This is a genomic window from Rhodococcus sp. GB-02 (assembly GCF_053470465.1).
In genome coordinates this window covers 2,126,798-2,357,483 of record NZ_JBPUKE010000001.1, presented here as the reverse complement: position 1 = coordinate 2,357,483, position 230,686 = coordinate 2,126,798, and the positions used below count along the sequence as shown (strand labels likewise).

Below are 230,686 nucleotides of genomic sequence, written 5' to 3'. Positions count from 1 at the left end.
GCACCGGCGCCGCGTCCCCGACCGAAGCGCGGACGGAATCGAGACCATCGCTGATCTCCTCGGCGACCTCGCGGGCGGAATCTTCGACGCCCAGGACTCGACCGAGTTGCGTGTAGTCGTTCTCGAGCAATCCGATGTCGGGGAAACCGGTGCCACAGTATTCGGAGAAGAGGAAGGTGTTGATTCCGCGCTCGCCGAAAGCGTCTCGGGAACGGCCTTGCTTCTCGTTGAAGGCACTGGTCATTCCTCCGACCACGAAGTCCGGATCGACGTCGAGAACCTGCTCCATGCTCGGGAACGTATCGGAGAGGCTGGGAATCTTGTTGAATACATCGGCGGTCTCGGCAGTTGGCGGGTTGTCACTGTAAGCCCGCCCGACAATCCGATCACCCGCGCCGATCTCGATGAGGGCTTCGGTGACGTGTCCGTTCAAAGACACGATGCGCTGCGGCGGCGAATCGAAGGTCATCTCGCGATCGCAGTTGGTCACGGACACCGGCTGTGCGAAGGATTCCGCAGCAGACGCCGACTCTGATTCCTGACCTTTGGAACAACCTGCCGAAACCAAGGCGACCGCGATGAGAACAGTGGCGGCGCGGGAAGGGGAGAACTGAAGTGACACGGGGACCTCGTAAGGGCTCTGAGCCACGAATGAGAATCCGACAGACAACTCCGCCCGCACACTGATCCTCGGCCAGAGCTCCTGCTGGACTTCCTTTTCGTAGACCACGACGAATGGATGTCGCACACCGCGCGGTGGGTAATCGGGCTTGCCGACGCTCGGCGACTACCGAGAATCGACCTACCGTTGCGGGTCAGCGCCGGATTCGGACCGGCTTCCCCCACACGCGTGGCTTGCAAGTGCTTCGAGCAGTATGCATCACGTTTCCGATTCAAGACCAAACGCCCACTACAGTCGATCTGGCCAGACGCCCCCACACACCGGAGTTGATACATGACACGCTGGGCCCAAACCGTCGTCGCCCGGAAATGGTGGGTACTGAGCCTCGCGGTTCTGATAGTTCTCATCAGTGGGGTGTGGGGACTCGGAGTATTCGGCAAGCTCAGCCAGGGCGGATTCATCGATCCGGGCAGTGACTCCGCGAAAGTCGCCGACATCATCGAAGACAACCTCGGCCCACAGACCCCGGACATCATCGCGATCTATTCGCCCACAGGCGGTAAGACCCTGGACGACATCGGGCCGGCAGTGACGGCCGCGGTCGACCAGTTCAAAACGGAAGTGCCGACGGCGTCGGTGAAGTCGTATTGGGGAACGGACGCGGCGGCCAAGGCCAGTCTGCTCTCGAACGACGGATCCATGGGCGCCGTTGCGATCACGTTGGCACCGGACTCGGGAGTCACGCCGGCCACTTTCGCCGATCTCTTGCCGAAGCTCGAAGTCGAAGGCGCCGAGGCACAATTCGCGGGCAACACCGTCGTCGGCGTCGCATTCAACACGAAACTCGAGAAAGACCTGGTTGTCGCCGAGGCCATCGCCATTCCGATCACTCTGGTGCTGCTGGTCTTCATCTTCGGCGGCGTCGTCGCTGCCGCGGTTCCGGTGTTCGTAGGTGTACTCAGTGTCCTGAGCGCATTGGCGGTTCTCCGGATCCTCACCTTGGTCACCGATGTGTCCTCATTCTCGATCAACGTCGCTTCTCTTCTCGGGTTGGGACTGGCGATCGACTACGGACTGTTCGTGGTCGGCCGGTTCCGTGAAGAACTGAATTCAGGCTCGGATCCGGGAGCTGCTGCCCAGCGAACAGTTCTGACGGCGGGTCGCACCGTCATGTTCTCGGGTCTACTGCTGATCTGTGCGTTCAGCGGCATGCTCGTTTTCCCGCAGGCCGTCATCCGGTCTCTGGGCTTCGGTGCGATCGCTGCAGTACTGAGCGCGGCAGTCCTGTCGCTGACCGCTGTGCCTGCGCTGCTTGCCATTCTGGGGCATCGCATCAACGCCCTGACGTGGCGCAAGGATGCGGCGCAACGCGGCGAGGAACGCTCGCGCAAGTTCTGGGGCCGCGTCGTCACGTGGGTGATGAAGCGTCCGGTCGCGGTCTCGGTGACGATCGTGGCCGTGCTGCTCGTGATGGCCTCGCCTCTGCTCGGCGCCCGTTTGGGAGAACTCTCGTACACCGCACTGCCGGACAACGACCCCGCTCGCGTCGCGATGGACACGTTGGTCAACGACTTCCCTCAGACCGGTAACGGCGCGACGTTGATCCTTCAGGCCGAGGACGGGAACACTCTCACCCCGGCCGAAGGTGCAGCGATCGCCGAGTCCGCCGGTCAGGTCGAGGGCATCGGTCAGGCGACCGTCGTCGCGAGCACCAATCAACTCATCGCGGTTCAGGCGCTGTACAGCGAGGGCTCCACGCCCCAATCGCAGAGCGCCGCAGTCACGGATCTGCGTGCGATCTCCGCTCCCGACGGGACGGAACTGCTTGTCGGCGGCGGCCAAGCCATGGTCGACGACGGCAACAACGCCGTCCTGCACTGGCTGCCGGTGATGATCCTCATCATGGTCGGATCGACCTTGATCTTATTGTTCCTCGCGTTCGGGTCGGTGATCCTGCCCATCAAGGCGGTGCTGATGGCAGCCCTGAGCCTCGCGACCACCTTCGGCGTCCTGACCTTCGTCTTTCAGGACGGTCACGGCGTCGAACTCCTCGGGGTCAGTCAAACTCCGCTGGAGGCGACGTTTGTCGTGCTCATCCTCGCGGTCGTCTTCGGATTATCCACGGACTACGAGGTCTTCCTGATGTCACGGATGGTCGAGGCAAAGAACGCGGGTGCGACGACAGAGGAAGCGGTCAAGTTCGGAACCGAGCGCACCGGCCGCATCGTGACGGCTGCCGCCTTACTCCTGATCGTGGTGACCGGGGCCTTCGCGATGTCCGGGCTGTCGGTGATGAAGTTCCTGGGCGTCGGCATGATCGTCGCGCTGATCGTCGACGCGACCATCATCCGTATGTTGCTCGTGCCCTCACTCGTGAAGTTGATGGGCGAAGCGAACTGGTGGGCTCCCGCGTGGATGAAAAAGGTTCACGCGAAGGTCGGCATCGGCCACTGATCGCGACTGGGCCATGTCGCTGAAGAGTGCCTGGGATCCTGCGGAGAGCCATGTTTGACTAGGGTCGTGGATGACCTACATGAGAGTGTTGTGGTCGGCTCAGCAGCGTTTTCGCGTGTCGACTCGGACGATTCGTTGGCGTGCTGGACATCGATCATCGATGTCCAGGGGGTCGGTGCCTCCAGGCCGGTGAGTCTGGTTATCGAGCCGGCCACCGTGCCGGAGTCGGCGGTGCGTGAGCTCGCTGCGACCGTGATGGCCCGGTTCGCTGAGTCAAGGCTCGAGATGGCCGATCCTTTCGGGATCGGTGTTCTGTTCGAAGGAACGACCCCGTATGCGGTCGAGGACTTGTCGGGCGCTGAACCGGCCTAGGGTTTGCCGGCCTGGCCACGCCATCGCCTCGACGATGGTGCGCCGGTCTACTGGCGGACGGCGCGTGGCCTTCACACCCTCGGAACAACGGCCGCCCACATCTCATCCCAAATCACGTCACGCGACGCAAGGACGAGCGCGCACCCCCACTGCGCCCGAAACTCTTCAGCAACAGGACCTAGTGGATTTCCCCGATCGGGCAGTCGTCCTCGAGGATGACTGCCCGATCGTCTAAATCGCTCCGCAGGGCGATGTTCTCCGAAGCTGATTTCGTCAGACTTGGAGCATGACAATTTTCGAATGGATCCTTGCAATCCCCGCTCTTGCGCTTGCCGTCGCGTTCTTGTTCTCCGGAATCATCACCGCGGGCATCGACTTCGACGCCGAGGACGGTGTCATGACGCATTGATGTTCGTTTCCCTCTAGCCGCTAATCTTACTTTGGAGTAAGTTACCGACTATGGCCACATACATCGTCACTGGCGGTACCGGATTTCTCGGACGAGCTGCACTGCCACTCCTGCTCGAGCGTGATCAAACTGCTCAGATCCATGTGCTGGTCAGAGCCGGTTCTGTCGCCAGACTCGAAGAACAGGTGTCGGCAATTCCCGGCGGCGATCGCGTGCATCCGCTCATTGGAGATCTGACCGAGCCTGGGCTGGGCATCGATTCTCCCCCACCTGCCGACCACGTCCTTCACCTCGGCGCGATCTACGACATCACCGCCGGAGACGAGCAGGCTTCGACGAATGTCGAGGGCACACGCTCCGTGGTCGACCTTGCCGCACAGCTGGGAGCCACTCTTCATCACGTGTCATCAGTCGCAGTTGCGGGCGACTACCCGGGAACCTTCAGCGAAACCGATTTCGATTGCGGTCAAGGCTTTCCCACGCCGTACCACCGAACCAAGTTCGAGGCCGAGAAAATCGTTCGGGAACGAGAAGGCCTCACCTGGCGTGTCTATCGACCCTCTGCCGTGGTCGGTAACTCCGTCACCGGAGAGATGGACAAGATCGACGGTCCGTATTACTTGTTCCCAGGACTGGCGCTACTCGCGAAACTACCTGCAGCACTCCCCGTCCCGATCCCCAACCTCGGCGCGACCAACGTGGTGCCCGTCGATTACGTGGCCGCCGCCCTCGTCGAATTGATGCATGTACCCGGCCATGACGGCGAAGCATTCCATCTCGTGAATCCGAAACCTCAACCGGTACGCGAAATCTATGCCGGACTCGCCAAGGCCGCTGGAGCGCCGCGGCCCGCACTCAGCCTGCCGGGTGTGATCGCCAAACCCTTCGTCTCGCCGTTGCCGATGGATTCGGCAGAATCGGCACGGAAGGTCTTCCTCGATCGCATCGGTATGCCTGCAGCTTTACTCGACAACATGACGATGGCGCCGACATTCACCTCCGCGAGAACCGTTGCCGCCCTGTCCGGATCGGGACTGGTGGTCCCCGAGTTCGGGTCGTACTCGACTGTGTTGTGGAAGTACTGGCGCGCAAACCTCGATCCCAATCGCGCACGTCGCAAGCATCCCGAAGGACCACTCGTCGGTCGGATAGTTCTGATCACCGGAGGCTCGTCCGGAATCGGCAAGGCATCTGCCATTGCCGCCGCTCAGAAAGGCGCCACCGTTCTCCTGATCGCACGCCGCACCGACGAACTCGATGCCGCGGTACAGGAGATTCGATCAGCCGGGGGCAAGGCATTCGGTTATCCCTGCGACATCACCGACGACGAATCGGTCCAGCACACGATCAAAAGCATTCTGGCAGAACATGATCACGTGGACATGTTGGTCAACAACGCCGGCCGATCAATCCGACGCGGTATCTACCACTCCACAGATCGTTTCCACGACTACGAACGAACGATGGCCGTGAATTACTTCGGCGCTGTGCGATTGGTTCTGGCATTGTTGCCGACCATGCGTTCTCGCCGCTTCGGCCACATCGTGAACATCAGCAGCGCGGGAGTTCAGGCGGCGACGCCCCGATTCTCGGCCTACGTGGCGAGCAAAGCTGCCCTCGACGGTTTCTCGGACGTAGCCGCCTCCGAAACCCTGGCAGACGGAATCACTTTCACGACTATCCACATGCCGCTGGTCGAAACACCGATGATCGCTCCGACCGGCGAATACAACAACGGCCCGATCACCAGCCCGGAAAAAGCTGCGGCAATGGTGATCCGCGCGCTGATCGACCGCCCCAAACGCATCGACGTGCCACTGGGAACTTTGGGCGATCTGGGAACCCTGTTCGCACCGCACACCAAGGACCGGATCCTCAACCAGATGTACCAGGCCTTCCCCGATTCTCCAGCGGCAAAGGGTCAGGTAGACAAGGAAACTCCGGCAGACCTTCCGGCAACATCGACGCGACAGCACCACTCGCGCTCACGCATTCGTAAACTCGGTCGACGCGCCGCCCGACTCGTGCCCGGTACGCACTGGTGACAGGTGATGTGGCTTCGCCCCCGGAGGGTCGACACAAGTCCTGGTGCCACCCGAGGGCCTTGGGTTCAGACGGCGAATCTCACCGGCGCCACGCTGGCAAAAGCAATCAACCGCCAGCTGCACAGGGTTCCGTATCGGTGCCTGATCCCGGGACCACCAGACCAGACTCGTAGGCGATGACGACAGCGTGCGTTCGATTCTGAGCACCGAGCTTTGCCAGCACATTTCCAACGTGCGTCTTCACCGTCTCCAGGCTCACCACCAGAACCTGAGCAACATCCGAGTTGGACAGCCCGGTGGCCATCAACCGCAATACCTCTTCCTCCTTTGCTGTCAGCGCTGCATTCGGGAACGCCTCAGCGGAAACCAATGGGCGGGGCGTGACCATCCGACGCAGCGCGGCAGGGAACAGGATCACTTCGCCCGCCGCCACTACACGTACTGCCTCTGCGATCTGCGGGACTGGGAGCCGCTTCAGTACGAAGCCACTCGCGCCCGCACTGAGTGCGGCCGTGACGTAGCCATCGTTTTCGAAAGTGGTGATTACCAAGACTTTCGGCGGTTCGGTGCATTCGGCCTGGAGGTGCCGAGTTGCCTCTATGCCGTTACGCAGCGGCATCCGCACATCCATCAGCACCACATCCGGACGAAGTTGCCGCGAAAGCTCCACTGCTTCGATACCGTCGGAAGCCTCGCCGACGACCACAATCCCGGGCTGAGCTGCGAGCAGCATACGCAGGCCACTGCGAGTAACGTCGTCGTCATCCGCAATCAGCAGGGTGACTGGCATGCTTGCAGGGTTGGGAGCGCCCTCACTCCAATTGGCTTCAGTCATCGTGCCGCCCGTACCGGCAACTGAACACTCAATCGCCAGCCCTGGGCTCCGTCCGGTCCAGCCTCGAGCTCGCCGTTCAAGAGTCGCACGCGCTCGGCCAGACCGGCCAGGCCGCGCCCTGATCTTCGAACTACGTCTGCTTTTCCCTCGGTCACTGCCCCGATGCTGTTGACCACTCTGAGCTCGACACTCTCCGACGCGACTGCCACCGTGATTTCGATCGGCCCGCTGTCCCCGTGCCGCAGAGCATTGGTCGTCCCCTCTTGCAGGATCCGGTACCCCGCGCGAGAGAGTGTGCCCTGGATCTGCGAAAGGTCACCAGACAGGTTCACCTCCACAACCGCCCCTGCATGCCGCAACCGGTCAATCAAGTCGGGCAAGTCCGACAGCGTCCGCGAAGGTACAGCCCCAGGCCTCTCCTCGCGAAGTACACCCAGTACGTAGTCCAGGTCCTCGAGCGCAGCCCGTGTCGACTCCTCGATGCTACGCATGGCGGCCCTCGCGGCGGCAGGATCGGAGGCGAGCACCTCGCCCGCCACCGCCGCCTGGATCGTGGCGGCGGTGAGCGTGTGCCCGATCGAGTCGTGCAACTCGTGAGCGACCCGATTGCGTTCGGCCAGTTGCAGTTCACGTTCTTCCGCCAGCGCGAGCCGTTCGGCCGTGGACGGCCCCAGCAGTGGTGGCGCCAGCCATCTCAGGAGTGTTGCCACCAGGACACAAATTCCTACCGCAAGCAGGAGGCAGCCGGCCGCCACGACCCAGGTCCATCCACCCGTCACGTCAACCGACGTATCGAACAGACTGATTCGCGCCGTGCCGCCGAGCCAGTTCCCCGGGAGCGAAATCCCCATGGTGAAAAGGACGATGGTCGCGAGCGCCGCCATCCAGCCCACCATGACATGCAGGACAATCCAGAGCGGGGCACGCCAACGATCAATGTCCGAGAGGTTGGGAGTACGGTGTCCGAGCGCTGGGCTCGGCAGCGACACCTGCAGAAGTCGGCGGGCAGACACGATGAGCGCGCGTCGCACAGGATGCGCCAGGCCGAGTGCTCCTACCAGAGTCACCCATATGAGCAGGACCGAAAGCACCCGGACGAACTCGGGTGCGGATTGCCACGCGAGAGCAGGCAATATCGCAACCACCAGAAGTGGCAGGCTCGCCAACACACCACAAAAGGCGAAAAGCACAGCTGAGTATGTAGAGCCCCGCATCAGCGGTCGTAATCCTGTGATCATGATTCGACCAGTATGACTGGGCCGCTCGGCGATGGCCTCCCCCAATCGAGGGAGATGGTTTTCCCGCGTCGGAGCGATGCGCGACCGATCCTCAAGCAGACAGGATCGTGTCCAGACCGATCATTCTCTCCAAGGAGTTCTACTGATGCGTCGCCACAGTCGACAGGGCCAACCTAACTCACCCCAAAGACAAGGCCGGAAACGGCACCGCGCCCTCTGTTCCGTCGCAATGACTCTCGGCGTCGTCGCCCTCGGTGCGTGCTCGTCGACCGCCGATACCGCCGCTGCGCGGCACGATACGGTTCAACACTCACTCGACGCGCTGGTGAGCGAGGACGGACTACCCGCCGCCCTCGCAAGCATCCAAGAACGAAACGGCAACTCCCACAACTACACCGCAGGAGTCGGTGACCTGACCACCGGATCAGAGGTACCCCACAACGGCCAAATACGAATCGGCAGCAACACCAAAACCTTCACCGCAGTAGTGGTCCTGCAACTGGTCGCCGAAGGAAAGATCGAACTCGACACCCCCATCGAGACCTATCTACCCGGACTCGTCCGCGGAGAAGGGATCGACGGCCACAACATCACCATCCGCCAACTCCTCCAACACACCAGCGGACTCCCCAACTACAGCAACTACCTGGAAGACGAAGTCCGATACTACGACCCACGCGAACTTCTCGACATCGCGCTCGAACATCCCGCCGACTTCGCCCCCGGAACGAGTTGGAAGTACAGCAACACCAATTACGTCCTCACCGGCCTACTCGTACAGAAGATCACCGAAAAACCCCTCGCCGAGGAGATGAACCGGCGAATCTTCGCGCCGATCGACCTGCAGCACACATACTTTCCTGAACCATACGACGAGAAGATCTCGGAACTCCACCCCCGCGGCTACTACCGGGAGTCATCGGACGCGCCTCTCGTCGACATCACAGAGATAGACCCCTCGTGGGGATGGGCCGCAGGGCAATTGATCTCCACCACCTCGGACCTCAACCAGTTCCTCCACGCACTCCTCGACGGACGACTTCTCCCGGCAGCCCAACTCGACCAGATGCGCACCACCGTCCCCGCGGAGGAAACCTTCGGACCCGAGACCCGCTACGGCCTTGGGCTGGTCAGCCGCCCACTCCCGTGCGGAGGCCTGTCGTGGAGCCACGGCGGCAGTTTCCCTGGCTACGAAACACGAGGGGGCGCTACCGACGACGGACGCGAAGCGAACATCGCGGTCACCATGCAAGTAGTCGACGATGCGACCCGGAGAAAACTCGAACACGCGGTGGATATCGCCCTTTGTCGCTGAGGCATCCTGTCAATCACCAAAGGCCACCTACTCCGAAATAACTCGTCAAACCGACAGTATCGGCCGCGAGACGCCGGACTCCGAGGTGCAGCCAGCTACACCCCGTACGCTCCGGCACGCACCACCGAGAGACTGCACTTCGCACCATGGAGGACGCGTACGCACGTCAATACTGTTCTCTGCATGTGGAACTCACCACGAGATCCGACGAACAGGAGACCACAACCAATGACCACCCTTCGACGTCGCCCCCTGCTCACCGTGCTTCCGGCAGCCACCGCTGCAGCCCTCATATTGGGAGTGAGCGGATGTGGTGACACCACTGACGCCACTGATTCCACTCGGCAAAGCGACGCTGCCGTGCAACAGGCGCTCGACGGCGTCATCGAACAGGGGATCCCCGGCGCACAACTCGTGATCTCCGACCCGTCGCGGGGCACTCGCATCATTCGTGCAGGAATGGGAAACACCGCCACCGGCGAGCCTATCCCCGAAGATGCGCGGGTCCGAATCGGCAGCAACACAAAGGCCTTCGTCTCGACCGTCGTCATGCAACTCGTCGACGACGGACTGCTCGACCTCGATATGAGCATCGAGCACTACCTGCCCGGAACGGTCGTAGGCAACGGGAACGACGGCAACCGAGTCACCATTCGAGATCTCTTGCAGCACACCAGTGGACTGACGGACTACCTCGCCGCCGGCGGAGCACGGCCGGAAGACATCAAGCCCGGCCAGCTGCTGGTGGGGACAAGCGCACAACCATCGGAGCACTTCTCCCCCACTGAACTGGTCGATATCGCGATGTCTCTTCCACCCGGCCCGGCAGCCAAAGACAAGGCTGTCTATTCGAACACGAACTACATTCTGCTCGGGATGCTCATCGAGAAGGTCACCGGACGCCCTGCCGCGCAGGAGATCACGACCCGCATAATCGATCCGCTCGGACTGAAGGACACCTATTTTCCCGCCTCCCGCGAGACACAGATCCGCGGTTCTCATGCACAGGGCTATCACCCGATCGGCGGCATTCAGGTCGATGTCACCGATGGTGACGTGTCGTGGGCCGACACCGCAGGTGCGATGGTCGCAACCGGCGCCGACCTCAACACTTTCTTCACGGCTTTGCTACGCGGCGACCTCGTCTCGAATGACAGGCTCGCCGAGATGAAACACACCGTGCCGTTCGACAGGAGCCCGCAGGACAGTTACGGACTCGGACTAGTCCGCGTGAACAGTTCCTGTGGGAAGGAGATCTGGGGTCACGGCGGCGGGATCCCCGGCTTCGGCACCTCGGGCGGAGTCGATACCACGGGACGCGCTGTGACTCTCACCCTCAATCACATCCCGATGAGCGAGGACGCCTTCGTAGCAGCACAGCGAGTTGTCGACGCAGCGATGTGCGAGGAGTGAAGGAAACATGTTCGTGCACGACTTCGCGCGCAATATCGAACAACGATTCTTCCCGATCGAACGATGTCCCGATCCCTACCAATCCTCAGGAGTTCTACTGATGCGTAACAATATTCGAAAGGGCTTCCCTTCCTCAGATCGCCGGCAGGACCGCAAACGGCACCGGACCTTTTCGGTCGTTACCGCGATGGCCCTCGGTGCCATGACGCTGGCGTCCTGCTCGCCCTCATCCGCCCTCAGTCCCGATACCGTCGGTTCTTCCTCCACTGAGTCCGACGCGGTTCAACGCTCACTCGACGCGCTGGTGAGCGAGGACGGACTACCCGCCGCCCTCGCAAGCGTCCAAGAACGAAACGGCAACTCCCGCAATTACACCGCAGGAGTCGGTGACCTGACCACCGGATCAGAGGTACCCCACAACGGCCAAATACGAATCGGCAGCAACACCAAAACCTTCACCGCAGTAGTGGTCCTGCAACTGGTCGCCGAAGGAAAGATCGAACTCGACACCCCCATCGAGACCTATCTACCCGGACTCGTCCGCGGAGAAGGGATCGACGGCCACAACATCACCATCCGCCAACTCCTCCAACACACCAGCGGACTCCCCGAGTACGGAATACACGTCAATGACGAAGAGATCAGATACCGCTACGCCGACCCCCACGATTTGCTCGACATCGCCTTCCAACACCCCGCCGACGCACCGCCCGGAACGAGTTGGGGGTACAGCAACACCAACTACATTCTGGCCGGCCTACTCGTACAGAAGGTTACCGGCCGCCCCCTCGCCGAGGAGATGAATCGACGTATCTTCGCGCCGATCGGCCTGCGCAACACCTACTTCCCATCCCCGGGCGACATGACCATCCGGGGTCCCCATCCCAAGGGATACCACCGCACCGGACCAGACAGCCCACTGAGTGACGTCACAGAGATGGACCCGTCGTGGGGATGGGCCGCAGGGCAGCTGATCTCCACCACCTCGGACCTCAACCAGTTCCTCTACGCGCTACTCGACGGACGACTGCTCCCCGCAGCCGAACTCGATCAGATGCGTACCACCGTCCACGTCGGCGGGCCCACCGGACTCGAGTACGGCCTCGGCCTCACCAGCAGGACTCTCTCGTGCGGCGGGGTCTACTGGGGCCACGGCGGCGACATAGTCGGTTACGAGACCCGCGGCGGCATCACCGACAACGGGCGCGCCGTAAACCTTGCGGTGACTGCTCTTCCCTCGACTGCGTCCGCCACGCAACACGTCGTAGACACCGTGGACAGAGCTTTGTGCAGTTAAAGCTCTGGTGACAACGTCACCCGGAATCTCACCCGAGTGACGCTGTACCGACCGACAAAACATTCGGTCGGTTATTGGCCGAACGGACCAATGCGGCCAACGTGTCCGCTGCCACACTTCATCAGTCCATGCGGCACAACGCAATTCAGGAGGCATGATGAAGTCGGAACGCGCCACAGTTGAGGAACCCTCGCATAGCGGCGGCAAGTCGATACAAAACACATTGGACAACAAGTCAATTCGTCGAACAACGACTATGACTGTTGGGCTGCTCAGTACGATCTGGATGATCGACATGATAGATCGCGTGATGATCGGGCTTGCACTGCCGATGATCGGAGACGAATTCTCTCTCAGTAATACGCAATTGGGCGGAGTCGTGTCGATCTTCGCCATCTTTTACATGCTCGGGCAGGTCCCCGGCGGCATGCTGGCCGACCGATTCGGACCCCGGCCACTGTTGATCGTTGCGTTGATCCTGTGGTCGGTGTTCACCGCGCTGACAGGATTCGCCTGGGGACTCGTCTCGCTGATGGTCATGCGTGCGATGTTCGGGCTCAGCCAGGGTCTCTTCCCAGCAGCGTCGTTCAAAGCTCTGGCTGAGCGAACCCGTCCGAAAACTCGCGCCACGGCCATGGGCTTCATGATCGGTGCAAACAACCTGGGCCCCGGCATCGCACCATTGATCATCGCCCCAGTTCTCATGGCCGTCGGTTGGCGGGACGCATTTTGGCTGGTGGCCATAGTCGGCGCCGTGATCGGCACAGTCGTCTGGTTGGTGCTCCCGGCGCCGTTGGACACAGAGATCACGGAAGATCCGGAGGCCGCACTGCAACCGCTCGCCAGTGAACACTCACGCGCCGCGGTATTCAAGTCCGTTTCGGTCTGGAAGTTCGCACTTCTGTTCTGCCTGGCCAACATGGCCGGATATGGGCTGTTGACCTGGGTGCCGAGCTACCTCCTCAACGAAAAGGGGCTCTCGCTGATCGATACGGGAATCTTCGCGGCGATCCCGTTCATCGTCACGGCATTGGCCATCGTTGTCGGTGGACGTCTGGTGGACAAGTACTTCCACGACAGCGCGCGCATTCTGCTCGTTCCGTGCATGGCCACCTCCGCCATTCTGCTGTTCTTGATGACTACCACCGATACCGTCGCGATGTTCACGTTCTATCAAACCCTCGCGATGGGCGTCAGCGGACTGTGCTCGATGTCGATCTTCGCCCTCCCGTTGCGGGCATTGCCCGCCGAATTCCTCGGTTCCGGAATGGGTTTGATCAACGGTTGTGGACAGCTTGCCGGTTTCATCACCCCCCTCGTGATGGGATGGATGGTGGACCAGTTCTCGTACATGGCCGCGTTCGGAGTCCTGGTCGGCGCGACGGCTGCGGCGGCATTGGTGGCCATGATCGTTCCACAGACCCCGGCGAAATTCTGAGGGCTCTCACGTGGTCCGGCGAAGTGGCCGCTGAAGGGTCGTTCCCATCAGTGGCCACTTCGCCGATCTGGACCTGACCCCGGTGCCAGCTCGTCACCTCACTGCATCGAACCCGTTGCGCGAGCGCCGAAGTGCGCGCCCTGCAAGCTTCCCCGTCGGCACCCCGTCCGACAGTGCCGGTTGCCCATTGACCAGAACGTGCCGCATTCCGGTCGCATACACTCTTGGGTTGTCGTATGTCGCGAGATCCTCTACCTGCGAGGGGTCGAAGATCGCCAGATCGGCGTATCCCCCTGGCGCAATGTAGCCCCGCTTCGCCAAACCGAAGTTTTCAGCAGGAAGGCTGGTCATTCGGCGAACGCATTCCTCGACTGATTGCCCGCCAATGCCGCGGGTGTAGCGGCTCAGAATACGGGCGAAAGCTCCGAATGAACGGGGGTGGACGGGTTGCCCCGCGAAAAGGGTTTCCGTGCTTTGAGCATCGGCATCGGAACCAACCGAAACCCAGGGACGCTCGAAGGCAATTCGCGTGTTGTCCTCCGACGCAATGAAATAGGCAGCTTCGGCTGTGGGGAGAGCGTCGAGAACAGCCAGTATGGTGTCCACCGGGTCGTGATGCCCCATCCTCCGAGCAATAGATCCCAGAGCTTCCCCCGCTCGGATCCCGAGTGCCGGTACCTCGGACAAGATCGTCACCCCATCGGCACCTCCGGACGCAGCGTAGAGATTCTCCCAGTCCTCGTCCTCACGATGGATCCTCTCGCGGATCTGGTCTCGGATACCGGTCGAGTTCAGTTGCGCGCGCCCGGCCGTGGTGTCACGACACCGAAACTCCGGTGGCAACGCGGCACTGAGCAGCGTGTTCCCCGCCTCGTACGGATACACGTCCGCGGTGATTCGCACACCGTCCTCGCGAGCCGACTCAACCAATTGCAGGGCCTCGGACATTTTGCGCCAGTGCGACTTACCAGCAACCTTGAGGTGGTAGATCTCCCCGCGCGCTCCTGTCGTTCGAGCGATATCGATCAGTTCCTCGATGCTTTCGAGAAACCTCTGCCCTTCGCTTCGGAGATGGCAGATATGGACGGCATCGTGTCTGGCGAGCACCTGCGAAAATGCTCGCAACTCGCCGGTATCCGCATAGCTTCCGGGTGGATAGATCAGAGCCGACCCCACTCCGAGAGCTCCATTTTCAAGCTCCTCGTCGAGCAGGGCACACGCTTCGGCCAGCTCTTGTTCACTCAACAGACGATTGTCCACACCCGCAACCACCATGCGCAGATTCGCTGCGCCGACGAAGCTCGCCACGTTGAAACCGACGCCGTTCGTCTCCAAGGATTCGAGAAAATCGTGCAACCTCGGCCAATGCGATTGCACCCCAGGTGGAATCGCACCCAATCCGAGCATCGCCGGAGTCATCGAACCCGTGACCGGTCCGAGAGACACGCCTTCACCGAAGACCTGGGTTGTGACCCCCTGATACAAGTCCGACAATCCTCGCGGGTCTTGCTGCAGCGTGATGTAACTATGACTGAGCACATTCACAAAACCGGGAGCCACCATGCAACCGCGAGCATCGATGTCGATCGCCCCCGGCACAGCACCGATCGTTCCGACTTCCACGATCGTGTCACCCGCGATCGCAACATCCGCTTTCCTGGGCGGGCTCCCTCTACCATCGAGCACAGTCCCGTCCCGAACGACGATTGTCGGCAGCATCACGTCTCCTCCACGGTGGCCTTGCTGTCGCGAGATGCGACCCTGTTCACTCTGCTCAATCGTGAAAGCGAAATCTTGTTCCAGACACACATACGCGATGCAAAATTGGTGCCGCCCTACCAAACTGGCACATGGTTCCGATCATGCCATCGGTTAGCCAACGGCCCTGCGGATCTCGCTCTCGGAGGCATTGGCGCCCGTGCAGACAACAGCAACGCGCTTGCCAGCGAAGGTGTTCGGATGCGCAAAGACCGCAGCAAGTGCAGCCGCACCGGCGCCTTCACTCAAAGTGTGAGCGTCGTAGAGCAACGCCCGCTGCGCGAGGGTGATGTCGTCGTCCGTGACGAGCAGGAAGCCTCCGAGCCGTTCACGCAAAACACGTTGAGTCAGTGCGAACCCGGCACCGGTCGCAAGCCCTTCGACACGGGTGGTGTTCGGGCGCTCGACGCACGCGCCGGAACTCCATGAGTCATGTGCGGCTCGCGCGGCCTCCGACTGCACTGCGAACACCTCTAGGTGCGGTGCGAGCGCACTGGCGACGAGACACGCCGCCGCGGCGCCGCTGCCGCCACCGACTGGGACTACCACCGCGTCCAGATCGGTTTGTTGTTCGACGAGTTCGACGTAGGCAGTAGCGACACCGGCAAGGATGGCCGGCTCATTGGCGGCGCTGACGAGACGCAGGCCGTCACGTTCGCTGATGAACTCGGCGTGAGCACGTGCCTCGTCGAAATTCACACCGTGCTCGATGAGCTCGGCTCCGAGCATGCGGACAGCGTGAGCCTTGACTGGATTCGCCCCAACCGGCATGACGATCACACACCGCACGCCTGCACCCGCTGCTGCATACGCCAAGGATTGAGCGTGGTTTCCGGTCGAGTAGCCGACAATCCCGCGCGCCCGCGTCGCCTCATCCAGTCCTGCCACCAGATTCAGTCCACCGCGAACCTTGAACGCACCCGTGGGGTGCACGTTCTCGTGTTTGACGAACAATTGGCTGCACGAACCCGCACCCAAGGTCGGGTGCGATATCAGGGGCGTGACCGGTAGATGCCGTCGCACGACCTGACTGGCACGCTCGATGTCAGCCCATACGGGTGGATGTAGCTGGTTTGATGCCGTGAGATCAGGTGCCGGAGCCATGTGATTCACCCTGCCAAACACCGATTCATAGATCCAATACGTGTTCTCGTCAAAAGCATCGAAATCTTCTATGATTTCGGCATGCTCGATCTAATTCGGCTGAGGGTCTTGGCCGCTGTTGCGCAGGAAGGGTCGGTGACAGCCGCCGCCGACTCTCTCGGTTACGCGCAGCCCTCCATCAGTCACCACCTTCGACAGCTCGAGTCGGAAGTCGGGGTTCCACTGTTCCAGCGAGCGGGTCGTGGACTGCGCCTGACGGAAGCCGGCACGGTGCTGGTTCGGCGAGCCACAGAGATCCTCGGCCACGTCGACGCAGCGGTAGCCGAAGTCCAGACGTACGCAGGACTGAGGGCCGGGCGGGTACGACTGGCCGCATTCCCGTCAGCCCTGGCGAGTTTGATTCCGCAGGCGATGGCAGCGTTCACGTCCAAGTACCCCGATGTGTCCATCAGCCTCGTTGATGCAGAACCACCCAGAGCACTTGCACTGCTTCGTAACAACGATGTCGACGTAGCTGTTGTCTTCGCGCACGAGGACACCCCTGACGTCGGGCTCAAGCATGTCGCGCAGACGACTTTGCTGGAAGATCCGTTGTACCTGATCACCTCTGCGCGGAATGCGGATGCCACCAACGAGATCACGGACTACGCCGGTGAGACCTGGATTGCCGGTTGCCCGAGCTGCCGAGCCCACCTCCTCACCGCTTGCAATCGAGCTGGATTCATTCCGCGGATCGAGTTCGAGACCGACGACTACGTAGCCGTCCAAGCGCTGGTCGCCTCCGGAAGCGGGGTCAGCACCCTTCCGGCTCTCGCTCTCCAGGCACATCAGAATCCGAATATCCGCGCACACCGCATTAGCGGCGAGCGACGCACTATCTCTGTCGCGACCTACGGGAAACCTCCACATGCTCCGGCGATCGACGCGTTCGTCCAAACTCTGACAGCGATATCCGAATCCATGCGTGAGCGCGTCGAACTGGATGGGCACGTCAGTCGATGACGAACCTGGGCGGCTCGATCAAGACCGCCCGCATACCCGGGGACCTCAGGTCCGGCCGACCACCGCGACAATCAGTGCGGCAAGTTCGCTTCGAGCCTCGTCGGGCGAGAGCGCTCCCGCTACCGCCGCGTGCGAGAGTGCCTCTGCAGCACCGAATATTGCAGTCATCGAAGGTTGCGCAAGTCCGCCGGCTGCACCAAAGGGAGTCAGCACCTCCCGACATCGTTCGGAATAGACATGTTCCGATTCACGCTTGACCCGCTCCAGTTCGGGCGAACCCTCCAGCGCTGCAAGCACACCCGTCAGCTCACGCCCCTGCGCCAGCGAACATCCGACGTAGGAGTCGGCGATGGCATTCGCGCGTCCGCTCAAGGACTCATCCGCGGCATCGAGATACTCCTCGAGCATCACCGTCTGACGATCGTCGAATTCCTTGAAGAGGGCCGCCAACAACGCGGCGCGGGAGGCGAAATGGCTGTAGACAACCGGCTTTGCAACGCCGGCACGTTCAGCCAACCGGCCGAGGGTCAGCGCGTCCGCGCCCTCCTCTCGCACCAATGCCCACGACACCTCCACGAGTTGTTCGTACCTGCCGGACCGCGACAGTCTCGTACGTGCCATCGGACACCTCCTTGCGCTATATACCAATAGTAACCTACTCTTAGTACATAAGCGCACCATCTACTGAAGGAACGCTCATGTCCACAGTTCCCATTCCGATCCACACTCGCTGACCCAGCATGTCGCTCGTTCTACCGCCGACGCGATCCGCAACCTGGGCGGCGACGTCGACGTCGCGGACCTACATGCCGAAAATTTCGATCCCCGATTCTCCGAAGCCGATGTGAACCTTTTCCGCGGCAACGGGACTTCCCCGGCTGATGTTGTAGCCGAGCAGGACCGAATCGATCGTGCAGACGATCTGATTCTCGTGTTTCCTACGTACTGGTGGTCGATGCCGGCTCTACTCAAAGGTTGGATCGATCGAGTCTTCGTCAGCGGATGGGCGTACGAATTCACCCCGGGAAGCGAATTCGTGAAGAAACTGGACCGACTCACCGTCCACCTGATTCCAGTCGCAGGTGACGACGCCGAGAGTTTCGACCGACACGGCGTGTACGAGGCCTTCCGGACACAGATCGAACGCGGAATCATCGAATATTGCGGTGCCACATTGGGATCGACAACCTTCGTTCACGAGTCGGACACGAAGAGCCGAGACGTCCTCGCCGCAGAAATCCACGACCTCAGCGAAAGCATCGCGTCCCGTGTCGCCTACCCTGCGACCGCGACTTCCCGTTGACGGTCAAAAACGGTCAACTGACGCTTGATTGGCCCGTGGCTGCCCAGTAGCGAAGCGTATCTCCCGTATGACCGAGGTTGCGCGACAACTGATCAGCTGGGCGCACGCTGTCGAGTAAACCACCACACCCTTCGATTGCCTTACGCGAACCCGCGTTCGATTCGTCGCAGGTAATCAGGACGCGACTGAGCCCCACCGGGTCGCCGGCATACGTGAGCACCTCCCGCAGAGCAGTCGACGCTATCCCTTTCCGGCGTTCCGACGGCCGGACCCCGTAGCCGATATGGCCACCGACATCGGCCAAGAACTCATTCAAGCTGTGTCGCAACTGGATAGCACCGAGGTACCTGCCGTCTCGAACGATCCACCAGTTGGTTGCCGGGACAATGTCGGGCCCTGGTAACGCCTCAGGCTGCGCCAACAACTCCTGCACCCATTGCCCGAATCCATCGCGGGATGCAAGGTCGAGATCTAGACGTTGCGCAACTCCCAAGGCCGAACCGGGCTGATCCGCCTGCGGTCCGCCCCACTCGTCACGCGACTCCAACCAGGACGCCCACAAGGCCTCGTCAGGAGCAACCAAATCGACAGTCATAGCTGCGATGCTACTTCGCACCGGCACTGGTCGGGACTTCGCCTCATTCCATCGCAAAGGCACATAGTGTTCCTGTATGAGTGGACGTTTCATAGCTGGGGTCTTCATCGTCGTCGTCAGTGTCGTCGCCGTTGCGTTGGTTTGGACCGGCGTTCGAGACTATGAATCTTTTACTCCACCGGTCGCGACGGCGGTCGATCGGGCAGACTGCCTCGCCCCTGATATCACCGCCGCGCTCGTAGCCCCCGAGGCACGCGACAGCAGCATCGCACTTCGCCCCGAGGGAAGTGGTTACCCGCCTCCTGATTTCAGCCCCGTTGCCGTTGTTCGATGCGAACGCGGAGAAACGTCCGACGGTGGGTTGACCATCGACTCCATACGCCTCGAGGGGGACATCCACGCGGTGGACGATGCATTCCGCGAACAGTCTCGTCGATTTCCTGCCAACGTCCAGGCCAGTTGCGCATACCGCCACCTCTTGCCAGCCGGTTTGTGGCTGCTGGACGAAGCCGGAGCGGCCATACGACCTACCTGGCCGACCAAGCCGTGTGGCCTGCAAGAGCAACCATACGTAGCCCTGAGCCAATTACATGAGGCCAGCCGCGAGCAGCATCTGGTCGCCGGCATATCCTCCGATGACGCCGGAACCTGCGCGGAGTCGATCGGACAGCTCTTCGAAACGACCACTGAAACTGACGTGGATCGCATGGCAGCGTACGACGACACGTACATACGCCCATTAACCGAAACAGCCTTGACTACGCCGATTTTCGATGTCGGCCGGCTCCAGGTGTGCCGCTATTCCACCGAACCACCGCTGCCCGAGTCCCGAATCCGCTTGTCACGCCAGCAGAGTACGGATCTGATGGAGGTTGCATCCACCGCGCCACCGGCAGGCCCATGCGATCTCGTCGCTCAACGCATCGCTTCGATCGACGTACTTCGTCCCGACGGATCGGGGGGCACGCGGATCGCAGTCGAACTCGACGGATGCCAACGAGTAAACCTCCTCGGACAACGTCAATTACCGCCCGCAGTCATTGCGCTCCTGTTGCAGTAGCGCTGACCCACGCCCGAGTTCATCAAGACTGATCGTATAAAACCGTCGAGGGAATCACAGGTCTCGAATCGATGTGACGACAACCGGCCTGACCGGCTTGGGCGCCGCGCCGCAACTCGGTGGACGCGGCGCGAGTTCGGAGATTGCAGTCTCCACCGCCCATCGCCGGCCGTCCACATGTGCGACGACGCATGTCCCGTCACTCGCCTGCTCGATGACAGCCAAGTCGTCGATTCCACAGCTGATTTGTTGTCGCACAGCAATTTCCGAAGCCTGCCCCGCAGGAGACCAACAACTCCGTCCACGGAGGCCTGGCAAATGGACCTGATCTCGGGAAGCCATCTCCACGGCCGTGACACTCTCACTTGCGGACAGACGGCCGTATGTATTGCCGCTCGGCAGCAGGATCATCGACGGCGCAAATCGGTGCCCGCCGGTATGCGAACACTCCCACACCTGGGGTCCGAAGGACGACATCAGCGCTGCGGCAATCGGCCTGCCGAACACAGCGCAGCACTGGTCACGCTTGCCGTGAGCGCAGACGAATACCACCGGCTCGGTCACCTGCTCGCCCAATCCTGGTGGCGGCCCATCCATCAGGGAGAAATCGACGTCGAGTAGGTCTATCGGTGAATCGATGCGCAACCTTTCGCACCACGAGTCGCTCGGATCGGAGCGCGCGAGCAAGACCGTGTGTCCATCAGTCAGCGGATCGGTGCGGCCTGGTCGCCGAATGAACATGATTCGTACCTCGGCAGCGTCGGCTCGTCGGCTCAGCTCGGTGGCGAGCTCGTCCCCCAACGCCGTTCCGTCCAGCACGTCACGACCCCAGGCTGCGTTGAATTCGAGGCACACCCAACCCCGCACGACGGCAGCGCTGCCTGCCAGCGGTTCGTCGACGGCAGACAGCGCGGAACAGGTTTCGGCTTCGATCACGAGCCCTATTGTGTCAGCCACGTTGAAAGTCGATCAGCCGTCCCAGTCAGCTCAGTAGAACTTCTTGCCCTCCGCGAGTTGGTTCACGAACTTCTCGATCCGCCTGGCTCGCGTCTCCGGACGCTTTGCCTCCTGCAGTCGGTACGCGATGGTGAATCGGTTGGTGGAATTGAGCGTCGCGTAGAACTCGCGAGCCTTCGAATTTTCCGCAACCGCATCGAGAAAGTCCTTCGGCACCTCGGCCTTGGCTGCTCCCTCGTACGCGCGATCCCAGCGACCGTCGGCCTTGGCCTTCTCGATCTCGGCGATGCCGGATGGCTCGAGAAGTCCCGCGGCGTCGAGGCGGGCGACGATCTCGACGTTGCGTTTGGACCACGGACTCCGCGCGGTGCGTCGCGAAAACTTCTGTACGAAGAAATCGTCGTCGATTCGCCGTGCGAGGCTGTCGATCCAGCCGAAGCACAGGGCAACGTCCAACGCTTGGTCGTAGTCGATCGAGCTGTGCGACGAGGTCTTCTTGGCCATTTTCAGCCAAAGGCCGGGGACCACCTCGTGATTCTCGGACAGCCATCGACGGAACTCTTCTCCGTCTGCGAAGTATTCGGTATCGAGTTCGACTGCCATCAGTGCTCCTCACATTCGCGATACCCATACTCTGACAAAACCCTGCGACAAATATCCGAGCGTTCCGAGTGCGAGCACCCATTTGGCGATACTGACGGTCGAAGCGGCGCGAACCCCCGAGTCGGTGATGCTGTCGCGATGATCGAGGAAATGGAGTCCGACCACGTTCTCGACGTAGTCGCCGGCCGCCGACAGTACCGGCGCGACGGCAAGGACGCGCCGAGTTGCGGAGGAAAGGGGAACCCGCTCCCCGAGCCTCGTGCCCGCTGACCGCAAAGCCATCGCGTAGATCGCGGGATGTACGAAGTCGGGGTAGTAGTGACTACGAAATCGCTCCGTGGCCTCCGCGTCCATGGAGTCCAAGATCTCGACGTACCGGCGAGCGGAGAACGCCGTCTGCACTTCCAATACTTTGGGAGCCACCGGCCCGAGTAGGCGAGCAATATTCGCTTGTGAGACAACAAAAGCGGTCGTCCACAGTGCCATCGCCTTCGCAGATCCAGTTGGTGCCATTCCACGATCGTGCCATCTTCGCACAACAGAACGGAACGACCCGACGGAAAAGCTCGCCGAAAATGTGCGTGAGGTTGCAAAAAGCGGGCATCCCGTATCGATCATCGGTCCGATAGCGGGGAGCGCGCATGTCGCCCAAGTCCAACCCGACTGTTCTGTTCATCCACGGACTCTGGATGCACCCGACTACCTGGGATCCCTGGGCGCAGGTTTTCAACACGCAGGGGTACCCCACGATGGCGCCGGGGTGGCCAGGGGACGCGTCGACGGTGGGTGAGACGCGTGAACACCCGGAGGACATCGCGGGACACGGCATCGACGACGTGACGGATCACTACGCCAAGGTGATCGCCGATCTCGACGAACCACCGATCGTGGTGGGGCATTCGTTCGGAGGTTTGATCGCGCAGAAACTGCTGGGCCAGAAGTTGGCGACCGCGGCAATTGCCATCGACCCGGCTCAGCCCAAAGGGGTGTTGAAACTTCCCTCGTTCAACTGGGCAGCGTCTTCCCGGTCCTGTCCAACCCCGGGAATTACCGGAAGGCATACTCACACAACAGAGAGTCGTTTCACAAGTCCTTTGCCAGCGCCGTGTCCAAGGACGAGTCCGACGCCTTGTTCGAGCAGTATGCGATTCCCGCCCCTGGTCGGCCGTTGTTCGAGGCAGCACTCGCCAACTTCGCGCCTCACAGCCCCGCTGTAGTGGATTTCAACACGCAACGTGGACCCCTTCTGATGATCGGCGGCGGCAAGGATCGCACAGTCCCGAAAGCCAGTTCGGACAGCTCGTTCAAGAAGTACGCCAAGGCCCCGACGATCAACGAATACAAGGTCTTCGGCGATCGGGGGCATTCTCTGACCATCGACCACGGCTGGCGTGAAATCGCGGACTACAGCCTTGTCTGGCTCGACAAGCAGGGCATGAGCACGCCACAAGGCAAGCACGAGAGTCAGTCTCAGCCGAAAGCTTGAAAACGACGACGGTACACCTGCGGCGAGATTCCGAGATGCATCGAAAATGCTCGGCGTAGGGATTCCGAACTGCCGAATCCCGCCAACCGCGCGGCTTCGGTCACCGAGTGACCGGCATCGAGGAGCGCTTTCGCGGAATCGAAACGAATCAACTCGACGTATTTGGCCGGCGTCGTACCGAGTTCCTCGCGAAAGAGCCTCGTCAAATGCCGTGGGCTCAGATGCGCCAGGACAGCCAGTTCATCGACCGAGTACTCCCCCGCCGGATCGGCCGCCACCGCATCGACTACTGCGCGAAGCGCGGGCACCCGGGGCCGCGGCCCGCTCAACGACGGCGAGAACTGCGACTGCCCACCCGGACGCTGGAGAAATACCACAATAGAACTCGATTTCAGCCGGCCGCCTCACTCATCGCAGCAGCATCTTCTGCCCCGAACTTTTCCTCGAGAGTCTCCGGCGAATAGTCGAGGTCGATCTCGCCGACGTCGCGCCCGCGCGCAGACTCGATCGCCGAAAGTCGGCGCTGCGCACGGTCTGCGGCATACTCGAGGAACTCCTGATTGTCCAAACCGAACGGCTGCACCTCGAATTGATCGTTGACCCAGTTGATCATTCCGAGCGCCATGGGCATGAGTTCACCCATCCGCTGCTGGACGACGTCCCAGTTGTGATCGTCGGCGGCGACGTGCCTTCGGCAGGTGAACGTCCCCCACGCCATGTGCCGTCGTTCGTCGTCACCGATTTTTCGCACCAATTGCTGCATGCCAGGCAGGATTCCGCGCGTCGCACAGACTTTCTGCCAGGCGTAGTAGCCCGTCAACGCCAGACTGCCCTCGATGACGTGGTTGTACGTGACACTGGCACGCACCTGGTTGACCGGGCTGGGATCCGTCTCGAGAATGCGTAGCGACGACGGCAGCTCCTCGTAGAACAGTTGCCGGTAGTACGGATTGTCAGCGACGTAGGAATGCAGGTCACTGGTCAATCCCACTTCGTCCATCCACAGCCGAAATACCTGGGTGTGCTTGGCTTCCTCGAAACAGAACTGCGTCAAGTACATCTCGTCGCCGAACCTGCCCTCGGTCGACATCGCTTTCATGAACGGTTGAATGTCTTCGGTGACGGCTTCTTCACCGGCAATGAACTGCGCGCACAGGAAGGTGGCGCTGCGCTGTTGCTCGCTGGTCAGCTCCTGCCAGTCGCGGGCATCCTGGGAAAAATCGAGGTCGGTTGGGTTCCAGAATTTGGCATTTCCCTTGGTGAACAATCGGAGTGGGAACGAATCCCAGTTCAACCCTCCCGACCGAAGAGTATTGAAACCTTCTCGCCCCGGCGAGGTGACAGTCATGACATTCCTTCTTCCCGAACCGAAGACAGATGCCCCATCAGCATGCCCGCAGAACTGAAACGTGAATCAGTTTTGGCGAAATTCGATCTATTCCTTCAGAGAAACGCCCTTGGTCTCCATCACTGCGAAGAGCTTGGCGTTCATCTGAGCCGCCAGATCCGGCCGATACGAGCCGATATTGAGCGGATTGGCTAGATTGTTCAGTTCCAAGGGGTCGGCCTGTAAGTCGTAGAGTTCGTATTGCGGCGCAGCAACTCCCGCCGGATCGAAGTACATCGTGTACTTCCATCGACTCTCACGTATGCACCGAATGTGATTAGGCTGCGTGACGATGTTCTGACCGTCGGGCGTTGCGCAGTTCTGATCGTCGTAGGTGAACAGGATCGTGTCCTGAACCTGTGCGCTGGGACTTTGCGGGTAGGCCGCAGCGTCGACGATGACCGACGTCAGATCAGTGCCCAAGAAGTTCCACGATTCACGCGCGGGCGCTTGGGCGAGCGTGGCGAGCGTGGGCATCACGTCGATCAGCGACGCCAGGGCGTCGGTGCGAACGGGCTCGGGAAACAGCAAGGGGTTGCTGATGACCAGTGGAACGCGCAGCGTTTCCTCGTAGGCGTTGAACACCTTCTGCCGCAAACCTCCGTGGCTCATCCCCATCTCCCCGTGGTCGGACATCCGAACGATTACCGTGTCGTCGAGCATCTGCGGGGTGGCTTCGATCGCGTCGAGCACGCTGCCGATGTGTTCGTCGACCACCTTGTGCATGTAGGCGTAGAAGTTGATGTAGTTGCGCGCCTGATCGGGTCCGAGCAGCGGCCCGAGCCCGGCTGCGAGCAGCAATTCCGACTGAACCTGTGCCGTCGGTTTGTGATTGAGCGCCAGGATCTCGTCGAAGGTGGGCGGCAGGTCGATACCTTGCTCGAAGGCGCCTGGTGCGTCCGATCCGTAGTTGTCGCACGTTCCGTTCATCGCATTCCAGGTCTGGGGGTACGCGAGGACATCGTGTGGGTTCACGAACGAGACGATCAGCGCCCAGGGCTGTCCGGACGTGACTGCTGGTCCGGAGAGAAAATCGACTGCCTCCTCGGCAACACGGCGGTCGTGGTCTGCGCACCCGCCGCCGAAATGATCCGGATTGGTGTCCTGGCCAGCGTCCGGCGGAATCCACCCTTCGAAGCCGAATCCCGCCACGTCCTCGCTTGTCGGATCACCGCCGTCGACGCCTTTGCTCAGATGCCATTTCCCCCGGTACTGGACGTTGTAGCCGGCCGACGCCAGCAGCTTTGCCATGTTCTGTTCGGAGACCTGCAACTGTGGCTCGGTGGGTGAAACGGTGCCGCCTTCGGTGAGCGTTCTCGTGACCCCGTGCTGCGCGGGGTAGAGGCCGGTGAAGAACGTACTGCGACTCGGCGAGCACATCGCGGTGTTGCACACCGCCTGGTCGAATGTCAGCCCGTGATCGGCAATCCTCTTGCGGTGGGGCAGGTTCTGATCAGCCCAGCCCTGCGGCCAGTACATCGGCCGGCGTTCCTGATCGGTGATGATGACAACGATGTTGGGTTTCTGTGGAAACCGATCGGCGGGCGCTGCGTGTGCCGACGCCGCGCTCACCGCGCCGGTTGCGACGTCTGCCACTCCGGCGAGGACAAGAGCACCGACGCCACCGAGGAACGTCCGGCGCGGCAGTGAATGACAATGCGAGGCTGGAACGTTCTCTGGATTCACGGGCGTCGTCCTCTCGGAGCCGTTGTCGCCCCAGAGTTGACCGAATCAGTGTTCGCTACACATGCTCGAGCAAACTGCCTGAGCGCTGATCAGCTCGATTACCCGATCCGCACAGCGCAGCGGATCGGGTGTCCGTCCGATGCCGAGAGTGTCGACTATCGAAATCGTCCTTCGCACATCAGCCTCCTCGACGCCCCACGACCAACCGAAGTCGTGATTCCAGAGCAGAACTGCGTTCTTCCCCGGATGGTTTCGGGCATGAACGGGGAGAACGATCACCGCATCCGTGCTCGGACCCTGCGGCCATCGAACTGTCTCACCGTGAACGGATCGTGCTACCGCGTCGACGTATTCGTGTGCGGACCAGTCGTTGCCGTTGGTGTGCATGGAAGTACATTCGGTGCCGCACGCGTTGTGGATGGGTTGTTCCCGGAACTGATCGGATATTCCACTTTCAGGAAATGAACGGCAACACAACGGATTCGAATTGGCGATGCCCGTCGCGGTGGACACTGTGGCCGGTGCGGAAGGAGACCAATTCGCAGCGCGCGACAGTGGCCGCAACAGCGTCGAGGCGAACGGGGTCCACCATCCCGCCCAGACCTCCACGCAGGAACAACATGTCGGCCTCGATGAGTGGCAAGCGATCCCACCACTGCGGATCCGGTCGGCGGAACTGCTCGAGCGCGGACCGCGTCATCGAGCGATCGAACGTCAGCGCGGCTCGCGGATGTCGCACCAAACTTGTTGTGGCGTGCCACAGTTCTGGCACACTCGGCAATTTCCTCGCGAACACCTGTTCCGGGTCACCTGCGCGTAGTGGCAACGGCGCTTCCTCGATGACCAACTTCCGTACCACAGTGGGACGTTTCTGAGCGATCAACGACGCCGCGTGCCCGCCGAGCGAATGGCCGACCAGATCCACCTGATCGAGTTCGAGATGATCACACACGTCCATGACGTCGTCCGCGAACTCGTCGAACAGGTACGACGACGCCCGAGCGCTCCGGCCGTGGCCGCGAAGATCGACCGAGACGACTCGTCGGTTGCGCGAACGCAAGGTCCGCGCGAACTTGTCCCAGGTACCGCTGTCGCCGCCCATCCCGTGCACGAGAACTACCGGAGGCAGATCGGCCACACTGGGATGCGCGCCGGAATCGCGATAGCTGATCTGGACCCCGCCGGCACTTCGTACGTTAGCGACACTCACGAGTTCCCAGGATAGACCTGTCCTCGCGGATTGCTGACGCGGTCAGCCGAGGCGGCAGCTCCCCTGGTCTCGTGATCTCGCCGTAGCGAGCGAGCCCGATCCTCGCGATGTTGCGCAGCGACTCGCTTGTATCGGCGAAGTATCCGCAATGCCCTCGAATGCCGCCGGTGTCGAAAACTATGGCTCCGTGCTCCGCCCGAACTGGCGACGAGCCGTGCCCGAGGCGGCCGATCTTCACGCGTGGGAAATACCGGATCCAGTCCGACGGACCAAGCGCAGCCCAGAGATTTCCGGCAAAGCACAGGTCCTCGCGCGAACTGGTACCCATCCCCGGACTGCCCAGCACCACGCAATCGTCCGCCCGCGCCGACGGGAGAGCGAGTCCGCACACCACCGCCCCGTAGCTGTGTCCGACGAGCGTGACATGCGCCGAACGCGGCAGGATACGAGTCAACCGCGCCAGATCTATCGCACCGCGTTCTGCAAGTGTCCGAGAGAACGACTCGAGGAATCCCCACGGCGTCCGATAACCGACCCATACGATCACCGCGACGCGGTCGTTCGGCCCGAGCGTTCGGAGCATCCTTCCCAGTGTCCATCCGCTCGCGCGTGGGCCGGTCGGACGGTTCTCGTCGAAGTAGTTTCCCAGTCCGTTGTCGTTGCCTGGCACGAAGATCATGATGTGCTCGGCTGTGGCGACGTCCCCGAACACCTCCACGATCCGGCCTTCGCCGGTCTCGTCGTACGCCAGAAGTTGTGCGTCGTGTAGTTCCGTCGGCTGGTAGTGAAGTCGATCGGTTCCGGAAACGTCAGATCTGCCCGCCGTTTTCATGACACTCCTCGCGAAGAGTTGCAACGACGAGAATCATTGCAACAGTGAGTTTTTGAATGTCATCAACGCTAGGTGCCCGACGGCGTCAGTACGATGGCGCCAGCGCCCCTACTGTTCGTACAGTCGACTCGACCATTCAGGTACAGCTGGCTATACCCGTGAGTTCATTCGTACACACCCTCCACCGACCATCCACCGCCTTCACAGATCATCAGCAACGCACGCGATTCCTCCAACAGCACCTGAGCCCGCGCGGCCGTGCGCGCCGAGGCTGCGTCCCACCATCGCTCGTCCACCGGCCAGGGCCCGGCCCATCCCTGCACTGCCCATTCCTTGCTCCCCCACTTCAGCCTTCCCGGCTGCGAGCTGAAGACACCGCGCTCAGTGACGTACACGGCGTTGCCGGTCACATCCCCCAGCCATACCTTGGGATTGTCGACGAAAATCGACCCCGGAGACGGCTGCGGCAGACGACCAGGCCACGGGGCTGTCGGATCATGGGCAGCTACCCGCTCGTCTCCCAAGGGCAACAAGGTAATTCGCTCCGAGGGCCCTCGACCACCGCTCAGGACACCGACCTGAACCGATTCGCCGCCCAGAAGACCTTGCACGCGCACCAATGCTCGCCTGGCCCGCTCCTCCTCGTCGCCGACACCGCCCCACAGCCCCAACTGCAAGGCACCGGCACTGACCACCTCCACCGGCTCCAGACGCAACACCGCTATGCCTGCGGTCGGCCGGGTCTCACTGCGCCCGGTGAGCCAGCCGTCCAGTTGCCAACGCACTCGATCGGCCGTTCCCTCCGGCGTCAGAGGTTCGGCGCAACGCCAAGTCCGAGAGAGATTTTCACCGTTACCCGTGCTGGCCGAAATCGACAGACGCGTGCACGCCACCGCGGCGGCGGACAGCTTGTCGTGCAGCAGACTCGCCAAGGCGCGCCCGGCAAACGCTGCGGCATCCACCCGCTCGATCGACGGATCGTAGTGCTGCTCCACTTCCAGATCCGGCGGAAGCGTCCGCGCCGACGGTGGCCGCTCGGGCTCACCGCGCGCCGCACGATGCGCGAGCACCGCATCGGCACCGAAACGCGAAGCGACGTCCACTGCCGGTAGATCTGCGAAAGCACCGATGGTCCTGATACCGAGCCTGCGCAGCAGATCCACCAACTCCCCGCGATGCGGCGCAGAGAGGCTGGGCTCGGCCGCCAACTCCGGCATGGGTAGCGGCGCCAGAAACCGTGCTCCCTCCCCCGGCGGCACCAGCGCTGCCCGGCGCGCGGCAATGACCGCCGTGGACAGCTGATCCGCCACACCCACCTGACTCTCGACGCCCGCAGCAGATGCCTGATCCACCAATCGTTCCGCCGCGGCTTCCTCCGAACCGAAGTACCGACTGACACCTCGCGCACTGAGCACCAACAAACCAGGACGGAGTACCTCGACGCCCGGCGCCACCGCATCGATGGCCGCGGCGACCGGCTCGAACAATCTGGCGTCGCGTTCCGGATCTGCCGTCGCCACATACAGTTCCGGGCAGCGGGCCTGCGACTCGCGTCGACGCAGTCCTCGGCGAACTCCCTCCGCGCGGGCCGTCGCCGAACATGCGATCACCCGATTACCCGAGGTAACCGCGACGGGATGTGTTGCCGGAAGATCGGCAAGTGCTGCCGCTGCCACCGCCGGCCAGTCCGGGCACCACAACGCCAGAACTCTGCTCACAGTGACACCACCTGCGACGACACCACCTGCTCCGACACCACCTGCTCCGACACAGCCTCCACCGGCCGGGAAGGCACCCATTCGACCCGCCCGGCTGCACTGCAGATGTCCAGGCGCGTGGTCCGGGGCTGGAACGAGCGCCCCCGTGCACGAACCGCGAGGCTCAGGGAACTGAGCCGACCACGCCCCAACTCCCGGCCCTGACCGAACCCACCGTAACCATGAACCCGAGCGTCCAACCGAACCTCGGCTCCGTCCCAGTGACCTTCGGTGACAACAAGAGTCGAGCCCTTGCTCCGAGCGCGTGCCACTACCGCCCGAGCACGCGACGGGGATACCGATGCGCCCGCCAATCCCAGAATCACCAGGTCCATACCGTCGAGCAGCACAGCGGCGATCTCGACCGGATCCGGCCCAGGCGCCGGAATGAGTGCCAGACGTTCCAGTTGCGCACCCATCTCGTACGCCGCCAGCAATCCCAGTCGAGGCTGCCCGATGACTGCAACATGCCCTCCGGACGCCGTCACCGACGCGACCAATCCCAAAAGCAAGGATGCCGCGCCGTCGACAGACACCACGGTTCCGCGTACCAAACCGCCCTGCGGCAACAATGCCCCGATACCTTCCGGCACCGGGAGAACACCAGCCTTGTGCGCGCGGTCCACGACCGGCCTGTCCCTGTCCGCAACACTCTCGGACGCTGCTGCACTTGTCCCGGAAACACCGGTAGCGGACACACCGGTAACAGACGCACTCGGTCCGGAGAACGACGTATCGCCCCGAGACGGAATGGACGCGATCTGTCGGCGGAGCTGTGCCAGCCGATCCTGACGGGACAACCCCGCCGCATCTGCCGACAGCTCTACCAACTCGGTCACCTCGGTCATCCCCATCCTCCGGAACACCGGAAAAAACTCACTGGTCGCAATCCATAACCAGCCGGCAAACCGCGGGGAAGTCGGGTTTGACATGCATCCAACGAACAGCAATTTCGAACATATTTTCGAACTGTTTTCAGTAAACCGTGTCACCCCCGACACGTCAAGCAGAGCCAAAAACCCAGTTCACAGGAGCCTCGAGCGTCACAGTGGCATCAATCCATTAACCTTGAGATGTGACAGCTCAGGAGCAGACCGGGAGGGGCATCGGGCCCGAATACCTGCTGGCGGGGCGGTACCGACTCCGCTCCAAGATCGGCGACGGAGGGATGGGCGCCGTCTGGCTGGCCCGCGACACCCTCCTCAGCCGTGACGTCGCGGTGAAACAGGTCACAAGCACGGAAGGCCTCGACACCGAAACGGCCGAAGAGGTCCGCGAACGCACATTGCGCGAGGGCAGGAACGCCGCAAAGCTCACCCATCCCCACTCCATCGCCATGTACGACGTCGCGATCGAGTCCGGCGAACCCTGGTTGGTCATGGAGTACTTCCCGGCCCGCAGCCTCGCTCAGGCCATGAACCTGGCCGATACGTTGCCACCACTCGAAGTCGCGCAGATCGGCGCCCAGATCGCTGCGGCACTCACCGAAGCGCACGCCGCCGGCATCGTCCACCGCGACATCAAACCCGGCAACATCCTGATCGCAGACCGAGGCAAGTCCCTCGGCACCGTCAAGATCAGCGACTTCGGCATCGCCCGCGCGAAGAGCGACGTGTCCGACACCCAGGACGAGGTCATCACCGGCACTCCCGCGTACTTCGCGCCCGAAGTTGCCCGCGGCGACGACCCCACCGAGGCCAGCGACGTCTTCTCACTCGGGTCGACGCTCTACACGGTGATCGAGGGCCAGCCGCCCTTCGGCATCGACTCGGACGCCATCGCCCTCCTGCATCGTGTCGCCAAGGCCGAGATCTACCGACCCACCAAGTCCGGACCGCTCACCGACGTTCTCCTTCAGCTCCTCGAGCCGGACCCCACCCGACGGCCGACTATGGCTCAGGCACGCGACGCGCTCGCTGCAGCCGCGACGGGCGGCGGCACGATCGAGCAGTTGATCGACGCTCCCGTCTACTCGTCCGAGGGCGCCGTGCCGGCCTGGGCTCACCGGACCACACAACTTGCCGACCCACACCGCCGCAATCGCCTGACCGGATCCACGATCACGGGACTTCCTGCAGTGCAACAGAACACGCCACTGCGGAACGTTCCCAGTCCGATGGACATGTTCTCCTGGCCGCCGCGGATACCGACCGGACCCGCCGATGCCAGCACCCGCGACAAGGTAGTGGCCTGGGCTCCCCTCGCCATGACCGGCATGGTTGCCGTCATCATCTTGGCCGCGCTGATCGTCGTCATCCTGGTATTCACGGTCTGACAGGTGTTCACACTCTGACTGCACGCTTTACGCAGGCAGAATATTTGCGTTGAGGTGAAACACGTTGTCCGGGTCGCACTTCGCCTTGACTGCGGACAATCGCGCATACTTCGCCGCGCCGTAGGAGGCTCGCACTCGGTCCTCGTCGACATCGGTCATGAAGTTGACGTACCCACCTTGATTGGAAGAAAACGGACGCAACGCTTCCCAGGTCTCACGCACCCACGATCGGTCCAATTCCAGCGTTCCGGTATCAGTGGCCGTTGCCGTCATGTTGCACACGTAATGTGGTGTGCGAGAACCACCGAACGCAGTCTCGTCCTCGCCGACGGAAGTGAAAGCTCCCTGCAGCGGAAAGATCGGCATGAACGACATCGGCGACGATTTCCTGCCCGCTTGTTCGGTCAGAACATCGATCACGTCGTCGGAGAAATCCACCAGGTCCAAAGCCTTCTCGTAGGCGTACACACCCCACGGTTCCGAGTCGTCGAGCATCGATTGCAAACCGGTGTACGGGATCGGGGTGACGAATTCGAAAAGCGTCGGCACCCCTTCTCGAATCGGCGCAATCGCATTCGAGTGTTCCTCTTCCGATCCGAAACCGGCTACCAGCAAGGCGTATCCGGGAAGCAGGTGAAACTGATCCGGGACAAACGGTGCCGGCGGTGCGGACAAACCGACCGCAACCATTGCACCGGCGTTTCCCGGCAGGGCAGGCACCACCTCGCGGCACAGACGAAGCGCTGCCGGCCCGTCCTCCATCCCCCAGAAGAACAGTCCCAGATGCACTTCCGGACCGATCTCACTCAGACGGTACTCGAATTCGGTGACCACTCCGAAGTTCCCGCCGCCGCCGCGCAGAGCCCAGAACAAGTCGCTGTGATCGTCCTCGGAGGCTCGCACGATCGAACCGTCGGCGAGCACCACCTCTGCCGATACCAGATTGTCGATCGCCAGGCCGAGTGTGCGGGTCAACCACCCCATGCCACCACCGAGCGTCAGGCCACCGACGCCGGTATCACTGATCACTCCGCCGGTCACCGCCAACCCGTGTTCCTGCGTCGCCGTGTCGAGGTCGGCCATGGTCGCACCTCCGCCGACCCTGGCTCGCTTCGCTGACGGGGCGACGGTTACTACGTTGATCGCACTGAGATCGATCATCACACCGCCTTCACACACCGACGTGCCGCGGTAGGAATGCCCGCCACCTCTGACCGAAACCTCCAACGAATGCGCTCTGGCAAATGCAAGTGCCACAGACACATCCGACGCCGACCGGCACCGGGCGATCACCGCAGGCCGATGATCGATCTGGCCGTTCCAGATCGACCTGGCGTCGTCGTACTCCGGATCTCGGGGGCTGAACACAGAACCTGTGATCGCAGATTTCAGCGGCGCGAACTCGACCGTCGTCATCATGCACCTCCCTCATCGGGTGTCGCGGTGAGAAGCAGGTACTCCCACTCCATCACGAACGGCTCGCTTCCGCCGCCGTACTTTTTCGCCAACTCGAGCAGATCTCGGTCCAGCGCCTGCGTTCGGGCAGGATCGTCGCCGATGTTCCGGTACACCGCGATGGTCGGCCCGTAATTCTTCTTGAAGAAATCACGGAAATCTTCCGGTCCGCTGAATGCCTCCACACGCAGTACGTCTGTCCTGGCGTCGACATCACCGAGCAGATCACGAACATGGTTCTCGTCGCCCCACAACGGCGCCGGCTGGGTGCCGGGCGGTGGCGGCGGCGCATACGGCTTCATCGTTTTGAACATCTCGCCAATGAGTCCCGTCGGAGTCCAACTCAGCACTCCGATCTTTCCGCCGGATCGGCATACTCGCAGAAGTTCGTCCGCGGCACGCTGATGGTGCGGGGCAAACATCACACCGACACACGAGAGCACCACGTCGAACTCATTGTCGCCGAAGGGAAGAGCCTCGGCATCGGCCTCCTGCCAATCGAGTTCGACACCCGCGAGCGCCGCGGCCTCCTTTCCTGCCACGAATAGTTCGGGAGCCAGGTCGGTGGCGATCACCTGCGCACCCAGCGCAGCCGCCGGGATCGCCGCATTGCCGGACCCTGCCGCGACGTCGAGCACCCGATCTCCTTTCTGCACGCCGCATTCACGTACCAATACAGGTCCGAGTTCCGCGATGACCTGCGTCGCCACCGCCGGATAGTTACCGAGACCCCACATTGCCCGATGCTTGGCCTTCAGCTCCCGGTCCAGCCCGAGCGTTCCCGTTGATTCACTCATTACCGTTCTCCTTCAATATTTTTCGTACTCGGAGCACAACAACGTTGATGCCGTTACTTCGACGCTACGACGTCGGTTCGCTCCTCTCCAGTACGAAATCTGTACCGGAGCACCCCGGAGGCCTACGATCGAGAGATGGGGTCCTCGTACCACCAGTTCTGCCCCGTTGCCAAGGCAATGGAGCTACTCGACGAGCGGTGGACACTGCTTCTCCTCCGCGAACTGATCATGGGAAGCGAGCATTTCAACGATCTCCGCCGCGGGCTCCCTCGAATGTCACCGACACTGCTCTCGACCCGGCTTCACCAGCTCGCGGTCGCCGGCATCGTGGAGCGAGAAGAAACCGACTACGTCGTCAGCTATCGTCTGACGGACGCCGGCCGCGAACTGCGTCCTGTGGTCGAAGCTCTCGGCATCTGGGGCACCAGATGGATCGGCGAGCTGGGCGACGAAGATCTGGATCCGAAACTGCTGCTGTGGGACATGCATCGCCGGGTGGATCATTCCGTGGTGCCCGACGGCAAGACCGTGGTGCACTTCGCGTTCTCCGGAGTGCCTGGACATTCGCGGAACTGGTGGCTCGTCATCAATTCCGGCGAGGTGGACATGTGCGATATCGATCCAGGTTTCGACGTTGCAGTGTCGGTCTCTGCGGGGTTGCGACCGATGACCGAGATCTGGCGGGGTAACCTGACCTGGTCGGACGCAATACGGTCCGGTGACGTCATCATTTCGGGGCCGACAGCGTTGCGTCGTAGCTTGCCTTCGTGGTTCGAACTCTCGACTTTCGCATCGATCCCGCGCCCCGCATAACGCACGCTCACCAGCCCCGTTCCGTCCTGTTACAGAGCTGTTGCAGACCGTGACACCGCCGACGAACGGTGACCATCTGCCGGTGACACTGACCGAGCACTCTCTGATATATGCCCAGCCACCGCGGAATCATCCGCTTCGTCACCCTCGGTGCAGTCGTGCTCGGTGCGGTCACGCTCAGCGCGTGCTCGTACACAGAAGAAGCACAGCCGAAGAGCGGTAACTACCTTGCCACTCAGCCTGATTCAGGACCTTCAGGCGGCGAGATCGAGGACGGCATCAGTTTGCAGGACACTCATGTGCCCGCGCTGGCCCGTCTCGATTCCGCACTGCTCGCGGCGCTCCAGTCGGCAGCGGCCGACGCACAGGCATCCGGGGTGGACATGCACGTCACGTCGGGTTGGCGGTCCGCGGCATACCAACAGCGACTGTTCGACGAAGCCGTCGTCAAGTACGGCAGCGTGGACGATGCGTCCAAGTGGGTGCACTCCCCGAGTCTGTCGAAGCATGTCAGCGGACAAGCCGTCGACATCGGACCGACAGACGCCGATGACTGGCTCATACAGCACGGCAGCGATTACGGCCTCTGCCAGACCTATGCAAACGAGATGTGGCATTTCGAATTGGCAACCACTCCCGGCGGGGAATGTCCGCCACAACTGAGCAGCCCTTCGGACGAGAGAGCGGAAGGCTGATCATGACACGAGTCAAACCAGCGAGATTGATTGCCGCACTGGCACTCTTGATCCTCGGAGTCGTCGAATTCGAATTAGCGGTCAACACCACCGGTGGTCAGATCGTCGACCAACAACTCATGGTGGGCGCGGCCACCTCCGCACGCCTCAGCGTGTTCTCCGCCGAATTCATCGGCCTCGTCACCCCGATACTGATAGTGGGAGGAGTGCTCGTGGCGCTCATGATCACATTGCGCAACAACCCGATTGCGCTAGCTTTACGCGTCGTCGTCGTGACCCTCGGTCCCATCACGACGGCCTGGGTTCTCAAACAATCGCTGGACCGACCGGACCTGAACGGTCTGGTGATGCACAATTCCTTCCCCAGCGGCACTTTGACGGCCATCGCTGCTCTGGTCTGCGCGATCGTGATCGTCGCACCCTCGAGGTGGCGGGCGGTCGTTGCGGTCAACGGTGCGTTGGTCACCATCGGAACCGCGATCTCGGTAGTCGTGCTGCAATGGCACCGGCCGAGTGACGTGATCGGTGCGCTACTGCTCGTCGGCTGCTACACCCTCGCTGTGTCGGCATTCCCGTTGAACACCAGCGTCGCACGGCATGCGGTGCTGGCAGACTCAGGCAACGAGCGACTCTCGCGAGTGTGACCCCTGTACCCTTGGCTGACCGAGATTCCTCCGACCGCAGAAGGCCCCTGATCATGGCGAGTCCAAGGTGAGCTCATGGTGAGCATTCTTTTCATAGAAGACGATCCAGCCGTGGCCGAGGCAATCACGTTGGGACTGAACCGACTCGGGCACAACGTCAGCCATCGCCCCGACGGTAACGGCGATTTCGACGACGCCCTGGGCGCCACGGACCTCGTCCTTCTCGACCTCGGACTGCCGGGAGCCGACGGTTACGAGATCTGTCGACGCATCCGTACGCGCAGTTCGATCCCGATCATCATCTTGACCGCCAGATCCGACGACATCGACACCGTTGCCGGCCTCGAGGCCGGTGCCGACGACTACGTCGTCAAACCAGCCAGTCCGCGTGTCCTCGACGCTCGGATCAAAGCCGTCGTGCGGCGCTCCGCACCCGCAACGACGCGTCCAGATGTGGCTTCGGGTGCAGTGACGTTCGGCGACCTGGAATTGGATCGGTCGTCATTGCAGGTACGCAAAGCCGGGACACTGCTGACCCTGACCCCGACCGAACTCCGACTGATACTGGCGCTGACCGAAAACCCCGGACAGGTTCTCAGCCGCAGGCAGTTGTTGTCCGCAGCCTGGGACCAGGAATACCTGGGCGACTCCCGAATCGTCGATGCAGCAGTGCAGCGACTGCGCGGAAAGATCGAGGACGACCCAGCCGCACCGACCGTGATCGAAACGGTGCGCGGGTTCGGGTATCGCTTCAACACCAGCCCAGCCCGATGAGACCGACCTGGCTTCAGGTCGACGGTCTGCGGACCAGGCTCGTGCTCGTGTTCATCGCAATCGTCGTGATCATCGCCGGGGCAACCGCAGGCGTCGTCTCGTTCATGGCGCGGTCGTGGATCTATTCCAACGCTCAGGACGTGGCAACGGCACAATTTCGCGACGAACTGCAGTACAGCAACGGAACGCCGGTAGACGGGTTGACACCTGACAACCTCCAACAGATCTTCCAGTCCGACATGACGCTGATCGTCGACGGCGAAGTCATCCGTCAAGGATCCGTGGATGCGGCAACGATCCCACCCAGCTTCGACGACGGTTTGGACAGTCCCAAACTGATCCGCTTCGAGAGACTCGACTCCCAGCGCATCATGTTGGGAATGTCGGTCAATGTCATGGACATGACTGCAGACGACGGCTACGACAACGAGACACTGGTCAAAGCCGTCACCATCCGGCCGCTGGTAGGAGTGCAGGACAAGTTCGACGACCTGCTTCGAGCTGTCGGCCTCACTCTCGCCGCTGGCGTGTTGGTGAGCGGTCTGCTCGGGCTATGGATCGCGTCGACCCTTGTCCGTCCGCTCAAACGCCTGGACGAAGCCGCCGCCCGCGCCGCCGACGGCGACCTGAGCGTCCGGCTCCCCGAAGACGGAGTAGCCGAACTCGCCCAGGTCACAACAACGTTCAACAACATGGTCGCTCGCAACGAAGCGGTCATCCGTGGCCTGGAAGAGTCGGAAGAGCAGTCGAGAAGGTTTGTCGCCGACGTCTCCCACGAGCTTCGAACGCCGCTGGCCGCATTGGTTCCGGTCAGCGAAATCCTCCGTGAAGAGATCCCCAATCTTCCGCCCGACACCGCTGCTGCCGCTCGCATCGTGAGCAGCGAGATCGGCAAACTCACTCGACTGGTCGAAGACCTCATCGAAATGTCTCGCCACGATTCTCAGCAAGCGCACCTCGTCCTCGACGACGTCGACCTCGTCGAATTGACCGAGCGTACACTCGAGAGCCGCGGTTGGATCGAAACCGTCGAACTCCGCGCACTTGAAAATGTCAGTGCCAGAGTGGATTCGCGTCGAATCGACATAGTCGTCGCCAACCTCGTCGGTAACGCACTGCGCCACGGAGCGCCCCCGGTTCGCGTCGAGTTGAGCGTCGAACCCGGTTTCTCCGTCATCACCGTCGTCGACCACGGCCCCGGCATCTCACCGGAAGATCGGCAGGCGATCTTCCGGCGGTTTTACAAGGTCGACACCGCGCGCGGGCGCAGCGAGGGCAGCGGACTCGGACTCTCCCTTGCCGTCGAGAACGTGCACTTGCACGGCGGCACCATCGGCGTCGACCAGGTTGATGGTCGCACGGTCTTCACGGTTCGCCTGCCCCGTCGCTGAGCCCCTTCCCGAGCGAACGTACCTTTCAGCGCACCCAAGGCGATCGTCGTACCGTTCGCTCGAAAAGGGGTGGGCACGTCGCAACCCAGCACGCCCACATTCGACCAAATAGTGGGATTTTGGTATCAACATGTGAAACTGCGCGCGTAGCCTGGGCACCGTCGAACAGCGTAGAAATCGGAGGGCACCATGACGCAGGCGTCGCGGTTGGAAAAGACGGCAGTCTCCCCGAAGGCGTGGACGATGCTCGGAATCGGCGTCGCGGCCCAGGCAGCAGGCACCGTCTTCGTCAGCACCCCCGCCTTCCTCATCCCGCTGCTGCATTCCGAGCACGGTCTCTCGTTGACGCAGGCCGGAACCCTGGCCGCTGCACCCACCTTCGGTATGGTTCTCACGCTCGTGGCGTGGGGAGCGATGGCTGACAGATTCGGCGAGAAATGGGTCATCTCCATCGGGCTCGCCCTGACGGCGATCGCTGCGCTGGCTGCAACCACCACCGACAACTACGCCCTCCTCGGAATCGCGTTCCTGCTGGGCGGAATGGCAGCGGCGAGCACCAACGCTGCCAGCGGACGTGTTGTGGTCGGCTGGTTCCCCAAGGATCGGCGCGGCCTCGCCATGGGTATCCGGCAGATGTCCCAGCCCTTGGGCGTGACCATTGCGTCGCTGACCATCCCGACTCTCGCTGCAAACGTCGGGATCGGTTCGGCCGTCGGACTGTCGGTGGCTCTCAACGGCGTTCTCGCCCTGATCTGTGCCGTCGCATTGATCAATCCCCCGAGGCCGGCGGCGCGGCCCACAGATATCCCGGTCGAAACGGTCAACCCCTATCGCTCGAACTGGTTCCTCTGGCGCATCCACGTCGTCTCGGCACTGCTGGTGTTTCCCCAGTTCACCCTTTCGACATTCGGTCTGGTCTGGCTGATCAGCGAGCAAGGATGGGACGCTGCGCCCGCGGGTCTCCTGATCGGGATCTCCCAGTTCGTGGGTGCGCTCGGACGCATCGTTGTCGGTATCTGGAGTGATCGCGCCGGAAGCAGAGTTGGCCCACTGCGGTTGGTAGCGGTTTCTGCATCTGCGGTCATGTTGGCAATGGCAGCAGCCGACGCAGCGCCATGGGGCGTTCCGGCATTGATCCTGCTGTTGGCAACCACCGTCAGCGTCGCCGACAACGGGTTGGCGTTCACATCCGTCGCCGAGGCTGCCGGGCCGAAATGGCAAGGAAAAGCGTTGGGCGCACAGAACACCGGGCAGTTCATCGCCGCGTCAGCAGTAGGCCCGGTGGTCGGTGCGCTGATCGGCGTAGTCGGCTACCCGCTCGCCTTCGCGATAGTCGCAGCGTTTCCCGCCGCGGCAATCCCCTTGGTGCCCAGCCGAGATCGCGACATCAGCGTCTAGTCCCTCATCGGATTCGGTTGCACTGCAGGTCCCGTCAGATCGCAATGCGGCTTGCAGGCAACCGAATCCGCTTCCTCAACAGGCTCTACCGTCGGAGTGCGGATCAGCGTTGCGGCGATCACCGCACCGACCAACAGCAGCGCCACACAGATGTACATCGCGTAACGGAAACCGTCGGAGAAACTCGTCGGATCGACCAGGCTCTCGGCGTCGATACCCACGAGCGCAGGCAAAGCTGCAACGGCAAGAAGTTGGCTCGTGCGGGCAACGGCATTGTTCACACCGGATGCAATTCCCGACTGCTCCACCGGCACCGAGCCGAGCACCGCGGCGGTCAACGGCGCCACCATCACCGCCAGGCCGAGCCCGAACACCAGAACTCCCGGCAACACGACGGTCAGGTACGACGCTTCCGGGCCGATTCGCGTCATCAGCACCAACCCCACCGCGGCAACGGCCGGCCCGACCGTCATCGGCAATCGCGGTCCGTGGGTCTGGGCGTAGCTTCCCGCTCTCGACGACAACAGCAAGAGCGCCAAGGTGATCGGCACGGTTGCGACCCCGGCTGCCACCGGCGAGTACCCGGCAACCAATTGCAATTGCAGCACGAGCAGGAAGAACACACCACCAAGCGCCGCATAGACCGCGAGAGTCACCAGATTGGCCGCGACGAACATCCGCGAACGAAACAGGGAAGGTGGCACCAACGCACTCGGCGATCGACGTTCCACCACAACGAACAGGCACAGCGCGAGCACCCCGACCAGCCCGACTATCGGGTTGACTTCGATCAGCCCGTACGTCAGCGCCCCGAGACCGACTACTGCGCAGGCAGATCCGACCACGTCCAGGTGCTCGGGCGGATGCGGATCCCGGCTCTCCGGCACGTGGCGCACCGCTGCCCACACCACGACGATCGCCAACGGAATGTTGAGCAGGAACACCGATCGCCATCCCGCCACTTCCACCAGCCAACCACCGAAAAGCGGACCGATAGCGCCGGCGACACCACCCAAACCCGACCACAAACCGATGGCCGCGCCGCGGTCCTCCTCGCGAAGAGACGCGGAGATGATGGCAAGGCTGCCAGGCGTCAAGAGCGCCGCTCCCACTCCCTGCAGGATCCGCGCAATCACCAGAAACGTGATGTCAGGTGCAATTCCGCACAGCAACGACGCGACCGCGAACCAGACCGTCCCCCACACGAATATCCGTCGCCGACCCCACCGATCGCCAAGGGCACCACCGAGGAGTATCAGCGACGCCAACGCCAAGGTGTATCCGCTGAGCGTCCACTGCAGTCCGGCGACACCGGAACCCAAGTCTTCACCGATATGCGGCAGAGCAATGTTGACGACGGTGCCGTCGAGGAGAGCCATGCTCGAGCCGAGAACGGTAGCGGCGACAACCCAACGCCCACGCTTCGACGCGAGCGCCAGTGGTTCCGTCATCGGTCCATGGTGCGCCTTCACACGCAATCGTGAAAGGGTGCGCGGAAATTCAGTCGATCTGGCGGCGATGTGCCCAACGCGTCAGCGCATTGCGGTTGGACTGCTGAGTCTTTCGCAGGACATTCGAAGCGTGAGTCTCGACGGTCTTCACGGAAATCACCAGGTCCTCGGCGATTTCACGGTAGGTGTATCCACGTGCCAGCAAGCGCAGCACCTCGAGTTCACGCGGGGTCAGCGAGTCGAGTTCCGGATCGAGTTGCGGCTCCGGCGCATTGGAGCGTCCGGTGAAGGAGTCCAACACGAAACCTGCAAGGCGCGGCCCGAACACTGCGTCGCCACCGGCAACGCGCCGTACGCCCTCGGCAAGTTCGGATCCCGAGATCGTCTTGGTCACATACCCGCGCGCACCGCCGCGGATCACCGCGATCACGTCTTCGGCGGCATCGGAAACGCTGAGCGCCAGGCACACCGGGCCGGAATCGATTCCGCGCAGAACTGCCACTCCACCACCGTCGGGCATGTGGACATCGAGCAGAACGACGTGCGGCTTCGTCGAGTTGATACCGGCGATTGCCTCCGCGACGCCGCCGGCCTCACCGACGACATCCATATCCGTCTCGCGTGAGAGCTCGGCCCTCACCCCGGAGCGGAACACTGCATGATCGTCGACAAGAAATACGCGGTACGGGGGCGGCGCAAGCGAAGTCACTGGGGCTGTTCCTCGGGGTTGTCGACACGGTCAGCAGTCTGGTCCCACTTTAGAGCAGAGTCACCGAGCGGCATGTGCACGCGGATTTCGGTGCCCTTTCCGATGTCGGATCGAACCACGACGCGGCCACCGCGCCGCTCGATTCGACCACGAATCGACTTGGCCAGCCCCTGGCGATCCTCCGGCACAGCGTTGACGTCGAATCCGACCCCGCGATCACGAACGAACACACTGACCTGATCACCCTCGACCTCGGCGAACAGATTGATTTCCTTCTCCCCCGAGTGCTTTGCCGAGTTCACGAGAGCTTCACGCGTCGCACCGAGGAGCGCGGTGAACGCTTCCTTGGGCAGGCCGTTCTCGACCCCTTCGCCTTCGAGTTGTACGTCGCCGACCGTGACGGGACGGACCGTGACACCGTGCTGGTCTTCCACTTCACCGGCGATGATCTTCAGGCCTTCCGTCAGGCTCGTGTGGTCGATGTCGCCGCCGCTGAACAACCACTTGCGCAGCTCGCGTTCCTGACCGCGGGCCAGGCGCGCCACCTCTTGTGGGTTGTCGGACTGCTTCTGAATCAGCGCCAAGGTCTGAAGTACGGAGTCGTGCAGATGCGATGCGATCTCTTCACGCTCGTCGTTGCGAATTCGGGCCGCACGCTCGGCGCCGAGAGCACGCCACATCCGCAGCCACAGCGGCACCGTCAACAAACCGACACCGATCAGCGTCACAACCACAGCCAACAGGGACGAGCGCAGTGCTTCGAGGTCGACCTGAGCAAGGACGACAACGCCAAGACCCAAGATGATCAAGGTTGCTCCCCCGACCACCCGCGCCCACGTGAGAACGGTAGGCCGCTGCGGCAAGCCGATGACGGTACGGGGACCGTCGGAGTCGAACTCGCGCCACACCAAGGCCGCACCGATCGCGACGACGAAGAACGGCGCGAGCACCGAACCCGCCGTGCCGCTGAACAACCAGGACAACGCGGCTGCGCCGCCCAATCCGAGTGCGATCAAGCCGTACGCCCGCTGCCGCTCGGCCGCGGACGGCTTCTGCGTGTCCGTGCCGGCGGAGGTGAAGATCCACAGGGCGCCGTAAATGACGATGCCGGATCCGGCCATCGCCGCAAGAATCGTGAAGGCGACGCGCACTTTCAGGACATCGATACCGAGGTGATCGGCGATACCGCCCGCAACGCCCGCGACGATGCGACCGCCGGAACGCCGCTCCAGCTTTCGCAGTGGAACGGCACCCGGAATGGGCACGCCCTTCTTCATGGGTACGGCATGCACCGGTACCCCGTTGACAGGCGGGCCTCCCGCAAACCCGGGAGCTGGACCGCTCACGTACGGCGGATCTGACAGATATTGCACATAGTCGATACTGGCACGAACCACGCAGACACACATCAGGGTCCAACCCTGAATCAGGGCACCACCCTCACCTACGATCGCAACAAAGATCAGGGTTGGCCCTGATGCGCGGACGCTGCCTCGGAAGCCAGGATTGATTCATGAACAATCCGACTTTCCAAGAACAGATCCAGGATCTGTGGCGGACCCGCCCCGTGCGTCTGCCGGCACAAGGTCACGTGGCCGGGGTATGCGCCGGAATCGGATACCGGTACGGCATCGACCCCGTTCTCGTACGCGTGGCGTTTGTCGCGTCCACCATTTTCGGTGGCTCTGGCATCCTCCTCTACCTCGCCGGCTGGTTGGTACTTGCCCGCGCCGGTGACGGATCGTCGCCCGCGCAGTCGTTGATGGGCCGCGGACACAGTTCCGATTCCAGTACCAAGACCATCGTCTTGTTGGTGGCCCTCGCTATCGCTGCTACGACTGTCGGCCCCGTCGGCGTCGGTCTGGGCGGTTCCGGACTCATCGGGCTGATCCTGATGGTCGGTGGCCTGTGGCTGCTCTACCAGCGAGCGCCCGTCCCGCCCGCGCTGCCGCAGAACACGTCGCCGTATGTCGGCGCAGGTACCGCGTATCCAGGCACCGGATTCACGCCTGGGCCGTTCACTCCCGGATACTTCGCGCCCAATCAGCCTCCCGTGTACACGCCCTACACCAAACTCCCCGACAGCTACGTACCCGAGGAACGACCGGACGACCAGCCGCAGCAGTCACCACAATCTCAGGCAGGTCATCCGACGATCAACCTCGCGAAGGACCCGAGCGCTTCGGTCAGCACCAATCCGACCGAGGTGATCGGTGAGGCCGCCATCACGCCGCCGTCCTGGGATCCGCTCGGTGTCGCTCCGTTCGCCTGGGATCTTCCGGATCCGGCAGCCAAGGCCACACCGCTGCTCCCGTTGCCGCCACGTAAGCGTCGCTCGCGTTGGACGCTGACGGTCCTCGGACTCGCAATCATCGTCGCCGCCGTCACCGGGGCAGCGGGCGCCGCAACCGGCAACGAGTGGTTCACTCCCGGCCGAGTCGGTGCTGTCGGACTCGCCGTCATCGCACTCGGCCTGATCCTCGGGGCATTCTTCCGCAAGGGGTACGGCCTGCTGGTCGTCACCGGACCACTCGTGGGTTTCGTGCTTCTCGCCTCGCTGGTCTACCCCATAGAGTTCGACGCCTCGGGTGAGCAAAGATGGACTCCGGCAACAGCTTCCGAGTTGGAGCCGTCGTACTCGGGAGCCTTCGGAAGCTTCACTCTCGACCTCAACGGGGTCGAGTTCACCGAGGACAAGACCATCGACGTCGCGGCGTCGTTCGGCGAGTTCACCGTCATGGTGCCACCAACCGTCAACGTCAAGAACAGTTGCACCGTCGTCATGGGTGACGGATCCGGTTGCCTCGACGGCGGGGTACATCAGGGCCGCGAGGTGACACCGGACTCTCCCACCCTGACCATCAACGCCAAAGCCACGTTCGGCAGTCTGAAAGTGATGCAATCATGAGCGACTACGACGAGACCACAGACCATGACGACACCCGAGAATCCAAGCGCCCCTCGGCACTTCTGCTGATCGCCGGGCTGGCCGCACTACTGGTCAGTGTGTGGGCGTTGGTCGGGCCGTTCTCCCTGGCGCCGGCAGCAAACATTCAATTCCGTTGGCTGTTCGTCGGTGCCGCCGTCGTGGCAGGACTCTTGCTGGTGATTCTGCCGAATCGACGCAACCGCAAGTAAAACTACTGTGCGCCTTTTGTTAACCGCGGGGGGTTAATAAAAGGCGCACAGTAGTTTTTACTCCCACTCGATAGTTCCCGGCGGCTTGCTCGTCACGTCGAGGACTACCCGGTTAACGTCCGCAACCTCGTTGGTGATTCGAGTCGAGATGCGCTCGAGTGTCTCGTAAGGCAGACGCGTCCAGTCCGCGGTCATCGCGTCTTCACTCGAGACCGGACGCAGCACGATCGGATGACCGTACGTACGGCCGTCGCCCTGCACACCCACGCTTCGGACGTCGGCGAGGAGAACCACCGGGCACTGCCAGATCGTTCCGTCCAGGCCTGCAGACGTAAGCTCTTCGCGCGCAATGGAATCTGCCTGACGCAAGATCTCGAGGCGATCACGGGTGACCTCACCGATGATGCGGATACCGAGCCCGGGGCCGGGGAACGGCTGGCGCCCGACGATCTCTTCCGGCAAGCCGAGTTCGCGTCCGACTGCACGGACCTCGTCCTTGAACAGCAGACGCAGCGGTTCGACCAACTTGAACTGCAGGTCTTCCGGAAGTCCGCCGACGTTGTGGTGGCTCTTGATGTTTGCGGTTCCCGTGCCGCCGCCGGACTCCACGACGTCCGGGTACAGGGTGCCCTGGACGAGGAAGTCGACGGTCGCACCGTGAGATGCGTTCTCGCCCAGAACATCACTGACTGCGCCTTCGAAGCTGCGAATGAACTCGCGGCCGATGATCTTGCGCTTGGTCTCGGGATCGGTGACGCCTGCCAGCTCACCGATGAAGGTGTCGGCAGCATCCACCGTGATCAGGCGAGCGCCGGTTGCCGCGACAAAATCCTGCTCGACCTGTGTGCGCTCACCGGCGCGCATCAAACCGTGATCGACGAAGACGCATGTCAACCGGTCGCCGATTGCGCGCTGAACAAGCGCGGCGGCAACAGCGGAGTCGACGCCACCGGACAGACCACAGATGGCGTGTCCGTCTCCGACCTGCTCGCGAACCTGCTCGATCAGCGCGTCGGCGATGTTGGATGCCGTCCACGCCGCCGGGATGCCTGCGATCTCGTGCAGGAAGCGGCTCAAGACCTGCTGACCGTGCGGTGAATGCAGAACCTCCGGGTGGTACTGGACACCGGCGAGCTTCCGGGCGCGGTCCTCGAACGCTGCGACGGGAGCACCATCACTGGTCGCGGTCACCTCGAAGCCGGAAGGCGCTTCGGTAACGGCGTCGCCGTGGCTCATCCATACGGGCTGCGTCGCGGGAAGGCCGTCGTGGAGCAATCCGCCGGATACCGCAATGTCGGTACGGCCGTATTCGCGGGTGCCGGTCTCGGCAACGGTGCCGCCGAGGGCGCCTGCCATCGCCTGGAATCCGTAGCAGATTCCGAAAACCGGGATGTCGTGATCAAAAAGTGCGGGATCAAGCTTGGGAGCACCGTCTGCGTAGACACTCGAGGGCCCACCCGAGAGCACAACAGCCAAGGGGTTCTTGGCCACGATCTCCTCGACGGTCGTGGTGTGCGGAATCACCTCCGAGTAGACCTTGGCTTCGCGAACTCGCCGTGCGATCAACTGCGCGTACTGCGCTCCGAAGTCGACGACAAGAACTGGTCTCTGCTGCTCGATATCTGCCACAGGTGCAGTCTAATCGCCGCAGCCAGCGCTTCTGCGCACGCATGGACTCAGTCCGCTCCTCGGCCGAGCAGGCGCGATGTACGTCACGACAAAGCCTGACCTTCAGAACTACGAGGCGACCTCAGGTCGATCTAGACCATCGTCCGGGTCGACGACACCTCAATCGTCTGCACCTTAGCTTCGGCAATCAATTCGGCGGCATCATCGCAGGCCAGGGCCCGAAATGGACGAAGGGTGAATTTTCTGGACGTTTGACCGATTCGCCTGAACCAAACGTCCAGTAAAGGTAATCTCGCCCGTCAAGTGATCAGGATCACGATCGCAAACGGCCGGCGCCGCCGAACGGCGCTCATCCCCGCAGGAGGATTTGTGCGTCCGTTTCTCAGGCGACTCGCCAGACCCGTCGCGGCCGTGACGGCTGCCGCCGGACTTCTAGTCCTCGGCACGCCGGCCACTGCTGACGAAGCCCCGCCGACCAGCTTCACCGGCACGACCGACAACCTGATCTTCACGAAGAGTGTCATCGGGAACGCGGCAGTTCACCCAGGCGACACGGTCACGTACAAGACCGAGATCAAGCACAACGAAAGCGGCATCGAACGTTCGATCGCGAAGGTCCGTGACATCCCGCCTGCTGGATTCGTCCTCGTGCCGGGCAGCGCGAAGGCCACCTACCTGGGTGTCGCCACGCGGGCCACGATCAGCAATGAGTCAGATGGCGGAGTCTCGGCGAAGTGCTCGAGCGGCTGCACCTTCCTGGTCGGTGGATTCGTCGTCAAGAAGAACCAACCCGTCACGCTGGAAGCGACCTACACGGTCCCTGTCGGCACAGCATTCGGGACGTACGACAGCGGCATGCTCTTCGACGTCAACGCCTTCAGCACGCAGCAGGGCCTCAACCCGATCAACGTCAACGTCCAGGTCGTAGACCCGTCTGTCGCCACCGGAACCACTCTGGTTGCACCGGCAACGGCGAAGGTCGGCACTCCGATCGACCTGACCGCGACGGTTACGCCGTCCGACGCGACGGGCACCGTCCAATTCAAGGACGGCGGCAACGACATCGGGTCACCGGTCCCGGTCTCGGGCGGTAGCGCCACCCTCTCCCACACCTTCGACAGCGTCGGTGCCCACGACATCACCGCCGCGTACAACGCCGGTCCGGGATTCCACAGCTCGACCTCCGGAGTCCAGACCGTCGACGTCTCCGCGGACACCACCACCACGATCTCGGCCCCGAACGCCGCGCTGGTAGGTGACAACATCACCGTGAGCGCTGTCGTCACACCGGCAAACGCCGTGGGCACGGTGCAGTTCAAAGACGGCGACACCAACCTCGGCGCACCGGTCGCTGTTGTCAACGGAACGGCTTCCCTGACCCGCAGCTACGACGCTTCGGGCACCCACAGCTTCACCGCAGTGTTCACCGGCGAGGCCGGCTACGGCGATTCCGTCTCCACCGCAACCCAACTCGACGTCAGCGATCCCGACTGGGGAACCACGACCACAGTTGTCGAACCACTCACCGCTGTTGTCGGTGAACCGACCAACCTCTCGGCCACCGTCTCCCCCATCCCGAGCAGCGGAACCGTGACGTTCAAGGTCGACGGCGCCGAGGTCGGTACCGCACCGGTCGGCACGGGTGACGGCGTCGCGATCCTCCCGCACACCTTCGCATCAGCGGGCGCTGCAGCCGTGACGGCAGAGTTCTCCGGCGGAACCGGATTCATCGGCTCCACGTCCACATCGTTCACGGTGAACGTGACCGATCCCGAACCCGCTCGCGCCGACACCACGACGTCCCTGACCGTCAGCGGCGCGGCTCAGGTCGGAAAGGCATTGCAGCTCGAGGCCACCGTTGCACCCGGGACAGCAAACGGAATGATCCAGTTCAAGTCCGGCACGACGCCCATCGGCGCACCCGTTGCCGTCGTCAACGGAGTCGCGACGCTCACGCACACCTTCGACGACGAGGGAACGTTCGGCCTCACTGCCAACTTCGTCGGCGACGCCGGTTGGAAGAACTCCGTCTCCGGCCCGACGGTCGTGCAGGTCGGCACCGCACCGACCGACGGCGGCAGCGGAAGCGTGGACACCGGTTCACTCAGCGGCCTCATCCCGCTCTTCGGAAGCTAGTCCCCCACATCAGCTTTGGACACCACTCCCGTACCCAGCTCAGGAGAATCCATGTTCGTGTACTCCAGACGTCGCATCGCGGCGCCGATCGCCGCCACGGCACTCGCCAGTGGCGTCATCCTCGCGGGAATCCCCGCATCAGCGACCCCGGTGACAACAACCTTCGGAACGAGTTGCCTGGCAACCCCGTCCGCTGTCGCCGGTCCGACCACGCAGTCACAGTCCGGCTCGGTCATCGTCGACGCACCGGAATCCATCGGAGCCGGTGAAACCTTCGAGGTCACCATCCAACCTGGTCCCATCGCCTTTCCCGGCTCCGCTTCGGGGGCGACCGTCCAGAACGTCTCCCGTATCAAGGTCGACGTCGACGTTCCTGCGAACGCCACCTTGGTGGAAGCCACCATCGTTCCCGGAACTTCGGCAGGGCTCAGCGGTGTCGCGCCGAACATCCTGCGCGTCAACGAGAACGGCAACGTCGATCCCAACGGGACGATTCTGCGTCTCTCCGGAAACAACCAGGTCATCGGAAACAGCCCGAGTTCCAGCACCAGCTCCGAGGGCGGAATCGTCGTCAAGGCAACCGGAAAGAACGTCGACGGCTCCAACAATGCCGACGGATACACCCAGTTCCAGCTCCCCCAGGTCAAGGCAGTTCTCAAGGCCGGCGACTCGGGCGAGGTAGCCATGAAGGTACGCACCGGCGGTAGCGCAGGAGCGTGGAACAACGATCGCAACTTCCTCACGTTCCTCCCCAAGGCCACCCTGGTCATCACCGCCTGGGCGCCCACGCGGTGCACCCCGCGTGACGCCGAAAACGGCCCGCTCAACAGCGGCGCAGGCCCCCTTGCCACCACGCGAATCATCGAGGCGGACAAGGCAACCACCACGACGGTCGTCGGACCGGCCAACGCCAAGAACGGAACGCCGGTCACGCTGTCAGCCAACATCAGTGGCGGCGCAACCGGCGGAACCGTCCAGTTCTTCGACGGCGACAATCCACTCGAGGACGCGGTGCCGGTAACCGGAGGGTCGGCCAGCATCTCCCCGACCTTCACCGAGGACGGACCGCACTCCATCACCGCGAGCTACAGCGGAGCCCCCGGGTTCCTGGCGTCGACGTCGGCGTCGGCCAAGATCGTGACCGTCACGACCGATGCACCGCCTGACGCCGTGACCACTACCACAACGGTTTCGCCGTCGACCGCGAAGGTCGGTCAGGACGTCAACCTCACGGCCAAGGTCGATCCGCAGGGTACCGGCGGGACCGTCGACTTCATCGTCGACGGCACCGAAACGGTCAGTGGCACGGTCGGAACCGACGGAGTTGCCATCGCTCCGTACACCTTCACCTCGACCGGAACGCACAAGGTTGTCGCGAAGTTCATGGGCTCACCCGGATTCGCGCCGTCCGCTGCCCCGGCATTCCCGGTCAGTGTGACGACTCCGGCTCCGGCCGACGTCGAGACGACCACGGTTCTCGACGCCGTCGGAACTGTTCAGAAGAACACCCCCGTGACGCTCAAGGCAACGGTCGATCCGTCCGGTGCCACGGGCAAGGTCCAGTTCAAGGTCGGTGACACCCTCATCGGCGGACCGGTCGACGTGGTCAACGGTGTCGCAACGGTACCGGCGACGTTCTACAACTCCGGGACCTACAGTGTCACCGCCGAATTCGTGGGCGCATCGGGCTACACGTCCTCCGCATCCGCGCCGCAGACCCTGACCGTCCCCGGTGATACGGACGGCGGACCCGGCGGCGGAAACGGCAGCCTCGACCTCGGCACCCTGTTCGGGTCGCTAGGAGGCTGACGATCTGAGACTGCAAAAGGGGCGTGTCGTCGAATCTTCGACGACACGCTCCTTTTCCGTTCTCGGTGAACTATCCGGCTGCAGGCTCCACCGGAACTGTGGTAGCCGTCTTGCCGCCGGTGATCTTCACGATCGGCAGAACCAGCGCGGCCGGAGCCGACGCCGGCACCACGGGCGACTTGGGTGCGATCGGAGCCAAACGCTCGTAGCCGCTGCCCTGGGCGGGACGCAAGTCCGTCTCCCCCTTGTTCGGCCACAGCGAGGCCGAGCGCTCGGCCTGAGCGGCAATGGTCAGCGACGGATTCACGCCGAGATTGGCCGAGACCGCTGCGCCGTCGACGACGCTGAGCGTCGGGTAGCCGTAGACGCGGTGGTAGGGATCGATGACCCCGTGATCGGAATCCGACGCGATAGCGCAACCGCCGAGGAAGTGCGCCGTCAGCGGAACGTTGAAGATCTCGCCCCACGTACCGCCTGCGACGCCGTCGATCTTCGCAGCAACTCGACGCGTCGCCTCGTTGCCCTCCGGAATCCACGTCGGGTTCGGCTGACCGTGGCCCTGCTTGCTGGTGACCTTGCGTCGACCGAACAAGCCCTTCTTCGTGTACGTGGTGATGGAGTTGTCGAGGTTCTGCATGACCAACGCAATGATCGTGCGCTCGCTCCAGTCCTTGACCGTCAACATGCGCAACATCTGGTACGGATTCCTCGCGACCACACCGAGGAACTTGATCCATCGCGGCGTCTTGCCGCCGCCGTCCGTCATCAAGGTCTGCAACAGGCCCATCGCGTTGGATCCCTTGCCGTAGCGGACCGGTTCGATGTGGGTGTCACTGCTCGGGTGGAACGACGACGTGATCGCCACTCCGCGGGTCAGGTCGAGTGCGGGATCGACCTTGTACTTGCCTGCGCCGACAATGGATTCGGAGTTCGTTCGAGTCAGCTCGCCGAGCTTGTCGGAGAGCTTGGGCAGCGCTCCGGTGTCCTTCATGTCGAAGAGCAGATGCTGAGTGCCCCACGTTCCGGCCGCGAGAATGACGTTCGCAGCCGTGTAGGTGCGGCGGTTCTTTCGTCCGAATGCACCGGTTCGCTCGGTGAACACGTCCCACGAACCGTCGCGAGCCTCACGAAGCCCGGACACGGTGGTCATCGGAATGATCTCGGCGCCTGCTGTCTCGGCAAGGCCCAGATAGTTCTTGAGCAGAGTGTTCTTCGCTCCGTGACGGCAGCCTGTCATGCACTCGCCGCACTCGATGCAACCGGTGCGCTCGGGTCCGACGCCGCCGAAGTACGGGTCCTTCGCCTTCTTACCCGGCTCACCGAAGTAGACGCCGACGGGCGTCTGGATGAACGTGTCGCCGACACCCATGTCATCGGCGACGGACTTCATGATCTCGTCAGCGGGCGTCATGTGCGGATTCTGGACGACGCCGAGCATCTTCTGAGCCTGCTCGTAGTACGGCGTGAGTTCACTGCGCCAGTCGGTGATGTGCGCCCACTGCTTGTCCTGGAAGAACGGCTCCGGAGGCTGGTAAAGCGTGTTCGCGTAGTTCAGAGACCCGCCGCCGACGCCTGCTCCCGCGAGAATGAGGCAGTCGCGCAACAGGTGCACGCGCTGAATGCCGAAGCAACCCAGCTTCGGAGCCCAGAGGAACTTCTTGAGATCCCAACTGGTCTTCGCGAAATCTTCGTCGGCATACCGTCGGCCGGCTTCGATGACGCCGACCTTGTAGCCCTTCTCCACGAGACGAAGCGCGCTCACGCTTCCGCCGAACCCGGATCCGACGATCAGTACGTCGTAGTCCGTTGCCCGTTGCTTGCCCATCAGGACACCTCCACCGTGAACCGTAGTTACCCGCCAGTATGCACCTATCCCTTGTGACTACCACCACAAGGGGCCCCATAAGCGTAACCGTAAGTATCAGGAACGGAAGAAAGTGCTGCACAACGAACTGTGGCCCCGGTTCACGAAGAACCGGGGCCACAGAAAGGTACAAACTACGCGCGGACCGTCAGCCCGACCTTCTGGAACTCCTTGAGGTCGGAGTACCCCGCCTTGGCCATCGACCGACGGAGACCGCCGACGAAGTTCAGCGAACCGTACGGATCATCCGACGGACCGCTCAGGACCTGGTCCAGACTCGGGCGCTCACCGTAGGAAACCGGAAGAAGCGCTCCACGCGGAACCGAAGGATGAGCCGCAGCGGACGGCCAGTACCAGCCGCCACCCGGCGCCTCGGCGGACACGGCCAGCGGCGTGCCCAGAACGGCAGCATCGGCACCGCAGGCGATGGCCTTCGCCAGATCACCCGAAGTTGCGATGTCACCGTCGGCGATGACGTGGACGTAGCGTCCACCCGTCTCGTCGAGGTAGTCGCGCCTGGCTGCTGCAGCGTCGGCAATGGCCGTGGCCATCGGAACACCGATACCCAATACCTCACCGGTGGTGGTTGCACCCTCGGTGGAGCCGTACCCGACGATGACACCGGCAGCGCCGGTACGCATCAGGTGCAGCGCGGTGCGGTGGTCACTGACGCCACCCGCGACAACCGGAACGTCGAGTTCCGAGATGAACGTCTTGAGGTTGAGCGGTTCCTGCTCGGTGTGCACGACGTGCTCGGCCGAGATGATCGTGCCGTGGACGACCAGGAGGTCGATTCCCGCCTTGATCAGCTCGGGCGTCAGTGCGCGCGCATTCTGCGGGCTGACCCGAACGGCAGTGGTGACCCCCGAATCACGGACCTGCGCCACCGCAGCAGCCAGAAGGCCCGCCTGCAGCGGTGCCGCGTGCAGCTCCTGCAAGTAGCGGATGGCCGCGTCGACCCCACCGTCCTTCTCAGCGATCTCGACGAGACGCCGGAGCTTCTCCTCGACATCGGGGTGACGGCCCCACAGGCCTTCACCGTTGATGACACCGAGGCCGCCGCGCTTACCCAGCTCGATCGCGAAGGTCGGCGAGACCAACGCGTCGGTGGGATGTGCGAGGACTGGAATGTCGAACCTGTAAGCGTCGAGCTGCCAAGCAGTCGACACCTCCTTCGACGAACGGGTTCGCCGGGAGGGAACGATGTTCACATCGTCCAACTCGTAGGTACGTCGGGCCGTTCGACCCATGCCGATCTCAACGAGGTCGCGCACGCGCGCCCCTTTCTCGTGTACTGGTTGCTAACGAGCGGTGTAGTTGGGTGCTTCGACAGTCATCGTGATGTCGTGCGGATGGCTTTCCTTCAAACCGGCCGCCGTGATCTGGACGAACTGAGCGTTCTGCAGGTGCTCGATCGTCGCCGACCCCGTGTAGCCCATGGCAGCACGCAGACCACCGGTGAGCTGATGCGTCACCTGGGAGAGCGGGCCACGGAACGGAACACGTCCTTCGATGCCTTCCGGAACCAACTTGTCCTCGGAAAGTACGTCGTCCTGGAAGTACCGGTCCTTGGAGTACGACTTGGCCTCGCCACGCGACTGCATCGCGCCGAGCGAACCCATGCCGCGGTAGCTCTTGAACTGCTTGCCGCCGACCAGAATCAGTTCGCCGGGCGATTCAGCGGTACCGGCCAGGAGTGAACCCAGCATGGCCGTCGACGCACCCGCGGCGAGTGCCTTCGCGATGTCACCGGAGAACTGGAGTCCACCGTCAGCGATGACGGGCACACCGAGAGGCTTGCACGCGGCGACCGCTTCCAGGATGGCCGTGACCTGAGGGGCACCGACACCGGCGATGACGCGGGTGGTGCAGATGGAACCAGGACCGACTCCGACCTTGACGGCATCGACGCCGGCTTCGACCAGTGCCAGAGCACCCGCGCGCGTAGCGACGTTGCCACCGATGATCTGAACCCGCTCACCCAGTTCACGCTTGAGTTTGGCGATCATGTCGAGAACGTTGGAGGAATGCCCGTGCGCACTGTCAACCACGAGTACGTCCACACCGGCATCGGTGAGCGCCATCGCGCGCTGGAAGGCGTCGTCGCCTGCACCGACTGCAGCGCCGACGAGCAGTCGACCGTCACGGTCCTTGGTGGCGTCGGGATGCTGCTCAGTCTTGACGAAGTCCTTGACCGTGATCAGACCGGTGAGCTTGCCGTTGCCGTCGACGATCGGCAGCTTCTCGATCTTGTGCCGACGAAGAAGGCCCAGTGCTACGTCAGCGGTGACGCCTTCCTGAGCAGTGATCAGCGGCATCTTGGTCATGATCTCCGCGACCGGGCGGTTCTGGTCGACCTCGAAGCGCATGTCCCGGTTCGTGACGATGCCAACCAGCTGGCCGGCGTCGTCGGTGACCGGCAGACCCGAGATGCGGAAACGAGCGCACTTCGCGTCGACCTCACCCATCGTGTCGGTCGGCTTGCACGTGACGGGATCGGTCACCATTCCGGCCTCGGAACGCTTGACCGTCTCGACCTGTCCTGCCTGGACCTCAACCGACGAGTTGCGGTGCAGAACACCCATGCCGCCGGCGCGTGCCATGGCGATTGCCATACGCGACTCGGTGACGGTGTCCATCGCAGAACTGACCAACGGAATCCGCAGACGGATGTCGCGGGTCAGTTGACTGGACGTGTCGACCTGGCTCGGGATGACGTCGGACGCAGCAGGCAACAGCAGCACGTCGTCGTATGTCAGTCCCAGCATCGCGACCTTGTTGGGGTCGTCTCCTCCGGTGTGTACATGTCCTGCAGAACTACTCATGCGGTCAGGACCCTCCATGGACCTAGATTCGCCCAGGGCGACCGCTGTAGCAGTCGCCTCGAAACGGATTACGAAAGCTGGATATCGGATAGAAGGCGCCTGCACAGAAAGAAATTCCTGGCACCTTTTCCCGGCGTTGCACACCATGGTATCGGCTCACTCAAAGGTCCGAACCATCCCACCCACGCTGCGGGTACGCGTAACAAGTGGCGCTGACCCCCCTGACCTGCGTACCGTGGTGCTGTGCGTGATCAACTGCCCCCCGGTCTGCCGCCAGATCCCTTCGCCGGCGACCCAGCTGACCCCTCCGCGGCTCTCGATGCCATCGAGCCGGGCCAACCACTCGACCCCCACGAACGCCAAGCGGTCGAGGAGGATCTCGCTGACCTCGCTGTATACGAGGCACTCCTCGCTCACCGCGGTATCCGCGGTCTCGTAGTCTGCTGCGAGGACTGCCAACAAGATCACTACCACGACTGGGACATGCTGCGCGCAAACCTGCTGCAGCTGCTCGTGGACGGAACCGTCCGCCCCCACGAGCCTGCCTACGACCCGATGCCTGAGGCATATGTCACGTGGGACTACTGCCGTGGATACGCCGACGCGTCGATGAACGAGGCGATGCACGGCGACGGTTTCGACAGCTGAGCGAAACCTCACCAAGTCATACGAAAGTGGCCGACAAGCAATTGCTTGTCGGCCACTTTCGTATGAAGTCAGATAGGAACGATGCCGATCAGGGCTGGGATCTCACGCCTGGGGTCTCAGGGCGGGGGTGACGAGAAATCACCGGACGGCGACGAGGCAGGTGCCAGAGACGTCGTTGTCGTGGTGGTGGTCGTTGTAGTCGTGGTTGTTGTCGGCAACGAGGTCGGCGGTGCCGAGGACACCGAGGTGGGCGGCGACTGCAGCTGTACTCCCGGATCCGGTTTGGTCGAACTCGTCGGTCCGCCCGGGCCCTGTGGGCTGACCGGCTTGACCGAGGAGCCAGGAATCGCCGTGTTCAAAGTCGACGGTGCAGCCGGCTGACCACTCGTCGGGGGCGGCGCCAAGGGTGACGTGGTCTCCTGGACCTGCGTCATCAACTTGCCCCAACGCTCGACGAGGTCGGTCTTGTCCTGCGAGTCCTTGACCGCATCGGCACGGTGAGCTGCGTTGTCCAGCACCATCTTTGCCGCGGGAATGTCTCCGGCAGCCAACAAGCGTTCGGCCTTTTCCAGCTCGGACGTCGTGTCGATCTTCGCCACCGTCGAGTTTGCCTCGTCGGTGAAGACGACCTGCTTGACGCCCCAGAGAGCATCGCCGGGCTGGGCGTCGTACGCCATCGCCGTGGCGCCACCGAAGACCACTGCTGCCACAGCTGCGGCGGCGGCGATCGGGCGGACCACACGCAATCGGGAACGGGAACGTGAACGCTGACGATCGGAGAAGCCGGACGGCGTCGCTGTGATCGCAGCGATGACATCGTCCAACAACGGACCCTCGGGCATCGGAGTCGCAACGACATCGTCACGCCATTGCGAGAGAATCAACGCAAGTTCGTACTGTTCGGTGCTATCGGTTGCTACCGGTCCACCACTCGAAATGGATTCGATCAGCGCATCGTCACGCCGAACCGCAGCCAAGTCCACTGGCGTACCGTCGTCGGCGAGATCACCGAGATTCGAAGCGTCACGCCCCTCGTCTCTAGCCAAAGCTCTCACCTGCTTTCGTTACTTCTTTTTTCAGTTTCGCGATCGCCCTGTGCTGAGCGACTCGTACAGCTCCGGCGGTACTACCGACGGCGACGGCCGTTTCCTCGGCCGACATCCCGACCACCAGGCGAAGTATCAAGATTTCTCGATGCTTCTCCGGAAGTGTGCCGAGCAGTTCGTGCATCTGTCTGCTGGACTCCGAATCGAGTGCTCGCTGTTCGGGACCATCATCCAGTGCTATTACATCCGGTACTTCGGAAACGGGCTCCGACTTGTTACGGGCGGAACTTCGATGTGCGTCCGCAACCTTGTGTGCCGCAATTCCGTACACAAAGGCCATGAACGGGCGTCCCTGGTCTTGATAACGCGGCAGTGCGGTCATCACGGCCAGACACACTTCCTGTGCGACGTCGTCAGCGGACAGGTGTCCCCGCTCGGCCGCACCCACTCGACCGCGGCAGTAGCGCACCACCATCGGTCGGATGTTCTCCAGAACCAAAGCTAGAGCTGTACGGTCGCCCTGCGCAGCAGCGGCGACCGCGGTGTCCAACTCATCGCTCGTATTTGTCATCGTCAGCGAAAATCCTGGCGTTACAGTGGCACCTCCCGAGCGGGTGTGCTCCCGCTCTCAGCGGAACCCTCTAAGAGTAACCATCCGGACCGGCTGGTCTCCGCATGCCCGCCCAGCAGTCGCGATATCGAATCACCCCTGTCTGGAATGTTCACCTGAGGCTTCGGTGGGGCGGCTACGACAAAGGTAGGAGTGATCCACCACGGCTCGCAATCAGATCGCCGATCTCACGGGCGCTCGGCGAGGTCCTCCCGCCGCTCACACCCTCGATCAACATCGACGACGCCCAGGCCAGGGGCAGCAGGCCGTACTGCTGACACCGTGCGAGCACATCCACTGCCGACTCCACGGCCGCGCTTGGGTCTGTTCCGGTCAGAGCGGCGCTGCGCAAGAGATCCGACTTCACGCGGTGCCGGACAGACTCCGATTCCCCTGACAAATCGACGGCGCGTTCTGCGTGTCTGCGGGCGCGCGTGAAGTCACCTCCCGCCAGAGCCAGTTCCGCCGAGACCCATTGGATCCGAATTTCCTGCCGCCACAGCCCACCGTCGACAACCAGAGCACCGTCGTCGAGACGACGCCGACACTCCCCCAACAGCCGCCAGCCCAGCGGAAGCCGGCCGCAGCCGAGGGCGTCCGCAGCCAGACCGGTCAGCGCATCACAGGCAGCCTCCGGGTTGACAGGCGGCCCGTCGACTATCGCGAGTGCGCGCCCGTCGCACGTGGCTGCGAGCGCATGGCGTCCGCTTTGACGAAGAAACGACGCTCTCGTGCTGGCAGACAGAGAGGCAAGGACTCGATCCGAATGCGTCGAGAACCCCGCGGTGCGCCGGTCCAGGACATCCAAGGCCGCCCGCGCTCTGGCGTAGTACCCCTGACCACCCAGAACCACTGCCGTTGTCCACCAATCCCGGGTGGAGCCAGGCGCCGGGAGCCGGTCGAGGTCCGGATCCGCGCCGAATGCGGCGGACTCGAGGGTCTTGGATCGTACAGCTGCTTCAGGGCGCTCAGGACTCGACACAGGTAGATCATCGCAGCAGCCCAGCAGACAAGCGCCCGACCGATGCCATAAGTGGCACAGAAACGCGAAAAGGCAAGTTTGTCGGAGTTAATCAGATATTCAACTGAGATTTGCCAAATGTACTCGTAATGATATTTAACGGGCATATATCCGTGACGTTAACTGCGCATTACTTATTGGACAGACGTCCTAGTTGAAACTTGGGCACTAAGTCCCGAAATGGAGCACAACCCCACCCGCTCAATATCGGACAAATGACGCAAACCGAGCCGAATGTCTGAGTGATTCCGCCGGGCGGTCAGCAGCAAACATATCCCTGATCTGTGGGTTTCGCATCTCGAGCAGCCAGACTTTCCGGCCAGCACCTCGATCGACCCGATTCCAACATCGGCGCAAGGCAACGCACGAAGGACCGGAAATGTAAATATACACTTCGTTAACTCTCGCATTTCGATATATGCCGATCACCACTGAACGAGCCTATTGACGCGATTTACTCAGCACCCTTACGGTTAGCAAGCGTGAACGATTCAGAAGGCCCGGATAACCTCCGGGCAACTTGGTCCGCTCGTTGATCAACGCGAGCTTGCAGTAAGGAGTCAACATGCCTGCACCGAATCACCTTCCAGGCCCCAACGCAGACATCTGGGACTGGCAGATGCACGGTCTGTGCCGCGGAGTCGACTCCTCGATGTTCTTCCATCCCGATGGCGAACGCGGTAGAGCACGTGCCCAGCGCGAAACCCGCGCAAAAGAAATGTGCCGTCAGTGCCCGGTGCTGATGCAGTGCCGTAGCCACGCGCTGACCGTCGCCGAGCCGTACGGGATCTGGGGCGGAATGTCGGAAACCGAACGTGAACTACACGCACGCCACCGTCGCACCACTCGCATAGCGTCCTGATACACGCAGGTCGAGAGCACAAGGCCCCCGAGAGTTTTCGGGGGCTTTTGCATGCCCACATCAGTTCGTGAAAAGAATTTCCGACACCGACCCATCCTGTCGACAACCGACTCCGAATGCCTTCTGACAGTGCACCTCAGCACATCCCTTCAGGAAGGCAGACCCATGAACACCTCTACTCGAGTTCTGGCAGTCACCGCAGCAGCCTCTTTCGCCGTCTTCGGTGTAGTCGGTTGCTCCTCCGACGACAACGATTCGTCGACGGACACCTCGAGCGCCGCCATGACGTCTTCGCCCATGGGATCGAGCATGTCTCCCAGCAGCGCGATGGCAGAGCCCGCTTCTGATCTGGTCGGTGCCGGTTGTGCCGACTACGCCGCTGCAGTGCCGAGCGGCGCCGGATCGGTCAGCGGAATGGCCCAGGATCCGGTTGCCACAGCGGCATCCAACAATCCGTTGCTCACCACCTTGACCGCTGCGGTCTCCGGCCAGCTCAACCCGGACGTCAACTTGGTCGACACTCTCAACGGTGGCGAGTTCACCGTCTTTGCACCGATCGACTCGGCATTCGCCAAGATCGACCCCGCCACGATCGACAGCCTCAAGACGGACAGCGCCACGCTGACCAAGATCCTCACCTACCACGTGGTTCCCGGCCAGATCGCCCCTGACGCAATCGACGGAACGCACCCCACCGCCGAGGGCGGAACAGTCACCGTCACCGGATCCGGTGACAACATCAAGGTCAACGACGCAACCGTCGTCTGCGGTGGAGTCAAGACCGCAAACGCCACCGTCTACCTCATCGATTCGGTGCTGATGCCGCAGTAGTCCCCACCTGCTGTGCGCCTTTGTCAACCCCTGCGGTTAACAAAGGCGCACAGCGGCCAACGGCGGGCCTAGAGAAAAGAACCGGACATGCACGCTACGGTTGTACGCGATGAAGCGAGACAACTCTTCGTGAGCGAGCCAGACCATGCGTCGGATGCGGCCGGCGCATGCCCGACGGACAATTCTGCGGCCCGCACCGCGCGAATCGTGGAATCACGCGAGCTGGCCGTGATCCTCGCGAACGTTGCCGGCGGCGACCAGGGCGCCTTCGCCGAGTTCTACGACCGAACCAGCTCCCGCGTCTACGGCATGGTTCTGCGTGTACTCCGTGATCCAGGCTTCTCCGAGGAAGCAGTCCAAGAGGTCTACCTCCAAGCCTGGAAATCAGCCGACAGTTTCGATCCGGCCAAGGGGTCCGCACTCGCCTGGCTCCTGACGCTCGCTCACCGCCGCGCGGTGGACCGCGTCCGCTCCGAACAGTCGAGTTCGGATCGACAGGCTCTCTACGACACCACCAATGCGACTCCCGAGTTCGACGTCGTCAGCGACGAAGTGACACGAAGAGACGAGCATCGTGCTGTCACCGACTGTCTCGAGACACTGACGGACACTCAGCGCCAATCGGTGACTCTCGCCTACTACGGCGGCCGAACGTACCGCGAGGTGGCCGAAGATCTCGGCGTGGCGATTCCCACGATCAAGTCGCGAATTCGCGACGGACTACTGCGCCTACGTGGATGTTTGGGGGTGATGTGAGATGGACGAAGAGCTGATCGACTACGCGTACGCCTACGCGATCGATGCGTTGGACCTCGACGAGCGCCGTGAGGTCGACAGACGACTTGCCGCTTCAGACTCCGCGACCCGAGCCGAATTCGGCGCCCAGGTCCGACTCACCGCCGAAACCATGGCTGCGATGACCGTCGTCGACGCCGTCGAGCCCCCGCCGTCACTGCGCAGCAGCGTCCTCGCCTCGATCTCGGAACAGACCGCTGCTGCCGACGCCCCGATCTCGCTGGCCGAGCGCCGTAACCGTCGACGCCCGTGGACCATGGCGCTTGCCGCGGCCGCCGCAGTCGCAATCCTGGTCGGCGGCATCGGAATCGGACGCACGCTGTCCGACAACACACCGCCGCAGAACTCCGCGTCCGAAATCATGGCAGCACCTGACGTTCATGCCACCACGCGTGAGATCCCGGGCGGCGGTAGTGCGACGACGCTGTTCTCCCCCTCCGAAGACGCGGCAGTTCTCGTGATGAACGATGTGACTCCCCCGAGCCCGGATACCGTCTACCAGATGTGGCTGGTGCCGGGCGACACCGACAGCACCACGATGATCCCGATGGGGACGATGGCTCCGGGCGACGTCAAACCCACTACCCAGGTGGTGCTCGACGGCATCGGCCCGAACACGAAGTTAGCGTTCACGATCGAACCTCCCGGCGGATCGCAGCAGCCGACCAGCGAGCCGTTCGCGACGATCCCGCTCATCTGATCACCAGACGAAAGAAGAGATCCCCCACCGGAATCCGGTGGGGGATCTCTTCTTTGTCGAAACTACGAGCAGCGAGTCAGTGGCTGTGACCGTGTCCGGTGTCGGCAACTTCCTCGGTCGGCTTCTCTACGACGGCACTCTCGGTGGTGAGGATCATGCGCGCGACGGAAGCGGCGTTGACCACTGCCGAGCGAGTGACCTTGACCGGGTCGACGACGCCGTCGGCAAGCAGGTTGCCGTAGGTGAGGGTGGCGGCGTTGAAGCCTTCGCCCTTGGTCATCTCGGCGACCTTGCTGACAACGACGGAACCGTCGATGCCTGCGTTGCTGGAGATCCAGAACAACGGAGCGTTGAGGGCTTCACGGACCACGGCTACGCCGGTGGCCTCGTCGCCCGACAGACCGAGGTTCCCGATCAGAGCTGTACCGGCCTGAACGAGAGCCGATCCGCCACCGGGGACGATGCCTTCGGCAACCGCTGCCTTGGCCGCGTTGACCGCATCCTCGACGCGGAACTTGCGTTCCTTCAGATCGGTTTCGGTGGCTGCGCCGACCTTGATGACGGCCACGCCACCGGACAGCTTCGCCAGACGCTCTTCGAGTTTCTCGCGGTCCCAATCCGAATCGGTGTTCTCGATCTCGCGACGCAACTGCGCAACGCGGGTCGCGATGTCGTCAGCGGTGCCTGCACCGTCGACGATGACCGTCTCGTCCTTGGTGACGACAACGCGGCGAGCGCTACCGAGCAATTCGAGGCCGGCTTCCTTGAGGGAGAGACCGACGTCGGTGTTGATGACGGTGCCTGCCGTGACGACTGCGAGGTCGTCGAGGAATGCCTTGCGACGATCACCGAAGAACGGCGCCTTGACGGCGACGGCCTTGATGGTCTTGCGGATGGAGTTGACCACCAGGGTGGAGAGAACTTCACCCTCGATGTCCTCGGCGATGATCAAGAGCGGCTTGCCGGATTCGGCAACCTTCTCGAGCAGCGGCAGGAAATCGGGAAGTGAGCTGATCTTCTCGCGGAAGAGCAGGATCAGCGCGTCTTCGTAGACGGCCTTCTGCGCATCGATGTCGGTGACGAAGTAGGGCGAGAGGTAGCCCTTGTCGAACTGAACGCCTTCGGTGACAACGAGTTCGGTTGCAACGGTGGAGGATTCCTCGACCGTCACGACGCCGTCGGTTCCGACACGGGTGAGTGCCTCGCCGACGAGCTTGCCGATCTCTTCGTCACGCGAGGAGACAGTGGCGACCTGAGCGATCGACTTCTCACCCTCGACGGGGGTGGCTGCGGCGAGCAGTTCCTCGACGACCTTGTCGGCTGCGGCGTTGATGCCGACGCCGAGCGCCATCGGGTTTGCGCCCGCTGCGATGTTCTTGAGTCCGCCGCGAACGATGGCCTGGGCCAGGACGGTCGCGGTGGTGGTGCCGTCGCCGGCAACATCGTTGGTCTTGGTGGCGACGCTCTTGACGAGCTGTGCGCCGAGGTTCTCGAAGGGATCTTCGAGCTCGATCTCACGGGCGATGCTCACACCGTCGTTGGTGACGGTGGGGCCGCCGAATGCCTTGGCGAGCACGACGTGGCGTCCACGCGGGCCCAAGGTCACCTTGACGGCGTCGGCAAGCTTGTCGACTCCGGCTTCGAGAGCGCGGCGTGCGGTCTCGTTGAACGCAATTTGCTTGGACATCTGTTCTGTCAGCTCCTGAATCTTCGGGGCGTGAACGCATTCCGCCCCGGGATCCTGTGTGGACTCCGGGGCGGATCACGTGTGTCTTACTTGGAGACGACAGCCAGCACGTCGCGTGCCGACAGGATCAGGTATTCCTGGCCGGCGTACTTGATCTCGGTTCCGCCGTACTTGGAGTAGATGACCGTGTCACCCTCCTTGACGTCGACCGGGATGCGGTTGCCCTGCTCGTTGACGCGGCCTTCGCCGACTGCAACGACGGTGCCCTCCTGGGGCTTTTCCTTGGCTGTGTCAGGAATGACCAGGCCGGAAGCCGTCGTCGTTTCAGCCTCGTTGGCCTGGACGAGGATCTTGTCCTCGAGCGGCTTGATGTTGACGCTCGCCACGATGAGCCCTCCACTTTGGGGTATGTGCGTCCGAGGCGATCCTCGGACAGCTGTTTGGGTATGCCGTTTACGGCGCGTCACTGCAGTCCCGTCGTCGCGGGTGCCGGAACTCGATCAGCGCCAATTGGCACTCTATACGTGAGAGTGCCAACCCTCAAGGACTGGGCGCATTTTTCTCTTCGTCCTGAGCGAAACAGGACAACCGTCCACCACGTTCACCTATTGTTCACTTCGTGACGAACATCAATCGCCGTAGTTTTCTGACCTTCGCCGGACTCGGCGCCGTCGGCGCGGTCAGCCTTGGCAAGCCGTGGGGCCTGCAATATGCAGGCGCGTCGACCATTCCGACGTCAGGTCCTGGCACCACTCTCGAGTCCGTGTCCACCCCCGTCAGCAGCAGCGGCTACACCAAGCTCACCGCCGGGCCGGGTTGGGCGAACATCGTGCGCAGCGAGTTGGCCGAGCCGAAGTCAGGACGCGAGGATCGCCGCACCGCACTCGCCTCGCTCGTGCAGCTGACCGACGTCCACATCGTCGACGCCCAGTCCCCCATGCGATTCGAGTACGTACACCAGATCACCGGCTCGGCGTTCCGCCCACAGGAGACTCTGACGGCGCACGGGCTGATTTCACTTGTCCGACGAGTCAATTCGATCGGCAGTGGCCCACACATGTCGCGACCCTTCGATGCCGTTGTCACCACCGGCGACAACACGGACAACAAGGAATTCGCCGAACTCGACTGGTTCCTCACCTCCCTCAACGGTGGAACCGTCGTTGCCAACACCGGCGCCAAGGATCGCTACGAGGGTGTCCAGAACTCGGGCGCGGATCTGTACTGGAACCCCGAGTCACCGATGCTCGACATGTACAAGAAGGCCGGTTTTCCCGAGATCCCCGATTTCTTCGGTGCCGCTTTCACTCCCGTGTCGAGCCCCGGCCTGAACACCCCTTGGTATTGCGTGTTCGGCAATCACGACGATTCGGTGTCCGGCACGGTGCCCAGCGGCATCCCGCCGCTCGAAGCGATGTACACAGGCTCTCTCAAATTCGAGGTGCCCGGTTCACCGGAGCAGGCCAAGCAGATCGACATCGCCACCAAGTTCGATCCCAGTGCGATTCCCGGAATCCTTTCCGCCTTCACGACGCCGCCGCGCCAGGTCACCCCCGACCCGTCGCGCGCACCGTTCACACCCCGGCAGTTCATCGCCGCACATCTTGATCCCGCGCACACCGGTCCCGGCCCCGTCGGACACGGTTTCGCCCCCGACGCCGGCGAAACCGGGATCGGTTACTACTCGTTCCAAATCGCACCGGGCGTCGTCGGCATCAGCATGGACTCCACCAACCGCGCGGGCCTTGTCGACGGTTCGTTGGGCGCCGCTCAGTTCCAGTGGATCGAGAACACCCTGCGCGCCGGCAGCAGCACCTACTACGACGCTGCGGGCTCTCGCGTCACCGAGTCGCGAAGTGACACGTATTTCGTGCTGTTCAGCCATCACACGAGCGACACGATGGACAATCTCATTCCCGACCCCGAGAACGTCCTCGAGCCACGCCTGCGCGGTTCACAGCTTCTCGACTTGCTGCATCGTTTCCCGAACGTACTTGCCTGGGTTAACGGACACACCCACGAGAACAAGATCACCCCGTGGCCCGGCGCGACCCCCGAGCAGGGCTTCTGGGAGATCAACACCGCCTCTCACATCGATTACCCGCAGCTCGGGCGCATCATCGAGATCGCGGACAACCACGACGGAACGGTGTCGTTGCTTGCGACGCTCTTCGAAGCGGAGAGCCCCAATTCCGTCGACTACAGCGACAAGTCGGCAGCCGGACTCGCCTCGCTGTACCGCGAACTGTCGTTCAACGACATCCACCGCGACCCGAAGCTGACGGGTACCGGCGTCGACCAGAACGTCGAATTGTTGGTTCACACCGGACGATGACTCCGATTGCCGCAGTGTCCTAGGTGATTTCAGGTCCGCTCGAAGGCGAGCGGTGCGCTTTCGCCCACGACACTGCGGCAACGACGAATCGAACACCGAATCCGATCAACACCAGGTTGCAGACGATCTGAAGGCTCACGAGCCCCCTGGCAAGGTCCGTCTGCGCGGCGATGTCGCCGAATCCGACTGTCGAGAAGACGGACAACGAAAAGTACAGCGCCGCCATACGCGACAGCGGTTCGGTAAAACTGCCGGGGCTTGCATGCTCGACCGAAAAATAGGTGATGGATACCAACAACAAGTACGTCGGCATCACCACCGCCACAGCTTCCACGGCCTGCAGAGAAGGCACATCGGAACGCAGAATTCGCCGCACCTGCCAGGTGGTCACGGCAAGTACCGCGGCGCCTCCACCGATCAAGAGGACGATTGCACTCGCGGTATGTACATCGATCCACGGCAGAAAGAAATATGCGCATCCGAAGGCGATCACCGTCAGCGTGGGTCGAAGCACTGCACCACGGATCAGCGCGCGTCGTCGTTTCCGGTCGATGTGGGGAGAATCGCCTTTTTTCCGCATGAATCAATGATCGACAATTTCGCAGGTAAAACCACCCTTTCGGTCCGAAAAGGGCGTCACGGAGACGAAAAGCACTGAGCAATCCTCACGAACCTTCTGTAACGTTCATATAACGGCGGTCGATTGAACATTGACCGGTATTGACTGCGAGGAGGTGCGCGATGAGTTGTTCACTGGGAATTTCCACTGGATCTTCCGGTGTCTATTCAGCCCTCGTCGACACCGATACCAGCACAAACGCGCCAGGAGCCGTGCCTGCCGAGACCCGATTCGTCTCGGCCGATCAGGCCAATTCCAATGTCGGCGACCTCGTCCGCGCTTCCATCAAGCTGATGACGACGCAGGTAACGGACGGATCTGCGGCGCCGCGCTCGATCGGTGTCAGCTACCGCACGGACGATCAACTCGCGAGCATCAGGTCATCGCTCTCCCGCTCGCCGAAGCAGGTCCGTGCCATCCCCGAACCTGCCGCCGTACACGCTTACCTTGCCGAGACCGGGAAGACTGAGCGGTACGACGCGACAGCTCAGGTGGACGTCGGCGATCAGGGCCTGACCGTGTCCGTGGTCGACCACACCGGTGAAGTTCTGCACTCTGACCGTATCGACGCCCTCGCGGGGGCCGGAATCGACCGGGCATTGGTCGACTTCGTGACGGAGAAGGCGCCAGGGCACTTGCGCCGGTATACCGACGCAGAACTTCTTGCCGCCCGGTGCCATGTCGCCAAAGAGCAACTGTCCACTGCCACCAAGGTGACCATCGACCTTCCGGTCGACGCGATGGCGATCACGCGCGACGAGTTCGAGGCCATCATCGCCCAGGATATCGAGCGCGCCGTCACCTTCATCCGTGAAGTCGTGAACGGCTCACCGCGGCCCGTCGGTGCCGTCGTACTCATCGGCGGTGGCGCACACATTCCAGCCGTGCGGTCCGCCGTCGCCGCTGCCGTCGATGTCCCCCTGGTCGAGATCGTCGAGCCCGAGACTGCGGCAACCAAAGGTGCTGCACTCCTGGCAGATTCGATCACCGCAATTCGTTTCCCGCTGCTGGGCTCCGGAAGTGACCAGCGCTCCGGATCCACCGCCAAGGTCTCGGGAGCTTTGATCGGTGCGCTCGTGGTCGGCGGACTGGTACTTGGCTACGGCGCAAAGGAATTGGTGCCGACCGACGACACCGCGGTCTCGCCCGTCGGAACCGGGTCGACCACGACGACGGTGAGCCCCGAAGCGACACCGAGCACCGGATCAACGATCATTCCGTCTCACGATCCTCTGCCTTCGGTAGCAGGCAGCACGTACCCTCAGTACGGTTATCCCACAACCCCGTTCGACTCACAGCCTTACGACACGCACTCGTACACAACGCATCAGTACACACTTCCGCCTGCGCCGATCCCGGACACCTCGACGACAACTACGCCGCCGACCACGACAACGACCACTCCGAATTGGCCGACCATCCCCGGAATCACGCTGCCCGATCCACCGGCGTGGTGGCCGACGCTTCCGGACACCGAGGCGACGCCCCCGGTCGATCCGACCGAGGCAAACCCCGGCGGCGGTCTCGGCCCGGGTGAGAGCGGCGGCGAGAACCCGACGACGCCGGAAAATCCTGGATCCGGTTCCACCGAGACCGAAATCACTACCCCCGGCGGTGGTGATCCGACGACGAAGCCCAGTGAACCGAATACGTCGATGCCCCAAAACGGTCCCGCGATCACACCGGACCGGGAACCGGCCCCCGTCGGCTGATTCTCAGTCGGCTGATTCTCAGCGCATCAACTGGCTGACTGAGACCGACAGCCCCGGGTCCGTCGCAACACTCAATTCCGAAGGGCCTGCGCCGTTTCCGATCAGGTGGGCGGCCAACGAAGCGATCATCACACCGTTGTCCGTGCACAGTCGAGGTTTCGGAATGCGCAACGTGATGCCCGCTTCGGCGCAGCGCTGCTCAGCGAGTGAGCGGATACGCGAATTGGCCGTGGCGCCGCCGCCGAGAACCAACGTGTCGACCCCGACGTCCTCGGCTGCACGCACTGCCTTCATCGTCAGGACGTCTGCAACCGCTTCCTGGAACGAGGCAGCGATGTCCGGGATCGAAAAGGTCTCGCCTGCGCGCTCTTTCGATTCGACATAGCGCGCGACGGACGTCTTGAGTCCCGAGAACGAGAAGTCGTGCCGCGAATCGCGCGGCCCCGTCATGCCGCGAGGGAAGGCGATTGCGTTCCGATCTCCCTCTTGCGCAGCAGCATCGAGTGCCGGCCCACCGGGAAAGCCGAGTCCGAGCAGCCTGGCCACCTTGTCGAAGGCCTCGCCGGCGGCATCGTCGACGGTCGTGCCCAGTTCGACAATGGGCTTGCCCAGATCTTCGACGTGAAGCAGGTGCGTGTGACCACCGGAGACCAGCAATGCGACGCACGAGGGCAACGGACCGTGCTCGAGAGTGTCCACCGAGACGTGACCGCCGAGATGATTGACCGCATAGAACGGGATGTTCCATGCTGCCGCATAGGCTTTCGCGGCGGCGACACCGACCAGCAGCGCGCCGGCCAGGCCGGGTCCGATGGTGACGGCTAGTGCGTCGGGCTTCTCGATACCGGCGGCAGCAAGGGCACGGCGCATCGTCGGCACTATCGCCTCGAGGTGAGCCCGCGAGGCCACTTCGGGAACCACTCCCCCGTACCTGGCGTGCTGATCCACGCTCGATGCCACCTCGTCGGCCAACAGTTCGCAGGTTCCGTCACCGTTCCAGCGGACGATACCCACACCTGTTTCGTCGCAAGAGCTTTCGACACCCATGACGATCATGCTTGCTGCTCCTCAATTTCGCGGACACCGAGCACGGCGGGCCGTCTCATCGTGTACGCATCTGCCCCACTGGGCTGGTAGTACTTCTTTCGTGTTCCGACGATCTCGAATCCTTCGCGCCGGTACAGCGCGATGGCAGGTTCGTTGTCGGTGCGCACTTCCAGGAACACCGGGCACTGCCGTGAATCCGCCAGCGTCAGAAGCGCATCGAGCAATGCGCCGCCGATTCCCACCCGCTGAGCCGAAGGATCCGTGCCGATGGTGTGAACCTCGGCCTCCATGTTCGGCGACGCCCCCAACAGAGCAACTCCGGCGTAGCCGAGGACATGACCGTCGGGTTCTCTGGCAACGAAGTAATGATTATGTGCACCCGCAAGCTCCGAGACGAAGGCTTGCGCGCTCCATGGTCCGTCGCCCGCGAACAAGGCGCGTTCCAATTCGGCGCATCGTTCGGCGTCATCGACGTTCATCGGCTCGATGCTGTACTTCATCTGCTCTGTCACTTGCCACGTTCTGCGAGGGTCTTCGCGTCCGGGCGTCGGAGGTACAGCGGCTCTAGCGGGGCCGGAACCGATCCGGCCAGAATCTCGCGAGCAGCGACTGTCACCAACCCGGCCGGTGACGGCGTCTCAGCCGGTTCGACGGGAAGATCGAAGAAGTCCACATGCGAAGCGGATCCGGCGATCAGCGTCGAAGGCGAAGGATCAACGTCGCCGGCGGAATTCACAGCCGGTCCTTCGACGCGCACTCCGCCGTCGTAGCGCGCCCAATATATCTCGCGACGCCTCGCGTCGGTCACGACGAGCAAGCTCTCCGTGGTCGGTACCGCAGCCGCGATGGCATCGAGGCTGCAGACGCCGTACACGGGTACACCGAGAGCATCGCCGAAGGCAGCGCCAGTCGCCATGCCGACACGCAAGCCTGTGTACGGCCCCGGCCCGACACCCACTACGACGGCGTTCAACTCTGCCGCCGTGAGCCCTGCCTCGGCGAGGCATTCGAGGACGTGAGGAGTCAAGACCTCGGCGTGCGCACGAGGATTGACCGTGACACGCACGGCAAGCGTCTTCACGGTGCTCTGTGACTCTGTGTCCTGTGACTCTGTGTCCGGTGACGAAGCCGACAGGGAGACGACTCCGGCAGTGACTGCCGGAGTGGAGGTGTCAATTGCGAGAACAAGCACGATTTCTCAGGGTACTCGCACGTGAAGAACCACTTCCGGCCCGGGAGGGTCACGACGGCTGTGACACGAAACGCCGTTTCACGACGTCGGTGACACGAAACTCAGTTTCACGACGTCGGTGACACGAAACTCAGTTTCACGACGTCCAAGACCAACTCGCAGTCCGCACATCCGATTCGGGTTCCCGATGAAGCTGCACTCGCAGGTGCCGTTCGACGAGCCTTTCCACGACGTCACCACCCCATTCGACCACCACCACCGCGTCGGTGAGGTCGGTGTCGAGGTCGAGGGCATCGAGTTCGTCGAGCGCATGCGGCCCGCTGTCTCCCAGCCGGTATGCGTCGACGTGAATCATGCCGACGGGATCGCCGCCGCCGGGACGGGTGCCCGGTCGATGCTCACGCGCGATGACAAACGTGGGGGACGTCACCCGCCCCTGCACCCCGAGGCCCGCTCCGATTCCGCGAGTAAGTGCCGTCTTGCCTGCCCCGAGCGGTCCGTCGAGCACCACCAGGTCGCCGGCAACAAGTCCCGCCGCCAATCGTCGGCCGAAAGCCTCGGTATCCTCGGCCGTTTCCAATGTGATCTGTCCGGATTCGGGAAGTCCGGTGGAGTTCTCAGCCGACATCGGACCGCTCTTCGACCTGTGCACGCTGCACCAGCTTGTCGATTGCGTCCGTGACGATCGCCGGGAACTCGAGCTGCACCAGATGGCCGGCCCCGTGAACTCTCACGAGTTCCGATTCGGGGAGATCGGCAGCGAGACGCTTGGAGCTGATGAACGGAATCATCATGTCTTGATCGCCGCAGATCACGACTGCCGGTGTGTGCGCGAGGACCTCTAAGGACGCGGACTCGTCGTGCAGTTCCAACGTCCGCAGGAAATTCACGATGGTCACAACCGAGGTCCGGTCGAGCATGCCGTCCGACAGCTCATGCAGCCGCGGGCTGACATCGGTGCCGTACGACGCCGCGCGCAAGATCGGCGTGATCAGTACTCGCGCAGCGCCCCGAGCGTGCTGAACCACTCCTGGTGAGGTGCGCACTGCCAACCGGAATCCGTCGATGATCGGGTTCTGCAGATTGCGGGTCAGGCCGGTCTCGGCCAGTCCTGCCGCAGTCGTCGCGACCAGCCCGACACCGATGACTCGGCCCTCGAACCATTCGGGTCGCTGACCGGCGAGCGCGAGTACCGTCATGCCGCCCATCGAGTGACCGACGAGAACTATCGGCCCCTTCGGTACCTTGGCCTCGACGACGGTCGCGAGGTCGCGGCCGAGCTGCGACACCGTACAACTCTTCGAGCGCGGCATACCCGAATCTCCGTGTCCGCGCTGGTCGTAGAACACCATGCGAACCTTGTTGCCCCATCGCTCTTCGAGCTGGCGGCGCTGGAAATGCCAGGACAGCGCACTCAGGCAATATCCGTGCACGAAAACGACTGTCAGCGGAGCGTCGTCCGGTCCCACTTCGCGAACTGCCAGCTCGACGCCGTCCTCGGTGCGCACAGTGCTCTTGCGGTCGCGCGTCATGAGGTCGAAGTCCTCGTCGGCGTAGATTTCGCGGCCCGGACGCGTCGCGGTCTTGAATGCGTTCACGCCGGCCATCGACCCGAGCGCCACAGCGCTGAGCAGGCCACCGAGAATGCTCATCTTTCCTGCAGTCTTCATGACGTCTCTCCCCCGATGTACGTACGCACAGTGCGTCCACGTATTCCGGTCACGACCTCGTAGTGAATGGTGTCGAGTACGTCGGCCCAGGCCTGCGCGTTGGGTTCGCCGTGATCGCCGTTCCCGAAGAAGATCGCGGTGTCACCTTCGCGAACTCCGTCACCGTCCGGCCCCAGGTCCACCAGCACCTGGTCCATACAGATCCGCCCGACCGCCTGGCGACGCTTACCGCCCAACTGCACTTCGAACTTGCCGCTCAGTGAACGAGACAAGCCATCGGCGTAGCCGACGGGCAGCAGCGCAAGAGTGGTGTCGTGCGGTGCGACCCACTGATGCCCGTAGGAGACGCCCTCTCCGGCGGCCACCTTCTTCACCAGAATCACCTTCGCTCGCAGCGTCATCGCCGGTCGTAAACCGAAATCTCCGAGTTCAGGCACCGGAGACAATCCATATATCGCGATTCCGGGTCGAACCATGTCAAATCGCAGGTCAGGGCGGGTCACCGTCGCTGCCGAGTTTGAAAGGTGAACAACTTCGGGGTCGAATCCGTGGGCACGGACGTCGGCAACCGCGTCGATCAGGCGCTGCTTCTGCATGTCGATGACGTCATGATGTGGCTCGTCGGAGTGTGCAAGGTGCGAGAACACTCCGCGTAACCGGATCGTGCCCTCGTCTCGGGCAGCGGCGAGGTCGTCGAGCATCTGCGGCCACTCGGTTCTCGATACGCCGTTGCGATTGAGACCGGTGTCCACCTTGAGCGTCACCGTCGCCGGTAGTCCGAGAACGCGTGCCGCGTCGACCACAGCAGCCAGGTGTCGCGGCGAGGAGACCCCGATCTCGACGTCGAAGCGGATCGCCGACGCGAAATCGGCGTCGACGCCATGCAGCCAGGCCAAGACGGGAGCGGTGATGCCTGCCTCGCGAAGAACCAATGCCTCCGCGATGGTGGTGACGCCGAGTTCCCGGGCTCCGGCCGAGAGCGCCGTCCGCGCCACCGCAACTGCGCCGTGGTTGTATCCGTCCGCCTTGATGACCGCCATCAACGCGGCGCCCCCGGCAAATTCACGCAGAACACGCACGTTGTGCGCGATCGCGTCCAGATCGACGACTGCCTCCGTCTGCGGCCCTACTGCGTCTTCGAGTCGGCTCGCCTTCCCCTCGGCAGGCTCCTTCGGTGCTCTTCCCTGGGCAAGCGTCATGGCGACAATCCTGCCACCCACGCAGAATCGGACACGTGTTCGGGTTTGAACACCCTCAGTTCTGGGCAAAAGAGCGAAGCACACGCACCGACTCGCGCAGACCTCCCAGCAGGGGCGAAGCCGAAATCGGTGCTCCGGCGACATCGCTCTGATCGCCGGCAGCGGCGATGTTCGCAGCCAACGCGTGAGCCCGCGCCCCGACGGCCCCGGCTTCGAGAGGGCTCAGACCCGCCGCCAGCAACGCGCCGATCACACCGGAGAGGATGTCGCCCGAGCCTGCGGTCGACGCCCAGGAGCCGCCGGCGTCGTTGACCAGGACCTCACCGCCGGGATCCGAGATCACCGTCGTACGGCCCTTCAGCAGAACGGTGACTCCGAGGCGCTCGGCGAGAGCACGTGTGGACGCGATTCTGTCGTCGCCAAGGGGTGTGAATCGTGCGAACTCGCCGGCGTGGGGCGTCAACAATGTCGGCGCGGTGCGGGCTGCGACAAGTTCGGGACGCTGAGCGAGGAGGGTGAGTCCGTCCGCATCGACAACAACGGGTACATCAGTAGCCAGCACCGACGCCAGAAGCCGCGCGGCGTCGTCGTCGGTACCCATACCGGGGCCGACCACCCAGGCCTGAACCCGCCCCGCGGCGTGGAACGTCTCACTGGCAATCACTTCCGGGAACCGGGCGAGCACCTCGGCGGAGCCGTGCCCGGCGTAGCGGACCAGGCCGGAAGTGGCGGTCACCGCGGCGCCGGTACAGAGCACGCCCGCGCCGGGATACTGCTCACTTCCCGCAACGATGCCCACCACACCCTGCGAATACTTGTCGTCCCCCGGACCGGGCACCGGCCACAGCGCACCGACCTCCGCCGGATCGAGTGAACCGAACGCCGGTTCGTCGACGTTCAATCCGATGTCCACGAGTTCGACACGACCACACAGTGGAGCCGCGAGTACGTGTACGGGCTTGAGCGCGCCGAATGTGACCGTCACGTCAGCGGTCACCGACGGGCCGTCCACCGAGCCGGTGTTCGCGTCGACGCCGCTCGGAAGATCGACCGCCACGATCGGTGCATCCACGTGGCCGACGAGTTCAGCCGCGTCAGGTCGCAGACCGCCGTGCCCGGAAATCCCGACGATGCCGTCGATCACCAGATCCGGCGACCCGACATCGGCCGCGACTCGGCCACCGGCCTTCAAGAGAGCGTCGAGGCCCGCCCGATGAGCGCGCGCCGGATCGAGCAACACGGCCCGCACGCTCACACCTCGTTTGCGGAGCAGGGCACCCGCCCACAGGGCATCACCGCCGTTGTCGCCGGTACCGACCAGAAGCGTCACCGACCGATGCGCGACCGATCCTGTACGGGAACGTAATTCGTCCGCGACGACTCGCGCAAGGCCGTAGGCCGCTCGACGCATCAGCACCCCGTCTGGCAGCTTGTCGAGCAGCGGCGCCTCCGCTGCTCGCACCTGATCGGCTGTGTAGTACCCACGCATGTCGGAACCCTTCAGTTGCCGTCGCTACCCTCGGAACCATGAAATCACGTCTTCGCCCGGCAATCGCGGGACTCGTCCTCGCCCTCGGTCTGGTCGGGTGCAGTTCCAGCACAGACACCACACCATCTGCGGCCGAAACGACGGCGAGCGGACCCGTGGTGATCATCTCCGGGATGGCGTACTCGCCCGCGTCCCTCACCGTGAACGTCGGCGACACCGTCACGTGGGTATTCGACGACAACGGAATGGCCCACGACGTCAGCGGCCTCGGTGACGCCAAGGGCAAACTCCGCAGCCCACTCAAGAAATCGGGAACCTATACCTACACGTTCACCGAACCCGGAACGTACGACTACACCTGCACACCTCATCCCGAGATGCGCGGAACCGTCGTCGTTCAAGCGCAGTAACGCACCCGGGCCCCACAGTCTTTCGACTGCGGGGCCCGTTTTTTTAGCGAAAGCTATTCGACCGTAACCGATTTCGCCAGGTTACGCGGCTTGTCGACGTCGTATCCGCGTGCGGCTGCAACCTCGGCCGCAAAGATCTGCAACGGAACCGTGGACAGCAACGGCTGCAGCAGAGTCGGTGACGCCGGAATCTCGATCAGGTGATCCGCGTGCGCCGCTGCGACGGTGTCGCCTTCCTCCGCGATGACGATCGTCGTCGCACCGCGCGCTTTGATCTCCTGAATGTTGGACACCAACTTCGAGTGCAGGACAGCGCGACCCTGCGGCGACGGCATGACGATGATGACCGGCAGGCCCTCTTCGATCAAGGCGATCGGGCCGTGCTTGAGTTCACCGGCGGCAAAGCCCTCGGCGTGCATGTAGGCAAGCTCTTTGAGCTTGAGTGCACCCTCGAGCGCCACCGGGTAGCCGACGTGGCGACCAAGGAACAGCACGGTCGACGCGTGCGCGAACTGGCGCGCCAACGCGCGCACGGGTTCTGCCGTCTCGAGTACCTTGCTGACCAACGCGGGCATCGCTTCGAGGTCGGCGTACTCGCGGGCCACCTCGTCCGGGTACTTGGTGCCGCGCGCCTGCGCCAATGCCAAGCCGACTAGGTAATTCGCGGTCACCTGTGCCAGGAACGCCTTGGTGGACGCGACCGCGATTTCCGGTCCTGCCCGGGTGTAGAGGACGGCGTCGGCCTCACGCGGGATCTGCGCACCGTTGGTGTTGCAGATCGCGAGAACCCGCGCCTTCTGATCCTTGGCATGCTTGACAGCTTCGAGTGTGTCGGCCGTCTCCCCCGACTGCGAGATCGCGACAACAAGCGTCGAACGATCGAGAACCGGGTCGCGGTAACGGAATTCGCTGGCGAGTTCGACCTCGACAGGTAGACGCGTCCAATGCTCGATCGCGTACTTCGCCAACAGACCAGAATGGTAAGCACTACCGCAGGCGACGACAAACACCTTGTCGACGTCACGCAGTTCCTGATCGGACAACCGCTGCTCGTCGAGGACGATCTTCCCGTTTTCGAAGTGGCCGAGGAGCGTGTCGGCAACAGCAGTAGGCTGCTCTTCGATCTCCTTGAGCATGAAGTAATCGTGACCACCCTTTTCGGCGGCCGCGAGATCCCAGTCGATGCGGAACGGGCGCCCCTCTGCCTCGTTGCCCGCGAAGTCGGAGATCCGATAGCTGTCGGCGGTGATCACCACTGCCTGATCCTGTCCGAGTTCAACCGCATCGCGTGTGTGCTCGATGAAAGCAGCGACGTCGGAGCCGAGGAACATCTCGCCCTCACCGACACCGACGACGAGCGGCGTGGAACGGCGTGCGGCAACAATCGTGTCCGCGTGATCGGCGTGCGTGAAGACGAGTGTGAACGCGCCTTCCAACCGACGAACCACCGACAGCGCACTCTCGATGAAATCGCCTGCCGTCGACCCCTGGGCGTACGCCCGGGCTACGAGGTGAACCGCGACCTCGGAATCCGTGTCGCTCTGCAGTTCGACGCCTGCAGCCTCGAGCTCCGCACGCAGCGGGGCGAAATTCTCGATGATTCCGTTGTGAACAACAGCCAGCTTGCCCGAGGCATCACGATGCGGGTGTGCATTGCGATCCGTCGGACGCCCGTGCGTCGCCCACCGGGTATGGCCCATACCGGACGTACCGACGAAGTGATCCGCGCCGTACTCGCCGAGCTCCGCCTCGAGGTTGGCCAACTTACCGGCCTTACGCTCGATCTCGACCCCACCGGTTCCGTCGAGAATCGCAATTCCCGACGAGTCGTACCCGCGATACTCCATTCGCCGTAAAGCCTCCACCACAACGCCCAGAGCTGGGCGGTGGCCGACGTATCCCACGATTCCGCACATGGTGACTCAGGGTACTTGGACATCGGCAGTGGGCGCATTTTGCGGTTCCCGCACCTGGTTGCAGTGTCCGCTCCGCGTACACGAGGCGGCACATCGGATAACGTCTTCAACCGTGGCACCGAAACTGAAGACACTGACCCGTGAGCTGTCCAAGCGCGGCCCGCATCGAGTTCTCCGCGGCAACCTCGCCCTGGCCGGACAGCCGGGTGTCGTGTACACGCCGGAAACCGGTTTCAATCTCCCCGCCGTTGCCTTCGCGCACGGGTGGATGGTCGGGTCCCACAAGTACGAGCAGACACTCCAGCACCTCGCTTCCTGGGGAATTGTCGCAGCGGCGCCCGACAGCGAACGCGGTCCGGTCCCGTCACATCTCGGATTGGCTGCAGATCTTCGAGCGACGCTCGACATCTGCGTCGGCGTACGACTCGGCCCCGGCCAGATCAGCGTCCAACCCGATCGTGTCGCCTTTGCCGGTCACGGCATGGGCGCGGGCGCGGCGGTACTGGCCGCAGCGCAGCGCGGGGATGTCGGTGCGGTAGCCGCGCTGTTCCCGGCCCCGACAGCACCCAAAGCAGAGAACTACGCGTCGAAGATCACAGCGCCCGGATTGATCCTCGCAGGCGAGGACGACGTCGATTCCTTGACCAGCAATGCCCGCCCGCTGAGCGTGGAGTGGGGCGGTCCCGTCGTCGCACGCACCGTGAACGACGGCCAAGACGCCGGACTGATCGAAGGCCGACGACTCCTCGGCGCCCTGGGTCTCGGTGGATCCGAGCGCAAGACACAGTCCGCCACACGGTGCCTACTCACGGGTTTCCTGTTGTTCCATCTGACGGGCGACAAGAAGTACAAGGACTTCGCTGATCCCGACGTCGAGATTCCGCACACGGCGCCGTTGCTCCCGATCGAACCTCACTCCGACGCGCGGGCCAGCCAGCTGTTGCGTAAGTAGGGCTCCGTGCTCGCGTCCGACGGCGGGCTCGGCATCGTCGGCGGGCCCGGCTTCGTCGGCGGGCCCGGCTTCGTCGGCTCGGACGCGGATCGCAGATACGGGCCGGCTCTCACGATCCCATCCGTGTCGTTCTCGGCAGATGTCGTTTCGGACCGCCGCGACGGTGGCTCCTGGCGCGATTCCTCGCTCACCGCGGCCGCTCTGCGCTCACGGAAGTCGTCGAGTTGAGAATCGAGGGTTCGACGGATCCCTTCGAACGGTGCGTGGACGGACCTCACAGCGGACCGGCTCCGGCCAACTCCGCACCCGTCTCTCCTTCAGGGACCGCGATCGACTCGTCAGGGACTGTGACTGGCGGCTCCGGGCCCGGCGCGGGCGAGACTTCGGCGGTGGTTTCAACCGGCACCTCGGGCTGGGGAATTTCGGGTTGGGGGATATCGGGTTGGAGTGTCGCGGGCTGTGACTTTTCTTGCGGGTGTGTCTCCTGCATGACCGCCTCCTGAACGGCATCAAAAACTATTCTCGGCCAACCATTTTCGTCCAACTCCACGGTGACCGACGCAGAGTTCCCGTTGGCGCCGGCGACATCGAGACTTACCCCACGACCGTCGGGCGCAATCGAGAAGCCCCACGTGCTGCCGCCGATCGAGAAAGAGATCGGCGCAGCCGCGGCACCGGATTCGTTCGTCTCGGCGACCGGCAAGGTCGACGGGAACGCGTCTGTCACCCACTGAGTCGCGGCATCAAAAGCATTGCCTACCGCGCTCGCGCACTGCGCACACGCCCTGTCGAATTCGTCGCGAGCCTCCAGATACGCCGAACGAAAAACTGTGTCCAGCCAGGGCGCCGAGGCACGACCGTTGGAGGCGACGCGGGCCAGCTGATCGATCTCCCCCGCACCCAGACCGCCGATGGTCGCCCGGTCCAGGCAGGCCACCTTGAAAGCCTTGTCTGCCAGAGCCCTTCGAACAGTCTGTGCGAGTTCGTCGGCCAGCACGATCAACAATGGCGCCGAATCCGCATCGGACCGAGCTTCTTGCCTCGCCGCGAAGACCTGATCTACGAACGCGTCGACGCCAGAAACATTCCACACCGCAGGAAGATTCTCCGCCAGGACCGTCAGCATCGCGATCTCCGCAACCGAACCATCCACCGCCCCAGCCATGTCCGACACGTCTCGCGCCAGGGGCGCGAAATCGATGCCGGCCTCTGCGCGATACGAATCCTCGTAAGACGTGAGAACCCGTTCTTCGAATCCCAACCGAGTGGCCAGGTCGTGAAATCGGTCGAAAAACTGCAGCCCTCGAGCGCCAGCGTCCAGAATCTCGTCGGGACGCACGAGCGAATCACGCAGTGCAAGAATATCTTCGAAAGAGCAGTAACCGTTCTGTACTGGCTGGGCTGTACGGCTGTTCGCTATCACGAGGCTGACCCGCCAGAGTCCCGCAACCGCTGCGCACCCTCACGGTCCACCTCAGCGATCACCTGAGCCGAGGAGAAAAGTCGGTACCCCAGCGTATCGAGAAGGTCGGCACGCCCAGTCACGCGAGAATTCAGGACCGCCAATGCCGACGCCAACGCGGCTCCGTGCTCGACGTAGTCACGGCCCGAAACGGCACCGCCCCATCGCAAACGCCTGAGCGGTTCCGCAGAATCGCGCAGACCCTGAGCCACCGACACCGCGTGACGTGCCAATTCGTCTGTTCCAGCACGGTCGACGTCCACGAGCGCCCCCAAGTTTCAGCGGAACCACTCGCACGTCGAGCGGCCTTTGACTCCTTGGACGCAGCCGGGCGCAATTACGTTCCCTCGAAAGGCGAACGCGTGACGAAGAACTACACCGAACCGACGATCTCAGCCAACTCGTCGGCCAACTTCTGCGCGAGCGGAAGTTCGGTGGCCTCGACCATGACGCGGACCAGTTGCTCTGTCCCGGACGGGCGCAGGAGCACTCGACCACCGTCACCGAGAACGCGCTCAGCGTCCGCGACAGCTGCGAGCACCGACGGCGACGCTGCGACCGTCGCCTTGTCCCCGACCTTCACGTTGATCAGCACTTGCGGGAGGGTGGTCATCGTTGCGGCCAGCACGGATGCTGAATTACGCGTACGAGCCATGCGTCCGAGCAGCCGGAGGCCGGTGAGAATCCCATCGCCCGTGGTGCCGAACGCCGGCAACACGACATGGCCTGACTGTTCGCCGCCGAGGCTGTACCCGCCCGCGCGCAGTTCTTCCAAGACGTAGCGGTCACCTACGGCAGCCGTCACGATGTTGATACCGGCCTCGCGCATCGCAATGTGCAACCCGAGATTGCTCATGACGGTCGCGACGAGAGTGTCCTCGACCAACTCTCCGGCCTCCTTCATCGCGATCGCCAGAACCGCCATGATGGCGTCACCGTCCACCACCGCGCCGGTCTCGTCGACGGCCAAGCAGCGGTCGGCGTCGCCGTCGTGCGCGAGCCCTAGATCCGCTCCGTGTTCGACCACAGCTTTCTGGAGATTCTCCAGGTGTGTCGATCCGCAACCGTCGTTGATGTTGAGGCCGTCGGGATCGGCGCTGATCGCGATGACGCGAGCGCCCGCTGCGGCGTAGGCAACCGGTGCGAGCGCGGAAGCAGCGCCGTTGGCGCAGTCGACGACAACGGTGAGTCCGGCGAGTGGCTCGCTCACCGCACTCGCCAGATGCGCCAGGTACAACTGAGCGGCGTCGTCGACCGTACGGACTCGGCCGATCCCGGCACCTGTCGGAAGGACGGGCGGCGCGGTGCCGTCGAGTGCGTCCTCGATCGCTACCTCGACTGAGTCGTCCAGCTTGTGTCCGCCGGCTGCAAAGATCTTGATTCCGTTGTCCGGCATGGGATTATGCGATGCCGAAATCATGACACCGAGACTGGCGTCGAGCTTTGCCGTCAAGTATGCAACTGCGGGAGTCGGAAGAATACCCACGTCGAGCACGTCGACGCCCGCGGAACTCAGCCCGGCCGTCACCGCGGCTTGAAGCATCTCACCGCTGGCGCGGGGGTCGCGACCGATCACGGCGGTCGGACGTACATCCGAGGTGTCAGCTGTCAGTACGCTCGCTGCGGCAACTGCCAATCTCAACGCAAGATCTGCAGTCAGATCCGCATTGGCAAGTCCACGAACACCATCAGTACCGAACAACCGACCCATAGAACGACTCCTGAATCCTGAGAACCTCGAAAGTGGAACTTCGAGCATGGAATTTCTTCGAGAAACACAAGAGCGGGCGTCCGGTAACGATGGACGCCCGCTCTTGTGGTGAACAGGTGCCGAAGCAGACCCGTTGGGTCAACCTCGGCAAAGCATCAGCGCTTGGAGTACTGCGATGCCTTACGGGCCTTCTTCAGGCCGTACTTCTTACGCTCGACGGCGCGGGCGTCACGCGTCAGGAAGCCTGCACGCTTGAGAGCCGGACGATCATCAGGGGTTACCTCGATGAGTGCGCGTGCGATAGCCAGACGCAGAGCGCCTGCCTGACCGGACGGGCCGCCACCGTGCAGCAGTGCAATGATGTCGAAAGACTCGGGACGCTCGACGAGCACCAGCGGAGCCTTGATCAGCTGCTGGTGAACCTTGTTGGGGAAGTAATCCTCCAACGTGCGGCCGTTGAGCTTGAACTGACCGGTGCCGGGAGCCATCCGGACGCGAACGACAGCCTCCTTGCGGCGACCGACGGTCTGGACCGGGCGATCGAGGACGATCGGTGCGAGCGTAGCTGCAGCAACCTCTTCGACGACCTCGACTGCGTCAGCGGAAACAAGCTCTTCCACTGCTTCGATGTTCTCTTCGGACACGTTCTGCTCTTCCGGCGATGTCACTGTGCGACCTGCTTGATCTCGAACGGCACCGGCTGCTGCGCGGTGTGGGGGTGATTCGGGCCCGCGTAGACCTTGAGCTTGCTGCTCATTGCGCGGCCGAGCTTCGTCTTGGGGAGCATGCCGACAATGGCCTTCTCGACGAGACGATCGGGAGTCCTGTCGAGGACCTCACCGACAGTGCGGGACTTCAGGCCACCCGGGAATCCGGAGTGGTGGTAAACATTCTTGCCCTGGAGCTTGTTGCCGCTGATGGCAACCTTCTCTGCATTGATGATGACAACGAAGTCGCCACCGTCGATGTGCGGCGCGTAGGTGGGCTTGTGCTTGCCACGCAGCAAGTTCGCTGCCTGAACGGCAAGACGGCCGAGCACCACGTCAGTGGCGTCGATGACGTGCCACGAGTGGGTCACATCTCCGGCCTTCGGGGTGTACGTAGACACAGATCTTCCTCGTCTTAATTCATTCCACTGCTGACCATGTGCGTATCGCGTAAACGATCCTCGGCGGCCAGTTGAGACCCGAGAACCGCCGGTCTCCACGCATTTCTGCCGGAGCCCTACGGCACGCCACCGATAGACGATACCGGTCTACCCACCGCCAGGTCAAAGCGCGGCCAGGTCAAAGCGCGGCCATCCCTGCCTACAGCAAAGGTGTGAGCGATCGATATGCGGATCGATGTGCGACTGCCCCGGCAACCTGTCGGTACCGGGGCAGTCGGGTCATCGCGACCAATATCGTCAGCGGCCGAAGCCGTTCGCGGCGATCCGATCGGCTTCCTGCATCTTCTCGGAACCGCTTGCCGTCGCTCCGGCGATCTGCGCGAGAACCATGTTCAGTTCTTCGGAGGCCTGGGCCCAGCGGCGCTGTGCGTCGTTCCACGCTTCGGAACCTGCGCCTTCCCAGCCTGCTTGCAGCTTGTCCACGACAATCTTTATGTCGCCCTGCTTGTCGTTGATCGCCTTGGCCTGCTGTTTCATCTGGTCGGACAACATTGCGAGGCCGCCGAAGTCGTACTTGATCCTGTCGGACATAACTGCTCCCGGTTCGGTGTGACTGGAGAGAATTACTGGGTGAGAACTGCTTGATCGAACTGCGAAGACCCGACGGTCAGGACATGTTCACCGTCGCGCCGCGAAGCGAGCTGACGTTGTCGTCCTCGGTCGAGTCGAAGGTTCCAGCAGCCTGCTTGATCTGCTCGCAGATGTCGGTCAGAGCAGTGTCCAACTTCAGGGCCGCGCTGTTGTATCGCTCCATGATTCCTGCGTATTCGACCTGTGCCGCACCGTTCCACGAATTATGCGAAGCGTCGGCCTCCGACCGAACAGCGTTGACCAGTCCCCTGATGTCACCGAGATGTCCGTCGATGGTCCCCGCCGAATCGATCAATTCAGCGGTAGTTGCGTTAAAGCCCATGTCGTCCCCCTGGATTCGGTGAGTACCGTTCGGTATCGGCGATCACACACGACGGCTTGTCCGTCGGACGTGCACCGGGGTCGAGCGGAACTCCCTGATGTGCGCTACACATACTTTGACGCGACCTCAGTGCCAACGGTTCCGGCCCGACCGAAGAATGTTTTCAGCACCAACCGAACCGAGGTCACGGCGTGAATTCGAGTGACTGCCACATCCGCAGGCAGTCCGCTTCGAGACTGTCCCACTCGCCGAGAAGATACTGGCAGCCGATACTCACTTGCCATCCGTTGTCGACGTACACGTGCCAACGCACCTCGGAGAAATCGTCCGGAAACTCGACGTACACCACTGCCTGTTTTCCTGCACCATCGTCGAGCACGGAAAACTCTCCGAACCGCAAAGGGTCCTCGAACGTCGAAAACTGCTGACGCAAAGCAGCTTCGACGGAATCGAATCCCGCACCTTCGGCCAGGCGTTTCTCGATGACCACGATCTTGCGATCCTCGCCGGAGCCGGGTAACAAATCGGTACGCCCGCTCGAGGCCCCTCGCGGCACAAGTTTCCAATCGGAAGGCAGTTCTGCTGCAACGCTTCCCAGATCCACACGCACGAGTTCCGGCGTGGCACCGGCCTCGATCGACGGAATCGAATTCTTCGGGACAGGCTTTCCCTGCTCTTTCGACGCCTGCACGTTTTCAACATTGTCTTCCGCCGTAGCTGCGACCGACTCCGCCGACGGAGAATCGCCTCGATCGCGAGTGGACACCACGATCGTTGCCGAGACCGCAGCGGCGACGGCGCCCACTACAAGCGCCACAGCGAACCGTCGACGGCCTCCGAAGTGCCCATCGACACGACGCGGCAGCGGGGTATTCGAGTCCGCGTGAGGAACCGACATCGCAATGTCCGGAGCGTCTACCCACCCGGCACCAAAAGCCGAATTGTCGACGATTCGGCCGGAACTGTCCCGCACGGTCGTCTGGCGAACGAGCGTCTGAGCATCGACCAGAGACGAAGCCACACGGCTCTCGTCCAGAATTCGAATGCTCGCGTGACCGTGAACATTCGTCGACCCACGTTCGAGCGAAGCAGCAACCGCATGGGAGCGCGGCCCGACCAACACCACAGCGTCCCGAACCGACAAGTCTCCGATTGCGGAAAACAATCCCGCAACGTCTGCGATCTCCGAACTTTGTGCCCCGTCGATTCGTAGTTCACCGTCAACCTCACCGACTACGGAAGCGACGACCATTCCGCCGCGCAGTTCGAGGACGACACACCGCGATCGCCAGGCCGTATGCGCCGCCCTCGCCGCCGCGATCGACATCGGCACGAGGACAACGTCATGCGCTACTCGCCGTGCGGCATCCAGCAATCGCCGCCTGCGCGGGACGCCCCAATCCGAGGGATGACTGAGATAAAGAATGTCTGCGTCGACGATTCCGCACCCGTCCATCGCGCCGGAGATCAGCCTGGCCAACTCCAATACGGTCGGGACAATCCGACCGTCGACGTCGACATAATCGTCGTCGACGAAATCGATTGCATTGACAACGGTCATACCGGGCCCCGACGCCGGTTCGCGTCTGAGGTCTGCACTGCAAGAGAATTCGCGTTGACCCGATACGACCCAGATGTTGGATGCACCCCAATGTACCGAGACCGACACCGCGGACGGAACGGTCACAGCGGTGGCATCCACGGAACTTGGACAAGTTGGCTTTGCGAGCGAGAAACGTAGACCCCACGGCCTTCCGGCATTGCCGACGCGCGGACGGTGCCGACGAGATTTCCCTCGTCACGACTTCCGCTCATGATCAATCCGGCCGGTGCCATGTCGCGGATTCTCGCAATCACCGGTTCGTACAGAGCTCTGGCTGCACCACCGGAACGGCGGGCAATCACCAGATGCAAACCGATGTCCTTGGAATGTGGGATGTATTCGAGCAACGGCGCCACCGGGTTACCACTCGGTGTGGCCACAAGGTCGTAGTCGTCGATCAGTACGTAAATCTCCGGCCCACTCCACCACGACCGTTCCCGTAGTTGCTGCTGTGTCGTCTCAGCGTTCGGCATTCTGGCGGCAACGATCCGAGCCAGGTCGACCATCAACTCACCGAATGTCGTCGACGAAGCGGCGTACCCGCCGAGGTGATTCCCTTCGACCACACCCAGCAGGGAATGCCGATAGTCACCGATGATCAGCTTGGCCTGAGCCGGCGTATTCGACGCGATGATCCCTTCGGCTATTCCGCGCAAGAGAGATGTCTTCCCACACGCGGTGTCGCCGAATATCAAGAAGTGCGCGTGTTCCCGGAAGTCCATGTACACCGGCGCGAGGTCGGTCTCACCGAGCCCGATCGGTACGGTGAGGCACCGACCGTCGGCCGCACTCGGTGAGGGCCACCGGGTCCCGACAGCTTCGAGAAGTTCTGCCCGCGAGTACGAATCCGGAAGCATCCGCACGGTCGGCGCCGGACGCGAATTCGACATGGCTGCAATACGTTCGACGGTAGCTGCCACAGCCGCACTCGAGTTCTCACTACCTGGCGTGCCGTCGATTCGAGGTAGTCCGGTGAGAAGGTGAAGTCCGTCGCGAGTGATGCCACGCCCCGGTCGACGTTCCGGCACCAGGCTCGCTTTCTGGCGACCCGCATCCGAATCTCCCGGATCACCCAATCGAAGTTCGATACGAGTACCCAGTTGATCCTTGAGTGCCGGCCGGATCTCGGCCCACCTCGACGTCGTGACGATCACGTGCACACCGAAGGACAAACCTTGACCGGCGAGCATGTTTATCTGAGGCTCGAGTGATTCGAAATCCGAACGCACGCTGGGCCAACCGTCGACGACGAGGAAGACGTCACCGTATGGGTCCTCTCGGAGTCCTGCAGCCACTCCTTCTCCGGTGGGATCAACTGTCCGCAATCTACGGAAATCGGCCATGGATTCGATGCCGAGGTCGCGAAACAGTCTCTCGCGTTTGGCGACCACACCGAGTACCTCGGCAACTGTGCGCCGGACTCGGTCGGAATCCAATCGGTTTGCCACCGATCCGACGTGCGGCAGATCTTTCAATCCGAGGAGCGTTCCACCACCGAAGTCGAGGCAGTAGAACTGAATCTGTTCCGGCGTGTGCGTCATGCTCAGAGACAAGATCAACGTGCGCAACGCCGTCGATTTTCCCGACTGCGGGCCGCCGACGATCGCGAGGTTGCCAGTCGATCCGTTGAGGTCGGCGACGAGTAGATCGCGGCGCTGATCGAACGGTCTGTCGACTATGCCGAAGGGTGCGCTCAGATTTCCGCGCGGTTGATCACCGGCCACCCATCGCGGCAACAACTGGTCAAGCGTCGGAGATGCCTCGAGCGGCGGGAGCCACACCTCGTGCGCACGTGGACCGTGACCGCGCATGCGGTCGACGAGGACTCCCATGAGAGTACGTTCACCGTCACCGATTTCACCCATGTCGATGACGTCGGGATCGGCGGGAACGACAGCAGCCTCCGGGCCGATCACCGGCGTCGCGGTAAAGGGCAACGGCGCAAGTTCGACGGGAGAATCGACCGAAAATCGAGTGGACACTATCCGCTCGCCCTCGTACGGGCCTGACACGTATGAACCTTCGAAGCGGACGATCTCCGCCGAATCGGACTTCAGGTATCCCGCACCGGGTGTGCCCGGCAGGTGATAAGCATCGGGAACGCCGAGAACGGAACGAGACTCGTTTGCCGAGAACGTTTTCAAACCGATCCGATACGAAAGATGGCTGTCGAGACCGCGTAGCTTTCCTTCGTCGAGTCGCTGACTGGCCAACAGCAGGTGAATGTGAAGGGACCTACCCAATCGCCCTATCGCCACGAACAATTCGGCAAATTCCGGCTGTTGACTGAGCAGTTCGGAAAACTCGTCGACAACCACGAAGAGTGCAGGCAACGGATCGAGTGCAGCGCCGGCCAGCCTCGCCTTCTCGTAATCGGAGACGTTTGCGAAGTTTCCGGCCGCACGCAGCAATTCTTGTCGACGGTTCATTTCGCCGGCGAGAGCGTCCTTCATGCGATCGACCATCGCCAATTCTTCGGCGAGGTTGGTGATGATCGCAGCAACGTGTGGTGCCTCTTCGAGGCCGAGAAAGGTTGCACCACCTTTGAAGTCGATCAGGACGAGGTTCAGTGCGTTGGGTGAGTGCGTCGCGATCAGGCCGAGCACCAAGGTTCGCAGGAACTCCGACTTGCCAGAACCGGTGGCTCCGATACACAGCCCGTGCGGTCCCATACCGTTCTCGGCTGACTCCTTCAGATCCAGTTCAACGGGGCTTCCGTCTTGTCCGACCCCGATCGGCACGCGGAGTCGATCGCGCCCCTGACGTGGCAGCCAGCCATGCTCAGGATTGAACCTCGCAACGTTTCCGATCCCCAACATCTGACTCCAGCTCCGAAGGGACCGGTCGTCGTCAGCTACGTCGACGGTGTTCTGTGATGCCGCACGGAACGGTGCGATGCGACGTCCGAACGACTGCGCCAGGCTGGTCGACGCAGCGTCCGGCGTCGCAAAGTTCTCAACTCCTGCGCTGCTCACCGCGCCGATCTGATCGCTACCGACAACCAGTCGCAAACCGCGCGCCGCCGCCAGTCGCGGGCAGAACCCGCACAGGTCGAGGACGGTCACCGAGTCGAGCCCGGATTCGGACAACAGGCCGGTGTCACCTTCGAGCAACCCACCGTCTACGACCAACACGAGATGCGGAACACCCGCACTCGCCGGAGTGTTGCGAGCGAATCGAGCCCGCATCGAAAGCGGTTCCCCGAGGGAACTTTCGAACTCGAGATACGAACCGAACACCATGCGTGAAGCGCCCACGCCGTCCTGAGACTCCGGGTGTTGCACGTGTGGGAGCCACTTGACCCACTCCCACTCGGATTCGGTATCGGGTCCGCACACCACCGCAACTTGGACCGTGTCCGGACCATGGAAAGTGCACAGCTGCATCAACATCGAGCGGACAAGCGAACGAGCTGAATCTCGCTGCCCCTCGATGGACATCGCAGCAAATCCGCGAAGCGAGACGGCTGTCGGCAGATCCTTGACAACCGAATGCGCACGAACGAATCGCCGAAGCGAGACAGCAGCGACGGGTTCGAGATCCTCGACCGGACCGGTCTCCGGAGATACGAGTCTGGTGGCCAATCGCTGTGTACCCAGACCGACCCGAACGTGGCAGTAGTCCGAGTCGGTGATCTGACGCTCCCACATCCGCACTGTTCCGGCGAGTGTCCAGAGCAGCGCCGGCTCGGGATTGCTCCATTGAAGAGCAGCACGCTGCGCACCAGACGTCGCGGCAACATCGCTGCGCATCTGATCCAGGTACCGCAGGTAGTCCTTGCGGTCCTCGTTCGCTTCGGACGCCCGCGCTCCACCGCTACGACCGCCCCCGGCGAGCATCCCGAGCATCGACACCATCATCATGACCGGAAACAGGAGAGACATCGGATTGCGCGCCATGCCGGAAGAGAACATCAGCGCCACCATGCCGATCATGGCAACCACCATGATCACCGGAAGTAGTTTGGTCAGTAGGTTTCCCGGCGTGACGCGAGGAATCTCAGGTGGAGCCTGAAGTGTCACCTCGCCGCCCGGTGTACGCGGCGATTCACGGCGCGCTCGACGCGCAAATCTGACAGTGCTCAATTCACCCACCCCCATCGGTGCTGCAACTGTTGTCGCAATGCGCCTCGTCCGGCTACCGCCCGCCCCCCAAGGCGTGATCGCGCAATTGCAAAAGAGTAGATCACAACGCCGACACTTGGGTCGGTACCACCTGTTGTCGGAGCTGTCCCCGACACGGGCGCACTTCATGTCGTATTGTTCGGGTGAACTGGGGTGACGCGACAGGGGAATCGCGTCATGGGAGGGGATAGATCTTGACCAGCACCACTACAACCAGCGCCGCGAACACCCGAAACGGACGACGCGCGAGTCATTCTGCCGAGCTGTGCAGGCTGACGGTACTTTCAGCGCATTCGCAGGTGGATATTGCGGTGCCGCTTCGTGTTCCGCTCGCGGTGGTCATTCCGGGCATTGTGGACACAATTGTCAACCACAGCCATGTCAACGAGTTCGACCACAGCACCGAACAATTCGAGCCCGTCGACTGGACTCTGTCGAAAGTCGGCAGGGCACCGCTGTCACCGACGCTGTCGTTGCACGAGCACGGAATCCGTGATGGGGAATTGCTCGTACTCGATGCCGCGGACACGACGGCCTCGCCCCCACTCTTCGACGACATCATGTACACCGTCGCGGCCACGGACGCAGACATCTACCGACGCTGGACTCCGGTCACCGCGCGCATTGTCGGCTCGACCGCCGCCCTCATCGCTGCGCTCGTCGCGGCCCTCGCCCTGGTCCTCGGCGATACGGGACTGATCGGCGCCGTCTGCGGCGGAGTCACGTCCTTGGTGTTCACCGTCGCCGCCATCGTGACAGCGCGCGTGTACGGAGACACTGCAAGTTCCGTCACGCTCGGATGCGCGTCGGTGCCGCTGGCGTTCGTCTCCGGCGCACTCTGCGTGCCCGGCACCGTCCTTTCGGCTCATCTGCTTCTCGGTTCGGCATTTTCCGCCGCGGTAATTCTGATCTGCCTCCGCCTGTGCGGTGCCGGGCTAGCTGTTTTCACCGCATTTCTCGTCGTCCTTCTCGCGGCGGTGGGCACCTTTGCCGTCACGACGACGCTCCCCGAGGCGCGCACCGCGACCGTCAGCGGCGCGGTGATTGCCACCGCATTGATCGTTCTGACATTCACCGCTCGACTGTCGATGTTGTTCGCGCGACTACCGCTTCCCCCGGTTCCGACACCGAGTAATCCCCTCGACGACGACCGTGACGGACTGCCCGAGCCCGAACTACCCGGGCTGACCGAGTTGGCCGAAAGGGCAGGGCGGGCCCGTAGCTATCTGACCGGGCTGATCGTGGCCACGTCAGTGGTCGCGCTCACCGCTGCCGTCGCACTCGCATGGTCCTGGCCTGGTCAGGGAATCGTCTGGCCGAACCTTGCTCTCGCTTTCGCGACTTCCGTCGTGCTGATGTTTCGTGGGCGCACCTACACGGGCGCGCAGCAGGCGATCCCACTCATCACGGCCGGAATCTCGGTGATTCTCGTTCTCCTGGGCGACATGGCATGGGCGCATCGCGACTATGCCATGGTCATCTTCGCCATCACGATGATCGTTCTCCTCCTGGCACTGATTCTGGGAATCCTCGCCCCCCAGAACACATTCAGCCCCGTGATGCGACGAGCAGCAGAACTGTTGGACCTCGCTGCGATTGCGGCAATCGTTCCGCTGATCTGCTGGGTCAGCGGGCTCTTCGCGCTCATGCGTGGCCTCTGAGCGATCGGTGATCGATGGTGATTCGACGTGCAACAAACATCTGCGCCAGTCTCGTGATCGTTGCCTTCAGCGTTCTCGCCGGGGCGGGTGGCGCATCGAGCGCGGTTCCTTCCCCCGTCGATCCTGCAATGCTGCCGGAGGACGGTCCCCCCGCACCTCCACAACCCACCGAACAACGAACCCTGTGCATCCCAGCGGTGGCAGGTGGTGACGGTGCAGACATTCCACGTTCTCAACAAGATCTGGGATTCGATTCGGTGTGGCCGATCACCCGAGGGGCAGGACAGCGAATTGCTGTCATCGACACCGGCGTCAGCAGGCATCCCCGCCTACCGTCGCTCGAAGGCGGCGGTGACTACGTCGGGACCTCCGACGGCACCGACGATTGTGACTCACACGGAACAGTCGTGGCCGGTCTCATCGCCGCCGAGCAGGTCGAGGGTTCCGGATTCTCCGGAGCTGCGCCGGACGCACAGATCATCTCGATCAGGCAGTCCAGTGCCGCCTTCTCGGTGGCCGGCCAGCGCGAAGACCCTGCTGTAGCCGAGAACTCATCCGGGTACGGAAACGTCGACACCATGGCATCGGCCGTCCGTCACGCTGCGGACATGGGTGCGAGTGTCATCAATATCTCCGAAGTCGCCTGTAAGCCTGCCGGGGACGGGATCAACGACCAACGACTCGGCGCTGCAATCGAATACGCCACGATCGCGAAGAATGTCGTAGTCGTCGCCGCTGCAGGTAACGTCGGATCCGGAGGTTGCAAGAACCAGAATCCACCACCGGATCCCCTCAATCCCCTAGCCGATCCATGGAACTCGGTTGTGACGATTGCCAGTCCGGCTTGGTACGACGACTATGTCCTCACAGTGGGATCGGTAGACCCCAATGGCGCCGCCAGTTCCTTCAGCCTCGGCGGTCCATGGGTCGACGTGGCGGCGCCCGGCACCGGAATCACCTCACTTCACCCGACGTTACCCGGTCTGACCAACGGGGTTTACGGTTCCGACGGCGCCGTACAGTCGTTCAACGGGACCAGTTTCGCTGCGCCCTATGTCGCGGCAACCGCCGCACTGGTGAGGTCGGTTCACCCGGAACTGACTCCACTTGAGGTCATACAACGTATCGAAGCCACCGCCCACGCCCCGGCGCAGGGTTGGAATCCCTACATCGGTCACGGCGTCATCGATCCGCTCGCCGCGGTCACGGGCGAATTGGTCCCAGGAGAACGTGTCAGGGTCAACCATCAGTCGGTACCGATCGATCCCCTACCCACGACACCGGCCCCCGACAACCGATCTCGCGACGCGGCACTCGTCGGAGCCGGAACCGTCGGCACTCTCGCCTTACTGGCGCTGTTGGCGTCGATGCCCATTCGTCGAGTAATTCGTCGGCGACTTCCCGAAGGACGGGACGTCGATCTCTGAACTGTGAGACGCGTTCAGTTCACCGGAGCGGCCGGCGCTGAATCGGGGGCGACTCCGTCGTGAGCTATCAGAGCATTGCTCTTCTCGAGCGCAGGACCTGATGCAAGTAGATCGAGTATCTGCCAAGGCGCACGATCAGGCGTTCGCGTCAATCCGAGGGCGCGAGCAGAAGTTTCGTCCGGTACTCCATATTTCACACCGGTATCGGCGACGTAGAATACTCCGTCGTGTCTGGTGCTGTTCGTCTCGATTCCGGTCGCTTGAACAAACCCGCCGAAGCCCTGTTCGACATGGGCGCTGTCGAGATTGTCACCCGATCCGTCCGCCTGCGCCAAGGACACCAACTTGCTACCCTCCGGGATCGGAACCTGCAATCCAGCGATGAGTTTCAACATTGCAGAATTACTTTCGCCGCCCTCGACGGCAGGTGAGGGACCCCATTCCAGACAGCCGACAGGTGCGTCGTGATCGTCGAGTACCTCTGGAGCCACCAGCGGCAACGAGTCGACGGCCAGCTCACTCACCGAGGGGATACGACTGATGGCATCAGGGGTGACGCTTGTGATCCCGGTAGCGCCCTGCGAATCCGAGAAGTAGATCAGTTGGGCAACTGCCGCGCCGACCTTCTGGATACCGTTCTCGAGTACCACGTAGTACTGCTGGTCCGCACCCACAGAAACCTGGACGACGGAGCCGACAGTCTTGTTCTGCAGAGGAAACCGGGGCGCTGATCCCAGTCCGGGAATGCGCGGAGCCTCGACGCGCGGAACTTCGGGAATCGAATTGAGGAATCCGGTACTGATCGGGCGCACCTGTGCCCCTTCCAGTCCCAAAGCCCGCATGATCGCCGGATCGCCCACATCGATTGCCGCTCGCTTCCCGTCGTACACGAGAAAGTGATCGGAACCCGACTTCACCAGAAATCCACGGTCATTCGTCAGATATGTGGTGTTTTCACCAACATTGGACGAGCCGACCAAGACCGAAGTCGTCAACGATCTTCTCCCGTCGGATCCGACGGAATCGCATACCGTCCACAAGGCGTTGGTCGGGTCGGCCGATTCCGGCAGGGCGGACGGTGCGCCGGGAATGCCGACGAGCGCGCCCCGGGGTTTCGCCTCGACCTCGGATGCCTTGACCATTGCCGGTTTTCCTGGCGAACCCAGAATCAATCGAGCGGAAGCCAAGTTCAGCACAGGGCGAAAAGTGCCCTGCATGGCGACGAACATTGCGCCCGATTCTTTTGCGACCACAATGTCGGCGTCACCGATCTTGTCCTGTGGCCGAAAGAGGGCGAGTACTGCGCAACCCGCCAATCCCAGTGCGGCGAGGACTATTCCGACGGTGAAGGCGCGCGACTGTGATCGCATCGGATCATGAAGCATCCGTACGTCTCGTCTTACCAGCGCATGTTCCATCCGCCTGACCAGGAAACGGTATCCGTTGACCTGCGAGCGCGTGGTAGGTGTTGCAGCCATCATTCCCCCCGTGCCTTACATCCCCTTGCGAAGACACAGTACAGTTTCGCTGGGGCGGAAATTTCGGGTAGTAGGCAGGTCAGGTATCGGGGAGGAACCGTGGACCAATCGCGGTTGAAGCATTGGCCGTCGTCGCACAGGATTTCGGCGCGCGAATTCGTGTCGGCACAGATTCTGGGAATCGGTGCGGGCGGAATCGCGATGGTCAGTGGGCTGGATTGGCTCTGGGCGCTGGCAATTGGCTGTGTGGTTGCCGGATCAATGCTGCTCCATGTGGGCGGTTGGTCGGTAATGTCCTGGATTGCCAGGTACTTTCGCTATCTTCGCCACAAGACCGTGGACGGCGGAACGATCGTCAGTTTTCACACCCCCTCCGAGCAGTCGATCGGACTGCGGGTGGACGGATCTTCACTCGTCGCTGTCGTCGAGATCGCTCCCCCACGCGACTACCTGACCAGGATCGGGCGTCATTCGTTCGACGCGTCCCACCTCCTGCCCACGGCTGCGCTCGTGGATTGTCTTCATCAGCACGACATCTCGCTCACCGGCATCGACATCGTCAGTCACGGATATCGCGCCGCATCCGGAACTCCGGCTACCGAAGTCTACGAACGACTCATCGGACCGCTACCAGCCACCGCCACCAGAAGTGTGTGGCTTGCACTACGTTTCGACGCTCTCGAGGGTTCTGCAGCAGTCGAGCGCCGCGGCGGGGGCGAACAGGGCGCGGGACGCGCGATCGCTGTTGCCGCCAATCGTGTCATCCGGGTTCTCGATACAGCGGGATGCAAGGCGCGGATCCTGACCGCACCGGAAATTGCCTCGTCCACTGCCCAGGTGACAAGAGGAGTGGCCAGCGACGAGGTCACCGAAACATGGCGAAGTACTCCGTTGCCCGGCGTGTCCAACGTGGGATACGGGATTGAACCCCGCTTCATCACCACCTCGACCCTGACTCGAATATGGGCAGTGGCAACGGTCGGGACATCCGTGACAATTCGGTTGCGCCCCAACGGCGAACGCGGAGAGGCGAAGGTCAGCGCGACATGCCGCTTCACCACGCGCAATCCGCCTGAGAACGCACCGCTGGCCGGTTTGGTCTCGTTACGTGGGCGCCAACGCGACGGATTGCTGACCAACTTGCCGACCGCACTGACTGCGCTGGACCCGATCACGCCACACATCCGCATGGACGCGGGCACACTCGACTCACTCGCTCTACCTCTTGCCGGGTGCGGCCAGCTCATCGGCTCCGACCGAAACGGGCACGGTGTCACAGCCAGAATTTCGGGTCCCGGCGTCAACACCGTCTTTGTCGCCGGCGAACTCTATCTGGCTCAGCAATTGATCTTCAGAGCCATCGCTACCGGTGCACGAGTACTTATCCACACCGATCGACCGGAAGCCTGGACCGCCCTCACCGACTCCATGGGAGTGCCCGACCGACTCCGCGTGTCCGGTCAGGGCGGTGGACCTGAGGGCGCCTTCAACACTGTCGTGTTCGACGGAGTCGAGGGGCTACCTCCACGTGCGGGCGTGACCGCGATCTACGTATACGGACATCCCCGCCAATGGCCTCGGATCGACCCTGAAATCTCGATAGTTCAGCCATTCGCACTCGGTGACAAGATCACGGTCGAAACCGGCCGCACTCGCGTCGAACTGACCCTGGTGACCATTGCTTCCGAGACCTCGTTCATCGGTCGTCCACGAGCCGGCGACGCTCACCAGATGGCGTGATCGCGTAGGTTCCCGATCAGCCGGGGTATGGGTCACTCGCACGCTGCGTATGCAATCCGCTCCCCCACCAATGCAATTCACGAATCATCTTCTCGGTCGCATCGATCACAATTGGATCGATGCCGTACGGCTCGTGTCCGAATTGCTTACGTACCCGGTGAATGGTCACGCTTTGACGCACCGAGACCATGTGCAGCTCCGCCACTACTTGCCTCAGCTGTTCGACGGCCCGAACACCTCCCGAAATCCCGCCGTAGGACACGAAGCCGATCGGCTTGGCCCGCCACTCGTGCTTCACGGAATCGAATGCGGTCTTGAGGGCAGCCGGATACCCGTGGTTGTACTCGGAGGTCACGGCAACAACAGCGTCGGCCCGATCGATTCGCTTGCGGAAAACCTCCGTGGCAGGTGAATCCGAGAAATCCTGGGGCAACGACAGCTCTCTGAGGTCGATCACCGACACGTTCCACGACGGGTTCGTGGTTGTGCGCTCGACAAACCAATCCGCCACTGCTCGTCCTATTCGCCCTTCGCGGACCGAACCTACGATGACTTCGACGTTCAAAGGTGCCATGAACATCGATGCTAGCGACCTCTCACGCAGTGATCCCGTCCGTGATGAGTGCGGCCAATTCCCGATACGCGCTGGCATCGTCCAATCCCGTTGCCCGATAGACCGCGCGTTGCTGGATCCGAACCATCGTCGCCGCGGCCGCGTCGGCAACAAATGCCGCGTGCACCTGCCGGAATGCGCCCGAATCCACCCCCTCGACGATCAGTGCTCTCACACGATCCGCGGCGATCGACGTGTTCTTTTCGTAAACCTGGTTCGCCGACACCGATTCAGACAGGTCTTCCATGAATTGACGGGAGGCCGCGGACAACTGATCACCGACTGCTTCGAGATAGACCGCGACTCTACGAGTCGGTGTCGCCTCTGCAGCCACGGCACTCTCCACCGCATCGGTCGCTGCACGGAAGAAGTGAACCGTCACCGCCCGCACCAGGTCCTCCTTGCCGGCCGCGACTGTGTACAAGGTGCTCTTGGAGCAGTGCAGACGAGCTGCGATCTCGTCGAGCGTGAGGTGGGCGAAACCCTCGCTCAGGAACAGTTCGACCAACTGATCGAACAGTTCCGCCCTGCGCGCAGTCGTCTTGCGAACCAGCCTTGCCATACGTAAAACAGTACTGCAGTATCGTTCTCAGTACTACTGCCTAGCTAGGAGCCGACCGTGCCCGTCGAACGCCTGATGCCCAGCCAAGAAGCTCGCGATCTCATCGAACTGACGCGTGATGTCGCGGACAAGGTACTCGCGCCCAAGGTCAACGAATACGAGAAGGCCGAGAAGTATCCCGACGGAGTGTTCCCTGCACTCGGACAGGCAGGCCTACTGAGCCTTCCGTATCCCGAGGAGTTCGGTGGCGGCGATCAGCCGTACGAGGTCTACCTCCAAGTCCTCGAAGAGATCGCCTCGCGCTGGGCCGCGGTTGCGGTGGCAGTAAGCGTCCACAGCCTGTCATGCTTCCCGCTGTTCACCTTCGGCACCGACGAACAGAAGAACCGCTGGCTTCCGGACATGCTGGGCGGCAACACCATCGGCGCATACAGCCTCTCCGAAGCGCAGGCCGGATCCGACGCCGCCGCGTTGTCGTGCAAGGCGACGCCCACCGAAGGTGGTTACCGCGTCAATGGCTCGAAAGCCTGGATCACCAACGGCGGCAAGGCGGACTTCTACAACCTCTTCGCCCGCACCAGTGACGACGGCTCACGCGGCGTCTCCTGCCTCCTGGTGGACAAGGACACCGAGGGCCTCAGCTTCGGTAAACCCGAAGAGAAGATGGGGCTACGCGCGGTCCCCACTGCCTCCGCGAACTACGACGATGCCTTCATTCCTGACGAGCGATTGATCGGCCAGCGCGGTCAGGGGCTCCCGATCGCTTTCAGTGCGCTCGACTCCGGTCGACTCGGAATCGCTGCTGTTGCCGTCGGAATCGCTCACGGCGCGCTCGACGACGCGGTCGCTTACGCGAAGGAGCGCAAGGCATTCGGCAAGCGGATCATCGATCACCAGGGACTCGGATTCGTGCTCGCAGACATGGCTGCCGCAGTTGACTCCGCTCGTGCCACCTACCTCGATGCTGCCCGCCGCCGCGACGCCGGAGTGCCGTATTCGCGCAATGCCAGCGTCGCAAAGCTTGTTGCCACCGACGCGGCAATGAAGGTCACCACCGACGCCGTTCAGGTATTCGGTGGGTACGGATACACCCAGGACTTCCCCGTCGAGCGCTACATGCGCGAGGCCAAGATCACGCAGATCTTCGAGGGCACCAACCAGATTCAGCGACTGGTCATCGCGCGCCAACTGGCGGGATAGCCGCCCGATACGAATGCCCTCCCACACAGAGTGGGAGGGCATTTTGTATGTAGTCGATCAGCCGCCGCAGCATCCACCCGAAGACGGAATCTCGCGGGTCTCACGGGTAATCGCGTTGCGGGCAGCCAGTTCCGAGTATTCAGGGTACTCCACACGAACCAACGAAAGTCCGTGCGCCGGCGCAACGAGGATGGAACTGGACCGCGAAGTTTCGTCGAGCAAACCTGCCACCCAGTCGGTGGTGCGCCGTCCCTCACCGACAGAGAGGACGGCGCCTACAAGACTCCGAACCATCGACCAGCAGAATGCGTCAGCATTCACGTAGGCCGTGAATACCGTGCCCTCTTGTGCCCAGTCGAAGCGTTGCAGCTCTCGCACCGTCGTGGCACCTTCTCGACGCTTGCAGAATGCCGCGAAGTTGTGAAGACCAAGAAGCCGATTCGACGCTTCCTGCATCGCGCCGAGATCGAGTGGTTTGGGGTACGACACGGTATCGCGTGCGCGCAGGGGTTCCACGCCGAATGCCGCGTTGGTCACCCGGTACTCGTAATAGCGTCGCATCGCCGAGAAGCGCGCGTCGAACTCACCGGGAACCACCGAGATCTGTTTGACCCGAACGTCCTTGGGCAAGAATCGTGCGAGCCTGCGCACCAGTCGCGAAGGGTCGTCCGGGAGCAACTCGCCCGGGACGTCGACGTGCGCTACCTGCCCGGTCGCGTGGACACCCGCGTCGGTTCGACCGGCAACCGTGAGCTGAACCGGTTGCCGTAACACCGTACCCAGCTTGTCTTCGATCTCGCCGCACACAGTGCGCAGGTCGGTCTGACGGGCCCAACCCGAGAAGTCGGTGCCGTCGTAGGAGATGTCGAGCCGCAATCGAACGAGCCCGCCGTCCCCGAGGGGGGCGGCGGGCTCGTTCGATTCAGCGTGTGCCGAAACCAAGGGAGACTAGTCCTTCTTGGCCTCTTCGGCCTCGGGAGCGTCGGCCGCAGTTGCGGTCTCGTCCTCGATGGCCTCGACGACTGCGTCAGCGTTCTCGACCTCAGCGTCGGTCGCGTCGGCCTCTACGGCCTCGACGACGTTCTCTGCGGCGGGAGCTTCCTGCGAGGACTTGACGCGACGAGCACGATCAGCCTCGGAGGTGACGGTCTTTTCCTTGACGAGCTCGATGATTGCCATCGGAGCGTTATCACCCTTGCGGGGGATCGTCTTGATGATGCGGGTGTATCCACCATTACGGTCCGCGTAAAACGGGCCGATCTCGGCGAACAGGGTGTGAACGACATCCTTGTTACGGATGACCTTCAGCACCTCACGACGGTGAGCCAGCGTGCCGGCCTTTGCGTGCGTGACGAGCTTCTCGGCGTAGGGGCGCAGTGCCTTGGCCTTGGACTCGGTGGTGGTGATACGACCGTGCTCGAAGAGCGCGGTAGCCAGATTGGCGAAAATCGCCTTCTGGTGGGAAGCCGACCCGCCGAAGCGGGCACCCTTCTTGGGCTTGGGCATGATGATCTCCTAGTAAAGGACCTGAGCTGCTACAGCTGTTCGGTCTCGGCGTAGTCCTCGGTACCCTCGGCATCGCCGAAGGAACCGGCATCAGTGTCACTCCACGTTCCGGTGGCGGCGTCATAGCCGGCAACGGTTGTGGGATCGAAGGATGCGGGGCTGTCCTTGAGGGACAGGCCGAGCGAATGCAGCTTGACCTTGACCTCGTCGATGGACTTCTGTCCGAAGTTGCGGATGTCGAGCAGATCGGACTCGGTACGGCCGACAAGCTCACCGACGGTGTGAACACCTTCGCGCTTGAGGCAGTTGTAGGAGCGGACCGTGAGGTCCAGATCCTCGATGGGGAGTCCGAAGGAAGCGATGTGATCGGCCTCGGCGGGCGAGGGTCCGATCTCGATTCCTTCTGCTTCGACGTTCAGCTCACGGGCCAGGCCGAAGAGCTCAACCAGGGTCTTGCCCGCAGAAGCGAGCGCGTCCCGTGCGGTGATGGAGTTCTTCGTTTCCACGTCGAGAACGAGCCGATCGAAGTCGGTGCGCTGTTCGACGCGAGTGGCCTCCACCTTGTAGGTGACCTTGAGCACCGGCGAGTAGATCGAGTCGACCGGGATACGGCCGATCTCTGCGCCGGACGCCTTGTTCTGGACGGCGGGGACATAGCCGCGACCGCGCTCGACAACGAGCTCGATCTCCAGCTTTCCCTTGTCGTTCAGGGTGGCGATGTGCAGATCAGGGTTGTTCACGGTGACGCCTGCCGGGGGCACGATGTCGCCTGCGGTAACAGCGCCGGGGCCCTGCTTGCGGACGTACATGGTGACCGGCTCGTCCTCTTCGGAGTTCACGACGAGGCCCTTGAGGTTCAGGATGATGTCGGTGACATCTTCCTTCACGCCCGGGACGGTGGTGAACTCGTGGAGAACGCCGTCGATACGGATGCTGGTGACAGCAGCGCCGGGGATCGACGAGAGCAGCGTGCGGCGCAGCGAATTGCCGAGCGTGTACCCGAAACCTGGCTCCAGGGGCTCGATGACGAACTTCGAGCGGTTATCAGCGATGACCTCTTCGGTCAGCGTGGGTCGCTGAGAAATGAGCATTGGTATTTCCTCCTGTACGGACGTCCACTATTTGACGCCCACGATGGGAAAGGGCCTGCGGCCCCGTGAGTGGTTGAGGAGTCCGGAGACTCCTCAACCACTCACGGGGTGCGGAGCACCTTACTTCGAGTAGTACTCGACGATGAGCTGTTCCTGCAGAGCGATGTCGATCTGCGCGCGCTCGGGAAGCTGGTGAACCAGGATCCGCAGACGCGAGCCGACAACCTGCAGCCACCCGGGAACCGGGCGATCGCCGACGGTCTCACGCGCAACCTGGAACGGAAGCGTGGAGAGCGACTTCTCCTTGACATCGATGATGTCGTACTGCGAGACGCGGTAGCTCGGGATGTCGACCTTCTTGTTGTTCACGAGAAGGTGACCGTGCGTGACCAGCTGACGTGCCTGACGGCGCGTGCGAGCGAGGCCTGCGCGGTACACGACATTGTCGAGACGCGACTCGAGGATGCGAAGCAGGTTCTCACCGGTCTTGCCGGGGCGGTTGTTCGCCTCCTTGTAGTACAGGCGGAACTGCTTCTCCATGACGCCGTAGGTGAAGCGAGCCTTCTGCTTCTCCTGCAGCTGGAGCAGGTACTCGCTCTCCTTGATACGCGCGCGGCCGTGCTGTCCGGGCGGGTACGGGCGACGCTCGAATGCCTGGTCGCCTCCAACGAGGTCGACGCGCAGACGACGCGACTTGCGGGTGATGGGTCCGGTATAACGTGCCATTTTCTTCTACCTATCCTTCCCGCTATACCCGACGCCGCTTGGGCGGACGGCAGCCGTTGTGCGGCTGGGGGGTTACATCGGAAATGGTGCCGACCTCGAGGCCAGCAGCCTGGAGGGAACGGATTGCGGTCTCGCGACCGGATCCCGGTCCCTTGACGAAGACGTCAACCTTCTTGACACCGTGCTCCTGCGCCTTGCGGGCAGCGCTCTCAGCAGCAAGCTGAGCGGCGAAGGGAGTCGACTTACGCGAACCCTTGAAGCCGACGTGTCCCGAAGACGCCCAGGAAATGACATTTCCGGCGGGGTCGGTGATGGACACGATGGTGTTGTTGAAGGTGCTCTTGATGTGAGCGGCGCCGTGCGGGATGTTCTTCTTATCCCTGCGACGCGTCTTCTGGGTCTTCTTCGGACCGGTGCTACGTGACTTCGGGGGCATTACTTCGCCTTCTTCTTGCCGGCAATGGTGCGCTTCGGACCCTTACGGGTACGGGCGTTGGTCTTGGTGCGCTGACCACGCACGGGCAGACCACGACGGTGGCGCAGGCCCTGGTAGCAGCCGATCTCGATCTTGCGACGGATGTCGGCCTGAACCTCGCGGCGAAGGTCACCCTCGACCTTGAGCGACTCCTCGATGTACTCGCGGAGCTTTGCCAGGTCCTCGTCCGAGAGGTCCTTGCTCCGGAGATCCGGGCTGACGCCGGTGGCGTCAAGGATTTCCTTGGAGCGGGTACGGCCGATGCCGTAGATGTATGTCAGTGCGATCTCCATGCGCTTTTCGCGAGGAAGATCAACACCAGAGAGACGTGCCATGGTGGCATTTCCTTATCGGTGTGCGGAGGTCTGCTCCCAGCCCTTCCCCTGTGCCTCTTGCCGAGTACCGACGCCCGAAGGCGCAGATGATCTCATCAACTAACTCAGTGGGGCCCCGGCCTCCGTGCCGGGGGTGAACCATTGTCCGACCTTGGCGATCGGTGAACGATCGCGTGGGGTCTCGTCAACAATGGCTGGTACTGGGAGGTCTTCTTTGCTTGTTGCCAAGCAGATCTTCGAAAAGCTAGATCTAGCCCTGACGCTGCTTGTGACGCAGGTTCTCGCAGATCACCATGACTCGACCGTTACGGCGAATCACTTTGCACTTCTCGCAGATCTTCTTGACGCTCGGCTGAACCTTCACGTCTTCTGATCTCCTGTTTTGTCGCAGCCTGCCGCGATGAACCGCAGCAGACATACTTCTCCCTGACCCAGGTCAGGTCCGGGAAGTTCGTTACTTGTAGCGGTAAACGATGCGTCCGCGCGACAAATCGTAGGGCGAGAGCTCTACGACAACGCGATCTTCCGGGAGGATGCGAATGTAGTGCTGACGCATCTTTCCGCTGATGTGAGCGAGGACCTTGTGGCCGTTCTCGAGCTCAATGCGGAACATCGCATTGGGCAGCGGCTCGACTACTCGTCCTTCGACCTCGATGGCCCCGTCTTTCTTAGCCATATCCTCCGCGATCCGTTTGGTTTGGCATGCTTCGTGCATCGGCTTCCGTTACATTGGCACGCAATGGAAAGATCGTCGGCACTTCGCGGGCCCGATCCCGGAGCGATCCGGGTGTAGGCAGACGAACTATCGACGCGCATAGCGCACCGCCTAGCCATGTTACGCGATGTAAACGACCAGGCCAAATGCGGCTCCGGTCAGGGTCACGACACACACCGCTCCCCCAACGAAAAAGTCCCAGCCTCGACATGAGGCTAGGACTTTTCGAACGTGAAACATGCTCGCTGCCAACACTTGTCAGCAACTGTGTCGACTACTCCGGCCGGAGGGTAAGAATCCGCGGCCCGTCTTCGGTCACAGCGACGGTGTGTTCCCAGTGCGCTGCGCGGGAACCGTCAGTGGTCACAACAGTCCAGTCGTCGTCGAGAATCACCGTGTCGGTGGTGCCGAGCGTGAGCATCGGCTCGATCGCCAGACACGATCCCACAACCAATTCAGGCCCCTTACCCGGGGCACCTTCATTGGCGAGGAACGGATCCATGTGCATTTCCCGACCGATTCCGTGTCCGCCGTATCCGTCGACGATGCCGTAGGAACGACCGTGTAACTTCTCGGCGGCATGGGTGCCGACCTCGATCGCGTGCGAAACGTCCGTCAGACGGTTGCCTGCGATCATCGCCGCGATCCCGGCTTCCATCGAAAGCCGAGTTGCCTCGCTCAGTTCCTGATCGGGGAGGCTGATCTCGCCGACACCGAACGTCCACGCAGAGTCACCGTGCCAACCGTCGAGGATCGCACCGCAGTCGATCGAAACGAGGTCACCTTCGGCCAGGATGTCCTGAGCCGAAGGGATCCCGTGAACGACGCGATCGTTCACCGAGGAGCAGATCGAACCGGTGAAGCCGTGGTACCCGAGGAACGAGGGCACGGCGCCGGCGTCACGAATGACGGATTCTGCGACCGCGTTCAGTTCCAAAGTGCTGACACCGGGCTTCGCCGCAGCGCGCACCGCCACCAATGCCGAACCCACGATCGCGCCGGCAGCAGCCATCGCGTCGAGTTCGCCCGCGGAGCGGAACGGAACAACCTTGCGCTTACGCCCGAAGACCATTACTTACCCAACGCTGCCAGTGCGCGTGCGTTGACCTCTTCGACCTCGCCGATCGCGTCGACGGAGACGATGCTGTCCTTGTAGTAGTCGAACAGCGGTGACGTCTCGTCGCGGTAGACCCGGAGGCGGTTGCGGATGACGTCCTCGGTGTCGTCTGCACGACCGCGGGCGAGCATGCGCTCGACCACGATGTCCTCGTCGACGACGAAGGAGAGGACACCGTCGAGCTTGGTGTCGAGGTCCTTGAGGATTCCTTCGAGTGCCTGAGCCTGTTCGACCGAGCGCGGGAATCCGTCGAGAAGGAATCCGTTTGCGGCGTCCGGTTCTGCGACGCGAGCCTTCACCATGTCATTGGTGATCGAGCTCGGCACGAGTTCACCGGCGTCGATGTACTTCTTTGCTTCCACACCGAGAGCGGTGGCCTGACCGATGTTCGCGCGGAAGAGATCACCCGTGGAGATATGGGGAACGCCGAACTTCTCGGACAAGATAGCGGCCTGGGTGCCCTTGCCGGCACCGGGAGGACCAAGGAGGACAAGTCTCACTTGAGGAACCCTTCATAGTTACGCTGCATTAGCTGACTCTCGATCTGCTTCACGGTGTCCAGGCCGACGCTGACCATGATCAGCACCGCGGTGCCACCGAACGGCAGGTTCTGCGCGCCGCCGCCATTCCCGATGTCGAGGAACAGGTTGGGCAGAACAGCAATGGTGCCGAGGTAAATCGCACCCGGAAGGGTGATGCGACTCAGCACGTAGTTGAGGTAGTCCGCGGTCGGCTGACCGGGTCGGATACCGGGGATGAAGCCGCCGAACTTCTTCATCTCGTCGGCGCGCTCTTCGGGATTGAAGGTGATGGCGACGTAGAAGTACGTGAAGAAGACGATCAGGCCGAAGTAGATCGCGATGTACACCGGGTTGGCCGGGTTCACCAAGTAGGTGTTGATCAGGCGCTGCCACCAGCTGGGGTCGACCGCCGTGCTGGCCGAAGTCAGCTGTGCGATCAAGTTCGGGAGGTACAGCAGTGAAGACGCGAAGATCACGGGGATGACGCCGGCCTGGTTGACCTTCAGTGGCAGGTACGTCGAGGATCCGCCGTACATCTTGCGTCCGACCATCCGCTTTGCGTACTGCACCGGAATGCGGCGCTGACCCTGCTCGACGAAGACCACACCGGCGATGATCAACAGCGCTGCGAGGCAGACGAAGGCGAAGACCAGTGGACCGCGGCTGTCGAGAATCGACTTGCCCTCGCTCGGGATACGCGATGCGATACCGGCGAAGATGAGGAGCGACATACCGTTGCCGACGCCGCGTTCGGTGATGACCTCACCGAACCACATGACCATGGCAGCACCGGCAGTCATGACCAGCACGATGATGACAAGACCGAAGATCGACTTGTCGGCGATGATGTCGTCACAGCCCTGGAGCAACTGTCCACGTGCCGCGAGGGCGACGATGCCAGTCGACTGCAGGATGGCCAGAGCGATGGACAGGTAGCGCGTGTACTGCGTCATCTTGGCCTGACCGGACTGGCCTTCTTTTCGAAGTTCCTCGAACTTCGGGATCACCACTGTCAGCAGCTGCACGATGATGCTTGCCGTGATGTACGGCATGATGCCGATCGCAAAGATCGACATCTGAAGCAGAGCGCCACCGGAGAACAGGTTGATCAGCGAGTAGATACCTGCTGAGTCACCAGAGTTGGCGATATCGATGCACTGACGCACACGGCCGTAGTCGACACCTGGGGACGGAATGAGAGCGCCGACCCGATACAGAGCCACCAAGCCGAGGGTGAAGAGGATCTTCCGCCTCAGGTCTGGGGTCCTGAGGGCCGAGACGAAGGCGGAAAGCAAAGATCCTCCTGGCACGACGGTAGGGAGACAGATCGTTTTGACCTGTCGAACTTTTGAACTCTAACAGTGAGCATTTGGGAACTAAGCGGGCAGACCACGAAAACCGGGTAAGCCGAAGATACATTTGCCACTCGGTGACCAGAATACTGACCCGTCCGAGCAAGCACGACCAATCTGTGACACGACCTCGTAGACGCCGATGGCCGCAACGCAGCAAACGCTGCGCTGCGGCCATCGGACTAGCTAAGCGTGATCACTCACAGCTCGGTAGCGGAACCACCGGCAGCAGCAATCTTTTCCTTGGCGGAACCGGTGAACTTGTCGACGGTCACCTGAACGGCAACAGTCAGTTCGCCGTCGCCCAGAACCTTGACGAGCTGGTTCTTGCGGACTGCGCCCTTGGCAACGAGATCCTCGACCGTGATTGCTCCACCTTCGGGGAACAGACGGGCGATGTCGCCGACATTGACGACCTGGTACTCGGTGCGGAAGGGGTTCTTGAAGCCCTTGAGCTTGGGCAGACGCATGTGAAGCGGCATCTGTCCACCCTCGAAGCCCACGCGCACGGTGTTACGTGCCTTGGTGCCCTTGGTACCGCGTCCTGCGGTCTTACCACGCTTGCCGCCCTCACCGCGTCCAACACGAATCTTGTTGGACTTGGATCCGGGAGCGGGGCGCAGGTGGTGCAGTTTGATGGTCATGGTTAGACCTCCTCAACTGTTACGAGGTGGCGCACCACGTTGATCAGACCGCGGTTCTGTGCGTTGTCCTCACGAACAACGGTCTGACGGATGCCCTTGAGACCGAGCGTGCGCAGAGAATCCTTCTGGTTCTGCTTGGTCCCGATGATGCTCTTGATCTGAGTGACCTTGAGATCTGCCATTACTTCACACTCCCAGCAGCATGTGCGCGAGCGCGAAGCATGCCGGCGGGTGCAACCTCTTCGAGGGTGAGGCCGCGGCGAGCCGCAACTTCCTCGGGACGCTGCAGACCCTTGAGCGCAGCAACGGTCGCGTGCACGACGTTGATGGCGTTGTCGCTACCGAGCGACTTCGACAGGATGTCCGCGATTCCAGCGCACTCCAGCACGGCGCGCACAGCGCCACCGGCGATAACACCGGTACCGGGGCTTGCCGGGCGAAGCATGACGATGCCGGCAGCAGCCTCACCCTGAACGGGGTGAGTGATGGTGTTGGCGATCATCGGGACGCGGAAGAAGCTCTTGCGAGCCTCCTCGACACCCTTCTGGATGGCCGCGGGAACTTCCTTGGCCTTTCCGTAGCCGACGCCGACCAGTCCGTTGCCGTCTCCGACGATCACCAGAGCGGTGAAGCTGAAGCGACGACCACCCTTGACGACCTTGGAAACGCGGTTGATCGTGACAACGCGCTCGATGAACTGTGACTTCTCCGCAGCGTTTCCGCCACGGCCACCGTCGCGACGGTCACGGCCGCCACCACGGTTGTCCCCACGAGCGTTGCTGTTGTCACCGCTGTTGGGGCCATTCTGTCCGGCGGGTCCGCTTCCGCCGTCACGCCTTTGACGTCCCGGCATCAGGCTGTCCTTCCGTTGAAAATGTTGGTCATCAGAACTTCAACCCGCCTTCGCGAGCCGCGTCTGCCAAGGCCGCGATGCGACCGTGGTAGCCGTGTCCGCCGTGGTCGAAGACAACTGCTTCCACGCCGGCAGCCTTGGCGCGCTCGGCGATCAGCTGACCGACCTTCGCGCTCGCAGCCTTCTTGTCGCCTTCTGCCACGCGCACGTCGGCTTCGATGGTCGACGCGGAGGCCAGCGTGTGGCCGGCCAGGTCGTCCACGAGCTGGACGTGGATGTGACGCGAGGACCGGTTGACGACCAAGCGGGGACGCTCGGGCGTGCCGGAGACCTTCTTGCGGAGACGGAAGTGACGACGCGTCTTCGACAGACGACGCTTGGTGGACGCATCCTTGCCCAGCGGAACCCGCTTGGCTTTCTGGTTTGCAGTCTGGCTCATATCACTTACCCGTCTTTCCGACCTTGCGGCGGATCTGCTCACCCTCGTAACGCACGCCCTTACCCTTGTACGGGTCCGGACGACGGAGACGACGGATGTTGGCCGAGATCTGCCCGACCTTCTGCTTGTCGATGCCGGACACCGAGAACCGGGTGGGCGACTCGACGACGAAGGTGATGCCTTCGGGAGCCTCGATCGGCACCGGGTGGCTGAAGCCGAGCGCGAACTCGAGGTCCTTGCCCTTCAGTGCCACACGGTAACCAACACCGTGGATCTCCATCTTCTTCGTGTAACCCTCGGTAACACCGGTGATGATGTTCGCAACGAGGGTCCGCGACAGACCGTGCAGCGCGCGGCTACGACGCTCGTCGTCGGGGCGCGTGACGCTCAGCGAGCCGTCCTCTGCCTTTTCGATTGCGATGGGCTCGGAGATGGTCAACGCGAGGGTGCCCTTGGGACCCTTGACGGTGACATCCTGGCCGCTGATCGTGACGTCAACGCCCGCGGGGACGGTGACCGGAATCTTTCCAATACGCGACATTGTGGTGGCCTCCCTTACCAGACGTAGGCGAGGACTTCCCCGCCTACTCCTTGATTGGCCGCCTGGCGATCGGTGAGCAGACCGGACGACGTGGAGATGATGGCCACGCCGAGGCCTCCGAGGACCTTGGGCAGGTTGGTGGACTTCGCGTAAACCCGGAGACCGGGCTTGGAAACGCGACGCACGCCGGCGAGGCTACGCTCGCGGCTGGGTCCGTACTTCAGGTCGACGATGAGGGTCTTGCCGACCTCAGCGTCTTCGGTACGGAAATCGGAGATGTAGCCCTCACGCTTGAGGATCTCGGCGATGTTCGCCTTGATCTTCGAGTGGGGAAGCTTCACCTCATCGTGGTACGCCGTGTTGGCGTTGCGCAGACGCGTCAAGAAGTCTGCGATGGGGTCAGTCATGGTCATAGGTCGACCTCGACACCTTTCTCGCTGTGGTTCCCATGCAACACCGGACGAATCCGATCGTGGGCCTCCAGCAATTCGGCTGGGCCGTCCGACTTGTGTCAGACGGCGTAAGTTACCGCACCGAGCTGAACGCATGCGTCAGCCACGGCAACCGCTCTAGTGTAGGGAACTTTCGCGCAGGTGTCCACCGAGATGTCACGTCGCCTACCTCACCATCGCCCGGAGGACACTGCCGGGCTGGGGATCGAGGCGTCCCGAAATCTGAACTGCTCGTTCGGGACCGAAGATCGACATCGACGGCCGATGGATCGTTTCGACCCAGAGTTGCAGCAGGACAGTTCTATTCAGGATCAGCACGATGCACATTCGGCGCACCTCTCGGTTGAAATGCCGAATGGGCGTGGGTTCCAAAGGAACCCACGCCCATTCAGATGCGTGGTGTGACGAAGCCCGAGGGCCTCAGATCACCAAGAGCTCTTGCGAACTCCGGGAAGCTCGCCGGCGTGAGCCATCTCGCGAACGCAGATACGGCACAAGCCGAACTTGCGGAACACCGAGTGCGGGCGACCGCACCGCTGGCAGCGGGTGTAGGCGCGAACCGCGAACTTGGGCTTCTTGTTGGCCTTGTTGACCAATGCCTTCTTAGCCATGCGCTCAGTTCTCCTTGAACGGGAAGCCGAGGTGCTTGAGCAGTGCACGGCCTTCTTCGTTGTTGGTTGCGGTGGTCACGACGGTGATGTCCATACCGCGGGGGCGATCGATCTTGTCCACGTCGATCTCGTGGAACATCGACTGCTCGTTGAGGCCGAACGTGTAGTTGCCGTTGCCGTCGAACTGGTTGCCCGAGAGACCGCGGAAGTCGCGGATACGGGGCAGAGCGACAGACACGAGGCGGTCCAGGAACTCCCACATGCGGTCGCCACGGAGGGTGACGCGTGCGCCGATGGGCATGCCTTCGCGGAGCTTGAACTGCGCGATGGACTTACGTGCCTTGCGGATCTCGGGCTTCTGGCCCGTGATCAGCGACAGGTCATGGACAGCGCCGTTGATCAGCTTGGCGTCACGGGCAGCGTCGCCGACGCCCATGTTGACGACAACCTTGACGACGCCGGGGATCTGCATGACGTTCGAGTAGTCGAACTCGCTGTTGAGCGCGTCCTTGATCTCAGCGCGGTAGCGTGCCTTGAGGCGCGGCTGGACCTTGTTTTCGGTGGAGGTCATGTCAGATGTCCTTCCCGTTCTTCCGGGAAATCCGAACGCGCTTGCCGGACTCTTCGTCGGTGCGGTAGCCCACGCGAGTGGGGTTTCCGTCCGAGTCGACGACTGCAACGTTGGAAACGTGGATCGGGGCTTCCTGCGTGACGATGCCGCCGGAGGATGCTCCGCGCTCGTTCGCGGAAACCGCGGTGTGCTTCTTGATTCGGTTCACGCCTTCGACGAGGACCTTGTCGGTCGCGGGGTAGGCCTGAATGACCTTGCCCTTCGCGCCCTTGTCCTTGCCGGCGATGACCAGAACGGTGTCACCCTTGTGCACCTTCATCACAGCACCTCCGGGGCAAGCGAAACGATCTTCATGAACTTCTTCTCGCGCAGCTCACGGCCGACGGGTCCGAAGATGCGGGTTCCACGGGGATCACTGTCAGCCTTGATGAGCACTGCAGCGTTCTCGTCGAACTTGATGTAGGAACCGTCCGGACGACGGCGCTCCTTGGTCGTGCGAACGATGACGGCCTTGACGACCTCACCCTTCTTGATGTTTCCACCGGGGATTGCGTCCTTGACGGTGGCGACGATGACGTCACCGATCCCGGCGTAGCGACGTGACGAACCGCCGAGAACGCGGATGCAAAGGATTTCCTTGGCACCCGTGTTATCAGCGACGCGAACTCGCGACTCCTGCTGAATCACTTGATCTCCCTAGACCTGGAATTTCGTGCGCAACGGATTACCGACCCGGTGCGCGCGGTCATTGTTGCCACCTGCGTCGTGTCTGAACTGCAGTCCCACCGACTGACGTCGGGAGACGATCACTGCAAGCACCGTTCGAGCTGCGCACGTGAAGACACACCTCTGCCACAGGCAACCGTTCTATTGTAGGGAAGGGTTCGCCAATTACCAAATCAGCACTGCTCGACGCAACTCGAACCCCTCACCCGGATAAATCTCGGAAAGTCAGAAACGCCGAATGGCCCACTCCCCCAAGGGGAAGCGGGCCATTTGGTGATTCTCGATCAGCTCGAGGATTCGATCAGGCTTACTTGGCCTTTTCGAGGACCTCGACCAGACGCCAGTGCTTCGTCGCGGACAGCGGACGGGTTTCCATCAGCTGAACGCGGTCGCCGACGCCGGCAACGCCGTTCTCGTCGTGCGCCTTCACCTTGGTCGTACGGCGGATGATCTTGCCGTAGAGCTTGTGCTTGACGCGGTCTTCGAGCTCGACCACGATCGTCTTTTCCATCTTGTCGGACACGACGTATCCGACACGGACCTTACGGCTCGCGCGCTCTTCTGTGCTCACTGCTTTTTCCTCACTCATGCCGCGTCACCTGCATCCGGACCCACAGCGAGTCCGAGCTCACGCTCACGCAGGACGGTGTAGATGCGCGCGATCTCGTGACGAACGGTGCGCAGTCGTCGGTTGTTGTCCATCTGGCCGGTGGCCATCTGGAAACGAAGGTTGAAAAGCTCTTCCTTCGACTCACGGAGCCGGGTGACCAGCTCGTCTTCACTGAGCTCGCGGAGCTCTGCTGCTGGGGTTCCAGTAGCCATCAGAACTGCTCCTCTCTGGTCACGATCCGGCACTTGCACGGGAGCTTGTGCATCGCGCGGCGCAGGGCCTCACGAGCAATCTCCTCGTTGGGGTATGTCATCTCGAACAGAACGCGTCCGGGCTTGACGTTGGCAATCCACCACTCGGGCGAACCCTTACCGGAACCCATTCGGGTTTCGGCCGGCTTCTTCGTGAGGGGGCGATCCGGGAAGATGTTGATCCAGATCTTGCCGCCACGCTTGATGTGCCGAGTCATGGCGATACGAGCGGACTCGATCTGCCGGTTGGTGATGTAGGCAGGCTCGAGAGCCTGGATGCCGTAGTCACCGAAGGTCACCTGGGTACCGCCCTTGGCGGCACCCGAACGGCTCGGGTGGTGCTGCTTGCGGTGCTTGACCCGCCGTGGGATCAACATGCGTCAGCCCTCCTGATTCTGTTCAGTTGCGGGAGCATCGGCGGTTGCGGTCGCTGCGCGGCCGGCCTCGGTGCTGGTCGCAGTGGTACCGGTGGCACCGGAACGGCGCGGACGGCTCGGACGCTCACGACGCGGGCGATCCCCGGCCGGTGCGGCCGTGTTGGCGGCGAGCTCACGCTTGCCACCGACGATGTCGCCCTTGTAGATCCAGACCTTGACGCCGATGCGACCGAAGGTGGTCTTGGCCTCGTAGAGGCCGTAGTCGATGTCCGCACGAAGCGTGTGCAGCGGCACACGGCCTTCGCGGTAGAACTCCGACCGGGACATCTCGGCGCCGCCGAGACGACCGGAGCACTGAACGCGGATTCCCTTGACGTTGGGCTGACGCATGGCCGACTGGATGGCCTTGCGCATTGCACGACGGAAGGCAACGCGGTTCGAGAGCTGCTCGGCCACACCCTGTGCGACGAGCTGTGCTTCAGCTTCTGCGTTCTTGACCTCGAGGATGTTCAGCTGAACCTGCTTGCCGGTCATCTTCTCGAGCTCGGAGCGGATGCGATCGGCTTCGGCGCCGCGGCGGCCGATGACGATGCCCGGGCGTGCCGTGTGGATGTCCACGCGAACACGGTCACGGGTGCGCTCGATTTCGACCTTCGCAATTCCTGCGCGCTCCATGCCGGTGGCGAGGAGCTTACGGATCGCGACGTCTTCCTTGACGTACTCCGCGTACTGCTTGTCTGCGTACCAGCGAGACTTCCAGTCGGTGGTGATGCCGAGACGGAAGCCGTGCGGGTTGATTTTCTGGCCCACTACTGAGCACTTCCCTTCCGGCGATTACGGGTCGATGTTCCGGTCTTCGGCAGGCTCTCCACGATCACGGTGATGTGACTGGTGCGCTTGCGAATACGGAACGCACGTCCCTGTGCACGCGGCTGGAACCGCTTGAGGGTCGCGCCCTCGTCCACGAACGCCGTAGCAACGACAAGCGTGCTGGGGTCGAGGTCGAGGTTGTTCTCGGCGTTGGCTGCTGCGGAGGCGATCACCTTGGCGACCGGCTCGCTCGCTGCCTGCGGCGCGAACTTCAGGATGTTCAGGGCGTCTTCAACCGAGCGCCCGCGGACCAGGTCCACAACTCGACGTGCCTTCATCGGCGTAACGCGAACGTGCTTCGCTACAGCCTTGGCAGTCGGGTTGGCGGTTTCGGTGTTGCTCATCGCCTCTTCGCCTTCCGATCATCCTTGATGTGACCCTTGAACGTGCGGGTCGGTGCAAACTCTCCGAGCTTGTGTCCGACCATGGAGTCGGAAACGAACACGGGGACGTGCTTGCGGCCGTCGTGAACTGCAAACGTGTGGCCGATGAAGTCCGGGATGATTGTCGAACGACGGGACCAGGTCTTGATGACCTGCTTGGTTCCCTTTTCGTTCTGTACATCCACCTTCGCGAGGAGGTGGTCATCGACGAACGGGCCCTTCTTAAGGCTGCGTGGCATCCTTCACTCCCTCCTAGCGCTTGTTCTTGCCGGTGCGGCGGCGACGGACGATCATCTTGTCGCTTGCCTTGTTCTTGCGGGTACGGCCTTCAGGCTTACCCCACGGGCTGACCGGGTGGCGTCCACCTGAGGTCTTGCCCTCGCCGCCACCGTGCGGGTGGTCGACCGGGTTCATCACGACACCACGAACGGTCGGGCGCTTGCCCTTCCAACGCATACGGCCGGCCTTGCCCCAGTTGATGTTCGACTGCTCGGCGTTGCCGACCTCGCCGACGGATGCGCGGCAGCGCACGTCGACGCGACGGATTTCACCGGAAGGCATACGCAGCGTGGCGTAGTTGCCTTCCTTACCGAGGAGCTGGATGCTGGCGCCTGCGGAACGAGCCATCTTGGCTCCGCCGCCGGGACGCAGTTCCACACCGTGGATGGTGGTACCAGTCGGGATGTTGCGCAGCGGCAGGTTGTTGCCCGGCTTGATGTCGGCGCCTGCACCGGACTCGATAGGTGAACCCTGCACCAGGCCCTTGGGGGCGATGATGTAGCGCTTCTCACCGTCTGCGTAATGCAGGAGTGCGATGTTTGCTGTGCGGTTGGGGTCGTACTCGATGTGAGCGACCTTTGCCGGGACGCCGTCCTTGTCGTTGCGACGGAAATCGATCAGTCGGTATGCACGCTTGTGTCCGCCACCCTTGTGACGGGTGGTGATACGACCGTGTGCGTTGCGTCCACCGCGACCGTGCAGCGGGCGGACCAGCGACTTTTCGGGGGTCGACCGAGTGATCTCGGCGAAGTCCGAGACGCTCGAGCCACGACGGCCCGGTGTTGTCGGCTTGTACTTACGGATTGCCATGAGTCTTCTCGTCCTCTATGTCTCGTCAAGTCCCGGCGCTTACGCGACCGGTCCTCCGAAGATCTCGATGGGCTTGCTGTCGGCGGACAGGGTCACGAGCGCGCGCTTGGTGTCCTTGCGCTTGCCGTAACCGAATCGGGTCCGCTTACGCTTGCCCTGACGGTTGGCGGTGTTGACGCTGGTCACCTTGACGCCGAAGACCTTCTCGACGGCAATCTTGATCTGCGTCTTGTTCGAGTCCGGGTGCACCAGGAAGGTGTAGGTGCCTTCCTCGATCAGTCCGTAGGACTTCTCGGAGATGACCGGCGCCAGCAGGATGTCGCGGGGGTCAGCGATGGTCGTCACTTGGCCTCCTCCTTGTTCTGAGCACTCTCGGCGGGCCCGTGGATGAATGCGTTGAGCGCCTCGACGCTGAACACGACATCATCGGCATTGAGCACGTCGTAGGTGTTGAGCTGGTCGGGTGCGATGGGATGCACGCCTTCCAGGTTCTGCACGCTCTTCCAAGCGGCTACATCCTGGCGACCCACGACGAGCAGCAGCTTCTTGCGATCCGAGATCTCGCCGAGGAACGCGATTGCGCCCTTGGTCGAAGGCGTCTGCCCTGCAACCAATTCGGTGATGACGTGGATGCGCTCGTTGCGTGCGCGGTCAGAGAGGGCTCCGCGCAGGGCGGCTGCCTTCATCTTCTTGGGGGTGCGCTGGCTGTAGTCACGCGGCTGCGGGCCGTGAACGGTTCCGCCACCGACGAACTGAGGTGCGCGAGTCGAGCCCTGGCGTGCGCGGCCGGTGCCCTTCTGGCGGTACGGCTTCTTTCCACCGCCGCGGACTTCGCCGCGGGTCTTGGTGGAGTGGGTTCCCTGACGAGCAGCTGCGAGCTGCGCGACGACAACCTGATGGAGAAGCGCGATGTTGGCCGGAGCGTCGAAGATCTCAGCGGGGAGATCGACGGTGCCGTTGGTCTTGCCGCCGGCGACCTTGACGTCCAGGGTCAACTTGGTCTCGGTGCTGGTCATGCCCGTGCACCACCCTTCACTGCACTCTTGACGATCACGAGGCCGCCCTTGCGGCCGGGGATCGCACCCTTGATCAGCAGCAGGCCGTTCTCGGCGTCCACCTTGTGGACCGAGAGGTTCTGCGTCGTGATGCGGTCGCTACCCATGCGTCCGGACATGCGCATGCCCTTGAACACGCGGCCGGGAGTTGCACAGCCACCGATGGAGCCCGGGCGGCGGTGAACAGCCTGGGTACCGTGCGACGCGCCCTGTCCCTTGAAGCCGTGACGCTTCATGGTTCCGGCGAAGCCCTTGCCCTTGCTGGTTCCGGTGACGTCGACATATGCGCCGTCCTCGAAGACCTCGGCGGTGAGCTCCTGGCCGACCTCGTAGTCGGAGGTGTCCGCAACGCGGAGCTCCACTACGTGGCGACGCGGGGTCACACCAGCCTTGGTGAACTGGCCGGAAGTCGGCTTGTTCACCTTGCGCGGGTCGATGGCGCCGAACGCGAGCTGTACGGCGCTGTAGCCGTCACGCTCTTCGGTACGGATCTGGGTTACGACGTTCGGCCCAGCCTTCACGACGGTGACCGGGACGACCCGGTTGTTCTCGTCGAAGACCTGGGTCATGCCGAGCTTGGTGCCCAGGATTCCCTTGATCTTGGTATCAGTCATTGTTTTTGTCTCCGCCGTCACTGAATGTTCACGTCGACACTGGCCGGAAGGTCGATGCGCATGAGCGCGTCAACCGTCTTCGGCGTCGGGTCGAGAATGTCGATCAGCCGCTTGTGAGTACGCATCTCGAAGTGCTCGCGCGAGTCCTTGTACTTGTGCGGCGAGCGGATGACGCAATATACGTTCTTCTCGGTCGGCAACGGCACAGGTCCAACGACGCGGGCACCCGTACGGGTTACCGTCTCGACGATCTTGCGCGCTGACGCGTCGATCGCCTCGTGGTCGTAGGCCTTGAGCCTGATGCGGATCTTTTGTCCCGCCACGCTTAGTGTCCTTTTCTTGCCGCGTTTCGTAGCCCGCCTGGTCAGGCTCGAGCTACCTCGTCTGCACAGTCCTTGCCTGGACGATGACACGACGAACACTGAAGCGATCGGGACCAAGTCCAAGTTTTTCGGGAGTACCGAATATTCGGATCGAGATCAGGATCTGCTGCCGCTGTTCGTTTGTCATTGTTCTCCGGTACACGCGGTCGGGCGTGTCGCCTTCTCACTCATCCTGCGCCGGACAATCTTTCGATCATCTGGCGTGATGCGCACCGGACGTGTTCGATGTCGAACACAAAGTAGGTACTGCTTCCGTCCTGCATTACTTCTCGTCTTGCATGGTCACAGTCGTTGACCCGATTACCCTGACGGGATCTGCGATCGATCGTCTGTGACGTCTTACCCTTACCCGATCACGGCCGCAAACGACCGCGTCCCGGACAAGGCAACCCGACCAGTATGCCGTACCTGGCCCAATTCCTCAACTCCCCCGAAGCGCCCTTTCCGAGTGAGCTGCGCGACAACAACCTTACTCAGAAGTAAGATAGGTCCATGACTATCTCTAGCCCTACCTATCGCGGATGGCAGAAATTGCCGGACAACGCCCTCGGACATGCAGTTTTCTCGGCGGCGATGTCCATTCGCGTGCCCTATTTCGCCTCCGTTCTCCCCCGGGTGACGAAGTTGGAACCAGGGCTCTGCGAGGTCCGCTCCCCCAAATGGTGGGGCGTGCACAACCACCTCGGCACGTTTCACGCGATCGCAGCTTGCAATCTCGCGGAGGTCGCAATGGGCATGCTGAGCGAAGCGACGGTTCCGAACTCGCACCGCTGGATCCCCAAGTCGATGAAGGTCGACTACCTCGCCAAGGCAGAAACCGGTCTGCGGGCAGTCGCCCGACTCGAGATCTTGCCGGACTTCGCGGCGATCGAGCGCGGAACTGAACTGGTCGTTCCCATCTCGATCTTCGACCGGGACGGCAAGGAGGTAGTCCACGCCGAGATCGCCACCTGGATCACCCCCAAATAGGCACTCACGCAGGCGGTCACGAACCCGCCTGCATCGCAAGCTGATTCGCCCACCAACAGGTTTCGCAGAAATTCGGACCGCGGCAGGTTTCGGCGAAAGACGATCGTGGAACACCTCCCCGAACGGCGATGGTCGGTCGGGGTGCCGGTGTCCGGAGGTGATTTACGTTCCGGACACCGCATTGTCGACCTCGCGTCACGCCGAGCACCGGGAGGCCTCGTGGAAGAGTTCTTGACCACAACGAGTTCCGAAGCAGGCGCGGAGACCGCGTCGTATCCGGACAAGGCCGAGGGATTGGACAGCTTCCGGCGCGACCTCGACGCGATCGACGCGTTACTTCTCGAGACGGTGCGCGAACGGCTGGAACTCTGCCTGCGCATCGGCGAGTGGAAGCGCTCCCGCGAGGTTCCGATGATGCAACCTGGCCGTGTCCGCCTCGTGCAGGAACGGGCACGCGAGTTCGCCCGTCGCCACGACCTCTCCCCTGACTTCTTCAACTCGCTGTACGAGCTGATGATTGCCGAGACCTGTCGACTCGAAGACCTGGTGATCAACGCACCTGTTGAGGAGGAGGACACTGTTCGGGAATCCGTCGGACCGAGATCAGGATCATCGACATGAGTTCCCGCACCCTTCTGGTGGACAATTACGACTCGTTCACCTACAACCTGTTCACCCTGTTGACCGAGGTCAACGGGGTTGTTCCCACCGTGGTCCGCAACGACGCGGACTGGGATTCCCTCGATCTCGCGTCGTACGACAACGTGGTCATCTCCCCCGGTCCCGGCCGGCCCGATCGCGAGCGTGATTTCGGAATCAGCCGCCGTTTCATCGAGGAAGCACCCCTCCCACTTCTCGGTGTGTGTCTCGGTCACCAGGGTCTGTGCGAGTTGTTCGGTGCCGACGTGGTGGTTGCGCCCGTCCCGATGCACGGCCGGATCTCGCTGATCGATCACGACGGTTCAGGCATCTTTGCCGGACTTCCGTCGCCGTTCCGAGCTGTTCGATACCACTCGTTGACCGTCGAGAATCTGCCGAATGCCTTCGTTCGCAACGCGTGGACCTCCGACGGACTGCTCATGGGCGTCCGACACCGGACCAAGCCGATGTGGGGCGTGCAGTTCCATCCGGAGTCCATCAGTACCGAGTTCGGCATCGATCTGCTCGCGAACTTCCGCGATCTGTCTGTCGGACGAACTCTGGATTCGGTGATCCGACACGAACAGGCGCCACAAACGCCCGACTTGCGACCGGCGATCAACTACGACGTCGACGACGTGACCCTCGATTTTGCCGTGGACCCGTCGGCGGCGTTTGCAGCACTGTTCGCCGACGGCCCCAATGCGTTCTGGCTGGACCGCGCGGCAACTGCGGAGCCGAGTGCACGCTTTTCGATTCTGGGCGATTCCGCGGGGCCGCTGGCCGAATTCATCACGTATGACGTCCAAGCCGGGGTGCTGACGGTCAGCCGAAAAGGCTTGCCCGACGAGCACATTCGAGTTCCGTTCTTTGACTACTTGGACGCGCAACTCGCGACGCGCTTCGTACCCTCGCATCCGGAACTCGACTTCAACCTCGGTTACGTGGGCTACCTCGGCTACGAGCTGAAAGCGCAGACCGGAGGAAAGCCAGTCCATCCGGCACCCACTCCTGATGCCGCCCTGGTGTTTGCCGATCGTGCCGTCGTCATCGATCACACTGCCGGCCGCACTCACGTTTTGAGGTTGCGTGAGAAAGTCCGCGACGCCGGCCACGACGACTGGCTCGAATCGACCATCGACACCCTGGCGCGGATCGGCGCGGACCTGCCGGAACGCACCCCGGTTCCACTGATCAGCGAGACGGTCTGGACACAGGCTCGACTGCGGCATGATCGCGATCAGTACCTGTCATTGATCGGTACGGCCCTCTCGGAGATACGGGCAGGTGAGTCTTACGAGGTGTGTCTGACCAACATGGCGAGCGTCGACGAGACGATCGACGCGCTGCGGGCGTTCGAGTACCTGCGCTCGATCAATCCGACGCCGTACAGCGCGCTGCTCGACTTCACCGGCATCTCGGTCGTTTCGGCCTCACCTGAGCGGTTCCTACGTGTCGACGCGGACGGCAACGTCGAGTCCAAGCCCATCAAGGGCACTCGCCCGCGTGGCGTAACCCGGGCGCGAGATGCTGCCCTTCGGCAGGACCTGCTCGACAGCGAGAAGGACCGCGCCGAGAACCTTATGATCGTCGACCTCACTCGCAACGACCTCACTAAAGTCTGCGTTCCGGGAAGCGTCCACGTTCCGAGGCTGTTCGCGATCGAGTCGTACTCGTCCGTTCATCAAATGGTGTCGACCGTGCGTGGACATCTGAGTCCGGGATCGTCGGCAGTGGACTGTGTCCGGGCCGCTTTCCCCGGTGGATCGATGACCGGCGCCCCGAAGGTACGGACGATGGAGATCATCGACCGCCTCGAATCCGGCCCGCGCGGGGTCTACTCCGGATCGATCGGGTACTTCGCCCTCGGTGGCGCCGCGGACCTCTCGATCGTGATCCGGTCGCTGGTCTGCACCGAGAGCGGCGTGACCTTCGGAATCGGCGGTGCCATCACCGCGTTGTCCGACCCGGAAGAAGAGTTCGACGAGACCACGGTCAAGGCGTCCACGCTGCTCCGTGCTCTCGATGCGGTGTCCTCTCGAGTTCTCGAGTACGGCGGGTAGAACCCGCCATGACGGCGGCATCAGGGACTGCGACGGTGGTCGGCGGTCAGGGTGCCGTCGGAGCCATGTTCGTCGAACTGCTTCGCGCCGAAGGCTTGACGGTCACCGTCGTCGACCCAGCCGGCAGCGATCCTGACGGAGATGTGGTCGTCGGAGACATCACGAAACCCAGTAACCGGGTCCTCGCGCACGTGCAGTCCTCGAGCATCATCGTGCTCGCGGTTCCCGAACAGGTCGCTCTAGCCGCACTACCGAGCCTTCGAACATCCGGCGCTCTCGTTGTGGACACGCTGTCGGTCAAATCGCGGATGGACGCAGCAATCGCCGACGCCGGCCGAGAAGGGGAGTTCCTCGGACTCAACCCCATGTTCCGCCCGTCGCTCGGCCCTCGCGGTCGATCCGTAATCGCAGTGCCGTACGTCGACGGTCCGGAAACCAGAAAGTTCCTGGACGTCGTGCGCTCATGGGGAGCGTCGGTCGCGGTGATGGACGCCGATCGTCACGACCGGTTGGCCGCAGCTACCCAGGTTCTGACCCACGCGTCGGTGCTGGCTTTTGGCGTTGCCCTGGCCGAACTCGGAGTTTCCGCGGACGAACTCCTCGCGGTCGCCCCTCCCCCGCATCGGACCTTGCTCGCGCTCCTGGCGCGTGTAGCCGGCGGCGAACCGGAGGTGTACTGGGACGTACAAGCGGGCAATCCGTATGCAGGTGCGACACGAAAAGCACTGTTCGATGCCACCTCACAGGTGGACACGGCGGCCGAGGCCCTCGGCGACTTCACGACTCTGATGAAAACCGCCGAGGCAGCGCTCGACGATCGCTCCGGCGAATTGAACGCGGAGTGCCAGAGCTTGTTCGATCGCATTGCCGAAGGGCACAGAGAGACTGCCGAAGGGCACAGAGAGTAGGGCACGATGAGACCTGGAGTGAGTCCGCCCAGCCTGCCGGATTACGACGCCTCCGATCCTGTCGAGAGTGCGATCGTCAACCGGCTTGCGAGCAATTGGGCACGCCGGGCGACAGTGAAAAAGGCGGAGCCCGAACTCGACGACCTCTTCGACCCCTCGCTGTCCGACTACCCCGAAGCACTTCTCCCCTTCGCGGAGCATCCGACCTACCTGGCGTTGCGTCCCGAGCAGAAGCAACGCCTACAGGCCTGGGCATGGATCGCGTTCAACAAGAACGTCATGGACATCGAGAAGTACGTCGTCAATCCCGGGTTCGATGTTCTCGCTGAAGACCGTCTCGGCGTCGGACTCGGGGATTGGGCTGCAGTTGCCGTCAATCAGGCGATGGTCGACGAGCAATATCACACGCTCATGCATTTCAACGCCAGTTCAGCGACCCGTCGAGGCAGGGGCTGGGCGCTTCCGTCGAGGGCATTACCCGACGTGTCGACGGTCCGTACCCGCGCGCAAGCCCTGAACGCTGCCGACGGGCCGCGCAAGATCGCGCTCGCCGAGTTGGCGTTCATGACCGTCGCCGAGGTGTCGATCACCGCTTACCTCGACCTTATCTCGGACGATCCGGGCGTGCAGTCGACCAACCGCGCGACGATTCGGTTGCACGCCCGCGACGAGTACTGCCATGCCTCGATTGCCGGGGAATTGGCCGTACTGGTCTGGGATTCCCTGGATGGTGGAGATCGCAGCTACCTGCTGAAAGGCTTCGAGAGCGCCATGCGCGCTTTCAGCGGCACCGACTTCGGCGCGTGGCGAGCAATCATGGAAATTGAAGCCGTACCCGGCGGACAGAAGATGCTCGACGATGTCGGATCGGAACCGCGCAACAAACTGTTCGTGCAGGACTACAGCGGAATAACTGGCCTGCTCCATAAGTTGCAAGTTACGCCGGAAGTATCAATCGCTGCAGAAAAATACCTTCCCAGTTAATCCAGTGCAATAATAGGCAATGTCCCCAACGAACCCGATCCATTAATATTCCGCAATTATCGGGCACTCCCGATCGTTCACCTAGACAAGAGCGTGATCAAATAAAATACCGGACGGATTTCTTAAGAAAAGACGGGAAGATCCCTCGCTTGCTGTCTCCGACCCAAGACCCGAGAAGAGAGTTGTCCGGAATTCTTATCATACATTCGATAAAGGGGCCATAAAATTGCATGCAGAATACTGTCCGCTGCAATCAAGAAGGTCAACTTCCAATTCGATACACCATGGTGCTCGAGGGTTTTCTTTGATGCTCGATTATATCGCGCGTATACTCGCGGCGAACTAACTCCACGCCTACCCGAAACCTTTGCAGCCATGCTGGAGATCTGCCCGACAGCGCAACGAACATGCGCCATGCAGAGGGATAGATCAATATCCTCGTGAATGTCGGTTCGATCGCTGACCACGTCCCTGACGGCCAACCAAGCCGATCGACGCATCGCCATATTACTGCCTGGAACTGCAACAACGGGCCGAACTGCGCCCTGGGCCCCGCGACCGAGACGCCAATTCGTCCATCGGCGCTGAAGGCCGGCGATCGGAGATTCATAAAGGTACGTCAGGCCAGTTACGCCCGAGAAATCGTCGCGACGCTCGAAGAATTCATGAACCGCAACTGCCCAATCTTTCCCCACGATCGTATCTGCGTCGATACGCCCGATGATTTCTCCACTAGCCGCGTCAAACCCTTTGTTTCTCGCATGCACCACTCCGGGGCGGGATTCATTGAGAAGCCGAACCTTCGAACAACTACTTTGATACTTCTTGATCAAATCAGAGGTGTTGTCCGAGGAATTATTGTCAACGACGATGATTTCGTCGACATATTCGCCTTGAGCAATGAGCGCTTCGATGCATGTTTCGATGTATTCAGATTCATTAAAAGCCGGAACAACCACCGACAACGTCGCGTTCGCCATTTCCCAACGGTATCGCGAATCCCTCCACAAGACATTGAGCATCAGGCCCAGGGGACCAACCGGAAGGAATCGGAGGACTTTCGTCACCGGCCAAATCGAAGACCTCCGTGCCGCGCAACTGAATACCCACCTGCGCAGATGCACTACAAATCTATTTGGTCATTCGTTCAATTAGAGGAGATCTTTACGTTACAAAGAATATTTGTGATTCTGACCACAAGGTGAAATCGAAGGTGAGAGTTGCTGGCAGGAGCCACATGCTCCCGGTCACGCGTCCGATTGTCCGAGCGTCGGTTTGACCCTCCGGTAACATCTGAGCGGAGATCACAGATAGAAGACAGAAGGCATCTGTGCGCCCGTCGGGAGCGCGTGCCCGTTCCGACAATGCAGACAGCGGAGTGTTGATGCCCTTTTCCACGGACGCAGCGGTACTAGTGGAGGACGTACACAAGTCCTTCAAGAACGTGCACGCGCTGCGAGGGATCAACTTCACCGCCCCGCGTGGGACAGTGCTCGGCATCTTGGGCCCCAACGGCGCAGGTAAGACAACGACGGTGAAGGTCCTCTCCACACTCATTCGCCCTACCAGTGGACGCGCGATGGTGGCTGGCTACGACGTCGTGCGCAACGCTCCAGAGGTTCGACGCTCCATCATGATGACCGGGCAGTTCGCCGCTCTGGACGATTCTCTCACCGGCCGTGAGAACATCGAACTGTTCGGCAGGTTGATGGGGCTCGACCGAATGTCCGCCAAGGTGCGCGCTGCCGACCTGCTCTCTCAATTCGACCTCGTCGAAGCTGGATCTCGAGTAGTCAGGAACTACTCCGGCGGTATGCGCCGACGAATCGATATCGCGTGTGGCCTGGTTGTTCGGCCCGAGGTCGTTTTCCTCGACGAGCCGACCACCGGCTTGGATCCGCGCAGTCGGCAGAGCGTCTGGTCGCTGGTTCAGTCACTGAAGGAGCAGGGAATCACCGTGCTCCTGACGACTCAGTACCTCGAAGAAGCAGATTTACTGAGCGACAACATCATCGTCATCGACAAAGGCGCAGTCATTGCCGAGGGGACTGCTGACCAATTGAAGGCTCGAACCGGCGCAAGCTTCTGCGAGATCGTGCCCGCAGATCTCAAACAGCTGCCTCACGCGGTCCATGCACTGGGCAATCTGGTCCCCCGTGACTTCAGATTCGATCTGGCACAAGAGAGCGGGCGGATCGCAATCCCCGCACCTGTCGGCGCAGGAACCCTCTCCGAAGCACTGCGCCGTCTGGACCACGCACGGATTCCGCTTGCAGACATAGCGCTTCGTCGCCCGTCACTCGATGACGTCTTCCTTTCACTCACCGGTGAACAGCACGTAAGCGAGACACCGTGACGACAACTACAAAATTCGGGGTCGATCAAGTGGCTGTCCGCGGGGACAGTCGCACCAAGATTGCAGTCCCCGAGGCATTGAGCGTTGGAAAGCACCGTCGACCGCATCCGTCAGCGATCAATCAGTGGTGGGTGCTGACGGCACGCACCGTCAAATCGATGGTGAAGCGCTATGAACTGCTCGTCGCAGTCATTGCACCGCTGATTTTCACGATCGGGTTCTACCTTCCCTTGAAGTTCGTCATGCAACTTCAAGGGATCAACTACGCGCAGTTCTTGATGCCGATCATTGTGTTGCAAGCGATGGCATTCACATCAATTTCGGCTGCTCAAATGTCGTCAACGGAATCGATCACCGGCTTCAGCAACCGGATGAAAACCATGCCCGTCGTCGGCCCGATTCCGCTGCTGTCCCGTCAATCCAGTGGGTTCGTCAGATCAACAGTCTCGCTTGCTGCCGCATTGGCGTTCGGCCACTTGATCGGTTTTCGATTCTCAGCAGGAATCGGACAGGCCATCCTGTTTTGCGCGGTCGCCTTGGCGTTCAGCACCTGCTTGTCCTTCGCCGGTGATGCGATCGGCTCACTTTCGAAGAGCCCGCAGGCCACCAGTCAAGCGCTGACATTGCCACAGTTGATTCTGGGGATGTTGTCCTGCGGTTTTGCGCCCGAGACTGGCTTTCCCGAGTGGATTCGGCCGTTCGTACGCAATCAACCGGTATCGCAGTTTTCATTCGCCATGCGTGATCTTGCGCAAGGCGGGGTCACCTGGAGCGTCCTCTTTCCCGTCGTTGCCTGGACTATCGGCTTGATCGTCGTGTTCGCGCCACTCGCGTTCTGGGCAAGTATGAGGCGGTCATGAGCGAGCCGACAGATCGATTCATGGCTGTAGTCCGCCCGGTCGAGGGGTTCAACTTCCCTTACCCAGACAACGCGCTCCCCGAGAACTCGTTCAAGGCGCTGGTCGTTCACAGTGGAATTCAGGCCAAACGCCTGTTGCTCACCTGGCTGCGCGATCCATCGACCGCTATTCAGGCCCTCATTTACCCAGCATTCATGCTGCTGATGTTCCGGGTCGTATTGGGCAATTCGATTACGGCAGCAACCGGCCAGTCGAGTATTTTCGGGACCGTTCCACTGATCATCCTCGTCGGCGCAATGTTCGGGTCGATTGCAAGTGCGGTCGGTCTCAAAGGTGAACGCGCGTCCGGACTACTGAGTCGATTCTGGACGTTGCCTGCGCACCGCGCCTCTGGCCTCGTCGGACGCATGATCGCAGAAGCAGTCCGAGTTCTCCTCACGTCAATCGTGATTCTCGGCGTCGGCTACCTGTTGGGGTTCCGATTCAATCAGGGCCCGCTCGCGGCCTTTGCGATCTTGGCGTTGCCCGTCATTTTCGGCGTCGGTTTTGCCATGATGGTGACGGCCCTGGCCACGGTTTCCGACAACTTGCCGCTCGTCGAAATCGTATCCATCTCGTGCACACTGTTGATGTTCTTCAATTCCGGCTTCGTCCCTGTGATGGCCTACCCGAAGTGGCTTCAACCGGTGGTGGCAGAGCAACCGATGTCCGTCGCGATCGACACGATGAGAGGGCTGTCGCTAGGGGGTCCTGTGGCGGAACCCCTCGTCAAGACGCTGCTCTGGTCCTTCGGCATGATTCTCGTCTTCGTCTACCCAGCGATTCGGGGATACCGACGCGCCGCGGCGATGTCGTAACGAATACAGGCCGCAAACCGACTTCACAGTTCGAGAAAACAAGTGGCACCAGGGATGAGCATCGATGTACCCGTGCCGCGCAACGAGAGGTATCTAACTTGACGCGTACAAGGCAGTCCATGTGGAGGCGCGCTACCGGTGTCGCCGCCGTGACGGTGGTGTGCGCTCTGGTTCCGGCCGGCATCGCAACTGCGTCACCAGCCGCTCACCAGGGCGGCGGAGATTCGGCGGAGTCTGTCACGAGTGGTTCTTATGTCGTGTCTGTCGAGCAAGTGAACGATCGCCAAAAGATTGTGAATGTATACGCGGCGTCGATGGACCGCGTTGTTCCAATTCAGGTCATAACTCCTGCCGATGACTCCGCACCCCGCCCCATCCTGTACTTGCTCAACGGAGCCGGTGGTGGACAAGATTCGGCTACTTGGGAGTACCAGACCGACGTCGTCGACTTCTTCCAGGACAAGAACGTCAACGTCGCGACGCCAGTTGGTGGCCGCCTGTCGTACTACACCGACTGGGAGAAGGAAGACCCGAAACTTGGTAAGAACATGTGGAGCACTTTTCTGGGTAAGGAGCTCCCCCCGTTGCTGAACAAGCAACTTGGCAGCAATGGCGAACAGTCGATTGCAGCAATCTCGATGTCGGGTACTTCTGTGCTCAACCTGGCGATTGAGTACCCAGGCTTTTACAACTCCGTTGCCGCATTCAGCGGATGTGCCCAGACCAGCGATCCGCTTGGCCAGCAGTTCGTCAAGACCACCACGGAGTGGATCGGCGGCGTTGACGACGTGCAGAACATGTGGGGTCCGTTCGACGGCCCCGGTTGGCGGGAACACGACCCCCTTGTGAACGCTGAGAAGCTGCGTGGCACACAGATTTACATGAGCACCGGCAGCGGGCTCCCCGGTTTCCCCAATGACACCCCTGCAAATCCGCGCATCCAGGACGGTCGCGCTGCGATGTTCGACCAGATCGTTGTCGGCAGTCCGATCGAGCTTGCAACCAACCTGTGTACTTCCAACATGGCGAAGCGGCTCTACGAACTGAGTATTCCGGCAGTAGTGGATTTCCGTCCAACAGGTACCCATTCATGGGGCTACTGGCAGGACGATCTGCACAAGTCCTGGCCATTCATCGCACAGTCTCTGGGCGTCTGATTCAAAGTGCCTCGTGCTGGCTTCAACGCCAGCGCGGGGCACCGATTAGCATCATGGGAGGAATCAGCTGTGCGGTTCATTAGGATCATGCTGGTCGTACTGGGAACTTGTTTCCTGCTGTCTGGCACCTCGGTCAGTGCCCTGGCGGATGATCGAGAACCCACCCCTGGTTTCGCGAGTATGGGTCCATCGCCGGCGGGCTCCAACAACTGGAATTGCGTTCCGAGCGCCGAGCATCCTCGTCCGGTAGTTCTCATCCATGGAACAACCGCGAACATGGTTGATACCTGGGCTGAACTTTCCCCGCAACTTGCTGATCTCGGCTACTGCGTATTTGCTCTAAATTATGGAGGGGCACGGGAAATCTTCAATCCCAACGCTCTCCAATGGGGTATCAGGGACATTGCGACTTCAGCGAAAGAGCTTGCAACCTTCGTTGATTCAGTTCGCCGTCATACGGGTGCAAGCCAGGTGGATCTCGTAGGCCACTCCCAAGGGGGAGTCGTCGCTCGCCAGTACCTGAAGTTCGACGGTGGTTCGACTCCGGAAGATCCGTCGAAAAACGCCGTCCATTCTCTGGTCACCCTCGGCGCTACCAACCACGGAACGACCTTCGGCGGCTTGCAAGCGAACGCTGAACAACTGTCAGATTTGGGACTTCCTGGAGACCTCTTGGTTCAGGCGATCTGGGGACCAGCCGGTGTTCAACAACTTCAAGGGACACCGCTGTTGACTGAGCTCAATGCGGGCTCGGAAACCCAACCGGGAGTTACGTATACCGTGATCGCGACCGCTCACGACCAGATTTCAACCCCTCCGGAAGCTTCGTTCCTTACCGCAGGCCCCAATTCCGTTGTCAACAACGTCTGGGTCCAGGATGGATGCCCAGGCAACACTGCCTCGCATGCGGGCCTCGTTCGTGACGCGCATTCGTTGGACCTCGTAAAATCCGCGCTCGATCCGGAATTCACGCCGATCCCCTGCGCATAGCTGCCCCAGTCGTCGCGAGGGTCAGCCGCAGCAGTCGAAAACGCACTCGGCAACCTCCGATCGACAAGCGTGCGCTGTCACGGGCGAACATGACCTCCTACAAGGCCAATCGGGAAGAGCGAAGCATACGAGCCTGGCCATCGCCCGACCAGGCTCGTAGCGCCGGTTGATCAATCAGTGGCGCCACCGCGCAACACACGCTCAATGATCGGCCCGATAGCGCGAACGCCTTCAGGAGACATCATTTCCAGGTGGTGAACGTCGACCAATTCATCCGTCAGTTCTCCTTGCGCGTACGGGCCCCAAACCTTATCGGCTTGTTTTGCGTCCGAACGATCCAACGAACTCACGAAGGTGATCGGCCCCCCGAACGACTGCGGCCGATGGGCATTGATCAGCTTCGCCGAAATCGCAATGCTTGTGAGCAACCGTTTGATCGCAGACGCATCGAGTCCGATTCTCTCTCCGTCGACAGCCGTCAAGATCTCTGCAGACCTTTCGACCGACAATTCATCGAGCTTTTCGTTCTCGCCGAAGACAATCCCCATTGCAGCCAGCTCAGCGTGCACCTGGACAGCATGCTCTGATTCGTCGCGTGTCTCCGGCGAACCGTCCAGCAAGATCAACGCCTCAACGATCTCGCCTCGCTCCTCCATCTTCGCCGCAACCGCTTGAGCAATGATCGCGCCGAGCGACCAACCGAGAATTCGGTACGGGCCTGACTGCTGAACCCGAGTGATCTCGTCCACGTAGCGATCTGCGTAATCGTCAAGGGATCGTCCCTGGAATGCCTCGTCAGTCAGAACTGGGCTCTGCAACCCATAGAGCGGAATCGAACGGTCCACAACTGCCGCCAACGGTGCAAAAGGCCACGCCAGTCCAACGAGTGGATGAACACAGAACAACGGCACATCGCTCCCTGTCGTTCTCAGCGGCAGAAGCGTTCGTAGTGCATCATCGGTTTTCGCATCGAAGCCCACCCGAATTCCGAGCGCAATCCGTTCTGCAAGTTCGCTGACCGTCGAAGTCGCGAAGATGAGTCGCAGTGGGACCTCCGCGGAAACTGCTGCGCTCAGCCGAGCTGCAACCCTCGCTGCGACCAATGAGTTGCCACCCAACTCGAAGAAGCTATCGTCCGCCCCGATTTCCTCGACACCGAGAATCTCCGAAAAGACGCTTGCGACAAGTAGTTCAGCTTCGGTAGTGGGAGCTCGGAACACCGCAACCTCGAACACCGGCTCCGGCAACAACTTCCGATCCAACTTCCCCGACGCATTCAACGGCAACGCATCCAACACCACAAACTGCGACGGCACCATATACGACGCCAACCGCTCCCCCACACCCACCTTCACCACATCAACATCAACCGAAGACCCCACCGCAGCAGTGACATACGCAACCAACTGATCACGCCACACCACCACCACAACAGAACCCACACCCACCTGATCCCGAACCGCAGCCTCGATCTCCCCCAACTCGATCCGCTGACCACGCAACTTCACCTGAAAATCACTACGCCCGACATACTCGAGCTCACCCGACACACCGATCCACCGCACCACATCCCCCGTGCGATACATCCGCGAACCCACCCCACCGAACGGATTCGCCACAAACCGCTCCGCCGACAAATCCACCCGCCCGAAATACCCACGAGCGACCTGCACACCCGACAAATACAACTCACCCGCAACACCCACCGGCACCGGACGCAACCGCGAATCCAACACCAACACCGACGAATTCCACACCGGAGCACCCATCGGCACCACCACACCCACACCATCAAGCGGACCCGCCGCCGTCGCATGCACCGTGAACTCCGTCGGACCATACAAATTATGAACCTCAACCAACGGCAACACCGACAACACCCGACCCACCACCGACGCCGGCAACGCCTCACCCGCCGCGAAAATCACCCGCAACGAACCCAACCCACCACCGAGACGCGAAACCGTCGCCTCCGATGCATCGACCAACTGATCGACGAACACCTCCAACATCGACGGCACAAACGAGACCATCGACACCGACTCCGCCGCCACCACCGACGCCAAATACCCCGGATCCCGATGACCATCATGAGCAGCCACCACCAACCGAGCACCCACCGCCAACGGAACAAACAACTCCCACACCGACACATCGAACGTCACCGGAGTCTTGAACAACACCACATCAGAACCCGACACCGCATAACGCTCCGCCAACCACGACACCTGATTGACCACACTGCGATGACTGACCGCCACACCCTTCGGCCGCCCCGTCGACCCCGACGTGAAAATCACATACGCCGTATTCCCCGACCGCAACGGCGAAACCCGATCCACATCCGACACAGGAGCATCCGAAAAACCAGACACATCAACAACATCAACCTCGACCACCGGCACCACACCAGCATCGAAACCAACATCAGAAGTACTGACCACACACACCGGCGACGCCGCCGCCAACACATACCCATTACGCTCCGCAGGCTGATCCGGATCCACCGGAACATACCCACCACCAGCCTTGAGCACACCGTAAACCGCAACCAACAAATCAACCGACCGACGAACCGCAACACCCACCAACGACTCCGGCCCCACACCCACCGAAACCAAATACCGCGCAAAACGATTCACCCGAGCATCGAACTCCGCATACGACAGCGACACACCCTCGAACGAGAGCGCCACCGCATCCGGAGACACCGCCACCCGAGCATCAAACCCATCCAACACCGACACACCCGACACAACCCGAGCCGTGTCATTCCAACCCTCGAGCACCAACGAACGCTCAACAGAATCCAAAATGTCAACGTCACCCAAAATGGTTGACTGATCAGCGACGAGGGCGGCCAGGATGCGTTCGAATCGGGTTGCCATCGAGGCCACCGTCGACTCGTCGAACAGATCCGTCGCGTACGTGAACGTCGCCGCCATCCCGGCCGGGGCACCGGACTCGTCGAACTGCTCGACCATGGTCAACTGCAGATCAAACTTCGCTGCCACCGCGCCGGTATCGACGCCGGCAACCGTCAGATCGCCCAACTGCAACGCGGTCTGGCGAGCGCTCTGGAACGAGAGCATCACCTGGAACAACGGATTACGCGCCTGCGACCGCGCCGGATTGAGCACCTCCACCAACCGCTCGAACGGCACATCCGCATGCGCAAACGCACCCAGATCACCCTCACGAACCCGACCCAACAACCCCGAGAACGACTCCGAAGAATCCACCTCGGTCCGCAACACCAACGTATTGACGAACATCCCAATCAAATCATCGAGAACCTGCTCACCACGACCCGCCACCGGAGTACCGATCGCAATATCGGACGTCCCCGACAACCGCGACAACAACACCGCCAACGCCGCATGCACCACCATGAACAACGACGAATTCGACTCACGCGCAGCAACACTCAACGACACATGCACATCAGGATCAATCACGAACGAATACGCAGCACCACGATTGGATGCCACCGCCGGCCGCGGACGATCCGCCGGCAAATCCAACTGATCCGGCAACCCCGACAACGCCGACTCCCAGAACCCGATCTGACGCGAAATCAACGACCCCGCATCATCTTCCGACCCCAAAGTCTCCCGCTGCCACAACGCGTAATCCGCATACTGCACCGCCAGAGGCGCCCACCCCGGAACCTCACCCCGAGAACGAGCCTCATACGCAACCATCACATCACGCGTCAACGGCCCCATCGACACACCATCACCACTGATGTGATGAACCACCATCGCCAACACGAACTCCGACTCCGACACCGCGAACAACCGCGCCCGAACCGGAACCTCCACCGCAACATCGAAACCAGCCAACAAGAACTCCGTCACCGCACCAACGACATCGGACTCCGACACCACAACCGGCGACAAATCCAACCGCACCCGATCCGCAGACAACACCTCCTGGAACCCGACACCGTCGACCTCCGGATACACCGTCCGCAAAATCTCGTGCCGCGCAACAACATCCGACACAGCAGCATCCAAAGCCGCCACATCCAACAACCCCGACAACCGAATCGCCACCGGAATATTGTCAACATTGGATCCAGGATCGAATCGGTTCAAGAACCACATCCGCTGCTGCGCCAACGACAACGGCACCCGCTCCGGCCGCACCCGAGCCGTCAACGCCGCACGCGCACCCGAACCGACCTCCGACTCCACCCGAGCAGCCAACAACTCCACCGACGACGCCTCGAACAACACCCGCACCGGAACCTGCGCATCGAGCGCCTGCCCCAACCGCGCCGCCACCCGAGTAGCAATCAACGAATTACCACCCAAAGCAAAGAAATCATCATCCAACCCGACACGCTCGACCCCGAGAACATCCCCGAACACCGACGCGACGATCTCCTCCACCGCCGTCACCGGAGCCCGGAACACCGCAGCCTCGAACACCGGCTCCGGCAACAACTTCCGATCCAACTTCCCCGACGCATTCAACGGCAACGCATCCAACACCATGATCAACGACGGAACCATATACGACGGCAACACCGCACGCAGCGAATCCGTAAGCGCCACAGCATCAACAACCGCACCCGACGCCGGCACCACATACCCCACCAACTGATCGCCGGTCTTGGTCGATACCAGAGTCACCGCCGATGCGGATACCGACGCATCGGTCACCAACGCTGACTCGATCTCACCCAGTTCGATCCGCTGACCACGCAACTTCACCTGGAAATCGCTACGACCGATGTACTCCAGCTCACCCGACGCATCCCACCGCACCAAATCGCCCGTGCGATACATTCGACCGCCCCCACTGCCATCGGCAAACGGGTTCGCAACAAACCGATCCGACGACATTGCAGCCCGCCCGATATACCCGCGCGCCAACTGAACGCCCGATAGATAAAGCTCGCCGACAACACCCCTTGAAACCGGGTGCAGCCTGGAATCCAGGACTAACAGCCCTGTATTCCACACAGCAGAACCAATCGGGATCGACACGGTCTCGTCCGATGTGACTTCATGGAAGGTCACATCAATTGCGGCCTCGGCAGGACCGTACAAATTCTCCAAGCGTGCCGATGGCATCACCCCGAAAACTTGTGCAGCAGTGCCAATTTTCAATGCCTCTCCACCGGAGAACACCAGCCTCAAGGAAGGAACATTGCTGGCATATTCGGCTGAAATGAATAGGGCCATCATTGCCGGCACGAAGTGCGCGACCGTAACCGCATGCTCCCGGATCAACTTCGCTATGTACTGAGGGTCACGATGGCCATCCGGTTCGGCGATCACCATGCGTGCGCCTACTTGGCACGGCCAGAACAACTCCCAAAGTGAAACGTCAAATGTGGACGGAGTCTTAACCAGCACCACGTCCGACGGGTCCAAATTGTATCGATCCTGGCGCCAAAGCATCTGGTTTACTACGGCGATATGCGATACCAGGACGCCTTTCGGCGTCCCTGTAGAACCAGAAGTGAAGATCACGTACGCAGGATGATCTCCCCGAAGATCAGACAGTCGCTCTGAATCGGTGATCGGATCAATCGAATACGTATGCAGGTCAAGACTGTCAACATCAACCCAGGAAGTCGACAACTTCGCGTCGAGTCGACCATCAACCGTAACGTCACGCGAGTACAAGACAACTGCCGGCGCCGCCGTTCGCAAAACATAAGAGACGCGTTCAGTCGGATGCGAAGGGTCTAGGGGCACGTATCCACCACCCGCGCGAATCACCGCGTGAGCTGCGATCACCCAAGATACAGACCGCTCCATAAACACGCCGACCAGGACCTCAGGTCCAACGCCTTGCGAAATCAGATATCGGGCCAATTGATTGACACGCGAGTCGAATTCGCCATAGGACAAGCTTTCGCCACCATAACTCAGCGCGATATCCGCCGCACGCTGCGCCGTTTTTACGGTATCCACCAGTCGAGTCGCGGGCAGTTCTCTACGAGTGGCCCGAGATCTGTTGTAGAACTCAAACCGTTCGGCGCGGTCGAGCAGATCCACTTCCCCCACCGGTTCCGTTGGATCGTTGAGTCCGGTGCGAAGAATCCGTTCGAATCGGGTTGCCATCGAGGCCACCGTCGACTCGTCGAACAGATCCGTCGCGTACGTGAACGTCGCCGCCATCCCGGCCGGGGCACCGGACTCGTCGAACTGCTCGACCATGGTCAACTGCAGATCAAACTTCGCTGCCACCGCGCCGGTATCGACGCCGGCAACCGTCAGATCACCCAACTGCAACGCGGTCTGCTCCATGTTCTGGAACGAAAGCATCACCTGGAACAACGGATTACGCGCCTGCGACCGCGCCGGATTGAGCACCTCCACCAACCGCTCGAACGGCACATCCGCATGCGCAAACGCACCCAGATCACCCTCACGAACCCGACCCAACAACCCCGAGAACGACTCCGAAGAATCCACCTCGGTCCGCAACACCAACGTATTGACGAACATCCCAATCAAATCATCGAGAACCTGCTCACCACGACCCGCCACCGGAGTACCGATCGCAATATCGGACGTCCCCGACAACCGCGACAACAACACCGCCAACGCCGCATGCACCACCATGAACAACGACGAATTCGACTCCCGCGCAGCAACACTCAACGACACATGCACATCAGGATCAATCACGAACGAATACGCAGCACCACGATTGGATGCCACCGCCGGCCGCGGACGATCCGCCGGCAAATCCAACTGATCCGGCAACCCCGACAACGCCGACTCCCAGAACCCGATCTGACGCGAAATCAACGACCCCGCATCATCTTCCGACCCCAAAGTCTCCCGCTGCCACAACGCGTAATCCGCATACTGCACCGCCAGAGGCGCCCACCCCGGAACCTCACCCCGAGAACGAGCCTCATACGCAACCATCACATCACGCGTCAACGGCCCCATCGACACACCATCACCACTGATGTGATGAACCACCATCGCCAACACGAACTCCGACTCCGACACCGCGAACAACCGCGCCCGAACCGGAACCTCCACCGCAACATCGAAACCAGCCAACAAGAACTCCGTCACCGCACCAACGACATCGGACTCCGACACCACAACCGGCGACAAATCCAACCGCACCCGATCCGCAGACAACACCTCCTGGAACCCGACACCGTCGACCTCCGGATACACCGTCCGCAAAATCTCATGCCGCGCAACAACATCCGACACAGCAGCATCCAAAGCCGCCACATCCAACAACCCCGACAACCGAATCGCCACCGGAATATTGTTCGCCGACGACGCCGTATCGAAACGGTTCAAGAACCACATCCGCTGCTGCGCCAACGACAACGGCACCCGCTCCGGACGCACCCGAACCGTCAACGCCGCCCGCGCACCCGAACCGACCTCCGACTCCACCCGAGCAGCCAACAACTCCACCGACGACGCCTCGAACAACACCCGCACCGGAACCTGCGCATCAAGCGCCTGCCCCAACCGCGCCGCCACCCGAGTCGCAATCAGCGAATTACCACCCAAAGCAAAGAAATCATCATCGAGACCCACCCGATCCACACCCAGCAGATCCGCGAACACCGACGCGACGATCTCCTCCACCGCAGTCACCGGAGCCCGGAACACCGCAGCCTCGAACACCGGCTCCGGCAACAACTTCCGATCCAACTTACCCGACGCATTCAGCGGCAACGCATCCAACACCATGATCAACGACGGAACCATGTACGACGGCAACACTGCACGCAGCGAATCCGTAAGCGCCACAGCATCAACAACCGCACCCGACGCCGGCACCACATACCCCACCAAGCTGTCACCCGCCTTGGAGCCAGAGTGCAACACGACGACGGCGTCATTGACGTTCTCATGTGTGAGCAGGGCTGACTCGATCTCCCCCAACTCGATCCTCTGACCACGCAACTTCACCTGGAAATCGCTACGACCGATGTACTCCAGTTCCCCCGATTTGTTCCATCGAACCAAATCTCCGGTGCGGTACAACCTGGTGCCGGCTGAACCGAATGGATCGGCGACAAATCGAAGCGCCGTCATACCGGGCTCACCGTGGTATGCACGAGCCACCTGCGGTCCACCCAAATACAGCTCACCGGCGACGCCTACCGGCACTGGTGCCAGCCGGCTGTCAAGCACAACAGTGGACGTGTTGGCAACGGGCGAGCCGATCGGGACAACCGTAGTCTCGGGAGTCGCCTCCCAAGCCGTTACCACCTCGACCTCGGCAGGCCCGTACCAGTTGTACAGGCTCGCAGAAGCGTACCCGCTGAATCGGCGTACGGTGTCGGCGCTCAACGCCTCTCCTGCAACAAAGACTCGACGCACCGATTTCGACAGCGGCGCTGGCACCGCGGACATGAATGCGTTCAGCATCGACGGAACGAAATGCACCGTCGTGACCCGCTCTTGCGCAATGGTTTTCGCAAGATAATCTGCGTCCCGGTGTCCGTCGGGCACCGCGATGACCAATTTCGCGCCAGTTTGGAGAGTCCAGAACAATTCCCAGACTGAAATGTCGAAGGTAATCGGCGTTTTGTGCAGCACCACATCCGAGCGATCAAGCCCGTAGGCCGTCTGAGCCCACACCAACTGGTTCACCGTTGCGCTGTGGGTAATCGCAACGCCCTTGGGGCGACCTGTCGAACCTGAAGTGAAGATCAGATACGCAGTGTTTTCCGATCGCAAAGGCGAATTGCGTTCAGAGTCGGCAATTCGGCGAGATGGGAACCCGTCCAAGTTTAGAGCCTCGACAGTCACCATCCGTCGACCCGTCGGCCCGAACTGATCGCGAGCGGTAGTCAGAATCAGTACCGGGTCCGCCGCCTCTATGACGTACTCGGTGCGTTCTGCTGGATGATCTGGATCGATAGGTACGTAGGCGCCCCCAGCCTTCAGAACGGCGTAGATCGCAACCACGAGGTCAATGCTCCGACGCATCGCCACACCGACCAACTGTTCAGGTCCGACTCCTTCGGAAATGAGGTGACGCGCGAGTTGATTAACCTTGGAATCGAACTCCGCATACGTAAGTTCAATTTCGTCCATGGCCAACGCGACAGAGTTTGGCGTCCGCGCAACCTGCTCGTCGAACAACGAGACCAGCGTCGCATTGTCCGAGCACAAAGAACCGGCCGAAACAGCCTGTGCCAGTACCTGTTCACTCTCGCTCTGTGAGAGCACTGGGATATCACCCACCAGTACGTCCGGAGTTGCAGACACTGTGTTCAGAATTCGCAACAGACGATCGACGAATTCCAACACCGTTGATTCGTCGAATAGGTCGGTTGCGTAGTTGAACGACCCGTGCATCCCTGAGGGATCTCCAGAGTCGCTGACGACTTCGGACACAGTGACCTGAAGGTCGTATTTCGCCGTTCCCGAATCCGCTTCGATCCCGGAAATCGTGAGTTCTGGCAGCACGAACTGCGTTTGCGCAAAGTTCTGGAACACCAACAAAACCTGGAACAGCGGTGAGTGCGCAGTAGAACGCACGGGGTCGATCTCATCCACCAACCACTCGAACGGCACATCCGCATTGGCAAACGCCGATAGATCGGTCTCACGCACCTGCTCCAAGAAGGAACCGAATCTCTCCGACGCTTCGACGTTTGTGCGTAAGACAAGAGTGTTGACGAACATACCGATCAGATCGTCGAGTTCGGCCTCGCCGCGACCTGCGACAGGAGTACCAAGGACCACGTCCGTGGAACTGCTCAGTCTGGACATCAAAACAGCCACAGCCGCGTGAATGACCATGAAGACAGTCACGTTGTGACCCTCTGCAAGCCTCGACAAGTCTGAATGAAGGCGTGCATCGATCGTGAAATCGACTGTCGCTCCGCGCAACGACTGAATCGCCGGCCTTGCACGATCCAAGGGGAGATTCAGAACGGGGGGAACGTCAGCCAGCTGAGCTCGCCAGTACGCAATTTGCTTCGACGCGATCGAATCCGGGTCGCCATCTGAGCCCAACATCTCGCGTTGCCACAACGCATAGTCCGCATACTGCACTCCGAGAGGTGCCCACCCCGGAACTACGCCCCGAGATCGGGCCTCATACGCGACCATGACATCGCGCCCGAGTGGCCCGATCGAGGAACCGTCTCCGGCAACGTGGTGGATCACGACAACCAACACGTAGTTGTCAGAGCCAAGGCTGAACAGTTTCGCTCGAACGGGGACCTCAGCACCGACGTCGAATCCCTGTCCGACAACCTCCGCTACGCGCAGCATTACCGACTCGGCGTCGACCTCGACTGGACTCAAGTCCAGCACAACCTCTTCCGGTGGAACAATTACCTGCATAGGTCCATCTGAATCGCTTGGGTACAACGTTCTGAGCGACTCGTGCCGTGCCAGCACGTCGAAAACAGCAGCTTTCAGCCCCGCCACGTCCAGCGTCCCTGAAAGCCGAATCGCGAGAGGAACGTTGTAGACCGGCGACTCTGGGTCCAGTTGGTTCAGAAACCACATCCGTTGCTGTGCAAGGGACAACGGCACCCGCTCCGGGCGCACCTGAGCAGTCAATGCCGCCCGAGCACCCGAACCGACCTCGGCCTGGACTCGGGCAGCCACACCCTCGACCGAGGACACCTCGAACAGCACTCGCACCGGAACCTGCGTATCAAGCGCCTGCCCAAGGCGGGCAACCATCCGAGTCGCAATCAGCGAGTTGCCACCCAAAGCAAAGAAATCATCATCAAGCCCGACCCGATCCACACCCAACACCTCGGCGAAAACCGAGGCAACCGACTCCTCCACCGGAGTCACCGGAGCTCGGAATGCCGCAGCCTCGAACACCGGCTTCGGCAACAACTTCCGATCCAACTTCCCCGAAGCATTCAGCGGGAACGCATCCAACACCATGATCTGCGACGGCACCATATACGACGGCAACACCGACCCCAACGAATCCACAAGCGCCGCAACATCAACCACCGCACCCGACGCAGGCACCACATACCCCACCAACTGATCACCGGTCTTGGTCGACACCACCGCCACCGACGACACCGACACCGACACATCGGCCACCAGCGCCGACTCGATCTCCCCCAACTCGATCCGCTGACCACGGAACTTCACCTGGAAATCGGTACGCCCGATGTACTCGAGCTCCCCCGACCAGCCCCACCGCACCAAATCCCCCGTGCGATACATCCGATCTCCAACACTGCCATCGGTGAACGGATTCGCCACGAAGCGATCCGCCGACAAATCTGGACGAGAAACATACCCACGAGCCAACTGATCACCCGCAAGATACAACTCACCCGCAACACCCACCGGCACCGGACGCAATCGCGAATCCAAGACGAAAACCCGCGAATTCCACTGCGGCACACCAATAGAAACCACACCACCTTGGACGGCATCCGTCACATCCGCGAACGTGATCGACACCGCGGCCTCGGTCGGACCATACAAGTTGTGAACCCGCGCCCTAGAAACAACACCGAAATCGCGCACCGTCTGCGCCGGCAACGCCTCGCCGATGACGAACACATCACGCAGCGAATCCAACTGGCTGGCAGAGACTTCCCCTGCGAACACCGACAACATCGTCGGCACGAAGTCCGTCACTGTCACACCCTGATCATCGATCACCGACGCCAAATACCCCGGATCCCGATGACCGTCATGGGTGGCTACCACCAACCGAGCACCCACCGCCAACGGCAGGAAGAACCCCCACAACGACACGTCGAACGTCGTCGCCGTCTTCTGCAGATACACATCCGACCCAGTCAGAACATACCGCCCCTGCATCCACGCCATCTGATTGACGATCGCCGCATGCGAAACCGCCACACCCTTCGGCTTCCCCGTCGACCCCGACGTGAAGATCACATATGCAGCATTCGAACCCCGCAGCGGTGCAACACGATCCGCATTCGTAACAGGCGCATCCGAGAACCTGGACACATCCAACTCGTCGATCAACACCACATCGAACTCACCCGGCAACGCCACACTGTCACCCGCACTGGACAACACACACACCGGTGCCGCGGTATCGAGAATATGACCATTGCGCTCGACCGGATGATCCGGATCCAACGGCACATATGCCCCGCCCGCAGCAACCACTGCATACATACCCACCACAAGGTCAACCGACCGGCGCATCGCCAACGCCACCAACGACTCCGGCCCCACACCTGCCGAAATCAGATACCGTGCAAGGCGATTCACCCGGGACGCGAAGTCCACATACGTCAGAGACTGTCCCTGGAACACCACCGCCACCGCACCCGGCGTCGCCGCCACCTGCGCAACAAACCCGTCGAGCAACAAAGCACCGTCAGTCAACTCGTGAACAGTGTCATTGACCGTCACCAACACCTGCGAACGCTCGTCCTCGCCGAGCAACTCCACATCCCCGACAACCGAATCAGGCTCCGCCACCATCGCTTCCAGAACACGCACCAACCGCTGCGCAAACGAGACAACTGTCGACGCGTCGAACAGATCCGTGGCATACGTCAGCGACATCGGCATCCCCACACCGACGCCGCCCTCCTCCAACGGCGTCACCGTCAACTGCAGATCGAACTTCGCGATCTCGACACCGGCGTCGAACCCGGCAATCGACAGTCCCGGCAACTCCACGACATCCTGCGCCATGTTCTGAAAGAACAACGCAACCTGGAACAGCGGATGATGGGCCTGCGACCGCGCCGGATCAAGCACCTCCACCAATCGCTCGAACGGCACGTCCTCGTTGCCGAACGCCCCCAGATCGACCTCACGAACACGACCCAACAACGCCGAGAAAGACTCCGAAGAATCCACCTCGGTCCGCAACACCAACGTATTGACGAACATCCCGATCAGATCGTCCAGCTCCGGCTCACCCCGCCCTGCGATCGGCGAGCCCACCACAACGTCATCGCTACCGCTCAGCCGCGCCAACAACACCGCCAACGCCGCATGCACCACCATGAACAACGACACATTACGATCAAGCGCCAACTGCTCGAGCGCTCGATGCAACCGCGCATCTATCGAAAACTGGTAACTCGCACCATGATTGGATGCCACCAACGGCCGCGGACGATCCGCCGGCAACTCGATCCGCTCCGGCAACCCCGCCAACACCGACGTCCAATACCCCAACTGCTCGGACATCAACGACGACGGATCGCCCTCGGACCCCAACACCTCACGTTGCCACAACGCGAAGTCCGCGTACTGCACCGCCAGCGGCGCCCACTGAGGAACCTGCCCACTCGCACGCGCCACATACGCCACCGACACATCACGCACCAACGGCCCCAACGACACACCATCAGCAGCAATATGGTGAATCACCAACGCCAATACAAACTCCGACGAGCCCGTCTGGAACAAACGAACCCGCAATGGCACCTCGACCGTGACATCGAACCCCTCTGCCACGACTGGCGTCAGCACGCCGAGCAAGTCTGTCTCGTCGACAGTTTCGGGCAATACAGTCCCCACGAATTCGTCCACCGGAAGAACTTGTTGGAACCCGATACCCTCGAATTCCGGGTAGACGGTTCGCAACACCTCGTGCCGCGCAACAACATCCGACAACGCTGCGGACAGTGCCGAGACATCGACGGCACCGGACAAGCGCAACACAATCGGAATATTGTTCACACCAGACACAGAGTCGAATCTCGACAAGAACCACATCCGCGACTGTGCAAGGGAAAGAGGTATCCGCTCCGGACGAGAGCGAGGGGCCAAGGCAATTCGCACACGCCCCGCTGAATCTGACAAAACAGATGCAAGACCGGAGACGGTCGAGTACTCGAACAGCGTTTTGACCTGAACCCGTACATCGAAAGCCGCACTGAGACGTCCAGCCAACTTCGCAGCAATCAACGAATTGCCGCCGAGTTCGAAGAAGTCGTCGTCAGCGCCGACTCGGTCCAGACCCAAGAGTTCTTCGAATACGCGCGCGACCACGACCTCACCAGCGGAGGAGGGCGCGACAAACTCTCGGGCCTCGAATACGGGGTCAGGAAGCGCTGCCGAATCCAGCTTTCCTACTGGTGTCAGGGGGATCTCGTTGATGACAACGACAGCCGCCGGAATCATGTGACGAGGAAGATCCGTCTTGACCACTGCCAGGACGTCATCCCCGGACAGCACGGCGCCAACTGCAGGAAGAACGTAAGAGATGAGAGCCGTTTCACCGCTGGGCAACACTCGCCCGAGAGTTGTCACGAACTCGACCCGGTCGTCGAGTGCGATGACCGCGTCAATTTCAGTCAACTCGATGCGGAAGCCACGGATCTTGACCTGGGAATCGGACCGTCCGACATATTCGACGCTACGATCGCCGGCAGCACTTTCCGTCCACCGCACCACGTCCCCCGTGCGGTACATTCGTTCACCCTGTGAACCAAAGGGATTCGCGATGAATCTATCGGCCGTCATACCTGCCAAATTGTGGTATCCGCGCGCAACCTGCGGTCCTGCAAGATAGAGCTCACCCGTAGTTCCCGTCGGTACAGGCTGCAAGCGAGCATCCAATACCAAAGACGCTGCACCACGAATCGGACCACCGATCGTGACTGGATCACCCGCACCGAGTTCCGTCATGTTCGTGACGATCGTCATCTCGGTCGGGCCGTACGCATTGAAAAAGTGACGCCCGGGCGCCCACTTCGCGACCAACTCTGGCGGACACGCCTCACCCGCGACAACGACAACAGCAACATCGTCGAGTCCCGATGGATCCACCGATGCGAGCACCGAAGGAGTGGCGCCGACATGGGTCACTCGCTCTGATTTGATCAGCTCGGCTAGCTCAGGACCACCGTAGATGCTCGATGGGGCAATCACCATGACGGCGCCTGCCCCGATCGTCTCGAGTAACTCGAAGATCGACACATCGAAGCTTGGAGTCGTGAAGTGCAACACCCTTGAATTTACGTCGAGCGACAGCAAGCGAATTTGCTCTCGCTGCAGGACGGCTAGCCCTGAATGCGAAACAACAACACCCTTGGGGCGCCCTGTGGAGCCGGATGTGTAGATGACGTATGCGGCGTGCTGCTCCCGCAGTGTCCTTACCCGCTCGTCGTACGTCACTGGCGCGCCGGAGACGGCGGCCAACGACTCGACAGTGTCCGAAGCATCGATCGAGATCCACCCGACCGAGTCAGTTAACCCGGTGCGTACACCCTCAGTGGTCAAACCGACCGAAACGCCAGAATCGCTGATCATGTAGGCCACGCGATCGGCTGGATAGTTCGGATCCACCGGTACGAAGGCGGCGCCGGACTTGACGACTGCCCACAGTGCCAGAACGGACTCGATGGACCGCGGTATCGAAATTGCAACCCGATCCTCTGGCCCCATGCCGCCGGCGATCAACAATCTCGCCAATCGAGATGATTGCTCGTCCAACTCGGCGTATGACAGTGATCGTCCTTCGAACCGCAATGCCTCCCGCTCGGGACCCAACTCAACAGCTGCCGCCAGCAGTTGCGGAAGCAGCGCGGTGCTGGAACGACGGCCGCGTGCCGGGCGCTCCCGACGTGTCTTGCGAGCTGCCGAAGTCCCTGGCGTCACACCATCGGAGCTCATGCGGTCACGGCCTGCACTCGAACGGCATGCTGGAGGAACACGTGCTGCGTCAAGACAATTTCACCTTCGCTTTGGTACTGCAGTTCGATCAGTATTCGCAGGAATCCGATCACTTCCCGAGGTTCTACCCTTGACCTGGGAAAATCGAGTTCGACGTCCCGGTAAAGCCCCTGTAGTTGATCGGACACACCGAACCATTGTTACAGCTGTCGAAGAGTGGACAGCATTGGACTGTTCGGGATATGTGTCCGCCTTCTTCGTGAACGGCCGCGTCAGTTCAGAGTCCACGTCGCGGCGTCACAAGCCAGGCGTAGATCCGGCAAGGCTCCCTCGATGACATCCGTGAAGACGTCTGTCGGACCAACCGCGTGCGAAACCCACTCCTCTTCCAGGAGTTCGTGCACCTCTGCGTCCTTAGCCTCTTCCGAGTACAGAAGTACGACGCCACCGACCGCTCCGCCAAGCAGAATAGTCAGAATCGATGTTTCGTCGTCCTCGGGACCGAAGTACATCAAACGCGATTCATAGTCGACATCGTGCTTCTGCGACATCGCGTCCAACTTCGCTGCGAGCTCTCCATGGGTGATCTGGCCAGGGCGCGAACCGGCAACCACGACCGCGATGTCGTCCGCACTCAGCGGACGAAGCCGGTCCGTGTAGTTCACGGAACGACTCGAGTACGACGCCACCAACTCGACAACATCTGGCTGGTCCAAGTCGAGGCTCCTGTCCAGCGGTACGTCAGATTCGGCCTCACCCGAAACCAACGCCAAGGCCACACTCGGAGCCGTTTCTGTCCCACGTGCTGCTCCTGTAGCTCCTACCAGAGCTGCCGCGCCGGCTTTGGACAGCGCCCAGATCGCCACCACCATTTCGATGCCACGCAATCCTGTGATCCCCACCGTGTCGCCAGGACCGATCCCAAGGTTGATCAGGTGGCGAGCGAGGCGAGATGATCGCGTGTCGACATCGTGGTACGTGAATTCCTCCTCATCGCCCACGACTGCGACAGCATCAGGATCAGCCTCTACGGAGTTTGCCAATCGCTGTGGCACGAGTCGGCCCGTCGGAGCGCCAACTGCTGAGGATGGCGTTGCGCCCACGGATCCGAGGACTTCTGCGCGTTCAGAGTCGGTGAGCAGATCGATGTCACCGATCGGACGTGAAGGATCCGAGGACACCCGATCTAGAACGCGTAGGAATCGCTCGACATGTGCGTCGGCGGTCGCTTGGTCGAAAAGATCGGCGGCGAATACCAAATGGCCGAGCAATCCGCCTGTTGTCGGATCAGAACTGAGATTGAGTTGGAGGTCGAACTTCGCCGTCGCCTCCACACCCTCGACTGCCGTGATCTTCAAATCCGGCAGGCTGAACTCGGCTCCTGCCATCGGTTCGACCGACATTGCAACCTGGAAAAGCTCGTTAGCTGACGCCGACAAGGCGCCGGTTACTTCCTCGAACGGTATGTCTCCGTTCGCAAATGCCTCGAGATCGACATTTCGAACCTGCGAGACCAATTCGCCGAATCCTGCTCCAAGATCCGGAGAGGTCCTGAGTGCAAGCGTGTTGACGAACATTCCGACTATGTCGTCAAGTTGCTGCTCACCTCGCCCGGCTACAACCGTTCCGATCGCAAAATCTCGGCTTCCGCTCAACCGTGAGATGAGAACTGCAAGCGCAGCATGCACGACCATGAACAATGTGGCGTTGTGTTCTCGCGCAATCTCGTTGAGCCGCGTCGCCGTTTCCGCGTTGACGGAGAACTCCGAGACACCGGCCCTTGTAGACATCTGCGCGGGTCGCTGACGGTCGGAAGGCAATCCGGGCGTCGACGACACACCGTTCAACGTCCGGCGCCAGAAGTCGAGTTGCTGTGCAGCCTGTGACCCGACCTCGTCGACGCTACCGAGCACTTCGCGCTGCCAGATCGCGAAATCCGCGTACTGAACAGTCAACGGCGTCCACGACGGCGCGGTGCTGCGCACGCGAGCCTCATAGGCGACCATCATGTCTCGGGCCAGAGGTGCCATCGATTCACCGTCAGCGGCGATGTGGTGAGCGACCAAGACGAATATGAAGTCTGCCGGTGCCAACTCGAGCAACCCCGTGCGTACGGGTACTTCCTGAGCTACGTCGAATCCGGTCGTCACCAACTCCACGACGCGGTTGAAAGCGGCGGCTTCGTCGTCTACCTGAAGCGTCTCGAGAGGCGAAAGGAGTTCGTCGACGGCGACGATCTTCTGAACCGGCCCTTCGATGTCACTCGGGTACCTCGTCCGGAGCGACTCGTGTCGAATCAAAACGTCGTGAAGAGCCTGGCGCAAAGCCGCGACATCCAAGTTCCCCGTCAATCGCAGTGCCAACGGAATGTTGTATGCCGCAGAACCGGGATCCATCTGGTTGATCAACCACATACGCTGCTGCGCCAAGGAGAGAGGGAGGCGTTCCGGGCGTTCCCGCGCCTCCAGCTCCATTCTCGCGCCGGAGCCTGCAGTCTTTTGCGCTACTGCAGCCAAACCTTCCACTGTCGAGTTCTCGAACAGTACGCGCACCGGGATCTGAGCATCGAGAGCCTGCCCCAACCGTGCTGCCAACCTGGTAGCGATCAACGAATTGCCACCCAGCGCAAAGAAATCGTCATCCAGACCGACCCGCTCGATGCTCAATACATCGCCGAACACCGACGCAACAATTTCCTGCACCGCTGTAACCGGCGCCCGAAACTCCGCTGCCTCGAATACCGGTGACGGGAGTGCCTTTCGATCCAACTTGCCCGACGCATTGAGAGGAAGCTCGTCGAGAACAAGAACCTTCGACGGCACCATGTACGCCGGAAGCACGGCCCGGGCCGACTCCAGAACATCCGACGCGTCCACTGCAGTTCCCACGACGTACCCGACCAGGCTGTCGCCGAACGTAGCATCGCTGTGCAGAACGACCACCGCGTCTGAAACCGTCTCGTGCGCGATCAGCGCAGACTCGATCTCGCCGAGTTCGATGCGCTGCCCCCGCAATTTGACCTGGAAATCCGATCGGCCGATGTACTCCAGCTCGCCCCGACCGTTCCACCTGACCAGGTCGCCGGTTCGATACAACCTACTACCGCCACCTGATTCGCCCTCTCCCCCAACCACAAAGGGGTTGGCGACGAAACGTTCCGCAGTCAACGCCGCTCGGTTCCCGTATCCGCGACCGACACCGACACCACCGACATACAACTCACCGATCACGCCGGGCGGCACCAGACCCAACGAACGATCCAGAACGAACAGATCCATGTTCGGCACCGGCGCACCGATCGGAACGCTGACAGTGTCGTGCACGGTCACCGCATGGAACGAGACCACGTCCGACGCTTCCGTCGGGCCGTAACTGTTCACCACGCGTACTCCGCCCGACAACAACTTCCCGAGACGATTGAGCCGTATCGACTCGCCACCGAGGAATACAACAGCCAAAGCGCTCAGAGCAGAATCCTCGTCGGAATCCACCACGGCTTCGAACGCGCTCGGCGACATGTTCGCCACTGCAACGTCACCGTGCCCGACGCGAGCAACGATTGCGTCGGGGTCGAAACCGTCTGGGGCAAGCACCACGGTCCGACCGCTGCTCAACGCTGCCCAGACGTTCTTCTGGGTCAAGTCGAAACTCGGTGACGATGCGATCAGAAGACCACCCGTTTCGGGCAACTCGCTGCGATACCAGGCCACCGTGTTCTCGATGCCAGCCATCGGCACCAACGTCGGCTTCGGGCGACCCGTCGAACCGGATGTCGAAATGACATACCCCAAGCGGTCCCCCGCACCGAGTTCACGCCATCGATCCGTCGGCCCCTCCACAATCGTCGAATCCCGCATGAGGGTGTCGAGGACGATGACGTCCACCGCCAGATCGAGAGTCGTCGTACTCACCGCACATCGGGCGCCAGTGTCGGCGATTATCGCTTCGATCCGATCCTGTGGGTACGACGGATCGATCGGCCCGTACGCAGCACCCGCCTTCCAGGCCGCCAACATACCTACGACCCACTCGACCGACCTCGGCACGATCAATGCGACAACGTCATCCGGACCGACGCCGGCCGCCGTCAATCGCTCGGCCACCACGTTTGCGTAGGCGTCGAGCTGCTCGTAGGTCAGCGCCTCGCCATCGCACTCGACGGCAAGAGAATCAGGGGTCCGTCCAACCTGTTCTTCGAACATCGCAGTCAAGGACGCGCCTGCCAACGCTGTGCGCCCACCAGTGGACCAGCTGAGAAGGTTGCTGCGCTCAGCTGTCGTAAGTACGTCAATATCACCCAACCGAACTGACGGATCAACAGTGATCTCAGCAAGGATGCGCCCGAACCTGTCGGCAAAGCCTGCCACCGTCGACTCGTCGAACAGATCCGTCGCGTACGTGAACTGCGCCGCCATCCCGGCCGGGGCACCGGACTCGTCGAACTGCTCGACCATGGTCAACTGCAGATCGAACTTCGCTGCCACCGTATTCGCGTCGATTCCCGCAACTGTCAGATCACCGAGTCGAAGTGCCGACTGCTCCATGTTCTGGAACGAGAGCATCACCTGGAACAACGGATTTCGCGCCTGCGACCGCGCCGGATTGAGCACCTCCACCAACCGCTCGAACGGGAGATCTACGTGCGCAAATGCACCCAGGTCGCCTTCGCGAACCCGACCCAACAACCCCGAGAACGACTCCGAAGAATCCACCTCGGTCCGCAACACCAGCGTATTGACGAACATCCCAATCAAATCATCGAGAACCTGCTCACCACGACCCGCGACCGGAGTACCGATCGCAATATCGGACGTCCCCGACAACCGCGCCAACAACACCGCCAACGCCGCATGCACCACCATGAACAACGAAGAATTCGACTCGCGGGCAATCCTTTTCAAAGAATGATGCTCTGGCGCGTCGATAATGAAGGCGTGTTTGGCGCCACGATTGGACGCCACCGCCGGCCGCGGACGATCCGCCGGCAAATCCAACTGATCCGGCAACCCCGACAACGCCGACTCCCAGAACCCGATCTGACGCGAAATCAACGACCCCGCATCATCTTCCGACCCCAAAGTCTCCCGCTGCCACAACGCGTAATCCGCATACTGCACCGCCAGAGGCGCCCACCCCGGAACCTCACCCCGAGAACGAGCCTCATACGCAACCATCACATCACGCGTCAACGGCCCCATCGACACACCATCACCACTGATGTGATGAACCACCATCGCCAACACGAACTCCGACTCCGACACCGCGAACAACCGCGCCCGAACCGGAACCTCCACCGCAACATCGAAACCAGCCGACAAGAACTCCGTCACCGCACCAACAACATCGGACTCCGACACCACAACCGGCGACAAATCCAACCGCACCCGATCCGCAGACAACACCTCCTGGAACCCGACACCGTCGACCTCCGGATACACCGTCCGCAAAATCTCATGCCGCGCAACAACATCCGCCACAGCAGCATCCAAAGCCGCCACATCCAACAACCCCGACAACCGAATCGCCACCGGAATATTGTTCGCCGACGACGTCGTATCGAAACGGTTCAAGAACCACATCCGCTGCTGCGCCAACGACAACGGCACCCGCTCCGGACGCACCCGAGCCGTCAACGCCGCCCGCGCACCCGAACCGATCTCCGACTCCATCCGAGCAGCCAACAACTCCACCGACGACGCCTCGAACAACACCCGCACCGGAACCTGCGCATCGAGCGCCTGCCCCAACCGTGCCGCCATTCGAGTAGCAATCAAAGAATTACCACCCAAAGCAAAGAAATCGTCGTCCAGCCCGACGCGCTCGACCCCGAGTACCGCCGAGAACACAGAGGCCACAATTTGTTCGACGGGCGTTACCGGAGCCCGGAACACCGCAGCCTCGAACACCGGTTCCGGCAACAACTTCCGATCCAACTTGCCCGAGGAGTTCAAAGGCAACTCGGTCAAGACCATGATCGCGTTCGGAATCATGTAGACAGGCAACGACTCGGGAAGTGCATTCCTCAGGTCTTCTACGTCGATCACCGAATCCGGGACAGCGATCACATGCGCAACCAACTGATCGCCCATATCGGTGGATGCAACGGTGACCACGCACTGAGCCACCGAAGGGTGCGCCAACAGAGCGGATTCGATCTCACCCAGTTCGATCCTCTGTCCGCGGAACTTGACCTGAAAATCGGTACGCCCGACATACTCGAGCTCACCTGCGGTATTCCACCACACCAGGTCCCCGGTGCGATACATCCGACTGCCACCGGCATTGACTTCACCGTCCGTGTCGTTCGTCTCCACAAACGGATTCGCGACAAAACGATCACTGGTGAGATCGGGTCGCGCGACGTAGCCGCGGGCCAGTTGATCACCGGCCAGATACAACTCACCTGCAACGCCTACCGGCACCGGCCTCAATCGGCTGTCCAACACGTAGACCTGGGAGTTCCACTCGGGCACACCGATCGGAATCCCTGTCGACTCCGATCCGTCGACCTCGTAGTAGGTGATCGAGACCGCAGCCTCGGTAGGGCCGTACACATTGTGCAGGCTTGCGGACGACACCTGAGCGAATGCACGCACCGTCTCGACCGGCAATGCCTCACCGATCACGAAGACGTCCCTCAGTGACACCAATGCGTGCTCCGGAACCGCAGTCGCGAAGACGGTCAACATCGACGGAACGAAGTCCGTCAGCGTCACCCGATGATCTTCGATCAGACGAGCCAGATATGCGGGATCTCGATGTCCGTCGTGAGACGCCAGCACCACTCTCGTACCGGACAAAAGCGCAGTGAAATATCCCCACAACGAGACGTCGAATGTCGTTGCAGTCTTTTGCAGATAAACGTCTTCTGTGCCGAAGGCGTACTGATCCTGCATCCACAGGACCTGGTTCACGATGGCGTGATGCGAGACCGCAACGCCCTTGGGCTTGCCCGTGGAACCCGAGGTGAAGATCACGTAGGCGGCATTTTCATCACGCAGTCGACCACGACGATCAGCTTCGGAAACGACTGAAGCCGAATAGCTCGAGAGATCGACAGCGTCGATCAACAGCACGTCGGCGCCGTTCGGCGCTACGAAAGCATCGCGTGTCGTCGACAGCACACAGACTGGATCGGCCGTCGTGAGGATGTGCCCGATCCGCTCGGCGGGGTGATCGGGATCCAAGGGCACATAGGCTCCGCCCGCGGCGATCACCGCGTACATACCCACTACGAGATCGAGCGATCGACGCATGGCCAAGGCCACCAACGATTCGGTGCCGACACCATCGTCGATCAGCTTGCGTGCCAATTTGTTCACACGTTGCGACAACTCGCCGTAAGTCAGCGACTGGCCGTCGAACACCACGGCAACAGCATCGGGTGCCAACGCAACGCGAGTGTCGAACAGCGAAGCCAATGTCTCACGGTTCCCGACGTCATGTGTGGTGGAGTTGCGCGCAGTCAACAGCGACTCGCGCTCGGTCTTCTCCAACAGTTCGATGTCACCCACGGTGATCGACGGATCCACGACCACCTGCTCGAGGATCCTGGTGAACCGATCGGCGAATCCACGAATGGTCGACTCGTCGAACAGGTCTGTGGCGTATGCGAACTCGGCGAACATGCCGTCTTCGAGCGCATCTTCGACTCGGGGAGCGAGGGTGAGCTGGAGGTCGAACTTCGCGATACCCGCATCGAACTCGAGGCCCGACACCTCCAAACCTGAAAGCTCCAAGGCATCCTGCGACATGTTCTGGAAGAACAGCGCGACCTGGAACAGCGGGTGATGAGCCTGTGATCGCGTGGGGTCCAGTACCTCGACCAATCGCTCGAACGGAACATCGGCGTTGCCGAGCGCCTGAAGGTCGGTTCTCCGCGTTGCCGAGACGAGTGAACTGAACGTACTCGCGAGGTCTACGGGAGTCCGCAGGACCAGCGTATTCACGAACATACCGATCACATCGTCGAGCGCCTTTTCGCCTCGCCCTGCAACCGGAGTACCGATCACGATGTCACTGGTACCGGACAAGCGTGCGAGAAGCACGGCGAGGGCCGAATGCATCACCATGAACAGCGACGCGTTCCGCTCGCGTGCGAGTGAGTCCAAGCTCGACCGAAGCTCTTCGCTGACGCAGAAGCGGTACGTAGCGCCACGATTCGAGGCGACGACCGGGCGCGGTCGGTCAGCCGGTAACGCAAGCACTTCCGGCGAATCGCGCAGTACGGAGCGCCAGTGGTCCAGCTGAGCCGAGATCAACGAATCCGGGTCGTCCTCGTCGCCGAGGACCTCCCGCTGCCAGAGTGCATAGTCCGCGTACTGCACCTCGAGCGGAGCCCAATTCGGAACGCCGTCCGAGATACGAGCGGCGTAGGCAACCATGACATCCCGAGTCAACGGACGCATCGAGAAGCCGTCCGCCGCAATGTGGTGCACGACGAAGACGAGAACGTACGCATTCTCAGCGAGTTCGAACAACCCGACGCGCACCGGAACGGTTGACGTCACGTCGAAGCCCTGGAGCGCGAAACTCAGAAGTTCGTCTTGAACGCGCGAGGCCGCCACAACTTTCGGTGTCAGCTCAACCGGTGCCTCTGATGGCGGGAGGACTACCTGCTGTCCTTGTCCACCTTGCTCCGGATAGACGGTCCGGAGCGACTCGTGGCGTTCGATTACATCCGAAATCGCGTGTCTCAGCGCCGAAACATTGAGGGCGCCTTTGAGATTCAAAGCGATCGGAATGTTGTTGACGGCGGAATCCGGATCGAATCGACTGAGGAACCACATTCGCTGCTGAGCTAGTGAGAGTGGGATCACTGCCGGCCGTGGGCCGGCCACGAGCGCGGTCCTCCCGCCTGCCCCCGCGATCAACTCAACCTGCGCTGCCAAACCTTCGACAGTCGAAGCTTCGAACAACACCCTCACAGGAACCTGAGTGTCTAGCGCTTGACCTATTCGAGCCACCAACTGCGTTGCGACCAAAGAGTTTCCGCCGAGCTCGAAGAAGTCGTCATCCAGACCGACCTGTTCCAACCGGAGAACATCTCTGAAGACGCCGGCCACAGCGATTTCGGCGATACTCGACGGTGCCCGAAACTCGCGCGCCACGAACACCGGATCCGGAAGAAGCTTCCGATCCAACTTCCCCGACGCACCCAACGGCAACTCATCCAACACCATCACCACCGCCGGCACCATGTACCCCGGCAGCCGACCCGCAACAACTCTCTTCAACTCGTCAACGTCCACCACGCCACCAGCGGCCGTAACGTACGCAACCAACACATCCTCACGCACAACCACAACCACCGACGACACCGACTCGTGCTCACGAATCACCGACTCGATCTCACCGAGCTCGATCCGCAAACCATGCAACTTCACCTGAAAATCACTGCGCCCGATGTACTCCAACTCGCCCGACGCAGTCCACCGCACCACGTCACCCGAGCGATACATCCGCCCACCATCACCCGTGAACGGATTCGCCACAAATCGATCCGCCGACAAATCCGGCCGACCCACATATCCACGAGCCAACTGAACACCCGCCAGATACAACTCACCCGCAACACCCACCGGCACCGGACTCAACCGAGAGTCCAGAACAAACACCTGCGTATTCCACACCGGAGCACCGATCGGTACCCCCAGAACATCCGCCGACACCACCTCGTGGAACGTCACATCCACCGCAGCCTCGGTCGGACCATACAAATTGTGCACCCCGACACCCGGCAACAGAGCCCACACATCAGCAACAACACTCGCCGGCAACGCCTCACCTGACGCAAACACCCGAGTCAACGAAACACACGCAGCCACAGACGAATCCGCCACGAAAACCTCGAGCATCGACGGCACGAAATGCACCGTCGTCACACCCTCCTCCACAATGACCGACGTCAAATACCGCGGATCGCGATGCCCATCCGGCACAGCCACCACCAACCGGGCACCAACCTGCAACGGCCAGAACAACTCCCACACCGACACATCGAACGTGAACGGCGTCTTCTGCAACACCACATCCGACGAACCCAACCCGTACTCGCCCTGCATCCACGCCAACCGGTTCACAATCGCCGCATGCGAAACCGACACACCCTTCGGGCGCCCCGTCGACCCCGACGTGAAAATCACATACGCCGCATTCCCCGACCGCAACGGCGAGACCCGATCGATATCCGAAACAGGGGCATCCGAAAAATCAGACACATCAACAACATCAACCTCGACCACCGGCACCACACCGGCATCGAATCCAACGTCAGAGGTACTGATCACGCATACCGGCGACGCCGACTCCAACACGTACGCATTGCGCTCCGCAGGCTGATCCGGATCTACCGGAACATACCCACCGCCAGCCTTGAGCACGCCGTAAACCGCAACCAACAAATCAGCCGACCGACGTACCGCAACACCCACCAACGACTCCGGCCCCACGCCCACCGAAACCAGATACCGGGCAAGACGATTCACCCGTGAATCGAACTCCGCATATGACAGCGAAACACCCTCGAACGACACAGCTACCGCATCCGGCGACGCCGTCACCTGAGCATCGAACACGTCCACCAACGACACATCCGCAACCTCATGCGCAGTGTCATTCCACGACTCGAGCACCAAAGATCGCTCACCCGAATCGAACATATCCACATCACCAACCCCAACCGAGGGATCGGCAACCATTGCTTCGAGAACTGAAATCAACCGCTTTCCGATTGATTTGGCAGACGACTCGTCGAACAGGTCGGTCGCATAGACCAGGGCGACGGTCAAACCACCGACCTTGTCCGCGGTATCCGATTCCCACACAGTGAATTGGAGATCGAACTTCGCGGCCGACGACTCTACGTCCAGTCCGGAAATGCGCAGTCCCGGAACCTCCAGACTTTGCTGCATGCTCTGTCCCAAGTTCTGCAACGAGAGCATCACCTGGAACAATGGGTTCCGTGCCTGAGACCGGGCGGGGTTGAGTACCTCTACCAGTCGTTCGAATGGCACATCGGCGTGCCCGAAGCCGCTGAGGTCGGATTCGCGCGCCCGCGAAATCATGTCCTTTACCGAAGCTTCGAGATCAACCTCCGTGCGGAGGACGAGTGTGTTGACGAACATTCCGATCAGGTCGTCGAGAGCTTGATCGCCTCGACCGGCGACCGGAGTGCCGATCACGATGTCCGAAGTCCCGGACAAGCGCGCCAGCAGAATCGCCACAGCACTGTGCAATACCATGAACAGTGATGCGTTGTTGTCCAGCGCAATTCGATTGAGAGCCTGGTGGAGCTCAGGCTCGATCGTGAATGTGTGCCCGGCTCCTCGGTTCGACGCGACGCGCGGGCGCGGGCGGTCCGACGGAAGATCGAGCTGATCGGGGATACCGGCCAACGCGTGGCGCCAGTAGTCGACCTGGCGAGTGATCAGAGAATCCGGGTCGTCTTCACTGCCGAGAACTTCGCGCTGCCACAGTGCAAAGTCGGCGAACTGCACGGGCAGCGGAGCAAGATCGTGCGCAATTCCCTGTGTCCGAGACACATAGGACGAAACGATGTCCTTGGTCAGCGGCCCCATGGAGAACCCGTCACCGCTGATGTGATGGACGACGAACACGAGGACGAATTCGTCGGCGGCGAATTGGAAGAGTGCCGCCCGAATCGGAACCTCGGTGGTCACGTCGAATCCCGGAGTGACGAAGTCGGTCACGCGCTCGACGATCGCCGACTCGTCCACCCGTATGGGAGTCAGGTTCGGAACCACGGCTGCAATGTCGACCAAGCGCTGATATCCGACGCCGTCGACCTCCGGGTACACAGTCCGAAGGATCTCGTGCCGCTCGATCAAATCCTCGAGTGCGCCTTGCAACGCATCGACATCGAGCGCTCCGCTGAGCCGCAGCGCGACCGGAATATGGTCGACTGCTGATTCTGGTTCGAATCGGTTGAGGAACCACATGCGCTGCTGCGCCAAAGACAGCGGAACCAACTCGGGACGCTCGCGAGGGATCAGGGGAACGTGAGCCTTCCGGTCTTCTGAGATTTTCGCTTCGTCGATGAAGACGGCAAGTTCTGCGGCGGTGGGTGCGTCGAAGAAGTTGCGCATGTCGATGGAGATGCCGTGTTCGGCATTGATCCGCGCAACCACGCGAGTGGCGAGCAACGAGTTGCCGCCCAGTTCGAAGAAGCCGTCATCTGCCCCGACCCGATCCTGCCCGAGCAGATCGGCAAAGATCGCGACCACACCGGTTTCGGTGGGTGTCTCGGGCTCGCGGTATTCAACCGTCTTCGATACGAATTCAGGTGCGGGCAAGGCTTTTCGATCCAGCTTGCCGCTGGCGTTGAGAGGAAACTCGTCCAGTTCGACGAACATGGCAGGGACCATGTAGTCGGGTAGCCGTTCACCCAGCGACGACGTCAGAATCTCTGAATCGATACCCTCGGCGACGATGTAAGCCACCAAGTTGTCACCGATCGTTTCGTCCGAATGGACGACCACCACGGCTTGCGAAACACCTTCACAATCGAGCAGTGCCGCCTCGATCTCACCGAGCTCGATGCGCAGACCGCGGAGCTTGACCTGAAAGTCGGTACGACCGATGTATTCGAGCTGACGGTTCGCTCCGGCGCCGCGCCAGCGCACCAGGTCTCCGGTTCGGTACATCCGGGATCCGTCGGTAGCGCCGGGCCGCGCCACGAAACGGTCTGCCGTGAGATCGGGACGCGACACGTATCCCCTGGCCAGCTGAATCCCGGCAAGATAGAGCTCTCCTGCTACACCCGACGGCGAGGGCCGCAGCGCGTCGTCGAGCACCAGGAGTTCGGTGTCCGCAACTGCTGCACCGATCGGCACCGACACCTGATCCTGCTCGCCGGTTTCGTAATAAGTCACGTCGACGGCGGCTTCGGTCGGGCCGTACAGGTTGTGAAGTCCAGCGCTGCTGACCTCGCGCAAACGGGCCGCGGTTCGAGCCGGCAACGCCTCGCCGGAAGCGAACACGTAGCGAAGGGTTTTCACCTGAACAACAAGGGGTTCGGCGACGAACACCGCGAGCATCGACGGCACGAAGTGCACCGCTGTCACTCCGCGCTCGATCATCGTGCGAGCCACGTACGCCGGATCACGATGGCCGTCGGGTTCTGCAATCACCAGCGATGCACCGACCTGCAGCGGCCAGAAGAACTCCCACACGGACACGTCGAAGGTGAAAGGTGTCTTCTGCAAGATCACGTCGTCGGCAGTGAATCCGTACTCGGCCTGACGCCATTGCAGGTTCGCGACGATGGCACGGTGAGAGACTGCAACGCCTTTGGGGCGTCCGGTCGATCCGGACGTGAAGATGACATACGCAGTATTATCCGCGCGCAGCGGCGCCAACCGATCGGCGTCGGTGACGGTTGTCTCGGCATGACCCGACAAGTCGAGGGTGTCGACGTCGAGCGTGGGAGTACCGTGCGGCAGCACCACGGCATCGGACGTACGTGTGAGTACCGCCGTGGGCTGCGCGATCTCGAGTACGTATCCGAGACGGTCGGCAGGATGATCCGGGTCGAGTGGAACGTACGCGCCGCCGGCCTTGACGATCGCGTACATCGAGACGAGGAGATCGATCGATCGACGCATCGCGAGACCGACGAGGCTGTCCGGTCCGACACCTGCCGTGACGAGTTCACGGGCCAGGCGGTTCGCTCGCGCGTCGAACTGCGCGTAAGTGAGCTGCGTTCCGTCGTAATCCAGCGCGAGCGCATCCGGCGTCCGCTCGACCTGCTCGTCGAAGAGTCCTGCGAGGGTCACGTGGGCATCGGACTCCGACGCCACCTCGACAACCGAAGTTCCGTCGGTGATGAGCCGGTCGACCACCGCACCGAGACCGTCGGCCTCGCTGGCGATCAGCTCTGGCAGCACAGTGGAAACGACAACAGGAACCAGGGCATCCGCCCCCAATGCCCCGCCCATCGCGGTGTCGAGAGTGACCAACTCGTCATTGAGTCGTCCGTAGCTGATTTCGGTTCCACCGTGGCTCAGAGCCACTCGATCAGGGTCTACCGCCGCAACTGCGGCTACTAACTTCGGCAGATCTTCGATCGTCAGCGACTGCGGTCCCGGAATACCGACGGACATCTACACTTCCTCCAACTGACTTTCGTGAAGTGCGCCCCGGCCGAGCACAGTGTTCTGCTCGGCCGGAGGCGTTCACTGGGCAAATACTGAATGTTACCCGGCCGTACCCCCATGGCCCGCTGACACCGACTGTGCGTCAGCTATCACCGAGCTCACAAGTGTGGCGAGTCCGTCGACGCCGAGTGCCGGCAGGATGCCCGGAACAAGGCCGGCGAGCGACACTGATACCAGAGCATCGGGGGCCAGAGCGGCTCCCATGGCGGTACGCATGGCAACGAGTTTGGTCGACAACTCGCTGAAGGTGACCGTCTGATCACCGTGGGTGAATGCAACTGCCTCAGGATCGGCGGCCGCCGCCGCGGCTGCCAGTTCGGGCAGATCTGCCGCGGACTTCGGCTCGGCGGCGCTCGCTTCCTCGCGTTCCTGCTCGGTCACGATGTCGATCGTACGAATCACGACCTCGGGATCGGTCACCAGTTCTTCGAGCACTCGCCCGAATCGCGCCGCGAAAAGCGCGATGGTCGATTCGTCGAACAGGTCGGTCGCATAGGTGAAACGCATCCTCAGCCCGGACAGCACCCCGGCATCGTCGAATTGCTCGATACCGGTGAGCTGTAGATCGAACATCGCCTGGTCGAAACCGTTGTCGACCGCGGAGAGCACGAGGCCCGGGAGTTGGAAAGTACCCAGCGACATGTTCTGGAACGTGAGCATGACCTGGAACAGCGGCGAGTATGCGTGAGAGCGCTCTCGCCCGAGTTCGTCGACCAACCGCTCGAACGGTACGTCGGCATTCGCAAACGCCGACAAGTCCTTGTCCTTCACGTGTGCCAGAACGTCGACGAACGTCGAAGCGGGAGCGATCTCCGTTCGCAGGACCAACGTGTTGACGAACATCCCGACAAGATCGTCGAGAGCCCGCTCACCTCGGCCCGCGATCGGCGTACCGATTGCGATGTCGTTCGATCCACTCATCTTCGCCAGCAGCACGGCCAGGGCAGTGTGAACCACCATGAAAACGGTCGAGTTCTGCTCCCGTGCGATCGTGGCGAGCCGGTCCGTGGTCTCGGAATCGACCGCAAACTCGAATTCTGCACCGCGCATGCTCGCCCGCGCCGGCCGCGGCCGATCGGTCGGCAGTTCCAGAAGCTCCGGAGTGCCCTTGAGCTCGTTCACCCAGTACGCGAGTTGACGGCCCAGCTGACTGTCCGCGTCCTCCGGCGATCCGAGCACTTCACGCTGCCACAGCGTGTAATCGGCGTACTGCACCTCGAGTGGAGCCCACTCCGGCGTCTCCCCACCGGTGCGCGCGGTGTACGCGACCATGGTGTCTCTGATCAACGGAGCCATCGAGAAGCCGTCACCGCTGATATGGTGGATGACCACGACGAGGACCCGCTCGGATTCGTCGACCTCGAAGAGACGGATTCGCAACGGAACGGCCGTCGTGACATCGAAGCCCTCGCGAACTGTGTCAGCCACCTGTTCGGCGACGGACGCTTCGTCGGTTGCGATCACTTCCAGTCCCACGGTCGTTGCGGAGCGAGGCAGGATCATCTGAATCGGTCCGTTGCCCTGGTCCGGGTATACAGTCCGGAGCACTTCGTGACGCTCGATCAGATCCGACACCGCTGAGCGAAGTGCGTCGACATCGAGTGCGCCGGACAGCCGGATCGCGACAGGAATGTTGTACGCACCCGAGGTCTTGTCGAACTGATTGAGCACCCACATCCGTTGCTGCGCCAACGACAGCGGGATCTCGTGCGGACGCACCTGAGCCACCAACGGTGGGCGACCACCCGATCCCGCGTGTTCGAGAACCCTCGACGCCAATGCCCCGACAGTCGATGCCTCGAAGATCACACGGACCGGAATCTGCGCGTCCAACGCCTCACCCAGCCTGGACACGACCTGAGTTGCGACGAGGGAGTTTCCGCCGAGTTCGAAGAAATCGTCGTCGAGTCCAACCCTCGCAGCGCCGAGTACGTCAGCGAACACACCCGCGACGATCTCCTCGACGGGGTTGGTCGGGGCACGGAATTCGGTGGCTTCGAATTCAGGGTCGGGCAGTGCCTTGCGGTCGACCTTGCCGTTGATATTGAGCGGTAGTTGGTCCAACACCATCAACGCCGCCGGCACCATGTAACTCGGCAACTCCGCCACAAGAGTCCGCTTCAATGTTTCGACATCGATGCTTTCCCCGTTTTGAGCAACGACGTAGCCGACAAGTCGATCACCGGTTCGCGCATCCGACTTGGCCACCACCACTGCGGAGTCCACACCGGCTTGCTTGCGAAGAAGCGCTTCGATCTCGCCGAGTTCGATGCGGTAACCACGGATCTTGACCTGGAAGTCGGCGCGCTCCACGTAGTCGAGTTCACCGTTTTCCGTCCACCGGACGAGGTCGCCGGTGCGGTACAACCGCGAACCCGCGTCACCAAAGACGTTGGCCACGAATCGTTCCGACGTCAGATCAGCGCGCCCGTGATAGCCGCGAGCAAGCTGGGCACCGGCGAGGTAGAGCTCCCCGGTGACTCCGACGGGGACCGGATGCATACGCGTGTCGAGCACGAACACCTGCGTGTTCCATTCGGGGGAACCGATCGGCACCGAGGTCGTGTCGCCCGAACCGACCACGTGCGCTGTCACCGAGACCGCGGCCTCGGTCGGACCGTACAGATTCACCAACTGCGCGCCGCTGAGTTCTGCGAACTCGGTCGCGGTCGCGGCCGGCAACGCTTCCCCGATCGCGAGCACCTGACGGAGCGATTCCGGTAGGCCATTTTCCGACGCCGACTGCAACATCGCGAGCATCGACGGCACCACGTGGAGCGTCGTGACTTTCTCCCTGGTCATCAGGTCGAGCAGGTAGCTCGGGTCCTTGTGACCTTCGGGTTCGGCGATCACCAGTCGTGCACCGGAAGTCAGTGCCGACCAGAACTCCCAGACCGAGAGGTCGAAGGTTGCCGCGGTCTTGAGCACCATCGCATCGGATTGGTCCAGACTGTACTGATCGCGCTTCCAGAGAATCTGGTTGACCACCGCCCGATGCGAGATCGCGACGCCCTTCGGCCGCCCCGTCGATCCCGACGTGAAGATCACATAGGCGGTGTTGTCCACTCGCAGTGGAGCACTGCGATCCGCATCGGTAACCGTCGCTTCCGCGTAGGACGCGAGATCGATCGTGTCCACCTCGATCACGGAATCACCGAACGCCGGATTCTTCGCAGTGGTCGAGGCAGTGAGGACGCAGACCGGATCTGCCATGGTCAACACGTACTCGATGCGGTCCGCCGGGTGGTTCGGATCGATCGGTACGTATCCACCACCTGCCTTCACCACCGCGTACATGGCGACCAGCAGTTCGACCGATCGCTCGATTGCCAACGCGACCAACGACTCCGGACCGACACCGGTTGCAATCAGATGGCGTGCGAGACGGTTGACACGTGCATCGAACTCGGCGTACGTCAGCGACGTGTTCCCTGCGACCAATGCCACCGCGCCTGGGTTCGAACCGACCTGCTCGTCGAACAGTTCGACCAGCGTGGCTCCCGGGACGGAGTGATCGGTGTCGTTCCAGCGGTTCAGGATCCGGTCGCTCTCGGACGAATCCATCAGCGCGAAGTCGCCGACGGTCAACGACGGATCCGACGCGATCTCCCCAAGCAATCGCACGAATCGATCGGCGAAGTCCTGCACGGTCGACTCGTCGAACAGATCATGCGCGTAGCTGAACATCGACGTGATGCCGGCTGCAGATCCGTTCGCGTCGTACCGATCACTGACGATCAACTGAAGATCGAACTGCGCGACCCCGTTGTCGATATCGACGCCCTTGACGGTGAGTCCCGGAAGCTCGAGCCCTCCGGTTTCCATGTTCTGGAACAGGAAGCCGACCTGATAAAGCGGATGACGAGCGGTCGAGCGCGGTGGGTTGAGCACCTCCACGAGTCGCTCGAACGGAACGTCCGAATGTGCGAACGCTTGAAGGTCGGTCTCCCTGACACGTCCGAGCAGGTCGAGGAACGGCGCACCGCTGTCGATCTGTGTACGGAACACCAAGGTGTTCACGAACATGCCGATGAGATCGTCGAGTGCCCGCTCGCCACGTCCGGCAATGGGCGTACCCACCGCGATGTCCTCGGTTCCGGACAGTCGAGCCAACAACATCGCGAACGCCGTGTGCGTGAGCATGAACAGCGTCGAGTTGTTGGCCCTGGCAAGACCGCTCAGCCGAGCATGCAACTCTGCATCGATGTCGAAGTGCAGGTAACCGCCACGGAACGACTGCGTCGCGGGGCGTGGCCGGTCGGCGGGAAGTGCAAGCTGATCAGGCAGCCCGGCGAGAGCATCGCTCCAGTACGCAATCTGCTGCGAAGCAATAGATCCTGCGTCTTCCTCACTGCCGAGCACCTCTCGCTGCCACAAGCTGTAGTCGGCGTACTGAACGTCGAGAGGAGCCCAGGACGGCGTGTATCCGGCAACCCGCGACGCGTATGCGGTCACGACATCTCGGGCGAACGGCGCCATCGAGGAACCGTCGGCGGAAATATGATGAATTGCGACACCGAGTACGTATTCGTCGGAAGCCAACTGGAACAACCGGATCCGAATCGGAATCTCGCGTGTGACGTCGAATCGCGTAGACGCCAGCACGACCAACTCACCTTCGAGTTCGTCTACGCCGGTCGGTTCTGCGACGATCTCGTCCGACCAACTGGATACGGGCTTGACGACCTGCACCGGACCGTCTCCGATTTCCGGGTAGACGGTTCGAAGTGATTCGTGCCGTCCGATCACATCAGCGATGGCCGCGCTGAGCGCCGAGACATCGAGATCGCCCTGAAGGCGCAGCGCCATCGGGATGTTGTATGCCGCAGCACTACCGTCGAATCGGTTGAGGAACCACATACGCTGCTGCGCCAACGAAAGCGGAATCCGCTCTGGCCGCTCGACAGCGGTCAGCGCGACTCGCCCACCGGAACCGGTCCGGCTTTCGGCATGTGCTGCGAGATCCTGCACCGTGGACGCTTCGAACAGAACTCGCACCGAAAGTTCGGTGTCAAGAGCGTCGGCGATTCGCTTGATGGTGCGAGTGGCGTTGAGGGAGTTGCCGCCGAGCTCGAAGAAATCATCGTCGAGACCCACACGATCAACACCCAACACCTCGGCAAACACCGACGCGACGATCTCCTCCACCACCGTCACCGGGGCTCGGAACACCGCAACCTCGAACACCGGCTCCGGCAACAACTTCCGATCCAACTTCCCCGACGCATTCAACGGCAACGCATCCAACACCACAAACTGCGACGGCACCATATACGACGCCAACCGCTCCCCCACACCCACCTTCACCACATCAACATCAACCGAAGACCCCACCGCAGCAGTGACATACGCAACCAACTGATCACGCCACACCACCACCACAACAGAACCCACACCCACCTGATCCCGAACCGCAGCCTCGATCTCCCCCAACTCGATCCGCTGACCACGCAACTTCACCTGAAAATCACTACGCCCGACATACTCGAGCTCACCCGACACACCGATCCACCGCACCACATCCCCCGTGCGATACATCCGCGAACCCACCCCACCGAACGGATTCGCCACAAACCGCTCCGCCGACAAATCCACCCGCCCGAAATACCCACGAGCGACCTGCACACCCGACAAATACAACTCACCCGCAACACCCACCGGCACCGGACGCAACCGCGAATCCAACACCAACACCGACGAATTCCACACCGGAGCACCCATCGGCACCACCACACCCACACCATCAAGCGGACCCGCCGCCGTCGCATGCACCGTGAACTCCGTCGGACCATACAAATTATGAACCTCAACCAACGGCAACACCGACAACACCCGACCCACCACCGACGCCGGCAACGCCTCACCCGCCGCGAAAATCACCCGCAACGAACCCAACCCACCACCGAGACGCGAAACCGTCGCCTCCGATGCATCGACCAACTGATCGACGAACACCTCCAACATCGACGGCACAAACGAGACCATCGACACCGACTCCGCCGCCACCACCGACGCCAAATACCCCGGATCCCGATGACCATCATGAGCAGCCACCACCAACCGAGCACCCACCGCCAACGGAACAAACAACTCCCACACCGACACATCGAACGTCACCGGAGTCTTGAACAACACCACATCAGAACCCGACACCGCATAACGCTCCGCCAACCACGACACCTGATTGACCACACTGCGATGACTGACCGCCACACCCTTCGGCCGCCCCGTCGACCCCGACGTGAAAATCACATACGCCGTATTCCCCGACCGCAACGGCGAAACCCGATCCACATCCGACACAGGAGCATCCGAAAAACCAGACACATCAACAACATCAACCTCGACAACCGGCACCACACCAGCATCGAAACCAACATCAGAAGTACTGACCACACACACCGGCGACGCCGACGCCAACACATACCCATTACGCTCCGCAGGCTGATCCGGATCCACCGGAACATACCCACCACCAGCCTTGAGCACACCGTAAACCGCAACCAACAAATCAACCGACCGACGAACCGCAACACCCACCAACGACTCCGGCCCCACACCCACCGAAACCAAATACCGCGCAAAACGATTCACCCGAGCATCGAACTCCGCATACGACAGCGACAAACCCTCGAACGAGAGCGCCACCGCATCCGGCGTCGCCGCCACCCGAGCATCAAACCCATCCAACACCGACACACCCGACACAACCCGAGCCGTGTCATTCCAACCCTCGAGCACCAACGAACGCTCAACAGAATCCAAAATGTCTATGTCACCAACACGCACCGAAGGATCGGTGGCTACGGAGGAGAGCAGTCGAAGAACTCTGTCCAGCAACGCAGTTGCATAGTCGGCATCGAAGAAGTCCGGTAGGTACCTCAGCGTCAGGTGCAACTGCTCGTCGAGTGCGATCAGCAGAGTCAACGGGTAGTTCGTGGAATCGTCCGAGGCGATGTCGTCGATCATCATTCCGTCGAGAACATCCGCCTGTGCGGCGAGGCCCTCACGGTCGACCGGGTACGACTCGAATACAACCAACGTGTCGAACAGTGTTCCGACGTCCGCTGCTTTCTGGACATCGGTCAAACCGAGATAGTGATGATCGAGCATTCGTGCCTGCTCGATCTGGACCCGAGCAACCAATTCTTCGACGGACTCCGCGGCGTCGAGACGCACCCGCACGGGGAGGGTGTTGATGAACAGCCCGACCATCGATTCGACGCCGGTGAGTGCCGGTGGCCGGCCTGACACTGTTGCACCGAAGACAACGTCGTCGGTTCCGGTCAACGCACCGAGCAGGACCGCCCACGCGCTCTGCACGATCGTGTTGGCGGTGACGCCGAGTCGAGCAGCCAGAGCTGTGAGGGCCGTCGTTGTCTCCGACGACATCGACACGTTCAGCTTCTGTGACAGCGCGGTGAATTCCTGTCCGCCTGTGACCTGAGCAAGCAGCGTCGGCTGCTCGACGCTGGAAAGCGCATCCGCCCAGGCTGCGAGTGATCGATCGCGATCCTGATCGACAAGCCACGCCAGGTAATTGCGATAGCTACGCACACGCGGAAGAACCGAGTCGTCACCACGCGTCGCGTACAGCGCCAACAGGTTCTGCAAGAGCAGTGGCACCGACCAACCGTCGAGAATAATGTGGTGATTCGCCACCACCAAGCGGTAGTCCCCCTCCGCCATGGTGACGAAGGTGAACCGAATCAACGGCGGTGACGCCATGTCGAAGTGCGTCGCCTGGTCAGCCGTCAAAACTTCGTTCAGAGCTGCCTCACGGTCGACGGCCGCAATATCGCTGAGATCGACGTTCCGCCACGGGACTGCAACGTCTTCGAGGACTATCTGGACCGGCGTTCCGTCGTCGTCGGCCGTGAATGCCGTTCGCAGGTTCGCATAACGGTCGATGATTCCCTGTGCTGCAGTGCGCAATCGGTCGGCATCCACCTTCCCGGACAGAGTGAGAATCATCTGCACCGAGTAGAGGTCGACGCTGGATTCCGCCAACATCGTGTGGAAGAGCAAACCGGACTGCAGCGGTGCCAGGGGCCAGATGTCGGTCACCGTACCGAATCGATTCTCGAAGCCGTCGATATCTCGTTGGCTCACGGAGACAAGCGGCACGTCGGACGGTGTGAGTCCACCGGCTCCGACGGAGCGAGAATGCTCCGCCAGGGCAGTCAGTGCTTCGACCCAAATCTGTGCAAATGTCTCGACACTCTCGCCGTCGATGGCACCGACGGGGTGTGCGAAGGATGCCTCCAGAACAGCACCGTCCGCGCCGTCGTTGACGATCGCATTGATGTCGACGACCTTGTTTGCGGGCATGTCGACGTCTTCGGGTGCCGACACGTTGGCGAAATCGCCGGCCGGCAGCCACCCGAGTCCCTCGACACCTGCCGGAAGATCCTCGGCGACAACTCTTCCCAAGTAGTTGAAGCTGACCTGTCCCCCGGCGAAGCGAGAAAGCACTGCGCGGGTGTCTTCGTTCAGGTAGCGCAGCAGTCCGTACCCGACGCCCTTGTCCGGGATCGCCAGCAGCTGTTCCTTCACTGCCTTGATCGCGCGTCCCGCCGAATCACCTCCGGCGAAAGCGTCACCCAGGTCTACCTCGGAAAGATCGAGACTGATCGGGAAGGCAGCGGTGAACCAGCCAACGGTCCTCGACAGATCCGCGCCGGGAATCACGGCTTCTTCGCGGCCGTGGCCCTCGAGCTGCAGCAAGGCAGATGACGAGTCGATCCCGACACGGCGACGCCACTCGATCAGCGCGAGTGTCAGTCCAGCGAGCAGGCCGTCGTTGGCACCGCCGTTGAAAACCTCCGGCAGCGTGGTCAACAGAGTCTCCGTCACCTGAGTGGGGACCGTCACGCTTATCCGCTGAACCGTTGCCGCAACGTCGACGGCAGAGTCGTACGCCCTCTTGCCCAGGACCGGATCCGGTGTCTGCAACACCTTCCGCCACGTATCCAGCTCGGCCACACGCGAATCCCGATGGGCCTCTTCGGACAATGCATGAGCCCAACGTCGCATCGACGTACCCGTAGGTTCGAGAGCTACATCCCCCGTCGCTCCGCTCGCCCCGGCCATCTGGGCCGCAGCCGACACCAGATCCGGAACGATGATTCGCCAGGAGACCCCGTCGACGATCAGGTGATGTGCAGCAATGATCAAGCGCCCGGTGCGAGTGGGACCGAAGTCGACCCACACGAACTGAACCATTACGCCGTCCGCCGGATTCAACCGGCCGAGAGCCTCGTCGAGGCCCTTGGAAGCCGTGAGAACAATTGTCGACTCGTCCGCAGACGCATCAACATCCACGCGGCTGAGCAAATCCTCGACGTCCACGGTTCCAGACTCGGAGACCGACATTCCCCATCCGCGACCATCGGAGATCAACCGCGAGCGGAACATGTCGTGGTGGTCGACGACTGCAGCGAGTGTTCGCACGATGTCGGCTCGCTGCACTCCGAGTGGAAGCTCGAGAGTCATCGTCTGTGTGAATCGGTTGTAGCTGCCACCGCGCTCGACCATGAATCGTTCGATCGGCGTCAACGGCATCCAGCCGACTCCACCGCCCGGCAACTCCTCGAGCACCACCGCGGCCTCGACGTCGGCGGCATACTTCGCCACTTCGGCCAATGCCGCGACAGTCTTGCTCTCGAAGACGTCACTGGGTGCGAATACGACCCCACGTGCCTTCGCACGAGAGACGAGTTGGATGGACATGATCGAGTCGCCGCCCTGAGCGAAGAACGAGTCGTCGGTGCCGATGCGATCCAGGCCGAGAACGTCCGCGAAGATCTCGCTCAGGATTTGTTCCATCTCGGTGACCGGGGCGCGGAATTCCTTGGTCTCGAAAACCGGTGCTGGGAGCGCTTTTCGGTCCAGCTTGCCTGCCGGACTGAGCGGCATGTCCGAGGAGACCATGACCGAAGCCGGAACCATATGGGCCGGAAGGGTTCTGGAGACAAATTCGATCAATTCCGCCGAAGTGACCGAAGCGTGCTTTCCGGTGAACACGTACGACACCAGCGCCGGGGCACCCGACGGCAGGGTCGTACCCATCGTCGCAGCGAACTCGACCTCGGGGTGTGCCGTCAGCGATGCATCGATTTCGCCCAGTTCGATACGGAAACCGCGAATCTTGACCTGGAAATCGTTGCGACCCACGTACTCCACTGCGTAATTGGACGGTGCGGTTCCAGCGACCCAGCGGACCACGTCACCGGTCCGGTACATACGCTCGCCGGGATTACCGTGCGGGTTTGCCACGAATCGCTCGGCACTCAAGCTCGGGCGACGATGATAGCCGCGGGTCACCTGAGGACCGGACAGATACAGCTCGCCTGAGACTCCGAGTGGAACTGGATTGAGTCGTGTGTCCAGAACGAATGCGGCCATGTCACCGATCGTGGCGCCGATGTCCATTCTGTCACCGGGCAGAAGCGGAACGCTGACGTTCGTCACGATCGTCGTCTCGGTCGGGCCATAGACATTCAGGAACGTCCTGGGAGCCGAAGCCGACGCGGCCGATCCGTCCCCTGTCGTCCACTTGCTGATCAGTTCCGGCGAATACGCCTCGCCGCCCACACCTACGACCGACAGGTCGTCCAGGCCGCTCGGGTCCATCGACGCCAGAGCCGCTGGTGTGATGAACGCATGCGTGACTCGTTCGCTACGGAACACCTCAGCCAGTTCGTCGCCGCCGTACACGCCAGGTGGGACGATGACCATCGTCGCGCCGGTGGCCACCGCGAGGAACAACTCGAGCATCGACGCGTCGAAACTCGGTGACGCGAAGTGCAGTGTCCGCGAGGTGGGCCTCACGAGGTAATGCGCGGCCTGAGTGACACTGAAGCTCGCCAGACCGGCGTTGGTCGCGACAACGCCCTTCGGCAGTCCGGTCGTGCCGGAAGTGTAGATCACCCAGGCAGGATGCGCAGTCGTCAGTGGACGGACACGTTCCTCGGCATCTATTGGCGCTCCGGATACTCCGGCGGTCATCTGTTCGCCGCGCGGACCGTCCACGACCAACCACTCGACGTCGTCGGTGAGATTCGCACGTTCGACGTCGAGGGTCAGGCCTACCTTTGCACCCGAGTCGCTGAGCATGTGCGCGATACGATCTGCAGGATAGTGCGGATCGATCGGAACGACCGCTGCCCCAGTCTTCGACACTGCCCAGACCGCGAGTACCGATTCGACGGATCGCGGAATCGACACCGCAACAAGATCTTCAGCCCCGAGACCACGATTGATCAAGACGCGGGCCAGCTTCGACGACCACTCGTCGACCTCGCGATACGTCATGGAACGACCGGCAGCGGCCTGCGCCGTGCCGGGGTAGCGCAATGCGACATTGTCCGGGTAGCGCGCAGCAGCGTCGGCAAGAATCTCGGCCAACGGCGCCTGCGCTACTCCTGAAGATGCCCTCTGGCTCGTCAGAACCTCACGCTCGGACGCGTCGAGGATTTCGATGTCACCCACTGAATTCGCGGGGTCCGTCGCAATTCCGTTCAGGATGCGCATCAATCGTGCGGCGAATCCGCGGACGGTCGATTCGTCGAACAGATCCGTCGCGTACGTGAACGTCGCCGACAGCCCTTCTGATACCTCACTGATTGTGAGCTGCAGATCAAACTTGGCCACGGTCTCGTCGATTGCGAACTCGGCGGCCGTCAGACCGGGCAGAGTCAACGAGTTCTGACCCAGGTTCTGGAACGCCAATGCCACCTGGAACAGCGGGTGATGTGCCCTCGACCGAACGGGGTCCAGCACTTCCACAAGCCGTTCGAATGGAAGGTCCGAGTGCGCGAACGCCTGAAGATCGGTCTCTCGCGCCGATGACAGAAGTGTGGTGAACGGGGCCGAAGGATCAACCTCGGTACGCAGCACCAAAGTATTGACGAACATTCCGATCAGATCATCGAGTTCGGATTCACCTCGTCCTGCCATCGGCGCGCCGATGGTGATGTCCGTTGTTCCCGACAGACGTGCGAGAAGTGATGCCAGCGCCGAATGGACCACCATGAACATCGACGCATTGTGCTCACGACCGACACCGATCAGCCGCTCGTGCAGTTCCTGGCCGATCGAGAATTCGAATGTTGCTCCCTGACCGGAGAATACCGCAGGCCGAGCTCGATCCCCGGGAAGATTCAACTGTTCGGGCACGCCGTCGAGTGCTTGCGCCCAGTAAGTGATCTGCTGCGCGATGACGGACTGCGGATCGTCCTCGGACCCGAGAATCTCACGCTTCCACAACGAGTAATCCGCGTACTGCACCGGCAACGGCGTCCAGGTCGGAGCCTGGCCGTTGGTTCGCGCGTAGTAGGCGGTCATGATGTCGCGGGTCAGCGGGCCCATCGAGAAACCGTCGGTCGAGATGTGATGCACCACGAATACGAGAACATGCTCGTCGGCCTTGATCTGGAACAGCTTGGCGCGCAACGGAACCTCGGTTGTCACGTCGAAGCCCGTCGCCACGAAGTTCGTTACCTCGGAAACAATCTCCGAATCCGAGACCAAGGTTGCAGCGAGGTTCACGTCGACATCAGCAGGTGCAACGATCTTCTGGTAGCCGACGCCGTCGACCTCGGGGTAGACCGTGCGCAGAACCTCGTGGCGGCCGATAACGTCCGAGACAGCCTGTTCCAGCCCCGACACGTCCAGTTTTCCGGTGAGCGTGATCGCAACCGGAACGTTGTTCCCTGCCGAGTTCGTATCCAACTGGTTGAGGAACCACATGCGCTGCTGCGCCAACGACAACGGAACCTGCGCCGGACGCACCTGCGCAGTCAACGCCGCACGCGAACCACCACCGACATGAGAACCCAAACGAGCAGCCAACGCCTCCACCGTCGACGCCTCGAACAACTCCCGCACACCCACCGACGCATCCAACGCCTGACCCAACCGAGACGTCACCTGCGTCGCAATAAGCGAATTACCACCGAGCGCAAAGAAATCATCATCCAAACCAACACGCTCGACACCCAGAACATCCGCAAACGTCTGCGCCACAACCTCTTCCACCACCGACGTCGGAGCACGGAACACCGCAACCTGCAACGACGGAACCGGCAACGCCCGACGATCCAACTTCCCGTTCACCGTCAACGGAATCGCATCCAACACCACAAACGCCGACGGCACCATGTACTCCGGCAACAACGAACCCACACCGGTGCGGACATCGTCGACCGACACACTCACACCCGCAGCCGGCACCACATACGCCACCAACCGCTGATCACCCGGAGAATCCTCACGAACAACCACCGCCGTCTGCGCCACCGACACATCCGACAACACCGCAGACTCGATCTCACCGATCTCGATCCGGAACCCACGAATCTTCACCTGATCATCCGCGCGACCCAGATACTCCAAATCACCAGCGCTGTTCCACGCCGCGACGTCACCCGTGCGGTACAACACCTCGCCGGCATTGAACGGATTCGCCACAAACCGCGTCGACGTCAGCCCAGCCTGACCCAGATAACCCCGAGCCAACTGCACACCCGACACATACATCTCACCCGCGACACCCACCGGCACCGGAGCCAAACGCGTATCCAACACGAACACCCGCAGACCCGAAATAGCCTGACCCACAACACTCGCCGACGCATCCGCCGCCAACGCAGCATCCAACACACGATGGCTCACATGCACCGTCGTCTCCGTGATGCCATACATGTTCACCAACGTCGGCGCACTGTCACCACGACGCGAATACCAATCCGACAAGCGACGCAGCTCGAGCGCCTCGCCACCGAAAACAACCCACCGCAACGACAACTCAGCAGCCCGACCGGATTCCGACGCCAACCGATCAGCCTCAGCCAACTGATAGAACGCCGACGGCGTCTGATTGAGCACCGTCACCCGCTCAGCAGCAAGCAATTCCAAGAACTGCTCCGGCGACCGCGACGTCACATAATCCACAACAACCAACGTGCCGCCGTACAACAGCGGACCCCACAACTCCCACACCGAGAAGTCGAACGCATAACTGTGGAACATCGTCCACACATCGGATTCGTCGAACCCGTACACACTCTCGGTATTCGCAAACAGCTTCGCCACCGTGATGTGCGGAACCTGCACACCCTTCGGGCGACCCGTCGAACCCGACGTGTAAATCACATACGCAACATTCGACGACCGCAACGGCGCAACACGATCCGCATCCGTCACCACCGAACCATCGAACTCCGACACATCCACCGTGTCGATATCGACCACCGGCAGACCTGCAGGCAACACCAACTCACGCCCGGACCACGAAATCGCAGCCACCGGACCAGCATCGGCCAACATGAACTCGACACGATCAGCCGGATACGACGGATCCACCGGCAAATACCCCGCACCGGACTTCACCACCGCCAACAACGCCACCACAAGATCCGCCGACCGCGGCAACGCCACCGCCACCAACGACTCCGGCCCACAACCCTGAGCAATCAACCTGCGCGCCAAACGATTAGCCCGCACCGACAACTCACCATAAGACAACGACTCGCCACCGAACCGCACCGCAATCCGATCACCAAACCGCGCAGCAGCAACATCGAACCACGCCGACAACGTCGAATCCACACCGCTGTCGACACCCGTGTCACTCCACGCCAGAACACGATCCAACTCACCTGAAGTCAGAACATCCACGTCGCCAACGGCAGCAGTCGGATTCGCGACAACGCCACGGAGGACGGACACGAAGCGATCAGCGAACTCGGCCGCTGTCGACGCGTCGAACAGATCCGTCGCGTAGGTCAGAGTGCCGGACATACCGGCGTCAGCGGCGTCTTCAAGAGTGAATTGCAGATCGAACTTGGCCAGTGCTGCGTCGAATTCCACAGCAGCGGCGGTGAGTCCGGGCAGTTCGAGAGCACTCTGTCCAAGGTTCTGGAAAGTCAATGCCACCTGGAACAAAGGATGACGAGCCTGCGAACGAACCGGATCGAGCGCTTCAACGATCCGCTCGAACGGAACGTCAGCGTGGGCAAACGCCTGCAGATCCACTTCACGCGCAGAAGCCAACAGATCCGCGAACGACATCGACGGATCAACCTCGGTACGCAACACCAAAGTGTTGACGAACATACCGATCAGATCGTCGAGCTGCGCCTCACCGCGACCCGCGACAGGAGCGCCGACTGCGATGTCGGTTGTCGCGGACAACCGTGCCAGCAGCACGGCCAGCGCAGAGTGGACGACCATGAACGGGGTTGCGCCCGTCGCCTGACCTGTTGCTTCCACATCGGCCCACAGTTGCGGGTCGATGGTGAAGGTGTGGGTCGCTCCTTGTCCCGTTGCGATCTCGGGGCGGGTGCGATCACTGGGAAGGTCCAGCTGCTCGGGCAGGTCGGCCAGGGCGTCAGACCAGTAATCGATCTGCTGCGCGATGACGGACTGCGGATCGTCCTCGGACCCGAGAACCTCACGCTGCCACAGTGCGTAGTCGGCATACTGCACCGGCAACGGTATCCAGGTCGGAGCCTGGCCGTTGGTTCGGGCGTAGTAGGCGGTCATGATGTCGCGGGTCAACGGGGCCATCGAGAAGCCGTCGGTCGAGATGTGATGCACCACGAACGACAACACGAAGTCATCATCGGCGACCTGGAACAGCTTGGCGCGCAACGGAACCTCGACGGTGACGTCGAAGCCCTGGGCGAAGAACGAATACAGCTCCGCCTGGATACGGTCGTCGGTGACGCGTTCTGCACCGAGATCGATCGAGACATCTCCTGCCGAGAGGATCTTCTGGTAGCCGACGCCGTCGACCTCGGGGTAGACCGTGCGCAGAACCTCGTGGCGGCCGATAACATCGTGAACTGCCGAATTCAGGGCGGCCAGATCAAGCGCACCCGTGAGCCGAACGGCAACAGGGACATTGTTGACAGCCGATGCCGTGTCGAATCGGTTGAGGAACCACATGCGCTGCTGCGCCAACGACAACGGAACCTGCGCCGGACGCACCTGCGCAGTCAACGCCGCACGCGAACCACCACCAACATGCGAACCCAAACGAGCAGCCAACGCCTCCACCGTCGACGCCTCGAACAACTCCCGCACACCCACCGACGCATCCAACGCCTGACCCAACCGAGACGTCACCTGCGTCGCAATAAGCGAATTACCACCGAGCGCAAAGAAATCATCATCCAAACCAACACGCTCGACACCCAGAACATCCGCAAACGTCTGCGCCACAACCTCTTCCACCACCGACGTCGGAGCACGGAACACCGCAACCTGCAACGACGGAACCGGCAACGCCCGACGATCCAACTTCCCGTTCACCGTCAACGGAATCGCATCCAACACCACAAACGCCGACGGCACCATGTACTCCGGCAACAACGAACCCACACCGGTGCGGACATCGTCGACCGACACACTCACACCCGCAGCCGGCACCACATACGCCACCAACCGCTGATCACCCGGAGAATCCTCACGCACAACCACCGCCGTCTGCGCCACCGACACATCCGCCAACACCGCAGACTCGATCTCACCGATCTCGATCCGGAAACCACGGATCTTCACCTGATCATCCGCGCGACCCAGATACTCCAAATCACCAGCGCTGTTCCACGCCGCGACGTCACCCGTGCGGTACAACACCTCGCCGGCATTGAACGGATTCGCCACAAACCGCGTCGACGTCAACCCCGCCTGACCCAGATAACCCCGAGCCAACTGCACACCCGAGACATACATCTCACCCGCGACACCGACGGGCACCGGAGCCAAACGCGTATCCAACACGAACACCCGCAGACCCGAAATAGCCTGACCCACAACACTCGCCGACGCATCCGCCGCCAACGCAGCATCCAACACACGATGGCTCACATGCACCGTCGTCTCCGTGATGCCATACATGTTCACCAACGTCGGCGCGGAATCACCGCGGCGGCCGTACCAATCCGACAAGCGACGCAGCTCGAGCGCCTCGCCACCGAAAACAACCCACCGCAACGACAACTCAGCAGCCCGACCGGATTCCGACGCCAACCGATCAGCCTCAGCCAACTGATAGAACGCCGACGGCGTCTGATTGAGCACCGTCACCCGCTCAGCAGCAAGCAACTCCAAGAACTGCTCCGGCGACCGCGACGTCACATAATCCACAACCACCAACGTGCCGCCGTACAACAGCGGACCCCACAACTCCCACACCGAGAAGTCGAACGCATAACTGTGGAACATCGTCCACACATCGGATTCGTCGAACCCGTACACACTCTCGGTATTCGCAAACAGCTTCGCCACCGTGATGTGCGGAACCTGCACACCCTTCGGGCGACCCGTCGAACCCGACGTGTAAATCACATACGCAACATTCGACGACCGCAACGGCGCAACACGATCCGCATCCGTCACCACCGAACCATCGAACTCCGACACATCCACCGTGTCGATATCGACCACCGGCAAACCAGCGGGCAACACCAACTCACGCCCGGACCACGAAATCGCAGCCACCGGACCAGCATCGGCCAACATGAACTCGACACGATCAGCCGGATACGACGGATCCACCGGCAAATACCCCGCACCGGACTTCACCACCGCCAACAACGCCACCACAAGATCCGCCGACCGCGGCAACGCCACCGCCACCAACGACTCCGGCCCACAACCCTGAGCAATCAACCTGCGCGCCAAACGATTAGCCCGCACCGACAACTCACCATAAGACAACGACTCGCCACCGAACCGCACCGCAATCCGATCACCAAACCGCGCAGCAGCAACATCGAACCACGCCGACAACGTCGAATCCACACCGCGATCGACCTGGCCAGCACTGAAGCGGGACAGCAGATTTCGTTCACCATCGACCAAAATGTCGACATCACCCACCGCTACTGTGGGATCAGCCGTCACCGCACGGAAGACTCGCACCAACCGATCACCGAACTCCACAACGGTCGACTCGTCGAACAGATCCGTCGCATACGTCAAGGCGGCGGACATTCCTGCGGGTGCGCCGGTCTCGTCGGTTCGTTCGGTCAAGGTCAGCTGGAGATCGAATTTCGCCAACGCAAGATCGGCACTTTCGATCGACACTTCGAGGTCGCCCAGTTCGAGCGTTGCCTGTTCGTGGTTCTGGAACGTCAACGCCACCTGGAACAACGGATGACGAGCCTGCGAACGAACCGGATCGAGAACCTCCACCACACGCTCGAAAGGAACATCCGCATGCGCGAACGCCCGCAGATCCACCTCACGCGCCGACGCCAACAACTCGGCAAACGACATCGACGGATCAACCTCGGTACGCAACACCAAAGTATTGACGAACATACCGATCACATCATCGAGCTGCGCCTCACCACGACCCGCGATCGGGGTACCGACCACGATGTCCGTGGTTGCGGACAAGCGCGAGAGTACGACGGCAAGCGCTGCGTGAACAACCATGAAGGGTGTCGAGTTACTGCTGTGCGCAATCGAATTGACCGCTTTGTGCAGCGCGGCGTCGATATCGAACTCGACCTCCGCACCACGTCCCGATGCGACCTCGGGGCGCGGACGATCACCGTGCAGATCCAACTGCTCCGGAAGATCAGCCAACGCACCGGACCAGAACGCAATCTGCTGCGCGATGACGGACTGCGGATCGTCCTCGGACCCGAGAACCTCACGCTGCCACAACGCATAATCCGCATACTGCACCGGCAACGGCGTCCAAGCCGGCACCGACGCTCGTGTACGTGCTTCGTAGGCAACCATCACATCGCGAGTCAACGGCCCCATCGAGAAACCGTCGGTCGAGATGTGGTGCACCACGAATACCAGGACGTATTCGCTGTCGCCGACTTTGAAGAGTTTGGCGCGCAACGGAACTTCGGACGTCACGTCGAAGCCGTCCGTGGCCAGCTCGGCGACGCCTGCAGCCAAGCGATCTTCGGTGATCGGCACGGGGCTGAGTTCGACCACAACGTCTCGAACGTCGCGGACTTCCTGGTACCCGACGCCGTCGACGTCTGGATACACAGTTCGCAGTGATTCGTGTCTGCCCACGACATCGATCACGGCGGCGTTGAGAGCTGCCACATCGAGGGCGCCCGAAATCCTGATCGCCGCCGGAATGTTGTTCACTGCCGACGCCGGTTCGAACCTGTTCAGGAACCACATGCGCTGCTGCGCCAACGAAAGTGGGATCCGAGCTGGCCGGGGCTGCGGCACCAGTGGCGCTGTGGCACCCGAGCCGGCGTGCAGCTCGAGCCGGACGGCGAGTGACTGCACGGTCGACGCTTCGAAGAGCGCACGAACCGGAACGCTTGTGTCGAGCGCCTCCCCCAACCGAGCGGCGACACGGGTCGCGATCAACGAGTTGCCGCCGAGTTCGAAGAAATCGTCGTCGCGGCCAACCTGTGCGACTCCGAGAACTTCGGAGAACACCTGCGCGACAGTCTCTTCGACGGTTGTGACCGGCGCTTGGTACACCTTGGACTCGAACACGGGCGAGGGCAGAGCTTTGATGTCCGTCTTGCCCGCGGTGGTCAACGGAATCGAATCGAGCACCAGGACCGAGTCGGGAACCATGTAGCCGGTGAGGAACGTCGACACCGACTCGATGACCTGTGCGGGATCCACCTCGGCGCCGGCCTGTGGCACTACGTAGGCAACGAGGCGATCGCCGAAGTGATCGTCGGAGCGTACAAGAGCTACAGCTTGCGCAACGCCCGCGCAACGGGTCAGTGCAGCCTCGATTTCGCCGAGTTCGATACGGAATCCGCGGATCTTGACCTGGAAGTCGCTGCGGCCCACGTACTCCACCGCGCCACCGTCGATCCACCGGACCACATCACCCGTGCGGTACAACCGCTCACCGGGCGCCCCGAACGGGTCCGCGACAAATCGACCCGCCGTCAATGCCGGCTGTCCCAGGTATCCACGAGCGACCTGAATACCCGACACGTACAACTCACCCGCGACACCAACTGGAACAGGCTGCAAGCGGGCGTCCAGGATCCGCGCAGCCATACCCCGAATCGGGCCGCCGATGTTCATACGATCAAACGCGGTCAGCGCATCGCTGATGTTCGACGCGACCGTCGACTCCGTCGGACCGTAAGCGTTGAAGAACCCACGCACACCGCCATCCGGAAGCGGCACCGCCCACCTGGCAACGAGGGACCGCGAACTGGCTTCGCCACCCACGACAACCACCCGCAACGCGTCAAGTCCGCTCGGATCCACCGATGCCAAAGCAGCAGGGGTGACAAACGCATGCGTCACGCTCTCCGACCGCAAGATCTCGGCCAATTCCGCGCCGCCGTACACCGTCGTGGGCGCAATCACCATCGTCGACGCCGCTCCGAATGCCATCAGCAACTCGAGTACCGAAGCGTCGAAACTCGGCGATGCGAAATGCAGCGTCCGAGCATCGGTGGTCAGCGAGTAACGCTCGACCTGCTCGGCGCAGAAGTTCGCCACACCGGCGTTGGTGACCACAACGCCCTTGGGCAGACCCGTGGTGCCGGAGGTGTAAATGACGTACGCAGGCTGCCGCTCGTCGATCGCGCCGCGTCGATCCGAATCGCTCACCGGCGCGCAAGATTCTGCCGCACACGCCGCCACTGTCTTCTCGTCGTCGAGAACAACCCACGTCAACGCCGACGGCAACCCCGCCTCGACGGCACTGAGCGCAAGACCCAGCACCGCACCGGAATCGGTGATCATGTGGGCGATACGGTCAACCGGATACGTCGGGTCGACCGGTACGAATGCCGCACCGGTTTTCGCCACGGCCCACAGAGCGAGAACCGAATCGGCCGAACGCGGAATCGCGATCGCGACCCGATCCTCCGGCCCGACGCCCTTCGCAATCAGAACACGAGCGAGTCGCGACGACCGCTCGTCGAGTTCGCGGTAGGTGATCGACTCGCCGTCGAAGCGAATCGCCTCCGCCGACGGATCCGAAGCGGCCGCTCCGGTGAGGATCTCGACCAGAGTTCCCGAGACCGATTGGCCTCCACGAACATCGACCAGCACACCCCGCTCGGCCGCATCGAGAATATCGATGTCACCGACGACAATCGAAGGAACCGACACAACAGTCTCGAGGATACGAACCAGACGGCGAGCAAATCCCTCGACCGTCGAAACCTCGAACAGATCTGCAGCAAACGTGAATTCGGCCGAGAGCCCTTGCTGGATCCCGTCTTCGCCGATCGACTCGGTTACCGCCAGTTCGAGGTCGAACTTTGCAGTGGTGGTGTCGATTTCGGCGGCCTTGATCGCCAGTCCCGGCAGTTCCAATGCCGTTTGCGCGAGATTCTGCAAGGACAGGACAACCTGGAACAGCGGATGTCGTGCCTGCGACCGGGCCGGAGCCAGGACGTCCACCAAACGCTCGAAGGGTACGTCCGAGTGAGCGAAGGCTCCGAGCGCCGAATCACTCGCCGCGGCGAGCAGATCCGTGAATGCCCGGGCCTGGTCGACCTCGGTGCGCAGAACAAGCGTGTTGACGAACATGCCGACGAGATCGTCGAGCGCCTCGTCGCCGCGACCGGCAACGGGAGTGCCAACGGCGATGTCCGACGTCCCGCTCAGTCGAGCCATCAGAACGGCAAGCGCCGAGTGCAGCGCCATGAAGAGCGTTGCGTTGTTCTCACGTGCCAGCGCGTCCAGTCGACGATGCACATCCCCGGAGATCTCGAACGCGAATCGATCGCCGCGCATCGAGGCCACGTCGGGTCGAGGCCGGTCCGACGGAAGGTCGATCACATCCGGTAGGTCAGCCAGAGTCTCGGTCCAGTAGGAGATCTGCTGCGAAATCAGTGATTCCGGGTCGTCTTCGGACCCCAGGACCTCACGCTGCCACAACGAATAGTCGGCGTACTGAACAGCCAACGGCTGCCACGCCGGCGCAATCCCGTCCTTGCGTGCCGAGTAGGCAATCATGACGTCGCGTGCCAGTGGCGCCATCGACCAACCGTCAGCGGCAATGTGATGAACAACGATCGCGAGGGTGTGCTCGGTGTCGCTGACCGTCAACAGGCAGACACGGATCGGCACGTCGACGGTGACGTCGATCGCCGAGGATCCGATTGCAGCGACTCGACTCTCGAGCTCGGCTGGGTCCGAGACCGACTCGACAGTGAGTCCGGCGAAAGCCTCCGAAAGCGACAGAATCGACTGCTTCGGTCCGGAAGCCCCGTCCGGATACACCGTTCGGAGAACTTCATGCCGGGCCAGTACGTCCTCGAGCGCTATTTCCATCGCGGCCGTGTCGAGATGGCCAGTCAGGTGCAGTGCGAAAGTGATGTTGTAAGCAGCGGAGTCGGTGTCGAAGCGGTTCAGGAACCACATCCGCTGCTGCGCCAACGACAGCGGAATTTCCGCTGGACGCGACTGCGCGACGAGAGCCTTCTGCCCGCCGCTACCCGCGTGCGACTCGATATGGGCAGCGAGCGCCTCGACGGTGGAAACGTCGAAAAGCGTCCGCACCGGCACGGTGGTATCGAGCGCCCGTCCCACCCGAGAAGTGACCTGAGTGGCCACCAGGGAGTTGCCACCGAGTGCGAAGAAGTCGTCGTCGAGGCCGACTCGTTCCACACCGAGAACGTCCGCAATCACCTGCGCGACAATCTCTTCCACCGGCGTGGTGGGCGCACGGAACTCGCGAACCTCGAACACGGGTTCCGGCAGAGCCCTTCGATCCAGCTTACCCACCGGAGTCAGCGGAACTTCGGCGAGTTCCATGATGACGGAAGGAACCATGTAGCTCGGTAGAGTCTCGGCTACGAACGAGATGAGCACATTCGGATCGAAGCTCGAACCGTCAGCCAGTTCGACGTAAGACACGAGAGCTGTGACGCCCGCAGCGCCTTCGCTTCCGACCGTCACCGCGAAGCGCACAGAATCGTGCGAAGACAGAACTGCGTCGATCTCACCGAGCTCGATGCGGAAGCCGCGAACCTTGACCTGGAAGTCACTGCGGCCGACGTATTCGAGAACCTCCGCGTCAGCGGTCGAGTCTCCGCCTGTCCAGCGCACGACATCGCCGGTCCGATACATCCGCTCGCCGTCCGGCGAATACGGGTTGGCGACAAATCGTTCTGCGGAGAGACTTCGCCGCTCGTGATAGCCGCGAGCCAATGCAGCGCCCGCAAAGTAGAGCTCTCCCCTGGTGCCGACTGGAACCGGGTGCAGACGCTCGTCGAGTACCAGTGCAGACATGCCCTCGACGGGACGCCCGATGTCGATCGATCGGGCGACCGCTAGATCGCCGAACGACGAGATGATTGTGGTCTCGGTCGGACCGTACCCATTGAAATAGGCGCGCCCTGGGGCCCATTTCGCCAACAACTCGGGAGTGGTCACGTCACCGCCGACGGAGACGACGCGCAGGTCAGGAAGCTCTGCAGGCTCCATGGTCCCGAGTACGGCGGGTGTGATGATCGCGTGGGTGACCTTCTCTGCATGAAGAAGATCCGACAACTCGTGTCCGCCGATAATCGTCGACGGAACGATCACCAATGTTGCACCCGCTGAGAAGGCGACCATCCATTCGAGCACTGACGGGTCGAAGCTCGGTGAACAGATATGCAGGAAGCGCGAGGACTGTTCTACCCCGTATCGACGCTGGGCTGCGTCCCTGACCCCACGGAGACCACCGTGAGTGACGCTGACGCCCTTCGGTTTTCCCGTGGAGCCGGATGTGTAGATGACATATGCCACGTGAGAGCTGTGAATCGGAACGATTCGGTCCTCGTCCGTGACGGGCGCTGACGATTGTGCCGAGACTTCCCCGGTCAGCGTCTGGTCGTCGAGGACCAACCAATCGGTGACCGCAGGAAGCTGACCGACGAACTGTGACGAGGTGAGTCCGATCGCGGCCGATGAATCGGCCAGCATGTGCCGGACACGATCTTCCGGATAGCTCGGGTCAACAGGCACGTAGGCCGCCCCTGACTTCGCCACCGCCCATACCGCACAGACCATGTCGTATGAGCGAGGAAATGCGAGAGCGACGATGGTCTCGGGGCCTGCGCCACGTCCGATCAAAACTCGTGCGAGCTTCGACGACTGCTCGTCGAGCTCGCGGTAGGTGATCGATCGACCGTCGAAGCGCACTGCGACCGAGTCCGCCTCAGCCGTGCCGGACAGGAAGATGTCGACGAGACTCTGTCGCGGCATCGTGTCATCAGAGGCAACGACCGTCAGATCAGTGCGCTCGGAGCGTGAGAGCAGGTCTATATCACCGACGACTGTTTCAGGTCGGGTAGCCACTGCATCGAGAATGCGCACGAACCGAGTGGCGAAAGTGTTGACTGTGGCCGGATCGAACAGGTCCGTGGCGTAGGTGAAGGTGGCGCTCAAGACGTCGGAGTCTTCGGTGCCTTCGGGATTCTCGGACACCATGAGTTCGAGATCGAATTTGGCGACCGGTACTTCCAATTCGGCTGCAACTGCTTTGACACCCGAGAATTCCAGTTCGCGTCGTCCACTGATCTCCGCAGTGAGCGCAACCTGGAACAGCGGGTGACGAGCCTGCGAACGCGCCGGGCTCAGAACCTCGACGAGCCGCTCGAATGGCACATCGGCATGCCCGTAGGCAGACAACCCCGACTCTCTCACCCGAGCGAGTAATTCGTCGAATCGTTCGTTCGGATCGACCTCGGTGCGAAGCACCAGAGTGTTGACGAACATCCCGATGACATCACTGAGCGCTTGATCGTTTCGCCCACCGATCGGGGCACCGATCGCGATGTCTGAGGTACCACTGATCCGGCTCAGCAGCGTTGCATATGCCGCCTGCAACACCATGAACAGCGAGACGCTCCTCGAGCGCGCCAACTCGTTCAACTTGCGCGTCGTGCGTTCGCTGATCTGAAAATGGTGCTTGGCACCGTGATTGGACGCGATGGCAGGACGAGGTCGATCGGTCGGCAGATCCAACTGATCCGGCAGATCGGCAAGTGCCCGGCGCCAGAAGTTGATCTGGCGAGACGACTCCGAGCGCGGGTCTTCGTCGGATCCCAGTGCTTCGCGCTGCCACAGCGCGTAATCGGCGTACTGAATCGGCAGCGGCGTCCACGCCGGCGCCGACTTCTCACTTCGCGCCGAGTATGCGACGAGAAGGTCACGTGCGAGCGGACGGAACGACAATCCGTCTGCCGCGATGTGGTGGAGAACCATCACCAGGACGTAGTCCGTCGGAGACACCTCGAAGAGAGCAACCCGTACCGGGATTTCGAGCGTCACGTCGAAGCCGCGAGACGCCACGTCGAACAGGGCCGAATCGAGATGCGAATTCCGAATCTTGACCGGGTTCAACTCCACCGCTGCACGGTCTACCGGCAGAACAAGCTGTTGCGCAGTTCCGTCGACATCAGGGTAGATCGTCCGCAAGGACTCGTGCCGCTCGAGAAGGTCCATCACCGCGGCATGCAGGGCGGACGGGTCCACCGAACCGGTGAGCCGGACCGTGAACGGAAGATTGTATGCGGGCGTCGACGGATCGAGGCGGTTGATGAACCACATGCGCTGCTGCGCAAGCGAGAGCGGGACGACCTCGGGACGAGGCTTGGCGACCAGCGGGGTGAGCTGCCTGGCGTTGCCCGCCACCGACTCGGCGCGGGCCGCCAAGGTAGCGACCGTGGTGGACTCGAAAAGCTCTCGAACGCCGAGTTGCACTCCCAAGGCGGAACCCACGCGGGTCACCAACTGTGTTGCAACCAGAGAGTTTCCACCGAGTTCGAAGAAGTCGTCGTCGATACCGACGCGCTCGACACCGAGAACGTCGGCAAAGACGTCAGCGACAACCCGCTCGATTTCGGTGCGGGGCTCGCGGTACTGCTTCGCACTCGCGAACACCGGCTCGGGCAACCCGGCACGATCCAATTTGCCACTCGTGTTGAGCGGCAACGCATCGAGCACCATCAACGCGGCGGGAACCATGTACGACGGGAGGCTTCGACCGGCGAACTCACTGAGCACCGCAGCATCGATGTTTCGGCCAGGGCCCGGCACGACGTAGCCGACCAATTGATCACCGGTCGGGGTGACGGTCACCAAGACAACAGCCTGGGAAACGTCGGGGTGTGCCAGAAGGACAGTCTCGATTTCGCCGAGCTCGATGCGCTGCCCACGGAACTTCACCTGGAAGTCGGTACGCCCGATGTAGTCGAGGTTTCCGTCCTCACGGCGGCGGACGAGGTCGCCGGTCCGGTACATACGCTCACCGGCCGTGCCGTACGGATTGGCTACGAACCGATCCGAGCTCAGGTCCGGTCGACCCACGTACCCGCGCGCGAGTTGAACGCCGGCGAGATAGAGCTCACCCGGCTGCCCGATGGGGGTCGGGCGAAGTTGTCCGTCCAGTACGTGCGCCTGAGTGTTCCACTGCGGCATACCGATCGGCACAGAAGTGGTATCCGAGGGCACGGCCTCGTAGTACGTGACCGAAACCGCGGCTTCAGTCGGACCGTAGAGGTTGTGCAATCCGGCTCCACAGAGTTCACGGAAGGCCGAAGACGTCTCGGGCGGGAGCGCCTCGCCGATGACGAAGACGTGACGCAACGAATCACAAGATCCGGCAGGTGCATTCGCCGTGAACAGCGTGAGCATGGATGGCACGAAGTCGGTGATCGTGACGCCGAGCTCCGCGATCTTGTTCGCGACGTAGATCGGGTCCCGATGGCCGTCCGGAGTCGCGACGACGAGCGTGGCGCCAACCTGCAACGGCATGAAGAATCCCCACAGCGACACGTCGAATGTCGTGGCGGTCTTCTGCAGGTAGATATCCGACGCAGAAAGCTCGTACTCGGCGTTCATCCACTGAAGCTGATTGTTGATCGCTGCGTGAGTGACCGCGACCCCCTTGGGGCGACCGGTCGATCCCGAGGTGTAAATCACGTACGCAGTGTTCGAGAAATGCAAGGGAGACAAGCGATCTGCGTTGGCGATCGGCCTGCTGTCGAGCTGTCCGTAGTCGAGAGTGTCGATTTCGATCACCCGCGTGCCCTCGGGCAGATCCACGTCGTCTCGCGCAGTAGTCACAACGCACGTGGGCTGCGCCGACTCGAGGATGTAGGCGGTGCGGTCGGCTGGATGGTCGGGATCCACCGGCACCCAGGCTCCGCCGGCCTTGGCAATCGCGTACAGACCGACCATCAAGTCCAGAGACCTGCGGATCGAGAGCCCCACAAGCGATTCGGGTCCGACACCCATGGAGATGAGCTGACGGGCCAAACCGTTTGCGCGGGAGTCGAATTCGGCGTACGTCAGTCTGTCGCCTTCGAAAACCACAGCGGTGGCATCGGGAGTCCGCGCAACCTGACGCTCGAAGGCTTCGATGATGGTCTGCGAGGCAACCTGGAAGCCGGTGCGGTTCCACAAAGCGACCTTGTTCCGCTCCTCATCGGTTGCGACAGGGAGATCCCATACTTTGCGGCTCGTTTCGGCCGAGACGAACTTCTCGAGGAACTCCACGAACCGTGAGTGATTTCGCTGGGCGTCAGCGGGCGCGTACAGATTGGGATTCGACTCGAAATCGATGTGCGTGCGGGTATCGCCGACGCTCTGGTAGAGGTTGACACCGAGGTCTTCGATCAAACCCGTGGACAGGATGTGAAGCTCGCCGACAAGGGGCCCGAACGCCAACTCCGTGGAAAACATCATGATGTTGATCCAGGGACCGAAGAATCCGCCCCGGCCCGGCCCGTCACCGCCGCGGACCATGTCCTCGTGTCGGTACCGCTGATGGCGCAGCGCGCCGGACATTTCGTTCCTGACGTCGTCCAGAAGATCCTGGACGGTGGTGTCCGCAGTGACGGTCAGTCGCAGCGGAACGACGTTGGAGACCATGCCACCGGATCGGCGCAGCACGGCTGTCGTTCGACCGGAAACGGGCAGACTCAGCGACACGTCCTCTCGTCCGGTCATCTGAGCGAGGTACGCCGCAAAAGCCGCGACGACCGTTCCGGCAACCGTGGTCTTCTCCACGCGTTCGAGGAACCGCCCGAGCAGCGCCTCGACGTGGTTGGACAGCGCTGCGCTGTCGATCCGACTGACGGGAGCCGGCGCGGCACTGCGACCCGCGAGGCTCGAGATCTCGTCGAGATTCTCGATCTTGTCGGCCCAGTACTTGCGATCGGTTTCGAAACGACTCGACTGGCGGTACTTGTTGTCCACCTCGTAGACGTTCCAGAGATCGGAGGCCTCGCTCGGCTCCGGTTCGCGACCCTCCACGCGCGCCGAGTACAACTCCGCCACACGAGTGACGAACGTCGATGCACCGAAGCCGTCGAGAATTGTGTGGTGGACCCGCGTGTACCAGTAGTAGCGGTTCTCGCCGAGACGCAGAATCGTGGCAGAGATCAGTCGGTCCGTGAGCATGTCGATCGGCCGACTGCGATCTGCTCGCATCCACCGCATGGCCGCGTCGTGTGAGTCGTCTTCACTACGGAGGTCGACGTAGCCGACCGAATCATCGAGTGTGGGGTCGATGATCTGGTACGGCTGGGCGTCGATCTCGAAGATCCGGACGAAGGCCGACCCGATTTCGCGACCGGCGTCTGCGCAGGCCTGACGAAGGGCGTCAAGCTCCAGAGCACCACGGAGTTCGACGTACTGAGCGATGTTGACCGGAACTGCAGGATCAAGATGCTGCGCGAACCACATACCGAGCTGGGCCGCGGAAAGCGGGAATGCGTCGGATCGCTGAACGTCTTCCGGCGAGCTGCCGACCTCCGGCTTGCCGCTCCCCAGTTCTCCGTTACCCAGCGAATTCACGCCCACAGCCTCTCTTCCACACCATTGCGCACCCGTGCGAGCCGAACGTCCGATTCGCAGCAGCTACCGACCTCATCCAACCTCGACGAGCCAGAACCACCCATTGTCTCCGATACATAGGTGACAAGAGAAATCCATACCCCGGTGTATCGACGGTTTTGTTGCAATTCGTTACAAATCGCCCAGCTCATCTACCCCCCGATCGCATTGCCGAAACGCACCGTTCAGACGCGGCGCGCGACATCTCTCCCCCTGGGACAATCAATTGCAACCGACGATCTACACCCCAATCCACATCAGTCACCTCGGACAATTTACAGGGCCGCCAGGTACTGGGTGCCTGAGCTCGAACAAGATTCGACAGTCGCTGATCGAGAATATCGGTACACGCCGACAGACCGACGAAAGAACGCGCCGACCAGCGGTCGGCGCGTTCTTCGATTTACGGTACGAAGCTTCAGGACAAGGCGACGCCAGTCACGCTCTGCAGGTGCTCGCTGGTGACACCTGGAGCTAGCTCCACAAGCTGCAGCCCGTCCGCAGTGACGTCCAGCACTGCCAGGTCGGTGATGATCCGGTTGACGACGCTCTGACCGGTAAGGGGCAGCGTGCACGCCTCGACGATCTTGGGATTGCCGTCGCGGTCGGTGTGCTCCATCACGACGATGACGCGGCGGGCACCGTGGACCAGGTCCATCGCCCCGCCCATACCCTTCACCATTTTGCCCGGCACCATCCAGTTGGCAAGGTCACCGGTCTTCGACACCTGCATCCCGCCGAGCACCGCGGTGTCGATGTGACCACCGCGGATCATGCCGAACGAGAGAGCCGAGTCGAAGAACGCGGCACCTGGATTGACGGTGACGGTTTCTTTACCGGCATTGATGAGGTCGGCATCGACCTGATCATCGGTCGGATACGGTCCGGTACCGAGGATGCCGTTCTCGCTGTGGAGGACCACCTTGACGCCCTCCGGCAGGTAGCTGGGGATCAGCGTCGGCAGGCCGATACCGAGATTGACGTACTCACCTGGCCGCATCTCGGCAGCAGCGCGAGCGGCCATCTCGTGGCGAGTCCAACCGATACGAGTTTCCTCTGCGCTGCTCACTTGGTACCTCCCGAGACGGTCCGCTTCTCGATCCGCTTTTCCTGTGGGCCCGTATTCACGACGCGCGCGACGAACACTCCGGGAAGGTGAACGTGCGCAGGGTCAATGTCGCCCGGCTCTACGAGGTTCTCCACCTGCGCGATGGTGATCCGCCCCGCCATGGCGGCAAGCGGGTTGAAGTTCATCGCAGTCTTGTTGAAGACGAGATTGCCTTCGGTGTCGCCGTAGTCCGCGTGCACGAGCGCGAAGTCAGCGGTGATCGCCTCTTCCAATACATACGTGCGGCCACCGAACACTGCCGTCGCCTTCGGTGGCGACGCCACGGCGATCGAACCGTCCGGGTTGTATCGCCACGGCAAGCCGCCCTCGGCGATCGGTGTGCCGACGCCGGCCGGAGTGTAGAACGCCGGAATGCCGGTACCGCCTGCTCGCAGCCGCTCGGCCAGCGTCCCTTGCGGCGTCAACTCCACTTCGAGCTCACCGGCGAGATACTGACGGGCGAACTCCTTGTTCTCCCCCACGTACGACGCCGTCACCCTGGCGATCCGGTGCGCGCCGAGCAGAATGCCGAGACCGTAGTCGTCGACACCGCAGTTGTTGGAGAACACCTCGAGATCGGTGGCGTCGCCGTCGGCGATCGCCGCGATCAGTGCGTCGGGAATACCGCACAGCCCGAAGCCGCCCACTGCGAGCCTGGATCCGCTCGCGATGTCGGCAACTGCCTCAGCTGCCGTATTCACGACTTTGCTCATCCGTTAGTTCTCCTTCTGCTGAAAGATTCCGGCTCGGTGAAGAAGCTTCTCGGCGTGACGAAGAACGGGAGCGTCGACCATCTTGCCCTCGAACGCGAACACACCACGTTCAGTAGACACCGCGGCAAGCACTCGTGTGGCCCAGTCGATCTCTTTTTCCGAAGGTGCGAAGGCACCACGGATGACCTCGACCTGACTCGGGTGGATCGCAACCTTCACGTCGAAGCCGACTGCGACAGCATCAGCGGACTCGACGCCCAGGCCGACGAGGTCCTTGATGTCGAGATAAACGGAATCGACAGCCAACCGGCCGTAGCTCTTCGCGGCCAGGAGAGACGTCGATCGGACGTGCTTGGCAACGTCGCGGTACGAACCGTTCGGGTGCCTGCTCGAATTACCGCCGAGACCGGCCACAAGATCCTCGGCTCCCCACATGACACCGATGGCGTTCGCAGCAAGCGCGATGTCGGCCACGGCGAGGGCTCCTCGCGGGGACTCGACGAGTGCAACCACGTCCGCCGGTGCGAGCGAGAGGACGTCCTCGGCCGATTCGCACTTGGACAGCATGAGACGCGAATAGTGTGTGCCGTCCAGCGCGATCAGATCGAGTTCGTGATCAGGTGTACCGACCGGATTGACGCGCACGACCGTCCGCTCCGGATCGAGAGGCGTGTCGATCAGGGCTGCACGTGCGGCTTCCTTGTCGGCCGGAGCCACACCGTCTTCGAGATCGAGGATCACGACGTCGGCAACAGCCGCGGCCTTCGCATAGCGCTCGGGACGATCCGCCGGGCAGAACAACCACGCCGGCCCCGGCGGTGTCCACGTCATGAGGACACCTCTGCCGGACGCAGTTGCACCAGTGTCTTGCGCGTGGCCAGTGCGACGACGTCACCGTGCTGGTTACGCCCGGTGTGCACGAGCGTCACGATGCCTTCACCTGGACGGCTCTTCGACTCGCGCTTGTCCGCGATGAGCGTCTCGGCATACAAGGTGTCGCCGTGAAAGAGCGGCTTCGGGAAGCTGATCTCGGAGAAACCGAGGTTCGCCACGATGGTGCCCTGCGTCAACTGCGCGACGGACAGGCCGACGATGGTCGACAGGGTGAACATCGAATTGACCAGCCGCACACCGAATTGAGTGTCCTCGCTGTACGCGGCATCGAGATGCAACGCCTGCGTGTTCATGGTCAAAGTCGTGAACAGGACGTTGTCAGCCTCGGTCACCGTCCGGCCTGGGCGATGCTCGTAGATTGCGCCGACCTCGAACTCCTCGAACCAGAGCCCGCGCTGAGTGATCTTCTTGGGGTTCGTCACAGCCCTGCCTCACGAGCGATGAGCATCAACTGCACCTCGGTCGTTCCCTCACCGATTTCGAGGATCTTGCTGTCACGGTAGTGGCGCGCGACGGCGTACTCGTTCATGAAGCCGTATCCGCCGTGGATCTGTGTGGCGTCACGAGCGTTGTCCATGGCAGCTTCGGAGGAAATGAGCTTGGCGATGGATGCCTGCTTCTTGAACGGCTTGCCCGACAACATGAGTGCGGCCGCGTCGTAGTACGCGGTACGTGCGACGTGGGCGCGGGCCTCCATGCGCGCGATCTTGAACGCGATGGCCTGGTTGTGTCCGATGGGGCGACCGAACGCCTCGCGCTCCTTGGCGTACTTGATCGACTCGTCGACGCAGCCCTGGGCTGCACCGACGCTCAACGCGGAAATGGCGATGCGGCCTTCGTCGAGGATGCGCAGGAAGTTCGCGTAGCCGCGGCCACGCTCACCGAGCAGATTCTCTTCGGGAACACGAACATCCGCGAACGTGAGCGGATGGGTGTCGGATGCGTTCCAGCCGACCTTGTTGTACGCCGGTTCGGCAGTGAAGCCGGGCGTCGTGGTCGGCACGAGGATCGTCGAGATCTCCTTCTTGCCCCCGTCCTTGACACCCGTGACCGCGGTGACCGTCACGAGCTTGGTGATGTCTGTGCCCGAGTTGGTGATGAACTGCTTGTTGCCGTTGATGATCCACTCGCCGCTGTCGAACTTCGCGGTGGTCTTGGTTCCGCCGGCGTCACTACCCGCACCGGGTTCGGTCAGGCCGAAGGCAGCCAAAGACTTGCCGCTGGTGAGCTGCGGAAGCCACTCTTCCTTCTGTGCCTCGTTACCGAAGCGGTAGATGGGCATGGCGCCCAAGGACACTCCGGCTTCGAGGGTGATCGCGACGCTCTGGTCGACCTTGCCCAACTCTTCGAGCGCCAGGCAGAGTGCGAAGTAGTCGCCACCCATTCCGCCGTACTCCTCGGGGAAGGGCAGGCCGAACAAGCCCATGTCCGCCATCCCGGCAACTACCTCGTACGGAAAGGTGTGGTTGGCGTCGTGCTCGGCAGCAACCGGTGCAACGACGGTCTTGGCGAAGTCGGCAACGGTCTTGGCGAGCTGCTGGTATTCGTCCGGAAGCGCTCCGGTGGCAAGGTAATCGGACATCAGGCGTCTTCCTTCGGCGTCGTGTTCTCGGACTTTTCTTCGGCAGTCTCTTCGTCTTGGGCAGGTACCACGCGGGCCAGAACCTGATCCACCATCACCTGATCGCCCTGACGGACAAGCACTTCCACGATCCCGTCGATCGGGGACGTCAAGGAGTGCTCCATCTTCATGGCCTCGACCACGACGAGCGGTTGTCCCGCGCTCACTGCCGCGCCGTTCTCGACGTTGACCGCGATGACGGCACCGGGCATGGGGCTGGCGATTTCGGCATCACCGGCATGCTTGTCCTCACCGCGGACGCTGACTTCGGCAACCTCGCGCACGTGCCAGGTTCCGCCACCCGCGAGCCACAAACCACCGTCGGTCTCGGCGACGACGAACGTGCGTCGGCGTCCGTCGATCACCACCGCCAGTTCGGATCCCGTCAGGGTCGCGCTGAATGCGCGCGGTTGTGAACCTTCGACCTCGACCTTTGCATCCGCGGGAACCCCGACGATCGCAACGTGCGCCGTTCGGGTGCCGGCGGAGAGCCTGATGCTGGTCGGAGCGGGAGTTCCGACGCGCCATCCACTCGGGACGTCCCAGGGATCAACGGATTCCGAAGTTGTCCACCGCGAGAGCCAGCGATAAGCCGCGGCAGCAATGAGAACCTCGTCGGAGGCGTCGGCTGCGACGAAGTCTTCGACGCGACGATCGAGCAGACCGGTGTCGAGGTTGCCCGCGATCACATCCGGATCAGCGAGGAGGAACCGTGCGAATTCGATGTTGGTCACGACTCCGAGCACTGCGGTGTCACCGAGTGCGCGATCGAGCTTGCGCAGTGCGCCCGCCCGGTCGGGAGCGTGGGCGATGACCTTACTGAGCATCGGGTCGTAGTCACTGCCGACGACGGTGCCCGCGAGCAGTCCGGAATCGACGCGCACGCCGGAACCTGACGGCTCGACCAGATCGACGACGCGACCACCTGTCGGCAGGAATCCACGGCCCGGATCCTCCGCGTACACACGAGCTTCGATGGCGTGCCCGGTCAGCGTGATGTCACTCTGGGAGAAGGCCAACTTCTCTCCCGCTGCCACACGAACCTGCCATTCGACCAGATCCAGTCCGGTCACCATTTCGGTGACGGGGTGCTCGACCTGCAGGCGGGTATTCATCTCCATGAAGAAGAACTCGTCCGGCTTGTCGGCGGAGACGATGAACTCCACGGTGCCGGCGCCGGTGTAATCGACGCTTCGAGCGGTGTTGCACGCTGCCGCACCGATCCGGTCACGGGTCACCTGATCGAGCAGCGGCGAGGGAGCCTCTTCGATGACCTTCTGATGACGCCGCTGCAGGCTGCATTCGCGCTCACCGAGGTGAACGACGTTGCCGTGCTGGTCGGCGAGAACCTGGACCTCGATGTGCCGGGGCCGCAGGACGAATCGCTCGAGGAACAGGGTGTCGTCGCCGAACGACGACGCGGCCTCACGACGCGCACTGCGAAGAGCCTCGGCCAGATTGGCCGGATCCTCGACCAGACGCATTCCCTTGCCGCCGCCACCGGCGGAAGGCTTGACCAACACCGGGTAGCCGATGTCCTCGGCTGCCGCGATCAGTTCTTCGTCGGTCAGATTCGGACGAGCGATGCCCGGGACCACCGGGACGTCGAACGCGGCGACTGCGTTCTTCGCGGTGATCTTGTCACCCATCACTTCGATAGCTCGCTCGGACGGGCCGAGGAAGGCGATTCCCGCGGCCGCACAGGCAGCCGAGAACGCCGAGTTCTCCGACAGGAAGCCGTAGCCGGGGTGAATGCCCTGTGCGCCCGTGGACTTGGCAGCGTCGATCACCTTGTCGATGACGAGGTAGCTTTCACGCGCCGCAGCCGGTCCGATGTTGACGGCGGTGTCGGCCTCGCGGACGTGTCGAGCATTCGCGTCGGCGTCGCTGTAGACGGCGACGCTGCGAATTCCCAACTCACGCAACGTGCGGATCACACGAACCGCGATCTCACCGCGGTTGGCCACGAGAACAGTATCGATAGTGCGCAACTCAGTCATTTCGCTCACATCCGGAAGACGCCGTAGGAGACCGGTTCGATCGGCGCGTTTGCACACACCGAGAGAGCCAGGCCGAGAACAGTTCTGGTATCTGCGGGGTCGATGACACCGTCATCCCACAGCCGCGCAGTGGAGTAGTACGGATTTCCCTGAGCCTCGTACTGCTCGCGGATCGGCGCCTTGAAGGACTCTTCGTCCTCGGCCGACCACGGATTGCCCGCGCTGTCGAGCTGGTCACTACGAACGGTCGAGAGCACCGACGCGGCCTGCTCGCCGCCCATGACCGAGATGCGCGCGTTCGGCCACATCCACAGGAAGCGAGGTGAATACGCGCGTCCACACATGGAGTAGTTGCCGGCGCCGTAAGAGCCGCCGATGACAACCGTCAGCTTCGGAACCCGTGCACACGCAACTGCCGTGACCATCTTGGCGCCGTGCTTGGCGATGCCGCCGGCCTCGTAGTCGCGTCCCACCATGAAGCCCGCGATGTTCTGCAGGAACAGCAGCGGCACACTGCGCTTGTCGCACAGTTCGATGAAATGTGCTCCCTTCATGGCGGATTCGCCGAAGAGCACGCCGTTGTTGGCGATGATGCCGACCGGGTGGCCCTCGATGTGGGCGAAACCGGTGACGAGCGTCTTGCCGTACTCAGCCTTGAATTCCTGGAACGCGCCACCGTCGACGAGCTTGGTGATCACCTCGTGCACGTCGTACGGAGTACGAGGATCGGTCGGGACGACGTCGTAGAGTTCGCTTTGATCTGCGACAGGCGGAACCGTGGAGATGACGTCCCACGGGCGCTCGGAACGGGGGCCGAGTGTGGCAATGATGTTGCGCACGATACGAAGTGCGTCGCGGTCGTCCTCGGCCAGGTGGTCGGTGACGCCGGAAACCTTGGAGTGCAGGTCGCCGCCGCCGAGCTCTTCTGCCGTCACGATCTCACCGGTGGCTGCCTTCACCAGCGGCGGGCCGCCGAGGAAGATGGTGCCCTGGTTGCGGACGATCACTGCTTCGTCGCTCATCGCGGGCACGTATGCGCCGCCCGCGGTACACGAACCGAGAACTGCGGCGATCTGGGGAATCCCCTTGGCGCTCATGGTCGCCTGGTTGTAGAAGATCCGGCCGAAGTGCTCGCGGTCCGGGAAGACTTCGTCCTGGCGCGGCAGGAAGGCGCCGCCGGAGTCGACGAGGTAGATGCAGGGAAGGTTGTTCTGCAGTGCAACTTCCTGCGCACGCAGGTGCTTCTTCACCGTCATCGGGTAGTAGGTGCCGCCCTTGACCGTCGCGTCGTTGGCAACGATGACGCACTCGCGGCCCGACACACGGCCGATGCCGGTGATGACGCCGGCGCCGGGGCACTCGTCGTCGTACAGGCCGTTGGCCGCGAGCGGGGACAGCTCGAGGAACGGGCTGCCCTGATCGAGCAGCGAGTCGACGCGATCTCGCGGCAGCAGCTTCCCTCTGCTCACGTGGCGCTCGCGAGAGCGCTCGTTGCCACCCAGCGCTGCTTGCGCCAGTTTCTTCTTCAGTTCGTCCACCAGAACGGTGTGATCGGACCGGTAGCCCGATCCTTGCGTGATTCCACTGGGAGTCATCCCGCCGCCTTCGCCATGAGTTAATGCTCGATAACTGAAACTAGATTAACTATGATTAACTGAGTTGTCCAGAACACAAGCGAAGAAAGATCGAGAGAATGACCTCTGAGCAGGTAGCAGCTCCGACGCGACGCGATCAGATGAAGGCCGACCGTCGACGTCAACTCTTGGACGCCGCCGCCCGGTTGATCGCCGAGCGCGGATTCGTGAGTGTGCGACTCGAAGACCTGGGTGCGGCCGTCGGTATCAGCGGCCCCGCCGTGTACCGGCATTTCCCGAACAAGGACGCAGTCCTCGTGGAACTTCTCGTCGGCATCAGCACACGACTGCACGAAGGCGGATCAGCTGCGGCGGAGGCTGCGGACTCCCCGAGCGCTGCTCTCGACGCACTGGTGGAGTTCCACCTCGACTTCGCACTGGGCGAGCCGGACCTGATCCGTATCCAGGACCGCGACCTCGAAAGCCTCCCGGCCGATGCGCGTCGACAAGTACGCCAAACACAGCGCAAGTACGTCGAGGTCTGGGTTGGGGTGCTCGAGCAACTCGATCCCCAACTCGATCAGGCGGACGCACGAATCAAAGCGCATGCCACCTTCGGTCTGATCAACTCGACCCCACACAGCGCCAACCCCGCTTCGCCGGCACGTGCACGTCGCGTCCTGCGGGATATGACACTGGCCGCACTGCGCACCCACTGAAACCGGACACTGCACAATCGGTGGCAGACTGGTTACACCAGCTAACAGATGAGGGTGCCGAACGTGGAAGACAGCAGTGGGGTCAGCCGGGCCGATTTCGCCGAACTGCGGACCGAGTTCTCCCGCTTCATGATGTTGTACCAATTCGGAATCTCCGAACTGATGACCAAGGTGAACATCCTCAAGGACGAGTTCACTCACATCAATCAGTACAGCCCCATCGAACACGTCACGTCACGAGTCAAGTCACCGGACAGCATCCTGCGCAAGGCTCAGCGCCTGAACATCCCGCTCACGATCGACGACATCTCGAAGAACATCTTCGACATCGCCGGAGTACGCATCAACTGCAGCTTCATTTCCGACACGTACCGAATAGCCGAGATGCTCACCAGCCAGACGGACCTTCGGGTGATCGAGCGCGAGGACTACATCGCCGATCCGAAACCCAACGGCTACAAGAGCTTGCACCTGATCGTCGAGGTCCCGGTTTTCATGAGCGACCGCGTCCGGCACGTTCCGATCGAACTCCAGATCCGCACCATCGCGATGGATTTCTGGGCAAGTCTCGAACACAAGATCTACTACAAGTACAACCGCGAGGTTCCCGTCGAACTCCTCGACGAACTCACCGAGGCTGCTGCTGCGGCACACCGCCTCGACGTCAAGATGGAAGGGCTCAACGACGAGTTCGCGAAGATCAAAGCGCTACCGCATCCTGACGACGAAATCCTCGAGCAGGATCTACCGGCGCAGTTCCTCGAGGCGATGCATCTTCAGCGACGAGCGCTCTGAATTTGCGCGCCCTCTCCTGAGCGAACGCGCCTTTCGGCGCACCTGAGGCGACGAGAGTGCCGTTCGCTCACGACTGGGTTCGGACAACTAGGGCAAACAAAAGAGTGCGCCCTCCCGAACTTCGGGAGGGCGCACTGTTCGAAATTCGTAGGCTTGCTATTTCTTGCCGGTGACGGCGCTGTAGCCGATCGAGAGCACGGCCGCTGCCGCGATGCTGATGATCCAACGGATCCAGTCGATTCCACCCGTATCGCCCTTATCCGAGATCGCTCCCCAGACCCAGTACCCGATAAGCGCTCCGGCGATACCCAGCACGACGGTCACGATCATGCCGTACTGCTGCTTACCTGGCAGTACGAGACGAGCCAGGATTCCGATGACTGCGCCGAAAATGATGGTTCCGATAATTTGCCCCATGACAGCCCCTCTCACACGTCGTGCATGCACGCGGACGGAAGATCACCGCTCAGGGAAACAATAACCACAGTCACACACAACTGTCGCTTGTTGACCGAATTGTTGTCCGAGATGCAACCTGGACGTGTTACACGCAGGACATTCGCGAGTTATTCTTTCGCAATCAAGCAGACCTAGCGTTCTCGTCCATGGCCACTTCCGTAAAACTGCCGAACAGCGAGCTCGCGCGGCTCGCCAACAAACCACCCTGGTACCGATCCCTGTTCGTGCAACTGATCGCCGCTATCGTGATCGGTGTTCTCATCGGCTGGTTGTGGCCGGAATTCGGCGCAAATCTCAAGCCCCTTGCCGACGGGTTCATCAAGTTGATCAAAATGCTGATCGCACCGATCATCTTCTGCACCGTCGTGATCGGGATCGCCCACGTCGGCGATCTGAAAGCGGTGGGACGCATCGGCGTCAAGGCGCTCATCTACTTCGAGGTTGTGACCACCTTCGCGCTGCTGTTCGGGCTGCTCATCGGCAACTTGATGAAACCAGGTGCGGGATTCAACATCGATCCGGAGACACTGGCGAACGGTGCGGACGCCGTGGCCGCCAAGACCGGAAGTGGCGAACTTCCCCACACCGTCGAATTCCTGCTCAACATCATTCCGGTGTCGATAGTTTCGGCCTTCGCCGAAAACGCACTCCTCCAAGTCCTCTTCTTCGCCGTACTGTTCGGACTCGCCTTGGCCAAGGCAGGCGAGAGTGGACCACCGATCGTGTTCGAACTAGTCGATCGTCTGAGTCATCTGTTCTTCACGATCATCGGCTGGATCATGAGACTGGCGCCGTTGGGCGCTTTGGGCGCGATGGCGTACATCGTCGGCCAGTACGGGATCGCTTCGCTCGGAAGTTACGGAAAGCTGATCGCCGCGTGCTATCTCGCGGCCGTCCTGTTCATCCTCATCCTGGCCGCGATAGTCAGGTACTTCGCGGGCGTGAACCTGTGGAAGTTCGTCAAGTACATCAAGGACGAACTCTTCCTCGCGTTGGGAACGGCGTCGACCGAAGTAGTTCTGCCCCGAATCATGGTCAAGCTCACCAACGCCGGATGCTCGCGAACGACAACAGGATTGGTGGTACCAACCGGGTACTCGTTCAATCTCGACGGCGCGACGCTGTACCTGTCGATCTGCATGCTGTTTCTGGCTCAGGCACTCGGCGTGGACCTGACACTCGGTGAACAGATCACTGCCGTCCTGGTACTGATGCTCACGTCCAAGGGAATGGCCGGAGTACCGGGATCGTCATTCCTGGCACTGTCCGCCACCGTGGCCGCAATCGGTCACGGCGCAATTCCGGTTGCCGCAGTCGCCCTCCTACTGGGCGCCGATCGAATCATGGATTCGATGCGGGTGTCGGTGAACCTGCTCGGGAACTGTGTCGCAACCTTCGTGGTCGCCAACTGGGAGGGGCAGCTCGACAAGGAGCGCATGCGCCGCGTGCTCGACGGAGAAGACGTTCCGCCGCTCGAGGAAGTCGATCCGCTCACGGGAAAGCCGGTTCCTGCGCCGGAGGCTGAAGCACTTACGAGAACTTCAACGCTGTGATCCGATCTTCACTGGAGCGCAACAGCACCTTGTCCCCCGCCCACAGCTCCCGCGGCATCGCCCAGGGGGTGAACTCGTCGTCCCCGTCCTGCTCCACCCGAACCTCCCAACTACGTTGGCCTGTACGGACATCCGTTCCGTAGACGTTTCCCTCGTCGATAACGACATCGCCGTGCCAGACGACCTCCCCGGCGCGCTCGGCGTTTGATCGCCACAAGACCTCACCGGTGAAGAGGTCCACGAACTGGACCTCGGGCTCGGAACCGGAACGGGTCACGGCAACCACGTTGCCGATCACCGCCAACGACTGTGCGGTGTCGAAGAGTTCACTGTTGGACCACAATTTCTCGCCGGAAGTCCGGTCGAAACCGCTGTGTCCCAGAATGATCGGAGTCGATCTTCCCGCGGGATCATCTCGGCTGTATCGCCCGCCGTAGTACGAGGACTCCGAGGGCAGTTCGTCCGTCCTGGCGAACTCGCGCCCGTACTGATCGAGCGCGTACTCACTTGTCGGACGACCGTTGCCTTCGCATCCGCCATCCGACACCAATGTCACCCCGTCTGACGATATGTGCGCGGTCGAGCAGGTGGAGTAACCGTGTACCCACCGCTGCTCGCCGGTCTCCAGGTCGAATCCCAAGGACTCGTCGAGAGCGATCGCACCCAGATCGCCGTGCACCGACATCACCGGATCGGCGTATCCGGCTTCCCACGATCCACCGACGTCGAACGCTTTGGACCAGTTCGCTTCCGGATCCTCGACGGTTCCACTGTGCACGCGAACGTCGTTGCTCTCGATATCACCCTCGAGCGCGAGGACCGTGTCACCCGAGACAACCGCGATGATCGGCGACCACGGCGTCTTGATGTCTCGACGCTCACCTGTCTCGATGTCGAACAGAGAGTACGAACCACCGGATACGTACGGCCCGGAGAAACACAGCACCGAGTCGCCGAGCAGAGTCTCGGAGCAACCACCGATATCGATCGCCGACGTGCGCCAGCGGACTGTGCCGTCTTCAGAGTCCAGTCCGACCAATTCTGCGTCGTCCAACGAATACGCCTGACGGTCCGGCATACCGATCATCGTGACCACAAGTGAACCGGCGTCGATGAATCCGCCCATGTCCATGTTGAATTCGGTGCCGACAAGTGGGCTCCGAAATATCGCGAACTCGCGCCCGAGAATCTCAGAGGCCTCGACGCTCCATAGCGGCGACGAGATCGCTGTCGGTCCGTAACTCGTCGACGTGACCACCGTGGCGATGGCGGCAGTGACGGTGACTACGGCTGCGGCGGCCGCGATCTGAAGGCGCGATTTCGGGGAGAATCTGGTGGTCATCGAATCTCCAAGCCTTCGGTCGTCGCGAGAAACTCCAACTGCTCGAACGTCATCGGCACGTTCGGGATCGCAGCCGACGACGAAACCGAGACTTGGGTCCCATTCGGGCGGGTGACGACCACCGACCTGCTCGTTTCCTGCGTCGATTCTGCTTTCGAGCCGTCATTTGTCATGGGTACGGTCGAGTAATCCCGTTCGTCTCGCTCGATCACGGATCCATCCGGTCGCGTCACGAACTCCAAGGGGTGCCCGTCATAGGAAGGGTCGTATTTGTTGGGCTCCTCGGGGAGTGGTTGTCCGCCGGTGATCGTCATGTCGAGCGTCGACTCGTTCTCTCCCGTCCGAGTGAGAAATCTCTGACATGCGGTGGACCTGTCATTCTCCGCGACCGTCAGAGTGCCCGGTCTGGCATCAAGAATCGGAAAACCCGGAGGTACAGCGCGCCATCTGATCTCGAGTACGGCGTTGAGGCGTTCGATCGTCGCGCGATCGAGTTCGGCCACGTCGCCAGAGTCTCGAGGGATCCCGTGGCACCCGGGCGAAAGCGGTGCCGTACCCGGGGGAACTGGCGTGGTGATTCGCAGCTGTGGCATTTCGACAAGGGTTACAAGTTCGTCGAGAGTCAGTGGCACCACGCCGGAACTCTCGGCGTCCGGACCTCCGTCGTTGTTCGTATCGTTGACATATGCCTGAATACGGGTCCCGTCGACTCCGTACAACATCGCCGACCGATTAAGGGTACGCACACCATTGGTTTCGCTCCACGTATCCTGCAGATCCACTACCGACTGGTCAGCCAGCACCCGACGTTCGACGAGCGAACCCGCAACACACGCCGGGATCGGATCAGAACTCGAGTGCAGCATCAGGCTGAGCGCGCCGATCTTCCCGTCCCGAACCAGCGTCCCGGACGCAGTGGTGGACGCCAGCTCCTCGAGCGAGAATCCCTCGGGCAGACCGTCTGTGTTCGAAGGTGCAGAGATCGGCCCGAACTGCAGCGAATCGCCCGGACTGGCGAACTTCAGCTCGACGTCGTCCGGAAGCGCCTGTTTGACCGCGTCCGACATCGCGGCTGCCTTGGCACTCGAGAACCACGGAAAGCGCGGATCGTCGTACGTGTCAGATCCGTCGAGAATATAGGAGAAGAACGAATCCTCCTCTGGCGCTTCGACACTCTCACAACCCGGAATCGTGGTCGGGTACACCGCGCTTGGCGTGACGTACGAGAATTCAGGCACATCCTCCGGCGCCATCTCGTCCGGTGTGGACGTCATGCTGATCGACGAAGACGCAGCTACCGAAATGTCATCGGACGGCGAACTGCTCCACCGATCCACCAGCCCGGCAACTACTGTCCCTCCAGCGATCAGGGAGACGACCGTCAGCGCGAAGGTCCACTTCTCGGCCCGACTCGAATCGGTTTGCTCCTTCGACACGTACCCTCGCAGTCACCGTCACGGCTCGCCCCCGATGCGCGTCGCCTTTGAAAGTCCTGTCGCGATCACAGCGATTTTTGTTACCAACCGGATGGTTTCCTCTGATGTGAGCGCCGTATGAAAAAGAACGGGGTGCCAGTTGCTGTGCAACCGGCACCCCGTTCGTCTCACGACCTGAGTGCTTACACCCTGACAGGCACTTGATTCGGATCTGGATCGGAGTTCGGATCTTGCTCGATCGGAATCCGCCGAATCGCTTCACCCTCGATGTCGACGTTCGGCAGGATCTTGTCGAGCCACGCAGGCAACTTCCACGCCGAATCACCGAGAATCGACATGACCGCAGGGATCACGATCATGCGGATGATGAAGGCGTCGAAGAAGACTGCCGCTGCCAGGCCGAAGCCCATCATCTTGCTTGTCGTCTCCGAGGACAGCATGAATGCACCAAAGACGGAGATCATGATGATGGCCGCCGACGCGACCACACGAGCACCATGGGTGTAGCCGGAGATGATGGCGTCCTTGGCCGACAATCCGTGCACGTATTCCTCGCGCATTCTCGTCACGAGGAACACTTGATAGTCCATCGCCAACCCGAACACCACACCGATCATGAAGATCGGTAGGAACGAGATGATCGGTTGTGTGTGCTCGATCAGCCCGAAGTCGCCCTCCTGGAAAATGGCCACCGTGGCGCCGAAGGTCGCGCAGACGGAGAACAGGAATCCGAGAGTTGCGGTCAGCGGCACCAAGATCGAGCGGAAGACGACCATCATGATGATGAACGCCAGCCCCACAACCACGATGAGATAAGGGATGAGCGCGGAACTGAGCTTCGACGACATGTCGGCAACGATCGCGGTTTGACCCGCTACACCGAGTTCTGCGCCTTCCGATTTCACCGTCGATCCGTAATCCCGGATCTGATTCATCAGCTCGTGGGTTTCGGGACCGCTCGGCGACATCTGCGGGGTGACCGCGATCAGCGCAGAGTTGGCGCCCGCCATCGGGTTTGCCGCGTCCGGTCCGTTTCCGACCCACATCAACTGATCCGGCGTTGCGACGTTGTCGAGGCCTTTGATGTGCGCGACAGTGCCATCGGCAATCGCGGTGATGTCGGTGCCGTCCGGAGCGTCGAGCACGACGAACAACTCTCCATTGACGCCTTCACCGAACCCACGTTGCAGTAGGGCCAGCGCCGGTCGCTCTTCGTCCTGCGTGAAGGAGAGTCCGAGTTCGAGCTTGGTCATCGGAATAGCCGCGATCACCAGGAGAACCAGAGCAGCGCCCGCGATCGGCCACGGGTATTTGGTGACTATCTTGGCCCAGCGATGACCGTTGGATTCCATCGTCTCGGGCTCGTCACCGTGGCGCAGCCCGGGGACACGAGGCGAGAACGCGAATCGGCCGAAGATACCCAGAACCGCTGGGATCAATGTGATTGCGCCGAGCACAGCGATGATGACGGCAACCGCTGCCGAGATTCCCATCTGCGTGATCATCGGAACCCCGACCACCGCCAGGGCAGCCAGCGCAACCACCACTGTCAAGCCTGCGAATACGACAGACGAACCGGCAGTACCTACTGCGCGTCCGGCAGCGGCTTCCCTGGTTCCGCCCAGGTTGAGCTCACTGCGGTAGCGCGACACGATGAACAACGCGTAGTCGATCGAGACTGCGATGCCGATCATCGTGACGATTCCCGTGACGCCTTCGTTGATGTCGAAGAAGCCCGAGCCGAGGGTGACAGTGAGAGTGGCCAGCGCAATTCCCAGAATTGCAGTGAACAACGGGATGAACGCCGCGATGAGTGCACCGAACGCCACGATCATCACGATGAACGCCACCGCGAAACCGAGCATCTCCGACAGACCGCCCGCGGTTTGCACCTGCATCATCGAGCCGGTTCCTTCGACTTGCAAGCCACCGGTGCGGAACTTTGCCAGCAAGTCGAGGAACGCGGTCTTGTTGGCCTGCGTCTGATCCTCGATGCGAATCGACTGATTGAGCTGGATCAGCCCGACCTTGCCGTTGTCGCCGAGAACGGCCGACGCCACCGCTGGATTGGCCTCCGCGAGAGTGACCGGATTGACGATCTTCTCGGGATCGACGATGTCCGGCAACGTCTTCGCCTGCGCAATCAACTGGTCGATCTGATCGCTGTGTGCGGCAAGTCCGTCATCTGCTGCGATGAGAATGCTGGTCGACGCCTGAGTTTGCTGCTCCGCTGCCGCCGCAAAGTTCTCGTTCATCAACTCGGTCGCACGTTGGGAATCAGTGCCCGGAAGATTGAATTCTTTGGAGAACGTCGGATTTGTGGCGCTGATTGCGCCCCCCACCACCGCGATCACGATAATCCACGCGGCCACCACAAGATACTTGTGGCGGAAAGCGAACTTCCCCAACCTGTAAAGATACGTAGCCAACGTAGGCCTCTCTCGCCGTGGACTGGTCTGTCCGAAGAACACGGAGTCTTTCGGTGCCAAGGTCATACGGTACGGACCGACCGGCTCGTTGGCACCCGGTATATCTGCGAAAACGGCATATCCGACGCGCCTTCGTCCCGTTTTCAGACCGCTCGGTACCGTGGACACGACACGGGCAGGCGCCTCACCAGAGCAGACGCCAGGTAGCACGAAAGGCAATCCAATGAATCACGGCCAGGCCGTCGATCGCGATCTCCTCCTTGCCGGCCAACAGCGACTCGACGCGCTGGGCCCACGATTGACGGGATCGCCTTCACACCACGCGGTGGTGGAAGAAGTCGCGAACGAACTGACCGAACTGGGCCTCGACGTCCGGCGTGATTCACACACTTTCGAACGCTGGGATCTGCCGGCGACACCTAACGGACTTCGCATCGAATTGCCGACGGGACCGATCAGAGTTTCGTCCGCATTCCCCTACTCCGGATTGACCGGACCACAGGGAATCTCCGCTCCCCTGGTCTACGTCAGCGCGCGACGCCCCAAGTGGTCGGCGGCCAAGGGCGCGATCGCAGTGATCGAGGTCCCGCACATCGATCTTCCCCGCAAGCTCCTGGTCAGCGAGTGGGGCCCGATCGCCACCGACGAGACACTTCGAAATCCGGTTCTCTCCGCAACTCTTCTGGGCCCGAAGCTCGACAAGGCCCGCAAGGCCGGTGTCCTCGGCGTGATCGCTGTGTGGCGCGACATCGCTCCGGACAACGCGCTGGGACAATATCTTCCGTTCACGCAGCCATATCACGACATCCCCGCCGTCTGGGTGGCCGGCGACGAGGGCGTGAAGGTTGTCGCTGCGGCTCGTTCCGGTCAGCAGGCGACTCTGGTCCTGGATGCGACCCTGCATCCGGACACCCGGACTGACACGGTCTGGGCGGTGTCCCCCGGAACCTCACCCGAAGAGACGATTCTGCTCATCACTCACAGCGACGGAACCAACGGCGTCGAGGAGAACGGTCATCTGGGAATGTTGGCGCTGGCGCGGCACGCCGTCGCGCAGCCGCATCGACGGTCGTACGTTTTTGTCCTGACGACTGGCCACCTTCGCATTCCAGCGGTGTCCAAGCACGGGCAGGCAACGTCCACCTGGCTCGAAGCACACCCTGAGATGTGGAAGGGCGAAGCCGGTCAGGCGCGCGCAGTAGCGGGGATCGCAATCGAACACCTCGGCGCACTGGGTGATAGCGAGGACAACTCGACCGGCAGCTATGCGTTGGAGACCACTCCGGAACCGGAACTGCTCTACGCGACGAGTCGGGAAGTACACGACATCGTTGCACCGCTGTGGCGCGACATCGGGGCGGGTGATCGCCGAATCGTGGCGCCAGGACCGGTCATTCATTTCGGCGAGGGCGAACCACTGTTCGAGCGGAAGATCCCGGCAGTCGCCTTGGTGACGGCGCCGCAGTACCTGCTCGCTCTGCGCGAGGCCGACGCCGTCACGCACGTCGACCTGGACGCGATGATCAAACAGATCGAAAACTTCCGGGATCTGCTCGACGCATTCGATGCGACCGACACCGCGGCTTTCGGTCCGGTGGTCTCGCGCTCGGCATTCGCGAAGTTCTCGGCACTACTTCAGTTGATGCAGATTTTGTCGAAAGCCAAGAAATAGTGCTGTGCGCCTTTATTAACCGCGGGCGGTTGATAAAGGAGCACAGCACTTGGGGTTACTTGTCGTGAATGATCACGCCACGGATGTTCTTGCCGTCACGCAGATCCTGGTAGCCCTGATTGACGTCTTCGAGGCTGTAGGTGTTGGTGATCAGTTCGTCGAGCTTGAGCTGACCCGCATCGTAGAGACGGAGCAGACGCACGATGTCGTACTGCGGATTCATCGAACCGAACAGCGTGCCCTTGATCGTCTTCTGATTCAGGGTCAGGTCGGTACCCGACACGTGAACGGTCAACTTGGCCGGATCGGCGAGACCCGTGATCACCACGGTGCCGCCCTTGCCGATCACTGCCGTCGCTGCACTGACCACGTCCTCGTCGACGGTGCCGACAAGGATGAGCGCAGCGTCGGCGCCCTGTCCCCAGGTCAGCTCGTTGACCTTGGCAGCAGCGCTCTCGGCGTCTGCAAAGGCGTGCGTGGCACCGAACTTCAGTGCGGTCTCACGCTTGAGAGCAACCGGATCGACCACCACGACGTACTTGCAGCCAGCCGAAACAGCGCCCTGGACCGCATTGATGCCGAGTCCACCGATGCCGTAGATCACCGCGGTGTCACCGGCGCGGAGGTTACCGGCGTTGACGGCCGTTCCCCAACCCGACGGCACGCCGCAGCCGACGACCACGGCGGTCTCCAACGGAAGCCAGTCGTCGATCTTGACGACCGAGTGCTGGGAGATGGTCGCTCGCTCGGAGAACGTTCCGAGCATGCACATTCCGCCGAAATCCATTCCGTTGCCGTGGAAACGGAAGGAGCCGTCCGTCATGGATCCTTCGAGGATGGTGGCACCCATGTCGCAGAGGTTCTGGCGACCGGTCGAGCAGTAGCGACAGGTGCCGCAGTTGGGAATGAAGCTACACACGACATGGTCGCCCGGCTTGACCTTCGTGACACCGGGGCCGACTTCTTCGATGATGCCCGAGCCTTCGTGTCCGCCGACGATCGGGTAACGCGGCGGGAGATCACCGTCGGTCAGGTGCAGATCCGAATGGCACAGTCCGGCAGCGGTGTACTTGATCAGTACCTCGCCCACCCCCGGGCCGTCGAGGTCGAGTTCCATGATCTCGAAAGGCTTTCCGGGCTCGAGCAGTACAGCAGCTTTGGTCTTCACTGGTGATCTCCTTGATTGTCGGACGAGAGAATGAGCGATGGGGGTCGGTCAGAGGGCGATGTTGACGGCCTTGGTCTGGGTGTAGAGATCTATGGCGGATGCGCCGAGTTCGCGACCCCAACCGGACTGCTTGTATCCACCGAAGGGCATTGCGGTGTCGAAGCCGTTGTACTGGTTGATCCACACCGAGCCGGCCTTCAAACGCTTTGCCGTGCGGTGGGCCTTGGAGATGTCCCGGGTCCAGATGCCCGCGGCGAGTCCGTAGATGGAATCGTTTGCGGCAGTGATCGGTCCGTCGTCCGCATTGAACGGCAGCGCCGCCACGACGGGTCCGAAGATCTCCTCCTGGACGATGGAGAATTCGGGCTTGACGTCAACGAAGACCGTCGGCTCGACGAAGTAGCCCTGATCGCCCCAGCGGTTGCCGCCCGTCAGTGCACGTGCGCCGTCGGCGATTCCCTCACGGAGGTAGCCGGTAACCTTGTCGAACTGCTCCTGCGAGACCAGCGGTCCGAGCTGGGTGGTGGGATCGAGGCCGGGCCCGATCTTGACCTGGCTCGCTGCGTGCGCGACGGCCTCGGTGAACTTCTCGAAGATGGTGTCCTCGACGTACAGGCGAGTGCCCGCAACGCAGCACTGTCCGTGGTTGAACAGCCACGCGTTGAGCGAACCCTCCACCGCGGAATCGAAATCCGCGTCGGCGAACACGATGTTGGGGCTCTTGCCACCGAGTTCGAGCGTGACCTTCTTCAGATTGCCCTTGGCAGCGTCGACTATCTTCTTGCCCACCTCGGTAGAACCGGTGAACGCGACCTTGTCCACGTCGTCGTGGCCGGACAGTGCAGCACCTGCATCGCCGAAGCCGGGAACAATGTTGACGACGCCGGGCGGGAATCCGGCTTCTTCGAAGACCTCTGCGAGAAGCAGTGCGGTGAGCGGGGTCTGCTCGGCGGGCTTGAGGATCACCGTGTTGCCGGCGGCGAGCGCGGGGGCGAGCTTCCACGACGACATCAGCAGCGGGAAGTTCCACGGCACGATCAGTCCACAGACGCCGATTGCCTCACGCAATGTGTAGGCGTGGAATTCGCCGCCCGGAGAGAAAGGCATCGACACATTAACGGTGCTGCCTTCGATCTTGGTGGCCCAGCCCGCGTAGTAGCGGAAAACGTCTGCGGCCCAAGCCACATCGACGGCGGTGGCGATGGCAACGGACTTGCCGTTGTCGAGAGCTTCGAGCTGGCCGAATTCCTCGGCACGAGCACTGAGAATGTCGCCGACCCGCCAGATCATGCGCTCGCGCTCGTTTGCCTTCATACGTGACCAAGGGCCGTCTTCGAAGGCCGTGCGAGCGGCGCGTACCGCGCGATCGATGTCTTCGGCCTGGCCGTGTGCCACGTCTGCGAGCTTCTGTCCGTCAGCCGGGTTGTACGTCGCGAAGGTCTGACCCGAAGCGGCGTCGACGAATTCGCCGCCGATGTAGAGCTTCTTCGGTCCGTTCAGGAAACCCTGTACCGCGGAACTGATGGTGTGTTCGGCTACTGCCGTCATCGGAAACTCCCCTGAAGTAGTGAGGTGCGAATGTGATGCACGCCATACTTCCGCGCTTCCGGGGGTGCTAACTGTCCGAACTTTGTACAACTGAAGTCGGACAGCAAACTACACAGTGATGTCGAGCGCCCGCATACGTGTGTAGAGAGTGCTTCGGCTGATTCCGAGCTGCGCCGACGCGTGAACCTTGTTGCCGCCGCAGTCTTTCAACGCTCCGATTATCGCCTGACGCTCAGCCTTCTCCCGCCCCGCCAACCGCGACGCCTTGGTCGTGGTGCGGTAGTCCTCGGGCAGATCGGCGACGTCGATGCGATTGCTCGAGCGTTCGCCGGAGGCGCGATGGAGCACGACGCGTAACTCGGCCAGATTGCCCGGCCAACTGGCCGCCGCGAGCGCTTCGGCAGCGCTGGCGGTCAACCTCAGTTCGGGCGAGATCCCCTCCAACATCGCCTGCGCCAACTCGGCGATCTCGGCTTGTCGTTCTCGCAGCGGGTTGATGGCAATCCTGGAGGCACAACGCGAGATGAGTGACACGATGGCTGGCGGCAAATCCGCGACCGCGCCGCTGGTCAGCACGATCCGCGGCCCCTCGGCGCTGGCATCGACCAGGTCTGCAACCAGTGGCAACACCGAATCGGGAAGGAGCTGCACCTGTTCGATCACGACCACGCCCGAACGCTTACGGGCTGCTCGCACAAGATCGGTGATCCACTGCTCACGGCCGTCGAACGCGATCCGCGTGGCATCGTGCCAACTGGCGTCGATGCTGCCGACCACGTCCGATGCTGCCGAAGTTCGACCGGAACCCGCTTCACCAGAGATGGCAACTGCGGACGACGAGGTCCGCGCTCGCATGAGGTCTCGGCGCAGTCGTTCCCCCGGAGATGGTGCCCGCTCGTGGGTTCTGCGGATGGGCGCCCGTTGCCGCTGGAGTGGTTCGACCAGGAAGAGTGCGCCGCCGTCGGCCCCGGAAATCCGGTCGGCTTGAACTCGCGCCAGCGCACCGGACGCCAATTCGACTGTCACCAATCGTGATTGATCCGGGTTGAGGTCGGCGATCAAGGAGCGGAGCGATACGTGGTCGGCAGTGTCCAGCAGGTCCAGGGCGGTTCGGTTGCTGAGCAGGATGTCGTCGCCGATAGCCGCAACGGCGATGTGGCGCTGATGTGAAACTCGTTGGAATGCGTCGACCAGTCGCTGCTCCGACGCTTTGGAGCCTTCGAGCAGTCGCTTCTCGATGTCCACTGCCGCACGCGCAAGGAACGGCGCGAACAGCGGGTTGGCCTGCGAGACAACGCCGGTCATATCGAGAATGCCCTCGACGCGGCGGGTGACGGGATGCAGGATCGGCTGGCCGTAGCAGCTCAATCCCTTGAGGCTGTCGAGGAAATGCTCGTCACCGTGGATCACCACGCTGCGCCCGACTTCGAGCGGCGTACCGAGCGCGTTGGTACCAGCGTGCTCTTCGCCGAAGCGTGAACCGTTGACGACGCCCAACCGCTCGATCGTCCGCTCGACTCGACTGTCGGAGTACACCGAGGCGACTACTCGGCAGTCCCGATCGGCAAGCAGGACGCAGAACCCGGTGCCCGCGATCTGTTGCGAAACCTCGTCGAGCACAGGTGCGGCAGCCCGGAGCAGACGAGACTCGCCGTCCTGCTCCTCGGTGTCCACGGCGATGGCCGACGACGGGTCGAGGCCACTGAGTCGAGAGCGCTTCCAGGAGAGCGCGATCTCGGGGCGTACCGGCTCACGCTCCCCTGGGTTCGCGGACATACTCTCAGGCCTGACCGATCAATTCGATCGCCTGTTCTCGCATCGCAATCTTGCGGACCTTGCCCGTGACTGTCATCGGAAACTCGTCGACGACGTGGACGTACCGCGGAATCTTGTAGTGCGCGAGCTTCCCGGTGCAGAAGGCACGGACCGAATCTGCGTCCAGATCGTCTGCGCCTTCGCGCATCTGGACCCACACCATCAATTCCTCGCCGTACTTTGCATCGGGTACACCGATGACCTGAGCATCGAGAATGTCGGGATGGGTGTAGAGGAACTCCTCGATCTCACGCGGATATACGTTCTCACCACCGCGGATGACCATGTCCTTGATGCGTCCGGTGATAGCGACGTATCCGGCCTCATCCATGACTCCGATGTCTCCGGTGTGCATCCACCGGGCAGCGTCGATCGCCTCGGCGGTCTTCTCCGGGTTCTCCCAGTAGCCGAGCATGACCGAGTAACCACGAGTGCATAGTTCACCCGGCTCGCCGCGCCGCACCGTCAGTCCGGTTGCCGGATCGACGATCTTGATCTCGAGGTGCGGTCCCACCCGACCGACGGTTTCGGTGCGCTGCTCGATCGAATCGTCCGAGCGGGTCTGCAGCGACACCGGCGACGTCTCCGTCATGCCATAGCAGATGGACACCTCTGCCATACCCATGCGATCGATGACCTGCTTCATCACCTCGACCGGGCAGGGCGAACCCGCCATGATGCCGGTACGAAGGGATGACAGATCGAAGCTGTCGAAGTCCGGCAGCGCCAACTCGGCAATGAACATCGTCGGAACGCCGTAGAGAGACGTGCACTTTTCGGCCTGGACGGCTTCGAGCGAGGCGCGCGGATCGAATGCCGGGCCCGGAATGACCATGGCAGCACCGTGACTGGTGCACGCAAGGTTGCCCATCACCATGCCGAAGCAGTGATAGAACGGCACCGGGATGCACACCCGATCGATCTCACTGTAGTGGCACAACTCGCCGACGAAGTATCCATTGTTGAGAATGTTGTGGTGGCTGAGCGTCGCGCCCTTCGGGAAACCGGTAGTGCCCGAGGTGTATTGGATGTTGATCGCGTCGTCGGCCGACAACGCGGCTTGGGCAGCTGCGAGCGGAGCCGGATCGCTTGCCTGGGCCGCCAACCCGTCGGCAAGCACCGCGTCCCACTCGGGTGAACCGAGCAGGAGCACCGACGTCAAATCCGGGCACTGCGGCCGCACCGTCTCGATCATCGACGCGTAGTCCGAGGTCTTGAAGCTGGCCGCAGACACCAGCGTCGAGATTCCGGCCTGCTCGAGCACGTATTGCAACTCGTGCGAGCGGTAGGCCGGATTGATGTTGACCAGGATCGCGCCGATCTTTGCCGTCGCGTACTGCGTGAACGTCCATTCCGGACAGTTGGGAGCCCAGATCCCCACCCGATCGCCCTTCCCCACACCACGGGAAAGTAGTCCGGCAGCGAGCCCGTTCACCTGCTCGGCGAACTCCCGGTATGTCCATCGTCGACCGCTGGCATGGTCGATCAACGCATCACGGTCACCGTGCGCGGCAACCGTGCGATCCAGGTTGTCTCCGATGGTGTCGCCCAGCATCGGACCGTCCCATACACCGGACGTATAGCTGGGCAGCGGGGTACTCATGTGTTCTGTCCTCTCCGGTTACCTGTTCAGGCACCTATGAGAGGGGCCGCCGCAGCGGACCCTCTCATCTACGAATTTACTCGATTCGGTGTGATGCACGACATACTTCCCGGTGCGGGGTGGCCGTAACTGTTCGAAGTCCGGACACCCCACCCGCCTGCTGTGCGCCTTTCTTAACCGCCGGCGGTTAAGAAAGGCGCACAGTGATTACAGGGCGTGGTCCTTGGTCTCGACGAGCGCCCAGGTGCAGACCAGACTCACCACACCGAGGATTGCCAACATGATTCCGATGGCCATACTCCCGTAGGCCGAGGCCAGCGGTGCGGCGATCAGCGGCGGCACTGCGCCGCCGAGCACTCCGGCGAGGTTGTAACCGAGGCCGGCACCGGTGTAGCGGTAGCGGGTCTGGAACATTTCCGGAAGCAGCGCACCGCAGGGGCCGTACGCGATTCCGAAGATCATCAGCGTGCCGAACATTCCGAGGATGAACGCGATCGGCGTTCCGGTGTCCAGGAGCGGGAACAGAATGAGCGCCCACACCACAGCCAGACCACACGAGATCATGATGACCTTGCGACGCCCGATGCGGTCCGAGTACAGGGCGGAGACGATGATCGCCGCACCGAAGACGAAGGCGGAAGCGATACCGACCGACAGGACGAACGGGCGGGAGAAACCGAGAGTCTTGGTTCCGTAGCTCGTGAGGAAAGCCGTGCCCATGTAGAAGAACGCGAACAGGCAAGCCAGTGCGCCCGCCGAGAGCAGGATCTCCTTGGTCTGGAATCGCCAGGCATCCAGGAACGGGAGGGTGCGAGGTGCTTCGTTCTTCTGCTCTGCGACGCGCTCTGCCTGCTCCGCCTTGAAGACCGGGGTCTCCTCGATAGCGAGTCGCATGTAGAGGCCGATGCCGACCAACACGATGGAGAACAGGAACGGGATACGCCAGCCGTAGTCGAGGAAGGCCTGATTGGTATCGCCGAGAACAGCGCCGGTAATGAGGAAGGTACTGCTCGAGAGAACGAAAGCGATTGCGGGGCCGAGCTGCGGGAACATCGCATACAGACCACGTTTGCCGGGTGGGGCGTATTCCGCGGTGAGCAGGGTTGCGCCCGCCCATTCACCACCGACCGCGAAGCCTTGACCGAATCGCAAGAGCACCAGGATGATCGGAGCCGCAACACCGATGGTTGCTGCACCGGGCAGCAAGCCGATCAGGAGCGTCGAGATACCCATGAGCAGGAGCGTCGAGATCAGAGTCTTCTTACGACCGATGCGATCGCCGAAGTGTCCGAACAGCATTGCGCCGACGGGCCGGGCGATGAATGCGACTGCGAAGGTCGCAAACGATGCGACGGTTCCCGCGGTGGCACCGAGCGCGGGGAAGAATACCGTCGGAAAGACAAGTGCCGCAGCAGTTCCGTAGATGAAGAAGTCGTAGAACTCGATGGTCGTGCCGATGCAGCTCGCGATCGCGACGCGCCGCACACTGGTGGTCTGCGGGGGTTGTGTCGCGCCTGCGGCACTCGCACCCCCGGCGCCGGCGGCGCTGTTGCCGCCTGTGGGAGAGACTGTGGTCACTCGATTCCTCCGTGGTCCCGTGGTGTCGCCCTGTGGGCATCACCGTCGATAGGAGGAAAGGTAGTGATGTGGCTCACCCCCGCACTACCCCCGAAAGGGGGTAGGAGTGATCTCGGTCACGACTTGTATGCAATGGTAACGAGTTTCACGGCTCTTCACATGCCGTGGGCCGTCGATTCGTTGCACGAATCGGACGGCCCACGCTGACTCGTCAGGTCAGCGCTACGAATCAAGCCTTTCCGGCAGCCCCGAAAAGCTCCTGACGGATCTCTCCCCACACCGTGGCATAGGAGTCGATGATCGGTTCTGAAATCCACTTGGACTCCCCCGCTTGAACTTTAGCGAGAGCATCCGAGAAGAGATCCTGGTAGCGGGACAACCGCGGAACGAATGCCGACAAATCGTCGAACAGGTTTGCAGCTCGACGATCCAGCTCCGCAAGAGAATCCGCGTCCGCACTGCCGATCAGCGCGACGAATTCCTCGTCCAGAGGCAGGAAAGTTTCGTATACCTCGCCGATGGAGTCCTCGTCGATCGAGACCCGCTCAGCGTCCAACTGATCTTCGAGTTCTGCCAAACCCCTGTCGGTCAGGCTGATGGCGTTTTCCGCTTCGATCGCTTTGCCCTGCGCGACAAGTGCGTCGTACGCAGCTTGACCGGAGGCTGCGCTGACGCCCAGGTGCTCGGCCAGGACGACCGCTCCGACCCGCTCCTTGAGCCGTACTGCCTGGAGCAGCGCCAACTCGTCCACATTGCCAGCGAAGGCCATCGATTTCTCCTACTCACGTGCCGCCTCTGCGGCTCCAGCATCTCAGCGGACACCCAAGGGTTTCCGCAGCCCGACGAAGGGCTCGACAGAATCAGATCACACGCTGATCGATCGTTGTGAAGTCACCGCAGCAAGCCGGCTGTCAGGCGACTGAATCGGCCTGATCAGGAATCACGCTGCCGTCCTCGCGAGTGACGGCACCCTTGGCCCCAGCCTCGTCGGTGTACGCGTCGGTCGAGCAACGATAAGGTGCATCCGCCTGGGATTTCGGTTCGATGAACATGGGGTTGACCAGCCATTTTCCGTCACTGTTGTCATAGGCATTGCACATCAGTTCGGGATTGTTGCGGTTGATCACCAGGCGCGCACCGGTCGCATCTCCGAGGAACGTCACGTCGGTGACAGAATCACCGGCAGCAAACACCTGACGCCGATCCGCAGGCAACTGCTCGAACGCCGTAGGCCCTTGCACCCCGTAGACAACCTCGTTGACCTGGCACCGCTTCCCGTCGATGTACGGAATGACCGAGTCGTCACCGTCCGCAACCCCACCACATCCCCGCAGGCGCCCCGTCAGAACGCCGCCCTCGACGATCGGCCGAACTCCCATCACGTGATCGGCATCCAATCCCAGCTGCTCCGACCAGACACGAACGACCGGTTCGGCCGACGCGGAGATGATCCGCACGTCGAATCCATGAGCGCCGAGGGTTTCCACCAAATCTTCGATTTGCGCGTAGTAACGCACCGAGCCGTCGACTTCCGTGGTACCGACGGTCTGATCGGATCCTTCTGCAGCAGCGAGATTCTCAGCACGCGCTGCGCGGGCGTACTCGGTGATCTCGTCCTCGGTGTGCCCCGCCATCAACTGCACCGCCCACGCGTATGCAGCCTTGGTCCGGCGGTGATCGTAGCCGTCGAATGCAACCTGTCCGTCGCGAGTCTTCTCCTCGAGTACCGCAACGATCTCGTCAGCGCAGTCCAAGTCGGTACTGGTTACCAAGGGTTGACCCGGTGCGGTCTCCGAGCCACACGCGGCGGAAAGTGCGGCAGCGCCGGCTGGAGTCATGAAGCGACTGGTGGTTGCCCAGTCCGCTCCGGCGGGCTGTAACACCTTGTTGTTCTTGATCATCCAGAATGCAGTGGCGCTTCCGATGTCGTTCTTGACAACTGTGTTGTCCCAGTCGAAGAGCGCCAACGGAGCGCCGTCATCGACATCACCTGCAGCTCCACACGTTCCGAACTCCGTCATCATGGCATCCAACCTCACACGGTTGTCGCCGTACCACGCCAGACTGGGATCCAACGCCGCGCAGGATGAACTACCCTGCGCCGCATCCTCTTTCGTGGCACTCTCGGCCGAACTACATGCAGTTGCACTCAACAGGACACTACCTACGGCCAACGCACACAGGGCGCGGGCATGCAGCGAACGGAACATCGATTCCCTCATTTTCGTCGTGATTCGGGTACGACGGCATACCCGAGTGTCGATCGACCCGGGTATGCCGTGCAGCTGTCAACTAATCGAGCGTCAGCACTTCTCCCGACGCAACGGCGTCGGCGCGAGAGGTGTCCTTGAGGTCGACGCCGGAGCGGCCCAATTGGCGCGCTCCCGTCACCAACCCCAGGACGACACGAGCAGCCTGCTCGTATCCGAGGCCCTCGGGTGGGTGGACATTGGAAATGCAGTTTCGATCCGCGTCGGTACGACCGACGCGCGGAAGGTGAGTCAGATAGATCCCGACGCTGTCCGCAACGGAGAGCCCTGGACGTTCGCCGATCAGGACGATCGCCGTCTGCACTCCCATCGCGGCGGCGATGTGATCACCCAGTGCCACACGGGCATTCGTGGCGATCACCGGCGGCGCAATCGAGTACCGCTCCCCCAACACCGTGACCAACGCGGACAGTAGTTGCTCGCCGTGGTCCATCAGTGCTCGCGGGGAGAGTCCGTCGGCGAGGATGAACCCGATTTCCTTGTCGGAGCTCTTGATCGCGCTCAGGTCAGCAGGCTGGCGACCCAGGTCGGGTCTCCGGAGATACTCGCTGCGAGTGGAGACGCTGCTCGCGACTACCACCGGTGCCCCGATACCCACCCCGTCGACCCGACTGGCGAGAGTCTCGGAATCGAGTGGCTCGTGCACTGCGTCGCGGGCTGCGGCGTGTGCTGCCTTGAATTCGAGAACCCGCTTGGTGGGCAACGAATCTCCGGCACGCCCCAACCCGATACGCGATTGTGTGGTCTTGCGCAGTGGACCCCAGAAATCGAGGATCGGTGCCTGATCTTCGGTCATGAGTTCACCGTCAAAGCCCGCAGCGGCGACATTTCGGCGTCGATCGGAAGAACCCGACCGTTTGCGTCGGTCATCCCCAAGTTGTGGAGCCAGGTCTCGAACTCCGGGGCAGGCTGCAAACCGAGGACCTTACGCACGTACAACGCGTCGTGGAACGCCAGACTTTGATAGCCGAGCATCACGTCGTCGGCGCCGGGCACCGCGATCACGAACGCCGCGCCGGCGACGCCCAGCAAGGTGAGGAGGTTGTCCATGTCGTCTTGATCGGCTTCGGCGTGGTTGGTGTAGCAGACGTCCACTCCCATCGGCAGCCCGAGGAGTTTTCCGCAGAAGTGATCTTCCAAGCCCGCGCGAATGATCTGCTTGCCGTCGTAGAGGTACTCGGGACCGATGAAACCGACCACCGTGTTGACCAGCAGCGGCTCGAGATCTCGAGCCACGGCGTATGCCCGAGTTTCGAGCGTCTGCTGATCGACCTGGGCTCCGCCGGTGCCGTAGTGGGCACCTGAACTGAGGGCGGATCCCTGCCCCGTCTCGAGGTACATGACGTTGTCGCCGACGGTTCCGCGGTTCAACGAACGCCCGGCCTCGTTGCCCTCACGCAGGAGCGGAATATTCACTCCGAAACCGGAATTGGCGCCTTCGGTACCGGCAATCGATTGGAAGACCAGATCGACCGGCACCCCCGATTCGATCAGTCCGATAGTGGTGGTCACGTGCGAGAGCACGCACGACTGAGTCGGGATCTCGAATCGCTGACGGATGTCGTCGAGCAGGTGGAGCAGATCCGAGGTGGCCTGAGGCGAGTCCGTCGCGGGGTTGATACCGATGACGGCGTCGCCACATCCCATCAGGAGACCGTCGAGCGTTGCCGCTGCAATGCCGCGTGGATCGTCCGTCGGGTGATTCGGCTGGAGTCGAGTGCTCAGCCGTCCAGGTAGCCCGATGGTCGTGCGGAACCCCGCGGTGACCGTGATGGCCTTCGCGACGGCGATCAAGTCCTGATTGCGCATGATCTTGCTGACCGCGGCAACCATTTCCGGGGTGAGCCCGGGACTCACGGCGGACAAGCGTGCGGAAGCTTCCGGCGCCGACGCAGTCTCGAGCAGCCAGTCCCGCAGTCCGCCGACGGTCAGGTGGGCCACCGGCGCAAAGGCGAGGCGATCGTGGCTGTCGATGATGAGCCGGGTTACCTCGTCGTCCTCGTACGGAACCACAAGATCCGCGAGGAATATGGTCAGCGGAAGGTCAGCCAGTACCCATTGGGCAGCAGCACGTTCGGCATCGGAGCTTGCCGCGCATCCGGCGAGCTCGTCGCCCGAGCGCAGCGGTGTCGCCTTCGCCATCAGATCGACGAGACCGTCGAACGAGTAGTTGGTTCCGGATACCTGCTGGTGATACTTGGCCATCCCGCGACTCATCCCAATTCTTCTTCCGCCTGTGCAAGTACAGCAAACTCCTCGTCCGGCGAGTTGGCAACAAGGTGGTGGCGACTGTAGAGACCGAAATACGCCATCAGAACTCCGAAGGCAACCAAGGTCAACAGTGCTGCAACGGGATCGACCAGGAAGGTGGCCACCACCGATACTGCCGCGATCACGAGCGCAAACGAGGTGGTGGCGATACCGCCGGGCGTGCGGTACGGGCGCGGCATGTTCGGCTCGCGCTTACGAAGGACGATGTGACTCACCATCATCAGGACGTAGCTCACTGCCGCGCCGAACACCGCCATGTTGAGCAACATGGCACCTTCACCGGTGAGTGAGAGCGCGAAGCCGATGATTCCAGGAACGACGAGAGCGAGAGTGGGTGCCTTGCGCTTGTTGGTCACCGACAGGTTTTTCGGCAGGTAACCGGCGCGGGAGAGCGCAAACGTCTGACGTGAGTACGCGTACATGATCGAGAAGAAGCTCGCGACCAGACCGGCGAGGCCGATGTAGTTGACGGCCTTCGCCGCTCCGCTGTCTCCCAGAGCCTCGACGAGCGGATTGCCGGAGGTGGACAGGGCGTCAGCACCGAGCGCGCCGGTGGCGAGGAAGAGGACCGTTGCGCCTGTGACGATCAGGATCAACATGCTGATGATGATTCCGCGCGGGACGTTCTTCTCTGGCTCCCGTGCTTCCTCGGCGGCCAGCGGTACACCCTCGACGGCAAGGAAGAACCAGATCGCGAAGGGCACGGCCGCCCAAATTCCGAGCAGACCGAACGGCAGGAACGACGACGATCCGACGGCGCTCGTATCGACGGCGATATCGGTGAGGTTGGACGAATCGAAAAGGCCGACAGCCGAAACCGCGAACACGACCAGGCCGACAAGTGCGATGGCCGTGATGATGAACATCGCCTTGAGTGCCTCACCTGCACCGGTGAGGTGAATTCCGATGAAGATCGCGTACACCGCGAGGTACACCCACCATCCGTCGGTGATCCCGAACAGGTTCAGGGACTCGACGTAAGCACCGATGAACGTCGCGATCGCCGCGGGCGCTATCGAATACTCGATGAGAATTGCTGTGCCGGTGGCAAATCCACCCCAAGGCCCCATGGCCCGTCTGGCGAACGTGTATCCGCCACCCGCAGCCGGAAGCGCCGAAGACATCTCGGCCATACCGAGCACCATCGCCAGATACATACCCGCAATGACGACGGCCGCGATGAGAAGACCACCGAAGCCGCCTTCGGCCAGTCCGTTGTTCCAGCCGGCGTAGTCACCGGAAATCACATAGCTGACGCCCAACCCCGCAAGCAGCACCCACCCTGCTGTTCCCTTCCGGAGTGTTCGTTTCTCCAGATACGAATTGTCTTCCGCGTGGAAGTCTGCGCCGTCGTGGTGTGCACCCGCGGCACCGGCGTTTTTGCCGGTTGCGTGGTCGGAAAGAGACATGTCCATCCTCTGAATCGGTCAAGAATGAGACGACGCACGGTGGATGCGTCGCGTGAAATGAACGGTATGTGGGCGATGTACGGAGAAGGTCGCCTGGAGATGACCGTGCTGTTAACTGGCTGTCATGTGAGCGGCCCCGAGTCTGTTCAGATCTTCTTCAGGCGGCCGTTCTCAGGATCGGGCGGCCGCGCCCGGCACCGGGCAGGCATCGACGGCCTCGGCGACGACCTGGGGAACCGTCGGCGGCGAAGGTCGCACGCCCGCTTCCCAATCGGCGCCAACGAGAATGCTCGACGCGCCAAGTACTTCGTTCTCTGCCGGTGTGAATGCCCTTGCTCGACTGAGGAATCTGAATCCTTCAGGAGACTCCAAGCTGAACCCACCGCCTCGCCCGGGCACGACGTCCAGAACCAACTGGGTGTGCTTCCAGGCTTCGAACTGTGATCCGGAAATCCAGACCTGTACAGCGTCCGTTCCGGTGGGAAGGTCTTCGGGAATCTCTCCGACAGCAAGCCGGAGGTCGACAATTCCGAGTAGTACGTCACGGTCTCCGACGATGAATTCCCCTGAGGGATAACACATCGGGGCGGAGCCGTCACAGCATCCACCGGATTGATGCATCATCAGTTCGCCGTGAGTCCCGCTGAGGCGGCGCAGGAGGTCAGCCGCCCCAGCGGTGGTCACCAATCGGGGTGGAACGGCGCCGGTATCGGGTGTGACCGTGGCGCTCATTCCAACCTCCGTGTTGTTGTGCAGGTTTGCATGTTGCAGTCGTGCTCGCCGGCACCCGCAGCGAGGGGCTCACGGGTGCCGGGGGTCGATCAGAAGAAGCCCTGAGCCTTCTGGGCGTAGCTGACCAGGAGGTTCTTGGTCTGCTGGTAGTGCGAGAGCATCATCAGGTGGTTCTCGCGGCCGATGCCGGACTGCTTGTATCCACCGAAGGCGGCATGTGCCGGGTACTGGTGGTACGTGTTGGTCCAGACGCGACCGGCCTGGATGTCGCGGCCTGCGCGGTACGCAACTCCGCCGTCGCGGGACCAGACACCGGCACCCAAACCGTAGAGGGTGTCGTTGGCGATTTCGATGGCCTCGTCGTAGTCCTTGAACGAGGTGACCGAGACGACGGGTCCGAAGATCTCTTCCTGGAAGATGCGCATCTTGTTGTTGCCGGTGAAGACAGTCGGCTGGACGTAGTAGCCGCCGGACAGGTCTCCGCCGAGTTCGGCCCGCTCGCCGCCGGTGATGACCTTGGCGCCTTCGGCCTTGCCGATCTCGATGTACGAGAGGATTTTCTCGAGCTGGTCGTTGCTGGCCTGCGCACCGATCATGGTGTCGGTGTCGAGCGGATCCCCTTGGCGCACAGCCTTGGTGCGAATGGCGGCCATCGCGAGGAACTCGTCGAAGATGTCTTCCTGGATCAGCGAACGTGACGGGCAGGTGCAGACCTCGCCCTGGTTGAGGGCGAACATCGTGAAGCCCTCTAGTGCCTTGTCCTGGTAGTCGTCGTTGGAGGCGAGCACGTCGGAGAAGAAGATGTTGGGGCTCTTGCCACCGAGTTCGAGGGTGACGGGGATGAGGTTCTGCGATGCGTACTGCATGATCAGGCGACCGGTGGTGGTTTCGCCGGTGAACGCGATCTTCTTGATTCGCGGGCTCGACGCCAGCGGCTTTCCGGCCTCGACGCCGAAGCCGTTGACGATGTTGAGAACACCGGCAGGCAGCAGGTCACCGATGATGCCGATGAGGTGAAGGATCGAGACGGGTGTCTGCTCGGCAGGCTTGAGCACGATGGCATTGCCGGCAGCGAGGGCGGGAGCAAGCTTCCACACGGCCATGAGGATCGGGAAGTTCCACGGAATGATCTGGCCGACTACACCGAGCGGCTCGTGGAAGTGGTAGGCCACGGTGTCGGAGTTGATCTCCGAGAGCGAACCTTCCTGTGCGCGAATAGCTCCCGCGAAATAGCGGAAGTGATCGATGGCGAGCGGAATGTCGGCGTTGAGGGTCTCGCGGATCGGCTTGCCGTTGTCCCACGACTCGGCGAGTGCGATGGATTCGAGGTTCTCCTCCATACGATCAGCGATCTTGTTCAAGATGATCGCGCGCTCGGCAACCGAGGTCTTGCCCCAGGCCGGAGCTGCTGCGTGCGCTGCGTCGAGAGCGAGCTCGATGTCTTCTGCTGTGGAACGAGCCACATCACAGAAATTCTGTCCGGTCACCGGTGTCGGGTTCTCGAAGTACTGACCCTTGACCGGAGCAACCCATTCGTTGCCGATCCAGTTGTCGTATCGAGACTGGAAGGACATGATCGCGTCGGCGGTACCTGGGCGGGCGTACACGGTCATTGCAAGCTCCTATGTAAACGTGTTCTTCCTGGGCGCACCCACCAAATCGGTGACTGCAGTCCCACCCCCCGGTGGGGTGTGATTCACAACACTAGGAGTTGCAACGTTGCAAGTACGTTGCGTGCGAGAAACGCAGCTGATTCTCAGATGCCCAATTGGCGGTCGAGGAGATCAATTCTTGCCTGGACCTGGGAATACAGCGGAGATTGAGGATCCAACGTGGACAGGTAGGCCTCCCACACGACGGAGTCTTCGCGCCCGTGTACGGACGTGGTCCACCGGGCCAGCAGGTTGGCGTCACCTCCACGCAGCAGAGCCGCCTGCACCCTGGTGCGTAGTTCTTCCCGCACCTCTTCGATTCCCGGGGAGGCCGAGCCTGCCAGTACCGGGCCCGAATACAGTTTCATCGCCGTCGCCGCGTCTCCGCGATCCAACGCTGCCCGCACGTCGCCGACGTCTGTCGTGAACTCCGTGATGATCCGATAAGGACGCGAAGCCAGCCGGTCGGCACCGAAAACCTTACGAAGCCGCGACATTTCCGCGCGAATGGTCACTGCGTCGAGCTCCCCCTCGTCGAGCAGGACCGCAAGGTGGTCGGAGCTCAGACCCTCCGGATGTTCGGAGAGCAGAAGGAGAATCTCGGCGTGACGCTGCGAAATCGGGATGCGGTCACCGCCGCGAACCAGCGTCGGCCGTCCGGCACCGAATGTTTCGAGGCGCGGAGCCGTCGCGCTGAGCGGGATAGGCGAGTTCAAGAGGTGGAATCGCAATTCCGATTCGGCGGCCGCAACAGTTGCACGGATCAGCGACAGCACTTCGGGAACCGCGACCCTGGGACCACCGGTGATGTCGATGGCACCAAGGATTTGCCCAGTGGTGGGATCGTGGACGGGTGCGGCCGAACAACTCCAGTCGTGCACGGTTCGGTTGAAATGCTCGGATCCGAAAATCTGTACGGAGTGATCGAGAGCAAGCGCCGTTCCCGGCGCATTGGTGCCGACACGATCTTCGCTCCAGTCGGCGCCTTCGACGAAGTTCATGGACAACGCCTTGTCCTTGGCCGAGTTGTCACCCTCGACCCAGAGCAGTCGACCGTGTGCGTCGCTGATCGCGATCAGCAATCCGGTCTCGGCAGCATCTTCCACCAGGAGTTTCCGAATCACCGGACGGATCAGTGACATGGGATGCGCGGACCGATATTTTTCGAGTTCCAACCCTTCGAGCATCTCAGGGTTGCCGACAACATCAGGATTTACTCCCTTGTTGCGGCTCCGCATCCAGGACTCGAGCACGACCGAACGGACATGGGAGTCGTCGGTCAGCCCCTGGCCGGGCACGCCGCGGGCATCGATGAACGACTGATGGGCAGACGAAAGTCGCCGCGCGAGTAACGCGACGTCATCCCCTGGCCTGACCGCCACCCACGGGTTGCCGGACACAGCCTGTTCACGTGCCATATTTTGCGTTCCTCCGCTCCGTGGACCACTGTAACGCCGATCACAGCCCATAGGCGAGAACGACCATTCGGTATGACTGTCGACCTAGCCTGCTGCCCCTCGCGGTCACTCGTCACCGAGCAGGATGGCGCTTGCTCGTTCCGCGACCATCACCGCGGTCGCGTGCGGGCCGCGAGTCGGGATCGTCGGCAGGATTGACGTGTCAACAATACTGAGCCCTTGCGCACCGATCACACGGCACCGACCATCGACGACAGCGAACGGGTCCGACTCAGACCCCATCACACAGCTACCGGACATGTGCAACGACGTACCGAGTCGGGATTCGATCCACTCGTCGGTGTACTCCACAACGGGGCGGTCGATCAATCCGGTCTCGGCGATCGACTCGAGAAGATTCTCGGCGATCTGCATTCCTTCCCGAATGGCTGCTCGATCGTGTGTCGACGCGACGTAGTTGTATCGAATACGCGGTGCCCCAGCGGGATCCCCCGATGCCAGTTCGATACTTCCCCGGCTGCGCGGCGCCATGAGGACCACTCCGACGCCGTGATCCATGCGAGGCACACCGGGAACCAAATCCGTGAAAGATGCGGTGTACGGACGGATTTCAAGCTCGGCGAGATTGAGCGCGGCCTCCAGCACCGGTGTCTGCGAGCGAATCGTGCGAGGCGTCGAAAAATGGTACGGCAGAAGCACTTCCGGGTGGTCGACGAAGTTCTGTCCGACGCCAGGTCGATCGAGAATGACGGAAACTCCTTGCTCTGCAAGTTGTTCCGCCGGACCAACACCGGAATTCAAGAGAATGTGCGGCGTCGCCACCGCACCCGAACACACGATCACGTGGTCGGCACGAATGCGTCGGACGTTGCCGTCGTCGAGAACGTCGACGCCGATCGCACGGGTTCCCGAGAATACGATGCGAATGACGTTCACTCCGGATTCCACCCGCAAATTCGGGCGGTGCAACGCCGGCATCAGATACCCGATCGCAGTACTGATCCGACGATGGTCCGCCACGTTCAGTGGCACTCGGCCGACGCCGAACGAGTCCGGCGCATTCTTGTCGACGTCGTCGGGAAAGCCTGCTCCGAGCGCTGCCGCATGAAACTCACCGCTCAGTGGATGCAGTTGGTCCCACGCTCGACGCTCGACCGGGATCGGACCGGCGGAGCCGTGGAACTCGCTCTCGAAATCACGATCCGTCTCAGACTTCTTGAAGTACGGCAAGACGTCGTCGTATCGCCAAGCACTCGGCCAGTTCTCGAAATCTGCGCGGGTCGCGCGAGTGAAGTACGCACCGTTGACGGCCCCGGACCCACCGAGTGTCCGCCCGCGCGCGATCGTGGACACCCGACGCGGTGTCAACTCGACCGGATACGTCCACGTGTATTCGCTCGCAGGTCCGACCGGTAGTCGGTACGGATCACTCAGAACGTCGGGAAGTTCAAGCGCCGAGCGGTATCCGATTCCCGATTCGAGGAGCATCACCGCGGCGGATGGATCTTCACTGAGCCTGGCTGCGACGACACAGCCACACGTGCCACCACCGACAACCAGAAAATCTGCGTAGTCGGCTTCTGTCACTTGGTGATTCGAGGTTTCAGCGCCGCCCAGTCTCGGGCCTCGAACGCGCCCCGCCAGAGTCCGGCTCCATACGCGATGTCGTCTGCTCGTTTGAACAAGACGTACCGAACCGGACCCAACCCGCCCGGCTCACGGTGGCGATACCAGTCCACCAAACCTTCGGTGACTGCCGCAGCGACGGCCAGTCGCCGAATTCGACGGGAGGCGATCACCGCCAGGAGCGTCACGGGCCAGTAGTGACGGCACATAGCCGAGGCGAGTTGCCAGAATCCTCCGACAAACCCTTGCGCAGTGAGGATCGCTGCAATCCGGGTGGGCTGACTCAGGCCGTTGAACATCTTTCGCAGGCGATACACGGTGAAGAGCAGTGCGCCCAACGCACCCGCAAGACCGGAACGTGTCAGTGTTGCGGCGGCGATGCACGCGAAGAGCGTCGAGAACGACATCGCCATCGGCGGAACCGAACCCTCGTGTCTTGCAGCCAACGGCGCCGCACCCGTGCCGTAGAACGCTCTCCTGGCGAACCACTTGTCGAACTGAACTCGATGATCGTGGGCGACATGCGCTACCGGTTCGTACCTCAGTCGCCAACCTGCAGCCTGCAGTCGCCAGCAGAAATCGACGTCCTCGGCTACTTCGAGACTCTCGTCGAAACCGTTGCATTCGAGCGCCACGTCGCGCCGGACGATCACGGCGGCGCTGGGGACATAGGCGACCGGACTGCCCGACTTCACCGCCGCTTCCTTGCGTCCGAGGTCGAGAGACGATCGCATGTTCTCGTACCGCGCCAGCGCCGTCCCGTACGGATCGAGGGCGACGATGCGGGGTGCAACGAGGGCAACCCCTGGATCGCTGAAGTGGCCCAACATCAACTCGAGCCAACCGGCACGCGGTATGACGTCGGAGTCGAGGAAAGCTACGAAACGTGTTTGGGCCGAACGCAATCCCGAGTTTCTCGCTGCCGAGGGTCCGCGGGCGCTCTCGTGCCGCATCACCGTGATGGTGCCGGTGCCCGGGCAAGCGCGACGGGGCTCCACCGGCACTTCCGAACCGTCGTCGACAACGATGACGGTCAGATCCTTGAGGACGGGCAGCAACCGTTCGACGCCGGCCTGGTTGTCCTTGACCGGAATCACGACGGTGACATCCGCAGCGGACGGCGTCGACATCGGACGCGGATTCGCGACGCCTGAATCGAGGAGGTGCCGAGCAACCGCAGCGCTCTGCTGATCGACCACCTCGAGGAAGCCGTCACCGATCATCGCCGCAGCCGTCGGAGCCAGCTTGAGCATCCGTGTCGGAGAGCCGCCGATGAGCACCCGGCCGCCCGAGTACGTGCGCACCTTGGGGTCCAACCGAATGCCGAAGCCGTCGGGGAGTCTTGCTGGTCGCATCAGATGATCGTAAGGGACGTAGCCCGTCGTGCTGCAACTCGTCGCAGCCTCGAAAGCCGTCGCAGGTGGACCGTCCGCCCCCACTCGGTCGTGGTCGTCACCGAAGCCTCCCATCTGGACCAGGCTCCCACCGGGCCAGTCCATCCGTCACGCGTCCTACCAACTCACCGAAGATGTATGCTCCGTCTTCTGCGGTAGCCCCGACTGGATTGCCGAGAACGCCGTTTTGCGACACAGCGACCATACCGCCCGAACGCATTCCTGGCATCAGGTCCGCGATAGGAGACAAATTTCCTGTCTCAGCAAGGCTCATGTGCACCAAATCGGGCGAAAGGTGCAGCAATAGGCTCGTTTCAGTGTGTCCCGCGTGTGCGTCGGCACCCGGCACAGCGCACGGCGCCCAAGCGGCGTCTCGCCCCTCATACCGCAGAAGCGCCACCGCTTTGGCCAATGCGGGTCCATTTCCGCCGTGGCCGTTGACGAACAGCACCCGCTTCGCCCACCGGAATGCGGACCTTCCGTACTCGACTACGACGATTTCCATAGCCTCGGCACCGATCGAGATAGTGCCGGCAAAACCTTCGTGCTCGCCGCTCGCTCCGTATTCGATGGCCGGGGCCACGACGACGTCGGACAGAGCCTGTGCGACTGCTCTCGCGATCCGCGTGTCGGTATCGAGAGGCAGATGCGGACCGTGTTGCTCGAAAGAACCGACCGGGACCACGACGGTGAGCGAAGTGCCCTCGAGCGCCGGACTCGGGATGGCAGCAAGGTCACGCAGGAAACTCATCCCTCGATGGTATTGGTGCCGGCCCCTCCCACCGCAACACTGCTTGCGGATACACCGGGGCATGGTTGTGCCCCGGTGTGTACGAGTTTTCAGTTGTGGCGGTTCAAGCCGCGGTCGGTGGGCTGTTCCCGCCGATCGGATGCTGATACGGGTCAACGGACATCGGCGGATAGAACACCGACTTCCGATCCTGGCCGATCTCCACCCGCCATTCCGTGTGGTGCAGCGTCCGATGATGATGACCGCACAACAAGATCAGATTGTCGAGATCCGTTGGGCCACCATCACCCCAGTGAACAATATGGTGAGCATCGCACCACCCCGACGGCGTTCCGCACCCCGGGAACGCACACCCACCATCACGCACCGCCAACGCCCGCCGCTGCGGAACCGTCGCCGTTCTCGCTTCCTTGCCGCAGTCGAGCGGAACACCATTTTCATCCAACAGAATCCGCGTCACGGTGCAGTCACAGGCCAACATCCGTGCGGTGTCAATACTGATCGGGCCCACCCAATCCGCCCACGCGTACCCGAGTTCCTCAGTGGACGGCAGCAAGTCCTTCAAGGCCTGCATATCGGTCATGTCTTTCGCGCTGGCGGTGACCGTGATGTGTGGTTTCACGCCGCCCTCGATCGGACCCAACCCCGCCCGCTCGTACCGCCGCAACAGTTCGCAGAACCCATCCGCACGTCGTAGTGCCGGAGTGCGGGTGTCTTTGACGCCGTCCTTCTCCGGCGTCGGAGCGGACAGGCTCGACAGCAACGTGATCAACCGCGCCCCGTTCACCGCATCCAGATCACCCTTGACTGTGACCCGCCCGTACAGGCCTTTCGAGGCGTAGAACTCATTCCGCTCAGAGTCTTCCCCGACCGGAACACCGTCCTCACGCTTGCCGTACTGCTTCTCGATCCTCCGGATCGCCGCCCGCACCGCATCACAATCCGCAATATTCTTCGACGCCAACGACAACAAAATCCCGCGAGCCTTCTCCACATCCGCCAGGGTCATATTCTTCGGCGGATGCTGACAAAACGACGCCACCTGCCGCGCCTTCAACGCATCAACATCACCCCGGTGAAACGCATCGCCCACCACAGGTTCGAGCATCATCAACCGCGCCAACCCGACCAGCAGACTGCACTCACCGATCTCCAGATTCGTCGAACCATGCAACCACTGCGCGATCGCCCGAAAACCCTTCCCCCCGAGAACCTCACGGGAAAACATCTCCACGATCAACAACACCATCCGCGACTGCAACTCGTGTCGGACACGCACCAGATCCAGAACCTCACCCTTGAGGTCCTCACCATCCAGCTGCCACGCTTCCCGACTGTCCATGCTCAAAGTTTAATCGAACATACTTTCGATAACCAGAGACAAAACGGACGACTTATATCGCCAACGCAGCCCGATGCCCCTCGATGACCGCTGCGTGCGAACGTCTCGGAGACAAGGCGTCACCGATGCGAAATGTCTCGAAAGAACTTCCCTGCAAGGTGTTCCACAACTCGTCGACAGGTTCCTGCTGTGTCGCGAAGACCACCCAGTCGACCGCGACTTTCTCGACCACACCCGTCGGAAGGTGAACCAAGCTCACGAGCGGCGAGGCTCCAGTGCTCACCGACGTCACCATCAGATCCGTCCGTTGCATGATCGACTTCTCGAACGCCCGGCGGTTCCACCCCTCGAAATCCAGGGTGATGCTCAGATCTTGGGCAACCACCATGCCGTTGGTCGCGATCGTGACAGCGCAACCTTGATCAGCGAGGAATTCCGCCACCGACGTGCCTTGATGGAATCCCAACTCGTCGTACACGAGCACCGTTCCACTCGGCAGAATCCTGCCGTCGAGAACATCTCGGACACCCACCACACAATCAGATCCACCCGCCCACGCTGGGCGCACAGGCCGCGCTCCGGTTGCAATCACGACCACGTCGGGCGCCTGCTCCTCCACGATCGCGAGATCAGCTCCAGCACCCAGCTCGATCGTCACACCGCTTCGGCGACACTCCGATTCAAGATTCCGGACGAGGTCGGCGAGCTCTCGGCGAGCGGGGACCACCGAGGCGGTAAGAATCTGTCCGCCAAGTCTTCGTTCACGCTCGAACAGCGTCACCGCATGACCTCGCTGGGCCGCGGTGGCCGCAGCTTGCAGGCCGGCCGGGCCGCCGCCAACTACCACCACCGTGCGGCCCCGTCGCCGCGGCATCGGCAGTGGGACCGATTCCCGACCGGCGCGCGGATTTTCGGTGCACCCCAACCAACGCCCCAGACCCATCCGCCCGACGCATTCCTGGTTGCAGGACAGGCAGGTTCGCACCTGTGACGATTGACCGGCACGCGCCTTGTTCACAAAATCCGGATCGGCGATCTGCCCGCGAACTACGCCCACCAGATCGCATACACCTTCCTCGAGTGCAGCTTCGGCGTGCTCCGGCGTCTTGAAACGGCCGACTCCGACGACTGGAAGATCGACGACCTCCCTGATCGCAGACGGGACGAAGTTGGCGTAGCCGGTGGGTACAGCCATCGATGCTTCGACCAGATGCAGTGTTTCCGTGGCCATTCCGACGGTGGTGTTGATGTAGTCGACGTAACCGTCAGCTTCGATCAGTTGGGCGGTGGTTACCGCGTCGGACAGTTCGATGCCACCCCGCGTTCCTTCGTATCCACTCAGGCGCACACCGAGCACACGATCCGGGCCGATGGCCTCACGCAGTACCCCGAGCACTTCGAGAAGGAAACGCGCACGATTCGCCACGCCCCCGCCGTAGCGATCGGTGCGCAGGTTGGTCGAGGGTGCGAGAAACGCGCGCACGATGGACGACTGCGACGCCTGCAGTTCCACCCCGTCGAAGCCACCGGCGACGCAGTTGCGCGCAACAAGGGCGAACCCGTCGAGAATCTCAACGATGTCCGCGTCGTCGACAGCCTTGGGCACCTCGCGGAACAACGGATCGGCGACGGCGCTCGGTGCCAACAGCGGCAATCGTGAATAGGTTCCAGCGCCCTGACCCCCATTGTGGTTGATCTGCGCGAGAATCGATGAACCATGTGCATGAACGGCGTCGGTGATCCGCCGGTATCCCTCGATCGCTTCGGGCCGATAGCCCGCAATCATCTTCTCGTACGGTCGATCCGAAGGATGCGTCGAGTGCTCCTCGGTGATGATCAGACCCGCACCACCGCGTGCCCGCGCCTCGTAGTACCTCGCGTGCTGCTCCGTCGGCAACCCGTTCTCCGCGTAATTGGTCAGGTGCGCGGAGAACACGACCCGATTGCGGAGTGTCAGGTTGCCCAGGCGCAGTGGCGCGAAGAGGCGCGGGTACGGCGTCATCAGACCTTGGAGTTTCCTTGATCGAGCGCGATATGACTTGCCGTGACGGTGCGTGAACCGTCACCCGCGAGCCACAAAACGGTATCGGCGATCTCGTCGGGTTCGGCGAACGCGATGTCCGAGAGGATCGGAGTGAAGTTGGGAAGGTACTGCGGAAACTTTGCAAATACCTCGAGCGCGCCCTGGTCGACCCCCATCGGCGTATTTACTCCGTAAGGGTGGATCGAGTTGACCCTGATCTTGTACTCCCCCAGTTCCTTTGCCGCGGCCTGCGTCAGACCGACGAGACCGAACTTGGCGCTCGCGTAGTGCGCTTGTCCGGGCAGCGCCTTGAGTCCGGCCACCGAACTGACCACGATGATCGATCCACCGCGCCCACCTTCGATGATCGCCGGCACCGATGCCTTGAGGGTTTTCCAGACTCCGGTCAGGTTGATGTCGATCAGGGTTTCCCACTGCTCGTCCGACATTTCCCAGAATCGATTCCAGTTACAGACCCCGGCATTTGCAACCACGATGTCGAGGCGTCCGAACTGCTCGACACCGTCCTTGACCACCGCGGTGAGCGCTGCGCCGTCACGGACATCGACCTCGCGGGCGAGGATCTTCCCACCCTCCGCTTCGACCAGACGTATCGTCTCGGCAAAGTCTTCGGAAGTTGCTGCGTCGTAGGAATTGTCCGACGCTACCGACGCGCACACGTCGACCGCGATGATCGCTGCTCCCTCGCGCGCCATCTTGACTGCGT

168 protein-coding genes, 3 pseudogenes and 1 riboswitch (2 of these 172 cut by a window edge) are annotated in these 230,686 nt (G+C 61.9%); of the genes and pseudogenes, 52 read left to right on the top strand and 119 right to left on the bottom strand.

What is annotated here, in order from left to right; translation table 11 throughout:
* A protein-coding gene (locus tag ACSW29_RS11125; RefSeq protein ID WP_448277430.1) for an ABC transporter substrate-binding protein crosses the window boundary here: on the bottom strand, nt 1-622 show its 5' portion. Its footprint begins 374 nt before the window's first position; only the first 622 of its 996 coding nucleotides appear in the window; it begins with the start codon at nt 620-622; its stop codon lies beyond the left edge, outside the window.
* Between the two features lie 116 nt (nt 623-738).
* Nucleotides 739-886, bottom strand: a riboswitch (cobalamin riboswitch).
* A 69-nt stretch (nt 887-955) separates the two neighbouring features.
* Between ACSW29_RS11125 and ACSW29_RS11120 the strand changes: the two genes are divergently transcribed.
* The 4 genes from ACSW29_RS11120 to ACSW29_RS11105 all read left to right on the top strand — a co-directional run bounded on the left by ACSW29_RS11120 (nt 956) and on the right by ACSW29_RS11105 (nt 5,902).
* Entirely contained in the window at nt 956-3,076 is a 2,121-nt protein-coding gene (locus tag ACSW29_RS11120; protein WP_317825309.1) for an MMPL family transporter, read from the top strand.
* Between the two features lie 66 nt (nt 3,077-3,142).
* A complete protein-coding gene (locus ACSW29_RS11115; RefSeq protein WP_448277225.1) occupies nt 3,143-3,448 on the top strand; it encodes a hypothetical protein in 306 nt (101 codons plus the stop codon).
* 286 nt (nt 3,449-3,734) lie between these two features.
* Nucleotides 3,735-3,857 carry a hypothetical protein gene (locus ACSW29_RS11110; protein ID WP_283303309.1) on the top strand — a complete coding sequence of 41 codons (123 nt, stop codon included), beginning with the start codon at nt 3,735-3,737 and terminating at the stop codon, nt 3,855-3,857.
* Between the two features lie 50 nt (nt 3,858-3,907).
* Nucleotides 3,908-5,902, top strand: coding sequence for an SDR family oxidoreductase (locus tag ACSW29_RS11105; protein ID WP_448277224.1), 1,995 nt, complete (start codon nt 3,908-3,910; stop codon nt 5,900-5,902).
* Between the two features lie 106 nt (nt 5,903-6,008).
* Here ACSW29_RS11105 and ACSW29_RS11100 read toward each other — a convergent pair whose 3' ends face one another.
* Nucleotides 6,009-6,692 carry a response regulator transcription factor gene (locus ACSW29_RS11100; protein ID WP_448277223.1) on the bottom strand — a complete coding sequence of 228 codons (684 nt, stop codon included), beginning with the start codon at nt 6,690-6,692 and terminating at the stop codon, nt 6,009-6,011.
* 41 nt (nt 6,693-6,733) lie between these two features.
* Nucleotides 6,734-7,951 carry a sensor histidine kinase gene (locus tag ACSW29_RS11095; protein ID WP_448277222.1) on the bottom strand — a complete coding sequence of 406 codons (1,218 nt, stop codon included), beginning with the start codon at nt 7,949-7,951 and terminating at the stop codon, nt 6,734-6,736.
* Nucleotides 7,952-8,204: 253 nt separating this feature from the next.
* Between ACSW29_RS11095 and ACSW29_RS11090 the strand changes: the two genes are divergently transcribed.
* The 4 genes from ACSW29_RS11090 (at nt 8,205) to ACSW29_RS11075 (ending at nt 13,438) form a co-directional block, all read left to right on the top strand.
* Nucleotides 8,205-9,290: a serine hydrolase domain-containing protein gene (locus ACSW29_RS11090; protein ID WP_448277221.1), complete on the top strand. Its 1,086-nt coding sequence runs from the start codon at nt 8,205-8,207 to the stop codon at nt 9,288-9,290.
* A 228-nt stretch (nt 9,291-9,518) separates the two neighbouring features.
* Nucleotides 9,519-10,703: a serine hydrolase domain-containing protein gene (locus tag ACSW29_RS11085; RefSeq protein WP_448277220.1), complete on the top strand. Its 1,185-nt coding sequence runs from the start codon at nt 9,519-9,521 to the stop codon at nt 10,701-10,703.
* A 100-nt stretch (nt 10,704-10,803) separates the two neighbouring features.
* A complete protein-coding gene (locus tag ACSW29_RS11080) occupies nt 10,804-12,000 on the top strand; it encodes a serine hydrolase domain-containing protein (protein ID WP_448277219.1) in 1,197 nt (398 codons plus the stop codon).
* A gap of 286 nt (nt 12,001-12,286) precedes the next feature.
* The gene (locus tag ACSW29_RS11075) at nt 12,287-13,438 is read left to right on the top strand and encodes an MFS transporter (protein ID WP_223304655.1); all 1,152 of its coding nucleotides are present in this window, start codon (nt 12,287-12,289) and stop codon (nt 13,436-13,438) included.
* 93 nt (nt 13,439-13,531) lie between these two features.
* Here the strand turns inward: ACSW29_RS11075 and ACSW29_RS11070 are convergent, their stop codons facing one another.
* Together ACSW29_RS11070 and ACSW29_RS11065 are read right to left on the bottom strand one after the other, a co-directional pair.
* Nucleotides 13,532-15,157, bottom strand: coding sequence for an N-acyl-D-amino-acid deacylase family protein (locus ACSW29_RS11070; RefSeq protein ID WP_448277429.1), 1,626 nt, complete (start codon nt 15,155-15,157; stop codon nt 13,532-13,534).
* 153 nt (nt 15,158-15,310) lie between these two features.
* The gene (locus tag ACSW29_RS11065; protein WP_448277218.1) at nt 15,311-16,300 is read right to left on the bottom strand and encodes a threonine ammonia-lyase; all 990 of its coding nucleotides are present in this window, start codon (nt 16,298-16,300) and stop codon (nt 15,311-15,313) included.
* An 81-nt stretch (nt 16,301-16,381) separates the two neighbouring features.
* On the opposite strand from ACSW29_RS11065, the gene ACSW29_RS11060 reads away from it, so the two are divergent.
* On the top strand, nt 16,382-17,302 hold the full coding sequence (locus ACSW29_RS11060; RefSeq protein WP_448277217.1) for a LysR family transcriptional regulator: 921 nt from the start codon (nt 16,382-16,384) through the stop codon (nt 17,300-17,302).
* Between the two features lie 45 nt (nt 17,303-17,347).
* Here the strand turns inward: ACSW29_RS11060 and ACSW29_RS11055 are convergent, their stop codons facing one another.
* Nucleotides 17,348-17,923: a TetR/AcrR family transcriptional regulator gene (locus ACSW29_RS11055; protein WP_448277216.1), complete on the bottom strand. Its 576-nt coding sequence runs from the start codon at nt 17,921-17,923 to the stop codon at nt 17,348-17,350.
* Between the two features lie 100 nt (nt 17,924-18,023).
* On the opposite strand from ACSW29_RS11055, the pseudogene ACSW29_RS11050 reads away from it, so the two are divergent.
* Nucleotides 18,024-18,605, top strand: a pseudogene (locus ACSW29_RS11050) (NAD(P)H-dependent oxidoreductase); the annotation flags it as partial.
* 13 nt (nt 18,606-18,618) lie between these two features.
* Here ACSW29_RS11050 and ACSW29_RS11045 read toward each other — a convergent pair.
* Nucleotides 18,619-19,200 (bottom strand): GNAT family N-acetyltransferase, encoded by a 582-nt coding sequence (locus ACSW29_RS11045; RefSeq protein ID WP_230812317.1) that lies wholly within the window; start codon nt 19,198-19,200, stop codon nt 18,619-18,621.
* A gap of 76 nt (nt 19,201-19,276) precedes the next feature.
* Between ACSW29_RS11045 and ACSW29_RS11040 the strand changes: the two genes are divergently transcribed.
* Entirely contained in the window at nt 19,277-20,260 is a 984-nt protein-coding gene (locus ACSW29_RS11040; protein ID WP_448277215.1) for a hypothetical protein, read from the top strand.
* Between the two features lie 54 nt (nt 20,261-20,314).
* Here ACSW29_RS11040 and ACSW29_RS11035 read toward each other — a convergent pair whose 3' ends face one another.
* From ACSW29_RS11035 to ACSW29_RS11025, 3 genes are read right to left on the bottom strand one after another with little or no spacing between them, the layout of a single operon-like run.
* Nucleotides 20,315-21,217 carry a sucrase ferredoxin gene (locus ACSW29_RS11035; RefSeq protein ID WP_411742503.1) on the bottom strand — a complete coding sequence of 301 codons (903 nt, stop codon included), beginning with the start codon at nt 21,215-21,217 and terminating at the stop codon, nt 20,315-20,317.
* Between the two features lie 30 nt (nt 21,218-21,247).
* The gene (locus ACSW29_RS11030; RefSeq protein ID WP_317825298.1) at nt 21,248-21,820 is read right to left on the bottom strand and encodes a YdeI/OmpD-associated family protein; all 573 of its coding nucleotides are present in this window, start codon (nt 21,818-21,820) and stop codon (nt 21,248-21,250) included.
* 9 nt (nt 21,821-21,829) lie between these two features.
* Nucleotides 21,830-22,333 carry a hypothetical protein gene (locus ACSW29_RS11025; RefSeq protein WP_317825297.1) on the bottom strand — a complete coding sequence of 168 codons (504 nt, stop codon included), beginning with the start codon at nt 22,331-22,333 and terminating at the stop codon, nt 21,830-21,832.
* Between the two features lie 128 nt (nt 22,334-22,461).
* On the opposite strand from ACSW29_RS11025, the gene ACSW29_RS11020 reads away from it, so the two are divergent.
* Together ACSW29_RS11020 and ACSW29_RS11015 are read left to right on the top strand one after the other, a co-directional pair.
* The gene (locus tag ACSW29_RS11020; protein WP_448277214.1) at nt 22,462-23,037 is read left to right on the top strand and encodes an alpha/beta hydrolase; all 576 of its coding nucleotides are present in this window, start codon (nt 22,462-22,464) and stop codon (nt 23,035-23,037) included.
* Nucleotides 22,926-23,306: a hypothetical protein gene (locus ACSW29_RS11015; protein WP_448277443.1), complete on the top strand. Its 381-nt coding sequence runs from the start codon at nt 22,926-22,928 to the stop codon at nt 23,304-23,306. The genes ACSW29_RS11020 and ACSW29_RS11015 overlap by 112 nt, the downstream gene beginning before the upstream one ends.
* On the opposite strand, the pseudogene ACSW29_RS11010 reads toward ACSW29_RS11015, so the two are convergent.
* From ACSW29_RS11010 to ACSW29_RS10975, 8 genes and pseudogenes are all read right to left on the bottom strand, one after another.
* A pseudogene (locus tag ACSW29_RS11010) lies at nt 23,291-23,686 on the bottom strand (helix-turn-helix domain-containing protein); the annotation flags it as partial. The gene ACSW29_RS11015 and the pseudogene ACSW29_RS11010 overlap by 16 nt on opposite strands.
* 11 nt (nt 23,687-23,697) lie before the next feature.
* A complete protein-coding gene (locus ACSW29_RS11005) occupies nt 23,698-24,654 on the bottom strand; it encodes a R2-like ligand-binding oxidase (RefSeq protein WP_448277213.1) in 957 nt (318 codons plus the stop codon).
* 87 nt (nt 24,655-24,741) lie between these two features.
* The gene (locus tag ACSW29_RS11000; RefSeq protein WP_448277212.1) at nt 24,742-26,379 is read right to left on the bottom strand and encodes a sulfatase-like hydrolase/transferase; all 1,638 of its coding nucleotides are present in this window, start codon (nt 26,377-26,379) and stop codon (nt 24,742-24,744) included.
* 45 nt (nt 26,380-26,424) lie between these two features.
* The gene (locus tag ACSW29_RS10995; RefSeq protein ID WP_230812308.1) at nt 26,425-26,766 is read right to left on the bottom strand and encodes a DUF6292 family protein; all 342 of its coding nucleotides are present in this window, start codon (nt 26,764-26,766) and stop codon (nt 26,425-26,427) included.
* A gap of 67 nt (nt 26,767-26,833) precedes the next feature.
* Nucleotides 26,834-27,589 (bottom strand): alpha/beta fold hydrolase, encoded by a 756-nt coding sequence (locus ACSW29_RS10990; protein WP_230812307.1) that lies wholly within the window; start codon nt 27,587-27,589, stop codon nt 26,834-26,836.
* A complete protein-coding gene (locus ACSW29_RS10985) occupies nt 27,576-28,421 on the bottom strand; it encodes an alpha/beta hydrolase (protein WP_448277211.1) in 846 nt (281 codons plus the stop codon). Before ACSW29_RS10985 ends, ACSW29_RS10990 begins: the two co-directional genes overlap by 14 nt.
* Before the next feature lie 164 nt (nt 28,422-28,585).
* A complete protein-coding gene (locus ACSW29_RS10980) occupies nt 28,586-30,139 on the bottom strand; it encodes a DNA polymerase Y family protein (protein ID WP_317825293.1) in 1,554 nt (517 codons plus the stop codon).
* Nucleotides 30,136-31,026 (bottom strand): hypothetical protein, encoded by an 891-nt coding sequence (locus tag ACSW29_RS10975; RefSeq protein WP_448277210.1) that lies wholly within the window; start codon nt 31,024-31,026, stop codon nt 30,136-30,138. The genes ACSW29_RS10980 and ACSW29_RS10975 overlap by 4 nt, the downstream gene beginning before the upstream one ends.
* 227 nt (nt 31,027-31,253) lie before the next feature.
* On the opposite strand from ACSW29_RS10975, the gene ACSW29_RS10970 reads away from it, so the two are divergent.
* Nucleotides 31,254-32,453: a serine/threonine-protein kinase gene (locus tag ACSW29_RS10970; protein WP_230812303.1), complete on the top strand. Its 1,200-nt coding sequence runs from the start codon at nt 31,254-31,256 to the stop codon at nt 32,451-32,453.
* A 27-nt stretch (nt 32,454-32,480) separates the two neighbouring features.
* Here ACSW29_RS10970 and ACSW29_RS10965 read toward each other — a convergent pair whose 3' ends face one another.
* Together ACSW29_RS10965 and ACSW29_RS10960 are read right to left on the bottom strand one after the other, a co-directional pair.
* Nucleotides 32,481-33,872, bottom strand: coding sequence for an FAD-binding oxidoreductase (locus tag ACSW29_RS10965; protein WP_448277209.1), 1,392 nt, complete (start codon nt 33,870-33,872; stop codon nt 32,481-32,483).
* Complete coding sequence (locus ACSW29_RS10960) at nt 33,869-34,705, bottom strand: class I SAM-dependent methyltransferase (RefSeq protein WP_448277208.1); 837 nt, start codon at nt 34,703-34,705, stop codon at nt 33,869-33,871. The genes ACSW29_RS10965 and ACSW29_RS10960 overlap by 4 nt, the downstream gene beginning before the upstream one ends.
* A gap of 135 nt (nt 34,706-34,840) precedes the next feature.
* On the opposite strand from ACSW29_RS10960, the gene ACSW29_RS10955 reads away from it, so the two are divergent.
* The 6 genes from ACSW29_RS10955 (at nt 34,841) to ACSW29_RS10930 (ending at nt 40,420) form a co-directional block, all read left to right on the top strand.
* Nucleotides 34,841-35,518: a winged helix-turn-helix transcriptional regulator gene (locus tag ACSW29_RS10955; RefSeq protein WP_230812300.1), complete on the top strand. Its 678-nt coding sequence runs from the start codon at nt 34,841-34,843 to the stop codon at nt 35,516-35,518.
* 110 nt (nt 35,519-35,628) lie between these two features.
* On the top strand, nt 35,629-36,213 hold the full coding sequence (locus tag ACSW29_RS10950) for a M15 family metallopeptidase (protein ID WP_448277207.1): 585 nt from the start codon (nt 35,629-35,631) through the stop codon (nt 36,211-36,213).
* A 2-nt stretch (nt 36,214-36,215) separates the two neighbouring features.
* Entirely contained in the window at nt 36,216-36,857 is a 642-nt protein-coding gene (locus ACSW29_RS10945) for a phosphatase PAP2 family protein (RefSeq protein ID WP_448277206.1), read from the top strand.
* Between the two features lie 75 nt (nt 36,858-36,932).
* Entirely contained in the window at nt 36,933-37,631 is a 699-nt protein-coding gene (locus ACSW29_RS10940) for a response regulator transcription factor (protein WP_448277205.1), read from the top strand.
* Nucleotides 37,628-39,022, top strand: coding sequence for an ATP-binding protein (locus tag ACSW29_RS10935; protein ID WP_230812296.1), 1,395 nt, complete (start codon nt 37,628-37,630; stop codon nt 39,020-39,022). Before ACSW29_RS10940 ends, ACSW29_RS10935 begins: the two co-directional genes overlap by 4 nt.
* Before the next feature lie 189 nt (nt 39,023-39,211).
* Nucleotides 39,212-40,420 (top strand): MFS transporter, encoded by a 1,209-nt coding sequence (locus ACSW29_RS10930; RefSeq protein WP_317825285.1) that lies wholly within the window; start codon nt 39,212-39,214, stop codon nt 40,418-40,420.
* Here ACSW29_RS10930 and ACSW29_RS10925 read toward each other — a convergent pair.
* From ACSW29_RS10925 to ACSW29_RS10915, 3 genes are read right to left on the bottom strand one after another with little or no spacing between them, the layout of a single operon-like run.
* Entirely contained in the window at nt 40,417-41,871 is a 1,455-nt protein-coding gene (locus tag ACSW29_RS10925; RefSeq protein WP_448277204.1) for an MFS transporter, read from the bottom strand. The two genes, ACSW29_RS10930 and ACSW29_RS10925, sit on opposite strands and share 4 nt — an antisense overlap.
* 49 nt (nt 41,872-41,920) lie before the next feature.
* Nucleotides 41,921-42,580, bottom strand: a complete 660-nt coding sequence (locus tag ACSW29_RS10920; protein WP_020969075.1) for a response regulator — start codon at nt 42,578-42,580, stop codon at nt 41,921-41,923.
* Nucleotides 42,577-43,857, bottom strand: a complete 1,281-nt coding sequence (locus ACSW29_RS10915; RefSeq protein ID WP_230813199.1) for an ATP-binding protein — start codon at nt 43,855-43,857, stop codon at nt 42,577-42,579. Before ACSW29_RS10915 ends, ACSW29_RS10920 begins: the two co-directional genes overlap by 4 nt.
* A gap of 236 nt (nt 43,858-44,093) precedes the next feature.
* Between ACSW29_RS10915 and ACSW29_RS10910 the strand changes: the two genes are divergently transcribed.
* Nucleotides 44,094-45,488, top strand: a complete 1,395-nt coding sequence (locus ACSW29_RS10910) for a PspC domain-containing protein (RefSeq protein ID WP_448277203.1) — start codon at nt 44,094-44,096, stop codon at nt 45,486-45,488.
* Nucleotides 45,485-45,718, top strand: a complete 234-nt coding sequence (locus ACSW29_RS10905; protein ID WP_448277202.1) for a hypothetical protein — start codon at nt 45,485-45,487, stop codon at nt 45,716-45,718. Before ACSW29_RS10910 ends, ACSW29_RS10905 begins: the two co-directional genes overlap by 4 nt.
* Nucleotides 45,719-45,775: 57 nt before the next feature.
* On the opposite strand, the gene guaA is transcribed toward ACSW29_RS10905, so the two are convergent.
* A complete protein-coding gene (guaA, locus tag ACSW29_RS10900; RefSeq protein WP_020969072.1) occupies nt 45,776-47,347 on the bottom strand; it encodes a glutamine-hydrolyzing GMP synthase in 1,572 nt (523 codons plus the stop codon).
* Between the two features lie 369 nt (nt 47,348-47,716).
* Between guaA and ACSW29_RS10895 the strand changes: the two genes are divergently transcribed.
* Together ACSW29_RS10895 and ACSW29_RS10890 are read left to right on the top strand one after the other, a co-directional pair.
* Nucleotides 47,717-49,483 (top strand): Ig-like domain-containing protein, encoded by a 1,767-nt coding sequence (locus ACSW29_RS10895; protein WP_448277201.1) that lies wholly within the window; start codon nt 47,717-47,719, stop codon nt 49,481-49,483.
* Between the two features lie 51 nt (nt 49,484-49,534).
* Entirely contained in the window at nt 49,535-51,292 is a 1,758-nt protein-coding gene (locus tag ACSW29_RS10890; protein WP_448277200.1) for an Ig-like domain-containing protein, read from the top strand.
* A gap of 70 nt (nt 51,293-51,362) precedes the next feature.
* Here the strand turns inward: ACSW29_RS10890 and ACSW29_RS10885 are convergent, their stop codons facing one another.
* The 3 genes from ACSW29_RS10885 to guaB form a co-directional block, all read right to left on the bottom strand.
* Nucleotides 51,363-53,117: a GMC oxidoreductase gene (locus ACSW29_RS10885; RefSeq protein WP_230812289.1), complete on the bottom strand. Its 1,755-nt coding sequence runs from the start codon at nt 53,115-53,117 to the stop codon at nt 51,363-51,365.
* Nucleotides 53,118-53,290: 173 nt separating this feature from the next.
* Entirely contained in the window at nt 53,291-54,430 is a 1,140-nt protein-coding gene (locus tag ACSW29_RS10880) for a GuaB3 family IMP dehydrogenase-related protein (RefSeq protein ID WP_003940976.1), read from the bottom strand.
* 27 nt (nt 54,431-54,457) lie between these two features.
* Nucleotides 54,458-55,981: an IMP dehydrogenase gene (guaB, locus tag ACSW29_RS10875; protein ID WP_003940903.1), complete on the bottom strand. Its 1,524-nt coding sequence runs from the start codon at nt 55,979-55,981 to the stop codon at nt 54,458-54,460.
* A 243-nt stretch (nt 55,982-56,224) separates the two neighbouring features.
* Here guaB and ACSW29_RS10870 point away from each other — a divergent pair, with 243 nt between their 5' ends.
* Nucleotides 56,225-56,629, top strand: coding sequence for a DUF5319 domain-containing protein (locus ACSW29_RS10870; protein ID WP_003940777.1), 405 nt, complete (start codon nt 56,225-56,227; stop codon nt 56,627-56,629).
* A gap of 116 nt (nt 56,630-56,745) precedes the next feature.
* Here the strand turns inward: ACSW29_RS10870 and ACSW29_RS10865 are convergent, their stop codons facing one another.
* The 3 genes from ACSW29_RS10865 to ACSW29_RS10855 form a co-directional block, all read right to left on the bottom strand.
* Nucleotides 56,746-57,684 carry an anti-sigma-D factor RsdA gene (locus ACSW29_RS10865; protein ID WP_230812288.1) on the bottom strand — a complete coding sequence of 313 codons (939 nt, stop codon included), beginning with the start codon at nt 57,682-57,684 and terminating at the stop codon, nt 56,746-56,748.
* The gene (locus ACSW29_RS10860) at nt 57,668-58,246 is read right to left on the bottom strand and encodes a sigma-70 family RNA polymerase sigma factor (RefSeq protein WP_003940953.1); all 579 of its coding nucleotides are present in this window, start codon (nt 58,244-58,246) and stop codon (nt 57,668-57,670) included. Before ACSW29_RS10860 ends, ACSW29_RS10865 begins: the two co-directional genes overlap by 17 nt.
* Before the next feature lie 175 nt (nt 58,247-58,421).
* The gene (locus ACSW29_RS10855; protein WP_448277199.1) at nt 58,422-59,267 is read right to left on the bottom strand and encodes a hypothetical protein; all 846 of its coding nucleotides are present in this window, start codon (nt 59,265-59,267) and stop codon (nt 58,422-58,424) included.
* Nucleotides 59,268-59,871: 604 nt separating this feature from the next.
* Here ACSW29_RS10855 and ACSW29_RS10850 point away from each other — a divergent pair.
* From ACSW29_RS10850 to ACSW29_RS10835, 4 genes are all read left to right on the top strand, one after another.
* Complete coding sequence (locus tag ACSW29_RS10850) at nt 59,872-60,168, top strand: WhiB family transcriptional regulator (protein ID WP_003940939.1); 297 nt, start codon at nt 59,872-59,874, stop codon at nt 60,166-60,168.
* Between the two features lie 165 nt (nt 60,169-60,333).
* Nucleotides 60,334-60,999: a fasciclin domain-containing protein gene (locus tag ACSW29_RS10845; protein WP_230812285.1), complete on the top strand. Its 666-nt coding sequence runs from the start codon at nt 60,334-60,336 to the stop codon at nt 60,997-60,999.
* Between the two features lie 87 nt (nt 61,000-61,086).
* The gene (locus tag ACSW29_RS10840; protein ID WP_317825278.1) at nt 61,087-61,755 is read left to right on the top strand and encodes a sigma-70 family RNA polymerase sigma factor; all 669 of its coding nucleotides are present in this window, start codon (nt 61,087-61,089) and stop codon (nt 61,753-61,755) included.
* A gap of 1 nt (nt 61,756) precedes the next feature.
* A complete protein-coding gene (locus ACSW29_RS10835; RefSeq protein WP_317825277.1) occupies nt 61,757-62,494 on the top strand; it encodes an anti-sigma factor in 738 nt (245 codons plus the stop codon).
* A gap of 76 nt (nt 62,495-62,570) precedes the next feature.
* On the opposite strand, the gene groL is transcribed toward ACSW29_RS10835, so the two are convergent.
* On the bottom strand, nt 62,571-64,181 hold the full coding sequence (groL, locus tag ACSW29_RS10830; protein WP_378447794.1) for a chaperonin GroEL: 1,611 nt from the start codon (nt 64,179-64,181) through the stop codon (nt 62,571-62,573).
* Between the two features lie 86 nt (nt 64,182-64,267).
* Nucleotides 64,268-64,567 carry a co-chaperone GroES gene (gene groES / locus ACSW29_RS10825; RefSeq protein WP_003940763.1) on the bottom strand — a complete coding sequence of 100 codons (300 nt, stop codon included), beginning with the start codon at nt 64,565-64,567 and terminating at the stop codon, nt 64,268-64,270.
* Between the two features lie 233 nt (nt 64,568-64,800).
* Here groES and ACSW29_RS10820 point away from each other — a divergent pair, with 233 nt between their 5' ends.
* Complete coding sequence (locus ACSW29_RS10820) at nt 64,801-66,516, top strand: TIGR03767 family metallophosphoesterase (RefSeq protein ID WP_448277198.1); 1,716 nt, start codon at nt 64,801-64,803, stop codon at nt 66,514-66,516.
* Between the two features lie 19 nt (nt 66,517-66,535).
* On the opposite strand, the gene ACSW29_RS10815 is transcribed toward ACSW29_RS10820, so the two are convergent.
* The gene (locus ACSW29_RS10815; protein WP_448277197.1) at nt 66,536-67,096 is read right to left on the bottom strand and encodes a potassium channel family protein; all 561 of its coding nucleotides are present in this window, start codon (nt 67,094-67,096) and stop codon (nt 66,536-66,538) included.
* Between the two features lie 161 nt (nt 67,097-67,257).
* On the opposite strand from ACSW29_RS10815, the gene ACSW29_RS10810 reads away from it, so the two are divergent.
* On the top strand, nt 67,258-68,847 hold the full coding sequence (locus ACSW29_RS10810; RefSeq protein WP_448277196.1) for an Hsp70 family protein: 1,590 nt from the start codon (nt 67,258-67,260) through the stop codon (nt 68,845-68,847).
* Between the two features lie 18 nt (nt 68,848-68,865).
* On the opposite strand, the gene tsaD is transcribed toward ACSW29_RS10810, so the two are convergent.
* From tsaD to ACSW29_RS10775, 7 genes are all read right to left on the bottom strand, one after another.
* Nucleotides 68,866-69,903 carry a tRNA (adenosine(37)-N6)-threonylcarbamoyltransferase complex transferase subunit TsaD gene (gene tsaD / locus ACSW29_RS10805; protein ID WP_230812278.1) on the bottom strand — a complete coding sequence of 346 codons (1,038 nt, stop codon included), beginning with the start codon at nt 69,901-69,903 and terminating at the stop codon, nt 68,866-68,868.
* On the bottom strand, nt 69,900-70,394 hold the full coding sequence (gene rimI / locus ACSW29_RS10800; RefSeq protein ID WP_230813198.1) for a ribosomal protein S18-alanine N-acetyltransferase: 495 nt from the start codon (nt 70,392-70,394) through the stop codon (nt 69,900-69,902). The genes tsaD and rimI overlap by 4 nt, the downstream gene beginning before the upstream one ends.
* Before the next feature lie 8 nt (nt 70,395-70,402).
* A complete protein-coding gene (tsaB, locus tag ACSW29_RS10795; RefSeq protein WP_448277195.1) occupies nt 70,403-71,086 on the bottom strand; it encodes a tRNA (adenosine(37)-N6)-threonylcarbamoyltransferase complex dimerization subunit type 1 TsaB in 684 nt (227 codons plus the stop codon).
* A 136-nt stretch (nt 71,087-71,222) separates the two neighbouring features.
* Nucleotides 71,223-71,714, bottom strand: coding sequence for a tRNA (adenosine(37)-N6)-threonylcarbamoyltransferase complex ATPase subunit type 1 TsaE (gene tsaE, locus ACSW29_RS10790; RefSeq protein ID WP_317825271.1), 492 nt, complete (start codon nt 71,712-71,714; stop codon nt 71,223-71,225).
* Complete coding sequence (locus tag ACSW29_RS10785; RefSeq protein ID WP_003940782.1) at nt 71,704-72,756, bottom strand: alpha/beta fold hydrolase; 1,053 nt, start codon at nt 72,754-72,756, stop codon at nt 71,704-71,706. The genes tsaE and ACSW29_RS10785 overlap by 11 nt, the downstream gene beginning before the upstream one ends.
* The gene (gene alr, locus ACSW29_RS10780; protein ID WP_448277194.1) at nt 72,753-73,955 is read right to left on the bottom strand and encodes an alanine racemase; all 1,203 of its coding nucleotides are present in this window, start codon (nt 73,953-73,955) and stop codon (nt 72,753-72,755) included. The genes ACSW29_RS10785 and alr overlap by 4 nt, the downstream gene beginning before the upstream one ends.
* A 55-nt stretch (nt 73,956-74,010) precedes the next feature.
* Entirely contained in the window at nt 74,011-75,444 is a 1,434-nt protein-coding gene (locus ACSW29_RS10775) for an NAD(P)H-hydrate dehydratase (RefSeq protein ID WP_448277193.1), read from the bottom strand.
* A gap of 38 nt (nt 75,445-75,482) precedes the next feature.
* Here ACSW29_RS10775 and ACSW29_RS10770 point away from each other — a divergent pair, with 38 nt between their 5' ends.
* Entirely contained in the window at nt 75,483-75,854 is a 372-nt protein-coding gene (locus tag ACSW29_RS10770; protein ID WP_448277192.1) for a plastocyanin/azurin family copper-binding protein, read from the top strand.
* A 53-nt stretch (nt 75,855-75,907) separates the two neighbouring features.
* On the opposite strand, the gene glmS is transcribed toward ACSW29_RS10770, so the two are convergent.
* On the bottom strand, nt 75,908-77,770 hold the full coding sequence (glmS, locus tag ACSW29_RS10765) for a glutamine--fructose-6-phosphate transaminase (isomerizing) (RefSeq protein WP_347872372.1): 1,863 nt from the start codon (nt 77,768-77,770) through the stop codon (nt 75,908-75,910).
* Nucleotides 77,771-77,882: 112 nt separating this feature from the next.
* On the opposite strand from glmS, the gene ACSW29_RS10760 reads away from it, so the two are divergent.
* Together ACSW29_RS10760 and ACSW29_RS10755 are read left to right on the top strand one after the other, a co-directional pair.
* On the top strand, nt 77,883-78,722 hold the full coding sequence (locus tag ACSW29_RS10760) for a poly(ethylene terephthalate) hydrolase family protein (RefSeq protein ID WP_230812270.1): 840 nt from the start codon (nt 77,883-77,885) through the stop codon (nt 78,720-78,722).
* 6 nt (nt 78,723-78,728) lie between these two features.
* Nucleotides 78,729-78,950 carry a hypothetical protein gene (locus ACSW29_RS10755; RefSeq protein WP_317825267.1) on the top strand — a complete coding sequence of 74 codons (222 nt, stop codon included), beginning with the start codon at nt 78,729-78,731 and terminating at the stop codon, nt 78,948-78,950.
* 46 nt (nt 78,951-78,996) lie between these two features.
* Here ACSW29_RS10755 and ACSW29_RS10750 read toward each other — a convergent pair whose 3' ends face one another.
* The 9 genes from ACSW29_RS10750 to eccCa all read right to left on the bottom strand — a co-directional run bounded on the left by ACSW29_RS10750 (nt 78,997) and on the right by eccCa (nt 89,664).
* Nucleotides 78,997-80,145 carry a hypothetical protein gene (locus tag ACSW29_RS10750; RefSeq protein WP_317825266.1) on the bottom strand — a complete coding sequence of 383 codons (1,149 nt, stop codon included), beginning with the start codon at nt 80,143-80,145 and terminating at the stop codon, nt 78,997-78,999.
* Nucleotides 80,142-80,447, bottom strand: coding sequence for a hypothetical protein (locus ACSW29_RS10745; protein WP_230812267.1), 306 nt, complete (start codon nt 80,445-80,447; stop codon nt 80,142-80,144). Before ACSW29_RS10745 ends, ACSW29_RS10750 begins: the two co-directional genes overlap by 4 nt.
* Nucleotides 80,448-80,557: 110 nt before the next feature.
* Nucleotides 80,558-81,895, bottom strand: coding sequence for a phosphoglucosamine mutase (gene glmM / locus ACSW29_RS10740; protein ID WP_448277191.1), 1,338 nt, complete (start codon nt 81,893-81,895; stop codon nt 80,558-80,560).
* Nucleotides 81,896-82,050: 155 nt separating this feature from the next.
* Nucleotides 82,051-82,563, bottom strand: coding sequence for a 30S ribosomal protein S9 (gene rpsI / locus ACSW29_RS10735; RefSeq protein ID WP_230812265.1), 513 nt, complete (start codon nt 82,561-82,563; stop codon nt 82,051-82,053).
* Nucleotides 82,560-83,003, bottom strand: a complete 444-nt coding sequence (gene rplM, locus ACSW29_RS10730; RefSeq protein ID WP_019747566.1) for a 50S ribosomal protein L13 — start codon at nt 83,001-83,003, stop codon at nt 82,560-82,562. Before rplM ends, rpsI begins: the two co-directional genes overlap by 4 nt.
* 297 nt (nt 83,004-83,300) lie before the next feature.
* Nucleotides 83,301-83,594 carry a WXG100 family type VII secretion target gene (locus ACSW29_RS10725; RefSeq protein WP_317825264.1) on the bottom strand — a complete coding sequence of 98 codons (294 nt, stop codon included), beginning with the start codon at nt 83,592-83,594 and terminating at the stop codon, nt 83,301-83,303.
* Nucleotides 83,595-83,670: 76 nt separating this feature from the next.
* Nucleotides 83,671-83,976, bottom strand: coding sequence for a WXG100 family type VII secretion target (locus ACSW29_RS10720; protein WP_317825263.1), 306 nt, complete (start codon nt 83,974-83,976; stop codon nt 83,671-83,673).
* Between the two features lie 184 nt (nt 83,977-84,160).
* Entirely contained in the window at nt 84,161-85,663 is a 1,503-nt protein-coding gene (locus ACSW29_RS10715; RefSeq protein ID WP_448277190.1) for a type VII secretion-associated protein, read from the bottom strand.
* A complete protein-coding gene (gene eccCa / locus ACSW29_RS10710) occupies nt 85,660-89,664 on the bottom strand; it encodes a type VII secretion protein EccCa (protein ID WP_448277189.1) in 4,005 nt (1,334 codons plus the stop codon). The genes ACSW29_RS10715 and eccCa overlap by 4 nt, the downstream gene beginning before the upstream one ends.
* Before the next feature lie 233 nt (nt 89,665-89,897).
* Here eccCa and eccD point away from each other — a divergent pair, with 233 nt between their 5' ends.
* Nucleotides 89,898-91,364: a type VII secretion integral membrane protein EccD gene (eccD, locus tag ACSW29_RS10705; protein WP_448277188.1), complete on the top strand. Its 1,467-nt coding sequence runs from the start codon at nt 89,898-89,900 to the stop codon at nt 91,362-91,364.
* Nucleotides 91,365-91,378: 14 nt separating this feature from the next.
* A complete protein-coding gene (gene mycP, locus ACSW29_RS10700; RefSeq protein WP_448277187.1) occupies nt 91,379-92,791 on the top strand; it encodes a type VII secretion-associated serine protease mycosin in 1,413 nt (470 codons plus the stop codon).
* Nucleotides 92,792-92,805: 14 nt separating this feature from the next.
* Here the strand turns inward: mycP and eccB are convergent, their stop codons facing one another.
* Complete coding sequence (gene eccB, locus ACSW29_RS10695; protein ID WP_448277186.1) at nt 92,806-94,272, bottom strand: type VII secretion protein EccB; 1,467 nt, start codon at nt 94,270-94,272, stop codon at nt 92,806-92,808.
* 96 nt (nt 94,273-94,368) lie between these two features.
* Between eccB and eccE the strand changes: the two genes are divergently transcribed.
* Complete coding sequence (gene eccE / locus ACSW29_RS10690; protein WP_448277185.1) at nt 94,369-96,009, top strand: type VII secretion protein EccE; 1,641 nt, start codon at nt 94,369-94,371, stop codon at nt 96,007-96,009.
* 16 nt (nt 96,010-96,025) lie between these two features.
* Here eccE and ACSW29_RS10685 read toward each other — a convergent pair whose 3' ends face one another.
* Entirely contained in the window at nt 96,026-96,583 is a 558-nt protein-coding gene (locus ACSW29_RS10685) for an NADPH-dependent FMN reductase (RefSeq protein ID WP_347872363.1), read from the bottom strand.
* A gap of 22 nt (nt 96,584-96,605) precedes the next feature.
* Nucleotides 96,606-97,184 carry a TetR/AcrR family transcriptional regulator gene (locus ACSW29_RS10680; protein ID WP_317825245.1) on the bottom strand — a complete coding sequence of 193 codons (579 nt, stop codon included), beginning with the start codon at nt 97,182-97,184 and terminating at the stop codon, nt 96,606-96,608.
* A gap of 57 nt (nt 97,185-97,241) precedes the next feature.
* Between ACSW29_RS10680 and ACSW29_RS10675 the strand changes: the two genes are divergently transcribed.
* Nucleotides 97,242-98,384, top strand: a complete 1,143-nt coding sequence (locus ACSW29_RS10675; RefSeq protein ID WP_448277184.1) for an acyl-CoA dehydrogenase family protein — start codon at nt 97,242-97,244, stop codon at nt 98,382-98,384.
* 57 nt (nt 98,385-98,441) lie between these two features.
* Here ACSW29_RS10675 and truA read toward each other — a convergent pair whose 3' ends face one another.
* The 32 genes from truA to rpsJ form a co-directional block, all read right to left on the bottom strand.
* Nucleotides 98,442-99,326, bottom strand: a complete 885-nt coding sequence (truA, locus tag ACSW29_RS10670; RefSeq protein WP_448277183.1) for a tRNA pseudouridine(38-40) synthase TruA — start codon at nt 99,324-99,326, stop codon at nt 98,442-98,444.
* Between the two features lie 6 nt (nt 99,327-99,332).
* Complete coding sequence (gene rplQ, locus ACSW29_RS10665; protein WP_007728580.1) at nt 99,333-99,890, bottom strand: 50S ribosomal protein L17; 558 nt, start codon at nt 99,888-99,890, stop codon at nt 99,333-99,335.
* A gap of 29 nt (nt 99,891-99,919) precedes the next feature.
* Nucleotides 99,920-100,981, bottom strand: a complete 1,062-nt coding sequence (locus tag ACSW29_RS10660; protein WP_003941016.1) for a DNA-directed RNA polymerase subunit alpha — start codon at nt 100,979-100,981, stop codon at nt 99,920-99,922.
* 120 nt (nt 100,982-101,101) lie between these two features.
* Nucleotides 101,102-101,707 (bottom strand): 30S ribosomal protein S4, encoded by a 606-nt coding sequence (rpsD, locus tag ACSW29_RS10655; protein ID WP_003940769.1) that lies wholly within the window; start codon nt 101,705-101,707, stop codon nt 101,102-101,104.
* Nucleotides 101,708-101,729: 22 nt separating this feature from the next.
* Nucleotides 101,730-102,143 (bottom strand): 30S ribosomal protein S11, encoded by a 414-nt coding sequence (rpsK, locus tag ACSW29_RS10650; RefSeq protein ID WP_003940683.1) that lies wholly within the window; start codon nt 102,141-102,143, stop codon nt 101,730-101,732.
* Nucleotides 102,143-102,517: a 30S ribosomal protein S13 gene (gene rpsM, locus ACSW29_RS10645; protein WP_003940834.1), complete on the bottom strand. Its 375-nt coding sequence runs from the start codon at nt 102,515-102,517 to the stop codon at nt 102,143-102,145. The genes rpsK and rpsM overlap by 1 nt, the downstream gene beginning before the upstream one ends.
* A 250-nt stretch (nt 102,518-102,767) precedes the next feature.
* Entirely contained in the window at nt 102,768-102,881 is a 114-nt protein-coding gene (rpmJ, locus tag ACSW29_RS10640) for a 50S ribosomal protein L36 (RefSeq protein WP_003938068.1), read from the bottom strand.
* Nucleotides 102,882-102,971: 90 nt separating this feature from the next.
* Nucleotides 102,972-103,193, bottom strand: a complete 222-nt coding sequence (gene infA, locus ACSW29_RS10635) for a translation initiation factor IF-1 (protein WP_003418601.1) — start codon at nt 103,191-103,193, stop codon at nt 102,972-102,974.
* 313 nt (nt 103,194-103,506) lie between these two features.
* On the bottom strand, nt 103,507-104,304 hold the full coding sequence (map, locus tag ACSW29_RS10630; protein ID WP_448277182.1) for a type I methionyl aminopeptidase: 798 nt from the start codon (nt 104,302-104,304) through the stop codon (nt 103,507-103,509).
* Entirely contained in the window at nt 104,304-104,849 is a 546-nt protein-coding gene (locus tag ACSW29_RS10625) for an adenylate kinase (RefSeq protein ID WP_003940868.1), read from the bottom strand. Before ACSW29_RS10625 ends, map begins: the two co-directional genes overlap by 1 nt.
* Complete coding sequence (secY, locus tag ACSW29_RS10620) at nt 104,846-106,165, bottom strand: preprotein translocase subunit SecY (protein ID WP_230812251.1); 1,320 nt, start codon at nt 106,163-106,165, stop codon at nt 104,846-104,848. The genes ACSW29_RS10625 and secY overlap by 4 nt, the downstream gene beginning before the upstream one ends.
* Nucleotides 106,166-106,422: 257 nt before the next feature.
* Nucleotides 106,423-106,866, bottom strand: a complete 444-nt coding sequence (gene rplO / locus ACSW29_RS10615; RefSeq protein ID WP_138869531.1) for a 50S ribosomal protein L15 — start codon at nt 106,864-106,866, stop codon at nt 106,423-106,425.
* Between the two features lie 2 nt (nt 106,867-106,868).
* Nucleotides 106,869-107,048, bottom strand: a complete 180-nt coding sequence (rpmD, locus tag ACSW29_RS10610; protein WP_003940751.1) for a 50S ribosomal protein L30 — start codon at nt 107,046-107,048, stop codon at nt 106,869-106,871.
* Nucleotides 107,048-107,719, bottom strand: coding sequence for a 30S ribosomal protein S5 (rpsE, locus tag ACSW29_RS10605; protein ID WP_230812250.1), 672 nt, complete (start codon nt 107,717-107,719; stop codon nt 107,048-107,050). The genes rpmD and rpsE overlap by 1 nt, the downstream gene beginning before the upstream one ends.
* A 31-nt stretch (nt 107,720-107,750) precedes the next feature.
* Nucleotides 107,751-108,158 carry a 50S ribosomal protein L18 gene (gene rplR, locus ACSW29_RS10600; RefSeq protein WP_230812249.1) on the bottom strand — a complete coding sequence of 136 codons (408 nt, stop codon included), beginning with the start codon at nt 108,156-108,158 and terminating at the stop codon, nt 107,751-107,753.
* A 1-nt stretch (nt 108,159) separates the two neighbouring features.
* Nucleotides 108,160-108,699 (bottom strand): 50S ribosomal protein L6, encoded by a 540-nt coding sequence (gene rplF / locus ACSW29_RS10595; protein WP_003940970.1) that lies wholly within the window; start codon nt 108,697-108,699, stop codon nt 108,160-108,162.
* A gap of 14 nt (nt 108,700-108,713) precedes the next feature.
* Complete coding sequence (gene rpsH, locus ACSW29_RS10590; RefSeq protein ID WP_003940873.1) at nt 108,714-109,112, bottom strand: 30S ribosomal protein S8; 399 nt, start codon at nt 109,110-109,112, stop codon at nt 108,714-108,716.
* Between the two features lie 464 nt (nt 109,113-109,576).
* Complete coding sequence (locus ACSW29_RS10585) at nt 109,577-109,762, bottom strand: type Z 30S ribosomal protein S14 (RefSeq protein WP_003940698.1); 186 nt, start codon at nt 109,760-109,762, stop codon at nt 109,577-109,579.
* Between the two features lie 4 nt (nt 109,763-109,766).
* Entirely contained in the window at nt 109,767-110,333 is a 567-nt protein-coding gene (rplE, locus tag ACSW29_RS10580) for a 50S ribosomal protein L5 (RefSeq protein WP_003940924.1), read from the bottom strand.
* A gap of 1 nt (nt 110,334) precedes the next feature.
* Nucleotides 110,335-110,652, bottom strand: coding sequence for a 50S ribosomal protein L24 (gene rplX / locus ACSW29_RS10575; protein WP_003941019.1), 318 nt, complete (start codon nt 110,650-110,652; stop codon nt 110,335-110,337).
* Nucleotides 110,652-111,020, bottom strand: a complete 369-nt coding sequence (gene rplN, locus ACSW29_RS10570; protein WP_003940951.1) for a 50S ribosomal protein L14 — start codon at nt 111,018-111,020, stop codon at nt 110,652-110,654. The genes rplX and rplN overlap by 1 nt, the downstream gene beginning before the upstream one ends.
* Nucleotides 111,021-111,366: 346 nt before the next feature.
* Nucleotides 111,367-111,648 carry a 30S ribosomal protein S17 gene (gene rpsQ / locus ACSW29_RS10565; RefSeq protein WP_003941020.1) on the bottom strand — a complete coding sequence of 94 codons (282 nt, stop codon included), beginning with the start codon at nt 111,646-111,648 and terminating at the stop codon, nt 111,367-111,369.
* On the bottom strand, nt 111,645-111,881 hold the full coding sequence (gene rpmC / locus ACSW29_RS10560) for a 50S ribosomal protein L29 (protein WP_003940734.1): 237 nt from the start codon (nt 111,879-111,881) through the stop codon (nt 111,645-111,647). Before rpmC ends, rpsQ begins: the two co-directional genes overlap by 4 nt.
* Nucleotides 111,881-112,297: a 50S ribosomal protein L16 gene (gene rplP / locus ACSW29_RS10555; RefSeq protein WP_003940899.1), complete on the bottom strand. Its 417-nt coding sequence runs from the start codon at nt 112,295-112,297 to the stop codon at nt 111,881-111,883. The genes rpmC and rplP overlap by 1 nt, the downstream gene beginning before the upstream one ends.
* A gap of 3 nt (nt 112,298-112,300) precedes the next feature.
* Nucleotides 112,301-113,107: a 30S ribosomal protein S3 gene (gene rpsC, locus ACSW29_RS10550; RefSeq protein ID WP_230812248.1), complete on the bottom strand. Its 807-nt coding sequence runs from the start codon at nt 113,105-113,107 to the stop codon at nt 112,301-112,303.
* Nucleotides 113,107-113,511, bottom strand: coding sequence for a 50S ribosomal protein L22 (rplV, locus tag ACSW29_RS10545; RefSeq protein WP_003940717.1), 405 nt, complete (start codon nt 113,509-113,511; stop codon nt 113,107-113,109). Before rplV ends, rpsC begins: the two co-directional genes overlap by 1 nt.
* Nucleotides 113,508-113,789, bottom strand: coding sequence for a 30S ribosomal protein S19 (rpsS, locus tag ACSW29_RS10540; protein WP_003940820.1), 282 nt, complete (start codon nt 113,787-113,789; stop codon nt 113,508-113,510). Before rpsS ends, rplV begins: the two co-directional genes overlap by 4 nt.
* A gap of 13 nt (nt 113,790-113,802) precedes the next feature.
* On the bottom strand, nt 113,803-114,639 hold the full coding sequence (rplB, locus tag ACSW29_RS10535; protein WP_230812247.1) for a 50S ribosomal protein L2: 837 nt from the start codon (nt 114,637-114,639) through the stop codon (nt 113,803-113,805).
* Nucleotides 114,640-114,678: 39 nt separating this feature from the next.
* Nucleotides 114,679-114,984 carry a 50S ribosomal protein L23 gene (gene rplW, locus ACSW29_RS10530; RefSeq protein ID WP_230812246.1) on the bottom strand — a complete coding sequence of 102 codons (306 nt, stop codon included), beginning with the start codon at nt 114,982-114,984 and terminating at the stop codon, nt 114,679-114,681.
* Nucleotides 114,981-115,655, bottom strand: coding sequence for a 50S ribosomal protein L4 (gene rplD, locus ACSW29_RS10525; RefSeq protein WP_230812245.1), 675 nt, complete (start codon nt 115,653-115,655; stop codon nt 114,981-114,983). Before rplD ends, rplW begins: the two co-directional genes overlap by 4 nt.
* Complete coding sequence (gene rplC, locus ACSW29_RS10520; RefSeq protein ID WP_003940826.1) at nt 115,652-116,308, bottom strand: 50S ribosomal protein L3; 657 nt, start codon at nt 116,306-116,308, stop codon at nt 115,652-115,654. The genes rplD and rplC overlap by 4 nt, the downstream gene beginning before the upstream one ends.
* Before the next feature lie 17 nt (nt 116,309-116,325).
* Nucleotides 116,326-116,631, bottom strand: a complete 306-nt coding sequence (rpsJ, locus tag ACSW29_RS10515; RefSeq protein ID WP_003938093.1) for a 30S ribosomal protein S10 — start codon at nt 116,629-116,631, stop codon at nt 116,326-116,328.
* Between the two features lie 552 nt (nt 116,632-117,183).
* On the opposite strand from rpsJ, the gene ACSW29_RS10510 reads away from it, so the two are divergent.
* From ACSW29_RS10510 to ACSW29_RS10490, 5 genes are all read left to right on the top strand, one after another.
* Nucleotides 117,184-117,660, top strand: a complete 477-nt coding sequence (locus tag ACSW29_RS10510; RefSeq protein WP_448277181.1) for a hotdog fold domain-containing protein — start codon at nt 117,184-117,186, stop codon at nt 117,658-117,660.
* A gap of 231 nt (nt 117,661-117,891) precedes the next feature.
* Nucleotides 117,892-118,281, top strand: a complete 390-nt coding sequence (locus tag ACSW29_RS10505; protein ID WP_448277180.1) for a chorismate mutase family protein — start codon at nt 117,892-117,894, stop codon at nt 118,279-118,281.
* On the top strand, nt 118,278-120,362 hold the full coding sequence (gene pabB, locus ACSW29_RS10500) for an aminodeoxychorismate synthase component I (RefSeq protein ID WP_448277179.1): 2,085 nt from the start codon (nt 118,278-118,280) through the stop codon (nt 120,360-120,362). The genes ACSW29_RS10505 and pabB overlap by 4 nt, the downstream gene beginning before the upstream one ends.
* A gap of 8 nt (nt 120,363-120,370) precedes the next feature.
* The gene (locus tag ACSW29_RS10495; protein WP_448277178.1) at nt 120,371-121,270 is read left to right on the top strand and encodes a prephenate dehydrogenase dimerization domain-containing protein; all 900 of its coding nucleotides are present in this window, start codon (nt 120,371-120,373) and stop codon (nt 121,268-121,270) included.
* Nucleotides 121,271-121,276: 6 nt separating this feature from the next.
* Nucleotides 121,277-122,254, top strand: coding sequence for a diiron oxygenase (locus tag ACSW29_RS10490; RefSeq protein ID WP_448277177.1), 978 nt, complete (start codon nt 121,277-121,279; stop codon nt 122,252-122,254).
* A gap of 122 nt (nt 122,255-122,376) precedes the next feature.
* Here ACSW29_RS10490 and ACSW29_RS10485 read toward each other — a convergent pair whose 3' ends face one another.
* On the bottom strand, nt 122,377-123,234 hold the full coding sequence (locus ACSW29_RS10485) for a glycosyltransferase (protein WP_347871384.1): 858 nt from the start codon (nt 123,232-123,234) through the stop codon (nt 122,377-122,379).
* Nucleotides 123,235-123,638: 404 nt separating this feature from the next.
* On the opposite strand from ACSW29_RS10485, the gene ACSW29_RS10480 reads away from it, so the two are divergent.
* From ACSW29_RS10480 to ACSW29_RS10460, 5 genes are all read left to right on the top strand, one after another.
* A complete protein-coding gene (locus ACSW29_RS10480) occupies nt 123,639-124,610 on the top strand; it encodes a daunorubicin resistance protein DrrA family ABC transporter ATP-binding protein (RefSeq protein WP_020969036.1) in 972 nt (323 codons plus the stop codon).
* A complete protein-coding gene (locus tag ACSW29_RS10475) occupies nt 124,607-125,470 on the top strand; it encodes an ABC transporter permease (protein ID WP_347871383.1) in 864 nt (287 codons plus the stop codon). The genes ACSW29_RS10480 and ACSW29_RS10475 overlap by 4 nt, the downstream gene beginning before the upstream one ends.
* Complete coding sequence (locus ACSW29_RS10470; RefSeq protein WP_029254908.1) at nt 125,467-126,327, top strand: ABC transporter permease; 861 nt, start codon at nt 125,467-125,469, stop codon at nt 126,325-126,327. The genes ACSW29_RS10475 and ACSW29_RS10470 overlap by 4 nt, the downstream gene beginning before the upstream one ends.
* A gap of 119 nt (nt 126,328-126,446) precedes the next feature.
* A complete protein-coding gene (locus ACSW29_RS10465; RefSeq protein ID WP_347871382.1) occupies nt 126,447-127,484 on the top strand; it encodes an alpha/beta hydrolase in 1,038 nt (345 codons plus the stop codon).
* 87 nt (nt 127,485-127,571) lie between these two features.
* Entirely contained in the window at nt 127,572-128,474 is a 903-nt protein-coding gene (locus ACSW29_RS10460) for an esterase/lipase family protein (protein WP_347871381.1), read from the top strand.
* A 170-nt stretch (nt 128,475-128,644) separates the two neighbouring features.
* Here ACSW29_RS10460 and ACSW29_RS10455 read toward each other — a convergent pair.
* The 10 genes and pseudogenes from ACSW29_RS10455 to ACSW29_RS10410 form a co-directional block, all read right to left on the bottom strand.
* Nucleotides 128,645-143,986 (bottom strand): annotated as a pseudogene (locus ACSW29_RS10455) (non-ribosomal peptide synthase/polyketide synthase); the annotation flags it as partial.
* A gap of 332 nt (nt 143,987-144,318) precedes the next feature.
* Complete coding sequence (locus ACSW29_RS10450) at nt 144,319-158,169, bottom strand: amino acid adenylation domain-containing protein (RefSeq protein ID WP_448277176.1); 13,851 nt, start codon at nt 158,167-158,169, stop codon at nt 144,319-144,321.
* 93 nt (nt 158,170-158,262) lie between these two features.
* Nucleotides 158,263-187,005, bottom strand: a complete 28,743-nt coding sequence (locus tag ACSW29_RS10445) for a non-ribosomal peptide synthase/polyketide synthase (protein ID WP_448277175.1) — start codon at nt 187,003-187,005, stop codon at nt 158,263-158,265.
* 457 nt (nt 187,006-187,462) lie between these two features.
* Nucleotides 187,463-188,068, bottom strand: a complete 606-nt coding sequence (locus ACSW29_RS10440; RefSeq protein WP_448277428.1) for a 3-oxoacid CoA-transferase subunit B — start codon at nt 188,066-188,068, stop codon at nt 187,463-187,465.
* 41 nt (nt 188,069-188,109) lie between these two features.
* Nucleotides 188,110-188,865, bottom strand: a complete 756-nt coding sequence (locus tag ACSW29_RS10435; protein WP_448277174.1) for a CoA transferase subunit A — start codon at nt 188,863-188,865, stop codon at nt 188,110-188,112.
* A 3-nt stretch (nt 188,866-188,868) separates the two neighbouring features.
* Nucleotides 188,869-189,696, bottom strand: a complete 828-nt coding sequence (locus ACSW29_RS10430; RefSeq protein ID WP_003942031.1) for an HpcH/HpaI aldolase/citrate lyase family protein — start codon at nt 189,694-189,696, stop codon at nt 188,869-188,871.
* Complete coding sequence (locus ACSW29_RS10425) at nt 189,693-190,181, bottom strand: MaoC family dehydratase (RefSeq protein ID WP_003942078.1); 489 nt, start codon at nt 190,179-190,181, stop codon at nt 189,693-189,695. Before ACSW29_RS10425 ends, ACSW29_RS10430 begins: the two co-directional genes overlap by 4 nt.
* The gene (locus ACSW29_RS10420) at nt 190,178-191,341 is read right to left on the bottom strand and encodes an acyl-CoA dehydrogenase family protein (protein ID WP_020906879.1); all 1,164 of its coding nucleotides are present in this window, start codon (nt 191,339-191,341) and stop codon (nt 190,178-190,180) included. Before ACSW29_RS10420 ends, ACSW29_RS10425 begins: the two co-directional genes overlap by 4 nt.
* The gene (locus ACSW29_RS10415; RefSeq protein WP_317825229.1) at nt 191,341-193,380 is read right to left on the bottom strand and encodes an acetyl/propionyl/methylcrotonyl-CoA carboxylase subunit alpha; all 2,040 of its coding nucleotides are present in this window, start codon (nt 193,378-193,380) and stop codon (nt 191,341-191,343) included. Before ACSW29_RS10415 ends, ACSW29_RS10420 begins: the two co-directional genes overlap by 1 nt.
* Before the next feature lie 5 nt (nt 193,381-193,385).
* Nucleotides 193,386-194,975, bottom strand: a complete 1,590-nt coding sequence (locus ACSW29_RS10410) for a carboxyl transferase domain-containing protein (RefSeq protein ID WP_042453308.1) — start codon at nt 194,973-194,975, stop codon at nt 193,386-193,388.
* 98 nt (nt 194,976-195,073) lie between these two features.
* On the opposite strand from ACSW29_RS10410, the gene ACSW29_RS10405 reads away from it, so the two are divergent.
* Together ACSW29_RS10405 and ACSW29_RS10400 are read left to right on the top strand one after the other, a co-directional pair.
* Nucleotides 195,074-195,673, top strand: coding sequence for an SACE_7040 family transcriptional regulator (locus tag ACSW29_RS10405; protein WP_003941968.1), 600 nt, complete (start codon nt 195,074-195,076; stop codon nt 195,671-195,673).
* Between the two features lie 48 nt (nt 195,674-195,721).
* A complete protein-coding gene (locus ACSW29_RS10400; protein WP_448277173.1) occupies nt 195,722-196,468 on the top strand; it encodes a GTP pyrophosphokinase in 747 nt (248 codons plus the stop codon).
* Nucleotides 196,469-196,624: 156 nt separating this feature from the next.
* Here the strand turns inward: ACSW29_RS10400 and ACSW29_RS10395 are convergent, their stop codons facing one another.
* Nucleotides 196,625-196,885, bottom strand: coding sequence for a GlsB/YeaQ/YmgE family stress response membrane protein (locus tag ACSW29_RS10395; protein WP_003942027.1), 261 nt, complete (start codon nt 196,883-196,885; stop codon nt 196,625-196,627).
* A 188-nt stretch (nt 196,886-197,073) separates the two neighbouring features.
* Here ACSW29_RS10395 and dctA point away from each other — a divergent pair, with 188 nt between their 5' ends.
* On the top strand, nt 197,074-198,480 hold the full coding sequence (gene dctA / locus ACSW29_RS10390) for a C4-dicarboxylate transporter DctA (protein WP_448277172.1): 1,407 nt from the start codon (nt 197,074-197,076) through the stop codon (nt 198,478-198,480).
* Here the strand turns inward: dctA and ACSW29_RS10385 are convergent.
* From ACSW29_RS10385 to ACSW29_RS10375, 3 genes are all read right to left on the bottom strand, one after another.
* Nucleotides 198,458-199,822: an outer membrane protein assembly factor BamB family protein gene (locus ACSW29_RS10385; protein WP_448277171.1), complete on the bottom strand. Its 1,365-nt coding sequence runs from the start codon at nt 199,820-199,822 to the stop codon at nt 198,458-198,460. The genes dctA and ACSW29_RS10385 overlap by 23 nt on opposite strands.
* The gene (locus tag ACSW29_RS10380) at nt 199,819-201,258 is read right to left on the bottom strand and encodes a hypothetical protein (RefSeq protein WP_448277170.1); all 1,440 of its coding nucleotides are present in this window, start codon (nt 201,256-201,258) and stop codon (nt 199,819-199,821) included. The genes ACSW29_RS10385 and ACSW29_RS10380 overlap by 4 nt, the downstream gene beginning before the upstream one ends.
* A gap of 182 nt (nt 201,259-201,440) precedes the next feature.
* A complete protein-coding gene (locus ACSW29_RS10375; protein WP_448277427.1) occupies nt 201,441-203,687 on the bottom strand; it encodes an MMPL family transporter in 2,247 nt (748 codons plus the stop codon).
* Between the two features lie 223 nt (nt 203,688-203,910).
* Here ACSW29_RS10375 and ACSW29_RS10370 point away from each other — a divergent pair, with 223 nt between their 5' ends.
* Nucleotides 203,911-205,359, top strand: coding sequence for a hypothetical protein (locus ACSW29_RS10370; RefSeq protein WP_448277169.1), 1,449 nt, complete (start codon nt 203,911-203,913; stop codon nt 205,357-205,359).
* 55 nt (nt 205,360-205,414) lie between these two features.
* Here the strand turns inward: ACSW29_RS10370 and ACSW29_RS10365 are convergent, their stop codons facing one another.
* The 19 genes from ACSW29_RS10365 to ACSW29_RS10275 all read right to left on the bottom strand — a co-directional run.
* Nucleotides 205,415-206,527, bottom strand: coding sequence for an NDMA-dependent alcohol dehydrogenase (locus tag ACSW29_RS10365; RefSeq protein ID WP_019744235.1), 1,113 nt, complete (start codon nt 206,525-206,527; stop codon nt 205,415-205,417).
* Nucleotides 206,528-206,575: 48 nt separating this feature from the next.
* Complete coding sequence (locus ACSW29_RS10360) at nt 206,576-208,075, bottom strand: aldehyde dehydrogenase family protein (RefSeq protein WP_019744236.1); 1,500 nt, start codon at nt 208,073-208,075, stop codon at nt 206,576-206,578.
* A gap of 108 nt (nt 208,076-208,183) precedes the next feature.
* On the bottom strand, nt 208,184-209,851 hold the full coding sequence (locus tag ACSW29_RS10355; protein ID WP_448277168.1) for a sigma-54-dependent Fis family transcriptional regulator: 1,668 nt from the start codon (nt 209,849-209,851) through the stop codon (nt 208,184-208,186).
* A gap of 4 nt (nt 209,852-209,855) precedes the next feature.
* Nucleotides 209,856-211,493 (bottom strand): AMP-binding protein, encoded by a 1,638-nt coding sequence (locus ACSW29_RS10350; RefSeq protein ID WP_448277167.1) that lies wholly within the window; start codon nt 211,491-211,493, stop codon nt 209,856-209,858.
* Between the two features lie 207 nt (nt 211,494-211,700).
* Complete coding sequence (locus tag ACSW29_RS10345; RefSeq protein ID WP_019744239.1) at nt 211,701-213,071, bottom strand: MFS transporter; 1,371 nt, start codon at nt 213,069-213,071, stop codon at nt 211,701-211,703.
* 229 nt (nt 213,072-213,300) lie between these two features.
* On the bottom strand, nt 213,301-213,840 hold the full coding sequence (locus ACSW29_RS10340; protein ID WP_448277166.1) for a hypothetical protein: 540 nt from the start codon (nt 213,838-213,840) through the stop codon (nt 213,301-213,303).
* Nucleotides 213,841-213,982: 142 nt separating this feature from the next.
* On the bottom strand, nt 213,983-215,281 hold the full coding sequence (locus tag ACSW29_RS10335; protein WP_448277165.1) for an HAD-IB family phosphatase: 1,299 nt from the start codon (nt 215,279-215,281) through the stop codon (nt 213,983-213,985).
* An 82-nt stretch (nt 215,282-215,363) separates the two neighbouring features.
* A complete protein-coding gene (gene eutC / locus ACSW29_RS10330) occupies nt 215,364-216,137 on the bottom strand; it encodes an ethanolamine ammonia-lyase subunit EutC (protein WP_019744242.1) in 774 nt (257 codons plus the stop codon).
* Nucleotides 216,134-217,558 (bottom strand): ethanolamine ammonia-lyase subunit EutB, encoded by a 1,425-nt coding sequence (locus tag ACSW29_RS10325; RefSeq protein WP_448277164.1) that lies wholly within the window; start codon nt 217,556-217,558, stop codon nt 216,134-216,136. The genes eutC and ACSW29_RS10325 overlap by 4 nt, the downstream gene beginning before the upstream one ends.
* Nucleotides 217,555-219,027, bottom strand: coding sequence for an ethanolamine permease (eat, locus tag ACSW29_RS10320; protein ID WP_003941913.1), 1,473 nt, complete (start codon nt 219,025-219,027; stop codon nt 217,555-217,557). Before eat ends, ACSW29_RS10325 begins: the two co-directional genes overlap by 4 nt.
* 165 nt (nt 219,028-219,192) lie before the next feature.
* Nucleotides 219,193-219,753 carry a DUF779 domain-containing protein gene (locus tag ACSW29_RS10315; protein WP_448277163.1) on the bottom strand — a complete coding sequence of 187 codons (561 nt, stop codon included), beginning with the start codon at nt 219,751-219,753 and terminating at the stop codon, nt 219,193-219,195.
* An 89-nt stretch (nt 219,754-219,842) separates the two neighbouring features.
* Complete coding sequence (gene adh, locus ACSW29_RS10310) at nt 219,843-221,366, bottom strand: aldehyde dehydrogenase (RefSeq protein WP_007730158.1); 1,524 nt, start codon at nt 221,364-221,366, stop codon at nt 219,843-219,845.
* Nucleotides 221,367-221,509: 143 nt separating this feature from the next.
* Nucleotides 221,510-222,823 carry a helix-turn-helix domain-containing protein gene (locus ACSW29_RS10305; RefSeq protein ID WP_019744245.1) on the bottom strand — a complete coding sequence of 438 codons (1,314 nt, stop codon included), beginning with the start codon at nt 222,821-222,823 and terminating at the stop codon, nt 221,510-221,512.
* A gap of 105 nt (nt 222,824-222,928) precedes the next feature.
* The gene (mftG, locus tag ACSW29_RS10300) at nt 222,929-224,410 is read right to left on the bottom strand and encodes a mycofactocin dehydrogenase MftG (protein WP_448277162.1); all 1,482 of its coding nucleotides are present in this window, start codon (nt 224,408-224,410) and stop codon (nt 222,929-222,931) included.
* Nucleotides 224,407-225,804, bottom strand: coding sequence for a mycofactocin biosynthesis glycosyltransferase MftF (mftF, locus tag ACSW29_RS10295; protein WP_317825210.1), 1,398 nt, complete (start codon nt 225,802-225,804; stop codon nt 224,407-224,409). Before mftF ends, mftG begins: the two co-directional genes overlap by 4 nt.
* A gap of 97 nt (nt 225,805-225,901) precedes the next feature.
* On the bottom strand, nt 225,902-226,594 hold the full coding sequence (mftE, locus tag ACSW29_RS10290; protein WP_317825209.1) for a mycofactocin biosynthesis peptidyl-dipeptidase MftE: 693 nt from the start codon (nt 226,592-226,594) through the stop codon (nt 225,902-225,904).
* A gap of 103 nt (nt 226,595-226,697) precedes the next feature.
* Nucleotides 226,698-227,936: a DUF222 domain-containing protein gene (locus ACSW29_RS10285; RefSeq protein WP_448277161.1), complete on the bottom strand. Its 1,239-nt coding sequence runs from the start codon at nt 227,934-227,936 to the stop codon at nt 226,698-226,700.
* Between the two features lie 52 nt (nt 227,937-227,988).
* A complete protein-coding gene (locus ACSW29_RS10280) occupies nt 227,989-229,938 on the bottom strand; it encodes a mycofactocin system FadH/OYE family oxidoreductase 2 (protein WP_448277160.1) in 1,950 nt (649 codons plus the stop codon).
* A protein-coding gene (locus ACSW29_RS10275; protein WP_003941966.1) for a mycofactocin-coupled SDR family oxidoreductase crosses the window boundary here: on the bottom strand, nt 229,938-230,686 show its 3' portion. 79 nt of this gene lie beyond the right edge of the window; 749 of the gene's 828 nt are visible here — the last part of the coding sequence; its start codon lies beyond the right edge, outside the window; it ends in the stop codon at nt 229,938-229,940. The genes ACSW29_RS10280 and ACSW29_RS10275 overlap by 1 nt, the downstream gene beginning before the upstream one ends.

Coding starts and splice junctions, on each gene's coding strand:
- ACSW29_RS11095 (WP_448277222.1), bottom strand. CDS start 7,951: ATGCGGGGCTCTACATACTCAGCTGTGCTTTTCGCCTTTTGTGGTGTG.
- ACSW29_RS10910 (WP_448277203.1), top strand. CDS start 44,094: ATGAACAATCCGACTTTCCAAGAACAGATCCAGGATCTGTGGCGGACC.
- rpmC (WP_003940734.1), bottom strand. CDS start 111,881: ATGGCTACTGGAACCCCAGCAGCAGAGCTCCGCGAGCTCAGTGAAGAC.
- ACSW29_RS11075 (WP_223304655.1), top strand. CDS start 12,287: ATGATCGACATGATAGATCGCGTGATGATCGGGCTTGCACTGCCGATG.
- ACSW29_RS10585 (WP_003940698.1), bottom strand. CDS start 109,762: ATGGCTAAGAAGGCATTGGTCAACAAGGCCAACAAGAAGCCCAAGTTC.
- ACSW29_RS11110 (WP_283303309.1), top strand. CDS start 3,735: ATGACAATTTTCGAATGGATCCTTGCAATCCCCGCTCTTGCGCTTGCC.
- glmS (WP_347872372.1), bottom strand. CDS start 77,770: ATGTGCGGAATCGTGGGATACGTCGGCCACCGCCCAGCTCTGGGCGTT.
- ACSW29_RS11100 (WP_448277223.1), bottom strand. CDS start 6,692: ATGCCAGTCACCCTGCTGATTGCGGATGACGACGACGTTACTCGCAGT.
- ACSW29_RS11020 (WP_448277214.1), top strand. CDS start 22,462: ATGTCGCCCAAGTCCAACCCGACTGTTCTGTTCATCCACGGACTCTGG.
- ACSW29_RS10280 (WP_448277160.1), bottom strand. CDS start 229,938: ATGACGCCGTACCCGCGCCTCTTCGCGCCACTGCGCCTGGGCAACCTG.
- ACSW29_RS10965 (WP_448277209.1), bottom strand. CDS start 33,872: ATGATGACGACGGTCGAGTTCGCGCCGCTGAAATCTGCGATCACAGGT.
- ACSW29_RS10430 (WP_003942031.1), bottom strand. CDS start 189,696: ATGACGTGGACACCGCCGGGGCCGGCGTGGTTGTTCTGCCCGGCGGAT.
- ACSW29_RS11085 (WP_448277220.1), top strand. CDS start 9,519: ATGACCACCCTTCGACGTCGCCCCCTGCTCACCGTGCTTCCGGCAGCC.
- tsaD (WP_230812278.1), bottom strand. CDS start 69,903: ATGATCGTCATGGGTGTCGAAAGCTCTTGCGACGAAACAGGTGTGGGT.
- mycP (WP_448277187.1), top strand. CDS start 91,379: ATGGTGATTCGACGTGCAACAAACATCTGCGCCAGTCTCGTGATCGTT.
- ACSW29_RS10840 (WP_317825278.1), top strand. CDS start 61,087: ATGCACGCTACGGTTGTACGCGATGAAGCGAGACAACTCTTCGTGAGC.
- eat (WP_003941913.1), bottom strand. CDS start 219,027: ATGGACATGTCTCTTTCCGACCACGCAACCGGCAAAAACGCCGGTGCC.
- ACSW29_RS10285 (WP_448277161.1), bottom strand. CDS start 227,936: ATGGACAGTCGGGAAGCGTGGCAGCTGGATGGTGAGGACCTCAAGGGT.
- ACSW29_RS10335 (WP_448277165.1), bottom strand. CDS start 215,281: ATGTTCCGTTCGCTGCATGCCCGCGCCCTGTGTGCGTTGGCCGTAGGT.
- ACSW29_RS10810 (WP_448277196.1), top strand. CDS start 67,258: ATGAGTTGTTCACTGGGAATTTCCACTGGATCTTCCGGTGTCTATTCA.
- ACSW29_RS10955 (WP_230812300.1), top strand. CDS start 34,841: ATGGGGTCCTCGTACCACCAGTTCTGCCCCGTTGCCAAGGCAATGGAG.
- guaB (WP_003940903.1), bottom strand. CDS start 55,981: ATGAGTAGTTCTGCAGGACATGTACACACCGGAGGAGACGACCCCAAC.
- ACSW29_RS10850 (WP_003940939.1), top strand. CDS start 59,872: ATGCCTGCACCGAATCACCTTCCAGGCCCCAACGCAGACATCTGGGAC.
- ACSW29_RS10945 (WP_448277206.1), top strand. CDS start 36,216: ATGACACGAGTCAAACCAGCGAGATTGATTGCCGCACTGGCACTCTTG.
- rplP (WP_003940899.1), bottom strand. CDS start 112,297: ATGTTGATCCCACGGCGGGTCAAGCACCGCAAGCAGCACCACCCGAGC.
- ACSW29_RS11070 (WP_448277429.1), bottom strand. CDS start 15,157: ATGCTGCCGACAATCGTCGTTCGGGACGGGACTGTGCTCGATGGTAGA.
- rpsS (WP_003940820.1), bottom strand. CDS start 113,789: ATGCCACGCAGCCTTAAGAAGGGCCCGTTCGTCGATGACCACCTCCTC.
- ACSW29_RS10305 (WP_019744245.1), bottom strand. CDS start 222,823: ATGGCACGTGAACAGGCTGTGTCCGGCAACCCGTGGGTGGCGGTCAGG.
- rpsQ (WP_003941020.1), bottom strand. CDS start 111,648: ATGAGTGAGGAAAAAGCAGTGAGCACAGAAGAGCGCGCGAGCCGTAAG.
- ACSW29_RS10905 (WP_448277202.1), top strand. CDS start 45,485: ATGAGCGACTACGACGAGACCACAGACCATGACGACACCCGAGAATCC.
- ACSW29_RS10975 (WP_448277210.1), bottom strand. CDS start 31,026: ATGACCGAGGTGACCGAGTTGGTAGAGCTGTCGGCAGATGCGGCGGGG.
- ACSW29_RS10685 (WP_347872363.1), bottom strand. CDS start 96,583: ATGGCACCTTTGAACGTCGAAGTCATCGTAGGTTCGGTCCGCGAAGGG.
- rpsK (WP_003940683.1), bottom strand. CDS start 102,143: ATGCCCCCGAAGTCACGTAGCACCGGTCCGAAGAAGACCCAGAAGACG.
- ACSW29_RS10845 (WP_230812285.1), top strand. CDS start 60,334: ATGAACACCTCTACTCGAGTTCTGGCAGTCACCGCAGCAGCCTCTTTC.
- rplD (WP_230812245.1), bottom strand. CDS start 115,655: ATGACCAGCACCGAGACCAAGTTGACCCTGGACGTCAAGGTCGCCGGC.
- ACSW29_RS10410 (WP_042453308.1), bottom strand. CDS start 194,975: ATGACTCCCAGTGGAATCACGCAAGGATCGGGCTACCGGTCCGATCAC.
- ACSW29_RS11060 (WP_448277217.1), top strand. CDS start 16,382: ATGCTCGATCTAATTCGGCTGAGGGTCTTGGCCGCTGTTGCGCAGGAA.
- ACSW29_RS10435 (WP_448277174.1), bottom strand. CDS start 188,865: ATGAGCAAAGTCGTGAATACGGCAGCTGAGGCAGTTGCCGACATCGCG.
- ACSW29_RS10915 (WP_230813199.1), bottom strand. CDS start 43,857: ATGAAGAAGGGCGTGCCCATTCCGGGTGCCGTTCCACTGCGAAAGCTG.
- ACSW29_RS11040 (WP_448277215.1), top strand. CDS start 19,277: ATGAGTGGACGTTTCATAGCTGGGGTCTTCATCGTCGTCGTCAGTGTC.
- mftE (WP_317825209.1), bottom strand. CDS start 226,594: ATGAGTTTCCTGCGTGACCTTGCTGCCATCCCGAGTCCGGCGCTCGAG.
- ACSW29_RS10350 (WP_448277167.1), bottom strand. CDS start 211,493: ATGAGTACCCCGCTGCCCAGCTATACGTCCGGTGTATGGGACGGTCCG.
- tsaE (WP_317825271.1), bottom strand. CDS start 71,714: ATGTCGGCTGAGAACTCCACCGGACTTCCCGAATCCGGACAGATCACA.
- ACSW29_RS10405 (WP_003941968.1), top strand. CDS start 195,074: ATGACCTCTGAGCAGGTAGCAGCTCCGACGCGACGCGATCAGATGAAG.
- ACSW29_RS10400 (WP_448277173.1), top strand. CDS start 195,722: ATGAGGGTGCCGAACGTGGAAGACAGCAGTGGGGTCAGCCGGGCCGAT.
- rplX (WP_003941019.1), bottom strand. CDS start 110,652: ATGAAGGTGCACAAGGGTGACACCGTTCTGGTCATCGCCGGCAAGGAC.
- ACSW29_RS10930 (WP_317825285.1), top strand. CDS start 39,212: ATGACGCAGGCGTCGCGGTTGGAAAAGACGGCAGTCTCCCCGAAGGCG.
- ACSW29_RS10480 (WP_020969036.1), top strand. CDS start 123,639: ATGCCCTTTTCCACGGACGCAGCGGTACTAGTGGAGGACGTACACAAG.
- glmM (WP_448277191.1), bottom strand. CDS start 81,895: ATGGGTCGGTTGTTCGGTACTGATGGTGTTCGTGGACTTGCCAATGCG.
- ACSW29_RS10495 (WP_448277178.1), top strand. CDS start 120,371: ATGACGGCGGCATCAGGGACTGCGACGGTGGTCGGCGGTCAGGGTGCC.
- ACSW29_RS10385 (WP_448277171.1), bottom strand. CDS start 199,822: ATGACCACCAGATTCTCCCCGAAATCGCGCCTTCAGATCGCGGCCGCC.
- ACSW29_RS11005 (WP_448277213.1), bottom strand. CDS start 24,654: ATGACTGTCACCTCGCCGGGGCGAGAAGGTTTCAATACTCTTCGGTCG.
- ACSW29_RS10315 (WP_448277163.1), bottom strand. CDS start 219,753: ATGAGCGCCACGGTCACACCCGATACCGGCGCCGTTCCACCCCGATTG.
- ACSW29_RS10985 (WP_448277211.1), bottom strand. CDS start 28,421: ATGAAAACGGCGGGCAGATCTGACGTTTCCGGAACCGATCGACTTCAC.
- rplV (WP_003940717.1), bottom strand. CDS start 113,511: ATGAGCAACACCGAAACCGCCAACCCGACTGCCAAGGCTGTAGCGAAG.
- eccB (WP_448277186.1), bottom strand. CDS start 94,272: ATGATGGCTGCAACACCTACCACGCGCTCGCAGGTCAACGGATACCGT.
- infA (WP_003418601.1), bottom strand. CDS start 103,193: ATGGCTAAGAAAGACGGGGCCATCGAGGTCGAAGGACGAGTAGTCGAG.
- rplQ (WP_007728580.1), bottom strand. CDS start 99,890: ATGCCCAAGCCCAAGAAGGGTGCCCGCTTCGGCGGGTCGGCTTCCCAC.
- ACSW29_RS10415 (WP_317825229.1), bottom strand. CDS start 193,380: ATGACTGAGTTGCGCACTATCGATACTGTTCTCGTGGCCAACCGCGGT.
- ACSW29_RS10340 (WP_448277166.1), bottom strand. CDS start 213,840: ATGGCCTTCGCTGGCAATGTGGACGAGTTGGCGCTGCTCCAGGCAGTA.
- ACSW29_RS10465 (WP_347871382.1), top strand. CDS start 126,447: ATGTGGAGGCGCGCTACCGGTGTCGCCGCCGTGACGGTGGTGTGCGCT.
- rpsD (WP_003940769.1), bottom strand. CDS start 101,707: ATGGCACGTTATACCGGACCCATCACCCGCAAGTCGCGTCGTCTGCGC.
- ACSW29_RS11045 (WP_230812317.1), bottom strand. CDS start 19,200: ATGACTGTCGATTTGGTTGCTCCTGACGAGGCCTTGTGGGCGTCCTGG.
- ACSW29_RS10460 (WP_347871381.1), top strand. CDS start 127,572: ATGCTGGTCGTACTGGGAACTTGTTTCCTGCTGTCTGGCACCTCGGTC.
- ACSW29_RS11030 (WP_317825298.1), bottom strand. CDS start 21,820: ATGGCAGTCGAACTCGATACCGAATACTTCGCAGACGGAGAAGAGTTC.
- rpsH (WP_003940873.1), bottom strand. CDS start 109,112: ATGACCATGACTGACCCCATCGCAGACTTCTTGACGCGTCTGCGCAAC.
- groL (WP_378447794.1), bottom strand. CDS start 64,181: ATGTCCAAGCAAATTGCGTTCAACGAGACCGCACGCCGCGCTCTCGAA.
- ACSW29_RS10660 (WP_003941016.1), bottom strand. CDS start 100,981: ATGCTCATTTCTCAGCGACCCACGCTGACCGAAGAGGTCATCGCTGAT.
- rplB (WP_230812247.1), bottom strand. CDS start 114,639: ATGGCAATCCGTAAGTACAAGCCGACAACACCGGGCCGTCGTGGCTCG.
- ACSW29_RS11055 (WP_448277216.1), bottom strand. CDS start 17,923: ATGGCACGTACGAGACTGTCGCGGTCCGGCAGGTACGAACAACTCGTG.
- ACSW29_RS11080 (WP_448277219.1), top strand. CDS start 10,804: ATGCGTAACAATATTCGAAAGGGCTTCCCTTCCTCAGATCGCCGGCAG.
- ACSW29_RS10770 (WP_448277192.1), top strand. CDS start 75,483: ATGAAATCACGTCTTCGCCCGGCAATCGCGGGACTCGTCCTCGCCCTC.
- ACSW29_RS11025 (WP_317825297.1), bottom strand. CDS start 22,333: ATGGCACCAACTGGATCTGCGAAGGCGATGGCACTGTGGACGACCGCT.
- ACSW29_RS10960 (WP_448277208.1), bottom strand. CDS start 34,705: ATGAGTGAATCAACGGGAACGCTCGGGCTGGACCGGGAGCTGAAGGCC.
- rpsE (WP_230812250.1), bottom strand. CDS start 107,719: ATGCCGGGACGTCAAAGGCGTGACGGCGGAAGCGGACCCGCCGGACAG.
- ACSW29_RS10490 (WP_448277177.1), top strand. CDS start 121,277: ATGAGACCTGGAGTGAGTCCGCCCAGCCTGCCGGATTACGACGCCTCC.
- ACSW29_RS10355 (WP_448277168.1), bottom strand. CDS start 209,851: ATGTCCGCGAACCCAGGGGAGCGTGAGCCGGTACGCCCCGAGATCGCG.
- rplC (WP_003940826.1), bottom strand. CDS start 116,308: ATGACTGATACCAAGATCAAGGGAATCCTGGGCACCAAGCTCGGCATG.
- ACSW29_RS11120 (WP_317825309.1), top strand. CDS start 956: ATGACACGCTGGGCCCAAACCGTCGTCGCCCGGAAATGGTGGGTACTG.
- ACSW29_RS10925 (WP_448277204.1), bottom strand. CDS start 41,871: ATGACGGAACCACTGGCGCTCGCGTCGAAGCGTGGGCGTTGGGTTGTC.
- rimI (WP_230813198.1), bottom strand. CDS start 70,394: ATGAAGTACAGCATCGAGCCGATGAACGTCGATGACGCCGAACGATGC.
- pabB (WP_448277179.1), top strand. CDS start 118,278: ATGAGTTCCCGCACCCTTCTGGTGGACAATTACGACTCGTTCACCTAC.
- ACSW29_RS10325 (WP_448277164.1), bottom strand. CDS start 217,558: ATGAGTCGCGGGATGGCCAAGTATCACCAGCAGGTATCCGGAACCAAC.
- ACSW29_RS10420 (WP_020906879.1), bottom strand. CDS start 191,341: ATGTCCGATTACCTTGCCACCGGAGCGCTTCCGGACGAATACCAGCAG.
- ACSW29_RS10510 (WP_448277181.1), top strand. CDS start 117,184: ATGACTATCTCTAGCCCTACCTATCGCGGATGGCAGAAATTGCCGGAC.
- rplR (WP_230812249.1), bottom strand. CDS start 108,158: ATGAGCCAGACTGCAAACCAGAAAGCCAAGCGGGTTCCGCTGGGCAAG.
- eutC (WP_019744242.1), bottom strand. CDS start 216,137: ATGACCGAAGATCAGGCACCGATCCTCGATTTCTGGGGTCCACTGCGC.
- ACSW29_RS10485 (WP_347871384.1), bottom strand. CDS start 123,234: ATGGCGAACGCGACGTTGTCGGTGGTTGTTCCGGCTTTTAATGAATCT.
- ACSW29_RS10860 (WP_003940953.1), bottom strand. CDS start 58,246: ATGACAAATACGAGCGATGAGTTGGACACCGCGGTCGCCGCTGCTGCG.
- rplF (WP_003940970.1), bottom strand. CDS start 108,699: ATGTCGCGTATTGGAAAGATTCCGGTCACCGTCCCCGCGGGCGTTGAC.
- ACSW29_RS10775 (WP_448277193.1), bottom strand. CDS start 75,444: ATGCGTGGGTACTACACAGCCGATCAGGTGCGAGCAGCGGAGGCGCCG.
- rpmD (WP_003940751.1), bottom strand. CDS start 107,048: ATGGCAGATCTCAAGGTCACTCAGATCAAGAGCATCATCGGGACCAAG.
- ACSW29_RS10835 (WP_317825277.1), top strand. CDS start 61,757: ATGGACGAAGAGCTGATCGACTACGCGTACGCCTACGCGATCGATGCG.
- rplO (WP_138869531.1), bottom strand. CDS start 106,866: ATGACCATCAAACTGCACCACCTGCGCCCCGCTCCCGGATCCAAGTCC.
- ACSW29_RS10890 (WP_448277200.1), top strand. CDS start 49,535: ATGTTCGTGTACTCCAGACGTCGCATCGCGGCGCCGATCGCCGCCACG.
- ACSW29_RS11065 (WP_448277218.1), bottom strand. CDS start 16,300: ATGGCTCCGGCACCTGATCTCACGGCATCAAACCAGCTACATCCACCC.
- alr (WP_448277194.1), bottom strand. CDS start 73,955: ATGACGCTTGCCCAGGGAAGAGCACCGAAGGAGCCTGCCGAGGGGAAG.
- ACSW29_RS10815 (WP_448277197.1), bottom strand. CDS start 67,096: ATGCGGAAAAAAGGCGATTCTCCCCACATCGACCGGAAACGACGACGC.
- map (WP_448277182.1), bottom strand. CDS start 104,304: ATGGTCTTCGGGCGTAAGCGCAAGGTTGTTCCGTTCCGCTCCGCGGGC.
- ACSW29_RS10370 (WP_448277169.1), top strand. CDS start 203,911: ATGAATCACGGCCAGGCCGTCGATCGCGATCTCCTCCTTGCCGGCCAA.
- ACSW29_RS10470 (WP_029254908.1), top strand. CDS start 125,467: ATGAGCGAGCCGACAGATCGATTCATGGCTGTAGTCCGCCCGGTCGAG.
- ACSW29_RS10450 (WP_448277176.1), bottom strand. CDS start 158,169: ATGTCCGTCGGTATTCCGGGACCGCAGTCGCTGACGATCGAAGATCTG.
- ACSW29_RS10440 (WP_448277428.1), bottom strand. CDS start 188,068: ATGGCCGCTCGCGCTGCTGCCGAGATGCGGCCAGGTGAGTACGTCAAT.
- rplE (WP_003940924.1), bottom strand. CDS start 110,333: ATGACCTCCACCGAAAACAAGGTCCAGCCGCGCCTCAAGGCACGCTAC.
- ACSW29_RS10935 (WP_230812296.1), top strand. CDS start 37,628: ATGAGACCGACCTGGCTTCAGGTCGACGGTCTGCGGACCAGGCTCGTG.
- ACSW29_RS10995 (WP_230812308.1), bottom strand. CDS start 26,766: ATGCACACCAACGGCAACGACTGGTCCGCACACGAATACGTCGACGCG.
- ACSW29_RS10720 (WP_317825263.1), bottom strand. CDS start 83,976: ATGGGCTTTAACGCAACTACCGCTGAATTGATCGATTCGGCGGGGACC.
- ACSW29_RS10360 (WP_019744236.1), bottom strand. CDS start 208,075: ATGACGGCAGTAGCCGAACACACCATCAGTTCCGCGGTACAGGGTTTC.
- dctA (WP_448277172.1), top strand. CDS start 197,074: ATGGCCACTTCCGTAAAACTGCCGAACAGCGAGCTCGCGCGGCTCGCC.
- ACSW29_RS11090 (WP_448277221.1), top strand. CDS start 8,205: ATGACTCTCGGCGTCGTCGCCCTCGGTGCGTGCTCGTCGACCGCCGAT.
- ACSW29_RS10725 (WP_317825264.1), bottom strand. CDS start 83,594: ATGTCCGACAGGATCAAGTACGACTTCGGCGGCCTCGCAATGTTGTCC.
- ACSW29_RS11105 (WP_448277224.1), top strand. CDS start 3,908: ATGGCCACATACATCGTCACTGGCGGTACCGGATTTCTCGGACGAGCT.
- ACSW29_RS10680 (WP_317825245.1), bottom strand. CDS start 97,184: ATGGCAAGGCTGGTTCGCAAGACGACTGCGCGCAGGGCGGAACTGTTC.
- ACSW29_RS10940 (WP_448277205.1), top strand. CDS start 36,933: ATGGTGAGCATTCTTTTCATAGAAGACGATCCAGCCGTGGCCGAGGCA.
- adh (WP_007730158.1), bottom strand. CDS start 221,366: ATGACCGTGTACGCCCGCCCAGGTACCGCCGACGCGATCATGTCCTTC.
- rpsM (WP_003940834.1), bottom strand. CDS start 102,517: ATGGCACGTCTCTCTGGTGTTGATCTTCCTCGCGAAAAGCGCATGGAG.
- ACSW29_RS10885 (WP_230812289.1), bottom strand. CDS start 53,117: ATGGGCAAGCAACGGGCAACGGACTACGACGTACTGATCGTCGGATCC.
- mftF (WP_317825210.1), bottom strand. CDS start 225,804: ATGCGACCAGCAAGACTCCCCGACGGCTTCGGCATTCGGTTGGACCCC.
- ACSW29_RS10785 (WP_003940782.1), bottom strand. CDS start 72,756: ATGAAGACTGCAGGAAAGATGAGCATTCTCGGTGGCCTGCTCAGCGCT.
- ACSW29_RS10950 (WP_448277207.1), top strand. CDS start 35,629: ATGCCCAGCCACCGCGGAATCATCCGCTTCGTCACCCTCGGTGCAGTC.
- ACSW29_RS10395 (WP_003942027.1), bottom strand. CDS start 196,885: ATGGGGCAAATTATCGGAACCATCATTTTCGGCGCAGTCATCGGAATC.